Annotated in this window: 226 protein-coding genes and 8 tRNA genes; 82 read left to right on the forward strand and 152 right to left on the reverse strand. The window is 72.6% G+C overall.

All coding sequences use genetic code 11. The features are described from left to right. The first annotated feature begins 1 nt into the window (after nt 1). Complete coding sequence (locus ABD223_RS11935; protein ID WP_344036152.1) at nt 2–568, forward strand: TetR/AcrR family transcriptional regulator; 567 nt, start codon at nt 2–4, stop codon at nt 566–568. A gap of 91 nt (nt 569–659) precedes the next feature. Here the strand turns inward: ABD223_RS11935 and ABD223_RS11940 are convergent, their stop codons facing one another. The 15 genes from ABD223_RS11940 to rplJ form a co-directional block, all read right to left on the reverse strand. Then, a complete protein-coding gene (locus ABD223_RS11940) occupies nt 660–4,556 on the reverse strand; it encodes a DNA-directed RNA polymerase subunit beta' (protein WP_344036153.1) in 3,897 nt (1,298 codons plus the stop codon). A 114-nt stretch (nt 4,557–4,670) separates the two neighbouring features. Continuing rightward, complete coding sequence (gene rpoB / locus ABD223_RS11945) at nt 4,671–8,153, reverse strand: DNA-directed RNA polymerase subunit beta (RefSeq protein WP_344036154.1); 3,483 nt, start codon at nt 8,151–8,153, stop codon at nt 4,671–4,673. A gap of 561 nt (nt 8,154–8,714) precedes the next feature. Further along, the gene (locus ABD223_RS11950) at nt 8,715–9,851 is read right to left on the reverse strand and encodes a hypothetical protein (RefSeq protein WP_344036156.1); all 1,137 of its coding nucleotides are present in this window, start codon (nt 9,849–9,851) and stop codon (nt 8,715–8,717) included. 10 nt (nt 9,852–9,861) lie between these two features. Continuing rightward, nucleotides 9,862–10,374 (reverse strand): nuclear transport factor 2 family protein, encoded by a 513-nt coding sequence (locus ABD223_RS11955; protein WP_344036157.1) that lies wholly within the window; start codon nt 10,372–10,374, stop codon nt 9,862–9,864. An 11-nt stretch (nt 10,375–10,385) separates the two neighbouring features. Next, complete coding sequence (locus ABD223_RS11960; RefSeq protein ID WP_344036158.1) at nt 10,386–11,615, reverse strand: MCE family protein; 1,230 nt, start codon at nt 11,613–11,615, stop codon at nt 10,386–10,388. Beyond that, complete coding sequence (locus ABD223_RS11965) at nt 11,612–12,790, reverse strand: MCE family protein (RefSeq protein WP_344036159.1); 1,179 nt, start codon at nt 12,788–12,790, stop codon at nt 11,612–11,614. The genes ABD223_RS11960 and ABD223_RS11965 overlap by 4 nt, the downstream gene beginning before the upstream one ends. Before the next feature lie 41 nt (nt 12,791–12,831). Continuing rightward, nucleotides 12,832–14,001, reverse strand: coding sequence for an MCE family protein (locus ABD223_RS11970; protein ID WP_344036160.1), 1,170 nt, complete (start codon nt 13,999–14,001; stop codon nt 12,832–12,834). After that, a complete protein-coding gene (locus ABD223_RS11975; protein WP_344036161.1) occupies nt 14,002–15,030 on the reverse strand; it encodes an MCE family protein in 1,029 nt (342 codons plus the stop codon). It lies immediately after the preceding gene. Beyond that, entirely contained in the window at nt 15,027–16,055 is a 1,029-nt protein-coding gene (locus ABD223_RS11980; protein WP_344036162.1) for an MCE family protein, read from the reverse strand. Before ABD223_RS11980 ends, ABD223_RS11975 begins: the two co-directional genes overlap by 4 nt. Beyond that, complete coding sequence (locus ABD223_RS11985; RefSeq protein WP_344036163.1) at nt 16,052–17,377, reverse strand: MCE family protein; 1,326 nt, start codon at nt 17,375–17,377, stop codon at nt 16,052–16,054. Before ABD223_RS11985 ends, ABD223_RS11980 begins: the two co-directional genes overlap by 4 nt. 31 nt (nt 17,378–17,408) lie before the next feature. Further along, entirely contained in the window at nt 17,409–18,248 is an 840-nt protein-coding gene (locus tag ABD223_RS11990; RefSeq protein WP_344036165.1) for an MlaE family ABC transporter permease, read from the reverse strand. Between the two features lies 1 nt (nt 18,249). Next, entirely contained in the window at nt 18,250–18,981 is a 732-nt protein-coding gene (locus ABD223_RS11995) for an MlaE family ABC transporter permease (protein WP_344036389.1), read from the reverse strand. A 50-nt stretch (nt 18,982–19,031) separates the two neighbouring features. Continuing rightward, the gene (locus tag ABD223_RS12000) at nt 19,032–20,123 is read right to left on the reverse strand and encodes an ABC transporter ATP-binding protein (RefSeq protein WP_344036166.1); all 1,092 of its coding nucleotides are present in this window, start codon (nt 20,121–20,123) and stop codon (nt 19,032–19,034) included. Nucleotides 20,124–20,415: 292 nt separating this feature from the next. Next, nucleotides 20,416–20,802, reverse strand: coding sequence for a 50S ribosomal protein L7/L12 (gene rplL / locus ABD223_RS12005; protein ID WP_344036167.1), 387 nt, complete (start codon nt 20,800–20,802; stop codon nt 20,416–20,418). Between the two features lie 63 nt (nt 20,803–20,865). Further along, nucleotides 20,866–21,423 (reverse strand): 50S ribosomal protein L10, encoded by a 558-nt coding sequence (rplJ, locus tag ABD223_RS12010; protein WP_344036168.1) that lies wholly within the window; start codon nt 21,421–21,423, stop codon nt 20,866–20,868. A 248-nt stretch (nt 21,424–21,671) separates the two neighbouring features. On the opposite strand from rplJ, the gene ABD223_RS12015 reads away from it, so the two are divergent. Beyond that, nucleotides 21,672–22,448, forward strand: coding sequence for a hypothetical protein (locus ABD223_RS12015; RefSeq protein ID WP_344036170.1), 777 nt, complete (start codon nt 21,672–21,674; stop codon nt 22,446–22,448). An 84-nt stretch (nt 22,449–22,532) separates the two neighbouring features. Here the strand turns inward: ABD223_RS12015 and rplA are convergent, their stop codons facing one another. The 5 genes from rplA to ABD223_RS12040 form a co-directional block, all read right to left on the reverse strand. Beyond that, nucleotides 22,533–23,249, reverse strand: a complete 717-nt coding sequence (gene rplA, locus ABD223_RS12020) for a 50S ribosomal protein L1 (RefSeq protein WP_344036172.1) — start codon at nt 23,247–23,249, stop codon at nt 22,533–22,535. Nucleotides 23,250–23,324: 75 nt separating this feature from the next. Beyond that, nucleotides 23,325–23,759: a 50S ribosomal protein L11 gene (rplK, locus tag ABD223_RS12025; protein ID WP_123745247.1), complete on the reverse strand. Its 435-nt coding sequence runs from the start codon at nt 23,757–23,759 to the stop codon at nt 23,325–23,327. Between the two features lie 103 nt (nt 23,760–23,862). After that, nucleotides 23,863–24,702 carry a transcription termination/antitermination protein NusG gene (gene nusG / locus ABD223_RS12030; RefSeq protein ID WP_380647830.1) on the reverse strand — a complete coding sequence of 280 codons (840 nt, stop codon included), beginning with the start codon at nt 24,700–24,702 and terminating at the stop codon, nt 23,863–23,865. A 67-nt stretch (nt 24,703–24,769) separates the two neighbouring features. After that, nucleotides 24,770–25,174: a preprotein translocase subunit SecE gene (secE, locus tag ABD223_RS12035; protein WP_344036173.1), complete on the reverse strand. Its 405-nt coding sequence runs from the start codon at nt 25,172–25,174 to the stop codon at nt 24,770–24,772. Nucleotides 25,175–25,205: 31 nt separating this feature from the next. After that, a tRNA-Trp gene (locus tag ABD223_RS12040) sits at nt 25,206–25,278 on the reverse strand. 187 nt (nt 25,279–25,465) lie between these two features. Between ABD223_RS12040 and ABD223_RS12045 the strand changes: the two genes are divergently transcribed. The 3 genes from ABD223_RS12045 (at nt 25,466) to ABD223_RS12055 (ending at nt 27,985) form a co-directional block, all read left to right on the forward strand. Then, the gene (locus ABD223_RS12045) at nt 25,466–26,707 is read left to right on the forward strand and encodes a pyridoxal phosphate-dependent aminotransferase (protein WP_344036174.1); all 1,242 of its coding nucleotides are present in this window, start codon (nt 25,466–25,468) and stop codon (nt 26,705–26,707) included. Nucleotides 26,708–26,863: 156 nt separating this feature from the next. After that, nucleotides 26,864–27,499 carry an MmpS family transport accessory protein gene (locus tag ABD223_RS12050; protein ID WP_344036176.1) on the forward strand — a complete coding sequence of 212 codons (636 nt, stop codon included), beginning with the start codon at nt 26,864–26,866 and terminating at the stop codon, nt 27,497–27,499. A 96-nt stretch (nt 27,500–27,595) separates the two neighbouring features. Further along, nucleotides 27,596–27,985: an MmpS family transport accessory protein gene (locus ABD223_RS12055; protein WP_344036177.1), complete on the forward strand. Its 390-nt coding sequence runs from the start codon at nt 27,596–27,598 to the stop codon at nt 27,983–27,985. A gap of 5 nt (nt 27,986–27,990) precedes the next feature. On the opposite strand, the gene ABD223_RS12060 is transcribed toward ABD223_RS12055, so the two are convergent. From ABD223_RS12060 to ABD223_RS12090, 7 genes are all read right to left on the reverse strand, one after another. Beyond that, complete coding sequence (locus tag ABD223_RS12060) at nt 27,991–28,407, reverse strand: MaoC family dehydratase (protein ID WP_344036391.1); 417 nt, start codon at nt 28,405–28,407, stop codon at nt 27,991–27,993. Next, on the reverse strand, nt 28,407–28,856 hold the full coding sequence (locus ABD223_RS12065) for an FAS1-like dehydratase domain-containing protein (protein ID WP_344036178.1): 450 nt from the start codon (nt 28,854–28,856) through the stop codon (nt 28,407–28,409). Before ABD223_RS12065 ends, ABD223_RS12060 begins: the two co-directional genes overlap by 1 nt. Nucleotides 28,857–28,929: 73 nt before the next feature. Next, nucleotides 28,930–29,094, reverse strand: a complete 165-nt coding sequence (rpmG, locus tag ABD223_RS12070) for a 50S ribosomal protein L33 (RefSeq protein WP_015105301.1) — start codon at nt 29,092–29,094, stop codon at nt 28,930–28,932. Nucleotides 29,095–29,309: 215 nt separating this feature from the next. Next, a tRNA-Met gene (locus tag ABD223_RS12075) sits at nt 29,310–29,382 on the reverse strand. Nucleotides 29,383–29,429: 47 nt separating this feature from the next. Continuing rightward, nucleotides 29,430–29,505 (reverse strand) — tRNA-Thr (locus ABD223_RS12080). A 66-nt stretch (nt 29,506–29,571) separates the two neighbouring features. Continuing rightward, on the reverse strand, nt 29,572–32,175 hold the full coding sequence (locus tag ABD223_RS12085) for a putative bifunctional diguanylate cyclase/phosphodiesterase (protein ID WP_344036179.1): 2,604 nt from the start codon (nt 32,173–32,175) through the stop codon (nt 29,572–29,574). A gap of 410 nt (nt 32,176–32,585) precedes the next feature. Beyond that, nucleotides 32,586–33,074 (reverse strand): hypothetical protein, encoded by a 489-nt coding sequence (locus ABD223_RS12090; RefSeq protein WP_344036180.1) that lies wholly within the window; start codon nt 33,072–33,074, stop codon nt 32,586–32,588. A 230-nt stretch (nt 33,075–33,304) separates the two neighbouring features. Here ABD223_RS12090 and ABD223_RS12095 point away from each other — a divergent pair, with 230 nt between their 5' ends. Then, nucleotides 33,305–33,574 carry a hypothetical protein gene (locus tag ABD223_RS12095; protein WP_344036181.1) on the forward strand — a complete coding sequence of 90 codons (270 nt, stop codon included), beginning with the start codon at nt 33,305–33,307 and terminating at the stop codon, nt 33,572–33,574. 442 nt (nt 33,575–34,016) lie between these two features. On the opposite strand, the gene ABD223_RS12100 is transcribed toward ABD223_RS12095, so the two are convergent. Beyond that, nucleotides 34,017–34,097: transfer RNA gene (locus ABD223_RS12100), tRNA-Tyr, on the reverse strand. A gap of 123 nt (nt 34,098–34,220) precedes the next feature. On the opposite strand from ABD223_RS12100, the gene ABD223_RS12105 reads away from it, so the two are divergent. Both ABD223_RS12105 and rfbA read left to right on the forward strand, forming a co-directional pair. After that, on the forward strand, nt 34,221–34,712 hold the full coding sequence (locus ABD223_RS12105) for a YajQ family cyclic di-GMP-binding protein (RefSeq protein ID WP_344036182.1): 492 nt from the start codon (nt 34,221–34,223) through the stop codon (nt 34,710–34,712). A 147-nt stretch (nt 34,713–34,859) separates the two neighbouring features. After that, entirely contained in the window at nt 34,860–35,732 is an 873-nt protein-coding gene (gene rfbA, locus ABD223_RS12110; RefSeq protein WP_344036183.1) for a glucose-1-phosphate thymidylyltransferase RfbA, read from the forward strand. An 18-nt stretch (nt 35,733–35,750) separates the two neighbouring features. Here the strand turns inward: rfbA and htpX are convergent, their stop codons facing one another. The 4 genes from htpX to ABD223_RS12130 are packed head-to-tail and all read right to left on the reverse strand — an operon-like array spanning nt 35,751 to nt 38,111. After that, nucleotides 35,751–36,611: a zinc metalloprotease HtpX gene (htpX, locus tag ABD223_RS12115; protein ID WP_344036184.1), complete on the reverse strand. Its 861-nt coding sequence runs from the start codon at nt 36,609–36,611 to the stop codon at nt 35,751–35,753. A 21-nt stretch (nt 36,612–36,632) separates the two neighbouring features. Then, nucleotides 36,633–37,130: a 4Fe-4S binding protein gene (locus ABD223_RS12120; RefSeq protein WP_344036185.1), complete on the reverse strand. Its 498-nt coding sequence runs from the start codon at nt 37,128–37,130 to the stop codon at nt 36,633–36,635. Next, nucleotides 37,123–37,695, reverse strand: coding sequence for an NADH-quinone oxidoreductase subunit C (locus ABD223_RS12125; RefSeq protein WP_344036186.1), 573 nt, complete (start codon nt 37,693–37,695; stop codon nt 37,123–37,125). Before ABD223_RS12125 ends, ABD223_RS12120 begins: the two co-directional genes overlap by 8 nt. Next, on the reverse strand, nt 37,692–38,111 hold the full coding sequence (locus ABD223_RS12130; protein WP_344036187.1) for an NADH-quinone oxidoreductase subunit B: 420 nt from the start codon (nt 38,109–38,111) through the stop codon (nt 37,692–37,694). The genes ABD223_RS12125 and ABD223_RS12130 overlap by 4 nt, the downstream gene beginning before the upstream one ends. Nucleotides 38,112–38,352: 241 nt before the next feature. Between ABD223_RS12130 and ABD223_RS12135 the strand changes: the two genes are divergently transcribed. Beyond that, entirely contained in the window at nt 38,353–39,390 is a 1,038-nt protein-coding gene (locus tag ABD223_RS12135; protein ID WP_344036188.1) for a LysR family transcriptional regulator, read from the forward strand. Here the strand turns inward: ABD223_RS12135 and ABD223_RS12140 are convergent. Further along, nucleotides 39,387–39,536, reverse strand: coding sequence for a hypothetical protein (locus tag ABD223_RS12140; RefSeq protein ID WP_344036189.1), 150 nt, complete (start codon nt 39,534–39,536; stop codon nt 39,387–39,389). The two genes, ABD223_RS12135 and ABD223_RS12140, sit on opposite strands and share 4 nt — an antisense overlap. Before the next feature lie 206 nt (nt 39,537–39,742). Next, entirely contained in the window at nt 39,743–40,480 is a 738-nt protein-coding gene (locus ABD223_RS12145) for a DUF6597 domain-containing transcriptional factor (protein WP_344036190.1), read from the reverse strand. A gap of 62 nt (nt 40,481–40,542) precedes the next feature. Between ABD223_RS12145 and ABD223_RS12150 the strand changes: the two genes are divergently transcribed. After that, entirely contained in the window at nt 40,543–41,112 is a 570-nt protein-coding gene (locus ABD223_RS12150; RefSeq protein WP_344036191.1) for a TIGR03086 family metal-binding protein, read from the forward strand. A gap of 193 nt (nt 41,113–41,305) precedes the next feature. On the opposite strand, the gene ddaH is transcribed toward ABD223_RS12150, so the two are convergent. Continuing rightward, complete coding sequence (gene ddaH, locus ABD223_RS12155) at nt 41,306–42,184, reverse strand: dimethylargininase (RefSeq protein ID WP_344036192.1); 879 nt, start codon at nt 42,182–42,184, stop codon at nt 41,306–41,308. A gap of 75 nt (nt 42,185–42,259) precedes the next feature. On the opposite strand from ddaH, the gene ABD223_RS12160 reads away from it, so the two are divergent. The 4 genes from ABD223_RS12160 to ABD223_RS12175 all read left to right on the forward strand — a co-directional run bounded on the left by ABD223_RS12160 (nt 42,260) and on the right by ABD223_RS12175 (nt 46,645). Then, on the forward strand, nt 42,260–42,700 hold the full coding sequence (locus ABD223_RS12160; protein ID WP_344036193.1) for an Lrp/AsnC family transcriptional regulator: 441 nt from the start codon (nt 42,260–42,262) through the stop codon (nt 42,698–42,700). Between the two features lie 9 nt (nt 42,701–42,709). Then, the gene (locus ABD223_RS12165) at nt 42,710–43,471 is read left to right on the forward strand and encodes an enoyl-CoA hydratase (RefSeq protein ID WP_344036194.1); all 762 of its coding nucleotides are present in this window, start codon (nt 42,710–42,712) and stop codon (nt 43,469–43,471) included. 232 nt (nt 43,472–43,703) lie between these two features. Beyond that, nucleotides 43,704–45,593 (forward strand): 2-oxoacid:acceptor oxidoreductase subunit alpha, encoded by a 1,890-nt coding sequence (locus tag ABD223_RS12170; protein ID WP_344036195.1) that lies wholly within the window; start codon nt 43,704–43,706, stop codon nt 45,591–45,593. Further along, nucleotides 45,590–46,645, forward strand: a complete 1,056-nt coding sequence (locus ABD223_RS12175) for a 2-oxoacid:ferredoxin oxidoreductase subunit beta (RefSeq protein ID WP_344036196.1) — start codon at nt 45,590–45,592, stop codon at nt 46,643–46,645. Before ABD223_RS12170 ends, ABD223_RS12175 begins: the two co-directional genes overlap by 4 nt. A gap of 168 nt (nt 46,646–46,813) precedes the next feature. On the opposite strand, the gene ABD223_RS12180 is transcribed toward ABD223_RS12175, so the two are convergent. Then, complete coding sequence (locus tag ABD223_RS12180; protein ID WP_344036197.1) at nt 46,814–48,016, reverse strand: MFS transporter; 1,203 nt, start codon at nt 48,014–48,016, stop codon at nt 46,814–46,816. Between the two features lie 224 nt (nt 48,017–48,240). Further along, nucleotides 48,241–50,346: a sunset domain-containing protein gene (locus ABD223_RS12185; RefSeq protein ID WP_344036198.1), complete on the reverse strand. Its 2,106-nt coding sequence runs from the start codon at nt 50,344–50,346 to the stop codon at nt 48,241–48,243. 196 nt (nt 50,347–50,542) lie between these two features. Between ABD223_RS12185 and rarD the strand changes: the two genes are divergently transcribed. Continuing rightward, entirely contained in the window at nt 50,543–51,466 is a 924-nt protein-coding gene (rarD, locus tag ABD223_RS12190) for an EamA family transporter RarD (RefSeq protein ID WP_344036199.1), read from the forward strand. Between the two features lie 187 nt (nt 51,467–51,653). Here rarD and ABD223_RS12195 read toward each other — a convergent pair whose 3' ends face one another. From ABD223_RS12195 to ABD223_RS12285, 19 genes are all read right to left on the reverse strand, one after another. Beyond that, nucleotides 51,654–52,655 (reverse strand): polyprenyl synthetase family protein, encoded by a 1,002-nt coding sequence (locus tag ABD223_RS12195; protein WP_380647840.1) that lies wholly within the window; start codon nt 52,653–52,655, stop codon nt 51,654–51,656. A 21-nt stretch (nt 52,656–52,676) separates the two neighbouring features. Further along, nucleotides 52,677–54,281 (reverse strand): NADH-quinone oxidoreductase subunit NuoN, encoded by a 1,605-nt coding sequence (gene nuoN / locus ABD223_RS12200; protein WP_380647843.1) that lies wholly within the window; start codon nt 54,279–54,281, stop codon nt 52,677–52,679. 1 nt (nt 54,282) lies between these two features. Next, nucleotides 54,283–55,845: an NADH-quinone oxidoreductase subunit M gene (locus ABD223_RS12205; protein ID WP_344036201.1), complete on the reverse strand. Its 1,563-nt coding sequence runs from the start codon at nt 55,843–55,845 to the stop codon at nt 54,283–54,285. Continuing rightward, nucleotides 55,842–57,776 (reverse strand): NADH-quinone oxidoreductase subunit L, encoded by a 1,935-nt coding sequence (gene nuoL / locus ABD223_RS12210; protein WP_380647845.1) that lies wholly within the window; start codon nt 57,774–57,776, stop codon nt 55,842–55,844. Before nuoL ends, ABD223_RS12205 begins: the two co-directional genes overlap by 4 nt. Nucleotides 57,777–57,786: 10 nt before the next feature. After that, nucleotides 57,787–58,086 carry an NADH-quinone oxidoreductase subunit NuoK gene (gene nuoK, locus ABD223_RS12215; protein WP_344036203.1) on the reverse strand — a complete coding sequence of 100 codons (300 nt, stop codon included), beginning with the start codon at nt 58,084–58,086 and terminating at the stop codon, nt 57,787–57,789. Then, complete coding sequence (locus ABD223_RS12220; protein ID WP_344036204.1) at nt 58,083–58,928, reverse strand: NADH-quinone oxidoreductase subunit J; 846 nt, start codon at nt 58,926–58,928, stop codon at nt 58,083–58,085. The genes nuoK and ABD223_RS12220 overlap by 4 nt, the downstream gene beginning before the upstream one ends. Continuing rightward, entirely contained in the window at nt 58,925–59,491 is a 567-nt protein-coding gene (gene nuoI / locus ABD223_RS12225; RefSeq protein WP_344036205.1) for an NADH-quinone oxidoreductase subunit NuoI, read from the reverse strand. The genes ABD223_RS12220 and nuoI overlap by 4 nt, the downstream gene beginning before the upstream one ends. Then, complete coding sequence (nuoH, locus tag ABD223_RS12230; RefSeq protein WP_344036206.1) at nt 59,478–60,818, reverse strand: NADH-quinone oxidoreductase subunit NuoH; 1,341 nt, start codon at nt 60,816–60,818, stop codon at nt 59,478–59,480. The genes nuoI and nuoH overlap by 14 nt, the downstream gene beginning before the upstream one ends. Beyond that, nucleotides 60,815–63,307, reverse strand: a complete 2,493-nt coding sequence (locus ABD223_RS12235) for an NADH-quinone oxidoreductase subunit G (protein ID WP_344036207.1) — start codon at nt 63,305–63,307, stop codon at nt 60,815–60,817. The genes nuoH and ABD223_RS12235 overlap by 4 nt, the downstream gene beginning before the upstream one ends. After that, complete coding sequence (nuoF, locus tag ABD223_RS12240) at nt 63,304–64,623, reverse strand: NADH-quinone oxidoreductase subunit NuoF (protein ID WP_344036208.1); 1,320 nt, start codon at nt 64,621–64,623, stop codon at nt 63,304–63,306. Before nuoF ends, ABD223_RS12235 begins: the two co-directional genes overlap by 4 nt. A gap of 14 nt (nt 64,624–64,637) precedes the next feature. Next, nucleotides 64,638–65,435: an NADH-quinone oxidoreductase subunit NuoE gene (gene nuoE / locus ABD223_RS12245; protein WP_344036209.1), complete on the reverse strand. Its 798-nt coding sequence runs from the start codon at nt 65,433–65,435 to the stop codon at nt 64,638–64,640. After that, nucleotides 65,432–66,835 carry an NADH-quinone oxidoreductase subunit D gene (locus ABD223_RS12250; protein ID WP_344036210.1) on the reverse strand — a complete coding sequence of 468 codons (1,404 nt, stop codon included), beginning with the start codon at nt 66,833–66,835 and terminating at the stop codon, nt 65,432–65,434. Before ABD223_RS12250 ends, nuoE begins: the two co-directional genes overlap by 4 nt. Continuing rightward, a complete protein-coding gene (locus ABD223_RS12255) occupies nt 66,832–67,530 on the reverse strand; it encodes an NADH-quinone oxidoreductase subunit C (RefSeq protein WP_344036396.1) in 699 nt (232 codons plus the stop codon). The genes ABD223_RS12250 and ABD223_RS12255 overlap by 4 nt, the downstream gene beginning before the upstream one ends. 132 nt (nt 67,531–67,662) lie before the next feature. Further along, on the reverse strand, nt 67,663–68,211 hold the full coding sequence (locus ABD223_RS12260) for a NuoB/complex I 20 kDa subunit family protein (RefSeq protein ID WP_344036211.1): 549 nt from the start codon (nt 68,209–68,211) through the stop codon (nt 67,663–67,665). Between the two features lie 11 nt (nt 68,212–68,222). Continuing rightward, a complete protein-coding gene (locus ABD223_RS12265; protein ID WP_344036212.1) occupies nt 68,223–68,588 on the reverse strand; it encodes an NADH-quinone oxidoreductase subunit A in 366 nt (121 codons plus the stop codon). A 345-nt stretch (nt 68,589–68,933) separates the two neighbouring features. Continuing rightward, a complete protein-coding gene (locus tag ABD223_RS12270; RefSeq protein ID WP_344036213.1) occupies nt 68,934–70,211 on the reverse strand; it encodes a geranylgeranyl reductase family protein in 1,278 nt (425 codons plus the stop codon). Between the two features lie 67 nt (nt 70,212–70,278). Next, nucleotides 70,279–70,971 carry a demethylmenaquinone methyltransferase gene (locus ABD223_RS12275; protein WP_344036214.1) on the reverse strand — a complete coding sequence of 231 codons (693 nt, stop codon included), beginning with the start codon at nt 70,969–70,971 and terminating at the stop codon, nt 70,279–70,281. Nucleotides 70,972–71,224: 253 nt separating this feature from the next. Continuing rightward, nucleotides 71,225–72,337: a glycosyltransferase gene (locus ABD223_RS12280; protein WP_344036215.1), complete on the reverse strand. Its 1,113-nt coding sequence runs from the start codon at nt 72,335–72,337 to the stop codon at nt 71,225–71,227. Next, nucleotides 72,334–73,437, reverse strand: a complete 1,104-nt coding sequence (locus tag ABD223_RS12285) for a glycosyltransferase family 4 protein (RefSeq protein WP_344036216.1) — start codon at nt 73,435–73,437, stop codon at nt 72,334–72,336. Before ABD223_RS12285 ends, ABD223_RS12280 begins: the two co-directional genes overlap by 4 nt. Before the next feature lie 144 nt (nt 73,438–73,581). On the opposite strand from ABD223_RS12285, the gene ABD223_RS12290 reads away from it, so the two are divergent. After that, nucleotides 73,582–74,406, forward strand: coding sequence for an inositol monophosphatase family protein (locus tag ABD223_RS12290; RefSeq protein WP_344036217.1), 825 nt, complete (start codon nt 73,582–73,584; stop codon nt 74,404–74,406). Between the two features lie 61 nt (nt 74,407–74,467). Here ABD223_RS12290 and ABD223_RS12295 read toward each other — a convergent pair whose 3' ends face one another. From ABD223_RS12295 to ABD223_RS12325, 7 genes are read right to left on the reverse strand one after another with little or no spacing between them, the layout of a single operon-like run. Further along, complete coding sequence (locus tag ABD223_RS12295; RefSeq protein WP_344036218.1) at nt 74,468–75,088, reverse strand: hypothetical protein; 621 nt, start codon at nt 75,086–75,088, stop codon at nt 74,468–74,470. Nucleotides 75,089–75,105: 17 nt separating this feature from the next. Further along, nucleotides 75,106–76,134 (reverse strand): 1,2-phenylacetyl-CoA epoxidase subunit PaaE, encoded by a 1,029-nt coding sequence (gene paaE, locus ABD223_RS12300; protein ID WP_344036219.1) that lies wholly within the window; start codon nt 76,132–76,134, stop codon nt 75,106–75,108. Continuing rightward, entirely contained in the window at nt 76,134–76,625 is a 492-nt protein-coding gene (paaD, locus tag ABD223_RS12305; RefSeq protein ID WP_344036220.1) for a 1,2-phenylacetyl-CoA epoxidase subunit PaaD, read from the reverse strand. The genes paaE and paaD overlap by 1 nt, the downstream gene beginning before the upstream one ends. Next, nucleotides 76,622–77,506, reverse strand: a complete 885-nt coding sequence (gene paaC, locus ABD223_RS12310; RefSeq protein ID WP_344036221.1) for a 1,2-phenylacetyl-CoA epoxidase subunit PaaC — start codon at nt 77,504–77,506, stop codon at nt 76,622–76,624. Before paaC ends, paaD begins: the two co-directional genes overlap by 4 nt. Beyond that, nucleotides 77,503–77,787, reverse strand: coding sequence for a 1,2-phenylacetyl-CoA epoxidase subunit PaaB (gene paaB, locus ABD223_RS12315; RefSeq protein WP_344036222.1), 285 nt, complete (start codon nt 77,785–77,787; stop codon nt 77,503–77,505). Before paaB ends, paaC begins: the two co-directional genes overlap by 4 nt. After that, entirely contained in the window at nt 77,784–78,746 is a 963-nt protein-coding gene (gene paaA, locus ABD223_RS12320) for a 1,2-phenylacetyl-CoA epoxidase subunit PaaA (RefSeq protein ID WP_344036223.1), read from the reverse strand. The genes paaB and paaA overlap by 4 nt, the downstream gene beginning before the upstream one ends. 54 nt (nt 78,747–78,800) lie before the next feature. Continuing rightward, nucleotides 78,801–79,235 (reverse strand): DUF3592 domain-containing protein, encoded by a 435-nt coding sequence (locus ABD223_RS12325; RefSeq protein WP_344036224.1) that lies wholly within the window; start codon nt 79,233–79,235, stop codon nt 78,801–78,803. A 63-nt stretch (nt 79,236–79,298) separates the two neighbouring features. Between ABD223_RS12325 and ABD223_RS12330 the strand changes: the two genes are divergently transcribed. The 3 genes from ABD223_RS12330 to ABD223_RS12340 are packed head-to-tail and all read left to right on the forward strand — an operon-like array spanning nt 79,299 to nt 82,228. Then, on the forward strand, nt 79,299–80,528 hold the full coding sequence (locus tag ABD223_RS12330) for an isochorismate synthase (RefSeq protein WP_344036225.1): 1,230 nt from the start codon (nt 79,299–79,301) through the stop codon (nt 80,526–80,528). A 4-nt stretch (nt 80,529–80,532) separates the two neighbouring features. Beyond that, nucleotides 80,533–81,141: an RNA polymerase sigma factor gene (locus tag ABD223_RS12335; protein ID WP_344036227.1), complete on the forward strand. Its 609-nt coding sequence runs from the start codon at nt 80,533–80,535 to the stop codon at nt 81,139–81,141. After that, nucleotides 81,134–82,228 (forward strand): CU044_5270 family protein, encoded by a 1,095-nt coding sequence (locus ABD223_RS12340; RefSeq protein WP_344036228.1) that lies wholly within the window; start codon nt 81,134–81,136, stop codon nt 82,226–82,228. The genes ABD223_RS12335 and ABD223_RS12340 overlap by 8 nt, the downstream gene beginning before the upstream one ends. A 42-nt stretch (nt 82,229–82,270) precedes the next feature. Here ABD223_RS12340 and ABD223_RS12345 read toward each other — a convergent pair whose 3' ends face one another. Both ABD223_RS12345 and menD read right to left on the reverse strand, forming a co-directional pair. Beyond that, nucleotides 82,271–83,761 carry a M1 family metallopeptidase gene (locus ABD223_RS12345; RefSeq protein WP_344036229.1) on the reverse strand — a complete coding sequence of 497 codons (1,491 nt, stop codon included), beginning with the start codon at nt 83,759–83,761 and terminating at the stop codon, nt 82,271–82,273. Nucleotides 83,762–83,819: 58 nt separating this feature from the next. Continuing rightward, the gene (menD, locus tag ABD223_RS12350) at nt 83,820–85,445 is read right to left on the reverse strand and encodes a 2-succinyl-5-enolpyruvyl-6-hydroxy-3-cyclohexene-1-carboxylic-acid synthase (RefSeq protein ID WP_344036230.1); all 1,626 of its coding nucleotides are present in this window, start codon (nt 85,443–85,445) and stop codon (nt 83,820–83,822) included. Nucleotides 85,446–85,823: 378 nt separating this feature from the next. On the opposite strand from menD, the gene ABD223_RS12355 reads away from it, so the two are divergent. Then, entirely contained in the window at nt 85,824–86,735 is a 912-nt protein-coding gene (locus ABD223_RS12355; RefSeq protein WP_344036231.1) for a 1,4-dihydroxy-2-naphthoyl-CoA synthase, read from the forward strand. Here ABD223_RS12355 and ABD223_RS12360 read toward each other — a convergent pair. Continuing rightward, complete coding sequence (locus ABD223_RS12360; RefSeq protein ID WP_344036233.1) at nt 86,729–86,896, reverse strand: hypothetical protein; 168 nt, start codon at nt 86,894–86,896, stop codon at nt 86,729–86,731. The genes ABD223_RS12355 and ABD223_RS12360 overlap by 7 nt on opposite strands. 343 nt (nt 86,897–87,239) lie before the next feature. Between ABD223_RS12360 and menE the strand changes: the two genes are divergently transcribed. The 3 genes from menE to ABD223_RS12375 all read left to right on the forward strand — a co-directional run bounded on the left by menE (nt 87,240) and on the right by ABD223_RS12375 (nt 90,445). Continuing rightward, nucleotides 87,240–88,199 carry an o-succinylbenzoate--CoA ligase gene (gene menE, locus ABD223_RS12365; protein ID WP_380647858.1) on the forward strand — a complete coding sequence of 320 codons (960 nt, stop codon included), beginning with the start codon at nt 87,240–87,242 and terminating at the stop codon, nt 88,197–88,199. A gap of 128 nt (nt 88,200–88,327) precedes the next feature. Beyond that, the gene (locus ABD223_RS12370) at nt 88,328–89,527 is read left to right on the forward strand and encodes a hypothetical protein (protein WP_344036235.1); all 1,200 of its coding nucleotides are present in this window, start codon (nt 88,328–88,330) and stop codon (nt 89,525–89,527) included. A gap of 45 nt (nt 89,528–89,572) precedes the next feature. After that, nucleotides 89,573–90,445 (forward strand): 1,4-dihydroxy-2-naphthoate polyprenyltransferase, encoded by an 873-nt coding sequence (locus tag ABD223_RS12375; RefSeq protein WP_344036236.1) that lies wholly within the window; start codon nt 89,573–89,575, stop codon nt 90,443–90,445. A gap of 183 nt (nt 90,446–90,628) precedes the next feature. Here the strand turns inward: ABD223_RS12375 and ABD223_RS12380 are convergent, their stop codons facing one another. Together ABD223_RS12380 and cds1 are read right to left on the reverse strand one after the other, a co-directional pair. Continuing rightward, complete coding sequence (locus tag ABD223_RS12380; RefSeq protein ID WP_344036238.1) at nt 90,629–91,027, reverse strand: hypothetical protein; 399 nt, start codon at nt 91,025–91,027, stop codon at nt 90,629–90,631. Nucleotides 91,028–91,094: 67 nt separating this feature from the next. Then, nucleotides 91,095–92,144 carry an L-cysteine desulfhydrase Cds1 gene (gene cds1 / locus ABD223_RS12385; RefSeq protein WP_344036239.1) on the reverse strand — a complete coding sequence of 350 codons (1,050 nt, stop codon included), beginning with the start codon at nt 92,142–92,144 and terminating at the stop codon, nt 91,095–91,097. 69 nt (nt 92,145–92,213) lie between these two features. On the opposite strand from cds1, the gene ABD223_RS12390 reads away from it, so the two are divergent. The 3 genes from ABD223_RS12390 (at nt 92,214) to ABD223_RS12400 (ending at nt 93,886) form a co-directional block, all read left to right on the forward strand. Continuing rightward, nucleotides 92,214–93,206 carry an ADP-ribosylglycohydrolase family protein gene (locus tag ABD223_RS12390; RefSeq protein WP_344036240.1) on the forward strand — a complete coding sequence of 331 codons (993 nt, stop codon included), beginning with the start codon at nt 92,214–92,216 and terminating at the stop codon, nt 93,204–93,206. A 75-nt stretch (nt 93,207–93,281) separates the two neighbouring features. Continuing rightward, entirely contained in the window at nt 93,282–93,590 is a 309-nt protein-coding gene (locus ABD223_RS12395) for a PadR family transcriptional regulator (protein WP_344036241.1), read from the forward strand. Beyond that, nucleotides 93,587–93,886 (forward strand): hypothetical protein, encoded by a 300-nt coding sequence (locus ABD223_RS12400; RefSeq protein WP_344036242.1) that lies wholly within the window; start codon nt 93,587–93,589, stop codon nt 93,884–93,886. The genes ABD223_RS12395 and ABD223_RS12400 overlap by 4 nt, the downstream gene beginning before the upstream one ends. Nucleotides 93,887–93,949: 63 nt before the next feature. Here the strand turns inward: ABD223_RS12400 and ABD223_RS12405 are convergent, their stop codons facing one another. Then, nucleotides 93,950–94,210, reverse strand: coding sequence for a DUF4229 domain-containing protein (locus ABD223_RS12405; RefSeq protein ID WP_344036243.1), 261 nt, complete (start codon nt 94,208–94,210; stop codon nt 93,950–93,952). A 30-nt stretch (nt 94,211–94,240) separates the two neighbouring features. Continuing rightward, the gene (locus ABD223_RS12410) at nt 94,241–94,702 is read right to left on the reverse strand and encodes an Lrp/AsnC family transcriptional regulator (RefSeq protein WP_344036244.1); all 462 of its coding nucleotides are present in this window, start codon (nt 94,700–94,702) and stop codon (nt 94,241–94,243) included. A 150-nt stretch (nt 94,703–94,852) separates the two neighbouring features. Here ABD223_RS12410 and ABD223_RS12415 point away from each other — a divergent pair, with 150 nt between their 5' ends. Both ABD223_RS12415 and ABD223_RS12420 read left to right on the forward strand, forming a co-directional pair. Continuing rightward, nucleotides 94,853–95,071, forward strand: a complete 219-nt coding sequence (locus ABD223_RS12415) for a BldC family transcriptional regulator (protein ID WP_344036245.1) — start codon at nt 94,853–94,855, stop codon at nt 95,069–95,071. A 52-nt stretch (nt 95,072–95,123) separates the two neighbouring features. Further along, entirely contained in the window at nt 95,124–95,303 is a 180-nt protein-coding gene (locus tag ABD223_RS12420) for a hypothetical protein (RefSeq protein ID WP_344036246.1), read from the forward strand. Nucleotides 95,304–95,340: 37 nt separating this feature from the next. Here ABD223_RS12420 and ABD223_RS12425 read toward each other — a convergent pair whose 3' ends face one another. The 4 genes from ABD223_RS12425 to ABD223_RS12440 all read right to left on the reverse strand — a co-directional run bounded on the left by ABD223_RS12425 (nt 95,341) and on the right by ABD223_RS12440 (nt 100,184). Then, nucleotides 95,341–96,792 (reverse strand): MinD/ParA family ATP-binding protein, encoded by a 1,452-nt coding sequence (locus ABD223_RS12425; RefSeq protein WP_344036247.1) that lies wholly within the window; start codon nt 96,790–96,792, stop codon nt 95,341–95,343. A gap of 133 nt (nt 96,793–96,925) precedes the next feature. After that, nucleotides 96,926–97,864: a c-type cytochrome biogenesis protein CcsB gene (ccsB, locus tag ABD223_RS12430; RefSeq protein WP_344036249.1), complete on the reverse strand. Its 939-nt coding sequence runs from the start codon at nt 97,862–97,864 to the stop codon at nt 96,926–96,928. Further along, nucleotides 97,864–99,354 carry a cytochrome c biogenesis protein ResB gene (gene resB / locus ABD223_RS12435; RefSeq protein ID WP_344036397.1) on the reverse strand — a complete coding sequence of 497 codons (1,491 nt, stop codon included), beginning with the start codon at nt 99,352–99,354 and terminating at the stop codon, nt 97,864–97,866. Before resB ends, ccsB begins: the two co-directional genes overlap by 1 nt. Before the next feature lie 53 nt (nt 99,355–99,407). After that, entirely contained in the window at nt 99,408–100,184 is a 777-nt protein-coding gene (locus ABD223_RS12440) for a cytochrome c biogenesis CcdA family protein (RefSeq protein ID WP_344036250.1), read from the reverse strand. Nucleotides 100,185–100,350: 166 nt separating this feature from the next. Between ABD223_RS12440 and ABD223_RS12445 the strand changes: the two genes are divergently transcribed. Then, on the forward strand, nt 100,351–101,322 hold the full coding sequence (locus ABD223_RS12445; protein ID WP_344036251.1) for a M64 family metallopeptidase: 972 nt from the start codon (nt 100,351–100,353) through the stop codon (nt 101,320–101,322). Between the two features lie 56 nt (nt 101,323–101,378). Here the strand turns inward: ABD223_RS12445 and ABD223_RS12450 are convergent, their stop codons facing one another. The 18 genes from ABD223_RS12450 to ABD223_RS12535 form a co-directional block, all read right to left on the reverse strand. Continuing rightward, complete coding sequence (locus tag ABD223_RS12450) at nt 101,379–101,957, reverse strand: TlpA disulfide reductase family protein (RefSeq protein WP_344036253.1); 579 nt, start codon at nt 101,955–101,957, stop codon at nt 101,379–101,381. Next, nucleotides 101,954–102,610, reverse strand: coding sequence for a histidine phosphatase family protein (locus ABD223_RS12455; protein WP_344036254.1), 657 nt, complete (start codon nt 102,608–102,610; stop codon nt 101,954–101,956). Before ABD223_RS12455 ends, ABD223_RS12450 begins: the two co-directional genes overlap by 4 nt. Then, nucleotides 102,607–103,908, reverse strand: a complete 1,302-nt coding sequence (gene hemL, locus ABD223_RS12460) for a glutamate-1-semialdehyde 2,1-aminomutase (RefSeq protein WP_344036255.1) — start codon at nt 103,906–103,908, stop codon at nt 102,607–102,609. The genes ABD223_RS12455 and hemL overlap by 4 nt, the downstream gene beginning before the upstream one ends. A 72-nt stretch (nt 103,909–103,980) precedes the next feature. Beyond that, nucleotides 103,981–104,406 carry a hypothetical protein gene (locus ABD223_RS12465; RefSeq protein ID WP_344036256.1) on the reverse strand — a complete coding sequence of 142 codons (426 nt, stop codon included), beginning with the start codon at nt 104,404–104,406 and terminating at the stop codon, nt 103,981–103,983. A gap of 13 nt (nt 104,407–104,419) precedes the next feature. Beyond that, entirely contained in the window at nt 104,420–104,860 is a 441-nt protein-coding gene (locus ABD223_RS12470) for a DUF3093 family protein (protein WP_344036257.1), read from the reverse strand. Between the two features lie 14 nt (nt 104,861–104,874). Then, nucleotides 104,875–105,423, reverse strand: a complete 549-nt coding sequence (locus ABD223_RS12475; RefSeq protein ID WP_344036258.1) for a hypothetical protein — start codon at nt 105,421–105,423, stop codon at nt 104,875–104,877. Between the two features lie 38 nt (nt 105,424–105,461). After that, entirely contained in the window at nt 105,462–105,914 is a 453-nt protein-coding gene (locus ABD223_RS12480; protein WP_344036259.1) for a hypothetical protein, read from the reverse strand. 35 nt (nt 105,915–105,949) lie between these two features. Further along, the gene (locus ABD223_RS12485) at nt 105,950–106,624 is read right to left on the reverse strand and encodes a hypothetical protein (protein WP_344036260.1); all 675 of its coding nucleotides are present in this window, start codon (nt 106,622–106,624) and stop codon (nt 105,950–105,952) included. Nucleotides 106,625–106,634: 10 nt separating this feature from the next. Further along, a complete protein-coding gene (locus ABD223_RS12490; RefSeq protein WP_344036261.1) occupies nt 106,635–107,180 on the reverse strand; it encodes a hypothetical protein in 546 nt (181 codons plus the stop codon). Between the two features lie 52 nt (nt 107,181–107,232). Continuing rightward, nucleotides 107,233–108,210, reverse strand: coding sequence for a porphobilinogen synthase (gene hemB / locus ABD223_RS12495; RefSeq protein WP_344036262.1), 978 nt, complete (start codon nt 108,208–108,210; stop codon nt 107,233–107,235). A gap of 365 nt (nt 108,211–108,575) precedes the next feature. Continuing rightward, entirely contained in the window at nt 108,576–110,108 is a 1,533-nt protein-coding gene (locus tag ABD223_RS12500) for a bifunctional uroporphyrinogen-III C-methyltransferase/uroporphyrinogen-III synthase (protein WP_344036263.1), read from the reverse strand. A 16-nt stretch (nt 110,109–110,124) separates the two neighbouring features. Continuing rightward, entirely contained in the window at nt 110,125–111,066 is a 942-nt protein-coding gene (gene hemC / locus ABD223_RS12505; RefSeq protein ID WP_344036264.1) for a hydroxymethylbilane synthase, read from the reverse strand. Beyond that, nucleotides 111,063–112,385, reverse strand: a complete 1,323-nt coding sequence (locus ABD223_RS12510) for a glutamyl-tRNA reductase (protein ID WP_344036265.1) — start codon at nt 112,383–112,385, stop codon at nt 111,063–111,065. Before ABD223_RS12510 ends, hemC begins: the two co-directional genes overlap by 4 nt. 34 nt (nt 112,386–112,419) lie before the next feature. Further along, nucleotides 112,420–113,187, reverse strand: a complete 768-nt coding sequence (locus tag ABD223_RS12515; RefSeq protein ID WP_344036266.1) for a redox-sensing transcriptional repressor Rex — start codon at nt 113,185–113,187, stop codon at nt 112,420–112,422. A gap of 200 nt (nt 113,188–113,387) precedes the next feature. Further along, entirely contained in the window at nt 113,388–114,035 is a 648-nt protein-coding gene (locus tag ABD223_RS12520; protein ID WP_344036267.1) for a fasciclin domain-containing protein, read from the reverse strand. A gap of 79 nt (nt 114,036–114,114) precedes the next feature. Then, nucleotides 114,115–115,596: a molybdopterin-dependent oxidoreductase gene (locus tag ABD223_RS12525; protein ID WP_344036268.1), complete on the reverse strand. Its 1,482-nt coding sequence runs from the start codon at nt 115,594–115,596 to the stop codon at nt 114,115–114,117. Nucleotides 115,597–115,653: 57 nt separating this feature from the next. Next, nucleotides 115,654–115,890: a glutaredoxin family protein gene (locus ABD223_RS12530; protein ID WP_344036269.1), complete on the reverse strand. Its 237-nt coding sequence runs from the start codon at nt 115,888–115,890 to the stop codon at nt 115,654–115,656. Nucleotides 115,891–115,894: 4 nt separating this feature from the next. Beyond that, nucleotides 115,895–117,358 (reverse strand): AMP-binding protein, encoded by a 1,464-nt coding sequence (locus ABD223_RS12535; RefSeq protein ID WP_344036271.1) that lies wholly within the window; start codon nt 117,356–117,358, stop codon nt 115,895–115,897. A 226-nt stretch (nt 117,359–117,584) separates the two neighbouring features. Between ABD223_RS12535 and ABD223_RS12540 the strand changes: the two genes are divergently transcribed. The 3 genes from ABD223_RS12540 (at nt 117,585) to ABD223_RS12550 (ending at nt 120,247) form a co-directional block, all read left to right on the forward strand. Further along, nucleotides 117,585–118,184 (forward strand): sigma-70 family RNA polymerase sigma factor, encoded by a 600-nt coding sequence (locus ABD223_RS12540; RefSeq protein WP_344036272.1) that lies wholly within the window; start codon nt 117,585–117,587, stop codon nt 118,182–118,184. Between the two features lie 92 nt (nt 118,185–118,276). Beyond that, nucleotides 118,277–119,329: a DUF5667 domain-containing protein gene (locus ABD223_RS12545; protein ID WP_344036273.1), complete on the forward strand. Its 1,053-nt coding sequence runs from the start codon at nt 118,277–118,279 to the stop codon at nt 119,327–119,329. Nucleotides 119,330–119,383: 54 nt separating this feature from the next. Continuing rightward, nucleotides 119,384–120,247: an HAD family hydrolase gene (locus ABD223_RS12550; RefSeq protein WP_380647873.1), complete on the forward strand. Its 864-nt coding sequence runs from the start codon at nt 119,384–119,386 to the stop codon at nt 120,245–120,247. Nucleotides 120,248–120,647: 400 nt separating this feature from the next. Here the strand turns inward: ABD223_RS12550 and ABD223_RS12555 are convergent, their stop codons facing one another. The 20 genes from ABD223_RS12555 to ABD223_RS12650 form a co-directional block, all read right to left on the reverse strand. Continuing rightward, nucleotides 120,648–121,661, reverse strand: a complete 1,014-nt coding sequence (locus tag ABD223_RS12555; RefSeq protein WP_380647931.1) for a lysophospholipid acyltransferase family protein — start codon at nt 121,659–121,661, stop codon at nt 120,648–120,650. Nucleotides 121,662–121,697: 36 nt separating this feature from the next. Beyond that, nucleotides 121,698–122,735 carry an NAD-dependent epimerase/dehydratase family protein gene (locus ABD223_RS12560; protein WP_344036276.1) on the reverse strand — a complete coding sequence of 346 codons (1,038 nt, stop codon included), beginning with the start codon at nt 122,733–122,735 and terminating at the stop codon, nt 121,698–121,700. Nucleotides 122,736–122,969: 234 nt separating this feature from the next. Beyond that, nucleotides 122,970–123,071, reverse strand: a complete 102-nt coding sequence (locus ABD223_RS12565) for a 30S ribosomal protein bS22 (RefSeq protein WP_015105422.1) — start codon at nt 123,069–123,071, stop codon at nt 122,970–122,972. Nucleotides 123,072–123,330: 259 nt separating this feature from the next. Then, on the reverse strand, nt 123,331–123,534 hold the full coding sequence (locus tag ABD223_RS12570) for a helix-turn-helix domain-containing protein (RefSeq protein ID WP_033428478.1): 204 nt from the start codon (nt 123,532–123,534) through the stop codon (nt 123,331–123,333). Nucleotides 123,535–123,654: 120 nt separating this feature from the next. Beyond that, entirely contained in the window at nt 123,655–124,467 is an 813-nt protein-coding gene (gene proC, locus ABD223_RS12575; RefSeq protein WP_344036277.1) for a pyrroline-5-carboxylate reductase, read from the reverse strand. A gap of 144 nt (nt 124,468–124,611) precedes the next feature. Next, on the reverse strand, nt 124,612–125,433 hold the full coding sequence (locus ABD223_RS12580; protein WP_344036278.1) for a thioesterase family protein: 822 nt from the start codon (nt 125,431–125,433) through the stop codon (nt 124,612–124,614). 8 nt (nt 125,434–125,441) lie between these two features. Further along, nucleotides 125,442–126,365 carry a proline dehydrogenase family protein gene (locus ABD223_RS12585; protein ID WP_344036279.1) on the reverse strand — a complete coding sequence of 308 codons (924 nt, stop codon included), beginning with the start codon at nt 126,363–126,365 and terminating at the stop codon, nt 125,442–125,444. Between the two features lie 196 nt (nt 126,366–126,561). Continuing rightward, the gene (locus ABD223_RS12590; RefSeq protein WP_344036281.1) at nt 126,562–127,353 is read right to left on the reverse strand and encodes a sugar phosphate isomerase/epimerase family protein; all 792 of its coding nucleotides are present in this window, start codon (nt 127,351–127,353) and stop codon (nt 126,562–126,564) included. Nucleotides 127,354–127,368: 15 nt separating this feature from the next. Continuing rightward, nucleotides 127,369–128,730, reverse strand: a complete 1,362-nt coding sequence (locus tag ABD223_RS12595) for a hypothetical protein (protein ID WP_344036282.1) — start codon at nt 128,728–128,730, stop codon at nt 127,369–127,371. Then, nucleotides 128,730–129,740, reverse strand: a complete 1,011-nt coding sequence (locus tag ABD223_RS12600) for a Ppx/GppA family phosphatase (RefSeq protein ID WP_344036283.1) — start codon at nt 129,738–129,740, stop codon at nt 128,730–128,732. Before ABD223_RS12600 ends, ABD223_RS12595 begins: the two co-directional genes overlap by 1 nt. Nucleotides 129,741–129,767: 27 nt before the next feature. After that, entirely contained in the window at nt 129,768–130,448 is a 681-nt protein-coding gene (locus ABD223_RS12605) for a response regulator (RefSeq protein ID WP_344036284.1), read from the reverse strand. Beyond that, on the reverse strand, nt 130,445–131,671 hold the full coding sequence (locus ABD223_RS12610; protein ID WP_344036285.1) for a sensor histidine kinase: 1,227 nt from the start codon (nt 131,669–131,671) through the stop codon (nt 130,445–130,447). Before ABD223_RS12610 ends, ABD223_RS12605 begins: the two co-directional genes overlap by 4 nt. 107 nt (nt 131,672–131,778) lie before the next feature. After that, nucleotides 131,779–131,937 carry a hypothetical protein gene (locus tag ABD223_RS12615; protein ID WP_344036286.1) on the reverse strand — a complete coding sequence of 53 codons (159 nt, stop codon included), beginning with the start codon at nt 131,935–131,937 and terminating at the stop codon, nt 131,779–131,781. 174 nt (nt 131,938–132,111) lie between these two features. Continuing rightward, complete coding sequence (locus ABD223_RS12620) at nt 132,112–132,858, reverse strand: phosphoglyceromutase (RefSeq protein ID WP_344036288.1); 747 nt, start codon at nt 132,856–132,858, stop codon at nt 132,112–132,114. A 116-nt stretch (nt 132,859–132,974) separates the two neighbouring features. Next, nucleotides 132,975–133,316: a hypothetical protein gene (locus tag ABD223_RS12625; protein ID WP_344036289.1), complete on the reverse strand. Its 342-nt coding sequence runs from the start codon at nt 133,314–133,316 to the stop codon at nt 132,975–132,977. A gap of 387 nt (nt 133,317–133,703) precedes the next feature. Continuing rightward, entirely contained in the window at nt 133,704–135,269 is a 1,566-nt protein-coding gene (locus ABD223_RS12630) for an AMP-binding protein (RefSeq protein ID WP_344036290.1), read from the reverse strand. A 411-nt stretch (nt 135,270–135,680) separates the two neighbouring features. After that, the gene (locus ABD223_RS12635) at nt 135,681–136,562 is read right to left on the reverse strand and encodes a DUF4349 domain-containing protein (RefSeq protein WP_344036291.1); all 882 of its coding nucleotides are present in this window, start codon (nt 136,560–136,562) and stop codon (nt 135,681–135,683) included. A 63-nt stretch (nt 136,563–136,625) separates the two neighbouring features. Then, nucleotides 136,626–137,111 (reverse strand): type III secretion system chaperone family protein, encoded by a 486-nt coding sequence (locus ABD223_RS12640; protein ID WP_344036398.1) that lies wholly within the window; start codon nt 137,109–137,111, stop codon nt 136,626–136,628. Between the two features lie 50 nt (nt 137,112–137,161). After that, the gene (gene mshA / locus ABD223_RS12645; RefSeq protein WP_417750555.1) at nt 137,162–138,424 is read right to left on the reverse strand and encodes a D-inositol-3-phosphate glycosyltransferase; all 1,263 of its coding nucleotides are present in this window, start codon (nt 138,422–138,424) and stop codon (nt 137,162–137,164) included. Between the two features lie 487 nt (nt 138,425–138,911). Then, on the reverse strand, nt 138,912–140,057 hold the full coding sequence (locus tag ABD223_RS12650; protein WP_344036293.1) for a L,D-transpeptidase: 1,146 nt from the start codon (nt 140,055–140,057) through the stop codon (nt 138,912–138,914). A gap of 124 nt (nt 140,058–140,181) precedes the next feature. Here ABD223_RS12650 and ABD223_RS12655 point away from each other — a divergent pair, with 124 nt between their 5' ends. Next, nucleotides 140,182–140,913, forward strand: coding sequence for an SDR family NAD(P)-dependent oxidoreductase (locus ABD223_RS12655; protein WP_344036294.1), 732 nt, complete (start codon nt 140,182–140,184; stop codon nt 140,911–140,913). Here the strand turns inward: ABD223_RS12655 and ABD223_RS12660 are convergent. Further along, nucleotides 140,867–141,862, reverse strand: coding sequence for a chymotrypsin family serine protease (locus ABD223_RS12660; RefSeq protein ID WP_344036295.1), 996 nt, complete (start codon nt 141,860–141,862; stop codon nt 140,867–140,869). The genes ABD223_RS12655 and ABD223_RS12660 overlap by 47 nt on opposite strands. A 121-nt stretch (nt 141,863–141,983) precedes the next feature. Beyond that, the gene (locus ABD223_RS12665; protein WP_344036296.1) at nt 141,984–143,093 is read right to left on the reverse strand and encodes a UDP-N-acetylmuramate dehydrogenase; all 1,110 of its coding nucleotides are present in this window, start codon (nt 143,091–143,093) and stop codon (nt 141,984–141,986) included. On the opposite strand from ABD223_RS12665, the gene ABD223_RS12670 reads away from it, so the two are divergent. From ABD223_RS12670 to ABD223_RS12690, 5 genes are all read left to right on the forward strand, one after another. Next, the gene (locus ABD223_RS12670; RefSeq protein WP_344036297.1) at nt 143,092–143,586 is read left to right on the forward strand and encodes a DUF2505 domain-containing protein; all 495 of its coding nucleotides are present in this window, start codon (nt 143,092–143,094) and stop codon (nt 143,584–143,586) included. The genes ABD223_RS12665 and ABD223_RS12670 overlap by 2 nt on opposite strands. Before the next feature lie 2 nt (nt 143,587–143,588). Continuing rightward, nucleotides 143,589–144,392, forward strand: a complete 804-nt coding sequence (locus ABD223_RS12675; RefSeq protein ID WP_344036298.1) for a class I SAM-dependent methyltransferase — start codon at nt 143,589–143,591, stop codon at nt 144,390–144,392. Nucleotides 144,393–144,402: 10 nt separating this feature from the next. Then, a complete protein-coding gene (locus tag ABD223_RS12680) occupies nt 144,403–145,137 on the forward strand; it encodes a maleylpyruvate isomerase family mycothiol-dependent enzyme (RefSeq protein ID WP_344036299.1) in 735 nt (244 codons plus the stop codon). 12 nt (nt 145,138–145,149) lie between these two features. After that, nucleotides 145,150–146,028, forward strand: coding sequence for a formyltetrahydrofolate deformylase (purU, locus tag ABD223_RS12685; RefSeq protein WP_344036300.1), 879 nt, complete (start codon nt 145,150–145,152; stop codon nt 146,026–146,028). A gap of 143 nt (nt 146,029–146,171) precedes the next feature. Next, a complete protein-coding gene (locus tag ABD223_RS12690) occupies nt 146,172–147,239 on the forward strand; it encodes an LOG family protein (protein WP_344036301.1) in 1,068 nt (355 codons plus the stop codon). Here the strand turns inward: ABD223_RS12690 and ABD223_RS12695 are convergent. Next, the gene (locus tag ABD223_RS12695) at nt 147,217–148,581 is read right to left on the reverse strand and encodes an amidase (RefSeq protein WP_344036302.1); all 1,365 of its coding nucleotides are present in this window, start codon (nt 148,579–148,581) and stop codon (nt 147,217–147,219) included. The genes ABD223_RS12690 and ABD223_RS12695 overlap by 23 nt on opposite strands. Nucleotides 148,582–148,627: 46 nt before the next feature. Between ABD223_RS12695 and ABD223_RS12700 the strand changes: the two genes are divergently transcribed. Further along, a complete protein-coding gene (locus ABD223_RS12700; RefSeq protein WP_344036303.1) occupies nt 148,628–149,155 on the forward strand; it encodes a TetR/AcrR family transcriptional regulator in 528 nt (175 codons plus the stop codon). Here the strand turns inward: ABD223_RS12700 and ABD223_RS12705 are convergent. Then, entirely contained in the window at nt 149,117–149,665 is a 549-nt protein-coding gene (locus ABD223_RS12705) for a YbaK/EbsC family protein (RefSeq protein WP_344036304.1), read from the reverse strand. The two genes, ABD223_RS12700 and ABD223_RS12705, sit on opposite strands and share 39 nt — an antisense overlap. Nucleotides 149,666–149,735: 70 nt before the next feature. On the opposite strand from ABD223_RS12705, the gene ABD223_RS12710 reads away from it, so the two are divergent. Then, a complete protein-coding gene (locus tag ABD223_RS12710; protein WP_344036305.1) occupies nt 149,736–150,494 on the forward strand; it encodes a MerR family transcriptional regulator in 759 nt (252 codons plus the stop codon). Between the two features lie 57 nt (nt 150,495–150,551). Here ABD223_RS12710 and ABD223_RS12715 read toward each other — a convergent pair whose 3' ends face one another. From ABD223_RS12715 to ABD223_RS12735, 5 genes are all read right to left on the reverse strand, one after another. Further along, a complete protein-coding gene (locus ABD223_RS12715; RefSeq protein ID WP_344036306.1) occupies nt 150,552–151,106 on the reverse strand; it encodes a type 1 glutamine amidotransferase domain-containing protein in 555 nt (184 codons plus the stop codon). A 9-nt stretch (nt 151,107–151,115) separates the two neighbouring features. Continuing rightward, a complete protein-coding gene (locus ABD223_RS12720; RefSeq protein ID WP_344036307.1) occupies nt 151,116–151,778 on the reverse strand; it encodes an alpha/beta fold hydrolase in 663 nt (220 codons plus the stop codon). Beyond that, complete coding sequence (locus ABD223_RS12725) at nt 151,772–152,062, reverse strand: DUF2516 family protein (protein ID WP_380647933.1); 291 nt, start codon at nt 152,060–152,062, stop codon at nt 151,772–151,774. Before ABD223_RS12725 ends, ABD223_RS12720 begins: the two co-directional genes overlap by 7 nt. Before the next feature lie 184 nt (nt 152,063–152,246). Next, the gene (locus tag ABD223_RS12730) at nt 152,247–152,897 is read right to left on the reverse strand and encodes a hypothetical protein (RefSeq protein ID WP_344036309.1); all 651 of its coding nucleotides are present in this window, start codon (nt 152,895–152,897) and stop codon (nt 152,247–152,249) included. 5 nt (nt 152,898–152,902) lie between these two features. Further along, on the reverse strand, nt 152,903–153,325 hold the full coding sequence (locus ABD223_RS12735; protein ID WP_344036310.1) for a helix-turn-helix domain-containing protein: 423 nt from the start codon (nt 153,323–153,325) through the stop codon (nt 152,903–152,905). A 109-nt stretch (nt 153,326–153,434) separates the two neighbouring features. Here ABD223_RS12735 and ABD223_RS12740 point away from each other — a divergent pair, with 109 nt between their 5' ends. After that, the gene (locus ABD223_RS12740; RefSeq protein WP_344036311.1) at nt 153,435–154,556 is read left to right on the forward strand and encodes a methyltransferase domain-containing protein; all 1,122 of its coding nucleotides are present in this window, start codon (nt 153,435–153,437) and stop codon (nt 154,554–154,556) included. Between the two features lie 103 nt (nt 154,557–154,659). Here ABD223_RS12740 and ABD223_RS12745 read toward each other — a convergent pair whose 3' ends face one another. After that, a complete protein-coding gene (locus ABD223_RS12745) occupies nt 154,660–155,343 on the reverse strand; it encodes a TFIIB-type zinc ribbon-containing protein (RefSeq protein ID WP_344036312.1) in 684 nt (227 codons plus the stop codon). A gap of 84 nt (nt 155,344–155,427) precedes the next feature. Here ABD223_RS12745 and ABD223_RS12750 point away from each other — a divergent pair, with 84 nt between their 5' ends. Continuing rightward, nucleotides 155,428–157,350: an NACHT domain-containing protein gene (locus ABD223_RS12750; RefSeq protein ID WP_344036313.1), complete on the forward strand. Its 1,923-nt coding sequence runs from the start codon at nt 155,428–155,430 to the stop codon at nt 157,348–157,350. Here the strand turns inward: ABD223_RS12750 and ABD223_RS12755 are convergent. Next, complete coding sequence (locus ABD223_RS12755) at nt 157,339–158,511, reverse strand: pyridoxal phosphate-dependent aminotransferase (protein ID WP_344036314.1); 1,173 nt, start codon at nt 158,509–158,511, stop codon at nt 157,339–157,341. The genes ABD223_RS12750 and ABD223_RS12755 overlap by 12 nt on opposite strands. A gap of 29 nt (nt 158,512–158,540) precedes the next feature. Between ABD223_RS12755 and ABD223_RS12760 the strand changes: the two genes are divergently transcribed. Further along, nucleotides 158,541–159,797: a DUF445 domain-containing protein gene (locus ABD223_RS12760; protein ID WP_380647885.1), complete on the forward strand. Its 1,257-nt coding sequence runs from the start codon at nt 158,541–158,543 to the stop codon at nt 159,795–159,797. Nucleotides 159,798–159,898: 101 nt separating this feature from the next. Here ABD223_RS12760 and ABD223_RS12765 read toward each other — a convergent pair whose 3' ends face one another. Then, nucleotides 159,899–160,435 carry a CGNR zinc finger domain-containing protein gene (locus ABD223_RS12765; protein WP_344036316.1) on the reverse strand — a complete coding sequence of 179 codons (537 nt, stop codon included), beginning with the start codon at nt 160,433–160,435 and terminating at the stop codon, nt 159,899–159,901. A 152-nt stretch (nt 160,436–160,587) separates the two neighbouring features. On the opposite strand from ABD223_RS12765, the gene ABD223_RS12770 reads away from it, so the two are divergent. From ABD223_RS12770 to ABD223_RS12805, 8 genes are all read left to right on the forward strand, one after another. Continuing rightward, nucleotides 160,588–161,112 carry a PadR family transcriptional regulator gene (locus ABD223_RS12770; RefSeq protein WP_344036317.1) on the forward strand — a complete coding sequence of 175 codons (525 nt, stop codon included), beginning with the start codon at nt 160,588–160,590 and terminating at the stop codon, nt 161,110–161,112. Continuing rightward, entirely contained in the window at nt 161,109–161,786 is a 678-nt protein-coding gene (locus tag ABD223_RS12775; RefSeq protein WP_344036318.1) for an ABC transporter ATP-binding protein, read from the forward strand. The genes ABD223_RS12770 and ABD223_RS12775 overlap by 4 nt, the downstream gene beginning before the upstream one ends. Next, on the forward strand, nt 161,783–164,086 hold the full coding sequence (locus ABD223_RS12780) for an FtsX-like permease family protein (RefSeq protein ID WP_344036320.1): 2,304 nt from the start codon (nt 161,783–161,785) through the stop codon (nt 164,084–164,086). Before ABD223_RS12775 ends, ABD223_RS12780 begins: the two co-directional genes overlap by 4 nt. 155 nt (nt 164,087–164,241) lie before the next feature. Beyond that, nucleotides 164,242–166,434, forward strand: coding sequence for an FtsX-like permease family protein (locus ABD223_RS12785; protein ID WP_344036321.1), 2,193 nt, complete (start codon nt 164,242–164,244; stop codon nt 166,432–166,434). Between the two features lie 87 nt (nt 166,435–166,521). After that, complete coding sequence (locus ABD223_RS12790; protein WP_344036322.1) at nt 166,522–167,067, forward strand: RNA polymerase sigma factor; 546 nt, start codon at nt 166,522–166,524, stop codon at nt 167,065–167,067. Next, nucleotides 167,064–167,639 (forward strand): hypothetical protein, encoded by a 576-nt coding sequence (locus ABD223_RS12795; RefSeq protein WP_344036323.1) that lies wholly within the window; start codon nt 167,064–167,066, stop codon nt 167,637–167,639. The genes ABD223_RS12790 and ABD223_RS12795 overlap by 4 nt, the downstream gene beginning before the upstream one ends. Beyond that, complete coding sequence (locus ABD223_RS12800; RefSeq protein WP_344036324.1) at nt 167,636–169,279, forward strand: CHAT domain-containing protein; 1,644 nt, start codon at nt 167,636–167,638, stop codon at nt 169,277–169,279. The genes ABD223_RS12795 and ABD223_RS12800 overlap by 4 nt, the downstream gene beginning before the upstream one ends. Nucleotides 169,280–169,686: 407 nt before the next feature. Continuing rightward, a complete protein-coding gene (locus tag ABD223_RS12805; protein ID WP_344036325.1) occupies nt 169,687–170,748 on the forward strand; it encodes a hypothetical protein in 1,062 nt (353 codons plus the stop codon). 740 nt (nt 170,749–171,488) lie between these two features. Here ABD223_RS12805 and yczR read toward each other — a convergent pair. Continuing rightward, entirely contained in the window at nt 171,489–172,940 is a 1,452-nt protein-coding gene (gene yczR, locus ABD223_RS12810) for a MocR-like transcription factor YczR (protein ID WP_344036326.1), read from the reverse strand. Between the two features lie 61 nt (nt 172,941–173,001). On the opposite strand from yczR, the gene yczE reads away from it, so the two are divergent. Next, a complete protein-coding gene (gene yczE / locus ABD223_RS12815; RefSeq protein WP_344036327.1) occupies nt 173,002–173,631 on the forward strand; it encodes a membrane protein YczE in 630 nt (209 codons plus the stop codon). Here the strand turns inward: yczE and ABD223_RS12820 are convergent. Together ABD223_RS12820 and ABD223_RS12825 are read right to left on the reverse strand one after the other, a co-directional pair. Beyond that, nucleotides 173,600–174,133, reverse strand: coding sequence for a Clp protease N-terminal domain-containing protein (locus ABD223_RS12820; RefSeq protein ID WP_344036328.1), 534 nt, complete (start codon nt 174,131–174,133; stop codon nt 173,600–173,602). The two genes, yczE and ABD223_RS12820, sit on opposite strands and share 32 nt — an antisense overlap. Beyond that, entirely contained in the window at nt 174,130–174,342 is a 213-nt protein-coding gene (locus tag ABD223_RS12825) for a hypothetical protein (RefSeq protein ID WP_033428438.1), read from the reverse strand. Before ABD223_RS12825 ends, ABD223_RS12820 begins: the two co-directional genes overlap by 4 nt. Before the next feature lie 67 nt (nt 174,343–174,409). On the opposite strand from ABD223_RS12825, the gene ABD223_RS12830 reads away from it, so the two are divergent. Further along, the gene (locus tag ABD223_RS12830; RefSeq protein ID WP_344036329.1) at nt 174,410–175,162 is read left to right on the forward strand and encodes a protein phosphatase 2C domain-containing protein; all 753 of its coding nucleotides are present in this window, start codon (nt 174,410–174,412) and stop codon (nt 175,160–175,162) included. Nucleotides 175,163–175,204: 42 nt separating this feature from the next. Here ABD223_RS12830 and ABD223_RS12835 read toward each other — a convergent pair. The 4 genes from ABD223_RS12835 to ABD223_RS12850 all read right to left on the reverse strand — a co-directional run bounded on the left by ABD223_RS12835 (nt 175,205) and on the right by ABD223_RS12850 (nt 175,971). Further along, nucleotides 175,205–175,281 (reverse strand) — tRNA-Phe (locus ABD223_RS12835). A 34-nt stretch (nt 175,282–175,315) separates the two neighbouring features. Beyond that, nucleotides 175,316–175,389 (reverse strand) — tRNA-Asp (locus ABD223_RS12840). A 36-nt stretch (nt 175,390–175,425) separates the two neighbouring features. Next, a tRNA-Glu gene (locus ABD223_RS12845) sits at nt 175,426–175,498 on the reverse strand. 227 nt (nt 175,499–175,725) lie between these two features. Next, complete coding sequence (locus ABD223_RS12850) at nt 175,726–175,971, reverse strand: hypothetical protein (RefSeq protein WP_344036330.1); 246 nt, start codon at nt 175,969–175,971, stop codon at nt 175,726–175,728. Nucleotides 175,972–176,134: 163 nt separating this feature from the next. Between ABD223_RS12850 and ABD223_RS12855 the strand changes: the two genes are divergently transcribed. From ABD223_RS12855 to ABD223_RS12870, 3 genes are all read left to right on the forward strand, one after another. After that, the gene (locus tag ABD223_RS12855; protein ID WP_344036331.1) at nt 176,135–176,584 is read left to right on the forward strand and encodes a hypothetical protein; all 450 of its coding nucleotides are present in this window, start codon (nt 176,135–176,137) and stop codon (nt 176,582–176,584) included. 39 nt (nt 176,585–176,623) lie between these two features. Then, nucleotides 176,624–176,830, forward strand: a complete 207-nt coding sequence (locus ABD223_RS12860; RefSeq protein ID WP_344036332.1) for a heavy-metal-associated domain-containing protein — start codon at nt 176,624–176,626, stop codon at nt 176,828–176,830. 708 nt (nt 176,831–177,538) lie between these two features. Next, nucleotides 177,539–177,775, forward strand: coding sequence for a hypothetical protein (locus ABD223_RS12870; RefSeq protein WP_344036405.1), 237 nt, complete (start codon nt 177,539–177,541; stop codon nt 177,773–177,775). Nucleotides 177,776–177,893: 118 nt separating this feature from the next. On the opposite strand, the gene ABD223_RS12875 is transcribed toward ABD223_RS12870, so the two are convergent. From ABD223_RS12875 to ABD223_RS12885, 3 genes are all read right to left on the reverse strand, one after another. Next, a complete protein-coding gene (locus tag ABD223_RS12875) occupies nt 177,894–178,097 on the reverse strand; it encodes a cold-shock protein (RefSeq protein WP_344036333.1) in 204 nt (67 codons plus the stop codon). 214 nt (nt 178,098–178,311) lie between these two features. Continuing rightward, on the reverse strand, nt 178,312–179,139 hold the full coding sequence (locus tag ABD223_RS12880; RefSeq protein ID WP_344036334.1) for a glutamate ABC transporter substrate-binding protein: 828 nt from the start codon (nt 179,137–179,139) through the stop codon (nt 178,312–178,314). A gap of 220 nt (nt 179,140–179,359) precedes the next feature. Continuing rightward, complete coding sequence (locus tag ABD223_RS12885) at nt 179,360–179,548, reverse strand: hypothetical protein (protein ID WP_344036335.1); 189 nt, start codon at nt 179,546–179,548, stop codon at nt 179,360–179,362. Nucleotides 179,549–179,581: 33 nt separating this feature from the next. On the opposite strand from ABD223_RS12885, the gene ABD223_RS12890 reads away from it, so the two are divergent. After that, entirely contained in the window at nt 179,582–180,079 is a 498-nt protein-coding gene (locus ABD223_RS12890; protein WP_344036336.1) for a hypothetical protein, read from the forward strand. A gap of 139 nt (nt 180,080–180,218) precedes the next feature. On the opposite strand, the gene ABD223_RS12895 is transcribed toward ABD223_RS12890, so the two are convergent. The 3 genes from ABD223_RS12895 to ABD223_RS12905 all read right to left on the reverse strand — a co-directional run bounded on the left by ABD223_RS12895 (nt 180,219) and on the right by ABD223_RS12905 (nt 183,382). Then, the gene (locus tag ABD223_RS12895) at nt 180,219–182,363 is read right to left on the reverse strand and encodes a DNA repair ATPase (protein WP_344036337.1); all 2,145 of its coding nucleotides are present in this window, start codon (nt 182,361–182,363) and stop codon (nt 180,219–180,221) included. After that, nucleotides 182,363–182,740, reverse strand: coding sequence for a hypothetical protein (locus ABD223_RS12900; RefSeq protein WP_344036338.1), 378 nt, complete (start codon nt 182,738–182,740; stop codon nt 182,363–182,365). The genes ABD223_RS12895 and ABD223_RS12900 overlap by 1 nt, the downstream gene beginning before the upstream one ends. A 96-nt stretch (nt 182,741–182,836) precedes the next feature. Next, nucleotides 182,837–183,382 carry a TetR/AcrR family transcriptional regulator gene (locus ABD223_RS12905; protein ID WP_344036339.1) on the reverse strand — a complete coding sequence of 182 codons (546 nt, stop codon included), beginning with the start codon at nt 183,380–183,382 and terminating at the stop codon, nt 182,837–182,839. Between the two features lie 57 nt (nt 183,383–183,439). On the opposite strand from ABD223_RS12905, the gene ABD223_RS12910 reads away from it, so the two are divergent. Then, nucleotides 183,440–184,465, forward strand: coding sequence for an FAD-dependent monooxygenase (locus tag ABD223_RS12910; protein WP_344036341.1), 1,026 nt, complete (start codon nt 183,440–183,442; stop codon nt 184,463–184,465). Here ABD223_RS12910 and ABD223_RS12915 read toward each other — a convergent pair. Then, nucleotides 184,462–185,355 (reverse strand): exodeoxyribonuclease III, encoded by an 894-nt coding sequence (locus tag ABD223_RS12915; RefSeq protein WP_344036342.1) that lies wholly within the window; start codon nt 185,353–185,355, stop codon nt 184,462–184,464. The two genes, ABD223_RS12910 and ABD223_RS12915, sit on opposite strands and share 4 nt — an antisense overlap. A 208-nt stretch (nt 185,356–185,563) precedes the next feature. Between ABD223_RS12915 and ABD223_RS12920 the strand changes: the two genes are divergently transcribed. Beyond that, complete coding sequence (locus ABD223_RS12920; RefSeq protein WP_344036343.1) at nt 185,564–185,899, forward strand: tyrosine-type recombinase/integrase; 336 nt, start codon at nt 185,564–185,566, stop codon at nt 185,897–185,899. Nucleotides 185,900–185,939: 40 nt separating this feature from the next. Here the strand turns inward: ABD223_RS12920 and ABD223_RS12925 are convergent. Continuing rightward, a tRNA-Lys gene (locus ABD223_RS12925) sits at nt 185,940–186,015 on the reverse strand. A gap of 647 nt (nt 186,016–186,662) precedes the next feature. On the opposite strand from ABD223_RS12925, the gene ABD223_RS12930 reads away from it, so the two are divergent. The 7 genes from ABD223_RS12930 (at nt 186,663) to phoU (ending at nt 195,765) form a co-directional block, all read left to right on the forward strand. Further along, nucleotides 186,663–187,133 carry a superoxide dismutase gene (locus tag ABD223_RS12930; protein WP_344036344.1) on the forward strand — a complete coding sequence of 157 codons (471 nt, stop codon included), beginning with the start codon at nt 186,663–186,665 and terminating at the stop codon, nt 187,131–187,133. 46 nt (nt 187,134–187,179) lie between these two features. Next, nucleotides 187,180–187,665, forward strand: a complete 486-nt coding sequence (locus ABD223_RS12935) for a GNAT family N-acetyltransferase (RefSeq protein ID WP_344036345.1) — start codon at nt 187,180–187,182, stop codon at nt 187,663–187,665. A gap of 449 nt (nt 187,666–188,114) precedes the next feature. Further along, the gene (gene dusB, locus ABD223_RS12940; protein WP_344036346.1) at nt 188,115–189,263 is read left to right on the forward strand and encodes a tRNA dihydrouridine synthase DusB; all 1,149 of its coding nucleotides are present in this window, start codon (nt 188,115–188,117) and stop codon (nt 189,261–189,263) included. Further along, entirely contained in the window at nt 189,256–189,714 is a 459-nt protein-coding gene (locus ABD223_RS12945; protein ID WP_344036348.1) for a hypothetical protein, read from the forward strand. The genes dusB and ABD223_RS12945 overlap by 8 nt, the downstream gene beginning before the upstream one ends. A gap of 179 nt (nt 189,715–189,893) precedes the next feature. Next, the gene (locus ABD223_RS12950; protein WP_344036349.1) at nt 189,894–190,757 is read left to right on the forward strand and encodes a GGDEF domain-containing protein; all 864 of its coding nucleotides are present in this window, start codon (nt 189,894–189,896) and stop codon (nt 190,755–190,757) included. A gap of 210 nt (nt 190,758–190,967) precedes the next feature. Further along, on the forward strand, nt 190,968–195,017 hold the full coding sequence (locus tag ABD223_RS12955) for an LCP family protein (RefSeq protein WP_344036350.1): 4,050 nt from the start codon (nt 190,968–190,970) through the stop codon (nt 195,015–195,017). Between the two features lie 79 nt (nt 195,018–195,096). Next, entirely contained in the window at nt 195,097–195,765 is a 669-nt protein-coding gene (gene phoU, locus ABD223_RS12960; RefSeq protein ID WP_344036351.1) for a phosphate signaling complex protein PhoU, read from the forward strand. A gap of 29 nt (nt 195,766–195,794) precedes the next feature. Here the strand turns inward: phoU and ABD223_RS12965 are convergent, their stop codons facing one another. From ABD223_RS12965 to ABD223_RS13010, 10 genes are all read right to left on the reverse strand, one after another. Further along, nucleotides 195,795–196,592, reverse strand: a complete 798-nt coding sequence (locus ABD223_RS12965; protein ID WP_344036352.1) for an ESX secretion-associated protein EspG — start codon at nt 196,590–196,592, stop codon at nt 195,795–195,797. Further along, nucleotides 196,589–198,169, reverse strand: a complete 1,581-nt coding sequence (locus ABD223_RS12970) for a hypothetical protein (protein ID WP_344036353.1) — start codon at nt 198,167–198,169, stop codon at nt 196,589–196,591. The genes ABD223_RS12965 and ABD223_RS12970 overlap by 4 nt, the downstream gene beginning before the upstream one ends. Before the next feature lie 15 nt (nt 198,170–198,184). Then, on the reverse strand, nt 198,185–198,718 hold the full coding sequence (locus ABD223_RS12975) for a DUF3558 family protein (RefSeq protein WP_344036354.1): 534 nt from the start codon (nt 198,716–198,718) through the stop codon (nt 198,185–198,187). Between the two features lie 21 nt (nt 198,719–198,739). Beyond that, on the reverse strand, nt 198,740–199,141 hold the full coding sequence (locus ABD223_RS12980) for a hypothetical protein (RefSeq protein WP_344036355.1): 402 nt from the start codon (nt 199,139–199,141) through the stop codon (nt 198,740–198,742). Nucleotides 199,142–199,372: 231 nt separating this feature from the next. After that, nucleotides 199,373–200,149 (reverse strand): phosphate ABC transporter ATP-binding protein PstB, encoded by a 777-nt coding sequence (gene pstB / locus ABD223_RS12985; protein ID WP_344036356.1) that lies wholly within the window; start codon nt 200,147–200,149, stop codon nt 199,373–199,375. A 10-nt stretch (nt 200,150–200,159) separates the two neighbouring features. After that, nucleotides 200,160–201,077: a phosphate ABC transporter permease PstA gene (gene pstA / locus ABD223_RS12990; RefSeq protein ID WP_344036357.1), complete on the reverse strand. Its 918-nt coding sequence runs from the start codon at nt 201,075–201,077 to the stop codon at nt 200,160–200,162. Further along, entirely contained in the window at nt 201,074–202,129 is a 1,056-nt protein-coding gene (gene pstC / locus ABD223_RS12995; RefSeq protein ID WP_344036358.1) for a phosphate ABC transporter permease subunit PstC, read from the reverse strand. The genes pstA and pstC overlap by 4 nt, the downstream gene beginning before the upstream one ends. 34 nt (nt 202,130–202,163) lie before the next feature. Beyond that, nucleotides 202,164–203,285 carry a phosphate ABC transporter substrate-binding protein PstS gene (gene pstS / locus ABD223_RS13000; RefSeq protein WP_344036359.1) on the reverse strand — a complete coding sequence of 374 codons (1,122 nt, stop codon included), beginning with the start codon at nt 203,283–203,285 and terminating at the stop codon, nt 202,164–202,166. Nucleotides 203,286–203,478: 193 nt separating this feature from the next. Beyond that, nucleotides 203,479–204,357, reverse strand: coding sequence for a mycothiol synthase (gene mshD, locus ABD223_RS13005; RefSeq protein ID WP_344036360.1), 879 nt, complete (start codon nt 204,355–204,357; stop codon nt 203,479–203,481). Nucleotides 204,358–204,449: 92 nt separating this feature from the next. Further along, nucleotides 204,450–205,202, reverse strand: a complete 753-nt coding sequence (locus ABD223_RS13010; RefSeq protein WP_344036361.1) for a winged helix-turn-helix domain-containing protein — start codon at nt 205,200–205,202, stop codon at nt 204,450–204,452. 228 nt (nt 205,203–205,430) lie between these two features. On the opposite strand from ABD223_RS13010, the gene ABD223_RS13015 reads away from it, so the two are divergent. The 10 genes from ABD223_RS13015 to ABD223_RS13055 all read left to right on the forward strand — a co-directional run bounded on the left by ABD223_RS13015 (nt 205,431) and on the right by ABD223_RS13055 (nt 211,920). Continuing rightward, nucleotides 205,431–206,117 carry an alpha/beta hydrolase family protein gene (locus ABD223_RS13015; protein ID WP_344036362.1) on the forward strand — a complete coding sequence of 229 codons (687 nt, stop codon included), beginning with the start codon at nt 205,431–205,433 and terminating at the stop codon, nt 206,115–206,117. Continuing rightward, nucleotides 206,114–206,950 (forward strand): LmeA family phospholipid-binding protein, encoded by an 837-nt coding sequence (locus tag ABD223_RS13020; protein WP_344036363.1) that lies wholly within the window; start codon nt 206,114–206,116, stop codon nt 206,948–206,950. The genes ABD223_RS13015 and ABD223_RS13020 overlap by 4 nt, the downstream gene beginning before the upstream one ends. Then, the gene (locus ABD223_RS13025; RefSeq protein ID WP_344036364.1) at nt 206,950–207,477 is read left to right on the forward strand and encodes a TlpA family protein disulfide reductase; all 528 of its coding nucleotides are present in this window, start codon (nt 206,950–206,952) and stop codon (nt 207,475–207,477) included. The genes ABD223_RS13020 and ABD223_RS13025 overlap by 1 nt, the downstream gene beginning before the upstream one ends. A 66-nt stretch (nt 207,478–207,543) precedes the next feature. Then, nucleotides 207,544–207,621, forward strand: a complete 78-nt coding sequence (locus ABD223_RS43510; protein WP_360103130.1) for a putative leader peptide — start codon at nt 207,544–207,546, stop codon at nt 207,619–207,621. A 104-nt stretch (nt 207,622–207,725) separates the two neighbouring features. Continuing rightward, a complete protein-coding gene (locus ABD223_RS13030) occupies nt 207,726–208,178 on the forward strand; it encodes a DUF4395 domain-containing protein (protein WP_344036365.1) in 453 nt (150 codons plus the stop codon). 24 nt (nt 208,179–208,202) lie between these two features. Continuing rightward, on the forward strand, nt 208,203–209,048 hold the full coding sequence (locus ABD223_RS13035) for a sulfurtransferase (RefSeq protein WP_344036366.1): 846 nt from the start codon (nt 208,203–208,205) through the stop codon (nt 209,046–209,048). A gap of 2 nt (nt 209,049–209,050) precedes the next feature. Next, nucleotides 209,051–209,353 carry a DUF1416 domain-containing protein gene (locus ABD223_RS13040; RefSeq protein WP_344036367.1) on the forward strand — a complete coding sequence of 101 codons (303 nt, stop codon included), beginning with the start codon at nt 209,051–209,053 and terminating at the stop codon, nt 209,351–209,353. A gap of 173 nt (nt 209,354–209,526) precedes the next feature. Further along, nucleotides 209,527–210,162 carry a heme-binding beta-barrel domain-containing protein gene (locus tag ABD223_RS13045; protein WP_344036368.1) on the forward strand — a complete coding sequence of 212 codons (636 nt, stop codon included), beginning with the start codon at nt 209,527–209,529 and terminating at the stop codon, nt 210,160–210,162. Nucleotides 210,163–210,370: 208 nt separating this feature from the next. Then, a complete protein-coding gene (gene pxpB, locus ABD223_RS13050; RefSeq protein WP_344036369.1) occupies nt 210,371–210,976 on the forward strand; it encodes a 5-oxoprolinase subunit PxpB in 606 nt (201 codons plus the stop codon). Between the two features lie 101 nt (nt 210,977–211,077). Continuing rightward, nucleotides 211,078–211,920 carry a 5-oxoprolinase subunit C family protein gene (locus ABD223_RS13055; protein WP_380647907.1) on the forward strand — a complete coding sequence of 281 codons (843 nt, stop codon included), beginning with the start codon at nt 211,078–211,080 and terminating at the stop codon, nt 211,918–211,920. A gap of 226 nt (nt 211,921–212,146) precedes the next feature. Here the strand turns inward: ABD223_RS13055 and ABD223_RS13060 are convergent, their stop codons facing one another. Further along, a complete protein-coding gene (locus tag ABD223_RS13060) occupies nt 212,147–212,989 on the reverse strand; it encodes an aminodeoxychorismate lyase (RefSeq protein ID WP_344036371.1) in 843 nt (280 codons plus the stop codon). Nucleotides 212,990–213,076: 87 nt separating this feature from the next. Here ABD223_RS13060 and ABD223_RS13065 point away from each other — a divergent pair, with 87 nt between their 5' ends. From ABD223_RS13065 to ABD223_RS13085, 5 genes are all read left to right on the forward strand, one after another. Beyond that, nucleotides 213,077–213,544: a Fur family transcriptional regulator gene (locus tag ABD223_RS13065; protein WP_344036401.1), complete on the forward strand. Its 468-nt coding sequence runs from the start codon at nt 213,077–213,079 to the stop codon at nt 213,542–213,544. A 26-nt stretch (nt 213,545–213,570) separates the two neighbouring features. Next, nucleotides 213,571–214,665 (forward strand): CAF17-like 4Fe-4S cluster assembly/insertion protein YgfZ, encoded by a 1,095-nt coding sequence (gene ygfZ / locus ABD223_RS13070; RefSeq protein WP_380647935.1) that lies wholly within the window; start codon nt 213,571–213,573, stop codon nt 214,663–214,665. Between the two features lie 244 nt (nt 214,666–214,909). After that, entirely contained in the window at nt 214,910–215,758 is an 849-nt protein-coding gene (locus tag ABD223_RS13075; protein WP_344036372.1) for a beta-keto acid cleavage family enzyme, read from the forward strand. Between the two features lie 60 nt (nt 215,759–215,818). Then, nucleotides 215,819–216,400, forward strand: a complete 582-nt coding sequence (locus ABD223_RS13080; protein WP_344036373.1) for an RsiG family protein — start codon at nt 215,819–215,821, stop codon at nt 216,398–216,400. Nucleotides 216,401–216,446: 46 nt separating this feature from the next. Further along, nucleotides 216,447–217,628: an MFS transporter gene (locus ABD223_RS13085; protein ID WP_344036403.1), complete on the forward strand. Its 1,182-nt coding sequence runs from the start codon at nt 216,447–216,449 to the stop codon at nt 217,626–217,628. Here the strand turns inward: ABD223_RS13085 and ABD223_RS13090 are convergent. Further along, nucleotides 217,581–218,462 carry a DUF8083 family protein gene (locus tag ABD223_RS13090; protein WP_344036374.1) on the reverse strand — a complete coding sequence of 294 codons (882 nt, stop codon included), beginning with the start codon at nt 218,460–218,462 and terminating at the stop codon, nt 217,581–217,583. The two genes, ABD223_RS13085 and ABD223_RS13090, sit on opposite strands and share 48 nt — an antisense overlap. A 162-nt stretch (nt 218,463–218,624) precedes the next feature. Here ABD223_RS13090 and ABD223_RS13095 point away from each other — a divergent pair, with 162 nt between their 5' ends. Beyond that, entirely contained in the window at nt 218,625–218,807 is a 183-nt protein-coding gene (locus tag ABD223_RS13095; protein ID WP_344036375.1) for a DUF3073 domain-containing protein, read from the forward strand. Nucleotides 218,808–218,886: 79 nt separating this feature from the next. Here the strand turns inward: ABD223_RS13095 and ABD223_RS13100 are convergent, their stop codons facing one another. Then, on the reverse strand, nt 218,887–219,951 hold the full coding sequence (locus ABD223_RS13100) for an NADH:flavin oxidoreductase/NADH oxidase (RefSeq protein ID WP_344036376.1): 1,065 nt from the start codon (nt 219,949–219,951) through the stop codon (nt 218,887–218,889). Between the last annotated feature and the right edge of the window lie 480 nt (nt 219,952–220,431).

Raw genomic sequence — 220,431 nt, forward strand, 5'->3', positions numbered from 1 at the left:
CATGCCCGACCGCCAACGCGCCGACGCCCGGCGCAACTACGCGCGCATCCTCGCCGTGGCCGAGCAGGAGGTCGCGGCCCACGGCGCGAACGCCTCCCTGGAGCAGATCGCCCGCACCGCCGGGGTCGGCTCGGCGACCGTGCGCCGGCACTTCCCCACCCGCCGCGCGCTGCTGGAGGCGGTCTCGGCGGAGCGGATCGAGGCGCTGGGCGCCCGTGCCCGCGAACTGGCCGGCGGGGAGGACAGCCGGGCGGCGCTCCTGGGGTGGCTGGGCGAGCTCGTCGCCTACTGCGTCACCGCCCGGGGCCTGGCGGCCGCCCTGTCCTACGACGGCGCGGAACCCGACCCGGTGCACGAGAACAGCTGCTCGGCGGCGATGGAGGAGGCCGCCGGCCCCCTGCTGCACCGCGCCGCGCGCGACGGCGCGGTGGCGGCGGACGTCACCGTCTCGGACCTGGTCACCCTGGCCGTCGGCATCGTCCTGGCGACCGAGCACCACCCCGACCCGGCCGCCCGCGCGGACCGGCTGTTCCGGCTGGCCGTGGCGGGGCTGAGCCCGAGGGACTGAGGCCGGCGGGGTTGAAGTTCGGCGGGCCGGGGAATGGCGAAGGCCCCCGGAGCGGGAGGCTCCGGGGGCCTTTCACCTGCTGATCAGAACTTCAGCGGTAGTCGCGGCCGAAGTCGTAGTCGTCCAGCGGCACCGCGGCGCCGGTGCCCGTGCCGAAGACGTCCGGCGTGTAGTAGCCGTCGTCGTAGCTCGGGATCGCGTACGCCGCCGCACGCGCCTCCTCGGTCGGCTGCACCTGGATGTTCCGGTACCGGTTGATGCCGGTGCCGGCCGGGATCAGCTTGCCGATGATCACGTTCTCCTTCAGGCCGATCAGCTTGTCCGACCGGCCGTTGATGGCGGCGTCGGTCAGGACTCGCGTGGTCTCCTGGAAGGAGGCCGCGGACAGCCACGAGTCGGTCGCGAGCGACGCCTTCGTGATGCCCATCAGCACCGGACGGCCGGCCGCGGGCTCGCCGCCCTCGGCCACCACGGCCCGGTTGCCCGACTCGAACTCCGCGCGCTCGACCAGCGAGCCCGGCAGGAACTCGGTCGCACCCGAGTCGATGATCGTCACCCGGCGCAGCATCTGCCGGACGATGACCTCGATGTGCTTGTCGTGGATCGCCACGCCCTGGGCCCGGTAGACCTTCTGGACCTCCTGCACCAGGTGCAGCTGGGCCTCGCGCGGACCCATCACGCGCAGCACCTCGTGCGGGTCGGGCGTGCCCTCCAGCAGCTGCTGGCCGACCGCCACGTGGTCGCCGTCCTGGAGCGGGCCGGTGGCCGTGTTCGCGAGCCGCTGCCGCTTGGACAGCTTCTCGAAGATGATCTCCTCCGACCCGTCGTCCGGGATGAGGGTGATCTTCCAGAACCGGTCGCCGTCCTCGATCCGCACGCGGCCGTCGACGTCCGCGATCGGCGCCTTGCCCTTCGGCACGCGAGCCTCGAACAGCTCCTGCACGCGGGGCAGACCCGTCGTGATGTCGTCGCCGGCCACACCACCCTGGTGGAAGGTGCGCATGGTCAGCTGCGTGCCGGGCTCACCGATCGACTGGGCGGCGACGATGCCGACGGCCTCGCCGACGTCGACCAGCTGGCCGGTCGCCATCGAGCGGCCGTAGCAGGACGCGCACACGCCGACCGCGGACTCGCAGGTCAGCACCGAGCGGACCTTGACCCTGGTCACGCCCGCCTCGACGAGCGTCGCCAGCGCCGGGTCGCCCAGGTCGGCGCCGCGGTTGAGGACGAGGTTGCCGTCCTTGTCCGTGATGTCCTCGGCGATGGTCCGGGCGTAGACCGAGGTCTGCGCGAACTCGGCCAGCACGACCTTGTCGCCCTGCCGCTCGCCCACGGTCATGTTCACGCCGCGCGTGGTGCCGCAGTCGACCTCGCGGATGATGACGTCCTGCGAGACGTCCACCAGACGACGGGTCAGGTAACCCGAGTCGGCGGTCCGCAGCGCGGTGTCGGCCAGGCCCTTGCGGGCGCCGTGCGTGGCGATGAAGTACTCCAGCACCGACAGGCCCTCGCGGAACGAGCTCTTGATCGGCCGCGGGATGTACTCGCCCTTCGGGTTGGTCACCAGACCGCGCATGCCGGCCAGCGACCGCACCTGGGTCATGTTGCCCGCCGCCCCGGACGCCACGATCATGCGGATCGAGTTGTCCTCGGGGAAGTTGGCCTCCATGACCTCGGCGACCTCTTCGGTGGCCTTGGTCCACACCTTGACCAGCTCGTTGTTGCGCTCCGTGTGGGAGAGCTGACCGCGCTGGTAGCGCTTCTCGACCGCGTCCGCGAGCTTCTCGTACTCGTCGAGGATGCCCTGCTTGGCCTCCGGCACGAGCACGTCGGAGATCGCGACGGTCACGCCCGACCGGGTGGCCCAGTAGAAGCCGGCGTCCTTCAGCTTGTCCAGCGTCCGGGCGACGGTGACCATCGGGTACCGCTCGGCGAGGTCGTTGATGACCATGGCCTGCCGCTTCTTCGGCATGACCTCGTTCAGGAACGGGTAGTCCTGCGGCAGCACCTCGTTGAACAGCACCCGGCCCAGGGTGGTCTCGGCCAGCCACGGCTGACCGGGCTCCCAGCCCTCCGGCTCCTGGCCCTTCGGCGGGTTCTTGTCCGTGATGCGGATCTTGCACATGGACTGGAGGCCCAGGGCCTTGCGGTCGAACGCCATCTGCGCCTCGGCGGGCGACGAGAACGCGTGGCCCTCGCCGAGGTCGTCCTCCTTGTGCCGGGTCAGGTGGTACAGACCCGTCACCATGTCCAGTCGCGGCATGGCCAGCGGCTTGCCGGACGCGGGCGAGAGGATGTTGTTCGACGACAGCATCAGCACGCGCGCCTCGGCCTGCGCCTCGGCGGACAGCGGCAGGTGGACCGCCATCTGGTCACCGTCGAAGTCCGCGTTGAACGCCTCGCAGACCAGCGGGTGCAGCTGGATGGCCTTGCCCTCGACCAGCTGCGGCTCGAAGGCCTGGATGCCGAGGCGGTGCAGCGTGGGCGCGCGGTTGAGCAGCACCGGGTGCTCGGTGATGACCTCTTCGAGCACGTCCCACACGGCCGGGCGGGCGCGCTCGACCATGCGCTTGGCGGACTTGATGTTCTGCGCGTGGTTGAGGTCCACCAGCCGCTTCATCACGAACGGCTTGAACAGCTCCAGCGCCATCTGCTTGGGCAGGCCGCACTGGTGCAGCTTCAGCTGCGGGCCGACCACGATGACCGAACGGCCGGAGTAGTCGACGCGCTTGCCGAGCAGGTTCTGGCGGAACCGGCCCTGCTTGCCCTTGAGCAGGTCGGACAGCGACTTCAGCGGCCGGTTGCCCGGACCCGTCACCGGCCGGCCCCGGCGGCCGTTGTCGAACAGCGCGTCGACGGCCTCCTGGAGCATCCGCTTCTCGTTGTTGACGATGATCTCGGGCGCGCCGAGGTCGATCAGCCTCTTGAGGCGGTTGTTGCGGTTGATGACGCGGCGGTACAGGTCGTTCAGGTCGGAGGTCGCGAAGCGGCCACCGTCGAGCTGCACCATCGGGCGCAGGTCCGGCGGGATGACCGGCACGCAGTCCAGCACCATGCCCTGCGGGTTGTTGCGGGTCGCCTGGAAGGCGGCCACGACCTTCAGCCGCTTGAGGGCGCGCAGCTTCTTCTGGCCCTTGCCGCTGCGGATGGTCTCGCGCAGCACGTCGGCCTCGGCGTCCACGTCGTAGTCACCCAGGAGCTTCTGGATGGCCTCGGCGCCCATGGCGCCGGTGAAGTAGTCGCCGTAGCGGTCGTACAGCTCGCGGTAGAGCAGCTCGTCCGCGATGAGCTGGGCCTTGTCCAGCTTGGTGAAGGTGGACCAGATCTCGTCGAGGCGGTCCAGCTCGCGCTGGGCGCGGTCGCGGAGCTGCCGCATCTCGCGCTCGCCGCCCTCCTTGACCTTGCGGCGGACGTCGGACTTGGCGCCCTCCGCCTCCAGCTCGGCCAGGTCGGCTTCCAGCTTCTGCGCGCGCGCCTCGACGTCGGCGTCGCGCTTGTTCTCCACGCGCTTGCGCTCGACCTGCATCTCGTTCTCGAGGGTCGGCAGGTCGTTGTGGCGCAGCTCGGCGTTCACGCCCACGATGACGTAGGCGGCGAAGTAGATGATCTTCTCAAGGTCCTTGGGGGCCAGGTCGAGCAGGTAGCCCAACCGGCTCGGGACGCCCTTGAAGTACCAGATGTGCGTGACCGGCGCGGCCAGTTCGATGTGGCCCATGCGCTCGCGGCGCACCTTGGCGCGGGTCACCTCGACGCCGCAGCGCTCGCAGATGATGCCCTTGAAGCGCACCCGCTTGTACTTGCCGCAGTAGCACTCCCAGTCCCGGGTGGGACCGAAGATCTTCTCGCAGAACAAGCCGTCCTTCTCCGGCTTGAGCGTGCGGTAGTTGATGGTCTCGGGCTTCTTGACCTCGCCGTAGGACCACTGGCGGATGTCGTCCGCGGTCGCGAGACCGATGCGGAGCTCATCGAAGAAGTTGACGTCGAGCACGTCTACTCTCTTCCCCTTTTTGGTTCGGTGCTGCTTGGGGTGCTGGTGGCTGGGCCGCCGAGGGCGCCGTCCCCCGCGTGGCGGGGTGGGCGCGCCCTCGGCGGCCGGCGAGGACTAGTTGACGACGTCGTCCACGGACGGCGACTCGGTCCTCGACAGGTTGATGCCGAGGTTCGCGGCCGCGCGCTCCAGGTCTTCGTCGTCGCCGTCGCGCATCTCGATCGCGGCGCCGTCCGAGGACAGCACCTCGACGTTGAGGCACAGCGACTGCAGCTCCTTGAGCAGCACCTTGAAGGACTCCGGGATACCCGGCTCCGGGATGTTCTCGCCCTTGACGATGGCCTCGTAGACCTTCACGCGGCCCAGCACGTCGTCGGACTTGATGGTCAGCAGCTCCTGGAGCGTGTACGCCGCCCCGTAGGCCTGCATCGCCCAGCACTCCATCTCACCGAAGCGCTGGCCGCCGAACTGGGCCTTACCGCCCAGCGGCTGCTGCGTGATCATCGAGTACGGGCCGGTCGAACGGGCGTGGATCTTGTCGTCGACCAGGTGCAGCAGCTTCAGGATGTACATGTAGCCGACCGACACCGGGAAGGGGTACGGCTCGCCGCTGCGCCCGTCGAGCAGCACGGCCTTGCCGTTCTCCTTGACCATCCGCTCGCCGTCGCGGTTCGGGACCGTCGAGCCCAGCAGGCCCGTGATCTCCTCCTCGCGGGCGCCGTCGAAGACCGGCGTGGCGGTCTTCGTGCCCGGCTCGACGTCGTACAGGTCCGCCGGCAGGTTCTTCGCCCAGTCCGGGTCGCCGTTGATGCTCCAGCCCTGCTTGGCGATCCACCCGAGGTGGGTCTCCAGCACCTGGCCGATGTTCATGCGGCGCGGCACGCCGTGCGTGTTCAGCACGATGTCGACCGGCGTCCCGTCCTCCAGGAACGGCATGTCCTCGACGGGGAGGATCTTGCCGATGACGCCCTTGTTGCCGTGGCGGCCGGCGAGCTTGTCGCCGTCCTGGATCTTGCGCTTCTGGGCGACGTAGACGCGGACCAGCTCGTTCACGCCGGGGGGCAGCTCGTCGTCGTCCTCGCGGCTGAACACGCGGATGCCGATGACCTTGCCGTACTCGCCGTGCGGCACCTTCAGCGACGTGTCGCGCACCTCGCGCGCCTTCTCGCCGAAGATCGCGCGGAGCAGGCGCTCCTCCGGGGTCAGCTCGGTCTCGCCCTTGGGCGTGACCTTGCCGACCAGGATGTCGCCGGGCTGGACCTCGGCGCCGATGCGGATGATGCCGCGCTCGTCGAGGTCGGCCAGGACCTCCTCGGAGACGTTCGGGATGTCCCGGGTGATCTCCTCGGCGCCCAGCTTGGTGTCCCGCGCGTCGATCTCGTGCTCCTCGATGTGGATCGAGGTCAGGACGTCGTCCTGCACGAGGCGCTGCGACAGGATGATCGCGTCCTCGTAGTTGTGGCCCTCCCACGGCATGATCGCGACGAGCAGGTTCTTGCCCAGCGCCATCTCGCCGTTCTCGGTGCACGGGCCGTCCGCCAGCACCTGGCCGTGCTGCACCCGGTCGCCCTCGTTCACGATGGGCTTCTGGTTGATGCAGGTGCCCTGGTTCGAGCGGCGGAACTTGTGCAGGCCGTAGGTCTGCCGCGAGCCGTCGTCGGCCATGACCGTGACGTAGTCGGCGGAGATCTCCTCGACCACACCGGTCTTCTTGGCCACCACGACGTCACCGGCGTCGATCGCGGCGCGCAGCTCCATGCCGGTGCCGACCAGCGGCGACTCGCTGCGCAGCAGCGGCACGGACTGGCGCTGCATGTTCGCGCCCATGAGGGCGCGGTTGGCGTCGTCGTGCTCCAGGAACGGGATCATGGCGGTCGCGGCCGACACCATCTGGCGCGGCGAGACGTCCATGTAGTCCACGTCGGCGGGGTCGATCATCTCGACCTCGCCGCCCTTCTTGCGGACCAGGACGCGGTCCTCCAGGAAGTTGCCCTCGTCGTCGATGCTGGCGTTCGCCTGCGCCTTGACGTACCGGTCCTCCTCGTCGGCCGTCAGGTAGTCGACCTGGTCGGTGACCCGACCGTCGACGACCTTGCGGTACGGCGTCTCGATGAAGCCGAACGGGTTGACCCGCCCGTAGGAGGACAGCGAGCCGATCAGGCCGATGTTCGGGCCTTCCGGCGTCTCGATCGGGCACATGCGGCCGTAGTGCGACGGGTGGACGTCGCGGACCTCCATGCCGGCCCGCTCACGGGACAGGCCACCGGGGCCCAGCGCCGACAGGCGGCGCTTGTGGGTCAGGCCCGCCAGCGGGTTCGTCTGGTCCATGAACTGCGACAGCTGGGAGGTGCCGAAGAACTCCTTGATCGCCGCCACCACCGGGCGGATGTTGATCAGGGTCTGCGGCGTGATGGCCTCGACGTCCTGGGTCGTCATGCGCTCGCGCACGACGCGCTCCATGCGGGACAGGCCGACCCGGATCTGGTTCTGGATCAGCTCGCCGACGGTGCGCAGGCGGCGGTTGCCGAAGTGGTCGATGTCGTCGACCTCGACCGGCACCTCGGTCTCGCCCGGCTGCATGTTCGTCTCGCCCGCGTGCAGGCGGACCAGGTACTCGATCGTCGTGACGATGTCGTCCTCGGTCAGCACGCCCTTGGAGATCGGGAGGTCCAGGCCCAGCTTCTTGTTGACCTTGTACCGGCCGACCTTGGCGAGGTCGTAGCGCTTGTCCTTGAAGAACAGGTTCTCCAACAGGGCCTGCGCGGACTCCTTCGTCGGCGGCTCGCCGGGGCGCAGCTTGCGGTAGATGTCGAGCAGCGCCTCGTCGGTACCCGCGGTGTGGTCCTTCTCCAGCGTGGTGAGCAGCGTCTCGGAGAACGAGAAGCGCTCGCGGATCTGCTCGGTGCTCCAGCCGAGGGCCTTCAGCAGCACGGTCACCGGCTGGCGGCGCTTGCGGTCGATGCGGACGCCGACGGTGTCGCGCTTGTCGACGTCGAACTCCAACCAGGCACCCCGGGACGGGATGATCTTGACGCTGAAGACGTCCTTGTCGGTCGTCTTGTCGATCGCCGTGTCGAAGTAGACACCCGGCGAGCGGACGAGCTGGGACACCACCACGCGCTCGGTGCCGTTGATGATGAACGTGCCCTTGTCCGTCATCATCGGGAAGTCACCCATGAACACCGTCTGGCTCTTGATCTCGCCGGTGGTGTGGTTGGTGAACTCCGCCGTGACGAACAGCGGGGCCGCGTACGTCATGTCCTTGTCCTTGCACTCCTCGACGGAGGCCTTGACCTCGTCGAAGCGCGGGTCGGAGAAGGAGAGCGACATCGAGCCGGAGAAGTCTTCGATCGGGGAGATCTCGTTCAGGACCTCCTCGAGGCCGCCCGTGGGGGCCTCGTCACCTTCGTCGACGCGGCGCTGGAACCACGCCTCGTCGCCGGTGAGCCATTCGAACGACTGGATCTGCAGGTCGAGCAGGTTGGGCGTCTGAAGCGGTTCGTGGATCTTCGCGAAAGAGACTCGCTTCGGCGCTCCGGGGATCCCCGACGTGGAGTTGGTCGCAGCAGTGGCCTTGGTCGCGCGAGAGATCGCCAAGATGCGTCCTTCCAGGGACAGGTAGCTGGCTAGTCAGCGGAACTAGCACGGCTGTCAAGGGTGCGGCGATGCCCGGCAATCCAGCTCTCGGCGAAGGGCAAACGGAAAGAGGGCAGCGCAAAGGGGCAGTCTAGCCGCGCGCACGCCAACTGTCGAGAGGCACGTGGAAGGACCTTTCTCGTGCTCACCGACAGAGTGACCCCGCTGACGCTCGCAGTCAAGATGCCACGCGGCGATCACCCCAGTGGCGCAAGCGGTGATAACGCGGCGTTATCGTCTTGACCTGCAAAAATACATGGACGTGAACCAGGGTGAACCTTTGGCGGGCAGTGCGGGGCCCTGACGAGGCAGTGGCGATTCCGTTCGGTCACTGAGCTAAAACTGTGACCGACATCACTATTGCAGTGGCCGGCAGGACGGTTGCGGGGTCCTGAGTGGACGACACGCGGTGCCCGAGCGGAGGACACGCCGTGCCCGAGTGGAGGACACGCGCGATCTCCGGGGTTCGGGCGGGGGGCGGCGGGGTAAGGAGGGTGCGGCGAGGGGCGCGGGAGGGGGAGGTCAGCACTTGGCGGTCTCGGCGGCCTGGTCGCCGCTCTGGCCGAACATCTCCATGTTGTCGACCTTCCACCGGCCGTCGAGCCGCTGGGCGCCGACCCGCATCATCGCGATGCCGCCGCCGCTCTGGTTGTCGGTGGTGCGGGTGGTGACCTGGTCCAGGAAGAGCAGGACCGTGGCGCGGTCGCCGTCGAGCGAGGTCACGCCGCTGGAGACGGCCTTCACCGTGACCACGAGCTTCTGCTCGGGCGCCAGCGTGCGGACCGGGCCGAAGATGGCGTTGTACTGGCACTGGGCCTTGCCGACCAGCAGCTCGTTGGCGGCTTCCTCGGTGCCGGCGACGTCGGCGAAGTTGTAGGAGAACGCCTTCTCGACGGCCTCGCGGGCCTGGCCGGCGACCTCCGTGGTGCCGGCGCTGTCGACCAGGGCCTGGTTGTAGCGCACCTCGCCCGCACGGTGCTGGAACCACGCCCCCAGCCCGACCAGCAGCGCGGCCACCACGAGCAGGGCCACGGGCAGGAACGGGTTCCGAAGGGCGGGGAGGGCGGGGAGGGCCGAGGGGCTCGGGTCCCCGGAGGCGGAGGGCGACGGGGTGGCGGGGGCCGACCGGGTGGACCGGGTGGCGGGGGGCGACGCGGTGCCGGCCGCCTCGTCCTCGTCGAGCACGCTCGGGGCGATCGACTCGCCGGCGCGCTTGTGCCGCCCCCGGGGGCGCGGGCCCGGAGCGGGGGTGGCAGTGGTCCCGGTGGTCCCGGTGGTGGCGTCGCGTGCGGTGAGGTCCTCGGCGGTGTCGCCACCGGCGGTCTCATCACCGGTCAGGTCGTCACGGGGCTCGATCAGGCCCAGCGCCTCGGACGACCGGGCAGGGGCGCCCTCCCCCGCCGGGTCGTCGACCACCTGGTCCTCGGCGGACCGGGGGTCGGCGGACCGGGGGTCGGAGGCCTGGGCGTCGGCGGGCTGACCCTCGGCGGGCTGGGCGTCGGCGACCCTGGGATCGGCGGCCTGGGCGTCGGCGGCCTGGGCGTCGGTCGGCTGGGTGTTGGCGGGTGTGGCGCCGGGGCGTTTGCGCAGGCCGGCGACCTTCGGGCGGGCGGTGGGCGGGGTCGGGACCGGGCGGCGGCGGGACGGGGGCACTGTCATCTCCTCGCGTTCACGCGCCGCCGGCCCCGACGGGCCCCAGCGCGCTGAGCTTCCAACCGGCGTCGGTGCGGGTGAGGTCGGTCTGGTAGCGGTTGACCTTCTTGACCGCCTGCCCGCCCTCCGGCGTCACGGTGGTCTCCACCACCGCGATCAGGTGCGCCTCGCCCGCCCGCGAGTCCAGCTCGGTCACGGCCGCGTCGAGCACCCGGCTCGTGGTCACCGTCCTGGCGTCCGCGATCTGCTGCTTCCGCCCCTCCCGGCCGTTCTCGATCTCCGACCTCAGCTCGCCGGTCGACGACTCCAGCCACCGGTCGAGGTCCTCGTCGACCTCCCGGTAGTCCAGCGTGGTGAAGTTGACGACGCCGACCTGCCCAACGCGCAGCACCTCGTCCCGCTCCCGGGAGAACGCCACCGACTCGTCGGACGACGCGCTCCACCACGACACCCCGGCCCACACCGCGTACCCGGCGGCCAGCACCGCCAGCACCGCCGCGACCGGCAGGAACCAACGCCGAAGTCCCATTCCGTCCCTCCTCAGCCCGGCAGACCGAGCAGCTGCCCCAGGCTGGTCAGCAGCGGCGCGGCGGTCGCCCGCTCCGCCACCGGCTCCCGGCCGGGCTGCGTGGTCCGGTCACCGGTCGGTGTGGTCGGGGTGCCACCGTAAGGCGCGTTCTGGGCGCCCCGCACGCCGGTGGCGCTCCCCGGTGCCAGCGCGCAGTAGGCCTGCGTGTTCAGCGGGGCCGCGCTGGTGTCGGTGCCCTGCCTGATCGCGGTGCCCTCGTAGCCGACGGTGCACGGCGGCGGGTCGAACACGTTCAGCGCGAGGCCGAAGTGCGCGCCCGTGCCGTCGCCCTTGGCGACCGAGAAGCCGCCGCCGACCGCGATCGGGTAGGTCACCGCGATCTGCTCCAGGCCGTCGAGCCTGGTCACCAGGATGTTGCCGGTGGTCAGCAGGTTGGCGAGCACCACGCCGAGGTTCGGCCCCGTCTCGCGCAGCAGCGCCGACACCTGCTCGGCGGCGCCGGGCGACACCGCGATCAGCCGCCTCAGGTCGCCGTCGGAGTTCTTCAGCTGCTCGGCCAGCGCCCGCAGGTCCGCCGAGAACGACCTGATCGCGCTGCCCTGCTGGGCCTGGGTGTTCAGCACGACCAGCCCGTCGTCGATCAGCGCCTTGGTCTGCGGCAGGTGCTCGGTGGCGGCCTGCGTGAACGCCCGCGTGTTGTCCAGCAGCACCTGGAGGTCGGGCCCGGTCCCGGCGAACGCCCGGTCCAGCTCGTCCACCACGGTCCGCAGCGAGTCGGTCGGCACGGAGTTCGCGAACGCGTCGAGGTTGCCGAGCAGGGCGTCCACGGGCGGCGGGGTGCTGGTCGCCGACCTGGGGATGACCGAACCGGCGGCCAGGTGCGGCCCGTCCTCGCCGCGCGGTCGCAGGTCGACGTACTGCTCGCCCACCGCGGACCGGTTGGCGACCACGGCCTCCAGGTCGGCCGGGATGGGCGGCGCGCCCGGGTCGATGTCCAGGTCGACGTCGAGCCCGTCGGAGGTCAGCCGCATCTGCGCGACCCGGCCGACGCCGACGCCCCGGTAGGTGACCTCGGCGTTGGTGAACACGCCGCCGGAGTCCTCCAGCTGCATGGTCACCACGTACCCGGTGGCGCCGAACACCCGGCCGAGGCCCGCGTAGCGGGCGCCGACGTAGCTGATGCCGACCAGCGCGATCACCACGAACGCGCCGATCTGGAGCTTGGTCCTGCGCGGGATCACCGGCCGACACCCCCCAGCAGGCCGCCGAGCAGGTCGCCGAGCCCCGACTGGCCCGGCGTCACCCCCGGCAGCGGCAGGTTCGGCAGCGGCAGCGGCACCGACGGCGCGGTGCCGGTGATGCCCGGCAGCACCGGCACGTCCGGCAGCACCGACTGCCGCGACCGGCCCAGGTTGTCGACGATGTTGCCCAGGTCCAGGTCGATGTCGGCGTACAGGTTGGTGTAGTCGCCCCGGACGCCCGCGATCGAGGAGTCCGGGAACGGGTAGGTCAGCAGCAGCTCGAACCCGTTGGGCAGGTTCGCGCCCGCCTCCGCCAGCTTCTGGAGGGTCGGCGTCAACGCCCTCAGGTCGGCGACGATGTCGTCCTTCGACCTGGTCACCGTGTCCACGGCCACGTCGGACAGCGCGTCCAGCGACTGGAGCAGCGTCACCAGCTGGGTGCGCTGCTCGCTGAGCACCTTCAAACCCGGCTCCAGCTCGTCGAGCACGCCCTCGATCCGGCCGCGCTGCTCGTTCAGCGCGCCGCCGAGCCGGTTGAGCCCGTCGAGCGCGCGGGTGATCTCGCCCTTGTGCGCGTCCAGGTCGCCGACCAGGGTGTCGAGCCTGCTCAGCAGCGACTTGATCTGCGGCTCGTTGCCCTCCAGGGCGGCGTTCAGCTCGCGGGAGATGTCCTGGAGCTGGGCGATGCCACCGCCGTTGAGCAGCATGGACAGCGCGCCGAAGACCTCTTCGACCTCGGGGTTGCGGTTGGTCCGCTCGACCGGGATGACGGCGCCGTCGGTCAGCTCGCCCTGCTCGGCGCCCCCGGTGCCGCTCCCCCCGGGTGAGCCGTCCAGCTCCACGTACTTCTCGCCGAGCAGCGCGGACTGGCGCAGCCGGGCGACCGCGTTGCCCGGCAGCCGCACGTCGCCGTTGACCAGCACGGTCACCTCGGCGGTCCAGCCGTCGGCGGCCAGGTCGATGCGGTCGACCCGGCCGACCGGCACGTCGTTGACCTTCACGCCCGCCTGCGGCACGAGGTCCAGCACGTCCTGGAACCGGACCTTCACCGAGTACGGCCGGTCGCCGAGGTCCGCGCCGCCGGGCAGCGGCACGTTGTAGATGCCGTCGAAGCCGCCCGAGCCGCAGCCGGTGAGCAGCAGCGCGCCCGTCACGAGAACGGCCAGTCTTCCCATCGCACCGGACCTCACCGCGCCGGATTTCACCGCGCCGGATTTCACTGGGGCACCCCCGCGAGCGGCAGGGGCAGCGGCACCTTGCCCCGGGCCAGGTCGGAGAGCACCTCGGCCGGCGGTTTGAGCGCCACCTGGCCGGACAGGATCGGCTCCAGCTGTCGGCAGGCCTGCGCCAGCGCCCCGGGCACGCGGCCCGGCTCGATGCCCTGGACCAGCTTGCAGACCAGCACGATCGGCGGCTGGTTCAGCTCGTTGATGTTGGCCCGGGTGTCGAGCGTGCCGGACGCCGCGTTGTAGGTGTTCTGGAGGTTGCCCAGGGCCAGCGGCGCCACGTCCAGCGTCTCGGCCAGCGCGGCCCGCTGGTTCACCAGCACCTGCGTGATGCCCGCCAGCTTGTCGACGTTCGACTTGAGCACCGCCCGGTTGTCCTGGATGAAGCCCTGCACCTGCCCGAGCGCGCCGGCCAGCTCGGTGAGCGCGGCGCCCAGGTCCTCCCGCTCGTCGGCGAGGAACCCGGCGACCTCGGCCAGCTGCCGGTTGACGTCGCGCACCTGGCTGTCGTTGGCGGCCAGCATCCCGGTGAACTTCTGGAGCTGGTCCACGGTGGCGAAGAGGTCGTCCCGGGAGCCGGACAGCGTGCGGGCGGCGTCGCCGAGCTGCTCCACCGTGTCGCCGAGCGCCTGGCCGTTGCCGTCGAGGGTGGCCGCGGCGCCGTCCAGCAGGTCGGACAGCGCGCCGTCCCGGTTCGCGCCGTTCGGGCCGAGCGCCGTGGTCAGCTCGTTCAGGCTCTCGTAGAGCTGGTCCAGCTCGACCGGGGTGGCGGTGCGCTCGCGCGGGATGGTCACCCCGTCCTCCAGGGTCGGCCCGCCGGTGTAGGCGGGCGCGAGCTGCACGTACCGGTCGCTGACCACGCTGGGCGCGACCACGACCGCCTGCGCGTCCGCGGGCACCTCCACCGACCTGTCGAGCGACATGGTGACGCGCACCGCCGTGCCCTGCGGCTCCACCTCGTCGATCGAGCCGATCCGCACGCCGAGCACCCGCACGTCCGAGCCGGGGTACACGCCGACGGCCGCGCCGAAGATCGCGGTCACCCTCCGGGTGTCGCCGCCGGCGAACGCCCACCACAGCGCCGCGGCCGCCACGATCACGAGCACGCACGCCATGGCCAGCGCGCGGGTCAGGCCGCGGCCCGCCTTCGTCGTCGCCATCTAGTTCCCACCCCCTGGTGCGGGTGAGCGCTGCGCACCGGGCGGGAGGCAGCCCTCCTCGTTGAAGCCGATCACGCCGAGGTTCACCGACGGCGGCAGCAGGCCGCAGATGTAGACGTCGAACCAGCGGCCGTTGCCGAGGGTGTTGGCGAACACCCGGTAGAACGGCGCGAGCAGGTTCAGGCTGCGCTCCAGCGCGTCCTGGTTGCGCTGGAGCACGGTGGTCACCCGGTCCAACTGCTCCAGCGCGGGCCGCAGCTGCGCCTGGTTGTCCGAGACCAGCCCGCTCAGCTCCCGGGACAGCTCGCGGGTGCCGCGCAGCAGCGCGGTGATCGCGTCGCGCCGCTTGCGCAGCTCCTCCAGCAGCAGGTTGCCGTCCGCGAGCAGCCGCTCGAACTGCTCGTTGCGGTCGGACAGGGTCTTGGTGACCTGGTTGGTGTTGGCCAGCAGCCGCGCCAGCTGCTCGTCGCGGGAGGAGATCGTCCTGGACAGGGCCGACAGGCCGTCCAGCGCGCCGCGGACGCTGTCCGCCGAGCCCTGGAGGGTCTCCGACAGCACCCGGAAGCTGTCCGCGAGCTGCCCGGTGTCGATCTGGCCGACCGTGGTCGCCAGCCCGTTGAACGCCTCCTGCACGTCGTACGGCGACAGGGTGCGCTCGCGCGGGATGGGCGTGCGCGGGTCCAGCGGCCGCTCGCCCTGCGGGTCCAGGGCCAGGAACTTCTGGCCGAGCAGCGTCTTGATGCGGATGGTCGCGGTGCTGCGGTCGCCGATCCAGGCGTCCTCGACCTTGAACGACACGCGCACCTTGTCGCCGTCCAGCTCGACCTCGGTGACCTTGCCGACCTTCACGCCCGCCACGCGCACCTCGTTCGACTCGACCAGGCCCGCGGCCTCGGTGAACTCGGCCGAGTAGGTGGTGCCGCCGCCGATGATCGGCAGGTCGTCGGTGTTGAGCGCGGCCAGCACCAGCAGCGCGATGACGGTCAGGGAGACGGCGCCGACCGTGATGGGGTTCCGGTTGGGCTTCACGGGCGGCACCTCGGCTGCGTGACCGGCAGGGCGGTGATGGGGATCGGGTCGTTGATGATCGGCGGCACGGCCACCTGCCCGGTGCCCTCGCACAGGAAGAAGTTGAACCAGGACCCGTAGGACGCGGTCCGGGCCAGCGACTCCAGCTTGGTCGGCAGGTTCTTGACGACGCCCTCCACGACCGCCTCGTGGTCCCCGAGCGTCCGCGACACGAGGCCGAGGTGGGCGATGTCGTCCTTCAGCGGCTGCCTGGACTCCTCCAGCAGGCCCGCGGTGGTGCCGGTGAGGTCGCCGAGCGCGCTGATCGCCTCGCCGATGGGCTGCCGGTCGGCCGCGAGGCCCGAGGTCAGCTCCTGGAGCGTGGCGACCAGCTCGGACACCTGGTCGGTCCGCCCGTTCACGGTGTCCAGCACGGCGTTGAGGTTGTCGACCACCTCGCCGATGACCTGGTCGCGGCTCGCCAGCGCGGTGGTCAGCGAGGCGGTGTGGCGCAGCAGGCTGTCGATCGTGCCGCCCTCGCCCTGGAGGACCTTGACGATCTCCTCGGACAGCTGGTTGACGTCCTCGGGGTTCAGCGCCTGGAACAGCGGCTTGAAGCCGTTGAACAGCACGGTCAGGTCCAGCGCGGGCCGGGTGCGCTCCAGCGGGATCACGTCGTCGGGCCGCAGCGGCGACGGGTCGCCCGCGCCGGCCTCCAGCGCGACGTACCGCTGGCCGACGAGGTTGCGGTACTTGATGGCGGCGGTCACCGAGGCGGGCAGGGTGCGGTCGCCCTCCAGGGAGAACTCCACCTCGGCCACCCGCCGGTCCACCACCCGGACCTCCTCCACCTGGCCGACCCGCACGCCCGCGATCCGGACGTCGTCGCCCTCGTTGAGCGCGGTCGCGTCGGTGAACCGGGCGGTGTAGGCGGTGGCGCCGGCGAAGTTGACGTTGGCGATGGTCACCGCGAGCAGGGCCGTCGCCAGGACGGTGACCGCGGCGAAGATCCCGAGCTTGATCAGGGGTGCGGCCAGGGACCTCACGCGGTCACCTCCGCGCCCCGGTACAGCGGGCCGAGCAGCAGCGCGGTGAAGCTCGGCATCTGGTCGCGCTCCAGCCCGAACTGCGGCGCGAGCAGGCCGGCCAGGAAGTCCTGCTCGGCGGGCGAGTTGGCGAGCGTCGGCAGGCCGGCGGCCGACGACGGCGAGGTGACGCCGCCGAGGCCGGTCGCGGGCGGCAGCACGCCGTCGTTGACGGACCGGCCGGCCGGCGGGTGCGCGGAGCCGTCCCGGACCGCGCCCTCCGGCGGGTACTGCGGGAACGGGTCGGGCCGCGGCACGAGGTCGTAGCAGCGCGGACCGCGCTTGTCGGCGTACTCGGGCTCGTCCACGCCCGGCTCGTACTTGCCGCGGTTGGCGGTGATCTCCAGGGTGATGTGCAGGCCGGGCTCGTCCGTGCCCTTGCCGAACACCTCGTCCATGATCGGCTTGAACTCGGAGAGCCCCTTGAGCAGGCACGGGTACTCGGGCGCGTACTCGGCCAACAGCTCCAGCGTCGGCCGCGACACGTCGGCGAGCTGGATCAGGTTGTTCTTGTTGACCGCGAGGAAGCTCGTCAGGTCGGTGGACGTGGTGGTCAGCGAGCCGTAGACGGTGAGCAGGGCGTCGCGCTGCTCGACGAGGGTGCGACTGGTGACGGTGGCGTCGTCGAGGGCCCGCACCAGGTCGGGCGCGGCGTCGGCGTAGACCTCCGACACGTCCGCCAGGCGGCTGATGCCCTCCTTGAGCGCGGGCAGCTGCGGGTTCAGCTCGCCCAGGTAGGCGTCGAGCTGGACCAGCGTCTCCCCCAGCGGCTTCCCCCGGTTCTCCAGGGCCTGCGACACCGCGGTGAGCGTGGTGGCCAGCTTCTCCGGCTGCACGGCCTGGAGCACCGGCATCAGGTCGTCGAGCACGCGCTCCAGCTCGACGGCGCTGCTGGACCGGTCCTGCTCGATCACGTCGCCCTCGCCCAGCGGCGCCTGCCGGCTCTCCGGCAGCACCAGGCTCACGTACCGCTCGCCGAACAGCGTCTTGGGCAGCAGGCGGGCGGAGACGTTGGCCGGGATGTGGCGCACCTGGTCGGGGTCGAGCGCCAGCTCCAGCTCCGCGCCGTCGCCCGAGGTGCGGATGGCGTCGACCTTGCCGACGACCATGCCGCGGACCTTCACGTCCGAGTCGACCAGGAGCTGGTTGCCGATCCGGTCGGCCTTGAGCGTCACCCGCACGACCTCGGTGAACGCGTCGTTGTAGAGGGCGATCGTGAACGCGAGGAACAAGGCGATCACGGTGAGGAACACGACGCCCAGGGAACGGCGGCGCAGCTTCATGCCGCCTCCGCTGGGAAAAGCACGTCGGCGGTCATCCAGCGATCCTTACCGTAGTAGTCGTGCCCCAGATCGCCAGGCTGAGGAAGAAGTCCAGCAGGCTCGTCGTGACGATCGCGGTGCGCACCGCCCGGCCGACCGCGATGCCGACGCCCGCCGGGCCGCCGCTGGCGCGGTAGCCGTAGTAGCAGTGGGTCAGGATGATCACGACGGCGAAGACGAGCACCTTGCCGAAGGACCAGAGCACGTCCACCGGGGGTAGGAACAGGTTGAAGTAGTGGTCGTAGGTGCCCGCCGACTGGCCGTAGAACTCCACGGTGATGAACCTCGCCGCGAGGTACGAGGTCAGCAGGCCGATCACGTACAGCGGGATGATCGCGACGAAACCCGCGATGATCCGGGTGGTGACCAGGTACGGCAGGCTGGGGATGCCCATGACCTCCAGCGCGTCGATCTCCTCGGAGATCCGCATCGCGCCGAGCTGGGCGGTGAAGCCGGAGCCCACGGTCGCGGACAGCGCGAGGCCCGCCACCAGCGGCGCGATCTCGCGGGTGTTGAAGTAGGCGGACACGAAGCCCGCGAACGCCGACGTGCCGATCTGGTTGAGCGCGGTGAAGCCCTGGAGGCCGACGACCGTGCCGGTGAACACCGACAGGCCGACCATCACGCCGATCGTGCCGCCGATGACCGCCAGCGCGCCCGAGCCGAAGCTCACCTCGGCGAGCAGGCGCAGCGTCTCGCGCAGGTACCGGGTCAGCGTGCGCGGCGTCCAGGCCAGCGCGCGCAGGTAGAACCACAGCTGGTCGCCGAGGGTGTCGAGCAGCGAGAGCGGTGCGCCGGCCGCCTTGCGGAACCGGTCGTTGAGCGTGGCCACCTCAGCTCCCCTTCGCCGGGACGACCTGGAGGTAGATCGTGGTCAGCACGAAGTTCACGAAGAACAGCAGCAGGAACGTGATGACCACGGCCTGGTTGACCGCGTCGCCGACGCCCTTGGGGCCGCCCGCCGGGTTGAGGCCGCGGTAGGCGGCCACGATGCCCGCGATGAAGCCGAAGATGAGCGCCTTGATCTCGGAGATCCACAGGTCCGGCAGCTGGGCCAGGGCGCTGAAGCTCGCCAGGTACGCGCCGGGCGTGCCGTCCTGGAGCACGACGTTGAAGAAGTAGCCGCCCATCACGCCGACCACGCTGACCATGCCGTTGAGCAGCACGCTGACCAGCATCGCGGCCAGCACCCGCGGCACGACCAGGCGGTGGATGGGCGAGACGCCCAGCACCTCCATGGCGTCGATCTCCTCGCGGATCTTGCGCGAGCCGAGGTCCGCGCAGATCGCCGAACCGCCCGCGCCCGCGATGAGCAGCGCGGTCACGATCGGGCTGGCCTGCTGGATGATCGCCAGCACGCTCGCCGCGCCGGTGAACGACTGGGCGCCGAGCTGGCGGGTCAGCGAGCCGAGCTGGAGGGCGATGACCGCGCCGAACGGGATGGACACGAGGGCCGTCGGCAGCACGGTCACGCTCACCACGAACCAGCACTGCTGGATGAACTCGCGCAGCTGGAACGGGCGGCGGAAGGTGTTGCGGACCACGTCGATGCCCAGCGCGAACATCCGGCCCGTCTCGCGCAGCGCGCCGGCGCCGGGGAACGTGGCCTGCGCGCTCACAGCACGCCCCCCTGCCGGGGCCACGGGCTGGGCGTCAGCGGCGCCGTGGACGTCAGCGGCGCGGTGGGCGCCGCGCTGCCCGCCATCACGCCGTAGTGGCGGCGCTCGTCGGGGGTGAGGCTCTCGATGATGCCCTGCTGCGCGTCGGCCGGCAGCGCGTGCAGGATGCTCATCACCCGGTCCTTGCGGCGGCGCACGGCGCCGCGCGGCGGCAGGCCGGGCGTCGGTTCGAGCTGGGGCACCACGCCGCGCACGTCCTCGTCGGGCGAGCCGTCCGAGTGGCCGGCCTGCTGGTGCGCCAGCTCGGCGGCCATGGTGGCCTGGTCCTTCTCCTCCGACATGCCGATCGGCCCGAGGCGGCGGCCGTTGAGGAACTGCTCGACGACCGGCTCGTCGCTGGTCAGCAGCACCTCGCGGGGACCGAACATGACCAGTTCGCGGCGGAACAGCATGCCCAGGTTGTCCGGGACCGTGCGGGCCAGCGTGATGTTGTGCGTGACGATCAGGATGGTCGCGTCGATCTGCGCGTTCAGGTCGATCAGCAGCTGGCTCAGGTAGGCCGTGCGGACCGGGTCGAGGCCGGAGTCCGGCTCGTCGCACAGGATGATCTCGGGGTCGAGCACGAGGGCGCGGGCCAGGCCGGCGCGCTTGCGCATGCCGCCGGAGATCTCGCCGGGGAGCTTCTTCTCCGCGCCGACGAGGCCGACCATCTCCATCTTCTCCAGCACGATCCGCCGGACCTCGGCCTCGGTCTTGCGGGTGTGCTCGCGCAGCGGGAACGCGACGTTGTCGAAGAGGTTCATCGAGCCGAACAGCGCGCCGTCCTGGAACAGGACGCCGAACAGCTTCCGGATGTCGTAGAGCTTGTGCTCGGAGCAGCGCACCAGGTCGGTGCCGTTGATGACGATCTTGCCGCGCTCGGGCTTGAGCAGACCGACCAGCGACTTCAGGAACACCGACTTGCCGGTCCCCGAGGGGCCCAGCATGACGCTGACCTCACCCGGCGGGAGGGTGAGCGTGACGTCCCGCCAGATGGTCTGCTTGCCGAAGGACTTGGTCAGGCCCTCGACGACCACCTCGACGCCCATCGCACCTCCCGCTCCGACGGCACCAGCGGCGACGCCGGACAGGCCGGCGTCATACCGGTGCAACGAGGTCGCCGCGTCGTGGTTACTCGCCAGTTGGGTTAACGGAGTCTCAACTGGGTAACGACGTGACGTCCACCACCGGCACGACCCTACCCACGAGTAGGCAGATTTTTCCACCCCCTCCGGCATCCGCGCCCGACCCCGGAACAGCGCGAGGGCGGGCACCCATGTCGGGTGCCCGCCCTCGTCGGCGGTTGGAGGACCTGCCCGTGGCAGGTCCTCCAACCTCACATCACTTGAGCGAGATCTTGGCGCCGGCGGCCTCGAGCTTCTCCTTGGCGGCGTCGGCGACGTCCTTCGCCACGTTCTCCAGCAGCGGCTTCGGAGCGGACTCGACCAGCTCCTTGGCCTCCTTCAGGCCCAGGCCCGAGACGACCTCGCGGACGACCTTGATGACCTGGATCTTCTTGTCGCCGGCGCCCTCGAGGACGACGGTGAACTCGTCCTTCTCCTCCTCGGCCGGGGCAGCGGGGCCCGCGGGGCCGGCGGCGGCAACGGCGACCGGAGCGGCGGCGGTGACCTCGAAGGTGGTCTCGAACTCCTTCACGAAGGCCGAGAGCTCCAGGAGGGTCATGTCCTTGAACGCGTCGAGCAGCTCTTCGGTGCTGAGCTTCGCCATGGTGGCGGTCCTTTCTCTTTCAACGCCCGAACTGCGGCCGGGACGCGGAGTGTCTGGGGTTGATCAGCTTTCGGCCGGAGCGTCGGCCGCGTCGGAGGCAGGAGCCTCGGCGGCCTTCTTCTCCTGGAGGGCAGCAGCCAGGCGAGCCACCTGGGAAGCCGGGGCGTTGAACAGACCCGCGGCCTTGGCCAGGTTGCCCTTCATCGCGCCCGCCAGCTTGGCGAGCAGCACCTCACGGCTCTCGAGGTCCGCGATAGCGGCGACCTCGTCGACCGAGAGGGGACGGCCATCCATGTAGCCGCCCTTGATGACCAGGGCCTTGTTGTCCTTCGCGAAGTCACGCAGCGCCTTGGCCGCATCGACCGGCTCGCCCTCGACGAACGCGATGGCGGTCGGACCGACGAGCAGGGCCTCAAGGCCCTCGATGCCCGCGTCCTCAGCGGCACGCTTGACCAGCGTGTTCTTCGCAACGGTGTACGTGGTGCCCGCGCCGAGAGCGCGACGCAGCGTGGTGAGCTGCGCCATGGAGAGGCCACGGTACTCGGTGACGACGGCGGCCGAGCTACCGCGGAACTTGTCCGACAGCTCGGCGACGGCCGAAACCTTGCTGGGCTTCGCCATGATCGCCTCCTCTCTGGGCTGGGTGGACCGCCGGCCGGGAGAAGGACCCGCAAACGCAAAACGCCCACGCGCAGCAGCACGGGGGCGTGACAGGCCGGAACGGCCTGGAACTTCCTCGTCCTCCTGCGCGGGCGCCCGCCGAGCGGGACCTTCGATCCGGTTGACCCGGATGACCAGCGGTCTTCGGTGAACCGCCACCCAGCGTACGGGACGTGTCCCCGGCGTTCCAAATCGGCATGATGTGACCCGTGACCGAAGAGCCCCCGAGGAACCCGCCGCCGGACGTCGACCCGGAACAGCTCCGGCAGTTCCAGGAGTTCCAGCGGTTCCAGGAGTTCCAGCGCTTCCAGCAGGCCCAGGGCACGCCCGCCCTGCCGCCCGCCCTGCCGCCGGGCAGCCCCGCGCCGCCGATGGCCCAGCAGCCGTTCGCCGCACCGCCGTTCGCCCCGCCGCCGTTCGCCCCGCCGCAGCCGCCACCGCCGCGGCCGAAGAAGCCGCTGTGGCAGGTGCTGCTGGGCAGCAAGCTGTTCCGGCGCCTGGTGTACCTGGTGGTCGCCCTGCTGGTCGCCAACCACTTCTACGAGCAGTACTTCGGCGGCGACGACCCCGGCGACATCGCCGTGGACAGCGGCGGCGTGGAGAACAACGTCCTGGCGCCGCAGACCCCGTACGGCATCAGCGGCACGGTCGCCCTGTTCTACAAGCACGTCGGCACCGGCGACGCGGGCGAGGCGTGCCGCCTGTTCAAGGACGACGGGCCGCGGCGGGCGTTCGCCGAGGCGTTCGGGGCGAGCGAGTGCGCGGGCGCGGTGGCGGCGCTGAAGCCGCGGGTGACCAACGTGACGAACTACCGCCAGCTCGGCTTCCCCGCCACCATGCGGAGCACGCCGCCGGGCGGCGAGGTCGAGGTCAGTTCATGTGAGCTGACCGTGCGCGACGGCCCGCGGCTCGGCCGGTTCACGCTCACCGCGCAGCCGAGCAAGAGCTGGGTGATCACCGGCTACGAGGCCGAGACCTGCCCCTGAGGGCCGCCCTCCGGCACGTGCCCGACAAGAGCGAAGCGCCCCCTCGGCCGAAGCCGAGGGGGCGCCGTCGCGAACAGCTCTCGATCAGACCGAGGCCTCGTCGCCGAGCAGGTTCCGGGTCCGGTTCGGGTCGACCGGGATGCCGGGGCCCATCGTCGTCGAGACGGTGACCTTCTTCAGGTACCGGCCCTTCGCCGCGGACGGCTTGGCGCGCAGGATCTCGTCCAGCGCGGCGGCGTAGTTCTCGACCAGCTTCTCCGGGTCGAACGACACCTTGCCGATGACGAGGTGCAGGTTGGCCTGCTTGTCGACGCGGAAGTTGATCTTGCCGCCCTTGATGTCCGTCACGGCCTTGGTGACGTCGGGCGTCACCGTGCCGGTCTTCGGGTTCGGCATCAGGCCGCGCGGGCCCAGGATGCGGGCGATGCGGCCGACCTTCGCCATCTGGTCGGGGGTCGCGATCGCGGCGTCGAAGTCGAGCCAACCACCCTGGATGCGCTCGATCAGGTCCTCGGAGCCGACCGCGTCCGCGCCGGCGGCCTCGGCCTCGGCGGCCTTGTCGCCGGTCGCGAAGACGATCACGCGGGCGGTCTTGCCCGTACCGTGCGGCAGGTTCACGGTGCCGCGGACCATCTGGTCGGCCTTGCGGGGGTCGACGCCGAGCCGGATGGCGACCTCGACGGTCGCGTCCAGCTTGACCTTGGAGGTCTCCTTGGCGAGCTTGGCGGCCTCCAGCGGCGAGTACAGCCGCTCCCGGTCCACCAGCTCGGCGGCGTTCTTGTACGCCTTGCTGCGCTTCATGCTGCTGTCCTTAAAGTGGATCAGTTGTGGTGCCGAGCCAGCGCGTGGCTCTCCCACGAACTACGGAGTGGAAGATCAGCCCTCGACCGTGATGCCCATGGAGCGGGCGGTGCCGGCGATGATCTTCGCGGCCTGGTCGACGTCGTTGGCGTTCAGGTCGACCATCTTGGTCTGCGCGATCTCTCGCACCTGGTCCATCGTCACCTTGGCGACCTTGAGGCGGTGCGGCTCGCCCGAGCCCTTCTCCACGCCGGCGGCCTTGAGGATCAGCTTCGCGGCCGGCGGGGTCTTGAGCTTGAAGTCGAACGAGCGGTCCTCGTACACGGAGATCTCGACCGGCACGACAGTGCCCCGCTGCGACTCGGTCGCGGCGTTGTACTGCTTGCAGAACTCCATGATGTTGACGCCGTGCTGGCCCAGCGCGGGGCCGACGGGCGGCGCCGGGTTCGCGGCACCGGCCTTGATCTGCAGCTTGATGATCGCTGCGAGCTTCTTCTTCTTGGGAGGCATCTCGGTTCCTTCATTGCGGTGTCCACGCGCGGCCCTGCCAGCCGCGACGTGGCTGCCGACGTCCCCGCGCCGGGCGCGGGAGTCGGAGATCTTGTTGTTCCGGCTAGATCTTGGAGACCTGGCTGAACGACAGCTCGACCGGGGTCTCGCGGCCGAAGATCGACACCAGGACCTTCAGCTTCTGGCCGTCCGCGTTGACCTCGCTGATCGTCGCGGGGAGCGTGGCGAACGGGCCGTCCATGACGGTGACCGACTCGCCGACCTCGAAGTCCACCTCGACGGTCGACTTCGCGGGCGTCGCGGCGGTCTTCTTGCCGGCGGCGGGCTTCTGCTCGACCTGCGGCAGCAGGAACTTCAGCACCTCGTCGATGGTCAGCGGCGACGGCTTCGAGGTCGCGCCGACGAAACCCGTCACGCCCGGCGTGTTGCGCACCGCGCTCCACGAGGCGTCGTTGAGCTCCATCCGGACCAGGATGTAGCCGGGCAGCACCTTGCGCTGCACCTGCTTGCGCTGGCCGTTCTTGATCTCGGTGACTTCCTCGGTCGGCACCTCGACCTGGAAGATGTAGTCCTCCATGTCGAGCGTCTGGATGCGCGTTTCGAGGTTGGTCTTGACCTTGTTCTCGTAGCCCGCGTACGAGTGCACGACGTACCACTCGCCGGGCGCGTGGCGCAGGGCCTCGCGCATCTCGGCCGCCGGGTCGGCGGGCTCGTCGTGGATGTCGCCGACCGGGGCGGCCGGCTCCTCGCCGACGGGCTCCTCACCGACGGGCTCGTCGTCGGTGGTCGCCTCGTCGGCGGCCACCTCGTCGACGATCGCCTCGTCGGCAGCGGACTCCTCGGTCTCCTCCGACGCCTCGCCCGGCTCGACGCCACCGTCGAGGTCCTTCTCGTCGGTCAGGTCGTTGTGCTCCTGGGCGTCAACGCCGTTCTCGGAGGTCACTGTGGGTCCCGCTTCCTCTCATGCATCACATGTCCGTCGCCCACCGGGGGGCGGCGCGGTGCTCGGCTCAGCCGAACACCCGGAACATGCCCCAGGCGAAGGCCGAATCAAGGCCGAAGACCAACGCCACCATGAAGGCCACGAAGACCAGCACGACCCCGGTGTAGGTGACCATCTGCTTGCGGGTCGGCCAGATGACCTTCCGCAGCTCGCTGACCACCTCGCGGATGTACCGGACGAGCCTGGCGAAGATGTTGGGCCGCTTCTCCTGGTCCGTCCGAGAGCGCGTGGGGCGCCCCTTCTTGTCCTCGACGTCGGAGTCGGCCTCGGCCGACTTCTTCGCCGGGACAGCGGCGTCCTTGCGGCCCGCCGGGCGGGCGGAGCCACGGCGCTCGCGCCGCGCTGCGGCGGTAACCGGCCGGGACGCGCTCTCGCGCTCGTCCGGCTGGTCCTGCTCGCGGCCCTCGCTCATGCCGTCCTCCGCTCACCATCGCGCTTCGACGCAGGGGCGACAGGACTTGAACCTGCAACCTGCGGTTTTGGAGACCGCTGCTCTGCCAGTTGAGCTACGCCCCTTTGGAGTCCCACCTCGTGGAACCCCCTGGCTGGAGACGTCCCGCACCGCCCTCACGTGGCTCGTGAGGCAGCGTTCGGTCGCTCCGAGAACGGAAGCATACGGCACCGGGCGGCGCAGTTGCCAACTGGCCCGGTCAGAGGGGGTGCCGAGGCCCGCTCGGTTGTGCCGTCTGCCACGATTGGCGCCATGGGCACGCCTGAGACGACCACCGAGAACCACTCCGCCGAACACCCGCGCGTCTCCCAGCGCGTCGGCGGCATCGCCGAGTCCGCCACGCTGGCGGTCGACGCCAAGGCGAAGGCGCTCAAGGCGGCCGGTCGACCGGTGATCGGCTTCGGCGCGGGCGAGCCCGACTTCCCGACCCCCGACGCGATCGTCGCCGCCGCCCAGGCCGCGTGCGCCGACCCGCGCAACCACCGCTACACCCCCGCCGCCGGCCTGCCCGAGCTTCGGGAAGCCGTGGCCGCGAAGACCAAGCGCGACTCCGGCTACGAGGTCGCGGCCTCCCAGGTGCTGATCACCAACGGCGGCAAGCAGGCCGTCTACCAGGCGTTCGCAACGATCCTGGACCCGGGCGACGAGGTGCTGCTGCCCGCGCCGTACTGGACCACCTACCCCGAGGCGATCACGCTGGCGGGCGGTGTTCCGGTGCAGGTGACGGCGGACGAGTCGACCGACTACCTGGTCACCGTCGAGCAGCTGGAGGCGGCGCGCACGCCGCGCACCAAGGTGCTGCTGCTGTGCTCCCCGTCGAACCCGACCGGCTCGGTCTACAGCCGCGAGCAGATCACCGCGATCGGCGAGTGGGCCCTGGAGCACGGCCTGTGGGTGATCACCGACGAGATCTACGAGCACCTGGTCTACGACGGCGCGGAGTCGGTGTCGCTGCCCGTGGCCGTGCCCGCGATGGCTGACCGGACGATCGTGCTCAACGGCGTGGCGAAGACGTACGCGATGACCGGCTGGCGCGTGGGCTGGCTGATCGGCCCGCAGGACGTGGTGAAGGCGGCCGCGAACCTCCAGTCCCACCTGTCCTCCAACGTGGCGAACGTCTCGCAGCGCGCGGCCCTGGAGGCGGTCTCCGGCTCGTTGGACGCGGCGCACGAGATGCGCACGGCGTTCGACCGGCGGCGGCGCGCGATCGTCGACCTGCTGTCGGCGATCCCCGGCGTGGAGTGCCCGACCCCGAGGGGCGCGTTCTACGTCTACCCGTCGGTGAAGGCGCTGATCGGCAAGCGGCTGCGCGGCGTGGAGATCACCGACACGGTGCAGCTGGCGGCGCTGGTCCTGGAGCACGCCGAGGTGGCCGTGGTGCCCGGCGAGGCGTTCGGCACGCCCGGCTACCTGCGCCTGTCCTACGCGCTGGGCGACGACGACCTGAAGACCGGCGTCACCCGCATGGCCGAGCTGCTGGCCGAAGTGCAGTAGAAAAAGCGACTGTCCGTCATGAAAAGCGCCCTTTCGGGGGCGCTTTTCGCCTGTTTGGACACGTTCCGGTGACGATGGGTAACCAGAACGCGGATCGCCCCGATGGTCCGGGCAGCACGCTCGCCGTTCGCGAGCGGTCCCCTCCGAGGAGATCCGATGACCTACCCGCAGCCGCCGCAGACCCAGCACCAGCCGCCCCCACCCCCGGTCCCGCCGCAGAACGGCCTGGGCACCGCGGGCTTCGTGCTCGGCCTCGTCGGCCTGCTGTTCAGCTTCCTGCCCGTCATCGGCGTCGTCGCGTGGCCCCTGGTGATCCTCGGCCTCGTGCTGGGGCTCGTCGGCTGGGCGCGGGCCGACCGCGGCCGGGCCACCAACAAGGGCCTGGCGATCGCCGGCGTGGCCCTGTCCGCCGTCGGGCTCGTGGTCTGCGTCCTGTGGGCCGCGGTGTTCACCAAGGCCGCCTCGGACGTCTCGACCGCCCTCGACGACCTGGACGCGCAGGCGAACAAGGAGGCCGTGCTCGTCTACGAGATCACCGGCGACGTGCCCTCCGCGAGCATCACCTACTCCACCCACGGCGACGGCGGCAGCGCCATGAACCAGGAGGAGGCGACCACCCTGCCCTGGACCAAGGAGCTCACCGTCAAGGGCCTGTTCAGCGGCGGCACGCTGAGCGCCTCCACGGGAGCCGAGGGCGGCACGGTCACCTGCCGGATCACGGTCGACGGCGTGGAGAAGAAGACGGCCACCGCGAGTGGGCCCTTCTCCATGGCGAGCTGCTCGAACTTCTAACGCTGTGTAACCCCTTCGAGTGAAGGCTGTAACTGTCGGTTGAATCACACCGATGGTCTATTCAGCCCCACCGGTCTTCACCCGAGGAGCCCAGACATGACGGAGCCTGACCCGCCCGAGCACCGGGCCGCCAGGTGGTTCGTGATCGCCGGCTGCGCGGTGCTCGTGGCGGGCGCGGCCGTGTTCGCGCTCCGGGCGGCGACACCCGCCCCGCCGGTCCAGGTCGTCTACGACGTCACCGGGACCGCGGAGCGGGCCACCGTCACCTACTCGGCGGAGGACGGCGGGACGCGCCGGGAGGAGCTGGCCTCGTTCCCCTGGCACCGGGAGCTGACCCTGCCCGCCGAGGCCGAGCGCCGCGTGCTGACCGTCACCATCGGCCCCGCCGGCGGCGACGTGGCGTGCCAGGTGGCGGTGGACGGCGTGGAGCGGCGCTCGGCCACCGCCACGGGCGCGCGCACCAGCGCCCTGTGCGACGGCTTCTGAGGCGCCTAGGGCAGCCGCACGCGGGCGAACGCGCCGCCGAGCACGGACTTGCCCTCGTAAGAGGCCGTCACGGCGATCTTGAACGTCCCGTCTTCGAGGACCTTGGCCACCTTCGCGGTCACCTCCACCAGCGAGCCCTCGTCGTCGTCGGGCACCGGGACGGGCCGCCCGAAGCGCACGCCGCACTCCACGACGGCCCCGGGGTCGCCCGCCCAGTCGGTGACGATCCGGCCGGCGAGGCCCATGGTCAGCATCCCGTGGGCGATGACGCCGGGCAGGCCGACCTCGCGGGCGAACCGCTCGTTCCAGTGGATCGGGTTGAAGTCGCCCGACGCGCCCGCGTAGCGGACCAGGTCGGCGCGGGTCACGCGCACCGACAGCGGCGGCAGCTCGTCCCCGACCGAGACCTCGGATGCCCTCATCACGCGTCCTCCCCCCGGACCACCAGCGTCGACTTCGCGGTGGTCACCGGCTCGCCGTCCTCGTCGGTGATCTCGGCGCGCAGCGCCAGCATGTCGTTGCCCATGCGGGAGGTGATGTTGTCGACGTGCAGCACGACCGACAGGCGGTCCCCCGCGGTGATCGGGCGGTGGTGGACGAACGACTGGTCGCCGTGCACCACCCGGCCGTAGTCGAGCCCCAGCGCCGGGTCGTCGACGAGCACGTCGTTGCCCTTGAGCGACAGCACGACCGCGAACGTCGGCGGCGCGATCACGTCCCGGTGGCCGAGCGCCCGCGCGGCCTCCGGGTCGCGGTGGGCGGGGTTGTCGTCCCCGATCGCCTCGGCGAACTCGCGGATCTTCTCGCGCCCGACCTCGTACGGGGGCGACGGCGGGTAGGAACGTCCGATGAAGGACTGGTCGAGAGGCACCCGCTGAGGCTATACGCGACGAGGCCCGCCCCCGGTGAAGGGGACGGGCCTCGTCGGAGGACCTGCTACCGGCTCAGCGGGTTTCCTTGTGAGCGCGGTGGGTCTTGCAGTTCGGGCAGAACTTCTTGATCTCCAGGCGGTCCGGGTCGTTGCGCCGGTTCTTCCTGGTGATGTAGTTCCGGTGCTTGCACTCCTCGCACGCGAGGGTGATCTTCGGGCGTACGTCGGTTGCAGCCACGGCCTTGCCTTTCTAGAGCTCACGGACCCCGTGACCCCAGTGCGGGCTTACCGCCTGGCGGGGATCCCGACACAACCGCCGGGAGGTTCCCCCGACGTGACCGCCGGGGGGTCCAAGGGGGCACGCCCCCTTGGGCGGGGCCCGGGGGCCGCGCCCCCGGTGTGATGCGGAGCGAGGGGGCCCGCGCTTTCCGCGGGCACACTCCTCCACTCGCGTAGCGGTGGCCGGACTTGAACCGGCGACACAGCGATTATGAGCCGCTTGCTCTACCGACTGAGCTACACCGCTTCACATGACTACGAGCCGCAGTGCTCGCGCACTACGGCCGCGCCATATGGAGCCCCTTTACGGAATCGAACCGTAGACCTTCTCCTTACCATGGAGACGCTCTGCCGACTGAGCTAAAGGGGCTTGCTCTCTTGCAGCGAGTAGAACTCTACAACAAGCCCGCCGCAGGAGTGAAATCGGGGGGCCCGATCAATGCAGCAGAGTGAGCACCGTCTCATCGCGAGCACCCCTGACCTGCACCGTCCGCGCCCGGAGCCAGGCTTCGAAGCGGTCTTCGGACAGGGGGCGTGAGATGAGGTAGCCCTGGGCGACGTCGCAGCCCATGCCGATGAGCTGGTCGCGCGCGGCGTCGTCCTCGACGCCTTCGGCGACGACGGTGAGTTGCAGCGAGTGGCCGAGTTCGACGATGGAGCGGACCACGGCCATGTCGCCGAGGTCGGTGCCCATGCCGAGCACGAAGCTCTTGTCGATCTTGACCTCGTCGACGGGCAGTTGCCGGAGGTAGGCCAGGGAGGAGTAGCCGGTGCCGAAGTCGTCCACGGCCAGCACGACGCCCATGGTGTGCAGGCGGCGCAGCACGGGCAGGGCGCGTTCGGGGTCGGCCATCACGCCGGATTCGGTCAGTTCGAAGGTCAGCAGTTCCGGGGTGACCTCGTGGCGGGCCAGGGCGGCGGCGACCCGGTCGGGGAACTCCGAGTCGGCCAGGGTGCGCACGGAGAGGTTGACCGCGATGGACATGCGCAGGCCGCGGTCGAGCCAGCGGCGCACGCGGTGCAGGGCCTTGTCCATGACGAAGTCGGTGAGCACGTCGACCAGGCCGGTGGCCTCCACGGCGGGCACGAACTCGTCGGGGTCGACCCGGCCGAACTCGGGGTGCTTCCAGCGCACCAGGGCCTCCGCGCCGACGACCTGCCTGCTGGGCAGGGCCACCTTGGGCTGGTAGTGCACCGAGACCTGGCCGCTCTCCAGCGCCGAGCGGAACTGGGTGACCAGCTGGAACCGGCGCAGGAAGATCTGGCCCATGCTCGGCGCGTACTGCCGCAACGGCTCGTTCTCGCTGGTCGCGCGCACCGCCACGTCCGCGCGCTGGAGCAGCGCGTCCGGGTCGTACTCCTCGATCTCGGCGTCGGCGGTGGTGGCCCAGCCGACGACCGCGCCCGCCTCCACCGTGAGCCGGTCCACCGGGTAGGGCATGGACAGCGCGGTCCGCAGCCGCTCGGCGATCTCCTGCACGCACCCCGCCTGCCGGTCCAGCAGCAGCACGGCGAACGCGCCGCCCTCCAACCGCGCCAGCGGCACCTCCGGCCCCAGCTCGTCGCGCAACCTGCGACCGGCCGCCACCACCATCCGGTTGGCCCACGCCTGCCCCAGCGCGTCGGACACCGTCGACAGCACGTCCAGGTCGATCCGCAGCACCACCGCCGTCTCCGCCTGGCGCATCGGCTCGGTCGCCGACTCCCGGAAACCCGGCCGGTTGAGCAGACCCGTCAACGGGTCGTGGTAGGCGTCGTGGCGCAACCGCGCCAGCAACCGCCGGTTGTCGACCGCGGTGGACAGGTGGCTGGCCAGCGTGCGCAGCAGCTGGATGTCGGACTTGCCGAAGCCGCGCCACCGGCTGAGCCGGTCGTGCACCTCGACCGCGCCGAGCAGCTGGGTGGCCCCGCGCAGCGGCACGACCAGCGCCTCCTGCGCGTCGCGGCGGGCCAGGGAGTCGGCGACCTCCTCGCCCGCGTCGACCACGCGGAAGTACCGGACCTGCGCGCCGGGCAGCTGGAGCATCGCGTCCTCGCGCAGCACGCGCGGGTCGTCGCGGCGCATCCCCGGCGGCAGCGGCTCGCCCGCCACGAACGTGCGCATCGGCGCCTGGGGGTCGGTGCGCAGCCGCAGCACCACGCGGTTGGCGTTGAGCTGCTCGCGGATGCGCTCGGCGATCGGCTGCCACTCGTCGTCCTCGGCGCGGCCGTCCCCGTCGTCGGGCGCGGTGCCGCGCGGTCCGGTGGCGTGGCGGCCGGAGCGGGCGACCCGCAGCGAGACCTCGCTGAGCGCCTCCAGGTCGCGCTGCTCGCGCAGCAGGCCCGAGTAGGCGAGGTAGATGGCGGTGATGCCGGCGAAGACGAGGCCGATCAGCAGGCCGCCCCACGGCGCGCGGGTCGCGATCTCGTAGCCGACCAGGCCGGCGGAGGTGTTCAGCAGCGCCACCACGAGGGTCTGGAGCACCAGGCGCAGCGACGGGCCGACCCTCATGCCCTTGCCCATGGTCCGCAGCGCGGTCAGGCCCAGGACGCTGGCCAGCAGCGGCACCGCGATGGTGCCGACGAACGCGCCCGCCCAGACCGGGCCGTCCCGGCCCAGGAGCTGCTCGACCCACTCGGCGACCGCGAAGGCCACCGAGATCTCCATGAACATCAGGCCCGCGTTGTAGACGGCGCGGTCCAGCACCCGGCGACCCAGCAGCGTGCCGACGCCCGCCACCACGTGCGCGGCCAGCACGACCTCGAACGGCGCCACCAGCAGGCCGAGCACCAGCGGTATCTCGGTGAAGGAGATGGTCCAGGCCACGCCGCTGCGGACGTCGACGTTGATGGCCAGCTGCTCGGCCAGCAGGAACCCGACCACCAGCAGCGGACCGGTCCAGTACAGCTTGCTGTCGGCCTGGTCGTCGGGCAGCCAGGCGCCGACGACGAACGCGGACAGCGCGCCCGCCACGAGGAGCAGGACCGCGAACACGGTGAAAGCGCGGTTCGCCGACCGGGTCGGTGCGTCCGGCGCCATGACCGACGCGTGGTCGGACATCCAGCCTCCTCGTCGGCCGTCGTCTCGGTGGGCCGGGTCGCGGCCTGCGGGCTCCTGGCGTGACTGAGGGGTCCCGAACACCGACCAGGACCCCTCCAAGGGTGTCAATGTACCCCGGTCGGACGACGAAATGGCAGGTCGAGTAGCCGATTGCCACGACAAGTAACAGAACGACCCCGGCGTTGGGCTCCTCCTGGAGCAGCGTCGCCGCCCGTCCGGCGAGCTCGGGAGATCATCCGAGGACCCGGTCACCCCTGCTCGGCGGGGGTGCCGGCCCGGAACCGGTTACGGGACCCCGCAGCGGGGTCGGGTCCGGGGTCGGACCTCCTGCCGCCCGACTGGCCGCCCGCGACCGCCCTCGCTCGTTCGGCGAGCTGCCCGAGAGCGCGGTGGAGGCGACCGGGGACGCGCTAGACCCAGGCCAGCTCGCGGCCGGGCGCCCGCTCCTCGCGGCGCAGGCCGTGCCGGACGCCGTCCAGCAGCCGCCGCGCCTCGGCGGCCGCGGAGTGCTGCGCCGCGCCGCTGCCGACCGCGTCGCGCAGCGCGAGCCAGACCGCGGCCTCGTCCTCGCGGACCGCGGCGAACAGGTGGCGCTGCTCCGGGTAGGGGTGCAGGGCGATCTTGTCGAGCTGGTCGCGCAGCGCGCCCAGGGCGGCCTTGCCCACCCCGCCGGTGGCGACGAGCCGGTCGTACTTGGCGGCCAGGTCGACCGAGTCCAGCTCGGACGACGACAGCGGCCCGAAGTTGAGCACCGCGTTCAGCCCGTACTCCAGGTCGTCCGCGGCGTCGAGCAGCCCGCGCGCGTCCGCCAGTTCGCCGGGCCGCCTGGCGCGCCGGACGACGAGGCCGACCGCGACGCCGACCACGAGGGCCGCGAGGCCGATGAGGATTTCGGTCATGCCCACCAGTCTCGGGGCCCGCGACGGGACCACCGGCCCCGGGCACGACGGTGGGTCGATCGCAGCGCCGACCGGTCGGCCGCAGTTCGGCTGGGCTGAACAGCTCAACCGATCAGCGCACGGTGTGTCACGCGAAGAGGTGATCTCGCCTGGTCCACCCGAGTGAAGTCGAAGTCGAGGGGTACTCGCGGCGCGAGTCGGGGCTCCTATGAGGTGAGGGGAAGCCGGGGATGGGAATCGCGGGCGAGGGGGTCGCCATGATCGTGGTCGAGGAGTTGTCCGGGAGGGCCAAGGCCGTGCTGCGCGCGGTGGCCGCGGGCAGGGCGCAGGTGACGGGGGGCTGCGAACCCGACCTGTACATCGACGGGTTGCCGTGCTGCGACCAGATGGTGTCGCACGACCTGGTGCACGCGGGGCTGCTGAGGGGGCTTCGCGCGGTGGGCCTGGACGAGCGCACGGAGGCCGTGCTGACGGACGCGGGGCGCGCGGCGATCACCTGACCCTCGAACAGGCGTTCGAAATAGGTTATGCTGCACTACGAGGCCGGCACGCAAGCGAGAGGAAGCGCTTGCGCGCCGGCCTCACCCGTGCCCGACCCGGGATGACCAGCCCGACCACGGACGAACGACGCCCCGGCGAAACCCCCGACCCGCACGACAGCCCCACCCGAGACGGGCGCCGAAGCGCGATCACCGCAGAACCGGGAAGCGCCCCCGGGCACGGGAGTCCGGGAGGCGCCTCCCCCTGCCGCCCCCGCGAACGCGACCTCGGGAACGGGAGTCCGGAAAGCAGCGTCCTCAACCGACCCCGCGAACGCGACCACCCGCGAACGGGGGTCCGGGGGCAGAGCCCTCCGAGCGGGGCCCGGGGGTCGCACCCCCGGAAGACAAAAAGCGAGGACCCCTGCTCGCGCATTCCGCGTGCAGGGGTCCCCGACGAACGTGGCGGGTAGAGGATTCGAACCTCTGTAGCTTTCGCGACGGATTTACAGTCCGCTCCCATTGGCCGCTCGGGCAACCCGCCCCGCCCCCGGTCTCCCGGGTGCGGTGGAGACAATACATAAGCCTGTCGGACCCCGCGCAACCGGGTATCCCCGGTAGGCTCCCGAGCGGTTCGAAGACCCACCGACGCGGAGGTACCGGGCACGTGGCAGACCCGTCGTTCGACGTGGTGAGCAAGGTCGACCGCCAGGAGGTCGACAACGCGCTCAACCAGGCAGCCAAGGAGCTGAGCACGCGGTTCGACTTCCGGGGGACCGGCACGTCGGTCGCCTGGGCGGGCGAGGAGGCGATCACCTTCGAGTCCGAGACCGAGGAGCGCTGCCGGGCCGCGATCGACGTCTTCCGGGAGAAGCTGGTCAAGCGCGGCATCTCGATGAAGGCGTTCGAGGTCGACGACCCGGCCGTGTCCGGCAAGGTGTTCAAGGTCACCGGGAACCTGGTCCAGGGCATCGCGAGCGAGAAGGCGAAGCAGATCGCGAAGAAGGTCCGCGACGAGGGCCCGAAGGGCGTTCAGGCGCAGATCCAGGGCGACCAGCTGCGCGTGACCGGCAAGAAGAAGGACCACCTCCAGGAGGTGATCTCGCTGTTGAAGAACTCCGACTTCGGCATCGCGCTCCAGTTCACCAACTACCGGTGACGTGACCGGTGCGCGTTACCCGCCCCACGAACGGGTAACGCGCGGTGCCCGCGGTCCGACATCGTGGGTGGTCCGCCGGGGGCGTCGCGCAGGGCGCGCCGTTCCCGGGAGTCGGCCGACGGGGGAACTACCGCGGGGAGAGGTCAGATGAAGGGCATCATCCTGGCGGGGGGCAGCGGGACGCGCCTGCACCCGATCACGCAGGCGGTCTCCAAGCAGCTGCTCCCGGTCTACGACAAGCCGATGGTGTACTACCCGCTGTCGGTGCTGATGCTGGCCGGCATCAGGGAGGTCCTGCTGATCTCCACGCCGACCGACCTGCCGCTGTTCCGGCGCCTGCTCGGCGACGGCTCGCAGTTCGGCCTGAGCGTCTCCTACGCGGAGCAGGCCCAGCCGAACGGGCTGGCCGAGGCGTTCGTGATCGGCGCGGACTTCATCGGGGACGACAGCGTGTCGCTGGTGCTGGGCGACAACATCTTCTACGGCCAGGGCTTTTCGCGGCTGCTCCAGCACCACGCGGCCACGCTGGACGGCTGCGTGCTGTTCGGCTACCCGGTGAAGGACCCCGAGCGCTACGGCGTCGGCGAGGTCGACGCGGCGGGCCGGCTGGTCAGCATCGAGGAGAAGCCGGCCGCGCCGAAGTCGAACAAGGCGATCACCGGCCTGTACTTCTACGACAACCAGGTCGTGGAGATCTCCAGGGCGCTCAAGCCGTCGCCGCGCGGTGAGCTGGAGATCACCGACGTGAACCTGACCTACCTGCGCCGGGGCCGCGCGCAGCTGGTCGACCTGGGCCGCGGTTTCGCGTGGCTGGACACCGGCACGCACGACTCGCTGCTGGAGGCGGGCCAGTTCGTGCAGGTGCTGGAGCACCGGCAGGGCGTGCGCATCGCGTGCCCCGAGGAGATCGCGCTGCGCATGGGCTTCATCAGCGCGGACGAGTGCTACGCGCTGGGCGCGAAGCTGGCGAAGTCGGGTTACGGCCAGTACGTGATGAACGTCGCGCGCGAGGTCCGCTGACCACGTGAGGTCCGCCGGCTAGTAGCGCCGGGCCAGCTCCTGGAGCCGCCGGACCCGGTCCGGGATCGGCGGGTGGGTGGAGAACAGCCTGGCCAGCTGCTCACCCGGCCGGAACGGGCTGGCGATCATCAGGTGCGACTGCGCGACCACGGCGGGTTCCGGCGCGAGCGGCGCGGCGCGCGTGCCGTGCTCCAGCTTGAGCAGCGCCGAGGCGAGCGCCAGGGGGTCGCCGGTCAGCTCCGCGCCCGACTCGTCGGCCTGGTACTCGCGGGACCGGCTGACGGCCATCTGCACGATGCCCGCCGCGACCGGGCCGAGCACGGCGATCAGCAGCACGGCCAGCGGGTTGGGCCGGTCCTCGTCGCCGCCGCCGAACACGCTCGCGAACACCGCCAGGTTCGCCAGCGTGCTCACCGCGCTCGCCAGCGCGCCCGCCACGCACGAGATCAGGATGTCGCGGTTGTAGACGTGGGACAGCTCGTGCCCCAGCACGGCGCGCAGCTCGCGCTCGTCGAGCAGCTCCAGGATGCCGGTCGTGCAGCAGACGGCGGCGTTGCGCGGGTTGCGGCCGGTCGCGAACGCGTTCGGCGCGGCCGTGGGGCTGAGGTAGAGCCTCGGCATGGGCTGCCGGGCGGCCTGCGCCAGCTCGCGCACGATGCGGTACATCGCGGGCTGCTCGACCTCGGACACGGGGCGCGCCCGCATGGCGCGCAGCGCGAGCTTGTCGGAGTTGAAGTACGCGTAGGCGTTCACGCCCAGCGCCACCAGCAGGCCGATCACCAGGGCGGTCCGACCGAACAGCGCGCTGATCGCGATGATCAACGCGCTCATGGCGCCGAGCAGCAACGCGGTCTTCAACCCGTTGTAGTGCTTGTGCACGTTGCTTCGCCTCCGGCTGTTCTACGTCCTCCCCCTCAACGCGCCCGGCCGGCCGGGGGTTCCGGCGCCGGGTCGCGCCGGGCGCGCGGTGGTGCTCTCCGGGGCGGGCTCCGCGCCCGGGTCGAGCGGCGGCGGTGGCGGGACGTGCGCGACCCACGTGGCCAGCACGTCGCGCTCCTGGACGAGTTCCGCCACGGCGCCCTCACCCGTCGGCGTGCCCGTGCCGGGGTAGGAGAAGTCGGGCGCCCAGTGCAGGGCGTCGAACGGGCACGCCTCCACGCAGATCCCGCAGTACAGGCACGAGCCGTAGTCGATGGCGAACCGGTCGAGCACGTTGCGCGCGCGGGGGCGGGCCGAGCCGGGCGCCTGCTCGGTCTCGGTGTGCGAGTCGATGTGGATGCACCAGTCGGGGCACTCGCGGGCGCAGATCATGCACACCGTGCAGTTGGCCTCCAGCAGCGCGATCACGCCGCGGGTGCGCGGGGGCAGGGCCGCCCGCTCCGGGGAGTCGTCAGTCACCGGTGTCCTCCTCGTATCGCGGTCCCCACGACGGGTCGGGCACGCCGGGCGGCGCGGTGCGGCGGCGGCTGGGCGCGGACGTGCCGTCCTCGCCGGGTTCGAGCCGGCCCGGCCACGGCCGCACCACGCGGGAGGCCAGCACGAAGTCCTTGCGCAGCGGGTGGCCGCTGAAGCTGTCGGGCAGCAGCAGGTGGGCGGCCTCGCGGTCGAGGGCGAGGCCGAACATCTCGGCGGCCTCCCGCTCGTGCCACGCCGCGCCCGCCCACAGCCCCGCCACGCTCGGCAGCGCGTCGTCGGGCCCCAGCTCGGTGCGCAGCAGCACGCCGTCCTTGGTGCCGGGGTGCAGCGCGTGCAGCAGCACGGCGTGCCGCCGGCCGGCCGCGCCCGGCCGGCCGGCGTCCTCGACGCCGAGCCAGTCGAACTGGGTGCAGCCCAGCTCGTCGCGCACGTGGCGGGCCGCCGCGGCCCACGAGTCGAGCGGCACGTGCGCCGCGCTCTGCCCGAACGCCGACTCCACCCGCGCGCCCGGCACGCGCGCGGCCAGGTCTCCCGACGCGGCGCTCACGAGATCAGCCGGTGGAGCGCGGCGAGGCCGTCCAGCAGCGCCTCGGGGCGCGGCGGGCAGCCGGGGACGGCGACGTGGACGGGCAGCACCTGGTCGATGCCCTTGGTGACGCTGTAGGAGTCCCAGTACGGGCCGCCGGTGTTGCTGCACGCGCCGACGGACAGGACGTACCGGGGTTCCGGCATCTCCTGGTAGGTCGCGATCACCGCGGGCAGCATGGCGTCGGTGACCGTGCCGGACACGACGAGCACGTGGGCCTCGCCGGCCGCGTGCGCCGGGTCGACCCCCAGGGCGGCGAGCTGTTCCGGGCGGTGGCCCTCCAGGGCGGCCATGACCTCGACGCCGCAGCAGGCCAGGCCGAGGTCGAGCACGGTGACCCGGTACGTCGTGCCCCAGTCCAAGGTGGAAACCGTCACGACGGATGAGGTTAATACGTGGGGGCCCGCCGGGCTTCCGCCCGGCGGGCCCCCAACCCCCCAATACCCCCCAAGATTGCCCCCACGCGAACAAGCGCCTGGTTGCGGGAGAAGTCTCTTACGGGCATCGCTTACTGTCCAGGGAAAACATCAAGATCTTCCGATAATTTCACCGTGAACTGTGGCCAAGTTCAGTACAACTGATCGGTAGAACAGCTCGCCCCGACCCGAGAGGCCCTGCATGTCGACCTCGACCCAGCTGCTCCTGCCGGCGGGCAACCGGCTCAGCAGACTGCTGCACGCTTCGCCGGTGCTGCTGGACACCACGTTGGACCAGCTCAGGACGTTGATCGCGGTGTACGAGACGCGGTCGGCGCTGCGCGCGGCGCGGGTGCTCGGGCGGGAGCAGTCCAGCGTGCAGAAGCAGGTCGACACGCTGAACCGCAACTTCAAGCAGCTGTGCGGCGAGCCGCTGGTCGTCAAGCAGGGTCGTGGAAAAGATGTGCTGATCACACCAACGGGTGAGGCGTTGGTGGAATTGGCGCGCCGGACGCTGAGCGAGTGGCTGGATTCGATTCACGAGTGCCGGCGCAAGCTCGGCACCACGGTGACCGTGGGTACCACTCGGTTCATGCTCGACTCGCTGGCCAAGGCGTGGCACCACGTGGCGGAGGACTTCCGCCGGCGCGACGTGGAGCTGAAGGTCGTGCACATCCGCACGAAGGACATCTGGACGAGCCTGGGTTCCAAGGAGGTCGACATCGTCTGCGGGAGCGTGGTGACGCCCGCGGGGCGGTCGACCGGGTTCGACGAGTTCGACGTGATCGAGTGGCGCCGGGGCGGGCTGGCGCTGCTCACCAACCTGCCGCCGCACCGGCTCGGCGACCGCGTCGGCACGGGCGAGCTGCCCGGCCTGCCGCTGGTGGTGCCGGGCGACGGGCTGATCGCCGAGTTCCTGCGCGGCTGGTTCGGACCGGACTACCGGAACGAACTGGACATAGCGGCGGAGATCGACGAGATCCAGTACGGCATGTCCCTGTTGCGCTCGGGGTTGGTCGAGGGCTGCATGATCGTCACCTCGGGCCTCGGCGTGGTCGCCGCGAACGGCGAGCTGCGCGAGGGCTCCGGACTGAGGGTGGTCGAGCTGAAGAACGACCGGAAACCGCAGCTGGAGCGCCTGGTCGGGGTCTTCGCCCGCAAGGAGGAGCGGGCGAAGTTCCCGGCCGACCACCCGTTGAACCTGCTGTGGGCGGCGTTCCAGCGCGAGGTGCCCGACTAGCGCTCCGGGCGGCGTCGCTGGGCCTGGCGCACCAGCCACTCCAGCCCGGTGAGCTGCCGCGGCGCGGCGGGCTTCGGTGGCTCCTCGGTGCCGCGCGGCTCCTGCCGCGTTCGGTGCGACGGGCGCTGGGCGTCGATGTCGTTCATGGTGCGCTCCCTACGTCGGTCGACGGCGAGTGCCGTCGATCGGAGCACCGACAGGGGTCCGCTCGCTAGACCGCTCAGCCTTACGAGTGACAGGCCGCGGCTTTGCGGTCGGGATGGCGCGCACGTGGGATCGGGTGTTCCGGCCACCCGGCGTCACCCGTTCGAGAAGCGGGCTCGACCAGGCCGGACACCGCGGACGACGAGCGCTACTCGTAACGCGCGGCGTACTTCGTCGGAGTCTCGCCGAACATCGCGGTGAAGTCGCGGACGAAGTGGGGCTGGTCGGCGTACCCCAGGTCGGCCGCCAGCGCCGCCCAGTCGATGCGCCCGCCCGCCGCCATCCGCTCGGTCACCTCGCGCAGCCGGTAGCGGCGGATCACCCACTTGGGGCTGACGCCGACGTGCTCGGCGAACAGCCGTTGCAGGTTGCGGACGGTGGTGCCCAGCTCACGGGCCAGCACGTCGACCCGCGTGACGCCCGGCTGGGTGATGATCAGCTCGACGACCTCCACCGCCTGCCGCGACCTCGCGCCCGGCTCCGGCAGGTTCGCCCGCAGCGCCTCCTCGACCGACTCGACCTCCGCCCGCTCCGGCAGGCCCGCGAACACCTCGGCGGCGGGCAGGGCGCGGTCGGTGATCGACTGGACCGGTGCGCCCAGGAACGGCCGGAACGCGCCGGGGTGGAAGGCGACGCCGAAGACCCGACCGGTCCCGTCCAGCTCGTGGAAGACGTGACCGCTGGACACCCCGTGCACCTCGGCGCCACTTTCGTGGAACGACAGCTGCACGTTCGGGTAAGGCACGATCAGCTGCCGGTAAGGGCGGTCGTAGGTCCACTCGACCACCCAGTACCGCGCCACGAACGCCGCCAGGTCGGCCGACGGCGCCAGGAACTCGTGCCGCTGGTGGCGGCGCCAGGCCAGCTCGCGCTCGTCCCGCGTCACGCCGGGAGCGTATGTCGCCTTTGTTCAAGACACGCCCCGCACCCCGTTCCTACGGTGGCGGCATGTCGCGTGAGCAGTTGATCCCCCGAGCCGTGAAGACCGCCGTCGAGGTCGTCGGCGGCATCGAGCCCGACCGGTTGGGCGCGCCGACGCCGTGCAGCGAGTACGACGTCCGCGCGCTGGTGCACCACCTGCTGTTCTGGGGGCCGTCCCTGGAAGGCGCGGCGCGCAAGGAGAGCGTCCCGCCGCCCGCCGCCGCCGAGCCGGACGTGGACCTGGTCACCGGGGCGTGGGCGGCGGACCTGACCGCGCAGCTCCGGCGCACGGCCGACGCGTGGAGCGCGCCCGGGGCGTGGACGGGCACGACGCGCATGGGCGGGCCGGCCGAGATGCCGGCCGAGCTGGTGGGCGGCATGGTGCTCGGCGAGGTCGTCGTGCACACGTGGGACCTGGCCCAGGCCACTGGTCAGGCCGCGACCTGGGACGACGACGTGCTCGACCAGGTGCACCAGGACCTCGTGCCGACCGCGCAGATGGGCCGTGACATGGGCGTCTACGGGCCCGAGGTGCCGGTCCCGGCGGACGCGCCGCTGATCCACCGCATCCTCGGCCTCACCGGTCGGCGCCCCTGACCGCAGCCGCCGATGCCCCCGGCGACGGTCCTGCCGAGGGCATCGGTCGTTCCACACCTGTTCCACGACCACCGGCGGCGGGACCTGGCAGTTCCTCATCTGCCCCGCACGTGCTGCCCGGTGGTATCCGCGCTGGTCAGCGAGGTTCCACCAGGCTGACCAGCGCGAAGCTCAAGCCTCAAGACCGGGCAGCTCAGTCCCGCAGCTCCATCGTGCAGCACTTGGGCCCGCCACCCGACTTGCGGAGTTCCGAGATGTCCACGAACACCGGCTCGAACCCGCGCTCCGCCACCTCGTCCGCCAGGCGCACGGCCTCCACCGGCAGCACCACGTGCCGCCCGTCGGAGACCGCGTTCAGCCCCAGGCACGCCGCGTCCTCCCCGGTCGCGATCACGGCGTCCGGGAAGAGGCGGCGCAGGACGCGGCGGCTGCCCGGCGAGAACGCGTCGGGGTAGTACGCGACCAGGTCGTCCGCCAGCACGAACAGGGCCACGTCGAGGTGGTAGTACCTCGGGTCGGTCAGCTGGAGGGAGACCACGGGCACGCCCAGCACCTCCTGCGCCTCCGCGTGCGCCAGGGGGTCGGTGCGGAAACCGGTGCCCGCCAGCAGGTACCTGCCGGTCCAGGTGAAGTCGCCCTCGGCCTCGTTCGTGCGCTCCGGCATCACCACGTCGCGGTAGCCGTTGGCCAGGAACCAGCGCCGGAAGTGGTCGGCCTCGGCCGCCCGCTGCGGCGCGCGGAAGCGCGAGCCCAGGACCCGGCCGTCGATCACGGTGCCGGAGTTGGCCGCGAAGACCATGTCCGGCAGGCCGGGCTGGGGGGCGATGGTCTCCACCCGGTGCCCCAGCCGCTCGTAGGTCTCCTTCAGGGCCGTCCACTGCTCGACCGCCAGCGCCGTGCTGATGGGACGCGTGGGGTCCATCCACGGGTTGATGGAGTACTCCACCGTGAAGTGCTCCGGCGAGCACATGAGGTACCGACGGGTGGTCGGCACGCGCACCGGGGCGGCCGGGGTCGCCACCTCCAGCACGATCGGCTCTTCGCCGGGGCCCAGAAGAGAAACCGAGGTCATGGATCGAAATGTAGATGGCCCTCCGACCATCGAACAACGCCGCGATATTGCGTGATCTGGTGCAGAATGTTGCGTGTGGACTCGATTGACCAGCGAATCATTTCGTGCCTGATGGCCAATGCCCGCTCCAGCTACGCCGAGGTGGGCAAGGAGGTGGGGCTGTCCGCTCCCGCGGTGAAGCGGCGGGTCGACAAACTGCTGGACACGGGCGTGCTGCGCGGCTTCGCCGCGGTCGTCGACCCGGAGCAGCTGGGCTGGGGCACCGAGGCCTTCGTGGAGGTGCACTGCCGCGGCAACGTCGCGCCGCACGACATCCAGCAGCACCTGGAGCCGATGGCCGAGGTCCGGGCCGCCTACACGGTCTCCGGTTCGGCGGACGCCATCGTGCACCTGCGCGCCGCGAACATCCACCACCTGGAGACGGCCCTGGAGCGGCTGCGCGCCGTGGAGATCATCGACCGGACCGTGTCCACCGTGGTGCTGTCCCGCCTGCTGGACCGCCCACCGGCACCCTAGAGTCGCCGCATGGCCGAGGTGCTGCTGGAACGCTCCGACCGCGTGGCGGTCATCACAGTGCACGACCCCCGGCGCCGCAACGCGCTCACGCTCGACCTGTCCGACCGGCTCGCGGACGCGGTGCGGTCGTGCGAGTCGGACCCGGACGTGCACGCCGTCGTGGTGACCGGCGCTCCCCCGGCGTTCTGCGCGGGCGCGGACCTGACCGCGTTGGGCGAGTCCCGCGAGGAGGGCCTGCGGCGCATCTACGCGGGCTTCCTGGCGGTGGCGAACTGCTCCCTGCCGACCGTGGCGGCCGTGGGCGGCGCGGCGGTGGGCGCGGGCCTCAACCTGGCGCTCGCGTGCGACGTGCGCGTCGTGGGCCCGGAGGCCCGGTTCGACGCCCGGTTCCTCCAGCTGGGCATCCACCCCGGCGGCGGGATGACGTGGATGCTCCAGCGGCTCGTCGGACCCCAGACCGCGACCGCGATGACGCTGTTCGGGCAGGTCCTGGGCGCGGACGCGGCGGTGGGCCGCGGGCTGGCCTGGCAGCGGGTCGACGGCGGGCACGACGAGCTGGTCGCCGCGGCCGCGGAGCTGGCCCGCCCGGCCGCCGGGGCGCCGCGCGACCTCGTCCGGACCATCAAAGCCTCGATGCGCGCGACCGCCGCCCTCACCGACCACGCCGAGGCCGTGGACGTCGAGCTGGCGCCGCAGGCGGCCTCGATCGGGACGCCGGAGTTCCAGGCCCGGCTCGCCGCCGCGAAGGCCCGGATCAGCGGCCGGGACTGACCCCGGACACCGCGATCCGGTCGCGGCGACCACGAGCGTTACCTACTGACGAGTAGGTACAGTTACCCCTAGGTGACCCCTAAGTGCCCGAACAAGGGCACCAGGTGGAACGGATCGTCCCGCACAGTGGTACGTCACGAACCGGGCCGCCGGGCGACACGACTACCCTCGAACCAGTGGGGGACGGGGCACTGGTTCCCGAAGCGGGTGTGAGAAAGGGATCGGCGGAGTAATGACTACCGACGTTGGCAACGGCGCCCCGGGGGACTCCCCGGGAGGAACGGTCCGCAAGCTGGACCGCGTGGTGATCCGGTTCGCCGGCGACTCCGGTGACGGCATGCAGCTCACGGGCGACCGCTTCACCTCCGAGGCCGCGGCGTTCGGCAACGACCTCGCGACCCTGCCCAACTTCCCCGCCGAGATCCGCGCGCCACAGGGCACGCTCCCCGGCGTCTCCAGCTTCCAGCTGCACTTCGCCGACTACGACATCCTCACCCCCGGCGACCGCCCCGACGTGCTCGTGGCGATGAACCCGGCGGCGCTCAAGGCCAACATCGGCGACCTGCCCAAGGGCGGCACGCTGATCGTCAACACCGACGAGTTCACCAAGCGCAACCTGGTCAAGGTCGGCTACGGCGCCGACCCCCTGGAGGACGACTCCCTGGAGGCCTACCAGGTCCACAAGGTCGCCATGGCCACGCTGACCATCGGCGCGCTGGAGAACACCGGCCTGGGCAAGAAGGACGCGGAGCGGGCGAAGAACATGTTCGCCCTGGGCCTGCTCTCCTGGATGTACCACCGGCCCACCGAGGGCACCGAGCGGTTCCTGCGCGAGAAGTTCGCCAAGAAGCCCGACATCGCCGAGGCCAACGTGCTGGCGTTCCGGGCGGGCTGGAACTACGGCGAGACCACCGAGGCCTTCGCGGTCACCTACCAGGTCGCGCCCGCCAGGCTCAACCCCGGCACCTACCGCCAGATCACCGGCAACACCGCGCTCGCCTACGGCATCGTCGCGGCCGGTCAGCGCTCCGAGCTGCCCGTGGTGCTGGGCACCTACCCGATCACGCCGGCGTCGGACATCCTCCACGAGCTGTCCAAGCACAAGAACTTCGGCATCACCACGCTCCAGGCCGAGGACGAGATCGCGGGCATCGGCGCGGCCCTGGGCGCCTCCTACGGCGGCGCGCTCGGCGTGACCTCCACCTCCGGCCCCGGCATCGCGCTGAAGTCCGAGACCATCGGCCTCGCGGTGATGACCGAGCTGCCGCTGGTCGTCATCGACGTGCAGCGCGGCGGCCCGTCCACCGGCCTGCCGACCAAGACCGAGCAGGCCGACCTGCTCCAGGCGATGTTCGGCCGCAACGGCGAGTCGCCGGTGCCGGTGGTCGCGCCCCAGTCGCCCGCGGACTGCTTCGACGCCGCCCTGGAGGCCGCGCGCATCGCGCTGGTCTACCGCACCCCCGTGCTGCTGCTCTCCGACGGCGCGATCGCCAACGGCTCCGAGCCGTGGCTGATCCCGGACGTCGACTCCCTGCCCGACCTGCGGGTGGAGTTCGCGACGGAGCCCAACGGCCCGGACGGCGCGTTCTGGCCGTACCTGCGCGACCCGGAGACGCTGGCCCGCGCCTGGGCCGTGCCCGGCACCCCGGGCCTCCAGCACCGCATCGGCGGCCTGGAGAAGGCCGAGGGCACCGGCAACATCTCGTACGACCCGGCCAACCACGACCACATGGTGCGGCTGCGCCAGCGCAAGGTCGACGGCATCGAGGTGCCCGACGTCGTGGTGGACGACCCGTCCGGTGAGGCGCGCGTCCTGGTCGTCGGCTGGGGCTCGTCCTACGGCCCGATCGGCGCCGCCGCGCGCCGCGTGCGCAAGCTCGGGCTGCCCGTGGCGCACGCCCACCTGCGGCACCTCAACCCGTTCCCGCGCAACCTGGACGAGGTGCTCAAGCGCTACGACCGGGTGATCGTGCCGGAGATGAACCTGGGCCAGCTGGCGCTGCTGCTGCGCGCCAGGTACCTGGTCGACGCCATCAGCTACACCAAGGTGCAGGGCCTGCCGTTCAAGGCGGAGGAGTTGCAGGACGTGCTCGCCGACGTGATCAAGGGAGTGGGCGAATGACCACAACGGATCTGGGCCTGCCGGGCCCGGGGGGCCTCGCTGGTGTGCCCACCTCCGACGAACCGCAGAAGGCCAAGGACTACAAGTCGGACCAGGAGGTCCGCTGGTGCCCCGGCTGCGGTGACTACGTGGTGCTCAACGCCGTGCAGTCGTTCCTGCCCTCGCTGGGCCTCAAGCGCGAGAACATCGTGTTCATCTCCGGGATCGGCTGCTCGTCGCGGTTCCCGTACTACATGAACACCTACGGCATGCACTCGATCCACGGGCGCGCGCCGGCCATCGCGACCGGCCTGGCCGTGGCTCGGCCCGACCTGTCGGTGTGGGTGGTGACCGGTGACGGCGACGCGCTGTCCATCGGCGGCAACCACCTGATCCACACGCTGCGCCGCAACGTGAACCTCAAGATCCTGCTGTTCAACAACCGGATCTACGGCCTCACCAAGGGCCAGTACTCGCCCACCTCCGAGGAGGGCAAGGTCACCAAGTCCACGCCGTTCGGGTCGCTGGACCACCCGTTCAACCCGGTGTCGCTGGCGCTGGGCGCGGAGGCCACGTTCGTCGGCCGGGCGGTCGACTCGGACCGCGCGGGCCTGACCGAGGTGCTGCGGCAGGCGGCCGAGCACCGGGGTTCGGCGCTGGTGGAGATCTACCAGAACTGCCCGATCTTCAACGACGGCGCGTTCGACGTGCTCAAGGACGCCGACGAGGCGTCCCGGCGGATCATCAACGTGGTGGACGGGCAGCCGATCACCTTCGGCGGCGGCGACTACGCGGTGGTCCGGGACGGCTTCGGCCTGGCCGTGGCCAAGACCGCCGAGGTGGCCGAGTCGGACGTCGTGGTGCACGACGCGTCGGACCTGAACCTGGCGTTCGCCCTGTCCCGGCTGTCGACGCAGGACCTCCAGCACACCGTGACGGGCGTGTTCCGGAACGTGGGGCGCACCACGTACGACGACGCGGCGCGCGCGCAGGTCGCCGAGGCCGAGGCGGCGAAGCCCGCGGACCTCGCGGCGCTGCTGCACGGCAAGGACACCTGGACCGTGGTCGGGTAGACCCGGGCTCCGGACGAACGGAGGGCCCCTGTTCCGCCTCCCGGAACAGGGGCCCTCTCGCGTTCCCTCCCCAGGGAAGCACGGCGGGCAACCCCATCGGGGCACCCCTGTTTCCCATACTGCCGGCTGACACCGGTCGTCGCCCGGGAGTTTCAGGAACGCGACAGGTCACGCGGGTTCGGCCGGGAGCCGCCGGACCGACCGCACCGCCAGCGCGAGCGGCACGCTGACCACGGCGGCCACCGCACCCGCCACGAGCACCGCGCCCGCGCCCACGCGCTCGGCGACCGGCCCGGCCAGGGCCATGCCCAGGGGCGCGGCGGCCAGCCCGACGACGGTGGAGAACCCCGTCGCCCTGGCCACCAGGTCGACGGGCACGTGGGTCTGCCGAGCGGTGTCGACGAGCACGGTGTGCAGCGCGGCCTGGACGCCCGCCGGCACCGCCGCCACGGCCAGGACCGGCACGGGGGCGCCCAGCGCGAGCAGGACGAGCAGCGGCGCCAGGGCGACGGGGACGGTGACGGCGAGCCGCAGCGGTCGCCGGGGCCGCAGGCGCAGGGCGGCGGCGCTGCCGAGGAGCGCCCCGACCGCGTAGCCGTTGCCGATGAGCGCCCAGGCCAGCGGGCCGCCGAGGCGCCGGTCGGCGATGATCGGGCCGAGGACGAGGAACGGCGAGATGCACGCGCCGTTGAGGATCGCGACCTGGACGGTGGTCGCCTGGAGCCAGGGCCGGGCGCGGAAGTCGCGCCACCCGTGCCGCACGGCGTCGAGCACCGCCGGACCCGGGGGCACCGGCCGGTCCGGGACCACCAGCGCGGCGAGCGCGCAGGCGCTGAGCAGGAACGTGACCGCGTCCAGGGCGAACACCACCCCGGAACCGACCGCGGCCACGAGTGCCGCGGACACCACGGGCGCGACCAGCACCGCGCCGTTCTGGGTGGCGTTGAGCAGGGCGTTGGCCTGGCGGCGGTGGGACCCCGGCACGACGTCGGCGAGCATGCCCGCGGCGGCGGGGGCGAAGAAGGCGGTGGCACCGCCCGCGACCGCCTGGAGCACGGCGAGGTGCCACAGGGCGCCGGCGCCGGTGAGCAGCAGGGCGGCGGTCAGGGCCTGGGTGCCGCACCGGACGAGGTCGGCGGTGACCATGACCGCCCGGCGGGACAACAGGTCGCCCACGACGCCGCCGACGAGCGTGAACACGACCACCGGCAGGCGGCCGGCCAGCAGGACGAGGCCGACTTCGGTGGGTGAGGCGCCGAGGCGGAGAGCGCCGAACAGCAGGGCGATCGAGACCAGGCCGTCGCCGAGGTGGGAAGACGTGCGGGCGGTGAAGTACCAGCGGAACGCCGGGTCGCGGAGGAGGACGAGCACGAGCCGACCTTGCCGGCGGGCACCGACAAGGAGCCGGGGTCGCTGCCCGCCGGGCGGGCGGCGCGGGTGGCGGCTGGACGGCGGCGGCAGGCAAGCGCCCAGCCGCAGGGGCCAGCCGGCAGAGGCCAATCACAGCGCCCGGCCACAGCGGCGGGCGGTCAGCCGGCAGTGCGCGGGCGAGCCGGCAGTGTGCTCTGGCGGGCCGGGTCGGGTCTCCCCTACGGCTACGGCGCCTGGTGGAAGCCCGCCTTCTCCGCATCCGAGGTGGTGCGGAACCACACGTCGGCACGGGTTTCGCGGAAGTTCGCGGACTCGCTGGTGAAGTAGCGGCGACCGGTGAGGGTGGCCTTCACCTGGAACTCGGGCGCGGGCGCCAGGCCGTCCGACTTCGGGAGCACCGAGCCCGGCCCGAACGGGGAGCGCGGGTTGAAGCCCTCCTCCTGCCCCCGGTACCGGGTGCTGCCGCTCGCGGGTCGACCGCCCGTGCTCGGGCTGAAGCCCACCGGGCGCGGGCGGACCGGGCGGGCGGCGGCCGGGGTGGTCGACTTCGGCGCGGACGTGGGCGCGGGCGGTGGTGGCGGCGAGGTGCGCCGGTCGCCCGAACGGCGGGCGGAGCGCTGCGGCAGGCCGGCACCCGTGGTGCCGCCGGCGGCCGGGACGGACGTCTCGGCTCCCTGGTCGTCGCCGTTGGCCGCCAGCAGCTCGGGTGCCAGCTTGGGCACGAACGGCTGGTCGTCGCTCACCGGCGGCGTGGGACGGGACGCTTCCGGCTCCGGTTCGGGCTCCGACTCGCCCTCCAGCGTCACCAGCGGCTCGAACAGGCTGCGCGGACGGGCCGGCTCCTCCTTCGACGCCGGGGTCGGCTTGGCGGCAGGAGGAGCGGGGGTCGGCTTCGGGGCGGGTTCCGGGGTCGTCTGCTCCACGAAAGTGGGCACGAACGGCTCGGGCTCGGTGGGGGTGGGCTCCACGAACGCCGGCTCGAACGGCTCCGGCTCACCAGGACGGAACTCGGTCGGGCGGATCTCGGTCGGGTAGTCGTCGCCAGGGCGGTCGTCGACCTCCCGGTCTTCCCCGTCACGGACATCGCCCGACCGGATGTCACCCGACCAGGTGCCGGTGTGCCTAGGTTCGGTGTGCCTAGGTTCGGTGTGCCTGGGCTCTGCGTGCCGCGGCTCGGCATGCCTCGGCTCCGCGTGCCGGGGCTCACCGGGCGCAGCTCCGTGGCGCGGCGCGGTAGGCGGCACCTCCGGCTCGGCCGCCGGCTCGGGCGCACGGTGCTCGCGCGGCTCGAAGTCCGGCACAACGTCAGGCACGACGGGCATGGGCTGCGCAGCGGACACCGGCCTGAGGATCTCGGTCGCCGGCCCGCGCCGCTCCGCCTCGACGTCCACGGGCGCGAAGTGCCCGGTCAGGTCGTGCTCGGGCCAGGCCTGGGGCTCCTCACGATCAGCATCCCGACCCGCATCCCGGCCCCTCTCCCGATCCACCTCGGCGATGGCCTCGGCCAGCGCGGTCGCCGGGATGAGGGCCGTCTCCTCGGAACCTCGGCGCTCGGGCTCGTCCTCCTCCTCGCGCCCTCCCGACAGCAGCTCGTCCTGGTCGTAGACCTCCCGGATGGCCGTCTCCTCGCGCCACACCTCGCGCGGCTGGAAGGCCTGCACCTCGGGCGGCGCGATCGGCTCGTCCCGGCGCGGCTCGACCTCGGCCACCGGCACGGCGGGCAGCAGGTGCGTCTCCTCGGCCGGCAGCTCCGGCACCTCACGACCACCGTGCAGGTCCCGAGGCACGTCCCGACCAGTCGCACCCCGACCGGTCGCATCACGGGACCCGGCCCGGGACCCGACCCGAGCGGCCTCCGCGCCCATCGGCTCCCGCACGTCACCGCCCTGCGGGGACATCCGGTCGAACAGGCTGCGCGGCGGGTCCTCCTCCAGCTGCGGGAAGTCGTGCCCCTCCTCGAAGTCCGACAGCGGCCGGTGCTCGTCGTCCAGCTCCTCCAGCAGCTCCTCGCGCTTCAGGTCGGCCGCGTCGTAGCGCGGCGACTCCGGCACGTCGTCGACCAGCGAGCGGGACGCCTCGACGTGCCAGTCGTCGGACGACCGGTCACGCGCCGGGGCCGGGGTGACGGCGGTGGCGGTGGCGGTGGCGGTGGCGGTGGTGACCATGCCGCTGCCGGTGGTGGAGGTCGGGCGCGGCCCGATCAGCAGCCGGTCCTCCATCTCCTCCAGTTGCCGCTTCGCCGGGCGGACCATGATCAGCCAGGTCAGCGCGACGCCTGCCGCGAACGCCAGCAGGCTCCACAGCCACACCTGCCCGAAGAGCGAACTCACGGGAGACCCTCCCACCGCTGCTTGTCACACCCCGACACGCTCCGCTTCCGGGTATTCACCCGGTCGTGGAAGCGGTGTCAAACTACCCTGACCCCCTCGTTCGGCGCGTGGGGCCGCCCGGACGCGGGACCGCTCTCCGATGGTAGGCCATTCGGAGTAGTCAACCAGCCGGAACGACCGGCGTACAGTGGCCCTCGTGCCGCCGTTGACCACGTCTTCCGCTGCTCCGAACGGCACGGGTTCCGCGAACCGGGGCATCGCCTTCGGCGCCGCCGCCTACTTCCTCTGGGGCATCGTGCCCGCGTACTGGCCGCTGCTCCAGCCGGCCGGCTCGGCGGAGATCCTGGCTCACCGGATCGCGTGGTCCCTGGTGGTGATGGCGCTGCTCACCGCGGTCCTCGGCCGCTGGGCGGGCATCCGCGGCCTGTCGAAGCGCGGCTGGCTCATGGTGACCGCCGCGTCGGTGCTGATCGCGGTCAACTGGGGCGTCTACATCCACGCGGTCAACACCGGGCACGTGGTCGAGGCCGCCCTCGGCTACTTCATCAACCCCCTGGTGAGCGTCCTGCTCGGGGTGGTGGTGCTGCGGGAGCGCCTGCGCGTCGCCCAGTGCGCCGCCCTGGTCGTCGCGGTCGCCGCCGTCGTGGTGCTGGCCGTCGACTACGGCAGGCTGCCGTGGATCTCGCTGGTGCTGGCCTGCTCGTTCGGCTTCTACGGCCTGCTGAAGAAGACCGTGCCGCTGGACGCGACGGCCAGCCTGACCGCGGAGAGCCTGGTGCTGGCCCCGGTCGCGATCGGATACCTGCTCTGGCTCGGCCCGGCCGGCACCTTCCAGGGCCACGGCTGGGGGCACGCGCTGTGGCTGGCGTCCGCGGGCCTGGTCACCGCGGTCCCGCTGCTGCTGTTCGGCGCCGGGGCGCGGCTGGTGCCGCTGGCCACCATGGGGATGCTCCAGTACCTCGCCCCGATCCTCCAGTTCGCCTGGGGCGTGTTCGTGGTGCACGAGCCGATGCCCGGGTCCCGCTGGTTCGGCTTCGCCCTGGTGTGGGCAGCGCTGGCGATCTTCACCTTCGACGCCCTGCGCACCCGCCGCAAACTCCCGGTGACCAACCTGACCTAGACCCGACCACCCGGCGCCACCCCGGTCATGAACCCAACCACCACGCGAGGCCGCGTCGGCCTGTCGGCGCGCCTTCCGGCGAAATCACGCCCTTCGATTTCGCCGGAAGACGGGCCGATGGGCCGACTTCAGGCGGCCGAGCCGCCGCTGCGGAGCAGCGGCAATTCAACGCAGAGCAGCGGCCAAACTATCTAGTACGAGTCACCACGTAGTCGCTGACCGACTCCAGCGCGTCCCGCGCGGCCCCCGTCGGCAGCACCTCCAGGTTGGCGCGCGCCCGCTCCGCGTAGTCGTCCAGGGTCTTGCGCGCCCGCGCCAACCCCGAGGACGCCCGCAGCAGCTCCAGCGCCTCGAAGACCTCGGCGTCGTCGGTGATCGGGGCCGCCAGCAGCCGCGCCAGCCGCGAGTCCGGCTCGTCCTCCAGCGCGTACAGCATGGGCAGGGTCTTCACGCCCTCGCGCAGGTCCGTGCCGGGCGTCTTGCCGGACTCCTCGGTCGGCGAGGCGATGTCGATGACGTCGTCGGAGATCTGGAACGCCGCCCCGATCACCTCGCCGTACGCGCGCAGCGCCTCCACCTGCTCCGGCGTCGCCTCGGAGAACATCGCGCCGAACCGGGCGGCGGTCGCGATCAGCGAACCGGTCTTCTCCGCGATCGTGGTCAGGTAGTGCGCGACCGGGTCCTCGCCGGCGCGCGGGCCGACGGTCTCGCGCATCTGGCCGGTGACCAGCTCGGAGAACGTCTCCGCGATGATCCGCGCGGCGCCGGTGCCCAGGTCCGCCACCAGCGCGGAGGCGTGCGCGAACAGGTAGTCGCCGGTGAGGATGGCGATGCTGTTGTCCCACTTCGCGTTGGCCGACGCCGCGCCGCGGCGCATGGTGGCCTCGTCCATCACGTCGTCGTGGTACAGCGTGGCGAGGTGCGTCAGCTCGACGACGGCCGCCGCCTTGATCACGTTCTCGCGGTCCCAGGTCTCGCCGAACTGGGCGGACAGGATGGTGAACAGCGGGCGGATGCGCTTGCCGCCCGCCTCGACCAGGTGCAGCGACGTCTCCATCACCGGGTGGAACTCGCTCTGCACGACCTTGTGCAGCAGCTCCTCCACCTCGTTGAGGCCGCCCTGCACCACCTCCGCGAGCACGGGGTCCGCAAACCGGAACCCCGTCCCCGCCCGCTCGCTACTGGTCACGCCTACAGAGCCTACGTACCACTAGAAGATGAACGCGCCGGTACCCGCCCATTCGAGCACCTTGGGCGGCCAAACACCGAGCACGAGCGTGAACAGCACGCCCATCGTGATCGCCATGGTGGTGAACGCGCCGGGCACGCTCACCGCCGGGCCGTCCGCCGCGGGCTCGCTGAAGTACATCAGCACGATGACCCGCAGGTAGAAGAACGCCGCCACGGCGCTGGCCACCAGCGCGACCACCACCAGCGGCGTCATGTCGGCCTCGACGGCCGCCGCGAACACCGCGAACTTGCCGATGAAACCGCTGGTCAGCGGCAGGCCGGCGAGCGCGAGCAGCAGGAACGTGAACACACCGGCCACCACCGGCGACCGCTTGGCCAGGCCCGCCCACTGCGACAGGTGGGTGGCCTCGCCGTCGGCGTTGCGCACCAGGCTGACGACGCCGAACGCGGCGATCGTGGTGAAGCCGTAGGCCATGAGGTAGAACATCGTGCCCGACAGGCCCTGCTCGTTCAGCGAGATCGCGCCGACCAGCAGGAAGCCCGCGTGCGCCACCGACGAGTAGGCGATCATGCGCTTCACGTCGGTCTGGGTGAGGCCGAGCACCGCGCCGATCACCATGGACACGATGGCCACGCCCCACAGCACGCCCTGCCACTCCCAGCTGGAGCGCTCGAACGCGCCGTAGAGCACGCGCAGGATGCCGCCGAACGCGGCGACCTTCGTGCACGCCGCCATGAACGCCGTCACCGGCGTCGGCGCGCCCTGGTAGACGTCCGGGGTCCAGGCGTGGAACGGGCCGACGGAGGCCTTGAACAGCAGGCCGACCACCAGCAGGCCGAAGCCCGCGTACAGCAGCGTGTCGGACCGGTCGGTGCCCGAGGTGGCGGTGGCGATGTCGGCCAGCTTCACCGAGCCCGCGTAGCCGTAGAGCAGGGCCACGCCGTAGAGGAAGAACGCCGACGCGAACGCGCCCAGCAGGAAGTACTTCACCGCGGCCTCCTGCGACAGCAGGCGACGGCGGCGCGCCAGGCCGCACATCAGGTACAGCGGCAGCGACAGCACTTCGAGCGCGATGAACATGGTGAGCAGGTCGTTCGCCGCGACGAAGACCATCATGCCGCCGAGCGCGAACAGCGTGAGCGGGAACACCTCGGTCTGCATGCCGAACCGGGTGGCCTGCTCGCGCGTCATCAGGGCCTGGGCGCCGCCCCCGGCCTGGTCCCGGTAGGTGCCGCCGCTGGGCGTGGCCTCCGGCATGAACGCGCCGCCGGGCTCGACGGACCTGTCGGCGATCAGCAGCACCGAGCCCAGGCCGAGCAGCAGCAGCGTGGCCCACAGGAAGATCGTCGGCTGGTCCACCGAGATCGCGCCCGCCAGGGTCGTCTTGCCCTGGTCGGGAGTGCCCTCGTCGGACGCGTAGGCGACGAGCAGCGCGCCCGCGGCGGCCAGGGTGGCCAGCACGAGCACGACCTGCGCGGCCCAGCGCTGCGCCTTCGGCAGGAACGCCTCGACGAGCACGCCGGCGCAGGCCGCGCCCAGCACGATCAGCAGCGGCGCGACGGCGAAGTAGTCGATCTCCGGTGCTTGCAGCCGCTCCACGTTCTGCGAGAGGAACGTCGTCACGTCACTTGCCTTCCTGCGCGACCGGGTCGGCCACACCGACCTCGCTGAGCGTCGCCCCGACCGACGGGGTGATCACGTCCAACACCGGCTTCGGGTAGAAGCCCAGCACCAAGATCAGCGCCACGAGCGGTGCGAGCACGGCCAGCTCGCGCTTGTTCAGGTCCGGCACCGGGGCGCGCTCGGGGTCGACCGCCGCGCCGGGGCCGCCGGCCAGGTCGACCAGCGCGGTGCCGCGCACCGGGCCCTGGAAGACCCGCTGGTAGAGCCACAGCACGTACAGCGCGGCGAGCACCATGCCGAGCGCGGCGATGACGGTGAACACCGGTTCGTTCGGGTAGGAGCCGATGAGCACCAGGAACTCGCTCACGAACGAGTTGGTGCCCGGCAGCGCCAGCGACGACAGGCCGGCCACGAAGAACAGCCCGCCCAGCACCGGGGTCAGCTTCGCCATGCCGCCGTAGTCCTCGATCAGGCGCGAGCCGCCGCGGGCCATCACCATGCCGACGACCAGGAACAACATGCCGGTCGAGATGCCGTGGTTGACCATGTAGAGCACCGCGCCCGCGCCGGCCTGCGAGCTGAACGCGAAGATGCCCAGCGCGATGAAGCCGAAGTGCGCGATCGAGGTGTAGGCGACGAACCGCTTCATGTCCGACTGGCCGACCGCCAGCAGCGAGCCGTAGACGATGCCCACCACGGCCAGCACCAGCACCAGCGGCGCGAGCTCCTGGCTGGCCGCCGGGAACAGCGGCAGGCAGTAGCGCAGGAAGCCGAACGTGCCGATCTTGTCCAGGATGCCGACCAGCAGCACGCCCGCGCCCACCGGCGCCTCGGCGCCCGCGTCGGGCAGCCACGTGTGCAGCGGCACCAGCGGCGCCTTGATCGCGAAGGCGATGAAGAAGCCGAGGAACAGCCAGATCTGCGTGGACAGCGGCGCGTCCCGCGTCACGGTGACCAGGGTCGCCCAGTCGAAGGTGCCCTGGCCGATCTCCTCCCGGCTAACCACGTACAGGCCGATCACCGAGGCCAGCATGATGAGGCCGCCGAGCAGCGAGTACAGGAAGAACTTCATGGCCGCGTACTGCCGGTTCGGCCCGCCGAAGCGGCCGATCAGGAAGTACATCGGGACCAGCACGGCCTCGAAGAACACGTAGAACAGGAACACGTCGGTGGCGGCGAACACGCCGACCATGCCGGTCTGCATGGCGAGCAGCAGGGCGAAGAACCCGCCCGCGCTGCGGCCCTCCGGCAGCTTCTCCGCCCACGAGCCGCCGATGACGACCGGCACCAGGAACGCGACCAGCGCGATCATCACCAGCGCGATGCCGTCCACGCCGAACGACAGGTGCACGCCGAAGGTCGGGATCCACTCCGCCGAGCTGGTCAGCTGGAGGCGGTCGCCGCCCGGGTCGTAGGCGGTCCACGCGAGCACCGCGAGGGCCAGCTCCACCAGCGAGAACGCCAGCGCGACCAGTTTGGCGAGGCGGTCGTTGCCCCGCAGGAACGCCACCACCAGGCTGCCCACCAGGGGCAGCAGGAGCAGCGCGATCAGCACCCAGCTCACGAGAACCTCACCATCAGCAGCGCGCCCAGGACGAAGACCGCACCCAGGAGCATGGAGAGCGCGTACGAGCGGACGAACCCGGTCTGGAGCCTGCGCAGCCGGCCCGAGCTACCGCCCAGCAGCGCCGCCGACCCGTTGACCAGGCCGTCGACGCCCTTGTTGTCCACGAACACCAGCGCGCGGGTGAGCCAGGTGCCCGGCCGCGCGAACAGCGCCTCGTTGAGCGCGTTGCCGTACAGGTCGTTGCGGGCGGCGCGGACCGGGAACGACACCCGCGCCGGGCGCTCGACCGGCTGGTCGCCGCGCAGGAACAGCAGGAAGCCGAGGCCCGCGCCGAGCGCCGACAGGGCCAGCACCAGGATGTTGACCGTGCCGTGGCCCAGCACGCCGTGGCCCTCCTGGAGCTCGCCCAGCGACGGGGTGAGCCAGCCGGCCAGGTTGTGGTTCGACTCGAAGAACCAGCCCGCGCCGACCGAGCCGAAGGCCAGCACGATCATGGGGATCGTCATGGTCAGCGGCGACTCGTGCGGGTGGTACTCGCGGCCGTCCTCCGAGCGCAGCCCGGTGTACCGCGGCTTGCCCAGGAACACCAGGGCGAACAGGCGGGTCATGTAGAACGCGGTGAGGCCCGCGCCCAGCGCCGCGACGCCGCCGAACACCCAGCCGCGCCACCCCTCCATGCTGAACGCCGCCGCGATGATGGCGTCCTTGGAGAAGTAGCCGGACAGGAACGGGAAGCCGATCAGGGCCAGGTAGCCGAGCGTCCAGGTGACGAAGGTGATCGGCATCTTCTTGGCCAGGCCGCCCATCCGCCGGATGTTGCCCTCGTCGTTCATGCCGTGCATGACCGAACCGGCGCCGAGGAACAGGCCCGCCTTGAAGAAGCCGTGCGTGAGCAGGTGCATGATGCCCAGCGCGTAGCCGATCGGGCCGAGGCCGACGGCCAGGATCATGTAGCCGATCTGGCTGACCGTGGAGTAGGCCAGGACCTTCTTGAAGTCGTCGTAGGCGCAGCCGATGACGCACCCGATCAGCAGCGTCACGCCGCCGATGATCATGACGACGAGGCGGCCGTCCTCGCTCAGGTTGTAGATCGGGTTCGCGCGGGCGATGAGGTAGACGCCCGCGGTGACCATGGTGGCCGCGTGGATCAGGGCGGACACCGGGGTCGGGCCGGCCATCGCGTCGGGCAACCACGCCTGGAGCGGGAACTGGCCGGACTTGCCGCACGCGCCGAGCAGCAGCAGGAGCGTGACGGCCAGGACCTCGGCCGACGACAGCTCGCCGACCCGGGCGAACACCTCGGTGTACTGGGTGGTGCCCAGCTCCTTGAACAGGATGAAGATGGCGATCGCCAGGCCCAGGTCGCCGACCCGGTTCATCAGGAACGCCTTCTTCGCGGCCGACGCCGCTTCCGGCTTGTGCTGGTACCAGCCGATGAGCAGGTAGGAGGCGAGGCCGACGCCCTCCCAGCCGAAGTACAGGGTCACGAAGCCGTTGCCCAGCACCAGCAGGAGCATCGCCGCGACGAACAGGTTCAGGTAGGCGAAGAACTTCCGCCGCCCGGCCTCGTGCGACATGTAGCCGATCGAGTAGACGTGGATCAGCGACCCGACACCGGTGATCAGCAGCACGAAGGTCAGCGACAGCGGGTCGAGGCGCAGCCCGAACTCGACGTCCAGCGCGTTCACCGGCACCCAGTCGAACAGGTGCAGCTCGGTGGTGCGGCCGTCGGGGCCCTGGCCGAGCACGTCGAAGAACAGCGCGAGGCCGTACCCGAAGGCGGCGATCACGGTGGCGCAGCCCAGCAGGTGGCCCCACTTGTCGGTGCGCCTGCCACCGACCAGCAGCACGAACGCGCCGAACGCGGGCAGGGCGAGCAACAACCAGGCGAGACTGCCGATCCCGCTGGCGGCAACAGGTTCCGTCACCGTGGACCTCTCAGTACTTCAACAGGTTGGAATCGTCGACCGAGGCCGAGCGACGCGTCTTGAAGATCGCCATGATGATCGCCAGGCCGATCACGACCTCCGCCGCGGCCACGACCATCACGAAGAACGCCATCACCTGGCCGTCCAGCCCGCCGTTGATGCGGGCGAACGTGACCAGGCTGAGGTTGACCGCGTTGAGCATCAGCTCGACGCACATGAACACCACGATGGCGTTGCGCCGCACCAGCACGCCGACCGCGCCGAGGCTGAACAGCAGCGCCGACAGCAGCAGGTAGTACGTAGGGGTCACGACGACTCTCCCTTGAGCGCGCGTGCGTCGGCCTGGTGCCCGGTGCCGGACACCTCCGCGACGTCGTCGTCGAGGCGTTCCTTGCCGGTCGTCTCGATCAGCTCGGACAGCGACTCGGCGGCGACCGAGCCGTCCGGCAGCAGGGCGGGCGTGGCCACCGAGTTGGCGGTGGCGAACACGCCGGGGCCGGGCAGCGAGCCGGGTCGCGGACCGCGGAAGCGCTCCTCGACCAGCTCGCGCTGGGTCTTCTTGGCGTCCTTGCCGGTGCGCGAGGAGAAGGCCAGCACCATCGCGCCGATCGCCGCGGTGATCAGCAGCGCGGAGGTCAGCTCGAACGGGAACAGGTAGTCGGTGAAGATCTCCGCGCCGATGTTGGCGACGTTGCCGCCGTTCTGGGTGTTCGCGTCGACCAGGCCGACCGACTGCACGGAGGTCAGCGCGCGGGCCAGGGAGCCGACGACCAGGCCGGCGAAGCCGACGCCCAGCACGGCCGCGGCCAGCCGCTGCCCGCGCAGCACCTCGACCACCGAGTCGGAGCTGTCCCGGCCGACCATCATCAGCACGAACAGGAACAGCATCATGATCGCGCCGGTGTAGACGATGATCTGCACGAAGCCGAGGAACGGCGCCTGCTGGACCATGTAGAGCACGCCGAGGCTGAGCATGGTGAGCACCAGCCACAGCGCGGAGTGCACGGCGTTCCGCGCGAAGAGCATCCCCAGCGCGCCGGCCAGGGCGAGCGGGCCGAGGACCCAGAACGCGACCGCCTCGCCGGTGGTGACCACGTCGACCGCGGTCTCGACCACCTCGGGCTGCTGGAGGAGCAGGGACGAGAGGCTCACTTCAACGCCTCCTCGGGTCCCGTCTCGACCGTCGCGCCCTCGGGCACGCCCGCCTCGCGGGCCAGCGCCGGGCCGTTCACGTAGTAGTCCTTCTCGTCCTCGCCCAGCCGCATCGGGTGCGGCGGCTGCTCCATGCCGGGCAGCAGGGGCGCGAGCAGGTCTTCCTTGGTGAAGATCAGCTTCTGGCGGTTGTCGTCGGCCAGCTCGTACTCGTTGGTCATGGTGAGCGAGCGGGTCGGGCACGCCTCGATGCACAGGCCGCAGCCGATGCACCGCAGGTAGTTGATCTGGTAGTCCGCGCCGTAGCGCTCACCGGGCGAGTAGCGCTCGTCCTCGGTGTTGTCGCCGCCCTCGACGAAGATCGCGTCCGCCGGGCAGGCCCACGCGCACAGCTCGCAGCCCACGCACTTCTCCAGCCCGTCCGGGTGCCGGTTGAGCTGGTGGCGGCCGTGGAACCGCGGCGCGGTGACCTTCTTGACCTCGGGGTACTCCTCGGTGACGACCTTCTTGAACATCGTGCCGAAGGTGACGCCGAAGCCCTTGACGGGATCAAACATCCCCATCGCTGGCCTCCTTGGATGCGGTAACCGCTGCCGGTTCCTGGGTGCGGGCGCCGGTGTCGCCGCCGGCGGTGGTGGGCAGCTCCGCGACCGGGACCTGCCGGCGCGGCGGTGCCTTGGGGACTGCGAGGTCGAGCGGGGGCACGGGGTAGCCGCCGCCGGTGACCGGCACGGCGTTCGGGTCGTGCTCCTCGCGCTTGTCGGGCAGCAGGAACGCGATCAGCAGCACGATCGCGAGGAACGCCCCGATCACGATCAGCGCGGTGCTGGTGTCCAGGCCGCCGCGGGCCTCCCACTCCTGGCGCAGGAAGCGGGCGAAGGCCACCGCGACGAACCAGATCAGCGCGACCGGGACCAGGAACTTCCAGCCCAGCCGCATGAACTGGTCATAGCGCAGGCGGGGGAGCGTGCCGCGCAGCCAGATGAACAGGAACAGGAAGGCCAGCGTCTTGAGCACGAACCAGAGCAGGCCGAACCAGCCGCTGTTGAGCAGGTGGTCGTCGCCGACGAACGGGAACCGCCAGCCGCCGAGGAACAGCGTGGTGGCCAGCGCCGAGACGGTCACCATGTTGACGTACTCGGCGAGGAAGAACAGCGCGAACTTGAGCGAGCTGTACTCGGTGTGGAAGCCGCCGACCAGCTCCGACTCGGCCTCGGGGAGGTCGAACGGCGCCCGGTTGGTCTCGCCGACCATGGAGACGACGTAGATGAGGAAGCTGACCGGCAGCAGGTAGAAGTACCAGCCGCCGGACTGGGCGTCGACGATGTCCGAGGTGGACAGCGAGTGCGAGTGCATGACCACGGCGACGATCGACAGGCCCATCGCGATCTCGTAGGAGATCACCTGCGCGGCCGAGCGCAGCGCGCCCAGCAGCGGGTAGGGCGAGCCGGAGGCCCAGCCGGACAGCACGATGCCGTAGACGCCGAGCGAGGAGCAGGCCAGCACGACCAGCACGCCGACCGGCAGGTCGACCAGCTGGAGGGCGGTGCGCTCGCCGAAGATCGAGACCTCGCCGCCGATCGGGATGACCGAGAAGGCCACGAACGCCGGGACGCAGGAGATCACCGGGGCCAGGAAGAACACCCACTTGTCCGCCAGGACCGGGCGGATGTCCTCCTTGAACGCCAGCTTCAGGCCGTCGGCCAGCGACTGGAGCCAGCCGCCGGGGCCGACCCGGTTCGGGCCGGGGCGCTGCTGCATCCGGGCGACGACCTTGCGCTCCCAGTTGATCATGAACAGGGTCATCACGACGAGGAACGCGAAGATCCCCACGACCTTGATGACGATCAACCAGAGCGGGTCGTCGGCGATCAGTTCTGCGGTGGTCATGCCTCGCCTCCGAGCGTGGTGTTCCTCCCGGTGACCGCGGGGGCGACCGCGACCACGGAGCCGTGGCCCGCGGCCAGGTTGCGCCGCACGGTGACCGCGCCCGAGTTGCCGGGCAGCCACACGACGCCGTCGGGCAGGTCCGCGGCCTCGACCGGCAGCACCACCTCGCCCCGGTCGGTGGACACGGTGATCTCGCCGCCCAGCTCGACGCCCAGGTGCACGGCGGTGGCCGGGGACAGCTTGGCCACGACCGGGCGCGCGGTGCCCGCCAGGTTCGGCTCGTCGTCCTGGAGCGAGCCGTTGTCGAGCAGCCGCCGCCAGGTCGCCAGGACCGCCTGGCCGTCCCGGGGCTGGGTCAGCAGCGGGGCGGGCGCGGTCGGGGCGGAGGCGCTCGCGGGCGCCGCGCCGAGCCGCGCGAAGTCGGCCGCGGCCGACGCCGGGGTCTGGGTGAACAGGTCGGCGTCCATCTCCACGGCCAGCGTGTCGAGCACGCGGCCGTCGGACAGCGCGCCGGTGCCCTCCAGCGTCGTCCGGAAGGCCCGCCGCCTGCCCTCCCAGTTGAGGTAGCTGCCCGACTTCTCGACGGCGGGCGCGATCGGGAGCACCACGTCGGCGTGCGCGGTGACCGCGCTGTGCCGCAGCTCCAGGCTGACCACGAAACCGGCGGTCTCCAGCGCGCGCTGGGCCAGCGCGGGGTCCGGCAGGTCGAACGGGTCGACGCCGCCGACCACCAGCGCGTCCAGGTCGCCGCCCGCGGCGGCGGTCAGGATGCCCGTGGTGTCGCGGCCGGCCACGGCGGGCAGCGAACCCGCCTCCAGGCCCCAGGCCGCCTCGACCTCCGCGCGCGCCGCCGGGTCGCCGACCGGGTGGCCGCCCGGCAGCAGCGTGGGCAGCAGGCCCGCTTCCAGGGCGCCGCGCTCGCCCGCGCGCCGCGGCACCCAGGCGACCCGGGCGCCGGTCCGCTCGGCCAGCGCCGCGACCGCGGAGAACAGGCCGGGCACCTCGGCGGCGCGCTCGCCGACCAGGATCACCGCGCCCGGCTTCGACAGGTCCTCGACCACGTCCGCCGCGTGCTCGGGCAGGGCGTTGATCGCGTTCGGCTCCTGGCCGGGCACGCAGGCCAGCAGCACGCCGTTGGTCTTCTCCACCGCCGGGGTGGTGAACTGGCCGAGGTGGAAGACCCTGATCCGGTTCTTGCGGGCCGCCTTGCGCAGCCGCAGGAACACGATCGGGGACTCCTCCTCCGGCTCGAACGCCACCAGCAGCGCGGCCGGGGCGGACTCGATCGCCGCGTAGGTGACGCCGCCGCTGTCCGGGGTGCGGCCGAGGACCGCGCCGGTCAGGAACTCCAGCTCCTCGCGCGAGTGCGGCCGGGCGCGGAAGTCCACGTCGTTGGTGCGCAGCGCGACCCGGGCGAACTTCGCGTAGGCGTAGGCGTCCTCGACGGTCAGCCGGCCGCCGGCGAGCACGCCCGCGCCCTTGCCGTCGCGGGCCCTGGCCAGGCCCTCGGCCGCGACCTGGAGCGCCTCGGTCCACGACGACTCGCGCAGCTCGCCGGTCCCCGCGTCCCGCACCAGCGGTCGGCGGATCCGGTCGGCGGCCGTGGCGTAGCGGAACGCGAAGCGGCCCTTGTCGCAGGTCCACTCCTCGTTGACCTCGGCGTCGTCGGCCGCCAGCCGGCGCTGCACGGCGCCGCGCCGCCAGTCCGAGCGGGTGGCGCAGCCCGACGAGCAGTGCTCGCACACGCCGGGGGTGGACACCAGGTCGAACGGGCGGGCCCGGAACCGGTAGGCGGCGCTGGTCAGCGCGCCCACCGGGCAGATCTGGATGGTGTTGCCGGAGAAGTAGCTCTGGAACGGCTTCTGCTCGGCCACGCCGACCTGCTGCTGCGCGCCGCGCTCCAGCAGCTCGATGAACGGGTCGCCCGCGATCTGCGCGGAGAACCGCGTGCACCGCTGGCACAGCACGCACCGCTCCCGGTCCAGCAGCACCTGCGTGGAGATCGGGATCGGCTTGGGGAAGGTCCGCTTGTGCTCGTGGAACCGGGAGTCCGCGCGGCCGTGCGCGAGGGCCTGGTTCTGGAGCGGGCACTCGCCGCCCTTGTCGCAGATCGGGCAGTCCAGCGGGTGGTTGATGAGCAGCAGCTCCATCACGCCCTGCTGCGCCTTGTCCGCCACCGGCGAGGTCAGCTGGGTCTTGACCACCATGCCGTCGGCCACCGTCATGGTGCAGGAGGCCTGCGGCTTCGGCATGGGCCGGCCGCCCATCTCCACCTCGACCAGGCACTGCCGGCAGGCGCCCGCGGGCTCCAGCAGCGGGTGGTCGCAGAACCGCGGGATGACGGTGCCCAGCCGCTCGGCGGTGCGGATCAGCAGCTCGCCCTTCGGCGCGACGACCTCCTCGCCGTCGATGACGAGCTTGACGTGGCCCTCGGGGACCACCAGGGCGCCCGATTCCTTCGGGGTGCTCCTGTCAGGGGCGATCGTCATGCCTGTGCACCTGCCAACACCTTGGAGTTCTGGTCGCACAGCGCCAGGAACTCGTCCCTGAAGTACTTGATGCCGCTGGTGATGGGGCTGACCGCGCCGTCGCCGAGCGCGCAGAACGAGCGGCCCAGGATGTTGTCGCAGACGTCCAGCAGCGTGTCGATGTCACTGGCCGTGCCCTCGCCGCGCACCATCCGCTGGAGGATCTGGACCAGCCAGTAGGTGCCCTCGCGGCACGGCGTGCACTTGCCGCACGACTCGTGCTTGTAGAACTCGGTCCACTTCATGACGGCCCAGGGCACCGACACCGTCTCGTTGAAGACCTGGAGGGCGGTGGTGCCGAGCATCGAGCCCGCCTCGGCCGCGCCCTCGAAGTCCAGCGGCACGTCGAGGTGCTCGGCGGTGAACAGCGGGGTGGACGAGCCGCCCGGCGTCCAGAACTTCAGCGGGATGCCGTCCTTCATGCCGCCCGCCAGCTCCAGCAGCTCGCGCAGCGTGACGCCCATCGGGGCCTCGTACTGGCCCGGGTTGGTCACGTGGCCGGACAGCGAGAAGATCTTCGGGCCCGGCGACCGCTCACGGCCCATGGTGCGGAACCAGTCCGCGCCGCCGTTGACGATGTAGGGCACGCTGGCGATCGTCTCGACGTTGTTCACCACGGTCGGCGACGCGTACAGGCCGGCGGTCGCGGGGAACGGCGGCTTGAGCCGCGGCTGCCCGCGGCGGCCCTCCAGCGAGTCCAGCAGCGCCGTCTCCTCGCCGCAGATGTAGGCGCCCGCGCCCGCGTGCACCACGAGGTCGAGGTCGAAGCCCGTGCCGAGGACGTCCTTGCCCAGGTAGCCCGCCTCGTACGCCTCGCGCACCGCCGCGTTCAGCCGGCGGATCACGTGCAGCACCTCGCCGCGCACGTAGATCGCGGCGAAGTTCGCCCGGATCGCGTACGAGGTGATGATGATGCCCTCGATCAGCGAATGCGGGTCCGCCATCATCAGCGGGATGTCCTTGCAGGTGCCCGGCTCGCCCTCGTCGGCGTTGATGACGAGGTAGTGCGGCTTGCCGTCGTTCTGCGGGATGAAGCCCCACTTCATGCCGGTGGGGAAGCCCGCGCCGCCGCGACCGCGCAGCCCGGAGTCCTTGCACTGCTGGATCAGCTGGTCCGGGTGGGCCGTGAGCGCCTTGCGCAGCGCCGTGTAGCCCTCCAGCTGCTCGTAGGTCTTCAGCGTCCAGGAGCGCGGCGACAGCCAGCGCTTCGTCAGGACGGGAGTCAGGGGTGCCGACGTGCTCTTCCCCGCGGAGGCACCATTGGATACCGCGACCATGTCCGGCTGCCCTCCTACTTCTTCTCCGGCAGCGGCGGGAACTCCGCGTGCTCCGGCATCGCCGGTGCGGTCCACCCGCGCTCGGCGGCGATCTTGGCCCCGCGCACCGTCTCCGGGGCGGCGGACGGGCCGTCCAGGTCCGCGTCCCGGCCCTCGAAGAACCCGGCCAGCTGGAGCTCGGCCTGGCGGAAGTCGGTCAGCGGCGCGCCGCGCGTGGGGTGCGGCTTGTCCCCCGCCTGGAGCGACTTCACCACCTCCAGCGCCTTCTCCGGCGTCTGGTTGTCGAAGTACTCGTAGTTGACCTGGAGCACCGGGCCGAGGTCGCACGCCGCCAGGCACTCGGCGTGCTCCAGCGTGATCGAGCCCGGCGCGCCCGGCTCGCCCGAGGTCTCCTCGTGGCCCAGCGGCCGGCCGTCGCTGCCCAGGTGCTCGCGCAGCTCCGCGTAGATGGCGTCACCGCCGAGCGCCGCGCACAGCGTGTTGGTGCAGACGCTCACCAGGTGCTCGCCGCACGGGCGGCGCTTGTACATGGTGTAGAACGTCGCGACCGCGCTGACCTCGGCGTTGGTCAGGTCGAGCTGGTCGGCGCAGAAGGTGATGCCCGCCTGGCTGACGTGGCCCTCGACCGACTGCACCAGGTGCAGCATCGGCAGCAGCGCCGAGCGCGCCACCGGGTAGCGGGCGACGAGCGCCCGCGCCTTGTCCACGACGTGGTCGAACGCGCTGGTGTCGACCTGGTTCTCGTCGACCAGGCGCTGCGTCGCCACCGGGTCCAGCGGGGAGGCCGCGTAGACCTCTTCGGAAGTGCTCATCGGTCACAACCACCCATCACCGGGTCGATAGAGGCCACCGACGCGATGACGTCGGCGACCATGCCGCCCTCGCACATCGCGGGCATCGACTGGAGGTTCACGAAGCTGGGTTCGCGCACGTGCACGCGCATCGGCCGGGTGCCGCCGTCGGAGACGAGGTGGTAGCCCAGCTCGCCGCGCGGCGACTCGATCGGCACGTAGACCTGGCCCGGCGGCACCGCGAAGCCCTCGGTCACCAGCTTGAAGTGGTGGATCAGGGACTCCATGGACTGGCCCATGATCTTGCGGACGTGCTCCAGGGAGTTGCCCATGCCGTCCGCGCCGATGGTCAGCTGGGCGGGCCAGGCGACCTTGGCGTCCTCGACCATGACCGGGCCGGCGGGCAGGTTGTCCACGGCCTGGCGGATGATCCGCAGCGACTGGTGCATCTCCTCGACGCGCAGCCGGTAGCGGGCGAAGGAGTCGGCCGCGGTCGACGTGGGCACGTCGAACTCGTAGTTCTCGTAGCCCGAGTAGGGGTCGACCTTGCGCAGGTCCCACGGCAGGCCGGCGGAGCGCAGGATCGGGCCGGTGATGCCCAGCGCGAGGCACGCGTCCACGGGCAGGTAGCCGACGCCCGCCAGGCGGTTGCGCCAGATCGGCTGGCCGGTGAGCAGCTTGTCGTAGTCGGGCAGGCGGGAGTCCATCACCTCGATGAACTCCTTGATGCGCGGCACCGCGCCCTCGGGGAAGTCCTGCGCGAGCCCGCCGGGCCGGATGAACGCGTGGTTCATCCGCAGGCCGGTGAGGAACTCCAGCAGGTGCAGGACCTCCTCGCGCTCCCGGAAGCCCGCGGTCATGCCGGTCAGCGCGCCCAGCTCCATGCCGCCGGTGGCCAGCGCCACCAGGTGCGAGGAGATCCGGTTCAGCTCCATGAGGACCACGCGGGCGACCTGGGCGCGCTGCGGCGCGGTGATGCCGAGCAGCTTCTCCACGGCCAGGCAGTACGCGGCCTCGTTGTGCAGCGGCGCCAGGTAGTCCATGCGCGTCACGAACGTGACGCCCTGGGTCCAGTTCCGGTACTCGCAGTTCTTCTCGATGCCGGTGTGCAGGTAGCCGATGACGCTGCGGGCCTGGGTGACGGTCTCGCCCTCCAGCTCCAGCACCAGGCGCAGCACGCCGTGCGTGGACGGGTGCTGCGGACCCAGGTTCATGACGACGCGCTCGTCGCCCGCGGCCTCGGCCAGCACCTCGTCCCAGTCGCCGCCGGTCACCGTGTAGACGGTGCCCTCGGTGGTCTCCCGGGCGCCCGCGTAGGCGTCGGGGTTCGACGTGGTGCGGTTGGCCTCGTACGAGTCGCTGTCACGGCCCTCGGCGCTGGTGTCGGTGCCGGTCGTGACGTCGGAAAGCCGTTCAGTCATGAGTAGGACCGCCTCTGGTCTGGCGGGGGGATCTCCGCGCCCTTGTACTCCACCGGGATGCCGCCGAGCGGGTAGTCCTTGCGCTGCGGGTGGCCGTCCCAGTCGTCCGGCATGAGGATCCGGGTCAACCCCGGGTGGCCGTCGTAGACGATGCCGAACATGTCCCAGGCCTCGCGCTCCTGCCAGTCGGCGGTCGGGTAGACCGACACGACGCTGGGGATGTGCGCGTCGTCCACGTCGACCGCGACCTCCAGCCGGATGCGGCGGCGGTAGGTCATCGACGTGAGGTGGTAGACCGAGTGCAGCCGCTGCGGCGCGTCCACGCCGTAGTCCACACCGGACACCGAGCTGCACAGCTCGAAGCGCAGCGCCGGGTCGTCGCGCAGGACGCGCGCCACCTCGACCAGGTTCTCCCGGCGCAGGTAGAAGGTGATCTCGCCGCGGTCGACGGTGATCTGCTGGACGGTGTCGGCGGGCAGCCCGCGCTCCCGGAGCGCGGCCAGCAGCTCGTCGGCGACCTCGTCGAACCAGCCGCCGTAGGGCCGCTCGGACGGCGCGGCGACGTGGGCGGGCAGCCGCAGGCCGCCGAAGCCGGAGGTGTCGCCGGAACCGGAGATGCCGAACATGCCCTGGCGGGCGCGGCCGGCCACGACGCCGCCGCGACCCAGGTGCTCCTCGTGCTCGGCCTCGCTCATGCTCGCGGAGCTGAGCGCCTCGGAGTCGGACTCCTGGGGGTCGGCGTTGCTCGGGGTGCCCGCGCCGGGGGTCTTCTCGACCTCGGCCGCGGTGTTGGCGTCCGCCGGCTTGTTCTCGTCAGCCATTGCCGCTCACTTCTTCGCAAAGCGCTGGGAGGACGGGATCAGGTCGGTGCTGTGGCCCTGCTCGGCCAGCAGCGCGGCCCTGGCCGGCCCCAGCGGCTCGTCCATGATCTTCGCGTGGATCTTGAGGATCGCGTCGATCAGCATCTCCGGCCGCGGCGGGCAGCCCGGCAGGTACATGTCGACCGGCACGACGTGGTCCACGCCCTGCACGACCGCGTAGTTGTTGAACATGCCGCCGGAGGAGGCGCACACGCCCATGGCCAGCACCCAGCGGGGCTCCGGCATCTGGTCGTAGATCTGGCGCAGCACCGGGGCCATCTTGTTGGTGACCCGGCCGGCCACGATCATCAGGTCGGCCTGGCGGGGCGAGGCGCGGAAGACCTCCATGCCGAAGCGCGCGAGGTCGTAACGCGGACCGCCGGTGGTCATCATCTCGATGGCGCAGCAGGCCAGGCCGAACGTGGCGGGCCACAGCGAGGACTTGCGGGTCCAGTTGACCAGCTTCTCGACGCTGGCCAGCAGGATGCCGTTCGGGAGCTTCTCTTCGAGACCCATGGTCTTCCCCCTCAGTTCCAGTCGAGGCCGCCGCGACGCCAGACGTAGGCGTACGCGAAGCCGACCGTGGCGACGAACAGCACGATCTCCACCAGGCCGAACAGGCCGAGCCGGTCCGCGGAGACCGCGAACGGGTAGAGGAAGACCATTTCGATGTCGAACAGGATGAACAGCATCGCCGTGAGGTAGTAGGCGACCGGCATGCGGCCGCCGCCGACCACGGGTTGCGGCGACGGTTCGATGCCGCACTCGTACGCGTCGAGCTTCGCGCGGTTGTAGCGGCGGGGTCCGATGTACGGGGCGGCCGTCACCGAGAACAGCGCGAAGGCCGCGGCGAGGGCGAACATCAATACGAGGGGGAGGTAAGGGTCCAGCACTCTCCGTCGTCCTTTCCTCGCTGTCGCGGTGGTGGTGCACCGCCGACCGTTGCGCACCCTAAGGGGTGTTCTTGCACCCTCCGGGAGTTAGGCATGCCTAACAATCCGCAGGTCGCTTGTGAAACACTTCACAAGGCATCACAGCCGGTTGTGAACTGATTCACAAGACCTGAGGGCCAGTGTAGAACGTCACACAGAGGCGTGACACACACCCCCTGAACCGCTCTGACCTGGCCTTACGAGGCGCACGTCAACAGTGGGGAGGGTCAGGCGTGAACGGGGGCACACCGAATACGAAACAGCGCCGTCCCGAAGGACGGCGCTGAGCCGTTCAGGTGAGGCGCACTAGGCCGTTGGAGCGAGCTTCGTGGCGGCCGTGATGAGACGGTCGAAGGAGTCGCCGTCCTTGGGGTCGTACAGGCCCGCGAGCAGCTTGAGCACCAGTTTCATCAGCGTCTTGCGCGGCAGGCCGTACTTGGTGGCGGTCCGCATGACGGTGGGGTTGCCGATCAACCTGCTGAAGACGTTGCCGAGCCGGTAGTAGCTGCCCAGGGCCTGCTCGATGCGCACGGGGTAGCCGTGGAGTGCGCGTTCGCGGCTCGTGCCGGTGCGGGCCAGGGCCTGCACCACGCTCTCGGCGGCGATCCGGGCCGACTCCATGGCGTAACCGATGCCCTCCCCGTTGAACGGGTTCACCATGCCACCGGCGTCACCCACAAGGAGCAACCCGTCTCGGTAGTGGGGCTTCCTGTTGAGACCCATCGGCAGGGCCGCGCCGCCGATGCGGCTGGTGGCGTTCTCCTCGCGGAAGCCCCACTCCTCCGGGGTCCCGTCGAGCCAGCTCTTCAGCAACGCCCGGTAGTCGGTCGTGCCGTACGCCTTGGAGGTGCTGAGGATGCCCAGACCGACGTTCACCGTGCCGTCGCCCATGCCGAAGATCCAGCCGTAGCCGGGCAGCAGCACGTCGTTCTGGCGGTCCCACAGCTCCAGGTGCGACTCCAGGTAGTCGTCCTTGGTGCGGGGGCTGGCGTAGTAGCGGCGGACCGCCACGCCCATCGGCTTGGCGTCGTCCTTCTGGATGCCCACCGACAGCGCGAGGCGGGCCGACACGCCGTCGCAGCCCAGCACCAGCTGCGCCCGGAACTCGACCGGCTCCTTGCCGGGCCCCTGCTTGGCGCTGACGCCGACCACGCGGCCGTTCTCGACGACCGCGCCGGTGACGTTGGTCTGCTCGTGCAGCCGCGCGCCCGCCTGGACCGCGGTCCTGGCCAGCATCTCGTCGAAGTCCTGGCGGGGCCGGACCACGCCGTAGGGCGGGAACGTGGCCAGCTCGGGCCAGTCCAGTTCGAGCCGGACACCGCCGCCGACCACGCGCAGGCCGCGGTTGTGCAGCCAGCCCGCCTCCTCGCGGGTGTCGATCCCCAGGTCGATCAGCTGCTTCACGCCGCGCGGGGTCAGGCCGTCGCCGCAGACCTTCTCGCGGGGGAAGGAGCTCTTCTCCAGCAGCAGCACGTCCAGGCCGGCCCGTGCCAAGTAGGCAGCCGCGGTCGAGCCCGCCGGGCCCGCGCCGACCACGATCACGTCGGCGTCCTCGCCTGCCCTGCGGCGGCTGGGAGTCGTCATCCCCGCTCCTTGTGCCTGTGTTCACAAAGTCGGGGCCGAGTCTACTTGCGAGTTCCTGAGGGCTTCTTCACGAGACGGGCTTGGTGCCCTTGTGCAGCGCCACCACGCCGCCGGTGAGGTTCATCCAGGCCACGTCCTCCCACCCGGCGCGGGCCACGACCTGGGCCAATGAGCGCTGGTCGGGCCAGGTGCGCATGGACTCGGCCAGGTACTGGTAGGCGTCGGGGTTGGAGGAGACGAAGCGCGCGACGAGCGGCAGGACCTTGAGCAGGTACCGCATGTAGACGAACCGGAACGGCCGGAACGTCGGCGTGGACACCTCGCAGACCACCAGCCGGCCGCCGGGTCGCACCACCCGGCACATCTCGCGCAGCGCGGCCTCGGTGTCGTTGAAGTTGCGCAGCCCGAAGGACACCGTGACCGCGTCGAACGAGCCGTCGGCGAACGGCAGGCGCAGCGCGTCGGCGGCCACCTTCGGCACCGGCCGGTGCGCGCCGCCCAGCAGCATCCCCAGCGAGAAGTCGGCCGCCACGCACCAGGCGCCGGACGCCGCGTACTCGACGGTGGACACCGCCGTCCCGGCCGCGAGGTCGAGCACCTTCTCGCCCGACCGGGCGTCCAGCACGCGCCTGCTCCACTCCCGCCAGCGCCGGTCGAACCCGAGCGTCATGACCGAGTTCGTCCGGTCGTAGCCCTCGGCCACGCCGTCGAACATCTCGGCGACCTCGCGAGGGTCCTTGTCCAAACCTGCGCGCGACATGGCAAAAGCCTAGGCGACCCCCACCCCACCAGCACCCGCGCCCACCCGACCCCCGCGTGTCCTCCACTCGGACACCGCGTGTCCTCCACTCGAACATCGCGAGTCGAACACTCAGGACCCCCGAGTTCCACGTTCGCGTGGGGTGGGGAGGCGCGGGGCGGGTCGGGCGAGGGGAGGCGCGGGCAAGGCGGGAAGGCACGGGCGGGGCAAGGCCGGGAGGCGCGCGGCGGGTCGTGGGCAGGCGCGCGGCAGCTCAGGTGGGCAGGCGCAGGGCGGTCAGCATGCCGTCCACGGCGGCTCGCCACGGGTACTGCTCGGCACGGGCGCGGGCGGCCGACCGGCGGGTCGGCTCGGGGTGGTCGAGGAGGCTGCTCACCGCGCCCGCGAACGCCGGGGCGTGGTCCGCCACGGCCGCGCCGCAGCCTGGCCGCACGATCTCGCGCAGCGCGCTCGACGCCGAGACGACGACCGGGGTCCCCGAGGCCAGGGACTCCAGCGCGGCCAGGCCGAAGGTCTCGTGCGGGCCGGGCGCCAGGCAGACGTCGGCCGCGGCGAGGAGGTCGGCCACGGCGTCGCGCCGGTCGACGAAGCCCAGGAACGTGACGGGCAGGCCCGCGGCACGGCGTTCCAGGGCCTCGCGGCGCGGCCCGTCACCGGCGACGACCAGCCGCACGCGGTGGCCCGCGGCGTGCAGTTCGGCGGCGGTGTCGACGCTGCGCTCCACGTGCTTCTCCGGCGACAGCCGGCCGCAGTGCACGAGCAGCGCGTCGGCGCCGCGCGCCAGGTCCGCCCGCACCGAGCGGTCGCGGCGGGCCGGGGTGAACGTGCCCAGGTCCACGCCCAGCGGCACGCGGACCACGTTGCGCGCGCCGATCCGGTCGAACTCCTCCCGCGCGAACCCCGTCGTGCACACCACCGTGTCGTACGAGGCGGCCATCCGCGCGTTCGCCCGGTCCGCGCCCCACCGCGCCAGCGGACCCGGCAGCAGGAACTGCTCCAGCAGCCGGTCCAGCCGCTCGTGCGAGATCACCGCGCTCGGCACGCCGCGCGCCGCCGCCCACCGGCCCATGCCGCGCAGCGTCACCCGGTCCGACACCTCCAGCCGGTCGGGCCGCAGGCGGTCCAGCAGCGCGCGCACCCGCCACGGGTCGACGGCGCGGTAGCCGCCGGCGCCGGGGATGCGCGGCGCGGGCAGCGTGACGCGGCGGACGCCCGGCGCGAGCCGCTCGTCGGCGTGCGCGCCACCCGGCACGACCAGCACGACCTCGTGGCCGCGCCCCGCGTAACCGGCGCCGAGGTGGTGCAGGGCGGTGCGCAGGCCGCCGGAGCGCGGGCCGTAGAAGTTGGCCAGCTGCGCGATCCTCATGCCGCGCGCCGCTCCGGCACGCCCAGCACGGCCGCGTAGTGGTCCAGCAGCTCGTCGCACACCGCCGCCCACGTCCGCCCGCGCACCCACCGCCGGGCCGCCTGCCCGTACCGGCGGCGGCGGAGCGGGTCCCGCAGCTCCTCCACCGCGCGCCGCAGGTCGTCGTCGGTGTCGACCAGGTAGCCGGTGTCGGGCCGCACCAGGTCGCGCGGCCCGCCCGCGTTCGGCGCGACCACCGGCACGCCGCTGGCCAGCGCCTCCTGCACGGCCTGGCAGAACGTCTCGTGCGGTCCCGTGTGCACGAACACGTCCAGGCTCGCGTAGGCGGCCGCCAGGTCCGCGCCGCGGCGGAACCCGAGGAACGCCGCCCCGGGCAGGTCCCGGCGCAGCCGCTCCTCCTCCGGCCCGTCTCCGACGACCACCAGCCGCACGCCGGGCAGGCCCCGCAGCGCCGCGAGCCGGTCGACCCGCTTCTCCGGCGACAGCCTGCCGACGTAGCCGACCAGCAGCTCACCGCCCGGGGCCAGCTCGGCGCGCAGCGCGTCGTCCCGGCGGGCCGGGTGGAACAGCTCGACGTCCACCCCGCGCCCCCAGCGGTGCACGCGCGGCACGCCGTGCCCCTCCAGCGCCTCCACCGCCCAGCTGGACGGCGCCAGCGTGCGGTCGGCCTGGGCGTGCAGCCGGCGCGTCCACCGCCACGCGGCGCGCGCGGTCAGGCCGAGCCCGTAGTGGGCGGCGAACCCGGCGACGTCGGTCTGGTAGACCGCGACCACCGGCACGCCCAGCCTGCGCGCCGCCGACAGGCCGCGCGCGCCCATGACGAACGGGCTGGCCAGGTGCACGACGTCCGGCCGGAAGTCGTGGAGCGCGGTCAGCACCCGGCGCGTGGGCACGCCGACCGGCAGCGAGCTCAACCGCGGCAGGTCCACCGCCGGGACGCGGACGACCGGCGTGCCGCCGTGGTGGTCGGCGCCCGCGCCGGGAGCCACCACCAGGGCCCGGTGGCCACGCGAGGTCAGGTGCTCCAGGACCCGCAGGACGGAGTTGGTGACCCCGTTGACCTGGGGCAGGAAACTTTCCGTGATGATCGCCACGCGCACGGCGCTCACCCTGCGGTGCGAAGGACACGACGGCGTGACACCTCCGCGAACGGCCGTCGAACTCCTCGCGTCGCGCTTGACGTTGGCCCTCACTTCACCTGCTGTACGCGTCGCGGTCACTCCGTGCGGTCACACTAGGTCGGCATGACCGTCTTGTCGTCGCGTCCCGCTCAGCCAGTCGATCCCGGCCTGGTGTCGATCGCGCTGGAGATAGCGGGCCGCCTCGCCAACGACGCGTCGGACGTCATCATGGCGACGGCGGGCCGGGGCGCCAGGCCCGAGGACGACGCCTCGCCGTTCGACTGGGTGACCGACACCGACCGGACCCTGGAGCGGCACACCAGGCGCGTGCTGACCGCCGAGTTCCCGCACATCCCGGTGTTCTGCGAGGACTCCGACGAGGACGTGGCGAGCGACGTCGAGTACCGCTGGGTGGTGGACCCGGTGGACGGCACGGCCAACTACGTGGCGGGCGTGCCGTGGTGCGCCTACAGCCTGGCGCTGGTGGACCGGTGGGGGCCGGTCGTCGGCGTCGTGGCGGACCCGTACCGGGCGCAGATCTACGCGGCGGCGCGCGGGCGGGGGATGCGGGCCAACGGGACGCCGGTGAAGCTGGGCGACCAGGCGGTGAGCTCGATCGTGTGCACGGAGATGACGCGGACGGGACCGTGGCCGGGGATGGGCGAGTTCATCTCGCGGGCGGCGGTGGCCGGCACGGGGGTCCGGGTGCTGGGGTCGAAGGCGCTGGCGGTGGCGCAGGTGGCGCTGGGCCACGCGGCGGCGGCGGTGCTGCACAGCTACCACGAGTGGGACGTGGCGGGCGCGGTGGCGCTGGCGGTCGAGTCGGGCGCGGTGGTGCTGGACCGGAGGGGCGAGGACGCGTCGCTGCCGGTGGACGGGCTGCTGGTGGCCATGCCCGAGGTGGCCGAAGAGGTGCTGGGGTGGTGGCAGTCGTCGATGAGCCGTTAGGCCGTTTGGCGTGCCACATGACGGGATGGTCTCAAAGGACCAACCCGTCGCGTCATTCGGCCTAATCGTTGCCCAGGTGCGGCAACTGCTGCTCCAGCACCTCCAGGTGCACCCGCGCCCGCTCCAGCGACGGCTGGTTGAACATCTGGAGCGCCACCCGCCCCACCTCGTCCTCGAACGCCGTGAAGTCGCGCACCGCCGCCGACATCCGGTGCGCCACGGGGTGCTGCTGGTCGGCGCCCAGCGCCCGCCCCAGCTCGGCGATCCGCCGCACGTCCCCCAGCTCGCCGCCGAACTGCGCGGCGATCCGCTCCAGCCAGTCCCGCGCCGGTGACGGCGGCACCGTCGCCACCGCGGCCGCGACCCGCCGCACCGACAGCTCGCACCGCGACACCATCGCCGCCCAGCGGTCGTTCGGCGGAGGCGGCGGAGGCGGCAGGTGCGCCGGGAACGGTGGCGGCGGCACGGGCCGCGGGCGGCGGCGGGCCGCGCCGACCAGCACGCCGATCAGGGTGCCCGGCAGCGCGCCCAGCGGCGCGCCGACGATCATCGACCCGATGAACGTGCCCATCACCTCGCCGGTGGACACGCCGTCGGCGTCCGACATCGTGATGCCCGCGGTGAGCAGCACCACCATCAGCGCCCAACCGATGAGCAATCCCCAGAGCGCCGAACGTCCCATGGTCCCAATGTGCCAGATCAGGCGTCGAAATCGACCGTGATCTCCGAGGTCACCGCCACCGCCTGGCACGTCAGCACGAAGCCCGCCGCCACCTCGTGCGGCTCCAGCGCGTAGTTCCGCCGCATCTCCGCCGCGCCGGACACCACCCGCGCCCGGCACGTGCCGCACACCCCGCCCTTGCACGCGAACGGCAGGTCGGAGCGCACGCGCTGCGCCGCGTCCAGGATCGGCGTGCCGGCGGGCAGCGGCACGGCGGTCTCCCGGCCGTCCAGCACCACGGTCGCCGTCGCCACCGCGTCCGGCGAGGACGTCGGGCGGCGAGGCTCGGGCGGCGGTTCGTCGACGTAGAACAGCTCGTGGTGCACCGCCTCCGGCGCCACGCCCAGCGACGTCAGCACCTCGCGCGCGTCCCGCACCACCCCGTGCGGCCCGCACAGCCACCACTGGTCCACGTCCGCCCACGGCACCACCGACGACAGCAGCGCCCGCAGCTTCGCCGCGTCCAGCCGCCCGGAGAACAGCTCCACGTCCCGCGGCTCCCGCGACAGCACGTGCACCAGCTGGAACCGCGTCGGGTGGCGGTCCTTCAGGTCCGCCAGCTCCTCGGCGAACATCACCGTGTCCGCGCGCCGGTTGCCGTAGAGCAGGGTCACCCTCGCCCCGGCGGCCAGCTCGGTGGCGGCGATGGACAGCGCGGGCGTGATGCCCGAACCGGCGACCACCAGCCCGTGGTGCGCGCCGCCCGCCGGCGTGAAGTTCCCGGTCGGCGGGGACACCTCCAGCACGTCGCCGGGCCGGGCCCGGTCCACCAGCAGCGACGAGAACAGCCCCCGGTCGACCCGGCGCACGCCGATGCGCAGCGGCGCGCCGACCGGCGCGCAGATCGAGTACGACCGCCGCTCGTCGCCGTCGCGGAGGGTCACGTGCTGCCCGGCCTTGAACGCGAAGTCGCCGGCCAGCTCGTCGGGCACCTCGAAGGTCACCGCGACCGCGTCCGCGCACAGCCGCTCGACCGACGCCACGGCCAGCTCGTGGAACTGCGGCATCAGATCTCCTTGACGTGTTCGAACGGCTCGTCGCAGTCGGCGCACCGCCGCAGCGCCTTGCACGCCGTGGAACCGAAGCGCGACAGCTCGGCGGTCCGCGCGGACCCGCAACGCGGGCACGACACCCGCCGGGGCGGCGGCACCAGGTTCAGCGGCACCGGCCCGGCGACGCGCGGCCCCAGGCGGGACGGCGGCGCGATGCCGGCCTCGCGCAGCTTCCGCAGGCCGTCCTCGCTGATCCAGTCGGTGGTCCACGCCGGTGACAGCGACGTGCGCACCTCCACCTCGGCGAACCCCGCCTCCAGCAGGGAGCGCCGCAGGTCGGCGCCCATCTCGTCCAGGGCGGGGCACCCCGAGTAGGTGGGGGTGATCGTCACCGACACCCGCCCGCCGGACTCGGTCACGTCCCGCAGCACGCCCAGGTCGGCCAGCGTGAGCACCGGCAGCTCCGGGTCGCGCACCCGGGCCGCCACCTCGTACGCGGCGCTCACCACCGGGCGCCCGGCAGCGACCGGTGCAGGTGCTGCATCTCGGCCAGCAGGTAGCCCATCACCTCGGTGTGCACGCCGTCGCGCCCGGCCCGCCCGCCGACCCGCGCCGCGGGCGGCACGTCGACGGGCCGCTCCAGCCGCGCCGCCGCCAGCACCGCGTCCAGCACGCCGTCCACCTCGGACCGCAGCTCGGCCGGGTCGACGGCCACCCCCGCCAGCCGCAGCTCGACGGGGTGCGCGGTGAACAGCTCCTCCAGGTGCGGCCACACCCGCGCCAGCCCGGCGGCCATCCGCCGGTGCGACTCCTCGGTGCCGTCGCCGAGCCGCACGACCCACTGCGCCGCGTGGTCCCGGTGGTAGGCCAGCTCCTTCACGCCCTTCTCGGCGACCGCCGCCAGCACCGGGTCCGCGCCGCCGCGCAACCGCGAGTACTGCGCGAGCTTCCACGACGAGAACACCAGCAGCCGCGCCACCGTGGTGGCGAAGTCGCCGCCCGCGAACGGCCCGCACTCGATCTCGGCCAGGTGCACGTTGCGGAACTCGCGCTCCTCGCGCAGGAAAGCCAGCGCGTCCTCGTCCCGGCCCGCGCCCTCGGCCTCGCCGGCCCTGGTGAGCAGCATCCGGGCCTGGCCGAGCAGGTCGAGCGCGATGTTGGCCAGCGCCACGTCCTCCTCCAGCTCGGGCGCGCGCGAGGTCCACTCGGCCAGCCGCTGCGCCAGCACCAGCGCGTCGTCGCCCAGCATCAGGCAGTACGCGGACAGGTCGGCGCGGTCGACGCCCTCCGGCAGCTCCCGGTCGACGCCGGTCAGCGGCTCGGAGAAGCCCGTCCCGAACGCCCAGTGCGCGTCCTCCTGGTCCACCAACCCGTCGTAGGCGCTCACAGGTGCGGCACGTCCTCTGGGATCGGGTAGAACGTCGGGTGCCGGTACACCTTGTCGCCGTTGGGCTCGAAGAACGGGTCCTTCTCGTCCGGCGAGGACGCGGTGATCGCCGCCGCGGGCACCACCCAGATCGACACGCCCTCGTTGCGGCGCGTGTAGACGTCGCGCGCGTTGCGCAGGGCCATCTCGGCGTCCGGCGCGTGCAGCGACCCGACGTGCACGTGGTTCAGCCCGCGCTTGCCTCGGAGGAACACCTCCCACAACGGCCACGACGAGCTCATGCCGCACCTTCCGAGACAACGCCCACGGCACCTTCTCCCCCGGCGGCGGCGCGCTTGGCCGAGAACGCCTCGGCCGCCGCGCGCACCCACTCGCCGTCCTCGTGCGCCGCGCGCCGGTGCGCGACGCGCTGCGCGTTCGACGGCCCGTTGCCGCCGACGACGCGCCAGAACTCGTCCCAGTCGGGCTGGCCGAAGTCGTGGTGGCCGCGCCCGGGGTTCCACCGCAGCTCCGGGTCGGGCAGCGTGACGCCCAGCTTCGCGGCCTGCGGCACGGTCATGTCCACGAACTTCTGCCGGAGCTCGTCGTTGGTGTTGCGCTTGATCCGCCACTTCATGGACTGCTCGGTGTTCGAGCTCTCCGCGTCGGGCGGGCCGAACATCATCAGCGACGGCCACCACCAGCGGTCGACGGACTCCTGGACCATGGCCCGCTGCGCGTCGGTACCGCTCATCATCGTCATCAGCAGCTCGTAGCCCTGCCGCTGGTGGAAGGACTCCTCCTTGCAGATGCGGATCATGGCCCGCGCGTACGGCCCGTAGGAGGTGCGGCACAGCGGGACCTGGTTGCAGATCGCCGCGCCGTCGACGAGCCAGCCGATCACGCCGACGTCGGCGAACGACAGCGTCGGGTAGTTGAAGATCGAGGAGTACTTCTGCCTGCCCGAGATCAGCTTCTCGGTCAGGTCGCCGCGGTCGGCGCCCAGCGTCTCGGTCGCGGCGTACAGGTACAGGCCGTGCCCGGCCTCGTCCTGGACCTTGGCCAGCAGGATCGCCTTGCGGCGCAGCGACGGCGCGCGGCTGATCCAGTTGCCCTCCGGCTGCATGCCGATGATCTCGGAGTGCGCGTGCTGCGCGATCTGCCTGATCAGCGTCTTGCGGTAGGCCTCGGGCATCCAGTCACGCGGCTCGACGCGCTGTTCGGCCGCCACGGTGCGCTCGAACCGGTCCTCCAGGTCCATGCACCGATGTTACACCTGGAGGCCGATTCCGAGGAAGACTGTAACAAGCCGCGGTCACCGCCTCCGGCGCGACCACCAGACCAGCGGCAACAGCACCGCCCACACGGCGAGCAGGAACGTGCCGATCGGCAGCAGCGCGAGCACGGCGGTGCGCCCGGCGACGCGCGCCACCTCGGGGTTGCCGGTGTCGTACTCGATGCGCACCAGCTGACCCGGCTCCAGGCCCTCCGGGTACAGCACGCCCTGCTCCGGGCTGTGCACGGCGCCGTCGTCCGAGGCGAAGCGGACCACGGTGCGCTGGAACGACACCGACACCACCTCGGCCGTCGCCTTGCCCAGCCGCTGCTCGATCAGGTAGTCGTCGCGCAGGCACGACGTGAGCAGCACCAGGGCGATCAGCGTCACCAGCGCGCCGACCACCGGCAACGCCCGGCCAACCAGGAGCCGGGCCGCCGGGCGGACCCGCGTCCGCAGTGCGTTGTCCACCACAGGCACGGAGTCTAGGGCGGCCTCGGCGACCCATCTCAGCCGTCGGTCCATACCCTCGGGAGCGTGACCACAGCTCCTGCCTCGCGGATCGGACGGCGGCTGCGCGTGCGCACCGCGGCCGCCACGGACGTCGACCTGCTGGGCAGGCTGCCCTCGCCCACCGGCGCGCTGAGCTGGGTGCGCGGCGGGTCCGGCCTGGTCGGCTGGGGCGAGGCCGCGCGGTTCGAGGTGTCGGGACCGGACCGGTTCGCCGCCGCCGACCGGTGGTGGCGCGGGTTCACCGCGGACCTCGACGTGGACGACGAGCTGGGCGTGCCGGGCAGCGGGCCGGTGGCGTTCGCGAGCATGGCGTTCGACGACCGGCCCGGCCACTCGGTGCTGGTGGTTCCGGAGGTCGTGGTGGGCAGGCGCGACGGGCGCGCCTGGGTGACCACCGTCGGCGACCCGGAGCCCCGCGAGACCACCCCCGTGCGCGGGCCTTCCGAGGTGCGCTACGCCGACGGCGAGCTGTCCGTCACGGCCTACCGCGAGGCGGTGCGGGCGGCGGTCGAGCGGATGCGCGCGGGCGAGCTGGACAAGGTCGTGCTGGCGCACGACCTGCTGGCCGTGGCGGACGCGGAGATCGATCACCGGTTCGTGCTGCGCGGCCTGGCCCGCCGGTACCCGCAGTGCTGGGCCTACGCCGTGGACGGCCTGGTCGGCGCCACCCCCGAGCTGCTGCTGCGCCGCACCGGCCGCGTGGTCGACTCGCGCGTGCTGGCCGGCACGACGTGGCCGCGCGACGGCGCGTCCGACGACGAGCTGGCCGACGGGCTGCTGTCGTCGCGCAAGGACCGCGAGGAGCACGGGTACGCGGTGACGTCGCTGGTGGAGGCCCTGCGACCGTTCTGCTCGACCCTGTCGGTCGACGGCCCGTCGGTGCTGCGGCTGCCGAACGTGTCGCACCTGTCCAGCGACGTGGTCGGCGAGCTGGCCGGCACGCCGTCGCTGCTCGCGCTCGGCGCGGCCCTGCACCCCACGGCCGCGGTCGGCGGCACCCCCCGGGCCGCCGCGACCAGGGTCATCCGCGAGCTGGAGGGCTCCGACCGCGGCCGCTACGCGGGCCCCGTCGGCTGGATCGACGCCAACGGCGACGGCGAGCTGGGCATCGCGCTGCGCTGCGCGCGGATCAGCGGCCGCACGGCCCGCCTGCACGCCGGGTGCGGCCTGGTCGCCGGCTCGGACCCGGACACCGAGGTCCGCGAGGCGCACGCCAAGATGCTGCCCGTCCGCGAGGCCCTCGAAGGCCGCTAGCCGCGTGAGCGAGGTCACGGGGACGCCGCGGTGCGCTGCGGCCAACCGGTACGTGACCACAGCACTGGACGAACCGCCGGACCTCCGCGGCCCCGACGTCACCTCCGCGTTCGCGGAGCTGTTCGACGCCCACGCCCGGCAGCTGCGCGGCTACCTGGCCGGCCGCGTCGGCGAGTCGGCGGCCGACGACCTGGTCGCCGAGACGTTCCTGGTGGCGTTGAAGCGGCGGCACAGCTACGACCCGGGGCTCGCGCCCGTGAAGGGCTGGCTGTACGGGATCGCCACCAACCTGGTGCGCGAGCACGTGCGGCGCGAGACGAGGGGACGCCGCGCGGCGCTCCGCGTGGTCGGCCGACCCGAGCCCGAACCCGACCACGGGCACCTGGTCGCCTCCCGCGTCGACGCCCAGCGGCAGGCCGCCGTGCTGGCCCGCGCGCTCGCCGACCTGCGCGACGAGGACCGCGACGCGCTCCTGCTCACCTCGTGGGCCGGGCTGACACCCGCCGAGGTCGCCGCCGCGCTCGGGGAGAACGACAGCACCGTCCGCTCCCGGCTGCACCGGGTCCGCGCCAAGCTCCAAGCCCTGCTCACCGAGGAGACCCACGATGCGTGAACTCGACGACGCGCTCGACCAGCTCCACCGCGAGGCGCGCACCTCGGACGCGTCCCTGGACGCCGTGCGCGCCCGCGTCCTCGCGGCGGCCACCGCCGAGACCGCGCCGCCCAAGCGCTCCCGCCGCTGGTACGCACCCGTCGCGGTGGCCGCGGCCGCCGCCCTCGTCGCCGGCGTGCTGGCGGTCGACAACCGGTCGCAGGAGCAGCGGATCGCGGCGCCCGACGCCACCAGCGCCACGTCCGCGCCCGAGGTGGAGCTGCTGTCCGCGCCGGAGTACCTGAACCTCGCCGCCGACGCGATCACCGCCACCGACCAGCCGCTCGCACCCGGTCAGTACCGGTACATCGCCACGCACCAGTGGAACTCCGTCGGCATGGTGTTCGCCACCCCCGCGGACCAGCCCGACGCGCCCGCGTCCGGCTACACCTGGCTGCGGGAGTCGCGCCACGAGAAGTGGATCCCGCACGACACGAACCTGGAGTGGATGGAGCGCCGCACCCCGCTGGAGGGCCTGGAGTGGCTCGGCGGCAGCATGCCGCGGTCGGAGGCGGCCGAGCCCGAGGTCACCGACGTCGACACGGGCGAGCGGCGCGGCGCGTGCGGCGACTTCTTCCCGAACTCGCTGCCGAAGAAGGTGTGCGGCGACCCGTCGGACTGGGACAACCCCGAGTTCTACGCCGCCCTGCCGCGCGACCCGCAGGCCATCGTGCGGTACCTGCGCGACGCCACCTCGCACCGGGGTTCCGCGCCGACCACGGCGTTCCACTGGGGCGCGGAGGTCCTGCGCACCGGGCTCATGCCCGCCGACCTGCGCGCCCAGTGGTACCGGGCGCTGGCGCTGCTCGACGGGGTCACCGCGTTCGAGCAGGGCGTCAACCTGGACGGCCGCAGCGGCGTGGCCATCGGCATCGACGGCCCGCACCAGCGGCGCGAGCTGATCATCGACCCGGCCACCGGCGACTTCATCGGCGAGCGCACCACCGCGGGCGCCCAGCCTCACGACCCCTGGGTCGCGCCCGGCACGGTGACCGGCTTCAGCTCGATCACCACGCGGGTCGTGGACGGGATCGGCCTGACCGGCTGAACCGGGTGGGGCCGTCCCGCGGCGCGCGGGACGGCCCCGCTCTCAGTGCTGGTGCCCGGCGAGGATCTCGTGCGTCTCCTGCATCTTCTTGAAGGACTCGGGCTCCACGGAGGCAGCCCGCGCCCCGACCTCCGCGCCCGGCAGCGCGGCCGGCTTGGCCGGCGTGAACAGCCAGGTCCGGAACAGCTCGTCGAGCTGCTCGCCGGAGACCTTCTCCGCCAGCGCGAGGAAGTCCTCGATCGCCGCGTGGCCGGCGCGGTGCTCGGCGAGCCACTCCTTCAGCAGCGCGAAGAACGCCTCGTCGCCGATCTCCAGGCGCAGCGCGTGCACGGCCAGCGCGCCCCGGTCGTACACGGCGCCGTGGAACTGGTTCGACGCGCCCGGGTCACCCGGCAGCACCTGCCAGAACGGGCTGTCCGCCGGGTACAGGTCGTAGACGTACCGGGCGTTCTCCTGGGCCGTGCCCTCGCCCACGTGCTCCGACCACAGGTACTCCGCGTAGGTCGCGAAGCCCTCGTTCAGCCAGATGTCCCGCCAGCGCTCCACCGACACCGAGTCGCCGAACCACTGGTGCGCGACCTCGTGCGCCACCACGTACGTGTTCGCGCCGCGGCGGAAGAACGCGGTGTCGTAGGTGGAGCGGGTCTGGTTCTCCAGCGCGAAGCCGATGCCCGGCGTGGCCACGCCGCCGTTGGCCTCGAACGGGTAAGGCCCGAAGCTGCCCTCCAGGAACTCCGTCACCTCGGTGGTGCGCTCCAGCGACGCCACGGCCGCGGCGCGGTCCGCGCCAAGCCGCTCCGAGTAGGCGGTGATCACCGGGCGGCCCGCCGAGTCGGTGTCCTGCCGGACCTCGAACTGGCCGATCGCGAGGAACGCCAGGTAGGTGGCCTGCGGGGTGGTGCTGCGGTAGCGCCACCGGGTCCAGCCGCCGATCTGCTGCGCGGTGCCGCCGAACAGGCCGTTGGACAGCACCTCCACCCCGCTCGGCACGGCCACCGACACGTCGAACGTGGCCTTGTCGGTCGGGTGGTTGTTGCCCGGGAACCACCATGGCGCGATGTCCGGCTGGTCGATGGCCAGCGCGCCGTCCGGGGTGCGCTTCCACGCCGTGTAGCCGTCCTGGGTCCGGGAGGAGGGCACGTCGGAGTAGGTCACCACGATGGTGAGGTCGGCGCCCGCGCGCAGCGTGCCCGGCGGGTCCACGGTCAGCTCGCCGCCCTGCTGCGCGAAGTCCGCGACGCGGTTGTTGACCCGCACCGACTTCACCTGGAGCAGGAAGTCGAGGTTGAAGGCGGTCAGGTCCTGGGTGGTCCGGGCCAGGACCGTGGTGGTGCCGGACAGGGTGTCGGTGGCCGGCTGGTAGGTCAGCCGGATGTCGTAGTGGGAGACGTCGTAGCCGCCGTTGCCCGCGCCCGGGTAGTACGGGTCGCCGATGCCGGGCGAACCGGGCTGGACGGCGGTCGCGGTGCCGGCGAGCAGCAACAAGGCCGCCGAGGTGGCGGTGCCGAGGGACAGCTTCGCTCTCAGGGACATGCGGCGAAGCTAGTCGCGGTCAACCCGGCTCATGTACCCCCGTACGTCGGTGTTCCGGCTACTGGAAGGCCGTTGACACCGCCGCCCTGAGGCGCGCGTGGAGGTCGCGCAGCCCGCTCCGCTCCACCCTGATCTCCACCACCTTCAGGCCCTTCGGGCGGTCCAGCGCCCGGCGCAGCTCCTCGGGCGTGCGGGCGGTGGTGTGCGGGACGCGGTGGGCTTGGCAGAGCGCTTCGAGGTCGACGCCGTGGGGCGTGCCGAAGACCCGCTCGAAGCTCTCGCCGTGCTCCGGCGCGCCCTGCTCCAGCAGCGCGAAGATGCCGCCGCCGTCGTCGTTGACGACCACGACGGTGAGGTCCGGGCGGGTCTCCAGGGGGCCGATCAGGAGGCCGTTGCTGTCGTGCAGGAACGTCAGGTCGCCGATCAGGGCGTAGGTGGGGCCCTCGGCGAGCGCGATGCCGGCGGCCGTGGACACGCTGCCGTCGATGCCCGCCACGCCCCGGTTGGCGTGGGTGCGGACGTCCCGGCGCGGCGCGGCCACCAGGTCCACGTCGCGGACCGGGTTGGAGGAGCCCAGGAACAGGCTCGCGCCCGGCGCGACGGCGGCGACCAGGTCGCGGGCCACGTGCAGGCCGGTCGGCCAGGGCTGCTCGGCCAGCAGGTCGTCCACCACGTCGGCAACCGCCTTGTCGGCGTGCTGCCAGCCGGTGAGCCAGTCGGGGTCCACCTCGTGCTCGCCGCTCAGGGCCAGGTCGGTCGAGGTGTGCGTGGCGGCGAACCTGGGGTCGGGCCACTCCGGGTCGTCGGACAGGACGTGCACGACCGGGGTCGCGGCGACGAGCTTGAGCACGCCCCGGGAGAGGGTGGCGCGGCCGACCACGACCACGGCGTCCGGGCGCAGGTGGTCGGGCAGCCCGCCCGCGTTGAGCAGCAGGGAGCCGTGGCGCAGGCCGTGGCCGGTCGGCTCGGCGACGATCGGCCAACCGGCGCGTTCGGCCAGGGCGGACAGGTCGTGGTCGGTGTCGCCGACCACCACCAGGGTGCGCGGGCCCAGGTGGTCGGTGGAGTGCAGCGAGGTCGTGGTGCGCGCTGCGGCGCGGGTCCACGGCACGTCGAACGGGCGGCCGTCGAGGGACTCTGGCCAGGAGTCGTCGCCGTCGGGGACCAGGGGCTCCCGGAACGGCACGTTGACGTGCACCGGGCCGCCCGCGCGGGCGGTGGCGACGGCGCGGCAGACCAGGGAGCGCCACAGGCCGTTCTGGCCGTCTCTTCGCTCGGCCACCGGCAGCTGGAGGGTGTCCAGGCCGAAGGCCCGCTGCTGGTCGACCGTCTGGCTGGCGCCCGTGCGGTACAGCTCGACCGGGCGGTCGGCGGTGAGGGCGATCAGCGGGACGCCCGCGTACCTGGCCTCCAGCACGGCGGGGTGGAGGTTGGCGACGGCGGTGCCGGAGGTGCAGGTCACGGCGGCCGGGTGGCCGCTGCCCCTGGCCAGGCCGAGGGCGAGGAAGCCGGCCGTGCGCTCGTCGACGCGGACGTGGAGCGTGAGCCTGCCCCGCACCGCCGCCTCGTGCAGGGCGAACGAGAGGGGGGCGTTGCGCGATCCGGGGCTCAGCACGACGTGACGGACGTCGTTGCGGATCAGCTCGTCGACGAGCACCCTGGCCTGCGCGGTGGACGGGTTCACCTGGCCATTGTCACCCAGTACACGAACGGGCGACTCACCTTGCTGAATCGAACGCCTGTTCGAACAATGGGATCATGACCGCTCACCAGGACTTCAACCACCGACACCCCCACTACCGAGTGACCGCGTTCTCAGTTCCACTCCCCGTTCCCGACTTCGTTCCCGGCTTCCCGCGCGCCCTTGTTCCCGGCTTCGTCACCGACTTCGCGCGCGCCTTGGTTCCCGACTTCCTGCGCGCCTTCGTCCGGCCTCCCACTTCCCGGCGCACCCCGGCCCGGTCGGCTCCGATTTCTCAGCGCGCCCCAGCCCGGTCTCCCACTCTCCGGTCTCCGACTCCCCGGCGCGTCCCGACCGGCCTGCGGGCATATTGTCGCCCGCGTGGCAGATCAGGACGTTTCCGAGCTGTTCGACCCGACCCGCTGGAAGCGCGTGGAGGGCTTCGACTTCACCGACATCACCTACCACCGCGCGGTGGACCAAGGCACGGTGCGCATCGCGTTCAACCGGCCGGAGGTGCGCAACGCGTTCCGCCCCCACACGGTCGACGAGCTGTACCGCGCGCTGGACCACGCGCGGATGAGCCCGGACGTCGGCTGCGTGCTGCTGACCGGCAACGGACCGTCCCCCCGTGACGGCGGGTGGGCGTTCTGCTCGGGCGGCGACCAGCGCATCCGAGGCCGCAGCGGCTACCAGTACGCCTCGGGTGAGACGTCGGACACCGTCGACCCGGCCAGGGCGGGCAGGCTCCACATCCTGGAGTGCCAGCGCCTGATCCGCTTCATGCCGAAGGTGGTGATCGCGGTGGTCCCGGGCTGGGCCGCAGGTGGCGGGCACAGCCTGCACGTGGTGTGCGACCTCACCCTGGCCAGCGCCGAGCACGCCCGCTTCAAGCAGACGGACGCGGACGTCGGCAGCTTCGACGGCGGTTACGGCTCGGCCTACCTGGCGCGACAGGTGGGGCAGAAGTTCGCCCGGGAGATCTTCTTCCTGGGCCGCGCCTACACCGCCGAGGACATGCACGGGATGGGCGCGGTCAACGCCGTGGTGCCGCACGCGGAGCTGGAGTCGACCGCCCTGGAGTGGGCGAAGGAGATCAACGGCAAGTCACCCACGGCCCAGCGAATGCTGAAGTACGCCTTCAACCTCATCGACGACGGCCTGGTCGGCCAGCAGATCTTCGCCGGCGAGACCACCCGCCTGGCCTACATGACCGACGAGGCGGTCGAGGGCCGCGACGCGTTCCTGGAAAAGCGCGACCCGGACTGGTCCGCCTTCCCCTACTACTACTGACCACCGCCACCGACCACGATGATCACCATCGAGGCCCTGAGGGCAGCCCTGGCCGGCGACCTCCCGGGCAACGCCACCTCGGGCAGCGCCACCCCGAGCAGCGCCACTCCAGGCAACGCCACCACCTTCACCACCCCGACCAGCACCGACTCAGCCACCACCGGCTCTCCCACCACCGAATCAGCCACCGATGCCGCAACTGAAGGCCACCCCGAAGCCAAGGGAGGTACCCAAGCGCCCCCACCCCTCCTCACCGCCCAGCCGACCGCTGCCGCGCCTCCAGCCGTCGCGCCCCAAGCAGCCTGGTCCTCAGCCGCCGGGCCCCAGGCCTCCGGCCCCCAAGCTGCCGGGCCCCAAGCAGCCAGCTCCCAAGCCGCCGCGTCCAAAGCCACTCCCCCTCCGCCTCCACCCTCCTCTCCCGCCCTTCCCCCGCCTCTCCCTCTCCCTCTCCTCCGGGACCGGGAGACCGAGGCGCCTCCTCTCCAGGGCTGGGAGACCGAGGCGGTGTTGGCGGTGGGCACGTCCGGCTCCACCGGCGAGCCCAAGACCGTCCTGCTGTCCGCCTCGGCGCTGGTGGCCTCGGCCGAGCTGACGCACGCCCGGCTCGGCGGGCCCGGCACGTGGCTGCTGGCCTTGCCGACCACCCACATCGCCGGCATCCAGGTGCTGGTCCGCTCGATCGTGGCCGGGACCGAGCCGGGTGTCATGGACCTCGCCGGTGGCTTCCGGGCTTCCGGGTTCGCCGCCGCCGCGCGGTCCGTGCTGGCTCGACCCGGGCGGCACTACACCGCGCTCGTCCCGACCCAGCTGTCGCGGCTGGTCGCCACCGACGGGCCGGGGCTCGCTGCGGCGCGCGCGTTCGACGGGGTGCTCATCGGTGGCGCGGCAACGCCTCCGTCGCTGCTCAAGCGGGCGCGTGACCTCGGGGTCCGGGTCGTCACCACCTACGGCATGAGCGAGACGTCCGGTGGCTGCGTGTACGACGGGCTGCCGCTCGACGGCGTCCACGTCCGGCTCGTCGGCGGGCGCATCGAGATCCGGGGTCCCGTACTGGCTCTCGGCTACCAGGGCGGCGAGCGGTTCGGCGAGTGGTTCCGGACCGGTGACCTCGGGCGCGTCCGCGCCGACGGCACGCTGGAGGTGCTGGGGCGGGCCGACGACGTGATCATCAGCGGTGGCGAGAACATCGCGCCGACGCTGGTCGAGAGGGTCCTGGTCGCCCAACGCGGTGTGCACGAGGCGTGCGCGGTCGGTCTGCCCGACCCCGAGTGGGGTCAGGTGGTGGCTGCCGCTGTCGTGCCCGAGGATCCCGAGCACCTGCCGGATCCCGAGGCGCTGCGGGCCGCGGTCGGCGACTCGATCGGGCGGTTCGCCATTCCGAAACGGGTGATTTTCGTGTCCGAGCTTCCGTTGCGGGGACCCGGAAAAGTGGATCGGAGAGCTGTCGCGGGCTCGTTTGGGTGAGTTTTTCTCCAAGAAACACGGTTGTTGGTTGACAGGTAACTCGTATCGCGATTGGCTCAGCGGTGCCGTGCACACGTGGCCCTGCCGCGGTTCCCACCGCACCGCGTGTCCGGACGAGGAGTGCTGCGATGACCAGGCGCTACCTGTTACCGCTCACTGTCGCCGCCGCCCTGGCCACGGCCCTGGCGGCACCCGCCGCGGCCGCGGGTGACACCCAGTGGCGAGCCGATCTGACCACGATCAACGACGACGACACCGGGGTCGCCGCGCACCAGGGCGCCGTGCGGCTCGACCGCGCCGCGCCCGCGCCCGCGAGCGCGCGGCGGGCTTCCGCGCGCACCGGTTTCCTGCTGCTCGACCCCAGGGAGCTGGGCACGCCGGCCAACGCGGTCGCCGCGACCGTCCAGAGCACCGTCCCGGCCGGCGCGGAGGTGGCCGTGGACGTGCGCGGCGCGCTCGGCGGCGACCAGTGGACCGAGTGGGTCGAGGCCCGTCCCGACGCGCCCGCCGTCCTGCCGCGGACCGTGAGGACCGTGCAGGTCAGGATCGCGCTGACGACCGAGGGCGACTCCCCCGAGGTGCGGCGGCTCGACCTGCGCGCGTTCAACCGACCGGCCCACCAGGGCGTCGGCGCGGAGGCCGCGGGCCTGTCCTACCGGGTCTACGCCACGCGCGAGGGCCTGGTCGGCGGCACCACGGCGAACGGTCACGTGATCGTGGCCCGCGACCACTTCGTCGCCCTGCCCTCGCGGCGCGGCCTGTCGCCCAAGGGCACCGGCACCTACAGCGTGCGGGTGTGCGCGGCGAACGGCCGCTGCGAGTGGGCGCCGGTCTGGGACGTCGGCCCGTGGAACACCAAGGACGACTACTGGAACCCGGCGGCCACCCGCGAGTCGTGGAAGGACCTGCCCCAGGGCAAGCCGCAGGCGCAGGCCGCCTACGAGAACGGCTACAACGGCGGCAAGGACCAGTTCGGCCGCACCGTCGCCAACCCGGCGGGCATCGACCTGGCCGACGGCACGTTCTGGGACGGGCTGAAGCTGACCGACAACGCATGGGTGACCGTCACCTACCAGTGGACCGGCTCCGGCCCGGCCGGGTTCGTGCGCACCTCCAGCACCCCGCTGAACGTGCGCAGCGCCGCGAGCAGCACGGCCGCCCAGGTCGGCCTGGCCGCCAACTACGCGCAGGTGCGGGTCGAGTGCCAGGTCACCGGCCAGTCGGTGACGGGCACGCAGGGCACGTCGAACATCTGGTACCGGATCGCCGCGGGCAAGTTCATCGCCAAGGCGTACGTGACGGGCGTCTCCGGCGCCACGAACTGCTGACACCCGGAAGCGGGTCCCCGTTCACCATGTCGGAGGATGTTCGGCATGGCCACAGTCGCCCAGTGGGTTTCGGGGACCCGCCCCCGCACGCTGCCGAACTCGATCGCGCCGGTCCTCGTCGGCGCGGGCGCCGCGCACCACGTGGACGGCTTCAACCTCACGTGGTCCCTGCTGGCGCTGGTCGTGTCCGTCGCCCTCCAGGTCGGCGTGAACTACGCCAACGACTACTCGGACGGCATCCGCGGCACCGACGCCAACCGCGTCGGCCCGTTCCGCCTGGTCGGCTCGGGCGCGGCGAACCCGAAGGCGGTGCGGCTGGCGGCGTTCGCGGCACTCGGCGTCGCCGCGGTCGCCGGCCTGCTGCTGGTCGTGCTGACCGGCCGGTACTGGATGGTCGCGTTCGGCGCGGTGTGCCTCGCGGGGGCGTGGTTCTACACGGGCGGGCGCAAGCCGTACGGGTACGCGGGCCTGGGCGAACTGGCCGTGTTCCTGTTCTTCGGCCCGGCGGCCGTGCTGGGCACGCTGTACGTGCAGACCGGCGAGATCACCGGCATCGGCATCGGCGGCGCCGTGGCGATGGGCGCGTTCTCCACCGGGGTGATGATCGCCAACAGCCTGCGCGACATCCCGACCGACGTGCAGGCGGGCAAGCGCACCCTGGCCACCACCCTGGGCGACAAGGACTCGCGCCGCCTCTACCTGGCCCTGGTCGCCATCCCGTTCGTGATCACCCTGGCCGTCTGCCTGCGCGAGCCGCTGTCCCTGCTCGGCTTCCTCGCCCTGCCGCCGGTGGTCCTCGGCGCGCGGCGCATCGCGAGGGGCGACAAGGGCCGCGACCTGATCCCGGTCCTGCGCGACACCGGCCTGGCGATGCTGGTCTGGGGCATCGCGGTGCCCGCCGCCCTGGTCCTGGGCTGAGCAGTCCCGCGCCGAGCAGTCCTGGGCCGAGCAGTCCTGGGCCGAGCAGTTGTCCACAGCCCCCTGCCCGACCACCCGATCATGTCGGTCCCAGCCGGCAAGATAAAGACAGGGGACCCCTGGCGGGGACCTCTGCGCAGCATGACCGAGGACCTCCGCCCGGTCTGCCGGGCGGCCACGCGCCTACCAGGCGTCCTCGGTGAAGGTCATCGGCTCGTCGTCGTCCCGGGGCTGGGGTTCCGGCTGGGCCGGGCGCGGCTCCTCACCTCGGCACAGCGCCGCCAACGCGGCCCGGTCGGCCTCCAGGGCCGCCCGCACCCCCCGGTCACCCGCCGCCTCGCCCATCAGCACCTGGCGCCAGCTCAGGTGGCCGCCCGCGATCCGCCGTTGGAGGGCCTGGAGCTCCGGCGACGCCTCGTTGGACTTCGCGTACCGCATGACCCGCCGCACGTCCTCGGCTGACGGCTCGCGCCGGGGGTGGCGCAGCTCGGCCGCCTCGCGCATCGCCCGGTCCGCGTCGGCGATCGACCTGGCCAGCACGTCTTCGGCCGTGAGCACCTCTGCGGTCCGCCACGAGCCCACCACGAACCCCTTTCCGTCACCGCTGCGACGCACGACGACGGCCGCGCGTTCCACCGCTGCCCGAAAATCAACCGCACCAGGTGCCCGTGGCCCGGAACCGGACCAGCGACTCCAGGTGCGGCGCGAGGTCCATGCCCTGCTCGGCCACCCACCCGTCGTCGTAGTAGGTGTGCGCGTAGCGCTCGCCGCCGTCGCACAGCAGGGTGACCACGCTGCCGCGCTGCCGCGAGGCCCGCATCTCCGCGATCAGCTGGAACGCACCCCACAGGTTCGTCCCGGTCGACCCGCCGACCCGCCTGCCGAGCACCTCCTCGACGTGCCGGATGGTGGCCACCGACGCCGCGTCGGGCACCTTGATCATGCGGTCGATGACGTGGCCGATGAACGACGGCTCGACGCGCGGGCGACCGATGCCCTCGATCAGGGACCCCCGCGACCCGACCAGGGAGGCGTTCCCGTCGCGCCACGCGTCGAAGAACACCGAGTGCTCCGGGTCCACCACGGCCAGCCTGGTCCGCAGCCGCCGGTAGTGGACGTAGCGGCCGATGGTGGCGCTCGTGCCGCCGGTGCCCGCGCCGACCACGACCCACTCCGGTTCGGGCGCGGACTCCATCGCCATCTGCCCGAACACCGACTCCGCGATGTTGTTGTTGCCCCGCCAGTCGGTGGCCCGCTCGGCGTGGGTGAACTGGTCCATGAAGTGCCCGCCGAGGTCCGCCGCCAGCCGCCGCGACTCGTCGTAGATCGCGCCGGGCTCGTCGACGAAGTGGCACCGCCCGCCCTGGCGCTCGATCAGCGCCACCTTCTCCGGGCTGGTCGACCTGGGCATCACCGCGATGAACGGCAGGCCGAGCAGCCTGGCGAAGTACGCCTCGGACACCGCCGTCGAACCCGACGACGCCTCGATCACCGGGGTGCCGCCGACGATCCAGCCGTTGCAGATGGCGTACAGGAACAGCGACCTGGCCAGGCGGTGCTTGAGCGAGCCCGTGGGGTGGGTGGACTCGTCCTTCAGGTACAGGTCGATCCCCCACTCCAGCGGCAGGGGGAAGTGCAGCAGGTGCGTGTCGGCGCTGCGGTTGGCGTCCGCCTCGATGATGCGGACCGCCTCGCACACCCAGTCCCGGGTCCGGGAACTACATCGGTCTACCGAAGAAATCACGCCGGCACGATAGCTTCTCCCACCGTGACCTCACCCCTGAGCAGCTCGTTCCGCGGCAGCCTCCTCGCCGGCGCCGTCGGCGACGCGCTCGGCGGCTCGATCGAGTTCGACCGGATCGACCGCATCCGGGGCCGCTTCGGCCCGTCGGGCCTCACCGACTACGCGCCCGCTTACGGCAGGCTGGGCGCGATCACGGACGACACCCAGATGACCCTGTTCACGCTGGAGGGCCTGCTCCTGGCCCGCAGGCGGGGCAGCGACCCGGTGCACGAGGTGCGCGTGGCCTACGGGCGCTGGCTGCACACCCAGGGCGGGCCGGAGGCGCCGCGCGACGGGTGGCTGCTGGACGTGCCCGAGCTGCACGAGCAGCGCGCGCCCGGCAACACGTGCCTCACCGCGCTGCGCTCGGGCGTGCCGGGCACGGTGGACAACCCGATCAACGACTCCAAGGGCTGCGGCGCGGTGATGCGCGCGGCGCCCGTGGCGCTGTGGTCCGACGACGTGCGGGAGGTGTTCGAGCTGGCCGCCGCCACGGGCGCGCTCACCCACGGCCACCCCAGCGGCTACCTGTCGGCGGGCGTGCTGGCGGTGCTCGTGCAGCAGGTGCTGGCCGGCGCCGGGCTGCTCGACGCGGTCGAGCGGGCCCGCGCCGAGCTGGTCCGCTGGACCGGGCACGAAGAGCAGCTCAGCCTGCTCGACCTGGCCGTGGAGCTGGGCGCGCGCGGCGTGCGCCCGACGCCCGAGGTGATCGAGACCGCGCTGGGCGGCGGCTGGGTCGGCGAGGAGGCCCTGGCGATCGCGGTGCTCACCGCGCTGGCCGCCCGGGACCTGCCGGACGGCCTGCTGCTCGCGGTCAACCACTCGGGTGACAGCGACTCGACCGGCGCGCTGTGCGGCAACCTGCTGGGCGCGCGGGACGGCGGTGGCGCGATCCCGTCGCACTGGCTGTCGGGCCTGGAGCTGGCCGACGTGGTGGACCGGCTGGCGGGTGAGGCGGCCGAGGTGTTCGGGCGCTGAACGAGGCAGGAGACGCCTGCCAGGGGTGCCCCAACCCGGTGGACACCCTTAATCTACATAGGTAGCCTGACTGTCGTGGAACCACTCGGACGCATCGGACGGGCCACCGTCGACGTGCTGGCCGTGCTGCTGGAGAGCGACCGGCCGCGCTGGGGCCTGGAGCTGATCAAGCTGACCGGCCGCCCGTCCGGCAGCGTCTACCCGCTGCTCGACCGCCTCGAACGCGCGGGCTGGGTCACCTCCGAGTGGGACGACGACAGCGACCGGCGCGGTCCGCGCCGCCGCACGTACGCGCTCACGCCCGAGGGGGCCCGCGAAGCCGTCCGGGTCTGCGCCCGGAAGGCCGGCCTCGCCCCCTCCACCCGACCGGAGGTAGCCCGATGACCCGTCTCGCCCTGGCACTGGCGCGGGTGGCCGCCGTCCTGCTCCCGCACGACCAGCGGGACCGCTACCTGGAGCAGTGGCGGGCCGACGTGGCGGGCGCGCGGGAGGCGGGCCTGCACCCGCTGGGCATCGCGCTCGGCGCGGCCCGCGTCGCGCACCGGGAGCGCGGTCCGGTGGTGCTGCCCGTGGGCCCGCTGGCGCTGGCCCTGAGGCTGCGCGAGAGCACGAACCTCGGCGCGGTGCTGGCGGTGATGCTGCTGGCGAACCTCGGCGGGATGATCCTGCTGGTGGCGTGAGGCCCGGTGGCGTGAGGCCCGGTGGCGTGAGGCCCGGTGGCGTGAGGCCCGGTGGCGTGAGGCCTAGGCGGCGCTGTCGCCGCGCAGCTGGGCGCGCAACCGCTCGCGCTCGGCGCGGCGGACGGCCTGCTTGGCGTCGAGCCCCTGCGCGACCCGGTTGCGCAGCCCGCCGAACACGAACAGCGACAGGGGCAGCGCCACGACCACGCCCACGGCGAGCGCGACCAGCAACGGCACGTCGAGGAGCACGAGCAGCGCGGTGATCGCGGCGACCATGCCCAGGCGCGCGCAGATGTACAGCGTCACATCACGACCCAGGTGCACGGTTACCCAGGCTACGCCGCCCCGCGCGGCTCAGGCGTCGGGGCCGGTCGTGGCGGTGTTGGGGCGGCCCTCGAACCGGGTGGACAGCACCACCGTGGTGCGGGTGCGCGCGACGCCGGGTATGCGGCGCAGCCTGCCCAGCGACCGCTCCAGCTCGTCGACCGTGGCCACCCGGACCTTGACGATGAACGACTCGTCGCCCGCCACCCGGTAGCACGACTCGACCTCGACCAGCTCGCCCAGCGCGACGGCCAGCTCGTCGTCGTCGGCGGTGTCGGTCGGGTGGACGCCGATCAGCGCGGTCACCCCCAGGCCGACGGCGCTCGGGTCGACCACGGCGTGGTAGCCGGTGATGACGCCGGTGGCTTCGAGCTTGCCGACCCGCTCGTGCACGGCGGAGGCCGAGAGGCCGACCTTCCGACCCAGGTCGGCGTAGGTGGCCCGACCGTTCACCCGGAGGGCGGCGATGATCTGGCGATCAAGAGCGTCCACCGGGTACAGGGTAGGGCCACGGGGGTCGATGTCCGAACCGCGCGCTTTGCCCCTTACTACCTCTTTACCATCACCCAAGCGTTCGAGTACCCGAAGGGTGTGATGCCACGATGCGTCCGGTACGTCTGTTCACCACCGGGGAGGATCACCGTGACCGTGACGCAGGGACACCAGGGGGAACGGCTGCTCACGCCGGGCGAGGTCGCGAACCTGTTCCGGGTCGACCCCAAGACGGTGACGCGGTGGGCCACCGCGGGCCGCATCGGTTCCATCCGCACGCCGGGCGGGCACCGCAGGTTCCGCGAGTCGGAGGTCCACCAGCTGCTGTCCCAGCTGACCACCGAGGCGACCGAGCCGGTCAGGCACTGACCGCGCGCACCTCCGCCACGAGGGTAATCTCGTGGCAAAGGAGGTGGCGACCATGCTGTACCTGCTCGCGGTGATCGGTGCGCTGACGATCGCCGTGCTGCTGTGGCGTGCGTTCGGACCGGACCGGGTCGATACCGCCCCCAGTCGCCGGTTCGTGGCTCCGGACGACAACCCCGACTTCCTGCGCGAGCTCGGTGAGCAGCGCAAGAAGCCGCAGGACGAAGAAGAGTGACGCCGGGGGCCTCGCCACCGAGGCCCCCTCGTCGTGACTAGTTGCTGGGGAAGTCGTCCGCCACGGTGGCCGCCAGTTCCAGCAGGGCCAACCGGGTCGCCGGAGCGAGCTTGTCGAGCTCGATCTCGGCGCCCTCCTCCAGGTGCGAGTCGAACGGGATGCGCACCACCGCGCGGCACCGCTGCGCGAAGTGCGCGGCCAGCTTGTCCAGGTCGACCTTGCCCGAGCCCGGCCGCACCGAGTTGATCACCACGACGGACTTCGCGACCAGGTCGCGGTAGCCGTGCGCGTCCAGCCAGTCCAGCGTCGCCGCCGAGGTCTGCGCGCCGTCCACCGAGCCGGACGACACGAGCACCAGCGAGTCGGCCTGGTCGAGCACGCCCTTCATGGCCGAGTGCATCAGACCGGTGCCGCAGTCGGTGAGCACGATGTTGTAGAACAGCTCCAGCAGGGAGACCGTGCGCAGGTAGTCCTGGTCGCTGAACGCCTCCGACACCGCCGGGTCCTGGTCGGACGCCAGCACCTCCAGCCGGCTTGGCGACTGCGAGGTGTACGCGCGCACATCGCTGTACTTGGTGACCCGCGAGGCGTCGCGCAGCAGGTGCCGCACGGTCGCCGTGGTCTCCCGGGGCACCTTCAGCGCCAGTGTGCCGCGGTCGGGGTTGGCGTCCACCGCGATCACCCGGTCACCGCGCAGCGACGAGAACGTGGAGCCCAGCGTGGTCGTCGTGGTGGTCTTGCCGACACCGCCCTTGAGGCTCAGCATCGCGATCTTGTAGCACCCGCGCAGCGGCTGGTTGATCCGCGCGATCAGCTCGCGCCGCCGCAGGTCGGCCGGGCTCTCGCCCAGGTTGACCAGGCCGCCGGTCACCGCGTGCAGGGTCTTGCGCCAGCCGGACTGCGGCGGGCGCTTCGCGCGCTTGATCAGCTCCTGCGACGACATCGAGTTGGCGTTGGCCTGCTGCGGCTGCTGCTGCGGCTGGACGCTCTGCGGGAAGTTGTTGGGGAACCCGCCCTGGTACTGCGCGCCCTGGTACTGGCCCTGGCCCACCGGGTACGGGCCGGACGGGCCGCCCGCGACCTGGTAGGGGCCGGACTGCGCGCCGGGCACCTGGTACGGACCCGACTGCGCGCCGGGCACCTGGTACGCGCCGGACTGCGCGCCCGGGACCTGGTAGGACCCCGACGGGCCGCCCGCGACCTGGTAGGACCCCGATTGCGCGCCGGGCACCTGGTACGCGCCCGACTGCGCGCCGGGCACCTGGTGCGGACCGGACGGCGCGCCCTGCGCCGGGAAGCCCCCGGAGGGCGGACCGGTCACCGGGCCGGAGGCCGACGGGTCCAGGTACACCGTCTGCGGCTCCACGTACTGGGCGCCCGCGCCCTGCTCGACCCGGTGACCGCCCGACTGGTTCGGGTTGGGCTGCTGCCCCTCCTCGCCGGGCGGCTGCTGCCACGACGGCTCGGGATTCTCGTAGCGACCGGTCACCGCTGGGGTCCTCCCTGAGCTGAGCGGGTCGAGACCTCCCCGACCCCTGCGTCCGACGGTAGCCGGGGACCGGTGGTTCCACGACATCGGGTGGGGGCTGGGCGGAGGTCCTTCCAGCAGGTGGTCTACGCGATCAGCCGACGCCCGCGTACGAGTGCAACCCAGTCGTTACGAGGTTGATGAAGAACAGGTTGAACACGGTCAGCGCGAAGCCCAGCGAGTTGATCCACGCCGCCGGCCTGCCGCGCCAGCCGGCCGTGGCCCGCGCGTGCAGGTACGCCGCGTAGACGACCCACGACACGAACGCCACGGTCTCCTTGGGGTCCCAGCCCCAGAACCGGCCCCACGCCGCCTCGGCCCAGATCGCGCCGCAGATGATGCCGATGGTGAACAGCGGGAACGCGAACACCGTGCTGCGGTAGGCGAGCCGGTCGAGCAGGTCGGCGTCGGGCAGCTTCACGAACCGCGCGCGGCCGGAGGACTTCAGCAGGTACAGCGCGCTGGCCACGCCGGGCACCAGCAGCATGCCGCTGGACACCGAGATCACCGACACGTGCACCACGAGCCAGTACGACTGGAGCGGCGGCGGCACGGGCGAGGCCTCGGCGTAGAGGACGGTGCCGCCGAGGAACATCAGGACGACCACGGGCACGAGCACGAACCCGCCGAGCCTGCGCACCGGGAACATGCGCGCCAGCACCAGCCACGTCACCACGCCCGCGAGCGTGAGCAGCGACATGTACTCGTACATGTTGCTCCACGGCACGCGCCCGGTGGCGAAGCCGCGCAGCACCAGCGAGCCGACCTGGAGCACCACGCCCAGCACGTTCAGCGCCAGCCCCATGCGGCCCAGGCGCTCGGCGCGGGACCGCTCCGGCCTGGTCACGCGGCCCGGCGCCCACGTGCCGTCGGCCCGCGTGCCGCCCGCGGCCACCAGCGAGGCGGCCTTGGCCCCGGCGGGCCGGGCGAACGCGGCCTCGCACAGGTACAGCGCGGCGGCGAAGAAGTAGACCAGCACGGCCGCGCCGTAGGTCCAGTCGCTGTAGGTCGACAGGGTCTGGTTGACCGGCATCAGCTGCCCTCCTTGAGTGCGAGCAGGTCGCGGGACAGGCCGCCGAACTCCTCGCCGTACCCGGCCTGGTCGGTCCGCGCGAGGCCGCCGACCTCAATCAAAGTACGCCCGTCCCCCAGCGGCGTCGCCCGCACCCAGACCCGGCGGCGCTTGATGCCCAGCGACACGCCCAGACCGATGATGACCAGCACGGAGAACACCAGGACCCAGTTCTGCGCCGGGTCGTGCGAGACCTGGAGGGACACCCAGTCGCGCACGCCCTCGAAGCGGACGGTCGTGCCGTCGTCGAGGGTGAGCTGCTCGCCCGCCTTGAGGTTCTGCCGGGCGACGCGCTTGAGCTTGCCGTCCTCGACCATCTTCTGGTCGATGGAGAAGATGGACTGGCCGCGGCCGGAGTCGGTGCCCAGGTCGCCGCGGTAGACGTCGATGGCGACCGCCGGGTCGTCGGCCGCGGGGAACGCCGAGTTCAGCAGCTCGCCCTGGAACACGGCGGTGGGCGCGAGCAGCCCGGTGATGGCGAGCTGGCTCCGGCGGCGCTCCTCGGCGTCCGGCACGTCCGGCGGGTCGAACTTGGTCGCGCCCTCCGAGGCCAGCGTGACCGTGTCGACCGGCCGCCACTGGATCGCGCCGGTGCGGGTCTGGCCGTTGGGGAAGGTGACCGTGAACACCGGCGTGTAGCCGTGGCCGAGCAGGTAGACGCGGTCGCCCGCGGTGCGCAGCGGGCTGTTGACCCGCAGCGGGTACGGCCGCCACGTGCCGCTGTCGAGGTCCGCGCCGGACTGGTACCCGATGTCCGCGAGGAAGCTCTCGGCCTGGCCGCTGTGCAGGTAGGAGGCCGAGAAGTCGTCCACCTTCACGCAGAACGGGGTGAGGTCCGAGCCGTCGACGCGCAGGCCGGGCCGGAACGTGTCGTAGTTGTAGACGCCGGAGTTGCAGAACTGGCCGCCGTTCGCCTGCACGATGACCTGGCCCTCGTAGCCGAACATCTTGCCCAGCGCGAACGCGACCAGCAGGCCGAGCAGCGAGAAGTGGAAGACCAGGTTGCCGGTCTCGCGCAGGTAGCCGCGCTCGGCGCTGACCGTGCGCGCGCCGTCCTCCTCGCGGGTGACGCGGCGCCAGCCCTTGAGGCGGCGCTCGGCGTTCGCGACGACCTGCTCGGGGGTGCCGTCGACCTCGGCGCTCGCGTGGTGCGGCATCCGGGCCAGGTTGCGCGGCGTGAGCACGGGCCTGGCCCGCATCTGCTTGAAGTACTCCCAGGTGCGCGGCAGCAGGCAGCCGACCAGGGAGACGAACAGCAGCACGTAGATCGCGGAGAACCAGTAGCTGGCGTAGACGTCGTAGAACTGGAGGTCGTCGAGGAACCGGCCCCACCAGCCGTTCTCGGCGACGTACTCGTCGACCTTCCGGGAGTTGAGCGAGCGCTGCGGCAGCAGGGCGCCCGGCATCGCGCCGAGGGCGAGCAGGAACAGCAGGGTCAGCGCGGTGCGCATGGCCGTGAGGCCGCGCCACGTGTTGCGCAGGAAGGCGAAGGCGGTGGGCAGCACTAGAGCGGCAGTTCCAGGTCGTTGACCACGGTGTCGCGCAGCCAGCCGACGAACTCGCCCCACAGGCCGGTGACCAGGGCGGCGCCGACCGCGATCAGCAGCACGCCGCCGAACACCTGCACCTGGCGCACGTGGCCGCGCAGCCAGCCGGTCACCCGCACCGCCCAGCGCGCGCCGAGCGCGATCAGCACGAACGGCAGGCCGAGGCCGAGGCAGTAGGCCACCACCAGCACCGCGCCGCGGGCCGTCGCCGAGCCGACCTCGGTGCTGCGGGCCAGCGCGAGCACGCCCGCGAGGGTCGGGCCGAGGCACGGGGTCCAGCCCAGCGCGAAGACGCCGCCCAGCAGCGGCGCGCCGATCAGGCCGGCGCTGGGCGCGCGGCGCAGGCGGACGTCCTTCTGGAGGGCCGGGACCAGGCCGATGAACACCAGGCCCATGGCGATGGTGATGACGCCGCCGATGCGCTGGAGGAGGTCGGTCTCGAACCAGAACAGGTCGGTCAGGCCGAGCACCACGAACGAGGTCAGGGCGAACACGACGGTGAAACCGAGGACGAACAGCAGCGCCGCGCCCGCCACCCGCCAGCGGCCGCTCTTGCGGGCCTCGTCGCCGGCGACGGCGGGAGCTTCCGCGCCGACCAGTCCCGCCAGGTAGGCGAGGTAGCCGGGCACGAGCGGGACCACGCACGGCGAGGCGAAGGAGATGGCCCCGGCCAGCACCGCCACCCCGGTCGCGAGCAGGATCGGACCCGAAGTGGCCAGATCTGTCGGGTTCACACGTCCAGGGTAAGTAGGGCCTTGACAGGGCCGCGCACCGGACTCCCCTAGGAGCGACCCGGCTCACAGGGCCGCGGGCCGATTCCGCCCTGTTCCCCACGTGAGCGGTGCTCAAACCCAACCATCAACCCTTGTGGGTTAATAACTGGCTGCATAGCGTTGCACCATGCGCGCACACCGGCTGACCCTGCCGCTGCTGGCCGTCGCCTTCGCCGTCATCGCCGCCCCCCTGCCCGGCGGCGCCGCGGAGCCCGGACCGGAGCTGGAGTGGGTGGAGGTCTTCTCCCCCGACGGCACCATCACGCAAACCGCCGTGCCCCGGGCCTTCGAGGTCGCGGCGGCGCCCGACGAGGTGGACGCCGACGTGGTCGCCGTCCAGCAGACCGGCGCACCGGACCAGCGGTTCGACCTGGTGTTCGTGGGCGACGGCTACACGGCGGCGGAGATCGGGATCTTCCACTCGCACGTGGTGAGCAAGTGGGCGGAGCTGTCCGCGGTGGAGCCGTTCGCCTCCTACAAGCAGTACTTCAACGTCTGGCAGGTCAACGTCGTCTCGCCCCAGTCCGGCGTGGACCACGACCCGACCCTCGGCGTCGCCCGCGACACCGCGCTCGACATGGGCTTCTGGTGCCAGGGCCGCGACACCCAGACCGAGCGCCTGCTGTGCGTGAACCAGACCAAGGCCGGCCAGTTCGCGGCGCTCGCGCCGGGGTCGGACCAGGTCATCGCGCTCGGCAACACCGCCAAGTACGGCGGCGCGGGCGGCGGCGTCGCCACCGCCGCGGGCGCGAACGACCAGGCCGGGCAGATCGCCGTGCACGAGCTGGGGCACTCGATCGGCGGGCTGGCCGACGAGTACGACTACCCCTATGACCGGCACACGGGCGGCGAGCCGACCGAGGTCAACGTGACCGCGGACCCGACCGGCTCGAAGTGGGCCGGGTACCTGGGCCGGTCCTCACCGGACGGCGGGGTGGTCGGGGCGTTCGAGGGCGCCAGGTACTACAGGTTCGGCCTGTACCGGCCGACGGAGAACTCGATCATGCGCACGCTGGGGCGCGAGTTCAACCTCATCGGGCGGGACGCGATGGTCGAGGCGTTCCGCGCCAGGGTGCCGGAGCTGCAAGTCGGGCGGTGAGGCCCGACCGGGTGGTGAGGCCCGGGCGGCGGGGGCCTGGGAGGACTCCGCCGCGCTCAGGCCTCCGCCACCAGCTGGTCCACGATCGGCGTCAGGTCGCTCGCGATCACGCCGCCCAGGAACGCCGCCGCCACCCGGTGCCGCTTGTCCAGCACGAACGTCGCCGGCACCGTGTTCGGGTGCAGCCCGCGGAAGGCGAGCATCGCGCGACCGGACTCGTCGTAGATCGACGGGTAGGTCAGGCCGCGGTTGCGCATGAAGTCGCGCGGCAGCTCGGTGGAGGTCTCCTTGACGTCCACGCCCAGCACCCGCACGCCCAGCGGGCCCTTCTCGTCCTGCACCTTCTGGAGCTCGGGCGCCTCCGTGCGGCACGGCGGGCACCACGCGCCCCAGATGTTGATCACCACGACCTCGCCGGCGAAGTCCGACAGCGAGATCGTCCGGCCGTCCTCCATCAGGCTCGGGCCGGTGAGCGCGCGCAGCTCCTTGCGCTCGTCGCCCTCGTAGCGGAGCTTGGTCTCGCCGTTCGGCGCGACCAGCTGGAACTCGCCGCCCGCGACGACCGCGTCGTCACCCGACGAGCACGCGGTCGTGGCGAGCAGGAGCGCGGCCAGGGGCGCGGCGAGCTTCCTCATGCGCCCGTCACCCGCGGGTTCGTCGCGCCGACCGGCTCGGTGTAGACCAGCCGCACCAGCCGCTCGCCCTCGAACACCAGGCTCGTCAGGGACGCCAGCGAGCACTCGCGCCGCCGCGGGTCGTGCCACATCCGCTTGCCCTCCATGAACCGCCGCAGCGTCCAGATCGGCAGCTGGTGCGACACGCACACGGCCTCGTGGCCCTCCGCCACCGCCCGCGCCCGCTGCACCGCGCCCAGCATCCGGTGCGCGATCTCCAGGTAGGGCTCGCCCCACGACGGCCGGAACGGGTTGACCAGCTTCGGCCAGTGCTGCGGCGAGCGCAGCGCCCCGTCGCCGACCGACACCCTCAAGCCCTCGAACTGGTTGTCCGCCTCGATCAGCCGCTCGTCGACGGCCAGCTCCAGCCGGTGCGAGTCGGCGATGGGCGCGGCCGTCTGCCGGGCCCGGTCCAGGGGCGACGCGACCACGTGCGCGATGTCGTGGTCCGCCAGGTGCTCGGCCACGGTCAGCGCCTGCCGCCGGCCGCGCTCGGACAGGCTGAAGCCCGGGATGCGGCCGTAGAGGATGCCGGTCGGGTTGTGCACCTCGCCGTGCCGCAGCAGGTGGACGACGGTCCGGTTCCCGCCACCGGTGGGCGCGCGGTCCCTCACTTCGCCGTCCCTTCCGTCGCCCGGGCCGCCGCGCGGGCGGCGTGCGGCAGCGCGTCGGCGATCACCTCGAAGTCCCGCTCGGTCATGGCGGCGTTGACGAACCACGCCTCGAACGCGCTCGGCGGCGGGTAGACGCCGCGCTCCAGCAGGGCGTGGAAGAACGGCGGGAAGCGCCACGTCTCGGCCGCCTGCGCGCCCGCGTAGTCGGTGACCTCGTGCTCGGTGAAGAACACGCTGACCAGGTTGCCCGCGAACTGCACCCGGTGCGCCACGCCCGCCTCGGTCAGCGCGGCGGCGAACAGCGCGCCCAGGCGCGAGGCGTTGGCGTCGAGCGCGCGGTAGACGTCGTCGGTCGCGGCGCGCAGCGTGGCCAGGCCGGCGGCCACCGCGACCGGGTTCCCGGACAGCGTGCCCGCCTGGTAGACCGGGCCGGACGGCGCGAGCCTGGCCATCACGTCCGCGCGACCGCCGAACGCGGCCGCGGGCAGGCCGCCGGACATGACCTTGCCGAAGGTGTAGAGGTCGCCCTCGACGCCCTCCAGGCCGTACCAGCCGGCGCGGGACACGCGGAAGCCGGTCATGACCTCGTCCATGATCAGCAGCGCGCCCTCGGCGCGGCAGAGGTCGCGCAGCCCGGCGTTGTCCTGCGGGGCGACCGCGCCCATGTTGCCCGCGGCGGCCTCGGTGATGACGCAGGCGATCTCGCCCGGGTTGTCCGCGAAGGCCCGGCGGACGACGTCCAGGTCGTTGTAGGGCAGCACGATCGTGTCGGCCGCCTGCGCGCCGGTCACGCCCGGCGAGGTGGGCAGGCCGAGGGTGGCGACGCCGGAGCCCGCCTGGGCGAGCAGCGCGTCCACGTGGCCGTGGTAGCAGCCCGCGAACTTGACGATCTTCTGCCGGCCGGTGAAGCCCCGGGCGAGGCGGATCGCGCTCATCGTGGCCTCGGTGCCGGAGTTGACCAGGCGGACCTGGCGCACCGGCGCGACGCGGTCGACGATCTCCGCGGCCAGCTCGATCTCGCCCTCGGTGGGCGTGCCGAAGGACAGGCCGCTGGTGGCCGCCGCGCGGACGGCCTCCACCACCTCGGGGTGGGCGTGGCCGAGGATCATCGGGCCCCAGGACGAGACGAGGTCGACGTACCGGTTGCCGTCGACGTCCCACAGGTGCGGCCCCTCGCCGCGGACCATGAACCGCGGGGTGCCGCCGACCGAGTGGAACGCCCGGACCGGGGAGTTCACGCCGCCGGGGATGACCGCCGTCGCGCGCTCGAACAGTTCCTGGGATCGCGTCGCTGTCACGGGGTCCAGTCTCACACGTCGCGGTTTGTGACCTGCTGCACGTCGGGTGTTGTGGCCTGACCGGGTGGTGGGCTAGCGGTCGGCCCGCGGTCCGCCGGTCGGCGCGCCGTCGGACTGGGGCTCGGGGCCCTGGCCCTGGCCTTGGCCTTGGCCGAAGGAGTCCCGGTCGGCGAAGTCCTCGTCGGAGGAGTCCTCGGGTTGGCGGGTGCGGACGGCGAGCACCACCTGGCGGATCGCGTCGAGCAGCAGCACGCCGGCCACCGTGGCCAGGGCGACCGCGGCCCCGATCCAGTTGCCGCGGTAGCGGGTGGCGCCCAGCGGCTCCCGGTCGGGGATCGAGTAGCTGTGGTGCTCCACACCGCGTTGCCAGCACCACGCGGCCACCAGGACCAGCAGCACGCCGAGCACCACCTCGCCGACGGCGATGAGCGCTCGTTTGGGCTGGTGCAGCTTCGGTGGCTCGGGCACGGTCTGGCTCTCCACGGTGGCCGCTGTCACGCCGGTCAGCTTCTCACGTCCCGCTCGCCGCCAGCAGCCTGGCCAGGGCGGCGCGCAGGGCGTCCGCGTCCCGCGCCCAGGCCGTGACGACCGCGCCGTCGACCAGCCGCACCGGCACCGGCCCCGTGCCGCGCGGCAGGGTCCAGCCGCCGCCCAGGACCCGGGCTCCCGCGCGCGGTTCCACGCCCTCCACCTCGGCGACGTCCCGCACCGGCAGCTCCTCCCGCCCCTGGTGCAGCGCGACGGGCGTGAGGCGCACCTCGTAGACGCGCCGCCTGCCCTGCACCCACACCAGGGTCGGCAGGACCAGCGCCAGCGCCACGACCAGCCACAGGAGCGGGCGGACCGCGCCGGTCAGCGCCTCCACGGCGAAGCCGAGCAGGGCGAACGCCGGTCCCCACAGCAGGGGCCACCAGGACGCGCCGGGCTCGGCGTACAGGGTCGGTTGCTCCACGTCCTCGGCCCGGCTCAGCCGAGGTTGCCCGCGAAGTGGTGCCGGACGCCCGGCAGGAAGCTGAACACCGCCGCGACCGCGGGCAGCACCAGGCGCAGCGCGATCACCACCCAGGTGACCGGTCCGGCGTCGTCGCGGGCCGCCACGAGCGCGGCGGCCAGGGCCAGCACGCCGAGCACCAGGGCGCCGCCGCACAGGACCAGCCGGGCCTGGTAGCTGCCCCGCAGGAGGGCGATGGCGCCCCAGAGGCCGCCCAGGGCCGCGCACGTGGTGGCGAACAGGGTCATGACCGGGCCGAAACCGGCGAGGGAGCCGGGGCCCGCGAGCGCCTGGGCGATCGTGCCCAGCGGCCACGACAGGGCGGCGAGCAGCCAGAACGCGAACGCGACGACGACCGCGCCGGGGCGGACGACGGCGACCGCGGACTGGTCCACCTCCCGCATCCGCCCCGGGAAGCCGAGCGGGTGGAGCGGCTGCTGCCGGTGCGGCGGGTAGGGCTGCTGGTGCGGGTGGTCCACCGGTCGCACGGGCGTGCCGTAGGGGTCGAACGGCGGCTCGGTCACGTCGTCACCGTCCTCGGTCCTCGGTCGGGGGTCACCCGCTAGTGCTGTCTCACCCACTGTGCCGTACCGCGCAGCCAGGTGAGGGCCAAACCGGCGGCGATGAGCAGGAGCGCGACCAGGTTCGCCGCGTTCGCGCCCGCGCCGGGCAGGACGATCCACAGCACGTGCAGCACGGCCACCGCGGTGAGCACGCCCCGCGCCCACCGCTTGCCCACGTTCAGCAGCCACCCGAACAGCCCGTAGCCGATCGCGAGGAACGCGGTGACCAGCGCGAGCTGCACCAGGATCTCGTTCACGCGCCCCGGCGGGTCGCCCGCCCGCGCGGCGGCCTCCAGCAGGTCGCCCCGCCGGATCCACAGCACGGCGTGCTCGAACAGCACGAACGCGGCCAGCGCCAGCCACACGCCGACCGCGCCGCGCACGACGGGAGGCGGTTGTTCACGCGCCGACTTCCCGCGCGCCGACTTCCCGCCCGCCGGTCCCCCGCGCATCGGTCCCCCGCGCACGGGTCCCCCGTCGCCGACCGTCACCTGAGCCGCTTGGCCGCCTCGAAGTACTCCTTCGAGGCAGGCGTGTAGAGCAGGAACACGGCGGCCACGAGCGGCAGCACGACCAGCAGGCTGAGCAGGGTGAAGCCGAACATGCTCAGCAGGAGCGCGACGATGCCCGTCACGTTCAGCCAGGTCCGCGCCCAGGGCCGGCCGGCTCGGGCCTTGACCGCGAAGAACACCAGCAGGCCCGCCACGACCACCGCGGCCACGGTGAAGAAGACCTGGAACGCGACGAGGCCGGTGCGCAGCTGCTCGTCGGTCAGGCCCTGGTCGCCGCCTGCGCTCTGCTTGGCGATGTCGACCAGGGCCTGGGGGTTGGCCAGCATGATGGCCAGGGCGGCGATCGACAGGATCGTCATCAGGGCGGCGGTGGCGAGCCACAGCCAGAACGAGATCCGGACCTGCTTCGGCGCGGCCCCGGGGCCGCGCTTGGCCGGCTCGTTCGCCCCGGACGGGTAGGCCTCGTAGCCGGCGGCCTGGTACCCCGCGGGCTGGTTGCCCGAGGGCTGGTACCCGGCCGGCTGGTACCCGGAGGGCTGGTGCCCCGAGGACTGGTACCCGGCTGGCTGGTCGGTCTGCGGCGGGGGAGGCGCCGGGGTGGCGTACGGCTCCTGCTGCGGCCGGTTCTCCGGGTCCTGTGGCGTGGTCACGGGTGGAACGCTAAGGGTGGTCAGGTGCCCTGTCCACCGTGACGGGCCGGGACCGGAAGTACCCCGCGGCGGCCGGGTGGAAGGCCAGCACCACGGCCACCACGTCGATCGCCATGGTGATCACGTTGAACACCAGGTCCAGCGGGCTCACGACCAGCCCGTACGCGGTCGCGAAACCGGTGCCGACGGTGATCAACCGCACCACGCCGAAGAGGATCCCGGCGCCCGCCAGCACGGTCAGCGCGACGCGCGCCCAGTTCCGGCCGGCGGCCATGCGGTTCGCCAGCCGCGAGCAGATCAGCACCAGGCCGACCGCCAGCAGGAGGCTGAAGAAGGTCCCGCCGGTCGCGGCGGCGTCCAGCTCGTCCTGGCCCAGGGTCGGCTGCCGCAGGCGCAGCTCGTCGATCAGCATCCCCCGGTCGGAGACCTGCACCAGGAACCTGACCATGCCGACGACGGCGCTGAGGATGAACAGCCACCGGGCCAGGTCCACCGGCTTGGGCGGGGTCGGGCGGGGTGCGGCGGTCTTGGACCGCCCTGGTGCCGGCTGTCTCATCACCGTCGTCCTGCCTCCGGTCGTGCGGCCGGTCGTGCCGTTGTGCTCGCCGTCACCGGTCGCCGAGCCAGCCCGCGGCTTCCACGGCCCAGTAGGTCAGCACGACGGCCGCACCGGCGCGGCGGATCGAGGTCAGCGTCTCCAGCACGGTGCGCTCCCGGTCGATCCACCCGTTGCGGGCGGCGGCCTCGACCATCGCGTACTCGCCGGAGATCTGGTAGGCGGCGACCGGGACCGTGGAGAGCCCGGCGACGTCCTTGATCACGTCCAGGTACGGCAGCGCGGGCTTGACCATGACCATGTCCGCGCCCTCGGCCAGGTCGAGGGTCGCCTCGCGGAGCGCCTCGCGGGCGTTCGCCGGGTCCTGCTGGTAGGTCTTGCGGTCGCCCGAGAGCTGCGACTCCACCGCGTCCCGGAACGGGCCGTAGAGCGCGGAGGCGTACTTGGCGCTGTAGGCGAGGATGCCGGTGTCGGTGAAGCCGGCCTCGTCCAGGGCGGTGCGGATGAAGCCGATCTGGCCGTCCATCATGCCGCTGGGTCCGACCACGTGGGCGCCCGCGCGGGCCTGGGCCACGGCCATCTCGCCGTAGACCTCCAGGGTGGCGTCGTTGTCCACCGCGCCGTCGGGCGTGAGCACGCCGCAGTGGCCGTGGTCGGTGAACTCGTCCAGGCAGCAGTCGGACATCAGGACCGTGCTGTCGCCGAGCTCCGAGCGCAGGTCGGCGAGGGCGGCGTTGAGGATGCCGTCGGGGTCGGTCGCGCCGGAGCCCACGGCGTCGCGCTCGGCGGGGACGCCGAACAGCATGATGCCGCCGACACCGGACTGGACCGCCACCACGGCCGCCTTGCGGAGGGACTCCCGGGTGTGCTGGAAGACGCCCGGCATGCTCTTGATCTCGGCCGGCTGCCGGGCGCCCTCCTTGACGAACATGGGGAGGACCAGCTGGCGCGGCTCGACGGTGGTCTCGCTGACGAGGCGGCGCATGGCCGGGGTGGTGCGCAGGCGGCGCGGGCGGTGGGCTGGGAACACGACGGGCACTCCCTGGTCGGTCTATCCGGTGTTGTCGAGCCGGTGTTCTCAGGCCCTCGGGTCAAGCCCGGCTCGATTTGACATGGGGCCCTTACGAGTGCCGGAGGCAGGCCGCAGCCGGCAGGCACGGCGGGGAAGAGCGTCCCGCCGAGCCTGCCGGCTCCGACCAGCCTATGGCACTCGAACCCATGTCAAACCGGGCCTCGTCGGCCCCCTCCGGTCCCGTTCTACCCGCGTGTCGTCCAGTCGGACATCGCGTGTCCTCCGGTCCGGCATCGCGAGTCCTCCGGTCGGACATCGCGAGTCGTACGTTCAGGACACGCGTGTCGTACGTTCGGGACCCCTGAGTTCTGCATTCGGGTCGGTCAGGAGCGGCGGAGGCGCTTGGTCTTGCGCGGGGGTGGGAGGGCGCCTTCCGCTCGCAGGCGGGCCGCGTGCTGGGCCAGGGCGTCTACCAGGGCCGGGACGTTGGCGTCTTCCGGTTGGACGTCCACCCTGAGGCCGAACTCGCGGGCCGTTTCGGCGGTCTGGGGGCCGATGCAGGCCACCAGGGTTCGCGCGTGCGGCTTGCCGGCGATGCCGACCAGGTTCCGGACGGTCGAGGACGAGGTGAAGCAGACCGCGTCGAAGCCGCCCGACTTGATCATCTCGCGGGTGTCGGCGGGCGGCGGGGCGGCCCGGACGGTGCGGTAGGCCGTGACGTCGTCGATCTCCCAGCCGCGTTCGCGCAGGCCCGCCGCCAGGGTTTCGGTGGCGATGTCGGCGCGCGGGAGCAGGACGCGGTCGACCGGGTCGAGGATGTCGTCGTACGGCGGGAAGTCGGCCAGGAGGCCTTCCGACGACTGCTCGCCGGACGGGACCAGCTCGGGGATGATGCCGAAGCTGCGGACCTTGGCCGCCGTCGACTCGCCGACGCAGGCGATCTTCACGCCGGAGAACGCGCGGGCGTCCAGGCCGAACTCGCGGAACTTCTCCCAGACCGCGCGGACGGCGTTGGTCGAGGTGAAGACGACCCACTGGTAGCGGCCGTCGACCAGGCCCTTGACCGAGCGCTCCATCTGGGCCGGGCTGCGCGGCGGCTCGACGGAGATGGTCGGGACCTCGACGGGGATGGCGCCGTGGGAGTGGAGGCGGTCGCTCATCGCGCCGGCCTGCTCCTTGGTGCGCGGGACGAGGACGCGCCAGCCGTAGAGGGCGCGCGACTCCCACCAGGACAGCCTGGCCCGGTTGGCGACGGCCGCGCCGACCGTGACGACCAGGGGGCCGCCCAGGTCGCCGGCGTCCTGCGCCAGGCCGGCCAGGGTCGTGTCCACCGTGCGCTGGCTGAACCCGGTGCCGTCGACGGTCACCGAGACCGGGGTCTGGGGCGCCAGGCCGTGCTCCACCAGGGACGACGCCGCCTCGGCGAGGTGTCCGCCGGTGGCGTGCAGGACCAGGGTGCCGGGCGCGGAGGCGAGGCCGGCCCAGTCGGTGACGCCCCGGACGTCGGCCTCGGTGTGGACGGCGCCGAGGGCGACGCCCGCGTAGGCGGGCACCGCGGTGCCCGCGGGGACGCCGGGGACGACGTCGAACGCGATGGTCGTCTTGGAGACCGCCTGGGCCTCCTTGACGACGGAGTCCAGGGTGAGCGGGTCGCCCGCCACCAGGCGGACCACGGCGGCGCCGTTCTTGGCCTCGGTGACCAGGTCCTTCGCCACGTCGACCGGGTCGCCCACGGCCGGGCGGACCTCGACGCCGTCCGGTACCAGCGCCACCACCTCGGCCGGTACGTCCGGGTCCGTCACCACCAGCTCGGCCTTGGCGAGCAGGTCACGGGCCCGGACCGTGAGCAACCCGGTGTCGCCGGGGCCGGAGCCCACGAAGGCGACTCGGCCGGGGGTCTTGCGTGCGCGGGTCATCTGAGGGCACTCCCCATCAACTACGCCTCGCCGGCGACGCAGCGGCGTGGCCGGAGAGGTCGAGCAACTCGGCGGCCAGCGCGCGGCCGAGTTCCTCTGCTGCGGTCAAGTCACCGGTGGCGGACGCACGGAGGAGGTCACCGTCCTCCGTCGCCATGACCCCGCGCAGGGACAGGCGGAGCACCACGGTCCCCTCGTCGCTGAGGTCTTCCACCACATCGGCCAGTGCGCCGACCGGCGCGCTGCAACCCGCTTCGAGCGCGGCCAGGAGGGCGCGCTCGGAGGCCACAGCGGCCCTGCTGGCCGAGTCGTCCAGAGTGGACTGGAGCAGGTGCTCGGTGTCGACGTCGTCGACCCGGCACTCCACCGCCAGGGCGCCCTGCGCGGGCGCGGGGAGCATTTGGATCGGCTCCAGGGTCTCCGTGATCTCTGCGGTGCGGCCCAGGCGCGCGAGGCCCGCGCGGGCGAGCACGACGGCGTCCAGCTCACCGTCGGTCACCTTGCGGATGCGGGTGTCGACGTTGCCGCGCAGCCCGACCACCTCCAGGCCGAGGCCGAGCGCTTCGAGCTGGGCCGCACGCCGGGGCGAGCCCGTGCCGACCCGCGCGCCCGTCGGCAGTTCGCCGAGGGTGAGGCCGTCGCGGGCGACGAGGGCGTCGCGCGGGTCCTCGCGGGGCGGCACGGCGGCCAGCGACAGGCGCGGGTCGCGGGCCGTCGGCAGGTCCTTGTACGAGTGCACGGCCACGTCGATCTCGCCGTTCGCGAGGGCGTCGCGGAGGGCTGAGGTGAAGACGCCGATGCCGATCTCGGCGATGGGCGCGTGCGACCGGTCGCCGGGCGTGGAGATGGTGACGATCTCCACCTCCGCGCCCGCCGCGCGCAGCTGATCGGCCACGTGACCGGTTTGCGCGAGCGCGAGGGCGCTGCCGCGGGTGCCGATCCTGAGGGTGCGGTTCACCGCTTTTCACCTTCGGTTTGGGTCTTGTGGGGGGTGCTGACGGCGGACGGCGCCTGCGGGTCGAGCCCGAACAGCTCGCGCAGCGCCTCGGCGTAACCGGCTCCCCCGGGCGCCGCGGCCAGCTCCTTCACCCGGACTGTCGGGGTGTGCAGGAGCTTGTCCACGACCCGGCGCACGGTCTTGGCCAGCTCGTCGCGCACCGCGCCGTCGAGCTCGGGCAGCCGCTGGTCGAGGCGCAGCAGCTCGGTGTCGACGACTTCGGCGGCGCGCTTCCGCAGTGCCGTCACGGTGGGCGTGACCCCGGCCGAGCGCTGCCCGGCCAGGTAGGCGCGGACCTCCTCGGCCACGATCTCCGCCGCGCGCTGGGTGTCCTGGCCAGTGGGGGCGTCGGACAGCCTGCGCTGGAGGGTCTCCAGGTCGACCACGCGCACGTTGTCCAGCAGCGCGGCGGCGGGGTCGACGTCCTTGGGCAGGCCGAGGTCGCACACGACCAGCGGCCGGTCCGGCGCCCGGTCGCCGATGTGCTCGGCGCCGACGACCGTGTCGACGGAGCCGGTGCAGGCGAACAGCACGTCGGCGGTCGCGATCTCGTCGGCCAGGGCCCGGAGGTCGGTGTGGCGGGCCCGGACGCCGTCCGCGGCGAGGGCGCCGGCCAGCCGCTCGCCGTTGGCGGCGGTGCGGTTGGCGATCACGACCTCGCCGATGCCGGCGCGGCGCAGGTGGGCGGCCGCCAGGCCACCCATGGAGCCCGCGCCGACGATGACCGCCTTGCGTCCGTCGAGCCCGTCGAGGGCGCGGCCGGCGTCGGTGAGCGCCTCGGAGACGACGGACGCGCCGGCGTGGTCGATGCCGGTGTCGGTGTGGATGCGCTTGCCGACCCGCAGGGCCTGCTGGACCAGCTCGTGCAGGGTGCGGCCGACCACGCCGGCCGCGTCGGCGGCGTTGTAGGAGGTCCGGAGCTGCCCGAGGATCTGGGCCTCGCCCACGACCATCGAGTCCAGGCCGCCGGCCACGGAGAACAGGTGCTCGACCGCGGCGGCCGAGTAGTGCACGTACAGGTGCTCGAACAGCTCGGCCGGCTCGGCGCCCGCCTGGCGGGCCAGCACCTCGACGACCTCGTTCATGCCGCCGTGGAAGGTCTCGACGACCGCGTAGACCTCGACCCGGTTGCACGTCGAGAGCAGGACCGCCTCGGACACGCTGGGCGCGGTCAGCAGTTGGTCGAGGACCTTGCCCCGGTCGGCGTCGGCCACCGCGACGCGCTCCAGGACGGGCACGGGGGTGGTCCGGTGGGACAGACCGACGACGAGCACGCTCATGCCGCCTCCACCGTTCGGCCGGCTACCCGCACGATCACGGGCGAATCACCACCCCGTCCACTCCGACTCCGTTGACCACGTCCCCGGCGGCCTCGTCGGCCCGTCGCGCGACGTGGAACGACAGGATCTGCATCTCGACCGCCAGGTCGACCTTGCGCACCTCGACGTAGTCCGGGACCTGGAGCACGACGGGTGCGAAGTTCAGGATGCACTGGACTCCGGCGGATACCAAACGGTCGCAGACGGCCTGAGCAGCCTGAGGGGGTGTCGCGATGACCCCTATCGACACCTCCCGCGCCGAGCAGACGGAGGTGATGTCGTCGATGTGGTCGACCGGGATGCCGCCTACCGGCACACCCGTCAGGTCGGGGTCGATGTCGAACAGCGCGGCGACCGGGAAGCCCCGGCTGGGGAAGCCGCCGTAGTTGGCCAGCGCGTGACCAAGATTACCGATCCCGACGACCGCGACGGAGTGCTTGCGGGTCAGCCCGAGGATGCGCTCGATGTGGCTCACGAGCACCTCGACGTCGTACCCGACGCCCCTGGTGCCGTACGAGCCGACGTAGGACAGGTCCTTGCGGAGCTTCGCCGAGTTGACGCCCGCCGCGCCGGCCAGCTCCTCGCTGGAGATGGTCGTCACGCCCTGCTCGGCCATCCCGGACAGCACCCGGAGGTACACCGCGAGGCGCGCCACGGCCGCCTCGGGGATCGCCCGTGCCCGCTCCCGGACGTCCGCGGGAGTGTCGGCGGTGGTTTTCGGAGTGGTCACGACCCCGTCACCCTCGCCCCGCCGATCCGCCACGCTGGTACTCCTCGACATCAGCCGCACCGACCCACCGGGCACCTTCACCAGCGGGGTGATGCGACCACCGTACCGCTTGTGAACGCTTGCACAAAGTTGGCGGACCAGCGCCGGGGAGCGCCGCGCGCGCAGGTGGGCCGCGTCCCCCCGTGTCGCGAGGGGATGCGGCCCACCAATGGGTGAACTTACGAAGTCGCAGGTCAGGCGGCCGGCGGGGTGAGCACCTTGCCGATCACGAACACCGTGGCGTTGGCCGTCGGGACGTTGCCGCACAGCACCGGGGCGCCGTTGACGGTCATGGCGTCGCCGGAGCCCGCGATGGTCAGCTCCTGGCCGGTGAGGGACTTCACCGTGCCCGCCGCCTCCAGGCCCTCGGCGTCGTAGCGCTGCCCGACGACGTGGTACTGGAGGATCTTGCCCAGGGTGGCCGGGTCGTTGGCCAGCTCCTGGAACTTCGCGTCGCCCAGCTCGGCGAACGCCGGGTCGGCGGGCGCGAACACGGTGATCGCCTCCTGCGAGTTCAGCGTGTCGCCCAGGTTGGCCGCGGTGACGGCCGCCACCAGCTTGGTCAGCAGCGGGTTGTTGGACGCCGCGGTGGCCACCGGGTCGTCGACCATGCCCTGGAGCGAGCCCTCGTCCGAGGGGTCGGACGGCACGCTCGCGCAGCCGGGGCCGAACACGTCGGTCGTGCCGGTCACGCCGTCGCCACCGGGCATGGCCATCGCGGAGCTGGACGTCGTGGTGGTGGTCGTCGTGGCAGCCGGAGCCGCGGCCTCGTCGCCACCGCCACCGCACGCCGTGAGCGAGAGGGAGGCGGCAGCGACGAGGGCGAGAACGGGTTTCCGCACAGCGGATCACTCCTCAGTTTCACCAGATTTTGTAGTCACTGAGGCATTCGGTCCTCGGCCCGTTCCGGTTCGGGGCAAATCACCCGACCGTGAAGAAGATCGAGTGCCAGCCGGTCGCGCCGTCCGGCACGGGCGCGAGCCGCGCCTGCGGCTGGGTGGAGCCGGACCGGTCCGTGGCGCGCGACTCGACGGTGTGACCGCCGGGCGCGAGGTCCAGCTCGACCCGCCACATGCGCCACGTCGAGCCGTTGACCTCGGCGGCCAGTTGAGCGGTCCGCCACGGCCCGCCGTCGACGCGCACCTCGACCTTCGCCACGCCGGTCGGCTGCGCCCACGCCACACCCGCCACCACGACCCTCCCGGACACCGTGGCCAGCCCCTCGGGGCTGTCGATGCGGGACATGACCTTGATCGGCGCGCGCTCCGCCCACCCGCGCTCCAGCCAGTACGCGCGCTTGGCCGCGAACGTGGTCAGCTCCAGGTCGACCACCCACTTGGTGGCCGACACGTAGCCGTACAGGCCGGGCACGACCAGCCGCGCCGGGAAGCCGTGCTCCAGCGGCAGCGGCTCGCCGTTCATGCCCAGCGCGATCAGCGCGCCCCGGTCGGCCTCCATGACCACGTCCACCGGCGTGCCCGCGGTCCAGCCGTCGGCGCTGGTGGAGAACAGCTGGTCGGCGCCCTCCCGCACGCCCGCCTCCAGCAGCACGTCCCGCAGCGGCACGCCCACGAAGCGCGCGGTCGAGACGTAAGGCCCGCCGACCTCGTTGGACACGCAGGTCATCGTGATGGTGCGTTCGACCAGGTCACGACGGCTCAGGTCGGCGTAGCGCAGGGTCAGCTCGCGGTCCACCAGGCCGTGCACGCGCAGCGCCCAGTCCTCGGCGCGCACCCGCGGCACGCTCAGCGCCACGTCGACCCGGTAGAAGTCGCTGTTGGGCGTGATGAACGACGGCGTGCCCTCGGCGGCGAAGTCGACGCCCTCCGGCAGCGCGGGGGCGGGCCGCGCGGGCGTGAGGTCGCCCACCGCCCGCCGCGACCCCTCCACGTCCACCCGGTTGCCCAGCAGCTGCCCGCCCAGCCCGGCCACCACCGCCGCGCCGGAGGCCACCAGGAACGCCCGGCGCCCCTCGGCCGGGGCCTCCGAGGACGCGTGGAGCCACCGGAACACGGCGACCCCGGCGACCAGGCTCGCGACCGGCGCGAGGACGCCCAGCCGGCCCACGTCCGGCCGGTGCAGCACGGCGGCCACGCCGAGCAGCCCCAGGACGACCGCCAGCACCGTCCCCGGCGTCGCCGAGCGGCGGGAGAGCAGGCCCGCGACCGCGGCGGCGACCGCCAGCACCACGGCCATCCCGACCAGCAGCACGAGCTTGTCGTAGGTGCCGAAGGTCCGGATCGCGAAGTCCTTCAGCCAGGACGGCGTGAAGTCGATCGCGGTGTTGCCGACGGCGAGGAACGGCGAGGCGGGCGGCCCGACCAGGGCCGCGACGAGGTGCCCGGCCGCGAGGGCGGCGGCCACGCCGAGCAGTCCGGTCAGGGCGGCGGTCCAGCGGGTCATACGGAAGATTCGACACCCGCGGCGCTCCGGTTCGCACGAACCGTAAGCCCTCGGTAATCAGGCGAGCGCCGCCCGCAGCCGGTCCTCCTCGACCTCCCAGTACCCGTGCTCCCGCCCGTCGACCAGGAACACCGGCACCCGGTCGCCGTACTCGGCGCGCAGCTCGCGGTCGGCGTCGACGTCCTGCTCGTCCCAGGGCACGCCGAGCTCCCCGCAGATCCGCTCGATCTCGGCCTTGGCGCGCTCGCAGGCGTGGCAGTCGACCCGGCTGACCAACGTGACGTGGTGGCTCACCCCGTCAGGCTAGAGGCAGCCTCAGCCGCGCCCGCGCCAGCTTCCCGGTCGGCGAGTGCGGCAGCGCGTCGGCGAACTCCACCGCGGTCGGCACCTTGAACTTGGCCAGCCGCTCCGCGCAGTGCTCCTTCACCGCCTCCTCGGTCAGCCCGCCGCCCTCGACCGGCACCACCACGACCTTGACCGACTCGCCGGTCCGCTCGTCCGGCACGCCGACCGCCGCCGACTCGACCACCCCGGCCAGCTGGTTGACCACCTGCTCGACCTCGTGCGGGTAGACGTTGAACCCGTTGACGATGATCAGGTCGCCCGCCCGGTCCACCAGGTGCAGGTCGCCGTCGGCGTCCAGGTAGCCCACGTCGCCGGTGCGGAACCAGCCCTCCGCGTCCGGGCCGTGCGCGCCGTCCGGCCAGTACCCGCCGAACAGGTTCGCGCCCCGCGCCGACACCAGCCCGGTGCCCGGCTCGTCGTCCTCGTCGAGCGGCCGGCCGTCGGAGTCGACCAGCCGCACCTCGACGCCCGGCAGCGCCCGCCCGACCGACCCGGCCTTCGGCTCGCCGGCCAGCGTCGTGGTCAGCACGGGACCGGTCTCGGTCAGCCCGTACCCCTCGTACACCGGCAGGCCGACGACCCGCCGCAGCCCGTCCAGCACGCCGGGCGCCAGCGGCGCGGCGCCGGAGGTGAACAGCCGCACGGTCGCCAGGTCCTCCCGCAGCCGCTCGACCGGCTGGGCCAGGATCGCCCGGTACATCGGCGGCACGCCGACCAGCGTGGTCACCCGGTGCTCGCGGATCGCGGTCAGCGCCTGGTCCGGGTCGAACCGCTCCAGCAGCACGGCCGTCGCGCCGGCGCCCGCGACCTGCAACAACCCCGGTCCGAGCCCGTAGACGTGGAAGAGGGGCAGCGCCAGCAGCACCCGGTCGCCCGCGGTGACCGGGGCGGGCCGCAGGGAGGCGCACTGCTCGACGTTGGCCAGCAGCGCCCGGTGCGACAGCATCGCGCCGCGCGGCGCGCCGGACGTGCCCGACGTGTAGCCGAGCACGGCCAGGTCCTCGCCGGACCCGACCGCGGCGAACTCCTCGCCCGGTTCGAACCCCGGCGCGGGCAGCGCCTCGACGTCGACCTCGCCGGCGTCGCCGACCAGCAGCCGCGCCCCGCTGTCCTCGACCAGCCGCCCCAGCTCGCGCGCCGGCTGCCCCGGCCCGGCGGGCACCAGGACGCCGCCCGCGCGCAGCGCGCCGAACACGGCCACGCAGAACGCCGGACCGGTCGGCAGCCGCACGACCACCCGGTCGCCGGGTTCGACGCCCGCCCGGACCAGGCGACGCGCCTCGCCGTCCACGGCGGCGTCGAGCTCGGCCCACGTCCAGCTGTCGGAAGTGGTGACATCCACCAGTGCGACGTGCTTGGGTCCTCGGTGCGCGGAGGCGCGAACCAGGTCGGCGACGTTGCGTGCGGATGCGGTCAACTCGACCTCCTGGGGGACCACGGTGTGAACTGCGCGCAGTCTGTCACGCGCGGCCGGCGTCACGAAGTGACTCCGTCCGCATCGCAGGCTGAAGACCGGTTGCCGCTACCTACTACGGAGTAACAACACGTATGCTGCCTGGACGGCGACTCTGTGGAGGTGCCGCGAGCCGATGACCGCGAGGGCACGCGAGAACCCCGTCCGAAACATCCGCGCGCTCCGAACGATGTGGAGCACGGGAGGGCGGTCAAGCACGATCGTGAGCGTGGAGAGCGAAGCGGCGGACGAGCCGTGGGACCTGGTTCGTGCCGCACAGGACGGCGACACGGACGCGTTCGGCGCGCTCTACGACCGGTACGTCGACGTCGTGTACCGGTACGTGCTGTTCCGCGTGGGCGATCGGACCCTGGCCGAGGACGTGACCAGCGAGACGTTCCTGCGGGCGCTGCGCAGCATCCGCTCGATCAGCTACCAGGGCCGCGACGTCGGCGCGTGGTTCGTCACGATCGCCCGCAACATCGTCTTCGACCACGTGAAGTCCAGCCGCTACCGGCTGGAGGTCACCACCGCCGAGCTGACCGACAACCGCGAGGTCACGCACGGTCCGGAAGACGCGGTCCTGACCGGCGCGACCAACGCGGAACTGCTGCGCTGCGTAGGCCAACTGGGTGACGATCAGCGGGAGTGCATCACCCTGCGTTTCATCCAGGGCTTGTCCGTGGCGGAGACGGCCGCGAGGATGGGCCGCAACGAGGGCGCGATCAAGGCCCTGCAACACCGGGCGGTGCGCAGGCTGGCCCAACTGCTGCCGAACTGGTTGCGGTGACCGCCCGCGCGTAACCCCGGTGGCGCCTGGTTCGTTGTTCGGGTCAGGTTCGCTCGGAACGGTGCGGGATGGTGGGCAGAGGGATCACGCCGTTGTGGCGTCACAGGCAGCGCGAGCAGTTCGCCCGCGCCGTCGACGCGCATCCCGAACCGGGCGACGAGGCGTTCGCCGACGAGCTCGCGGTCGTGGCGCTGCTGCGTGAAGCCGCAGTCACTTCGGGCCCGGACGAGGCCGCCAGGGCCCGGATGCGCGAACGGGTCCTCGGCCCGGCCACACCCCCGACCAAGCTCGACTCCCGCCGCCCCCGATCAGGCGCCCGCGGGCGATTAGCGGTCGCGTTGGCCGCCGCGCTGTGCCTGGTGTTCTCGCTGGCCGGCATGAGCCTCCTGCTCAGCCGCGACGCGCTGCCGGGCGACGCGCTGTACGGCGTGAAGCGCACCGCCGAGTCGGCCTCGCTGGGCCTGACCTTCGGCGAGGACTCCAAGGGCCACAAGCTCCTGGAGTTCGCCTCCGCGCGCCTGACCGAGCTGGAGACCCTCGCCGACCGGTACTCGGGCGACGGCCCCCTGGGCGGCTACCTGACGGCGCTGGCCGACTTCGACACCGACGCCGCGGCCGGTGCCCGCGTGCTGACCGCGTTCGGGTCGACCTCGGACCACCGCACCCTGGAGGACCTGCGCGACTGGGCGGGCTCTCAGGCGACGCGCCTGACCCGGCTGAGCCCCGACCTGCCGCAGGACGCCGTCACCCGCTCGGCGTCGTCCCTCGACCTCCTGGCGCACATCGCCGAACGCGCCACCGCGCTCCAGTCGCGAACCACCTGCGCGACCACCACGTCCGGCGACACCGACGACCTGGGCCCCCTGCCCGCCGAGGACGAGTGCAATCCCCTGCGACCGACCACCGCCCCCGCCGACACCACCGCCACCACCGCGCAACCCCCCTCGACCTCCACCCAGCCACCGACCAACGCCCCCCTCACCACCACCGGCGACAACCCGGGCACCCCCGCCCCGACCACCACCGCCGACGCCCCGACGTCCCGGCAGCCGACCACCGCACCGACCACCACCCCGGGCGGCCCGGTCCTGCCGTTGCCCACGCTGCCCCTGCCGTCGCTGCCGCTGCCCGGCCTCGGCGGCTGATCGCTACCCTGTCCCCATCGGACCCCGGGAGGCGCTGACGTGGTGGAAAGGCGTGTGGAAGGCACGGCCGAGCGGGAGAGGCTCGCCGCGCTGGCAGGCGAAGCCTCGGCCGAGGCCGCGCTGGCGACCGTCGACCCCAGCACCACCGACCTCACCGCCGCGGCCTTCTTCGACGTCGACAACACCATGATGATGGGCGCGTCGATCTTCCACTTCGCCCGAGGCCTGGCAGCCCGCAAGTTCTTCAAGAACTCCGACCTCCTCGGCTTCGCCTGGCAACAGATCAAGTTCCGCGTCGGCGGCCGCGAAGACCCCCAGAGCGTCGCCGCGTCCCGCGAACAGGCCCTCTCGTTCGTCGCGGGCCGCTCAGTGGCCGAAATCGTCTCCCTGGGCGAAGAGATCTACGACGAACTCATGGCCGACAAGATCTGGACCGGCACCCAAGCCCTGGCCCAAATGCACCTGGACGCCGGCCAACGCGTCTGGCTGGTCACCGCCACCCCGGTGGAACTGGCCCAGATAATCGCCCGCCGCCTGGGCCTGACCGGAGCCCTGGGCACAGTCTCGGAAAGCTCGGACGGCATCTACACGGGCCGCCTGGTAGGCGACCTCCTGCACGGCCGGGCAAAAGCCCACGCGGTCCGCGCCCTGGCCGCCAAAGAAGGCCTGGACCTGCGCCGCTGCACCGCCTACTCGGACTCGGTCAACGACGTCCCGATGCTGTCCGTAGTAGGCACGGCAGTAGCCGTGAACCCGGACTCGGGCCTGCGCGAAACAGCGCGCAAACGAGCCTGGGAAATCCGCGACTTCCGCACGGGCCGCAAAGCGGCGAAGATCGGCGTCCCCTCAGTCCTGGGAGCCGGCGCAGTGGCGGGCGCGGTAGCAGCCACAGTCGCCTACCGCCGCCGCGACCGCTGACCGACCCGAACGTAGAACTCAGGGGTCCTGAACGTTCGACTCGCGCGTCCCGAACGTACGACACGCGATGTCCGACCGGACGACACGCGATGTCCGACCGGACGACACGCGATGTCTGAGTGGACGACACGCCGACGGGAAGGGACCGGCTACGCGAGGTGGGCGGCTTGGCAAAGTTGGAGCCGCTCGTGGTTTCCCGTATGGCCTGGGCGCAGCCCTACCGCGCTTGTCAAGGGGTCCGCACGCCCTTCGCGGACCCCTTGACAAGGGTGGTCGCCTCCGGCAGGCCATACGGGAAACCACGAGCCCCACGCACTTCCCCCGGAGGCCTGCCCAGCGGCGAGCGACCGCCCGTGAACCCCGCGAACCTATGAAAAGCCCGTGAACCGAAAACCCGAACTCAACCCAGGAACACGTTCCGCCGTTGCGTGAGCAGCCGGTACAGGGTCTGCTGGATCGTCTCCCGCACCTGGTCCGTCAGGTTGAACACCAGCATCGGGTCGTCCGCCGCGTGCTCCCCGTACTCGTCCGTCCGAATCGGCTCACCGAACTCGATGTACCACTTCGACGGCAGCGGAACCGCCCCCAGCGGCCCCAGCAACGGGAAGAACGGCGTCACCGGGAAGTAGGGGAACCCGAACAACCTGGCCAACGCCTTGATGTCACCGATCTTCGGGTAGATCTCCTCCGCGCCCACGATCGAGCAGGGGATGATCGGCACCCCGGTGTTCAGCGCCGCCGAGACGAACCCGCCGCGCCCGAAGCGCTGGAGCTTGTACCGGTCCTTGAACGGCTTCCCGATCCCCTTGAACCCCTCGGGCCACACCCCGACCAGCTCACCGGAGCGCAGCAACCGCTCCGCGTCGGGGTTGCACGCCAGCGTCTGCCCGGACTTCCGCGCCAACGCGCCCAGCACCGGCGTCTTGAACACCAGGTCCGCCCCGAGCATCCTCAGGTGCCTGCGCGCGGGGTGGTCGTTCCGCACCGCGAACGCCGTCATCAGGGCGTCCAGGGGCAACGTCCCGGAGTGGTTGGCCACGATCAACGCCCCACCCCGGGCGGGCACGTTGTGCATGCCGATCGTCTCCACCCGGAACCACTTCTCGTACAGCGGCCGCAGCGGCGGCATGAGCACGTGGTCCGTGAGGTCGGGGTCGAACCCGAACTCGTCCACCTCGTACTCGCCCTGGAGGCGCCTGCGCGCGAACCTCAGCAGCTCCGCCAGGTGGCGCTCCCACTCGGCCGCGCCTTCGGCCGCACCCCCACCACCGCCCCCAGCCTCAGCCTCAGCCGCAGCCGCAGCCTCAGCCCCAGACGCGGACGCGGACGCGCGCTCAGCCTCCCGAGCCCCACCCCGTCGTCGGGGCACCTCCCGGTCCGCACCGTGCAACGGGATCACCCGCGCCTCTGCCACGTCCACCTCCTCACCCTCGCCCAAGCCGCGAACCCGCTAACGCCACCGGGCAGCCGCGCCGAGCACCTTCCGCTCCACCGCCGCCACCACCTCCGGATCGACCAACGGCCGCAACGCCCGCCCGCTCACGTAATCGTCGAACGCCTGCTGCGTGGTCCACCGGGGCGTGAACCCGAACTCGGTCTTCAACAACGTCGTGTCCACCACGCGCCCCCAGTTGAGGAACCTCATCTGGTCCGGCGAGAAGTCCACCAACCGGGCGCCCCGGAGGAACCGCCCCATGGTCGGCACCGCCGCGCTGGGCACCCTCAGGTTCACCCTCCCGGCCCGGCGGATGGCCTGCGACAGCAGCAGCACGCCGTCGCCACCCACGTTGTACACCCCGGGCAGCTCGTTCAGCGTCGCCCGCTCCAGCACCGCCAGCGCGTCCTCGGAGTGCAGCAGCTGCACGCGCGCGTCGTACCCCAGCACCGTCGGCACGACCGGCAGGGCGAAGTACCTGGTCAGCACCGTGTCGATGCGGGGCCCGATGAAGTTCGTGAACCGCAGCGCCGTCACGCCGACGTCCGGCCGGCGCCGCGAGAAGCTCCGGACGTAGCCCTCGACCTCCACCGCGTCCTTGGCGTACCCGCTGGACGGCAGGTCCTTGGGCCCCATGTCCTCGGTGAACACCGCCGGGTCGCGCGAGCTGGACCCGTACACCGCGCTGGTGGACTTCACCACCAGCTTGCGCACGTGCGGCGACTTCTGGCACGCGGCCAGCAGCTGCATCGTGCCGATGACGTTCATCTCCTTCAACGCGCTGCGGCCGGTCGGCCCGGCCGGGTTCGCGTTCACCGAGGCGTGCACGACCGTGTCGACCTGCGCGGTGGCGATGACCTTCGCGATGAGGGGGTTGCGGATGTCGGCCCGCACGAACTCGGCGCGCCCCATGCGGCGCAGCACGTCACGCGGCGGCGGCTCGGTGTCCACGCCGAGCACGCGTTCGATGTCCGGGTTGGCCGCGAAGCGCGCGGCGAGGTGGCCGCCGAGGAAGCGGCTGCAACCGGTGACGAGAACGACCTTGGGCGCCATGCGACTCCATGTCCGGTGCTGCGACTCGACGATGCTAACCGGGTTCGCGCCGACGCGAAGGACGGCGGCGCCAGGTCCAGGAGCAGGTCACCGGGACTCCACCACCCGGATGGCGCAACCGCGGGGCTTCACCTCCCCGCCACAGCGGACCCCGCCACAGCGGACCCCGCCAACAGCAAACACCGCCGGCCCCGGCACGAGACCGGGGACCGGCGGTGTGAGAACCCGCAGGGGTTACTTGCCGCGCTTGCGACGCTGCACCCGCGTCTTGCGCAGCAGCTTGCGGTGCTTCTTCTTCGACATGCGCTTGCGGCGCTTCTTGATGACCGAGCCCATGCGGGTTCCTTAACTACTAGACGTCGGTTGCTCTCCACGCGCCGGTGGAGACACCCGTCAAGAGGGCGCGCCGACACCAGGCACGAACGGCCTACCACTTTACCCGGCGGCCGGCGCGGGCTCTCAGGCACCCGCCCCGAGGGCCGCGCCAACACCCGCCACCGCCTCCTCGACCGACCGCCGGCCAACCGCCAACCGGTCATCAGCCAACCCTCCGGCCATCGACCAACCGGCCGTCAACCGACCCGCCGACCAGCCGTCAGCCGGCGTCGAAGTAGGCGTTCCGCAGGTACTCGTCCACCGCCTTCTCCGGGACCCTGAACGACTTGCCCACGCGCACCGCCGTGAGCTCTCCGGAGTGCACCAACCGGTACACCGTCATCTTCGACACGCGCATCACGAGCGCGACCTCGGCGACCGTCAGGAACTTGACTTGGCCGAGCGACTTCTCCTCCGCAGGCATGGATCACCGCGTCCTTCGACACGCGTCGTGCCGTCGGCTTCCCCACCGACGGTTCGACACGCACGTGCTCCTCTGAGAGTAACGGGACACGTGGGACTGGTGCGACGGCCAATGGCGGAATCAGTCCTCTTCGTGGGCCTGCCCCAGCTCGACCGAGCGGTCGCGGGCGGCCTCCAGCGCGGCCAGCATGGCGGCCCGCACCCCGTGCTTCTCCAGCTCGCGGATGGCCATGATGGTGGTGCCCGCCGGGGACGTGACGGCCTCGCGGAGGATCACCGGGTGCTGGTCGCCCTCGTTCAGCATGGTGGCCGCGCCGACCGCCGACTGGATGATGAGCCGCCCGGCGAGGTCGCGCGGGATGCCGAGCAGTATGCCCGCGTCGATCATGGCCTCGACCAGGTAGAAGAAGTACGCGGGCCCGGACCCGGACAACGCCGTCACGGCGTCCTGCTGGCCCTCGGGCACCCGCGCGACCTGGCCGACCGTGCCCAGCAGCTCCTCGACCAGCGCGAGGTGCCGGTCCGTCGCGTACCGACCGGCGGAGATGGCGCTCATCGCCTGCCCGACGACCATCGGCGTGTTCGGCATGACCCGGACCACCGGCGTGCTGTCGGGCAGCCGGCGCTCGAACAGCGAGGTCGGCAGGCCCGCGCACAGCGACACGACCAGCGTGCCGGGCTTGAGCACGGGGTTCAGCTCGTCGAGCAGCGGCTCGATGTCCTGGGGCTTGACCGCGACCACGAGCACGTCGGCCCGCTGGGCGGCGCCCGCCACGTCCGTGCCCTCCACGCCGTACCGCGCGGTCAGGGCGGCGGCCCGCTCCGGGTGCTTCTCGGTGAACAGCAGCTCATCGGCCTCGCGGCCACCCTGCAACAGCCCGGACAGCAGGGCTTCACCGATCTTGCCAGCCCCCAGCACGGCGATGGTCGTCATGCCCTTAGCCTGCCACGCCGCACCAACCGGGAATCCCACACCCGGCCCAGCCCTCGGAACCACCCTCCCAGCCCCCGGGAGCCACCGACCGGGTCCAGAACCCACCCGGCCCCGGAGCCCCACCCAGCCCCGGAGCCCACGGGCTCAGCCCCCGAACGCGCCCCCCTGCGCAGCCGGCGTCAGGGCCAGCTGCCGCGCCTGGCACACGAGCCGCCCCGCCGAGTCGACGACCACCGCGTCCTCGTCGAACCACTGCCCGTGCACCGCGCTGCACGACACGCGCACCCGCAGCCACCCGGGCGCGGGCTCGGCCCGCAGCAGCGCCGTCAGCTGCACCGTGGGCGACCACCCGAACCGACCGAGGTTGAACGTCACCGGCATCGAGATGTCCCCGGCGACCAGCGCGAAGTACGGGTCCGGCCGCCCGTCGAGCGGGCGCGCCCACAGCCTCAGCACCAGCGGGCCGCCGACCTTCCCCGCCAGGAACCCGGCCCCCTCGGGGTCCAACCGCACGTCGCACGCCGACCCGAGCTTGTAGACCCCGCCGGGGCCCATCGACGACAGGTCCACGGCGTTCGGGGGCGGCGCGGCGGGCATGTCGGGCAGGTCGGCGTGGGCCGGCGGCTCCGTCGGCATCCGCCCGACCGTCACCACCGCCTCCACGCAGCTGAGCCCGCGCTGCTCCAGCACGGCCGCCACCACGGTCGCCGTGCGCCCCGCCTTGCGCACCTCCGTCCTGATCAGCACCGGGCCGACCTCCGGCGCGCGCAGGAACTGGGCGCTCACCGCCAGCGGCGCGGGCTGGTCGGGCATCACCGCCCGCGCGCCGTCCACGGCCGCCCGCGCCAGCAGCGCCAGCAGGAACCCGCCGTGCGGCTTGGGCCCGACCGTCCACCCGGCGGGCAGCGACGCGGTGTACGTGCCGTCGCCCAGGGGGCGGACCGCACTGGCTACCGAGAAGGACACGGGGCTCCTCACGACCGGCCGAGCAGCGAGCGCAGGAAGGACGCGGCGTCCGCCGGGCGTTCGGCCAGGCGGCGCACCAGGTGGCCGTACCACTGGTCGCCGTACGGCACGTGGACGCGCACCACGTGCCCCTCGGCGACGAGGTGCCGTTGCGCGACCGGGCGGACGCCGTACGGCAGCTGGCACTCGAAGCTGTCGACGGGCCGCCCGTACCAGCGGGCGCGTTCGGCGACGATCTCCAGCAGCCTCGGGTCGCGGGTGGCGAACACCGGGTGGCCGGGGGCCTCCAGCAGGGTGTTGGCGCAGCGGACGTAGTTGAGGTCCACCTCGTGCGGGTCGGTGAGGGCCACCGACCCGGGTTCACCGCCCGCGGGGTCGCCGCACAGCCGGACGCGGGTGCCGGCCAGCTCGCGGCAGTCGTCGGCGGTGCGCCGCAGGTGCGCCCGGAGGGCCACGCCCGTCGACGGCCAGGCGCGGCGCAGCTCGGCCAGCACGCGCAGGGTGGGCTCGACCGCGTCGTGGCGCTCGACGTCGAGGGTGACCGTGGTGCCGGCCTGCTCGGCGGCGGCGCAGACGCGGGAGGCGTTGGTCAGCGCCAGCGCCTCGTCCAGCGCCTGCCCGACGGCGGACAGCCTCACGTCGACCTCGACGTCCGCGGCCAGGCCGGCGGCGTGCAGCTCGTCGAGGAGCCGCAGGTGGGCCAGCACGGTCCGCTCGGCGGCCGACCTGGTGACCGCGTCCTCGCCGAGGTGGTCCAGGGTGACCCGCAGGTCGTCGCCCACCAGGCGGCCGGCCACGTCGAGCGCGTCCGCGGCGGTCTCGCCGGCCACGAACCGGCGCACCACGTCGCGGCTGACGGGCGCGGTGGCGACGACCCTGCGCACCGCCTCGTTGCCCGCGGCGGCCAGGATCAGGGTCCGCAACGGATTCACGATCAAGACCCTAACCCGAGCACGGCCGCGCGGACCCGGCCCACCGCTCTTGAACGCACGACACGCCGGACCCGATCGTGTGACACGCGCGAGGTTTGCCGACCTGGGCGTTGAACTCGGGGGTCCTGGACGTACGACACGGTGGTCCTGGACGTTCGACACGGGGGTCCTGGACGCACGACTCGCGCGGGGAGGGTCAGGTGGGGAGGTGGCGGCGGGCGAAGGCCAGGGATTCGGCCAGGAGGGCGGTGCGGTCGGGGGCCGTGCGGGCGCGGCGGGTGTTGACCTCCAGGACGACCTGGCCGGTGAAGCCGGTGCGGGTCAGGTGGGCCAGCAGCTCGGCGCACGGCTGGGTGCCCCGGCCCGGCACCAGGTGCTCGTCCTTGGGCAGGCCGGAGCCGTCGGCCAGGTGGACGTGGGTGAGGTTGTCGCCCATCCGCTTGGCCAGCTCCATGGCGTCCACGTGCGCGGCGGAGGCGTGCGACAGGTCCAGGGTGTAGTTCCGGTGCCCCACGTCGGTCGGGTCGATCGACGGCCGGAACGCGGTGATCTGCACCGAGCGGCCGCGCCCGAGGGGCCGGCGGACCGGGAACATGTTCTCCACCGCGATCGCCACGCCGCTGTCGTCCTCCAGGGACGCCACCAGCTCGGGGAACGCCTCGGCGTAGCGCCGCTGCCACGCGAACGGCGGGTGCAGCACGACCGTGCGGGCGCCCAGCTCGCCGGCCGCCACGACGCTGCGCCGCAACCGCTCGGCCGGGTCGGGCGACCACACCCGCTGGCTGATCAGCAGGCACGGCGCGTGCACGGCCAGCACCGGCACGCCGGTCCGGTTCGACAGCCGGCGCAGCGCGCCCACGTCCTGGCTGATCGGGTCGGCCCACACCATGACCTCGACCCCGTCGTACCCCAGCTCGGCGGCGGCCTCGAACGCGGCCCCGGCGGGTTGCGGCCACACGGCCGCCGTGGACAGGCCGACCGGGATCACGTCCTCACCACCGGATCAGGACTTCACCAGCAGCATCGCCGCCGGTGAGACCGTCACGATCAGGCCGACGAGCACGGCCAGCACGGTGGTCTGGAGGTCGTCGGCCCGGCGGATCTTGCGGACCAGCATCACCAGGCCGACGGTCACCACCAGCGCCACGACCAGGGCCGCGGGCGCCAGGGTCCGCCACAGGAAGTTGAAGCCGAGCCACAGCGCCGCGCCGCCGACCACACCGACGGCCAGCTGGCCGAGCATGACCAGCCACTCCTTGCCCGCCGACCGGTCGCCCCCGGGCTCGTCGTCCACCTCGTCCACGTCCGAGAGCCCGGCGGGCTCGTCGTCGTCGAAGCGGCGGCCGCGGGACGGCGGCGCGTAGTCGTCGTCCTCGTCCTCCTCGTCGAGGTCGACGTAGGGGTGGAACTGGGTGCTCTCCGGCTCGGGTCGCGCGCCGCGGTCACCGCGTTCGAGCCGGTTGGCGACGCCGGGGCCGCCCTCCGGCCCGTCGTCGCCGAACCAGTCCTCGGCGGACTGGTCGGGCAGCGGCTCGGGCAGCCTCGGCGGCGCGGGCGGCACGATCAGCACCGACTCGGTGGGCAGCGACTCCAGCGGCACGTTGGGCCTGAGCTCGTCCGGGACCCGCGGCAGCACCTCGGTGACCGGTTCGCGCACGGGCGGCGGCACGGGCGGCGACACCGGGCGGACCAGGCTGGTCCGCGCGGCCTCCGGCACCACGGGCGGCGTGAGCCTGGTCGCCTCGGCCCCGACGGGCGGGGTCAACCGGGTCGCGTCGGGGCCGACCGGCGGGGTGAGCCTGGTCGCCTCGGCGCCCACCTGGGGGTTGAGCCTGGAGAGGTCCGGCGCGGACGGGGCGGGCGGCACGGGCGGCGCGGGCGCGCCGGACCGGACCGGCTCGGCGCCGAAGTCGTCCACGATCGGCGGTACGACGCGCGTCTCCTCGGCCGGGTCGACGTCCGGGGCGCGCCTGCGCCCGCCGAGCTCCGGCGCCACCGGCGACCGCGTGGCTGGCGGCGCGGCCCGGGAGGGCGGCTCACCGCGGGGCGGCGCGCCGGCCACCGGCGGTGCGGCGGGCGGCGGCTGGACCGGCGGCTGGTAGGCCGTCCGCTCGGCCTCGACGTCCCGCGGCGGGGGCGGCGGGGTCTGCGGCGGCTGCGCGGGGGGCTCGTCCCGCACCGGCAGCAACCGCCCGCTGTCGGAGTTGACCCGCTCGATGATCGCCTGTGGAGCGGTGTCCGAGGCGTCCTCGGCCCGTCGGCGTCGCCGCCGCGGCGCCACCTCGCCGCCGGCGCCGCCGCCGTACTGGGCGAGCAACTCCGCGACGGTGCGCTGGGTCCGCTCCGACTCGCTCTCTCGACTCATCAACTCCACCGTGCCCCGTGGCGGCCAGTCCGTCCAGTGTCACCGGTCCGGCGGGTGCGACCCGCCTCGGCGTCCTGGTCCAGTCCATTAGTGTGGTCCAGCCGGCGCAGGATGACACCTTCCCGCAGGGCCCAGGGGCAAATCTCCAGTTCGCTCAGTGACAGGGCTCGCATGGTGGCCTCCGCCACCATCGCGCCCGCCACCAACTGGTGCGCCCTGCCGGCGCTCACCCCTTCGAGATCGGCCAGGTCGGCGGCCGGCATCCGCGAGATGAACGCGATCAGCTGCCGCAGACCGGCGTCGGTCAGCACCCGCCGCGCGCGCGGCCCGGCAGATGATGGCGCGGCACCGGTCAACCGCGCCAGCGTCCGGAAGGTCTTTGAGGTCGCAACCACTCGATCGGGTTCACCCGCTCGGCGGAGCTTCTTGGCCACCGGCGCGAGCTGGTCGGTCAGCCACTCGGCGGTCTCGCGCACCTCGTCCCGCGTCGGCGGGTCGTGCGCGAACCGCGTGCGCGTCAGCCGGCCCGCGCCCAGGGGCACCGAGAACGCCTCCTCGGGCGCCTCGTCCACGCCGATGGCCAGCTCCAGCGACCCGCCGCCGATGTCCAGGCACAGCAGCCGGCCCGCCGACCACCCGTACCAGCGGCGCACCGCGAGGAACGTGTACCGGGCCTCGTCCTCGCCGGACAGCACCTGGAGGTCCACGCCGGTCTCGCCGCGCACCCGCTCCAGCACCTCGGCCGAGTTGCCCGCCTCGCGCACCGCGGACGTGGCGAACGCCATCAGGTCCTCGCAGTCCAGCCGCTCCGCCGCCGCCTTGGCCGCGGCGACGGAGCGCACCAGCTGGTCCGCGCCCCGGCGCGAGAGCATGCCGGAGCCGTCCAGCTGCTCCGCGAGGCGCAGCACGGACTTCTCCGAACTCATCGGCGTCGGGTGGGCACCCCGATGAGCGTCCACCACCAACAGGTGGACCGTGTTGGAACCGACGTCAAGCACCCCGAGGCGCACGCGGTGCACCGTACCTGGTCGGGGTGATCAGGACTCGAACTTGTATCCCAGTCCGCGCACGGTCACCAGGTGCCGGGGCGCCGACGGGTCCGGCTCGATCTTCGACCGCAGCCGCTTGACGTGCACGTCCAGGGTTTTGGTGTCGCCGACGTAGTCCGCGCCCCACACCCGGTCGATCAGTTGGCCGCGGGTCAGGACCCGGCCCACGTTGCGCAGCAGGTACTCCAACAGGTCGAATTCCTTGAGCGGCAGGCTCACCTCGGCGCCGTCGACGGTCACCACGTGCCGCTCGACGTCCATCCGCACCGGACCCGCCTCCAGGACCTGCGGCAACAGCTCCTCGGACTCGCCGCCGCGGCGCAGCACCGCGCGGATGCGGGCGATCAGCTCCCGCGCCGAGTACGGCTTGGTGACGTAGTCGTCGGCGCCCAGCTCCAGGCCGACGACCTTGTCGATCTCGCTGTCCCGGGCGGTGACCATGATCACCGGCACGGCGGAGCGGGCGCGCAGCTGCTTGCACACGTCGGTGCCGCTCATGCCCGGCAGCATCAGGTCGAGCAGCACGATGTCCGCGCCGTTGCGGTCGAACTCCTCCAGCGCCTCCTGGCCGGTGGCCGCGAGCGCCGCGGTGAAGCCCTCCTTGCGCAGCAGGAAGGCGAGCGGATCGGCGAAGGAATCCTCGTCCTCCACGATGAGCACCCTGGTCACAGCTCTCCTCCGTGGTTGCCTGCCGCGCCGGTCGGCACGGTGGTCAGCTCCTGCCCGACCGGGTCGGTCCCGGTCAGCGCCGCCCTGGGCAGGTCGGCGGTCGGCTCGTCCTCGTCGGGGTGGGCCGGGAGGCGCAGGGTGAACGTGGAGCCGGTGCCGGGCAGGCTCCACAGCTTCACCTCGCCGCCGTGGTTGTTGGCGACGTGCTTGACGATCGCCAGGCCGAGGCCCGTGCCGCCGGTGGCCCGCGAACGGGCCTTGTCGACCCGGTAGAAGCGCTCGAACACCCTGGTCTGCTGGTCCTCGGCGATGCCGATGCCGCGGTCGGTGACGGCGATCTCGACGTACCCGTCGACGAGCTTGCGGCTGACCGAGACGGGGCTGCCGGGCGTCGAGTACGCGACCGCGTTGTCCAGCAGGTTCGTCAGCGCGGTGACCAGCAGCGTCCGGTCGCCCTCGACGATCAGGCCGCTGGGCTCGTCGGTGGTGACGGCGATGTCGGCGCCCTCGGCGACGAGCTTGGTGCGGCTCATCGCCTCGCTGATCACCACGTCGACCTCGACGGGGCTCAGCTCGGGCAGCTTCTCCGCGCCCTGGAGCCGCGACAGCGCGATCAGCTCGGTCACCAGCGTGCCCAGCCTGGTGGCCTCCTGCATGATCTTGGCGCTGAACCGGCGCACCTGCTCCTGGTCGTCCGAGGCGTCCAGCACCGCCTCCGCCAGCAGCGCCAGCGCGCCCACCGGGGTCTTCAGCTCGTGGCTGACGTTGGCCACGAAGTCGCGCCGGGTCGCCTCCAGCCGCACGGCGTCGGACTCGTCGGACGCCTCGACCACGACGAAGCCCTCGACCAGCACCTTCACCGACGCGTGCACGGCGGTGGGCTGCCGCCCCTTGATGACCTCCAGCGACGACAGGTCCACCGAGACCACGTCACCGCCCTGGCGGGCCAGCTCGGCGGCCCGGCGGGCCCGCTCGTCCACCCGGCTGCCGCGCACCACCCCCAGCTCCTCGGCCCTGGCGTTGTGCAGCACCACGTCGCCGAAGCCGTTGAGGACCACGATGCCGTCGTGGGAGGAGCGGACCACCATGGCCATCAGGTCGGCGACGGTGAGGCCCTTGGGGCGGTTGTCGCGGGTGCGCGCGGTGACGCGGCCGACGATGAACGCCACACCGCCGATCAGCAGAGCGCCGATCGACAGGACGAAGTAACCCGTTGCGGTCACAATCGCATGGTAAGCAGCTCAGGGCGGGTATGGCCTAGTGCGCGAACGTGGTTCGTGACTCCCATGACACGTCCGAGACCGATGTTCTCTCGGCAGACGACCGCAGTTCACCCAATCGTGTCCAATTGAGTCGGGTCGTGTTCGGACAGGTGCAGGTTCGCCGACGCCAGGTCCTCCTCCAGGTGACGCGCCGAGGACGTGCCGGGGGTGAGGAGCGCCCGGGCGTTCTCGGGGGCGGCGGGCCGGCCGAGGGCGTTGGGGCCCACGTGGCGGGGCTGCGTGCGGTCGTTCGCGCTCGGTGCGCTCGGTGCGCTCGGTGAGCCGGCCGCGCTGGACCGGGGTTGGACGGGCGCGGCGGCGGCCCGCGCGCCGGGGGTGTCCCCGTGCGCGGGCCGCCGCCGCGTGGTGGAGCTGACGACCGCGCTTCGGCGGCCCCTGGTTCAGCGGCCCTGGTTGGCCACGGCCTTGATCGCGTCGGCCGCCGCGTCCGGGTCCAGGTAGGTGCCGCCCGCGGTGATCGGCTTGAGGTCCTCGTCCAGGTCGTAGCGCAGCGGGATGCCGGTGGGCACGTTCAGGCCCGCGATGGCCTCGTCGGAGACGCCGTCGAGGTGCTTGATCAGGGCGCGCAGCGAGTTGCCGTGCGCGGCGACCAGGACGGTCCGGCCGGCCCGCAGGTCGGGCACGATGGCGGACTCCCAGTAGGGGATCATCCGCTTGACCACGTCCAGCAGGCACTCGGTGAGCGGCAGGTCGGCGCCGAGGTCCGCGTAGCGCGGGTCGCTGTCCTGGCTGAACTCGGCGCCGGTCTCGATGGGCGGCGGCGGGGTGTCGTAGGAGCGGCGCCAGAGCATGAACTGCTCCTCGCCGAACTCCTCCAGGGTCTGCTTCTTGTTCTTGCCCTGGAGCGCGCCGTAGTGGCGCTCGTTGAGGCGCCAGTCCCGGCGCACCGGGATCCAGTGCCGGTCGGCCGCGTCGAGGGCGATGTTCGCGGTGGAGATCGCGCGCCGCAGCAGCGACGTGTGCAAGACCTCCGGCAGCACCCCCGCCTCGCGCATCAGCACGCCGCCGCGCTTCGCCTCGTTGACGCCCTTCTCCGACAGGGGGACGTCCACCCAGCCGGTGAACAGGTTCTCCGCGTTCCAGACGCTCTCGCCGTGGCGGAGCAGCACCAGGGTTCCGACAGCCATGGGCGTCAGCCTGCCAGATGGGGTGTGCCTGCTCACGCGGGTGGTCGCTGTGATCTTTATCGGTGCAGCGGGCCGGTCGCTCCAGCCGGTCCGCCGCACCGGTTCGAGCGCGGGGGTCAGCCGCCGAGCGCGCCGGTCAGACCACCCAGGCCACCACCCAGGCCACCGGTCAGACCGCCGCCCAGGGCGCCGCCCTGGCCATCGCCGGCGGTGGTGCCGCTGGTGCTGCCCAGGCTGCCCAGCGGGCCGCTCATGCCGGTGCCCAGCATCGAGAGGAGCCCGCTCACCACCGGCAGCTCCGGGATGGCCTTGGCGACGTCCGCCGGCGAGCCGGCCTGGGTGCCGGTCTGGGAGCCGAGGTCTCCGAGGTTGCCGGGGGCGGCGAAGGCCGCCGGGGCTGCGAACAGGACCGCTGCCGTCGCGCCGGCCACGACGACCAGCCTTCCAAGGGTGCGCATGCGTGGATCTCCGTAATGAATCATCGGGGGATGTGCGAAGTGCACCCGGACATGCTGGTCCGGACCCGGTGCCCGGACCACCCCGGAACCAGGACATAGACACGATCGTGGGAACGACCCGCCACCGTCGGGTTACCAACACCGGGTGGGGTGGTGGGACGAGTGGGACGACCGGCCCGGTCCAGCGGCGGCGGCAGCGCCAGCAGCGGCAGGCGGGGCGGCGGGCAACAGCAGGCGGGGCAGCGCGGCGGCGCGGCAGGGCGGCGCGGCGCGGTGGTGGCGCGGGGCGGTGGTGGCGCGGGGCGGTGGTGGCGCGGGGCGGTGGTGGCGCGGGGCGGTGGTGGCGCGGTCGGGCGCGACCGGTGTTCCCGGTCGCGCCCCGCCGGGTCAGGACGCGGTTTCGCGGGCCCGGAGGTCCTTGCGCAGGATCTTGCCCGCCGCCGACTTCGGGATCGCCTCGATGAACTCCACCACCCGCACCTTCTTGTGCGGCGCGACGTGCGCGGCCACGAATTCCATCACGCCCGTGCCGTCCAGCGACGAACCCGCCTGGCGCACCACGAACGCCTTCGGCACCTCCTCGCCGTCCGCGTCGCGCACGCCCACGACCGCCGCGTCCGCGATCTCCGGGTGCGTCAGCAGCACGGCCTCCAGCTCGGCCGGCGGCACCTGGTAGCCCTTGTACTTGATCAGCTCCTTGACCCGGTCGACGATGGTGACCAGGCCGGCCTCGTCGATCACCGCCACGTCGCCGGTGTGCAGCCAGCCGTCCGCGTCCAGGGTCGCCGCGGTGGCCTCGGGGTTGTTCAGGTAGCCCTTCATCACGTTCGGGCCGCGGCACCACAGCTCGCCGCGCTCGCCGGGCCCGACGTCCTCGCCCGTGGCCGGGTCGACCAGGCGGCACTCCATGTTCGGGATGATCACGCCGACCGTGCCGACGGAGATGTCGTCGCGGCCGCCCGGGATGGCGTGGCTGACCGGGCTCATCTCGGTCATGCCGTAGCCCTGGGAGACGCGGCAGCCCAGCCGCTCGGCGACGGTGGCCGCCAGCTCGACGTCCAGCGGCGCGGCGCCGGAGAAGATCGTCTCGATGCCCGAGAGGTCGTACTGGTCGACCAGCGGGTGCTTGGCCAGCGCCACCGCGACCGGCGGGGCGATGTAGACGAGGTTGGTGCGGTGCTCCTGGATCACCCGCAGGAACTCCGGCAGGTCGAACCTCGGCATGGTGACCACGGTCGCGCCCACGTGCAGGCCGTTGTTCATCAGCACCTGCATGCCGTAGATGTGGAAGAACGGCAGCACGGCGAGGATCTTGGTGGTGTCGCCGACCTCCAGGATCGGGCCGCACTGGACGATGTTGGCCACCAGGTTCCGGTGGGTCAGCATCACGCCCTTGGCCCGCCCGGTGGTCCCCGACGAGTACGGCAGCACGGCCACGTCCTCGGCCGGGTCGATCTCCACCGACGGCACGGGGTGGTCGTTGGCCAGCAGCTCGCCCAGGCTCGGGTAGCCCTCCGCGCCGTCGAGCAGGACGACGTCGGTCACGTCGGCCTTCTCCGCGCCCGGCGCGGCGTTGGGCAGCAGCACCGACACCGTGAACAGCATCTTCGCGCCCGCGTCGGCCAGCTGGTGCGCGACCTCGTCGGCGGTGTAGAGGGCGTTGATCGTGGTCGCCGTGGCGCCGGCGCGCAGGACGCCGTGGAAGACCACGGCGTAGTACGGGGTGTTCGGGCTGAGGATGCCGACCACGTCGCCCTTGCCGATGCCCCGCGCGGCCAGCGCCGCGGCCAGCCGGTCGACCGCGCCGGCGAGCTGGGAGTAGGTCAGGGACGCGCCCGAGCCGCCGTCGACCAGGGCCACCCGGTCGGTCCGGTCGCCGAGGTCGGCGAACAGCAACTCGTGCAGCGAGACGTCCGGGACCTCGACATCGGGGTACGGACTGCGGAAGACCATGCGGCTGCCTCATTCTCCCGAGGGGGCGGTGATCCCGCCATCGTGTGGTACACACCACTCCCGGTCAAGGCGCGCCAGGGACGAAACCGGTGGTCTCACCGACACGAGCCAGCGTTACTTAATTCGGCTAAGAACACTCGGACGGAGTAGCGCCGGCCCTTGTGGTGATCACCGCGGATCTGCCAAGTTGGCAGGGCCTCGCGGGTCGGCTCCCACGCACTCCGACGACTCGCCTGGCGCCAACCGCGGTTCGCTTTCCCCCCGTCGAACCGCGGGCCCGCTGGGAACACCGGGCTCCCCCCCGCCCGGGATCCACCGCAGCGGGGACCAACGCGGGGCGGCTTGAGCTCGCGACTCCCCCTCTCTCCCAAGCCGCCCCGCGCTCCCGCGGGGCAACTCTGCGTAGACCTCTTACTTCGGAAGAGTTACCTCCGTCAGTGAACCCTTGCGCCGCCGCCACCACAGGTACGCCGCGACTCCCGGGACACCGAGCACCAGCGCGAACGGCAGGACCGCGCCGATCACGACCAGCAGCACGTTGAGGCCGGACACGAGGGCCCGCCAGCCGTCGGCGAACGCGCCCAGGAAGTCGTCGTCGTCCGGCGCGGGGGCCGTCGGCTCGACCGGCCGCTCGCCGATGGTCACGGTCAGCGTCGCCATCGCGACCTGCCCCTTGAGGGTGTCGTTCCTGCGTTGCAGCGACTCCAGCTCCGACAGGCGCTTGGTCAGCTCGGCCTCGATGTCGGTGATCTCGGAGGTGGAGCCGGCGCGCTCCAGCAGCGCGCGGACGCGCTCCACGCTCGCCCGCTGGTTGGCCAGGCGCGCTTCGACGTCCACGACCTGCTCGGTCACGTCCTCGGTGCGCACCTCGCGGCGGACGACCTCGGCGCCGTCCAGCTCCGCGATCGACTTCAGGGCGCCGTCCAGCCGCTCGCCCGGCACGCGGAGGGTGACCGAGGCCCGGCCCGGTGTCGCGTTCTCCTGCGCCGAGTAGCCGCCCTGGACGGTGACCAGGTCCTTGAGCCTGGTCAGCGTGCCGGTGACGTCGGCGGCGACGAGTTCCACCGTCGCGCTGCGGACCAGGTGCCGGGTCGCCTGCTCGGCGGTCGGCTGGTCGGCGGCTTGCCGGTCGGCGGCCGACTGGTCCTCCGGCGAGCCCTTCTCGAAGCCGCCCGGCGTCTGCGCCTGGGCCGGTGCGGCCACGTCGGGCGCGCCGGACGACGAGTCGCTCGACGCGCTGCACCCGGCCAGCGCCACCAGGGCCACCAGCACCAGCGCGATCTGTCTGCCCATCTGTTCCTCCCCTTCGTCGGAGGAGGGACGGGGAACGGGGTCAGACCAGTTGCGCCGGGACGATCACGATTCGGACACCAGGTGCTTGAACGCCTGGAGGTTCGCCAGCGACTCGCCGCGCGAGACGCGCCAGTCCCACTCGCGCCGGATCGCGCCCGCGAACCCGATCTCCAGCAGGGTGTTGAAGTCGCCGTCGGCGGCCTCCACGACCTGCCCCAGCACCCGGTCCAGCTCGTCCGGCGTCACGGCGTGCGGCGCGATCCGGCCCACCAGGTAGATGTCGCCGATCGTGTCGATCGTGTAGTGCACGCCGTAGAGCTTCGCGTTGCGCCGCAGCAGGAACCGGTAGACCTCCTCGTGCGCCTCGTCGGGCCTGCGGCAGACGAACGCCTCCACGACCAGCGCGTGCCTGCCCACCACCAGCCAGCAGTTGGTCTGGAGCTTCTTGGCGCCGGGCAGGGTCACGAAGTACTTGCCCGGTTCCTTGTGCTCGTAGCTCAGCTCGCGGTCGTCGAGGGTGGTCCGGATCACCTCGTCGGTGGTTCGGATCACCTCGCCGGTGGTCGGGTTCTTCGAGTTGTGGGTGGTCGAGTCGGTGTTCAAGCGAAGACCTCTTCTCTGAAGACCTCGCCCGCCTGCGCGTACGCCGCCAGGAGCGAGTCCGTGGTCCGGTCCCAGGAGAACCGGTGGGCGTGGCCGACCGCGTTGGCCGCCAGTTCCTCGCGCCGCCGCAACGCCGCCTCCGCGAGCGCCCGCGCCCACGCGCCCGGCTCGTGGCCGTCGACCAGCACGCCGGACACCCCGTCGCGCACCGCCACCGGCAGCCCGCCGACCGCCGCCGCCACGACCGGCGTGCCGCACGCCTGCGCCTCCAGCGCCACCAGGCCGAACGACTCGTTGTGGCTGGGCACGGCCACGACGTCGGCGGCCCGGTAGACCCGGGCCAGCGCCTCGCCGCCCTGGGGCGGGAGGAACCGCACCACGTCGGAGATGCCCAGCTCGGCGGCCAGCCGCACGAGTTCGTCGGGGGTCTTCAGGCCCGAACCGGACGGACCGCCGACCACGAGGACCACCAGGCGGGCCCGCAGGGCCGGGTCCCGGGCGACCATCTCCGCCGCCGCCCTGAGCAGGACGTCCGGCGCTTTCAGCGGCTGGATGCGGCCCACGAACGCCAGCACGACCGCGTCGTGCGGCAGGTCCAGGGCTTCGCGGGCCCGGGTCGGGTCGTCGGGCGTGAACCGCTCCAGGTCGACGCCGGGCGGGACCACCAGGACCTTGTCCGGGTCCGCGGCATAGAGGTCGACCAGCTCGCCGGCTTCGACGTCGGTGTTCGCCACCAGGCTGTCCGACTCGGCGACGACCTGCTCCTCGCCGATCACCCGCATCCGGGGTTCGGGGGTGTCGTCGGCGGCCAGCGCCAGGTTCTTCACCTTGGCCAGCGTGTGCGCGGTGTGCACGAGGGGCACGCCCCAGCGCTCGCGGGCCAGCCAGCCGACCTGGCCGGACAGCCAGTAGTGCGAGTGCACGACGTCGTAGTAGCCGGGCTCGTGCCGCGCCTCGGCCCGCAGGACGCCCGCGGTGAACGCGCACAGCTGGCCGGGCAGCTCCTCCTTGCCCAGGCCCTCGAACGGGCCGGCCACGACGTGCCGCACCTTCACGCCGGGCGCCAGTTCGGCGACCGGCGGCAGCTCGGAGGAGGTGGCGCGGGTGAAGATCTCCACCTCGACGCCGAGCCGCGCCATCCGGGTGGCCGTCTGCACGATGTAGACGTTCATGCCGCCCGCGTCGCCCGTGCCGGGTTGCTCCAGGGGGGAGGTGTGCACCGACAGCACCGCCACCCGCTTCACCGGGAGTCGTCTCACCGGGAGTCGTCTCACCGACCGACCTCCATCGCGAAGTCCACCAGGTTGCCGGCGGGTGGGGCGCCCGGCTCTGTGGCCGTGCTGTGCACCACCAGTGTCGGGTGGTCCGCCCTCTTGGGCACGGTGGAGCTGCCAACGTCACGTTGGAGCGGGTGCCGGGTGTTCTCCGCGGTGAGGAGAGATGTCTGCACGACTCAGGTCAACGCTCGGGTCGTCGCATCGCTTCCCCGGGGGCGGGGTTCACGGGAGGAAAATGAGGTTCACGGGCTTGAAGGGCTTGAAGGGCTTGAAAGCGGCGCTCGCCGCTGGGCAGGCCGCCGGGGGGAAGGGCGTGGGCTCGTGGTTTCCCCGTATGGCCTGCCTGAGGCAACCACACTCGTCAAGGGGTCCGCGAAGGGCGTGCGGACCCCTTGACAAGCGCGGTTGGGCTGCGCCCAGGCCATACGGGGAAACCACGAGCTGGGTGTCGTGTGCGCCGGCGCGTGAGTCAGAGCGCGGACATCTCCTGCCACTGGGACCAGGGGAGCTGCCAGTCGTACCAGTCGTACTGGGCCGGGAGGGTGGTGATCGAGTTGGTCACCTCTACCGGGTCGCCCACCAGGGCGCTGTCGTAGTAGGCCTTGGCGTCGGCTTCCAGGAGGTTGGCGCAGCCGTGGGAGGTGTTGTTCTTGCCGATGTTGGCGGCGTTGTCGTTGTTCTCGTGGATGAACTCGCCGTGGTTGGAGAAGCGGACCGCCCACTTCTTGAGGACGTTGGTGTAGCCGTACCTGGGGTTGTCGAAGCTGAACTCGGTGAACTTCTCCATGACGACGAACGTGCCGTTCGGGGTGGTCAGCTCGGCGTCGTTGTCCCGTCCGAAGGACGCCGGGTAGGAGGCGACGGTCTGGCCGTCGCGCTGGACGACCAGTTGGTGCGTCGGGTTGTCGATCTTCACCACCTGGTTGCGGCCGATGGTGAAGTCGCTGGTCACGTCCGCCCGGCCGTACGCGCCGTTGCCGTAGGGGACGCCGTAGAGCTTGGCCTCGACGTGGACCTGGGTGTTCGCCGGCCAGTACTTCTCCGGGCGGTAGTGCACCTCGCGCGAGGTGAGCCAGGCCCAGCTGCCCTGGACGTTCGCGGTGTTGGTGACGGTCAGGGCCTTCTCCACGGTGGCCCGGTCGGTCACGTCGGCCTCGAACTTGACCATGATGGGGATCGCCACGCCGACGGTCTGGTCGTCGCCCGGGAACAGGGTGGCCCGCACCTGGGAGGCCGGGTTCAGGGTGGTGAAGGCGCCGGTGAGGTCGACGGGTTTGCCGTCGGTGCCGGTGGCGCGGCCGGTGTAGGTGTACTTCTTGCCGAAGCCCAGGGGTTCGGTGGTCGACCACGACTTCTTGTCGTCGGCGAGCTTGCCCTCGACCGCCTCGCCCTCCGCGTTGGTCAGCGCGACCTGGTCGATCGTGCCCTCGGCCACGGTGACCTGGACCGGCGCGCTCACCGGCGCGTCGGTCGCGCCGTCGGCGGGCGCGGTGGTGAACTTGGCGACCGGCGGGTTGTCGCCGCCGACCGGCTTGGCGGTGCCCTGTTCCACGGTGGCGCCGCAGCCGGCCAGCAGCGTGAGCGCGGCCAGCAGGGCAACAAATCTCCTGTGCACAACGACCTCCTGGTCGGAAGACGTCCGACGCGGCTCCCGGTGCGGGTGACATGCCTCACACGGGCGCGTTCCCCGTGCGTGTGACTTACCCGGTGGGTGCGCGGCCCGCACCTAAGATCGCTGCGTGAACCGTCCTATCGCAGTCGTGACCGGAGCCAGCGCGGGCATCGGTGAGGCCACCGCCCGGCGGCTCGCCGCCGAGGGCTTCCACGTGGTGCTGGGCGCCCGGCGGCTCGACCTCCTCCAGGGTATCGCGGCCGAGATCGGTGGCACGGCCCTCGAACTGGACGTGACGTCGCTCTCGTCGGTCGAGGCCTTCCTCTCCGCCGTCCCCGCTGCGCGGGTCCTGGTCAACAACGCCGGGGGCGCGCGGGGGCTGGCCACGGTGTCCGAGGCGGACGAGGACCACTGGCGGTGGATGTGGGAGACCAACGTCCTCGGCACGCTCCGGATCACCAAGGGGCTGCTGCCGAAGCTCATCGACTCCGGTGACGGCCACATCGTCACCGTCACCTCGATCGCCGCGTTCGAGGCCTACGACAACGGCTCCGGCTACACCTCGGCCAAGCACGCCCAGTCGGCGCTGCACCGCACCCTGCGCGGCGAGCTGCTGGGTCAGCCGGTCCGCCTGACCGAGGTCCTGCCGGGCATGGTGGAGACCGACTTCTCCGTCAACCGCTTCGACGGCGACACCGAGCGCGCCTCGGCCGTCTACCAGGGCCTCGCGCCGCTCACGGCCGACGACGTGGCGGACGTGATCGCGTTCGCGGTCACCCGGCCGTCGCACGTGAACCTGGACCAGATCGTGCTCAAGCCCCGCGCGCAGGCGTCGGCGAGCCGCGCGCACCGCACGTGAGCAGGTCCACGTCGAGCTGGTCGAGCACCGGCTGGACGGGGTTGGCGAACCCCCGGCTGCCGCTGCCGCCCAGGTAGAGCCCGACGACCCGGTTGGCGTCGTCCAGGAGGACGGCGCCCGAGTCGCCGTGGTCGGCGAAGCGCGGGGTCTCGATGCGGATCTGGTCGTGCAGCGTGCGCACGCCCAGGCCGACGCCGAAGTCGAGGGTGATCGCGGCGTCCGTGGACGCCACCACGCCCTCGGTGACGCCGGTGGTGCGCCCGCGCTTGCGCACCCGCTGGCCGACCCGCGCGCCGGCGTGCCCGCGCACCGGGCCCAGCTCCGCCACCTCGGCCCGGTGGCGCGGGGTGGTGAGCAGGATCGCGGCGGCGTCCACCCGGGACGACAGCGCGGCCCGCGCCAGCGCGCCGACCCGGTCGTGCACGGGGTGGCCGCCGTCCACGCGGGACGGGTGCACCATCGGGTCGCCGACCGCCCACGCGTCGTCCACGCAGGCCACGTGGAACGCGGTCAGGCCCATCACCACGAGCCTGCGGCGGGGCGTGACCAGCGCGCCGAGCGTGCCCGCGACCACGTAGTCGTCCGGTTCGGGCACGTCGGGCGGCACGAACCGGATCGCCCGGCCGGGCCCGATCCCGATGCCGCCGACGAGCAGGTCGTGCCGCTCGGCGCCGCCGACGCCCTCCGGCGAGGCGATGGTGTGGTGCGGCGAGAAGGAGTCCTCCACCACGTCGGTGGGCACGCCCAGCACGTCGGTCGGGATGGTGAACTGGGCGGCGGGTCCCTTGCGGCGCACGAACACCACGATCGCCAACTCGCCGGTCCGGCGCCCGCGCGCGGTCTTCTCGCCGAGGTCGACGCCCACCACGCCGGGCCGACCCAGGAAATCGTCCTCCACCAGCCTCTTTATCGGCCTGACGGCCGCGCGCTCGTCGTCTTGGTGAGCCATGACGGCCTCCCGCGGGTACCCCTAACACCATGAAACGCGCGCAGTGAGCATTCGTCACACGGAGTCACCCGTTCGGCCGGTCGGCTTCTCCGGCAACGGTTCGGCGCAGGTCAGGGCGAGGTCAGCCCAACTCGCAACCCACGAGCACCGGCTCGGGCCGCAGCTCCACCCCGAACGCCGCCCGCACCCCGTCGCGCACCTCGCGCGCCAGGTCGAGCAGGTCCTCCGTGGACGCGCCGCCGCGGTTGGTCAGCGCCAGGGTGTGCTTGCCCGACAGGGACACCCGGCCGCCGGCGCCGCGGTGCCCGCGGGTGAACCCGGCGCGCTCGATCAGCCACGCCGCCGACAGCTTCGCGTGCCCCTCGCCCGCCGGGTAGGTGGGCACGTCGACGTGCCGGCCCAGCCGCTCGGCGATGCGGATCAGCACGCCGGCCAAGGTGGACTCGTCCAGCAGCGGGTTGGTGAAGAACGAGCCCGCGCTCCACGTGTCGTGGTCGGCCGGGTCCAGCACCATGCCCTTGCCGCGCCGCAGGTCCAGCACCGCCTTGCGGGCCGCGTCGGCGGGCACCCGCTCGCCCTGCGCCACGCCGAGCACGCGCGCCAGCTCGGCGTACCGGATCGGCGCGGACTGGCCGCCCGCGGTCAGCGCGAACCGCGCCCGCAGCACGACCGCCTGGTCGGTGCCCTTCAGCACGCTGGTCCGGTAGGCCAGGCCCAGGCCCTCGGCGGGCACCTGGTGCACCCGGCCGGTGCGCCGGTCCAGCAGGTCGACCGAGGTCAGCACCTGCGAAACCTCGACGCCGTACGCGCCGACGTTCTGCACCGGGGTCGCGCCGACCAGGCCGGGGATGCCGGACAGGCACTCCAGCCCGCCCAGTCCCTGCGCCACGGCCTCCGCCACCACCGAGTCCCAGTCCTCGCCCGCCTCGACGGTGAGCTGCACCAGGCCGTCGCCGAGCGGGTCGAGCCGGCGGCCCGCCGTGCCGACCTGCACCGCGGTGCCGGCGAAACCGGCGTCCGCGACGACCAGGTTGGACCCGCCGCCGAGCAGCAGCACCGGCTCACCGGACGCGTCCAGGTCGCGGACGGTCTCGACGAGCTCGGCGGCCGTGGTGGCGCGCGTGAACCGCGCGGCCGGGCCACCGAGCCGCAACGTGGTGCACTCGGCGAGCCACGTCCGGGCACTGGACGGCGGGGTGGTCACGGGCGTCAACGGTAGCCTCCGCGACATGGCACGCCGCATCGAGCACCGAACCACGTCCTCCCGGCCCGCGCGGGACGTGTACGCCGCGCTGGTCGACGAGGGCCACCTGCGCGACCGCCTGGCCGTCCTGGGCGGCAAGGACGCCGAGCTGGTGACGTTCACCACGACCGGCCAGACCACGACCTACCAGCTCAGGCAGGGCGTGGACGCGGCGGACCTGCCGTCGGTCGCGCGCGGCGTGCTCGGCGGCGACCTGGTCATCACGCGCACCGAGACCTGGACCGAGGCCGGCCTGACCGGGACCATCGAGGGCCTGCTGAACGGCGTGCCCGGCCGCATCGAGGGCGTCATCACGCTCTCCGACACGGCGGGCGGCAGCGAGCTGCACCTCGTCGGCCAGGTGAAGGTCGGCATCCCGCTGGTGGGCGGCAAGGTCGAGGGGATCGTCGTCGAGCAGGTCGCCAGGCTGCTGGACAAGGAGACCGGGTTCACCTCGGACTGGTTGGCGCGCCGCTCCTGACGATGGCCCGCACCCCACGCCTCGCCGCGGGCCGGGCCCGCGCCCTCGGCCTGCCCACGAGGGGCACGACCAACCCGAACCGCCTCCGCCGGGTCGACCGGTGGCTGGCGCACGCCCACCGCGACCTGCTGGCCGACGGCGAACCGCTGGTGGTCGACCTCGGCTACGGGTCGTCCCCGGTCACCACGGTCGAGCTGGCGACCCGCCTGCGCGCGCTCAACCCGGGCGTGCGCGTGCTCGGGCTGGAGCTGGACGCCGACCGCGTGGCCGCGGGCAAGGCGGCCGCCGACCCGCCCCGGCTGGACTTCCGGCGCGGCGGGTTCGAGCTGGCGGGGGCCCGGCCGGTGCTGCTGCGCGCGTTCAACGTGCTGCGGCAGTACGCGGAGGAGCAGGCCGCCGAGGCGTGGGGCACCATGCTGTCGCGGCTCGCGCCGGGCGGCGTGCTGGTGGAGGGCACGTGCGACGAGATCGGCCGCCGGTGCTGCTGGGTGTCGCTGACCGCCGAAGGCCCGCGGACCCTCACGCTCTCGTGCCTGCCCGCCGACCTGGAGTCGCCGGGCGACCTCGCCGAGCGCCTGCCCAAGGCGCTGATCCACCACAACGTCCCCGGTGAGCGGGTGCACGCCCTGCTGGCCGAGCTGGACGCGTGCTGGGCGACCGCCGCGCCCTACGCCCCGTACGGGCCGCGCGCCCGGTGGGTGGAGTCGGTGCGGCTGCTGGCCGCGCGCGGCTGGCCGGTGCTGGACGACCGCGGGCGGTGGCGGCTCGGGGAGATGACGGTGCCCTGGGACGTGGTGAGTCCCTAGGCTGTGACGGGTGGAACACGCGGAGTTCGTGACCGAGCTGAAGTCCCAGATCGCCGCCCTGCGCGCCGCCGCGGTGGCCGCCGGCCCCGACGCGCCCGTGCCGACGTGTCCCGAGTGGACGGTCAAGGACCTGGTGGCCCACCTGGCCCGCGTCCACTCGTGGGCGCTCTGCGCCCTCGACACGCCGCCCGACGGGCCCACGCCGCGGGCGCAGCCGCACCCGGAGGCGTGGGACGAGCTGCTGCCGTGGTGGGACGCCAGGGCGGACGAGCTGGTCGGCGCGCTGGAGGGCACCCTGTCCAACACGCCCGCGTGGACGTTCTCGGCCGACCGCACCTACGCGTTCTGGGCCCGCAGGCAGGCGCACGAGGTCGCCGTCCACCGGCTGGACGCCGAGCACGCCCGGCACGGCGGCGAGGTGCCGTCGCTGCTGTTCGACGTGCGGTTCGCGGCCGACGGCGTGGACGAGTACCTGACCACGATGCTGCCGCGCCAGGCCGGCCGCACGCCGGTCGAGCGCGAGGGCAGGCTGGTGCTGCACGCCGCCGACGCGGGCCGCGCCTGGGAGGTCCGGCTCGTCCCGGGGCGGGCGCCGGAGGTCGGCCCGGTCCAGGACGCGGGCACCGACGCGGACGCCACCGTCGCGGGCACCGCGGACGCGCTGTACCGGGCCGTGTGGGGCCGGCCGAGCGGCGCGGTCGTGTCCGGGGACAGGTCGTTGCCCGCCGCGCTGCCCCGACCGTAGATACTTGCCGTCGTGCCTCTGCCTGAGCGACGTTACGTGATCACCTTCGGCTGCTCCGACCGGACCGGGATCGTGGCCGGGATCTCCTCGTTCCTGGCCGAGCACGGCGGCTGGATCGTGGAGGCGGCCTACCACACCGACCAGGACACGAACTGGTTCTTCACGCGGCAGGAGGTGCGCGCGGACTCGCTGCGGTTCGACGTGGACGAGCTGCGGTCGCGGTTCGCCGTGGTGGCGCGCGAGCTGGGCGCGCACCCCGGTTCGTGGCGGGTCACCGACACCGGCGAGCGGCGGCGCGTGGTGATCCTGGTGTCCAAGGAGGGCCACTGCCTGTACGACCTGCTGGGCCGGGTGGCGTCGCGGGAGCTGGACGTGGACGTGTCGGCGGTGATCGGCAACCACGCCGACCTGGCCGGGATCACCAGGGCGCACGGCATCCCGTTCCACCACGTGCCGTTCCCGGCGAACGACCCGGAGGGCAAGCGGGCGTCGTTCGCCCAGCTGCGGCAGCTGGTGGACGCGCACGACCCGCACGCGGTCGTGCTGGCGCGGTTCATGCAGGTCCTGCCCACCGAGCTGTGCGCCGACTGGTCCGGGCGGGCGCTGAACATCCACCACAGCTTCCTGCCGTCCTTCATCGGCGCCCGCCCCTACCACCAGGCGCACGGCCGCGGCGTCAAGCTGGTCGGCGCGACCTGCCACTACGTCACCGCCGAACTGGACCAGGGCCCGATCGTCGAGCAGGACGTGATCCGCGTGGACCACACCGACTCGATCCCCGACATGGTCCGCAAGGGCCGCGACATCGAGAAGGTCGTCCTGGCCCGCGGCCTCCGCTGGCACCTGGAGGACCGGGTCCTGGTCCACGGCAACCGCACCGTCATCTTCTGACCCGCGTGTCCTCCACTCGGACATCGCGTGTCCTCCACTCGGACATCGCGAGTCGAACGCTCAGGACCACCGTGTCGAACGTTCAGGACCCCCGAATTCCACATTCGGGTCACGCGCGGAGAGCCGGGACGTAGGCTGCGCCGGTGCGCACGGAGTTCACCGACCTCGACCAGGTCCGCGCGGCCGACGACCTGAGGGACGCCGTCGTCGTCGGGCTCGACCTGGGCGCCGAGGAGCTGCGCGTGCCGGTGGACGGCGCGCTGTTCCTCGGCTGCACGCTCTCCCCCGCCGCCCAGCGCCGGGCGGCGGCGGCCGGGGCGCTCGTGTTCCCCGCGATCCCGGACCTGCCCTACGACGTGTACCGGTCGCGCCTCTACACGCCCGCCGAGCTGTTCGCCGGGTTCGACCCGGCCGACCCCGGCTCCTACGCCGGCACCCCCGACGCCGTCATCTACCGGCACACCCGCGCGCAGGGCCACAACCCGGACCCGCTGCACGCCCTCGCCGAGCGCCTGCACGACCACGCCATCACCTCGGCCCTCGGCGACGCCCTGACCGGCGCGCCGGTCGCCGTCATGGGCGGGCACGCGCTGGGCCGCGGCACCCCCGGTTACCGGCGCGCGGTCCGGCTGGGCGCGGCCCTCGGCGAGGCCGGGTTCACCGTGCTGACCGGCGGCGGGCCGGGCGTGATGGAGGCCGTGCCGCTGGGCGTGCGCGCCGGCGTGGACGAGGCGGTGCTCAGGGACCTGGCCAGGGCGCCGGGGTTCGGCGACGACGCCGAGTCGATCGGCCGCTGGATCGCCGCCTGCCCCACCGACCTGCCGACGTGGGAGCGCCCGCGCACCATCGGCCTCCCGACCTGGTTCTACGGCCACGAGCCGCCGAACCCGGCCTGCGAGCTGCACGCCAAGTACTTCGCCAACTCGGTCCGCGAGGACGGCCTGCTCACCATCGCCACCGGCGGCATCATCTACACGCCGGGCAGCGCGGGCACCGTGCAGGAGGTCTTCCAGGACTACTGCCAGAACCACTACGGCTCGGTCGGCCCGGCCGCGCCGATGGTGTTCCTGGGCAGGGACTTCTGGGTCGACGAGGTGCCGGCCGCGCCGCTGGTCCAGCGGCTGGCCCGGGGCCGGGAGGCCGAGCGCTGGATCCTGGTCACCGACGACGTGGCCGAGGCCGTGGAGTTCATGCGGGAGTACGCGGGGTGAGCACCCGCTCGACCACCTCCGCCGCGTCCAGGCACGTGTCCTCGCGGTAGGCGCGGCCGATCACCTGCACGCCGACCGGCACGCCGCCCGCCAACCCGGTCGGCACGGCCACCGCGGGCAGCCCCGCGAAGCTGGTCGCGGTGCACAGCCGCAGGGCCCGGCCCACCAGGTCGTGCCCCTCGGGGGTGCGCTCGGCGCCCGGCGCGAACGGCGGCTCGGTGAACACCGGCGCGAGCACCAGCGGGTGCCCGTCCAGGAACTCGGCCCACGCCCGCCGCACGCCCAGGTGCACGCCGGTGAGCCGCAGGTACTCGGGCAGGTCGACGGGCGCGGTCTTGGCCATGGACAGCTCGACGTACCGGTGGCCCTCCGCGCCGAGGAGGGTCCGCACGACCGGCCAGCTGGGCGCGAACTCGGTCATCAGCAGGTGCCCGTAGGCGTGCAGGGCGTCGTCCAGCCGCGGCACGTCGGTCTCGACGAGCTCGTACCCGGCGTCGGCCAGCGCGCCGGCCGCGTCCTCGACGGCCCGCCGCACGTCGGGGTGCACGCCCCGCCCGCCGGGGTCGGCCACCACCGCGACCCGCCGCGGCACGGGCTCGCCGGTCGGCGGCGCCGGCACGGCGCGCGGGTCGCGCGGGTCCGCGCCCGCCAGCGCGTGGAACGCCAGTCGCAGGTCGCCCGCCGTGCGGGCGAGCGGGCCGTCCACCGCGAACAGCTGCGCGCCCAGCGGCGGGTCGTCGGGGCCGAGCCGGTGGTCGGCGGCGAACCGGCCGGTGCTCGGCTTGAGCCCGGCGACGCCGCAGAACGACGCGGGCAGGCGCACCGAGCCGCCGGAGTCGTTGCCCAGGCCGAGGGCCGCCATGCCGGTGGCCACCGCGACGGCGTCGCCGCCGCTGCTGCCGCCGGGCGTGGCGGTCGGGTCCCAGGGGTTGGCGGTGTCGCCGAACAGCTCGCTGCGGGTGTGCACGCCGGCGAGGGTGAGCGTGGGCATGTTGGCGTGCCCGACGGGGATCGCGCCGGCGGCCCTCAGCCGCGCGACGGGCGGCGCGTCGGCGGTCGCGGTGAAGTGCTCGAACCGCGCCGCGCCGTGCGTGGTCGGCACGCCGCCGAGCGCGATGTTCTCCTTGACCGTGAACGGCACGCCCGCCAGCGGACCCTTCACGGGGTTCCGGTCCACCTCGGCGGCGTCGGCGAGCGCGCGGTCGGCGGTGAGCCGGGTGATGGCGTTGACCACCGGGTTGACCTCGGCGATCCGGTCGAGGTGGGCGCGCACCAGCTCCACCGCCGTGATCCGGCCGTCCCGCACCGCCGCGGCCTGCGCCGCCGCCGTCAGCTCCCACACCTGGCACCCCCAGTTTCGATACGCTTGTATCGGATACTATCCCCGGGTGCCCAGGGAGGTCGACCGGGATTCCCGGCGAGGCAGGATCACCGACGCGGTCTTCCTGCTGGCCGACGAGCGCGGCCTGGAGGGCGTGACGCTGCGGGACGTCGCGGCGCGCGCGGGCGTGTCGCTGGGTGCGGTGCAGCGGTGCTTCGGCACCAAGGACGAGATGCTGAAGTTCGCGCTCGACGAGGTCGGCAGGCGCGTCCTGGCCCGCGCGGGCGGCACGGCGGACGAGGCGGCGCGCGCCCTCGCCCTGCCCGAGCGCGCCGAGGCGAGGGTGTGGCTGGCGTTCGTCGCGCAGGCCGCGGTGAGCCCGAACCTCGCACCCGCGCTGCGCGCGAGCTACGCCGACCTGGAGGGCATGTTCGAGCGCCTGCTCGGCGACCGCGTGCGGGCCCGCGCGCTGGTCGCGCTGGCCGACGGCCTCACCGCGCACGTGCTCATCGGGCACCTCACGCCCGAGCAGGCGCGCGAGGTGCTCGACCGGTGCCTAGCGGGCCAGGCCCTCGACCACCTCGGCGCCGGGTAGCTTCGCCAGCACCGCGCCGGGCACCAGCAGCTTGCTGCCGCGCACCCCGCTGCCGATCACCAGCTCCGGCGCGGCCGCGACCTCCGGCGACAGCAGCACCGGCCAGTCCGCGGGCAGCCCGACGGGCGTGATGCCGCCGTACTCCATGCCGGACAGCGACACCGCGTCGTCCATCGGCGCGAACGACGCCTTGCGCGCGTCCAACCGCCGCCGCACGACCCCGTTGACGTCCGCCCGCGTGGTGGCGAGCACCACGCACGCCGCGTACCGCACGGTGTCACCGCGCTTGCCCGCGACGACCACGCAGTTCGCCGACGCCTCCAGCGGCGAGCCGTAGTGCGCGCAGAACTCCGCGGTGTCCGCCAGCGACGGGTCGATCTCGGCGACCGCGAGCCGCGAGCCGTCGGCCAGCGACCGCAGCGCCGCGGCGACCGGGTCGGCGACCAGGTCCAGCCGGTCGAGCACGGGCACGGGCGTCAGGCTCCCTGCGATGGTCCACACACCGCACATCCTGCCAAACCCGGCTTGACCTTGACGTTACGTCAACATCTAACGTCGTCCTGGCAGGAGGGAGGCGGTCATGGCCTGGTCGATCGCACAGGTCGCGCGGATGTCGAAGGTGACCTCGCGGACGTTGCGGCACTACGACGCGATCGGCCTGCTGGAGCCGGCGCGGGTCGGTGACAACGGCTACCGCTACTACGAGCGCGAACAGCTGCTCAGGCTCCAGCAGATCCTGCTGCTGCGCGACCTCGGTCTCGGCCTCGACACCGTGGCCGAGGTCCTGGACGGGCGGCACGGCGCGCTCGACGTGCTGCGCAACCACGCGCGGTGGCTGTCGACCGAGCAGGAGCGGCTGGCGAGGCTGGCCGAGACCGTCGCCAAGACCATCGAGGAACTGGAAGGGGGTTACCGCATGAAGATGGAGGAGCTGTTCGAGGGCTTCGACGCCGACCGCCAGGCCCGCTACGAGGCGGAACTGGTGGAGCGCTACGGCGAGGGCGCCCAGGAGCACATCGACGAGGGCAAGCGCCGGATGCGGGACTGGACGAAGGCCGACGCCGAGGGGTTCACGGCGGAGTGGAAGTCGATCGGGGAGGCCTTCGCCGCCCTGTTCGACGCCGGGGTCGCGCCCGACGCCCCGGAGGCGCTGGAGGTGACGGACCGGCACCACACCTGGCTGTGCCGGAGCTGGACGCCGAACCGCGAGTCGTACGCGGGGCTCGGTCAGCTGTACGTCGACGCGCCGGACTTCAAGGTGCAGTTCGACGCGCACGCCGAGGGGTTCGCCGAGTACGTCCGCGACGCCATGGCGGCCTACGCCCAGGAGCGGCTGTAGGAACGGTCACGGGGAGGTGCACCTCCCCGTGACCGGGCCGCACCCCGCGGTGGGGCGTCACACGTCGCGCAGCCCGAACGCCTTCAGCGCCTCCCGGTTGAACGCGGGCAGGTCGTCGGGGTTGCGGCTGGTGACCAGCGTCCACCCGTGCGCGCCGCAGACCCGCACCTCCTCGTCCGCCCAGTCGCCGCCCGCGTTGCGGATGTCGGTGGCCAGGCTCGGGAACGAGGTCAGCGCCTTGCCGCGCACCACGTCCGCCTCCACCAGCAGCCACGGCCCGTGGCAGATCGAGGCGATCGGCTTGCCCGCGGCCACGTGCTGCTTGACGAAGCGCACCGCGTCGCGGTCCATGCGGAGGAAATCCGCGTTGGCGACGCCACCCGGGATGACGATGCCGTCGTAGTCGTTGGGGTCGGCGTGCGCGTAAGGCACGTCCACGTCGAACTCGTCGGCGGGCGTCAGGTGGTTGAACCCGCGCACCTTCCCGAGCTTCGGCGCGAGCAGCCTGGGCACCGCGCCCGCCTTCTCCACGTGCTGCCAGGGCTCGGTCAGCTCGACCTGCTCGATGCCCTCCGTGTCGACCAGGAACGCGATCTTCTTCTGTTCGGCCATGCGCTTCGGCTACCCGTGCAGGAAGTCGACCAACCACCCGCGCACGTCACCCCGGTGGGTCAACCACGAGGGCACCAGCTCCAGCCTGCCGTTCGGGAACGCGGCGGCCACCTGCTCGGCCACGTCCTCCGGGTGCAGCGGGTCCCGCGTCGCGCCGACCACCAGCACCGGGGCGGTGACCAGCGCCAACGCCGCCCGGTCCGGCACCGCGACCTGGCCGGGCAGCGCGTCCAGGGCGTCGTCGAGGCGGGCGTACGCGGCCCGCCGACGCGCCTGGTAGTCCGGTGGCCCGCCGACGGCGGCGATGGCCTCCTCGCGCGGCAGCGCCGGCCGGGGCTCGTCCAGCACGGCGGGCAGCAGCAGGACCACGCGCTCGAACGCGTCGGGTTCCCCGGCCAGCAGCGACAGCAGGGCGCCGGCCGTGAGGGACACGCCGATCGCGCGGGTCGCGCCGGTGTCGCGGGCCGCTCCCCGCAGGTCGGCGGCTATGCGCCGGTAGTCCCAGTAGCCCTCGGGCGCGTCCGGGGCGTCCCCGTGCGAGGGGAGGGTGACCACGACCTTCGTGCCCGGCAGACCGGACGTGGGCAGGCGCGCCTCACCGGGCGTCGCGCCGAGGCCGTGGCCGACGAGGGTGACGGGTGCACCGGAGCCGAAGCCCCGGTGCGTCACCACCGGGGTCCGCGCTGCACCTCGATCAGCCGCGGGCGCACGTCCACGACGTAGATGGTGACCGCGACGAGCCCGGCGAGCCAGAACATGGCGCCCGCCGAGAACGGGCTGAACAGCAGCAGCGCGAACGCGCCGCCGCCGGTGATGCCGAGCCACGCGGGCTTGGTCATGCGATCCGCGGCCTGGTAGGCGTCGGCGCGCTGCGAGAGTGCGTGCGCGAACGCGAACACACCCATGCCCAGCGCGGCGTAGTAAGCCACGAACATGACCCAGAGGTCCAGGTACAACGGGCTGAGTTCCGGGATCGGGAAGAACACAGCACCAGACTACGTGCGTCGCGCGTGCGCGGTACAGCCGAAACGGGGCGTCCCGGTGGGACGCCCCGTCACTTCGCGCCACCGGCGGTCCTGCTCGACCGCGGTCCTGCTCGGCCGCGGTTCCGCTCGGCGGTGGTCCTGCTCGACCGCGGTCCTACTCGGCGGCGCCGGTCGACTTGCGCGCCGCGGTGCTGCCGCGGCCCGTGCCGGTCGTCTTGCGCGTGGTGGTGCGGTCCGCCGCCTTGCGGGCGGTGGCGCGCACCTCGTGGGCGACCTCGCCACCCGCCTCCACGACCGCCTCGGCCAGCTTCTCGGTGGCCTCCTCGACGTCGCTCGCGGCCTTCTCGCCGGCCGCGCGGGTGCGGCGGGTGACCTTGCCGAGCACGTCGTCGGCCAGGTCGCGGGCTTCCGAGGCGGCGGTGCCGGTGCGCTTCTGCGCGGTCTCCACGGCCTCCTCGACCTGGTTGAGGGCCTTCTGGAGCTGCGGCTGGACCTTCAGCTTCTCCAGCGCCTCCTCACCGTGGTGGGCGAGGAACTGGTACAGGTTCAGCGCCGACTGCGTGTAGGCGTCGACGACCTTGCGCAGCTCGACCGGGTCGAACTTGTCCTTCAACCCGGTGAAGTCGGTCGACTCGGCCGCCTGCTTCGCCGTCTCGGCGCGCTCGCGGGCCTTGCCCAGCGCCTCGACGACGGCCTTGGCGGCCAGGTCGCCCGCGCCCAGGGCGGCGAGCAGCGGGGTCCGGGCGGCGGCGACGGCCTGCTCGCCCGCCTTGCGCAGCTCCTCGGTGGTGGGCAGGTTCGGCATGGCGATCACTCCTCGGACTGGTTCGTGGCGGCGGGCTGGTTCGGGGCGGCGGGCGCCCGGTGGTCGGCCGCCGCGTTCTCCCGCCGGAAGGACTCGTAGACGTCGAGCAGCACCTGCTTCTGCCGCTCGGTCAGCTCTGGGGCCGTGACGATGGCGTCGGCGAGCGCACCGCCCTCGCGCTGCTCCAGGATCCCGGCCTCGACGTACAGCGCCTCGGCCGAGATCCGCAGGCCCTTCGCGATCTGCTGGAGGATCTCCGCGCTCGGCTTGCGCAGGCCCCGCTCGATCTGGCTCAGGTACGGGTTGGAGACGCCCGCGAGCTTGGCCAGCTGCCGCAACGAGATCTTCGCGGTGTTGCGCTGCTGGCGGATGTACTCGCCGATGTCGCGGCCGAGGTCGGCCACCGCCTTGTCGATGGGCTTGTCCACCTGCGGCACCTCCTCGATCCGCTGTCGACGGTACGCGCGAGTGCTAGCAGCTGCAAGCGGACTGCTAGCAACTCGGACGTGGGCTCGCCCACAGCGCTACGGTGGGGGCGTGGACCTTGCGGCGAAGCTGCGCGACGAGCTGGTCGACTCGCTCACGGCCTCCGGCGTGCTGCGCGACCCGCGCTGGGTCGCGGCGTTTCGCGAGGTCCCGAGGCACGTGTTCCTGCCGGGGTTCTTCGTGCAGCGACCGGACGGCGCGTGGTCGGCGCTGACCGCCGACCACCCGGACCACCTCGCGCTGGTCTACCGCAACCAGGTGTGCGTGACCCAGTTGAACGGTGACGACCGCGCCTGGGAGCAAGCACTCGCCGGGCGTCCCGCGCTCGGGACGCCCACGAGTTCGTCGAGCATGCCCGCGATCATGGCGATCATGCTGGAGGCGCTGGACGTCGCGCCCGGCTCGCGGGTGCTGGAGATCGGGGCGGGCACCGGCTACAACGCCGCGCTGCTCAGCCACGCGCTGGGCGCGGGGAACGTCACCACGATCGACGTGGACCCGGCCGTGCTGGCGCGGGCCTCCGCCCACCTGGCCGCCGCCGGCCACCACCCCGCGTGCGTCCTGGGCGACGGCGAGCTGGGCCACCCGCCCGGCGCGCCCTACGACCGGGTCCTGGGCACCTGCGCGGTCTCCCGCATCCCGGCGGCGTGGCTGACCCAGACGTCACCCGGTGGCGTGATCGTGACCACGTTCAACCGGGCGATCGGCGCGGGCCTGGTCCGCCTGACCGTGCGCGACGGCGTGGCCACCGGCCCGGTCATGGCCGAGGACGGGCGCTTCATGCCGCTGCGCGCGCACCACGCCGCGTGGGCCGAGGACGCCCTCGCCGACGCCCTGACCGCCGAGCCGACCACCGCGCGCGGCACCCTCCTGACCCCGGAGCTGGTGCTCGACCCGGCACGCGGCTTCGAGTTCTTCGCGGGCCTGGCGCTGCCCGGCGTCGTCGCGGCCGGCGACCCGCCGCGCCTGGCCCACCCGGACGGGTCCTGGGTCCGCCACCGGGGCACGTCGGTCGCCCAGGGCGGACCCCGCCGCCTCTGGGACGACGCCGAGGCCGCCTACGCGCGGTGGCGCGCCCTGGGCAAACCCCGCCGCCACCACTTCACCTTCACCGCCACCCCCACGACCCAGCACTTCACCCTCGCCCGAACCACCCACACCTGGCCCCTCTGACCGCGTGTCCTCCACTCGGACACCGCGTGTCCTCCACTCCGGCACCGCGAGTCCTCCACTCCGGCACCGCGAGTCCTCCACTCAGGCACCGCGAGTCACGCGCTCAGTCGAACAGCTCCTCCAGGAAGCTGCGCCGACGGCGCCGGCCGTAATACGGGTCGTAGTAGCCGGGGTGGGCGGGCGGCGGGGGGACCGTCCCCGGTGGCGGCTGGTAGGCGGGCGGCGGACCCGACGGGGTGCCGGGAGGCGGCTGGTAGGGCGGGGGTGGCTGGTAGGCGGGCGGCGGACCGGCGGGCTGGGCGACAGCGGGTGGGGTGACAGCAGGCAGTTGCGCGGGCGGCGGCTCGGCGGCGGAGTGGTCGGCGGGTGGCTGGTCGGGGGCCGGCTGGTCGGCGGGCGGTGGCTCGGCGGACTGGTCGGCAGCAGGCAGCTCGGCAACAGGCCGGTCGGCGGCAGGCAGCTCGGCGGCGTCCGACGCGGCGGGCAGCGCCCGGGTCTCCTGGTCACCGCCCTGCCCGTGGTTCGGCTCGGCGACCGGCGCCGTGACCGGCACACCCACAGGCGCTCCCACAGGCGCTCCCACCGGCACCCCCACGGGAACACCCACCGGCAGCACCGGCCCGCCGTCCGGCAGGTAGGGCGGCGCGTAGTGGGCCCGCTCGGCGGCGATGATCTGTTCCAGCTCACCGCCGTCGAGGAAGACGCCGTGGCAGTTCTCGCACTGCTCGACGTGCACGGACCCCCGGGTGATGGTCCGCATCAGGTCCTGGCATTTCGGGCAGATCACAGATCCGAGGGTACGCACGCCACGCGAGTGATCGCCCCTGCACCTTGAGTGACCTCCGAGCGAGCGGTGGGCCATGATTTCGTGGTGTCCAGATTCCACCAGCGGGCCGTCCTGGCCGGGTGCGTGCTGGCCGCCGTCCTCGCGGTGGCCGGCCTGTTCGTCACCGACTACGGCATCGACCCCGACGCGTGGCTGATCGGCCTGGCCGTCGGCTTCGTGGCGCTGCTCGCCGCGGTCGACCCGTGGCTGCACCGCAGGCGCGCCGCAGGCCTCGCCACCGACGACAACCTCGACGCCGCCGCGAACGCCCTCACCCAGGCGCTCCACACCCAGTGGAACGAGGAGTGCGGGGCCCGCGGCCTGACCGACCACCTGCTGGACCTGCACTGGAGCGCGCTGGTGGGCGATCCCGGCCACAGCGACGGCGTCCTCGGCGCGTTCCGGCGCGCCGGCGGGCGCATGGTGTTCCTCGGCGACGCGGGCGCGGGCAAGAGCACCACCGCGATGCTGCTCACCACCGGCCTGCTCGACCGGCGCCCCGGTGAACCGGTGCCGTTCCTGCTGCCCCTGTCCACGTGGGACCCGGGCGTGGAGGACGTGCGCACCTGGATGACCCGCCGCCTCTACGAGGACCACCCGGCGTTGCGCAACACCGAGCTGTACGGCAGCTACGCGGCCGAGCTGCTGGTGGAGCAGCGGCGCGTGCTCCCCGTGCTCGACGGGCTCGACCAGGTGCCCGCCGAGCACCGGGGGCACGCGCTCGACCGCATCAACCGGGCGTTCCCGAGGAACCACCCGTTGGTGTTGACCTGCCGCACGGACGAGTTCGCCGGGGCGCGGGTGGCGGGCGCCCACGTGGTGGAGCTCCAGCCGCTGGACCACGAGGAGATCGCGGGCTACCTGCGGGCGACCTCGGACCCGGTGACGGCGGCCCGCTGGGAGCCGATCTTCCTGCACCTGCGCGACGAGCCGGACGACCGCCTGGCGGAGGCGCTGTGCACGCCGCTCGCGGTGTCGCTGGCGAGCGTGGTGTACGCCTCCGGCGAGCCGAGCGAGCTGCTCGACCGCGCCCGGTTCCCCGATCGCCGCGCGATCGAGGAGCACCTGGTGGACTCGCTGGTCACGGGCTCGTTCGGCGACCGCGGGGTGGCGCACCAGGCCCGGTTGAGCCAGGTGTGGCCGCGGGACCGGGCGCGGCGCTGGCTGGCGTTCCTGGCGGGCCAGATGCGCGACCGCGGTGTGCGCGAGCTGGCCTGGTGGGACCTGCGGCGCTCGGTCAACGGCACGTGGCTGGCGCTGCTCGGCGCGCTGGCGCTGGGCCTCGTCGGCGGGTTCGGCGTGGCGTGGCTGATGGCCTACGCGAGCACGCCGGAGTTCGCGCCGCTCACCGGCCTGGGCGCGGGCGTGGCCATCGCGGTGGCCGCGCTGCACGCGTCCGGGCACCGCGCGCCGAAGCCGCGCCTGGACGTGTGGCGCAGCCTGGTGGTGGTCAGCGGGGTGCTCGGCGCGGTGGCCGGCCTGGTGTTCGGCGCCCTGTACGGGCTGTCGGCGGGCCTGGTCGTCGGCCTCGGCATCGCGGTGGTGGTGGCGCTGCGGTTCGCGCTGGGCAGCAGCGCCGAGTTGACCCACCCGTCGAGCCCGCGGTGGACGATGACGCGGGACCGGGTCGCGGTGTGGACCGGGTCGCTGGTGCCGGCCGTGGTGTTCGGCGCGGCGGCCGGGCTGGTGTTCGGCCCGAACCAGGCCGGGATGGTGGGCCTCGGCCTGGCGTGCGGCGTGATGCTCGGCTTCACGCTGTCCGTGCTGCACCTGCGCTGGTGGTGGTTCACCGTGGCGCGGGTGTGGCTCGCGCTGCGCGGCAAGCTGCCGTGGGAGCTGACCGTGTTCCTGGAGGACGCGCGCAAGCTCGGCGTGCTGCGGCAGGCGGGCGCCGCGTACCAGTTCCGGCACGCGCTGGTGCAGGACCGGCTGGCGGGCGCCCGCGCGGAGGTGAGGTCAGGCGCCTAGCTTCCGCAGCCGGTCGATCGCCTCGTCCAGCACCTCGTCGCGCTTGCAGAACGCGAAGCGCACCAGGTGCCGCCACTGGTCGGGGTGGTCGGTGAACACCTGCACGGGCACGCCCGCGACGCCGATCCGCCCCGGCAGCTCGCGGCACAGCTGCTCGCCGTCGGTGAAGCCGAGCGGGCGGACGTCCGCGGTGATGAAGTAGGTGCCCTGGCTGGGCCGCACCGCGAACCCCGCCTCGGTGAGGCCGGCGGCCAGCCGCGACCGCTTGTCCTGCAACGACGCCCGCAGCCGCTCGACCCAGTCCAGCTCGTGGCGCAGCGCGTGCGCCACGGCGGGCTGGAACGGCGCGCCGCCGACGAAGGTCAGGAACTGCTTGGCCGCGCGCACCGCGCCGACCAGCTCGGGCCGGGCGCACACCCAGCCGATCTTCCAGCCGGTGCAGTTGAAGGACTTGCCGGCACCGGAGATGGTCACGGTGCGCTCGGCCATGCCGGGCAGCGTGGCCAGCGGCACGTGCTCCAGGTCGTCGAACACCAGGTGCTCGTACACCTCGTCGGTGATGGCCACCACGTCGTGCTCGACGCACAGGCGCGCGATGGCGGCCAGCTCGTCGCGGTTGAGCACGGTGCCGGTGGGGTTGTGCGGCGAGTTGACCAGCACGGCCCTGGTCCGCGGCCCGAACGCCGCCGCCAGCGCGGCCACGTCCAGGCCGAGGCGGCCGGTGCCGGGCTCCTCGACCAGGCCGACGGTGCGCCGCGTCGCGCCCGCCAGCGCCACGGACGCCGCGTACGAGTCGTAGTAGGGCTCGATCAGCACGACCTCGTCGCCGGGCTCGACCAGCGCCAGCAGCGAGGCGGCGATGGCCTCGGTGGCGCCCACCGTGACCAGGATGTCGGTGTCCGGGTCGTGGTGCGTGCCGTAGCGGGCCCGGTGCTCGGAGATCGCCCGCCGCAGCTCGGGCGTGCCCGGCCCCGGCGGGTACTGGTTGAGGCCGCCGTCGATGGCCTCCTTGGCGACCCGGAGCATCCCGGCCGGCCCGTCGGTGTCGGGGAAGCCCTGGCCGAGGTTCACCGCGCCGGTGCGGGTGGCCAACGCGGTCATCTCCGCGAAGATCGTCGAGGTGAACGGCCGCAACCTGGGGACTAGCGCTGGTACCCGCACGACTCCGAATCTTCACGGACAATGGCGGTGTGGAGCAACTTACCGCCGCTGACCAGCTCAAGCTCCGAGGGCTGCGCCGGATGAAGCTCGTGGCCACGGGCTTCTTCCTCGCCGCGACCGCCGTCTTCCTCGTCGCGCTGCTGTTCGAGGACGACGGCCCGACGTGGGTGGGGTACGTGCGCGCCGCCGCCGAGGCGGGCATGGTGGGCGCGCTGGCCGACTGGTTCGCCGTGACGGCGCTGTTCCGCAGGCCGCTGGGGCTGCCGATCCCGCACACGGCGATCATCCCGACCCGCAAGGACACCTTCGGCGACGCGCTGGGCTCGTTCGTCGGGCAGAACTTCCTGTCCGAGGCGGTGGTGCGGGACAAGCTGCGGCGCGTCCACGTGTCGCGGCGGCTGGGCGAGTGGCTGGTCAAGCCGGAGAACGCCGAGCGGGTGACGTCGGAGGTGGCCAACGTGGTGCGCGGCGCGGTGACCGTGCTGCGGGACGAGGACGTGCAGGCGATCGTCGAGCAGGCGGTGGTGCGGCGGCTGGTCGACCGGCCGTGGGGCCCGCCGCTGGGCGAGCTGCTCGGGCAGGTGCTGTCCGACGGGGCGCACCACAAGCTGGTCGACCTGATGTGCGACCGGGCCTACGACTGGGTGCGGGACAACTACGAGAAGGTCATGGGCGTGGTGTCCGACCGCGCGCCGTCGTGGTCGCCGAAGTTCGTGGACTCCATGCTCGGCGACAAGGTCTACACGGAGCTGCTGAACTTCGCGTGGGCGGTGAAGACCGACGTCAACCACCCGATGCGGCTCGCGGTGGACCAGTTCCTGATCGAGTTCGCCGACGACCTGCGCACCGACCCGGCCACCATGCAGCGGGCGGAGCAGGTCAAGAACCAGGTCGTCGAGCACCCGGACGTGCAGCGGCTCATCGGGTCGGCGTGGGGCACGGCGAAGAAGATGCTGCTGGACGCGGCCGAGGACCCGTCGTCGGAGCTGCGGCGGCGCGTGCGCGAGGGCCTGCTGTCGTTCGGCGGCAGGCTGGTCTCGGACGAGGCGATGCGCGCGAAGGTCGACGGGTGGCTGGAGGGCGCGGCGGCGTACGTGGTGACCCACTACCGCGACGAGATCACCACGCTGATCACCGACACCGTGGAGCGCTGGGACGCCGAGGAGACGTCGCGCAAGATCGAGCTCCAGGTGGGGCGCGACCTCCAGTTCATCCGCATCAACGGCACGGTCGTGGGCGCCCTGGCCGGCCTGGTCATCTACACCGTCGGCCAGTTGGTCACCTGAGGCCGCGCGCGTCCGGGGCGCATGACGTCGCGCGTGTCATGCGCCCGGACCCCGCGTGCCGCGCGCCCGGGACCGGTTCGTCGCGCTCCGGGTTCGGGCGTTCAGGTCACGCTCAGGGCGCGGCGCTCGCGCCAGTTGCGCGCCTTCTCCCGGTTCCCGCACGTCTGCATCGAGCACCAGGTGCGCGAGCGGTTGCGCGAGCGGTCGAAGAACGCCCACCGGCAGTCGTCCGCCTGGCAGATCTTGAACCGCTCCCAGGAGCCCAGCACCGCCAGCCGCGCCGCCGCGCCGAGCACCGCGCCGAGGGCGTCGGTGCCGGACATGGTCGGCACGCCGTGGCTGAGGTCGACGCGGACCAGGCCCGCGGCGGGGGTGGGGTCGGGTCCGTCGTGCCGTTCACCCAGCGAGGCCCGCAGCGAGTCGCGGGCGGCTCGGACCTCCCCCGGGTCACCCGGCCTGCCCAGGCCGCGTTCGGTGACCCACGCGCGCCAGGCGGCGGCGCTGTCCAGGACGTCCGTGCCGAGTTCGAGATCTCGGGTGTTCAGGAAAGCGAGCAGCAGCTCCACATCGTGTTCCGCATCGCCGGCTCGACCCTGCGGGAAAGCCGCGTGGTCCCAGCCGGCCGCCAGACCAGTCACCCCTCCACTGTAGGCGTCGGAGGGTCACGATGTGGCCAAGTAACCGTCAAGTGGTTTTGAGAGGTTAGTCCGTCTGCCCTTTCGGGTGACACCCGCCGTTGCGCCGATCGAGCTATGAACCCTGTGTATACCTTGTGTGTATAGTCGCTCGCATGTCGATCGGACACACCCTGCTGGGGCTGCTGGAGAAGGGCCCCCGGCACGGGTACGACCTGAAGAGGGCCTACGACGAGCGCTTCGGCCAAGACCGGCCGCTGCACTACGGGCAGGTGTACACGACGCTGTCGCGCCTGCTCCGCAACGGGCTGGTCGAGGAGGCCGGCGTCGAGGCGGGCGACGGCCCGGAGCGCAAGCGGTACGCGATCACCGACGCGGGCGTGACGGACGTGGAGCGGTGGCTGGCGACGCCGGAGAGACCGGAGCCGTACCTCCAGAACACCCTCTACGCCAAGGTCGTGCTGGCCCTGCTGTCCGGTCGCAGCGCGGACGACGTGCTCGACGTCCAGCGCTCCGCGCACCTGAGGACGATGCGCGAGCTGACCAAGCGGAAGGCCGACGGCGACCTGGCCGACCAGCTGATCTGCGACCACGCCCTGTTCCACCTCGAAGCCGACCTGCGCTGGCTGGAGCTCACCGCCGCGCGCCTCGGCAAGCTGAAGACGGCGGTGACCCGATGAACCCCCTGCTCGAAGCGGTCGACCTGCGCAAGTCGTTCGGCCCGACCCCGGCGCTCGACGGCGCGGGCCTGCGCGTGCACGCCGGCGAGGTCGTCGCGGTGATGGGCCCGTCGGGCTCGGGCAAGTCGACCCTGCTGCACTGCCTGGCGGGCATCCTCCAGCCCGATTCGGGGACGGTGCGCTACCGCGACGTGGAGCTGAGCGCGCTGGGTGACGGCCCGCGCAGCGAGCTGCGGCGCACCGACTTCGGGTTCGTGTTCCAGTTCGGCCAGCTGGTGCCGGAGCTGAGCTGCCTGGAGAACGTCGCGCTGCCGCTGCGCCTCGGCTCGGTGAAGCGGCGCGAGGCCGAGTCGCGCGCCCGGGAGTGGCTGGAGCGGCTGGAGGTCGCGGACGTGGCGGACAAGCGCCCCGGCGAGACCTCCGGCGGCCAGGGCCAGCGCGTGGCGGTGGCGCGGGCGCTGGTGACGGGTCCGCGGGTGGTGTTCGCCGACGAGCCGACGGGCGCGCTCGACTCGCTCAACGGCGAGCGGGTGATGCAGCTGCTGGTCACCGCCGCCAAGGAGAGCAACGCGGCCGTGGTGCTGGTGACGCACGAGGCGCGGGTGGCGGCCTACTCCGACCGCGAGGTCGTGGTGCGCGACGGCAAGTCCCGCGAGATGGAGCCGGCCAGGTGACGCGGTGGTTCTCCGACCTGGCGCTCGGCGTCCGGCTCGCCCTCGGCGGCGGGCGCGCGTCGTGGGTCAGGCTCGCGCTGACCGGCGCGGGCATCGGCATCGGCGTCGCCGTGCTGCTGGGGGCCTCGTCGTTGACGACGGTGCTGTCCGAGCGCGGCGCCCGCACGGCCGCGGTCGCGGCGGTCACCGCCGAGTCGCCGCCGAGCGGTCGGGACGTGCTGTACGAGGAGTTCTGGAACACCGACTACCGCGGCGAGTCGATCACCGGGCGCTTCGCGCGGGCCACGGGTCCGGGCGCGCCGGTGCGGCCGGGCACGTCGAGGGTGCCCGGTGACGGCGAGATCTTCCTGTCGCCCGCCCTGGCGGAGCTGCTGGCGTCGCCGAGGGGCGAGCTGCTGCGCGAGCGGTTCCCCCAGGAGGTGGTCGGCACGATCGACCGCGCCGGCCTGAACGCGCCGCACGACCTCGTGTTCTACGCGGGCGACGCGACGCTCTCCGCCGAGAGCGGCAACACGGTCGTCGCGTTCGGCGGCGAGCTCCAGGACCGCGGCCTGGACCCGGTCCTGTCGCTGCTGATCGCGGTCGGCGTGGTCGCGCTGCTGTTCCCGGTGCTGGTGTTCGTGGGCATCAGCACGCGGCTCGCGGGCTCGCAGCGGGACCGCAGGCTGGCGGCGCTGCGGCTGGTCGGCGCGGGCGCGCAGCGCGTGCGGCGGATCGCGGCCGGCGAGTCGCTGCTCGGCGCGTTCGCCGGGTTGGCCGTCGGCACGGCGCTGTTCCTGTTCGCCCGCCGGTTCGTGGAGGACGTCCGGCTGCTGGGCATCAGCGTGTTCGTCGAGGACCTGACGCCGTCGCCGCCGCTGGCCGTGCTGATCGCCGTGCTGGTGCCGGTGCTGGCCGTGGTGACCTCGATCGTCGCCATGCGCCGCACGGTGGTCGAGCCGCTGGGCGTGGTGCGCGACGCGAAGCCGGTGCGGCGGGTCCTGTGGTGGCGGGTGGTGCCGCTCCTCATCGGCGTGGCCGCGCTGTCCACCCAGTTCGGCGCGGTGAGCGGCGAGGGCGACGGGGCGTCGGTGGAGGTCCTGGTCGGCGGCATCACGATGCTGCTGCTGTCCATCCCCCTGCTGCTGCCGTGGGTGGTCGAGCGGTCGGTCGGCCGCCTGCGCGGCGGCGCGCCGTCGTGGCAGCTGGCCGTCCGCAGGCTCCAGCTGGAGAGCGGCACGGCCGCCCGCGTGGTCGGCGGCGTGGCCGTGGTGCTGGCCGGCGGCATCGCCCTCCAGTCGGTGATGGCGAGCGCGGAGACCAGCGTCGTCGACCGCCCGCTGCCCGAGGTCGACCGGAGCCGGGTCGACATCAGCATGCGCCACACCTCGCCGGAGCTGATCGCGCAGACCGTGGCGCTGCTGGAGCGGTCGGTGGGCGTGGAGCGGGTCCACCCGCTGCGGGGGCTGTCGTTCCTCCGCGCCGAGGACGAGTACGGCTCGGTGGCGATCGGCACGTGCGACGTGCTGCGCGCCCACGCCCGGCTGCCGTCCTGCCAGGACGGCGACGCGTTCGTCGTGGCCTCCGAGCGGATGCCGGAGGTGGGCTTCGACACGCCGCTGGCGCCGGGCCAGCAGGTCACCATCGCGCTCGACTCGGAGCCCGCCGCGTCCGGTCCCCGGTGGACGATCCCGGAGTTCACCCGGGTCGCGCCCACGTCGGAGGAGCAGGGCCGGTACGGCCTGATGGTGACGCCGTCGCTGGCGGCGGACCTGCCCCTGGAGCACGCGCGCACCAGCGTGATGGTGCTGGTCGACCCGGCGCGGCCGGACATCGCCGAGCACGTCCGCAACGCCGTCGCCCCGATGACCTGGCGGGCCTACACCACGTACTTCGGCGAAACCCAGGCGCCGCAGCGGGTGCAGGAGTTCCGGAGCATCCGGCAGGCCCTGCTGGCGGGCTCGATGATCACCCTGCTCCTGGCCGGCGCGAGCCTGCTGGTGCTGGCGCTGGAGCAGGTGCGGGAACGCAGGCGGCCCCTGGCGGTGCTGGCCGCGAGCGGCGTGCCGAAGGGCGCCCTGGCGCGGTCGCTGCTGTGGCAGAACGCCGTGCCGCTCATGCTCGCCCTGGGCGTGGGGATCGCGGTGGGCGGCGCCATGGCGCTCCTGCTGCTGAAGGTCGTCACGCAGCCGCTCGTGCTGGACTGGGCGGGCATCGGGGTGCTCAGCGGCACGGCGGCGCTGATGGTCGTGGTCGTGACGCTGCTGTCCCTGCCGTCGCTGCACCGGGCGACCGGCGCCCTGGGCCTGCGCTCGGAGTGAGCCACCGGACCGGCGCCGTCGTCCCTGAGGATTTCTCGCGACGACGGCGCCTTCGGAGGCCACGCGACACCACCCCGCGGCGTCTTAGAGGACGTGATCCCTTTCCTCGACGACATCGCGGGAACCGGCGGCCGGAGCACGCGGGGTGCGCTCCGATGAGGTGGGTCGCCGACCTGGTGCTGGGCGGCCGGCTGGCCGTCGGGGGCAGCCGGACGTCGTGGGCCAGGTTGGCGCTCACCGCCACCGGCGTCGGCCTGGGCGTGACCGTGCTGCTCCTGGCCGCCTCGATCGGGCCCGCCCGCGAGGCCAAGTCCGAACGGGTGCAGGCCGCCGCGGTCACCTCGGTCGAGGGCCGGGCGGCCGCGTTGGCGGTCCGCCGGGTCGAGGTGCCGTGGCAGGGCCGCGTGATCAGCGGGGTCGAGCTGGCCGCCACCGCGCCCGACGCGCCCGCCCCGCCCGGGATCGGCCGCATCCCGGGTCCGGGCGAGCTGGTCGTCTCGCCGGAGCTGTTCGAGCTGATGCGCACCGACGACGCGGTCCGCGCCCGCTTCCCGGAGAGCGTGATCGGCGTGATCGCCGACGTGGGCCTGCCCAGGCCGAAGTCGCTGCTCTTCTACGCCGGCCTGCCGCAGGCCCACGTCGACGCCGCCGACACCGCCACCGGGTTCGGCGGCGACGTGCCGCGCACGACGCTGCTGCCCGCCTACCGCCTGCTGGTGCTCGCCGCGATCAGCGCCCTGCTGGTGCCCCTCGGCATCTTCGTCGTGGTCGCCACCCGCCTCGGCGCCACCGGCCGCGCGCAGCGCCTGGCCGCGATCCGCCTGGTCGGCGCGTCCCACCGGCAGCTGCGGTGGATCGCCGGCGGCGAGACGCTGACCGGGGCGGTGCTGGGGTTGTTCGTCGGCGTGGCGCTGTTCTTCGCCGCCCGGCCGCTGGCCCGGTTCATCGAGGTCGAGGGCGTCGGCTTCTTCCCCACCGACCTGCTGCCCGACCCGCTGCTCGGCGCGTTGATCGCGCTGGGCGTGCCGGTCGTCGCGGTCGTGTCGGCCCTGCTCGCCCTGCGCGCCGAGGAACTGGGGCCGCTCGGCCTCGTCCACGCGGTCGAGCCGCCCGCCCGGCGGGCGTGGTGGCGGTTCGCGCTGGTCGGCGCCGGGGCCGCGGTGCTCGTGGTGCTCTCGGCGGTCGGCGACTTCTGGGCGGTGATGACGGACTCGCGGCTGGCCGTGGGCATGGGCCTGGGCATCGCGCTGGTCCTCGCGGGCACCGGCGCGGTGCTGCCGTGGCTGGTCGGGAAGGTCGCCCACCGCCTGCAACCGGACGGCGTCGCGCCCATGCTCGCCCTGCGCGCGCTGCGGTTCGACGCCGGGACGACCCGCGTGCTGTCCGGTGTCGTGGTGGTGCTGACCGGTTCGCTGACGCTCCAGGTGCTGCTCGGCGTGGCCGCGCAGGTCACCGCCGCCCCGCCCGTGGACGACCCCGACCGCTGGGTGCTCGACCTGTCCGAGCACACGCCGGTCCGCTCGCTGGAGGAGTCGATCGCCCTGGTCGGCGGGGTGGAGCGGGTCGACGAGGTCCGCCGGTACCGGCCGCGCGAGATGCCGGGCACCTCCCTGGTCAGCTCCGACTGCGCCGAGCTCGTCGAACGCCTCGGGGTCGACGACTGCGCGCCCGGTTCGGCCTACCTGGTCGGCGGCAGGGGTCCCGTGCCGGGCTCCGCGCTGACCGTCGCGGGCAGGCGGTGGGAGGTCCCGCAGCACCGGCGGGTCGAGGTCGACGACGTGCGGTGGGGCCTGTACGTCGCGGGCGCCGCCGACCCCGTGCTGGCGGCGATCCCGCCGAGCGAACTGGTCGTGCACGGCGCGCCGGACCAGTCGTTCGGCGACCGCCTGCTGGCCGCCACCGGGCGGGTGGACCGGGCCGTCACGCTGCGCACGCCGTTCGAGGCCGGCCAGGTCGAGCTGTTCACGTCGCTGCGCGGCGGCGTGATCGGCGGTTCGGCGCTGCTCGTCCTGCTGGCCGTGGTGGGGCTCGCGGCGGCGGCCGTCGACCACGTCCTGGAACGCGCCCGGCCGACGGCCGTGCTGGCGGCGAACGGCGTGCCGCACCGGGTGCTCGCGGTGTCCGCGCTGTGGCAGTCCGCCGTGCCGACGGCGCTCGGCGCGGGCCTGGCCGTGCCCGTCGGCGTCGGCACGGCGTGGCTGGTGGTGCCGACCTCGTCGTTCCGCGTGGAGTGGACCGAGGTCGCCACCCCGATCGCCTCGGCGGCGGTCGTCGTGCTCGTGATGTCGGTGTGCGCGCTGCCCGCGCTGCGCTCGGCGATCCGCCCGGCCGCCCTGCGAACCGAGTAGCGACGCACCGGAACGATCTCCGGTTCCGACGACCACACCATCGAGCGGTAGGAGTATCCCCAGGTCAGACCCGCTGCCTTCACTAGCGTGCAAGATCGAACCAATACCGAGCTGCTGACCCTCGCCCACGCCGGCGACCAGACCGCCTGGCGGGAGATCGTCCGCCGGCACGTGCGCCTGGTCTGGGCGGTGCCCCGCTCGCACCGCCTGGGCCCGGACGACGCGGCCGACGTCTGCCAGACCACGTGGCTCGCGCTGGCCGAGAACCTGACCCGCATCCGGCACCCGGAGCGGCTGGGCGCGTGGCTCGTGACCACGGCCCGGCACGAGTCGCTGACCGTCCTGCGCCTGCGCGGCCGCGAAGCGCCCGCCGAGCTGTGGCCACCACCCGACCGCGCGCCGACACCGGAGGACGCCGCGCTCGCCGACGAGGCCGACGAGCGGCTCTGGCGGGCGTACGCGACGCTCAGCGACCGGTGCCGGGAGATCCTGCGGCTGGCCGCGTTCGCGCCGGAGCTGTCGTTCACGCAGGTCGCGGAAGCGGTCGGGCTGCCGGTCAACAGCCTCGGCCCCACCCGCGCCCGGTGCCTGGCCGCGTTGCGCCGGCGCATCGGCGTCGAGGTGGCCCGGTGACCGCCGACCGCCTGCTGCTCGACGCCCTGGCCCACCTGGTCGACCACCTCGACCCCGCTCCCGGAGACCTGCCCGCGAGGGCCGCCGGAGCGCTCGCCGAACGCGTCGAGGCGACCCCGCTGCGCCTGCTCACCGACTCGGCCCTCGTGACGCCACCCGGCACGCGCGGCCGGTGCGCCACCCGAACGCTGCGCTTCGTCGGCCTGGACCTGCAACTCGACCACTCCACCGACGGCCTGCACGCCACCGGCCTCACCACCCCCGCGCACACCGCTCCCGCCCGCCCCGGCCACCTCGCCGCCGCCGCGCCTCCCTGCCCGGCCGTCGAGGCCATCGGCCCACCTCCACCGGATCACCCCGCCTCCCCACCATCTCCACCCATCACCTCTCCCCGCACCTCCGGCCTGCTCGTCACCAACGCGCTGGCCGTGGTGCGGTGGCCGGGCGGCGAGGTGCGGGCGGCGATCGACCGGGCGGGCTGGTTCCACCTGGACGGCGTGCCGTCCGGGCCGGTCAAGTTCCTGCTGCTCGGGCCGGCGGCGCGCCACGCCACCCCGTGGTTCGTCGCATGACGCCCGAGCGCGCGCACGCCCTGCTCAACCGGGCGGAGGCGCTGCTCAGCACAGGCCTGGTGCGGGAGGCGAACGCCGTGCTCCGGGCCGCCGTGACCGCGCGCCTGCCGGAAGCACTGCTGCTCGCGGCGCGCTGCGCGTTGCGCGACGACGACGTCATCGCGGCACGTGCCCTGGCTGCGGAAGCGGAGGCGTCGTCCCGCGCCGAAGACCGACCGTTCCTGGTGCCGGTGGCACGGGCGCTGGCCCTGCGCGCCGGCGCACCGGGTTCGGCGGGCTGCGGCGCACCGGGTTCGGCGAGCGCCGTCGCGGCGGCGTGCGACGAGCAGGGCCACCACGACGACGCGGCCGAACTGCGGCTGGCCCTCGCGCCCGAAGAAGCAGCCGCGCGCAGGCACCGGGGCACCGCGCGGTCCAGGGCCGTCGGCTGGCTCGCCCGCGCCCGCCTGGCCACCTCGCGCCGCGACGCGGTCGCCGCGTGCCGCGCCGGCCTCGCCCTCACCGACACCCCCGCCCCCGCCCACACCCTCACCGACACCCGCGGAGACCTGGTGGACATCGCCCTCGACCACGCCCTGACCAGCCGGGACGCCCGAGCGGCGCTGCACTGGGGTGAACGCCGCCGCGCCGCGCCGCCCGCGCCGACGCCCGAGGTCGGCGAGGTGCGCGCCGAACTGCGGCTGGCGCGCGTGCGGGGCGAGCACGACCGGATCGCGTACCTGGAGCGGGAGGTGCGCAGGTTGTCGTTCGCGGCGGGCGCCACCCGCGACCCGGCCGTGCCGCTGCCGGACGTCGTGGGCGCGCTGGGTGACCGGGCCCTGCTGATGTTCATCAGCCACCGCGGTCGGCTGGTCGCGGTGTCCGTGGCGGGCGGTCGGGTGAGGTTGCACGACTGCGGCGACGCCCGGACCGCGGCTCGACACGTTCGAGCGATTTCTCTCGCCACCGCATCACCCGCAGTGGCTGGTCCTCCGGGGACCGGATCCGCCGCGCCGCACGCGGTGGCCGCGCTGGACGGGCTGCTGCGGCCGGCCGGTGAGCGGGAGCTGGTGATCGTGCCGAGCCCGGAGCTGGCGCGGGTGCCGTGGGCGGCGCTGCCGTCCGCTCGTGGGCGGGCGGTGTCCGTGGCGCCGTCGGCGAGCTGTTGGTCCAGGGCCGCTTCGCGACCGTTGGCGCTGGACAAGAGGTTGTGGGTGGCGGGACCCGATCTCCGGCACGCGTGGCGCGAGGTCGAGGCTTTGCAGCAATTGCACGGCGGGTGGTTCCGCTCCGCCGTGGACGACGTGCTGACGGCAATGGCGCACGTGGATGTCGCGCACATCGCCGCGCACGGGGTCCGCCAAGACGAGCTGTTTTCCTATTTGCAACTTGACGATGGACCTTTGCACGGACACGACCTGGACGACCTCACCAAAGTTCCCCCGATAGTGGTGCTGTCCGCGTGCGAGTCCGGTTTGGCCCGGATCCTCCTCCGACGCGGCGCGCGCGTGGTCGTGGAAAGCGTGCGCCCCGTGCCGGACGACCGGGTGGTCGACTTGATGATCGATCTGCACGCCGGCCTGAAACACCCAGCGCAAGCGCTTGCGGACGCCCAGGCGCGCCACGGGGACCTGGGTTTCGTCTGCGTGGGGGCGGGGTGACCGACCGGATGCGAGCAACCGTCGAGTACGCCGGGCGCCCCGGCAAATATTCACCTGAACAGCTTAATCATTTCGTTGGTACCACAAGCCTCTCCGCGCACTCGGCCGATCATCGAACCAGCCGACGTCGATCGACTTCAGGCAGCAAAAAGCGCACAGCTCCGTCCACAGAGGACCAGAAAGCGAACCGACCCGCCGAGCCCGAGAAACACTCACCCGATGTGGTGGACGCGACGGACGGTGTTCACTCAGGGGCGCGACAACACGGACAGCCGCACGGCACCGCCCTTCCGAGTGGGTTCCGCCGGAGAAAGTTCGAAAATGCGGTGACCAGTGATAGACATAGCGGAACGTAGACCTCGAACGGTCCGTCCCGTTCGCCGTAACCGGAACGGTGGTGATCTCCAGTGGCAGTCCCCGACGCGGTGCGCCGCAGCGGATCGCTGCTGCTGCGGACCCTGGCCGTAGGCGGGTTGGCGACGGCGGCCTGGCTGGTGAGCGCCGGCGCGGCGTCGGCGGAGGACCACCCGGCCGACGCGGCGGACCTCTCGTTCCCGACCTCCCCCCACGCGGCCTCCCCGTCCTACGCGGACGCAACCACCGGCCCGGACCTCCTGCCCATCGCGGGCGCCTCGCCCGCGTCGGACCTCCTGTCCTCACCGGACCTCTTGCCTCCCTCGGACCTCTCGTCTCCCTCGGGCCTCTTGCTCCCCCCGAACCTCTTGCCCTCCTCGGACCTCTTGTCCTCGACGGGCGCGGTGTTCGACGGGCAGCAGGCGCAGGCCGCCGGACTGCTCTCCGCAGCGGTGCCCGCACGCGAGTCGGCGGTGATCTTCGAGATCCCCCAGCTCGCGTTCGGCCCGCGACCGGTCGCGGAGACCGCGGCGGTGAACCAGGCCCTCGCGAACGAGGTGTTCTTCGCGGACGAGGCCTTCACCGGCGAGGACCTGCCGTACCCCGAGGACCTGTCGTACCCGGACGGCTACAGCCACTCCGGCCACAGCCACTCCGGCCACAGCCACTCGGGCTCGGCGACGAACGCGATGCCCGCGCCGATGTACGAGGCGAAGGTGGCCGCGAGAGCAGCAGCCGCGGCCACCCCCGCCCCACCGGCCCCGGCACCACCCCCCACCCCTGCCCCCGCCCCGGAGTCGGACCAGGCCGTCGAGGCGATCACCTCCTTGATCCCGACCGCCCCGGACACCCGGACCACCGGGAACCCCGAGGTGACCTGGGAAGCGCCGGAGCAGAACGTCCCCGCCCCGGCCCCGAAGCAGGCCCCCGCGCCCAGCGCGCCGACGGCCTCCTCCACCAGCGCGGACAACGGCGGCGGCCACCGCGGCGGCCCCGTCGCCTCCCTCACCGGCCAGTCCGACGTGGAGCGAACGACCACCTGGTCGGTGGAACGCCGCGATGACGGGCGGTCACCCGGCAGCGTGCCAGGCCTGCCCAGCACATCACCCGACTGAGTTCCACGGGACCCGTGTGCCCCGAGCACACCCAGCCGCAGTCATCCGGCACTGAACGCAGCCGTTCCCGGCGCACCCGCGCCCGAACACACCCAGGCTTCCCGTTCCTGCCGACCGCGCCCCGGCAGGAACGGGCATGGATCCCGTCGCAGCGCTGCCCCCGCAGCGATGGGATCGCACGGAAGCCTGCGGTGGGGGATGCCACTCCCTGGAGCGTCCCCCACCGCAGGTCCACGAAGACCACCGTCGGGTTCCGGCCCATCGAGGGGCTGCGCCGGAACCCGGCGGAGGCGTTGGATCACACGATGGAGTGATCATCGCCAAAAGATGTACGAAAACACCCCCCTCGCGCATCGGTTGAACATGAGGAACCCGCGAGCGACCACCACCCCACAAACCCCACGCCCCCACCACCCACCAGCCCCACCTACCAGCCAGCCCCAGTAGCCGGCCACCGAACCAGCTGGCCGGCCGAACAGGAGGTAGGCGGATAAGGGAACAGGCGGGTGGAAGACGGAGGGGCTGGGAATGTGCCGGACGGGGAGGTGCCACCGGGCACCGGGTAGACGGGCAGCGGGCAAGTGCGCCACCCGGCACGGGGCAGGCGGGCGCCAGGCAGGCCTCCCCAGAGGTCCGAGCACCCAGGGGTCAGAGCACCAGAGCGCCAAAGGTGCAGAGGACACCGGGGGCAAGAGCGCCAGAGGACACCGGGGGCAAGAGCCAGGGACCGGCCCGTCCGGTCAGGCGACCGGAATTGTGACGTCCTCCTCGATCACCAACCCCGTGCCGTTGACCGACGCCGCCACCAGGCCGAGCCGGCGAACGGCGTCGCGCAGGACGTCCGGCGGCTGGACGTAGGGCAGTCGCAACCAGCGCTCGAAGCCGCCGTGGGCGCCGAAACGGGCGCCGGGGGCCAGGCGCAGGCCGTGGTTCTGGGCCACCACCGCGATGCGGGTGCTGATCGGCGCGTCGAGTTCGCACCACACGCTCAGGCCGCCCCTCGGGCGGGTGAAGCGCCAGGTCGGGCAGTGCTCGCGCAGGCCGGCCATGAGGACGTCGCGCTGGGAGGCCAGCTGGGCGCGGCGTTCGCGCAGCGCCGGGTCCGGGTTCGCGAGGAGGTCGGCCAGGACCAGCTGGTCGACCACCGCGGAACCCAGGTCCAAGGCCGTCCGGGTGGAGACCAGTCGGTGGACCACCTCGGCGGACGCGCGGATCCAGCCGATGCGCAGGCCGCCCCAGTGGGACTTGCTCGCCGAGCCCAGGGTGATGACCAGGTCGTCGGCGAGGGCGGCCATCGGGGGTGGGCCGTCCAGGGGGTCGCCGTCCAGGTCGAGTTCCACGACGGTCTCGTCGACGACCAGCGGGGTCCTGGCGCGGCGGGCGATGGTGGCCAGTTCGACGCGGCCGGCGGCGTCCAGGCGGTGCGCGGTGGGGTTGTGGAAGTCCACCACCACGTACGCCATCCGCGGCGCGGCTTGGCGCAGGGCGGCGGCCATGCCGGGGAGGTCCCAGCCGGTGTCGGTCATGGCGACCGGGACGGGGATGGCCGAGACGGCCTTGATCGCGTCGAGGGCGTTGGGGTAGCTCGGCTGCTCGACCAACACGCGGTCGCCGGGGCCGGTCAGCAGGCGGAGGGTCATGGCCAGGGCGTGCTGCGCCCCGCTGGTGATCACGATCTGGTCGGGTGACGTGGGCACGCCCCGCGTCTCGTAGCGGGCGGCGATGCGCGCGCGCAGGTCCGGGTGCCCGTGCTCGTAGTAGCCGTGGTCGGCCAGTTGTTCGGGCAGGCGGCGGCGGACGTTGTCGAAGGCGGTCAGCACGCCGGGCAGCGCGGGTGGCGCGGCGCGGGCGAAGTCGATCATGCTGTGCCCGACGAGGGGCGTGTCGGGGGTGATGCCCATCGTGCCCGTCGGCAGGCTGATCCACGTCCCGGCGCCGCGGCGGCTGGCGACCAGGCCTTCCGAGCGGAGCTGGTCGAGGGCCGCGGTGATCATGGTGCGGCTGACCGGGAGGGCTTCGGCGAGTTCGCGCTCGGCGGGCAGCCGGGTGCCGGCGGGCAGCCTGCCGTCGAGCACGAGCAGGCGGACGGCGGCGGCCAGGTCGGCGGAGCCCTGGCGCGCTCCTCGTCGACGCCACTCGCCCAGCAAGCGGGCCAATCGAACCCCGGAGATGCGGCCACCTGGCACGGTCATGAGGCCAATTATCGAGCATTGGCCCTGGATTACAAGGCCAATGTCAGCCGAGGATGGCCACATGCTTGCCGCGCTCAACCCCGTGCCCGTCACCGTCTCGCCGCTCCGCCGCGTTCCCCAGCTCATCGTCGGGCTCTGGCTCTACGGCGCGAGCATGGCCCTCCAGCTCCGCGCGACCCTCGGCCTGGAGCCGTGGGGCGTGCTGCACGAGGGCCTGACGGAGCTGACCGGCCTGTCCTTCGGCACGATCACCAGCCTGGTGGGCGCGCTCGTCCTGCTGTGCTGGATCCCGTTGAGGCAGCGCCCGGGTGTCGGCACGGTGGCCAACGTCCTCGTCATCGGCGTCGCGGTGGACGTGACCCTCGCCGTGCTGCCGGGTCCGGCGGCCCTGCTGCCGCGCGTCCTCTTCCTCGTGACGGGGGTGGCCCTGAACGCCCTGGCCGCGGCCACCTACATCGGGGCCCGGCTGGGCCCCGGTCCGCGCGACGGCCTGACCACCGGCTTCTGCGCGCGGACCGGGACCTCGTTGCGCCTGGTGCGCACGGTCGTCGAGGTGACCGTGCTGGGGGTGGGCTGGCTGCTCGGCGGCACGATCGGCGTCGGCACCGTCCTCTACGCCGTGGCGATCGGTCCGCTGACCCAGGCGGCCCTCCCCCTGGTCACCTGGGTGGGTTCGCGACCCGCTTCCTGAGCTCGGTGTAGCTCACGCCGCGCGCCCCGAAGACCTCGGCCACCAGCCCGCGCTGGGCCAGCAGCGCCAGCAGCACGTGCTCCTGCCGGAGCGTGTTGTGGCCGAGGTCGCGGGCTTCGAACAGGCTGCGCTCCAGCGTCTTCTTGGCGTCGGCGGTGAACGGCAGGTGGTTGCCGAAGAACCGCCGCTTGCGCTTGGGCGCCGCGGAGAGCGCGCCCTCGCCGTGCGCGCGTTCGACCGATGCCACGATCTGGTCGACGTCGATGCCCAGGCCGCGGAGGGCTTCGGCGTCGGCGTCGCTGAGGCCGCCCTTGCGGCGGGCCGCGGCGAACGCGTCGACCACCTCGTCGCGCGACAGGTCGAACTCCGCCAGCACGGGCGCGTCGAGCAGCGCCAGCGCCAGGTGTTCCGGCCCGATCCCGGGCGCGTCCAGGCGTTCGGCCTCCACGACGGCGTCGTGCACCGCCTGTCGGGCCTCCCTGGTGAACCGTTCGCCGATCATCGTCCTCCCCCGTGCTTCTTGTGGACGGCCTGCCGGGTGACCCCGAGTTCGGCCGCGATCTCCTGCCAGGACCAGCCGCGGGCGCGGGCGTTGCGGACCTGGACCGCTTCGAGCGTTTCGAGCAGCCGACGCAGCGCGCTGACCGCGCGCAGCCCGACCCTCGGGTCTTGGTCGCCTGCCGCCGAGGCGAGTTCGGTTGCCTCTGTCATGCCGTCAACCTTGGTTGACAAGCACCCAATTTGTCAACCCGAGTTGACGGGCTAGGCTCGGTCACCGATGCCGGAGATCACCACCGCCGAACGCGCCGGGGTCGGGCTGGACGGCCTGCCGCGCCCGACCGAGGACCGAATCGTCGTCCTCCCCGACGCCGTGGCGCTGCTCGACGGCGCCACCTCCCCGACGCCGCGCGAACGCGACGGCGGCTGGCACTCCCGACACCTCGCCGCGGAGCTGGCCGCCGAACTGGCCGCGCGACCGGTCGACCTGGCGGACGCCCTCGCGCGGGCGATCGAACGCCTCGCGCGCGTGCACGGCCTGACGCCGGGCGACTCGCCGTCCAGCACGGTCGCGATCCTGCGGTGGACCGACACCTCCGTGGACGCGCTGGTGCTGGCGGACAGCCCGGTCGTGGTGTTCACCGACCGCGGGTTCGACGTGCTCGCCGACACCCGGCTGCGCGACCTGCGCGGGGAGGTCGACCGGATCACCGACTGGCGCAACCGCGAGCACGGCTGGTGGGTCGCCGAGGCCGACCCGGCGGCCGCGCACCGGGCGGTGCGGTGGAGCTGGCCGCGGCACGGGGTGCGCGCCGCCCTCGCGGCGACCGACGGCGTCTCGTGCGGGGTGGACGACTACGGCTTGTTCGACTGGCCGGACGTGTTGCGGATCACGCGGGAAAAAGGCGCGGAAGCCGTCCTGGACGCCATTCACGCGGCCGAGGTGGGTGATCCGGATCGCACTGCCTGGCGGCGTTCGAAAGTGCACGACGACCAAGCGCTCGCGGTCGTCGGATTCGAGGGCGACGAATGAAGAAAGCCCCTCGCGGATCCGCGAGGGGCTTTCTTCGGCGACTGGTGGCCAGGGGCGGGGTCGAACCGCCGACCTACCGCTTTTCAGGCGGTCGCTCGTACCAACTGAGCTACCTGGCCAGGTAGCGGCCCGGCCAATAGCCGAACTGCTCTGCGACCCAGACGGGACTCGAACCCGCGACCTTCGCCGTGACAGGGCGACGCGCTAACCAACTGCGCCACTGGGCCTTGCTGCAACTCTTTTACCGGTCTTACTGTACTACGTGCCCCCAACGGGATTCGAACCCGCGCTACCGCCTTGAAAGGGCGGGGTCCTAGGCCGCTAGACGATGGGGACCAGTTCCTCCAGCAGCCCTTGGGCCACCTTCTTCCTAGGCCCTCCACGCTGTCCGGTGGAAGCATCGTAAGCATAGGGCACGATGGCCCGCACTTCCAAAACGGGGGTGGCACTTCTGCGTTGACCTGCGTGAATTCACCTGCGGGGCACCCCGGAAACCCCGTCCGCCGGGTCGCCCCGGCCGCCGTCCGCGCGATCGCGGGCGCCGACCGGGCCGACCGGACGTCCTAGCGCTGAACGGGCGGCGGACCCCCGTCCTCACCCGGTGACAGCCCGAGCATGTCGAGCAGCAACCGGCAGTCCTCGGCACTGGTGGCACCCCGCGCGACCGACAGCCGCGCCCGGTGCACCTGGTCGTCCGAGACCCGCGACGGTTCACCGGTCCGCTGGGCGGGCACCCCACCGCCGCCCGGCCTGGACATCGTGTCGTCCTGGTTCCACAGGAACTGACGAACTTCTAGGGACCCGCTCATGACGCCTCCCCGACTTGAGGTTGGCGCGAGGCTAAGCGAGCCCCCCGAACCGCCGCAGCCCCCCGCAGAGTGATTCCAGTGCGACGCAGCGTCACTTTCCGTGTAGGCCACTTGGTGTCAAGCGCCACGTGATCTGCTTGACGCGAACGAGGAGGGTGAATCCATGACCGAACCGGTACCGGAGCGGGCGTTGGCGGATGCAGCAGCGGGAACGCCGCCGGCCGCAGGTGGGCTCGCGGCGGAACAGCGGGCCGCCGAACAGCCGAGCGCGCCCCCCGAGCCCGAACCCGCCGGACCGCCGCCGGGCACGACCGGCGCCCAGCAGGCCGCGCCCGTCGAACAGCCCCCTGCGGGCGCCCCGGACCAGGCCGCTCCTGCCGACCCGGCGGGCACCGACCCCGCGGGCGGAGCGGGGGAGCAGGCCGCCGGCAACCCCCAGGACCTGTTCGGCACCCTCTCCCTGGCCTCCATCGAGGCGGACATCGACCGCCTGATGACGGAGAAGATGAGCGAGCTGGACGGCATGCTCGCGGGCCTGGAGGAGCTGGTGCAGCGCCTTGAGGGGGAGATCACGCAGCTGGAGCCCCCGAGCGACGACACGACTACCCCCTAGGGGTATCCTCGCGGTACAACCCGAGAGGAATGAGGGCCCATGTCCGTCACCAACACCTACACCGTCACCGGCATGACCTGCGGCCACTGCGTCAGCTCGGTGACCGAGGAGCTGACCGGGGTCGAGGGCGTCACCGGCGTGGACGTGCAGCTCGACAGCGGGGCGGTCACCGTGACCAGCACGCGCGAGCTGTCCCGCGACGAGGTGGGGACCGCCGTCGCCGAGGCCGGGTACCAGCTGGCGTGACCACCGCGGGGACCGGGCGCCGCGCCCGGCCCGACGTCACGGGCACGGCGTGCGCCTCGTGCGCGAACCGGGCCGGGCGCGAGCCGGACGGGACCACCGCCCCGGTCGGCCGAGCGGGTGCGCGTCGCGCACCCGGCCGGCGCGGAGGTGCGGGACCCGGTCTCCGCGGTGCGGGCCGCCGGGCGCGGGACGGGCGCCCCGGCGCCGGCGCGCGGCGACCCGGGGGTGGCGGGGAACGCCATCCGGCCGGCCCGCCGGACCCCGCGGACCGTGAAGGGAAATCTTTTCCTGGCGTTCGCCTACAACGTGGCGGATTTGCCACTCGCGGCGCCCGGATTGCCCAACCCAGTGCTCGCGGGCGCGGCGATGGCCTTCTCCGAGCTGTTCGCGATTGCCAACAGCCCGCGCCCGCGCGGGTCCCGGTCGTCGGTCAGCCGAAATTTCGGCTCAACCCACTCCCCAGGTGCACGTGCGCGTGCAACAATCCGTTTTGCTGACACACCCCCGGTCAGCACCTGTGGAGATCCCCTCCGGCCCCCGCGTTCCTCCCCCTGGCGCGGGGGCCTCTCCATGCACACATCTGTGACCCACGCCACAGTTCGCGCCCCTCCGCAATCCAACCGTTATCGTGGCGCCGTGCCTCTTGGATCGCTTGGACGCTCGAAGTCGGGCCGTCATCGCCCGCCGCAGCGCGAACAGGATGAGCTCGTGCCGGACGAGGAGCTCCAGACCTACCTCGCGGCGCTGGCCCCCGAAACCGCCGACCCGGAGACCACCGCCGGGACCAGCTTCGGCAACGCGCAGGTCTACCAGCTCCGCCTCCAGCTGATGGCGAACGAGCAGCTGAAGGAGATGGCCGCCGAGCGGCAGACCTCTCCCCAGGCGCTGGCCACCGAGTGGGTCATGCAGCGGCTGGAGTGGGAAGCCCGCCAGCGCGGCTACTAGGACCTCCTGGGGAACCCCTCGGGGAACCCTCCAGGACCCCCGCGGGACAACGCCCGCGCCACGACGAACCCGGGCCCCCGACCGTCACCGGTCGGGGGCCCGTGCCACGCTGGGAAGATCAGACCTTGCGCACGTTCTGGGCTTGCGGGCCCTTGGTGCCCTGGCCGATCTCGAACTCGACCCGCTGGTTCTCGTCCAGGGTCCGGAAGCCCGCGCCCTGGATCTCCGAGTAGTGGACGAAGACGTCGGGCCCGCCGTTCTCCTGGGCGATGAAGCCGAAGCCCTTCTCGGCGTTGAACCACTTGACCGTGCCCAGTGCCATGTACCTGCCTCCATCGCAGGGATGCTTGGGACTGCACCGTGCAGCCCCGGCCGTCCCGGGCGCTTCCCCCGCTACCCGTAGCGGGGGGCGGCACGCCCGCGTGTCGTTCCGCGAGCGTGAGACACGAACACAGAAACCACGGCCTGCACCACCGAGCGTATCGGTAGGCGACGCCTCAGCACTACCACCAGGATGGCAGAGGTCAACCGAAGGGTTACTTCTCGGTCACCTGGGGTGGTTCCGGCAGCTCCAGTTCCGACTGGCCGATGTTGCGCTCCAGGGCGGCGCGCCACTCGCCGGAGCCGATCATCTCCTCGATGGCCGCGTTGACCGCCGCCCGGCCCTCCAGGTCGCCCTTGGCCAGGCCGACGCCGTACCGCTCGGTGGTGAACGTGTCGCCCACGACCTTGAGCAGCTCGGGGTTCTCGGCCACGTAGCCCGCGAGGATCACCTCGTCGGTGGTGACCGCGTCCACGTTGCCCGCGAGCAGCGCGACGACGCAGTCGGAGTACTGGCCGTACTCGACCAGCTCCACGCCCTGCGCGAACTCGTCCTTCACCTTCTGCGCGGACGTCGAACCGGTCACCGAGCACAGCTTCTTGCCGTTGAGCGTCTCCGGGCCGGTGATCTCGGTGTCGGTGAAGCGGACCAGCACGCCCTGGCCGGTCTGGAAGTACGGACCCGCGAAGGCCACCTGCTCCTTGCGCTTGTCGGTGATCGAGTAGGTGGCCACGACGAAGTCCACCTGCTCCTCGGCGATCAGTCGCTCCCGGTCGGCCGAGCGGGCCTCCCGCCAGGTGATGCCGGACTCCTCCACGCCGAGCCGGCCCGCGACGTACTTGGCGACGTCGACGTCGAAGCCGACGTACTTGCCGTCCAGGCGGCGCTGGGCCAGGCCGGGCTGGTCGAACCGGATGCCCACGGTGAGGGCGCCGTCCTCGGCCTTGCCCGCCAGGGTGTCTTCGCTCGGGCCGCCGCAGGCGGCGCCGAAGGCCAAGGCCGCCACCAGCGCGGTCGCGGGCAGCAGTCGTCGGAACAGCATCAGCTGCGTACCTCTCGGGTGCTCGGGGGACGCTCGCGCGGCGCGGATCGGCGCACCGGCACGCCGCCCATGCTAAGCAGACCGATTGAGACGGCTTATGCGACGAAGGTCGCAGTGGTCCGAACCACCACGTCTTTCGACGTCGGAGCCATGTGTGATCCGTATGACGGCAGCAGCGCGCGGCTCGGCGCGGCGGCGCGGCCGAGGCGGACGGCCGCGTTCACGTGGCCCTCGGGCGCGCTCCACCGGACCGGGCGGGCGCCGGCAGGGCGGTGGCGCGGGTCGCGCGCAGCAACGCGGTCGCGACCGGCTCGGGGTGCGGGCGGCGGTCGCGGGTCCACGTCCGGGTCATCATCACCCGCCCGAACGGGCTGCGGCGTAACGACTTCGGGCGCGCGGGCGATTCCACGTGACACCGTGGAGCGTGGGGTCGGGTGTTGGGATGAGCAGTGGCAGACGGACCGCCTTCGCCGGCGCCGCGCTCGTGCTCGCGACCGGCGCGGTGGCGGTCATGGTGTGGTCGCTCGAACCGCGGCCGGTGGACGTGCGGCGGGTCGACCTCAGCCCGGCCCGGCCCGAGGTGCTCAGCGCCACCTACACCACGACCGTGGCGGCGCAGCGCTCCTCCACCGCGGTCGAGGTGATCGCGCCGCCCGCGCAACGCCCCCTGCCGCCCGTGCAGGTGGTCACCACCACCTCCACCCGAGCGCCGTCACCACCTCCACCACCCCCTTCGCCACCACCACGCCCGCCGGCCCCGCCGCGCGACCGGCCCCCCGACTGCGGCCGCCCGTTCTCCCCGGACAGGGCCTGCGCCCCCGACCCGTTCCCGGACCCGCACCACCTCCGGCGCTACTGCGACTGGCTGCGCGACCGAGGTCTCCTCGGCACCGCGACCGCCGGCCACCACCACGCCCGCTTCTGCACCCCCCGCCGTTGACCTTCGCGAACGCGCGAGTCGTACTTCCAGGACCGGTGTGTCGTACGTCCAGGACCCCCGAGTTCCACGTTGTGGTCGTCGATCAACGCCGACAGCTCGGCGTCATCCATCACCGGCACCATCCTCTCCACCAGCTTGTTCATGTCGCGGTAGGAGCCCTGGAGCAGGAACGGCGGCTCCGCGCGCGAGTCGTCGGACCGCGCCGCCGACGCGCTCCAGCGGCCCGGTGCCGACCGGCTGCGCGGCGGCGTAGGCGTCGGACAGGTACGGCGTCTGCCGGGCCCACGCGGGCGTGGTGCACGTCGGCGTCCGCCGGCGACTGCAACGGCTCGTCCACCGGCTCGGTGTAGACGCCCTCGCCGGTCTCGGTGTTGTCCTCCACCTTGATGGTGAGGTCGCCGCCGACGGTCTCGACGAACACCTCGCCGCCGATCGAGATGTGCGGGTGGCGGCCCTGGACGTGGTCCTCGCGCGTGGTCGGCGTCCACTCGAAGTCGTGCGACGGCGGGAACACGTGGTCGCGCTCGCCCCGGTTGTCCAGGTACTCGACCGAGCCGTCCAGGCCGACGTGCCAGCGCAGCACCCTGGTGTCCCCGGTGCGGGCGCCGGTCTGGAACACCGCCAGCAGCTTGTCGCCGACGCGGCGCAGCTGGAGCAGCCGCGTGTCCCGGTAGCACCGGCACAGCTCGGCGAAGTCGCGCCGGAACCGCGGGTCGTCGAGCAGGCCGGGCAGCTCGTCGGGGCTCGCGTCGGCGAAGCGGAACCCGTCGCCGTCGCGCGTGAAGCGGTGCAGCGAGAACACGTCGTCGACCGCGGTCTCCGGCTTCAGGCCGAGGAACGCGTTGTAGCCGAACAGCATGAGCCCGGCCACCCGCGTCCCCCGCCCGTCGGCGACGGAGACGGAGACGCAGTCGCGCGGCACGCAGTTGTGCTCGGTGCGGATGCGCTCGGTGCCCAGCAGCGCCGGCTCGGCGCTGCCGAACACCTCCAGCCGGCGGGCGTTGAGCGCCTCGGCCCGGCGGGCGAGCCCGGCGGCCTGCTCGGCCAGCCGGGCCTCCTTCTCGGTCTCCAGGCGCAGCCGGTACTCCTCGTGCCCGTGGGTGACCTCGTCCAGCGCGGCCATGGCGTTCGCCTTGTCCGCCAGGCCCTCCGCCTCGCCCTTGAGCTTCTCGCGGGCCTTGAACTTCGCGGCCTCCTCGGCGGCCTCGGCCGCCTTGATGTCCTTGACCAGGTTCTCCTGCGCCTCGGCCTCGGCCCGGATGACCAGCGACTGCCGCTCCCGCTCGGCCTCCTCGACCGCGCGCAGCCGCTTGATGTCCTCCTCCTGCGCGGCCACGGTCCTCTCGACCGCGATCCGCTCGCGCACCACCTCGGCGATGGCCCGCTTCTCGTGCTCGACCTCCTTGTCGGCCGCGATCCGGGTCGGCCCGGTCTCCCGCTCCCGGCCGATGACCTCCAGCTGGCGGTCCTTCTCGATGCGCTCGGTCTCGATGGCGATGACGCACTCGCGGTTCTTCTCCGCCACCGCGATCTCGCGGGCCTTGTTCTCGTGCTGGATGCCCAGCTGCTCCTCGGTGAGGAGGTGGGCGGCACCGGCCTTGAGCCGCTCCTCGGCCTGCACCTTGGCGATCTCGGCCTCCTCGCGGGCGCGCACGGTCTCGACCTCGCGCTTCTGCTTGATCTCCGCGTCGGCCTGGCGGCGCTCCAGCTCCAGGATCGCCTCGCGCGCCTCGACGTTCTGGCGCGTGATCTCCTTCTCCTCGCCGCGCTGGTACTCGTTGGTGCGCACGTGCTCGATCGCGGTCAGCTCGGTGATCTTGCGGATGCCCTGCGCGTCCAGGATGTTCGACGGGTTGAGCTGGCCCATCGGGGTCTGCTCCAGGTAGTCGATCGCCGCGTCCTCCAGGCTGTAGCCGTTGAGGTCGGTGCCGATGACCTGGGCGACCTTGATGACGTCCTCGACGGTCTTGTTGACCCGCACGAAGAACGTGATGCGGATGTCGGCGCGGATGTTGTCCCGGCAGATCAGGCCCTCCTGGCCGGCGCGCTTGATCTCGGTGGTCTTCACCGAGATGTCCATGACCTCGGCGCGGTGCAGCACCGGCAGGACCACGGCGCCGGTGAACGTCACGTCCACCTTGCGCACCTTGGAGATGATGAGCGCCTTGCCCTGCTCGACCTTGCGGAACAGGCGGCTGACCAGGAACAGCAAGGCCACGAACACGACCAGGACGACCAGGACGACCACTGCGAGAATGCCGAACCCGCTGCTGATGACGTCCATCAGTGCTCCCCCTGCGGGTGTGTCGGTGTGCGCCCGTCCCACAGGGGCGCGGCGGTTCGGTCGGGAACAGCCGCTTGACCAGCGGTATCAGCAGGCGCGCCCCCACCGAGCCCACGACCAGCGCACCGCCCAGCACCGCGAACCCCCGGTCCGGTGGCCGGTTCCAGCAGCACGGCGCCCACGAGGCACGCGAACCAGGAGAAGGCGATCAGCAGCGACAGGCCGACCGTCGCGGGGACGCCCCCGATGTCCAGCTCGACCCAGTCCGCCTCGGCCGCGCCGAACGCGATCAGCGACCAGTAGACGACGACCACCACGAGCAGCACGCTGAGAACGGCGGTCGGGAACGCGAACGCGATCGTGAAGAACTCCCCCATGCACCCCCCTTGCGGCGACTTATCGACGTCACAGCCGTGGCGAAGGAGAAATCACGAAACGCGTTCGCATCATCCCGCTCGGCCGGGTCGGGGCGGTCAGCCGGCGAGGATTCCCCGGAGCACCGCGCGGATCGCCCGTTCGGGGTCGAACCCGGGGCGGGGGTTGGCCAGCTGGTTCGACAGCAGGCCGTCGACCGCGGCGAGCAGCACGGCCAGGTCCGCGGGCGGGTCCGGGCAGCCCAGGGCCGCGACCAGGGGCAGCGCCCAGGACGCGATCTCGCGCTGCGCCCGGTCGACGTGCCCGCGCAGTTCCGGGCGCTGGGCGACCTCGACGAACAGCGCGTGGCGGGCCAGGGTGGTCGTCCGCTCGGCGACCAGCTCGGTGACGAGCCCGCCCACGGCCCGCGCGAAGGACTCCGGCGTGCCCACGTCGCGGGCCAGCGCGCCCCAGACCTCGGTCTCCCGCTCCAGCAGCCGGTCCAGCACGGCGGCCACCAGGGCGTCGCGGGTGCGGAAGTGGTTGGACGTCGACCCCTGCGGCAGGCCCGCCTCGGCGTCGACGGCCCGGTGGGTCAGCTGCCGCGTCCCGCCCGTGCCGAGCACCCTGATCGCGGCGTCGAGCACCTGTCGCTGCCTGGTCATCACCCCGGAGACTACACCCGTAGTCATGGTCACTACACCTGTAGTACGGTGGCCGGCATGAGGAGCGCGGCGGTGATCGGCGGCGGTGTCGGCGGCTTGGCGGCGGCCATCGGGTTGCGGCGGGCCGGGTGGCACGTCGTGGTGCGCGAACGGGCGGCGGCCCTGCCTGAGGCGGGCACCGGGCTGGGCATCTGGCCCGCCGCGCTCGACGCGCTCGACCGGCTCGGCGTGGGCGACGCCGCGCGCCGGGCCGGCCGGCGGCAACCCGACGGGCTGGTGCGCAAACCCGACGGCACGATCATCGGCAGGTTGGCGGCCGGCGACGTGCGCCTGATCACCAGGCCCGCCCTGCTGCGCGTGCTGGCCGACGCCCTGCCACCCGGCGCGATCCGCTTCGGCACGACCGCCGACCCGGGCTCCTGCGACGGGCACGACCTGGTGGTCGGCGCGGACGGTATCCACAGCCGGGTGCGCGACGCCCTGTTCGACGCCCGCGTCGTGAGCTGCGGCGCGGTCGGCTGGCGCGGCACCGTGGACGTGCCGGTCGAGGTCGGCGGCGAGACGTGGGGCCGCGGCGTGAAGTTCGGCCTCACCCCGCAGGCGGACGGCCGCACCAACTGGTACGCCATGACGCCCCCGTCCGGCGACCTGACGGCGTTCGAGGGCTGGCACGACCCGATCCCGCGGGTGCTCGCCGAAGCGCGCGACGTGCTGCGGCACGACCTGCTGCGCCTGGCGCCCCTGCCGTCCTACGTCAGCGGCCGGGTTGCGCTCCTCGGCGACGCGGCGCACGCCATGACGCCCGACCTGGGCCAGGGCGCGTGCCAGGCGATCATCGACGGCCTCGTGCTGGCCGAGTGCCTGACCGGCAGGTCCGTCGACGAGGGCCTGCGCGAGTACGACCGCAGGCGACGACGCGCCACGCAGCGCCTGGCGACCCTCTCGTCACGGCTCAACGACCTGGCCCGGATGCGCAGGCTCACCGGCGTGCGAGACCTCGGGCTGCGCCTCGCGCTGGCCCTCGCGCCGAAGCCCGAGCGGCCTTGGAGCGAGGACCTGGAGCCGGACGAGCTCGCGGGTTAGCGGGGCGCCTTGACCGACTTCCCGGCGCGCGGAGCGGAAGGCGGCGGCACGACCGGCCCGACGTCGCCGTCCGGGGCCTCGTCGAGGTCGACGAGCACGGGCGCGTGGTCGCTGGGCCCCGCGGTCTTCGGCTCGGCCGCCTTCGACCCCGCGCTCTTGCGCGCCTGCCGGTCCACCCACGCGGCCTTCGCCCGCGCCGCCACCGACCCCGACGCCAGGACCAGGTCGATCCGCATGCCCAGGTCGCGCTGGAACATGGCGGCCCGGTAGTCCCAGTAGGTGAAGATCCGCTCGGTGGGCCACCGGTCCCGCACCACGTCCCGCAGCCCGAGGGCGTGGAACGCGGCCAGCGCCTCCCGCTCAGGGCCGGTGACGTGCGTGTGCCCCTCGAACGCCCCCGGCTCGTACACGTCGGCGTCGGCAGGGGCGATGTTCACGTCACCGCACACCATGACGTCCTCGGGCCCGTCCGCCACCACGTCCCGGAGCGCCTTCAACCACGCCAACTTGTAGCGGTAGTGCTCGGAGTCGACCTCGCGCCCGTTGGGGACGTAAACGGAGTGCACCCGCACCCCGCCACAAGTGGCCGCCACCGCCCGAGCCTCCTGGTCGGGAAACCCGGGCCCGTCCACGAGACCGTTCACCACGTCGTCCAACCCGACCCGGGAGAGGATCGCCACCCCGTTCCACTGGGCCTGCCCGTGCACCGCGGCCTCGTACCCCCTGGCGGCCAACTCGTCACCCAGCAACTCGCCGAAGACGACGTCGGTCACCTTGAGCTCCTGGAGGCACACCACATCAGGCCGCCGCTCGTCGAGCCAGGGCAACAACCGAGCCACCCGCTGCTTGACCGAGTTCACGTTCCAGGTAGCCACACGCACCCGGTCCACGTTAGCGGCGAGCGACCACTCGTGCCTGACCGGTGGCTCGTGGCGAGGTTGTCGGTGGCTCCGCAGGACGGGGTCCAGGTCGTCCCCGAGCCAGGGGTCGGCCTGGCGTGTGTCGAGCGGGGGCCCGACCGGTTCCCACCGGTCCGGACTGGTAGATCCGGTCGATCATCGTCGCTCGCCGACTATTGGGCCGGGTCCACCCCTTGACGTGTGCGGTTCCCCTCTGGGAGGGCGAATCTTCCCCAGCTCAACGGGCACGATCCGCGAGGCCACCAACGTCCGCAACCGGGCCTGGAAGCCGTTCATCGCCCGCGCGGGCTACGAGTGGGTGACCTTCCGGACGTTCCGCCGAACAGTCGCCACGCTGCTGGACGAGGCGGGCCTGACCGCCCGCCAGATCGCCGACATCCTCGGCCACTCCCGACCATCGATGACCCAGGACGTCTACATGGGCAGGCGGTCACCGGGCCGTGCCGGGGCGGACGCGCTCACGGCCGTGATCAGCGAAGTTCCGCGCAATTCCGGGGGTAAGTCGGGGGCTTGATCTTCGCAAGTCGAAGCCCCAGGCCTGTGACCTGGGGCTTTGGTGGGCCGCCAGGGGCTCGAACCCTGAACCCGCGGATTAAAAGTCCGCTGCTCTGCCAGTTGAGCTAGCGGCCCGCGGTCAAGGCTAGTGGACGGTGGGGGGTTCGTTCGACGGTGGTTGGGGAGTGGCGCGTGCCACACCAGGGGTCAAGGGGGCGGTAAGTAGGGCGACGTCCGCGCTGAGTGGTGACGGTTCCGCGTCGCGCTGCCCGGGATTGAGGCTGCGCAGGTCTGCTCGTGGGCAGGTGGTCGTCGACTCGCCTCGGGAAGTGGACCGGTTGGGAGACCGGCTCGTCTTGTTCGCGTCACGCCGGACGGCGCCGCGGACACCCACCCGGCGCTCGCCATCAGGTGACCGGGCAGGGGTTTGGCGTGGACGAGGCCGGAGCGCCGCCTCCGGTCACGTCCTTGGCCTTCGCCGGCCTGCACCGCCACATCGGCGCGCAGGTTCGCCAAGGCGTCGCGTTCGAGCGGGCCGTGCGCCCGATTCCCCCTCGCGGTTGAGGAGCTGGGACTCGGTGGCGGCTTCGGGGTCCCGTACATGTCCGAACGAACTCGAATTTGACCTCGCCTGGTGCTGGTGGGTGTCCGGGGCGGCGGCGGGTCCGGGCTGGTGCGCGCGGAGATCGGGGACGGCCTGCTTCACCGGGACGTCGGTTGAAAGTCCACCGGAACGTGTGATCATGCTGGAACGTCGCCGCACCGCGGGCTAAGCAGTTCTCATGCACCTCGCCCTGGCACTCGCCCTCGCCGGCTCGCTGCTGCCCGTCTCCGGCGACCTGACCAGCTACGACCCGCGCGTGCCGGACGGCGCCCACGCCACCGTGCTGTCCACGCAGATTGCCGGCGGGACCTACGTGCTGCTGCGCGCGAGCGGGCTCCTGCCCGATCGCGACTACGGCGCGCACGCCCACGTGAACCCCTGCGGACCCTCGCCCGCCGACGCCGGGCCGCATTACCAGCACGTGCAAGGCGGGGCGACCGATCCGGCGTTCGCCAACCCGCGCAACGAGATCTGGCTCGACTTCACCACCGACGCGTGGGGCCGGGGCGTTGCGCACGCGCGCCTGGACTGGCAGTTCGGCGAGCGGCGGCCGGGCTCCGTGGTGCTGCACGAGGAGCACACGCACACCGAACCGGGACAGGCCGGCACCGCCGGCGCGCGGCTGGGCTGCCTGACCGTGCCGTTCTGACCTGCGCCGATCAAGAATTGTCATACCCCGCCGGCATGGTGTCCCCATGACCGCGAACATCCGCACCGAGCCGTGGTCCGAGGGGGACCTCGGGTTGCTGCGGCGGCTCAACGCACCGGAGATGACCACGCACCTCGGCGGCCCGGAGACCGAGGCGCGGCTGGTCGACCGGCACCGGCGCTACCTCGCGCTCGGTGACGGCCGGATGTTCCGCGTGGAGGTCGACGGGGCGCCGGCGGGCAGCGTCGGGTACTGGGCGCGGTCGTGGCAGGGGGAACCGGTGTGGGAGGTCGGGTGGAGCGTCCTGCCGGAGTTCCAGGGGCGCGGGGTGGCTCGGGCGGCGGCGCTGGCCGTGGTGGGGTTCGCGCGGGCGGAGGGGACGCGCCGGTGGGCACGGGCGTTCCCGTCGGTGGACCACACGGCGTCCAACGCGGTGTGCCGTCGGGCCGGGTTCACCTTCCTGGGCGAGGTGGACTTCGAGTACCCGCCCGGTCGGCCGATGCGGTGCGGCGACTGGGGGGTGGAGCTGTGATCGGACGATGAGCGGGCGAGGTCCCGCAGGGCTCAGCGCACGGGTTTCAACGCCGCAGCACTCAACGCCGCAGGGCTCAACGCCGCAGGGCTCAACGTCGGAGGTGAGGCACGCCGCAGGTGAGGCACGTAGCGGGTGAGGCGTTCGCCTGGCTGTTCGCGGGCTTTCGCCCTGGCGAAGCGGGGACGGTCGGCCCCGTTCCCGGTGCGAGGGTCGGCCTGTGGCGCGCATCGAGGTCGTGATCGGGGACGTCACCGCATCGCGGGTGGAGGCGGTGGTGACCGCCGCCAACGAGTCGCTGCTGGGTAGCGCCTCTCCGACGGGCTCGGTCGTCGAGGTCACGCGTGGGCACTGCCGGGTGTCGTGCGTCACCGCCGGGGACGTGGTCATGGGCGGGGATTCTTCGTGTGGTGCCCGCCACTGGCCGCGCTGGGCGACAATGGACGGCGATGTCCACCGCGCCCCACGCCACCAAGCCCCTGGAGATCGGCCAGTACCTGGTCGATCCCGCCGTCGTGCTCGCGCCGATGGCGGGGATCACCAACGTCGCGTTCCGGCGGCTCTGCCGCGAGTTCGGCAGCCCCACCTCGCTCTACGTGTGCGAGATGATCACGGCGCGGGCCATTGTCGAGCGCGACTCCAAGACCATGCAGATGATCACCTTCGACGAGGGTGAGCGGCCGCGGTCGATGCAGCTCTACGGGGTTGACCCGCGGTCGATGAGCGAGGCCGCGAAGATCGTCGTCGACGAGGACCGCGCCGACCACATCGACATGAACTTCGGCTGCCCGGTCCCCAAGGTCACCCGCAAGGGCGGCGGGGCGGCGCTCCCCTACAAGCGGCAGCTGTTCCGGCAGATCGTGCGCGCCGCGGTGCGGGCCGCCGAGCCCGCCGGGGTGCCGGTGACGGTCAAGTTCCGCATCGGCATCGACGAGGACCACCTCACGTACCTGGACGCCGGGCGCATCGCCGAGGACGAGGGCGCGCGCGCCGTCGCCCTGCACGCCCGCACCGCGGCCCAGCGCTACTCCGGCCAGGCCGACTGGTCCGCCATCGCGCGGCTCAAGGAGGCCGTCACGGGCATCCCGGTGCTCGGCAACGGCGACATCTTCAGCGCCCGCGACGCCCTGCGCATGGTCGCCGAGACGGGCTGCGACGGCGTGGTCGTCGGGCGCGGCTGCCTCGGCAGGCCGTGGCTGTTCGGCGAACTCCAGGCGGCGTTCCGGGGCGAGCCGATCCCGCCGGGGCCCCGGCTGGGCGAGGTCGGCGCGATCCTGCGCAGGCACGGCCGGCTGCTCGCGGACTTCCTCGGCGAGGACAAGGGCGTCCGCGACCTGCGCAAGCACATGGCCTGGTACCTGAAGGGCTTCCCGGTCGGCGCGGAGCTGCGGCGCTCGCTCGCCATGGTCTCCACCCTCACCGAGCTGGACGACCTGGTCGGCAGGCTCGACCCGGACCTGGAGTTCCCGGACAGCGCCGACGAGCCGCGCGGCCGCCAGGGCTCGCCGGCCAGGGTCGTGCTGCCCGAGGGCTGGTTGGACGACCCCGAGGACGCCACGGTGCCCGTCGGCGCCGACGAGCTGCACTCGGGTGGCTGACGTGGTCGTGCGCGGCGTGCTGGCCGCGGTGTGCGCCCTGGCGCTGACCGCCTGCGGGTCGCAGGTCGCCGGCACGCCGCGCCCCCTCCAGGTCACCGACGTGGAGCGCGACCTGGTCACGGGCTACTTCAACGACCTCAACGACGCGGGCTCGCAGGGCGGGTCCGAGCAGCGCGACCTGCTGCGGGACACCCAGCACCCGGACTTCGTGGACGAGGGGTGCGAGCTGCCGGCGGGCACCCTCAGGGTGCAACCGACCATGTCCACGCTGCGCCTGGACCCGACGTGGACGCCGCCCGGCGAGGACGAGCACCCGCGCGGCGTCGTGCTGGTGGTGGCGGTGACGTTGACCGTGTTGCAGGACGGCGCCGAGGTCGGCAGCCAGATCGGCTCCCAGCACGTCGTGCTGCTCAACGGCAAGGTTTACGGCTTCGCGCCCTGCGTCAACTGAGCGCACGCGCGCTCGTTGAACACGCTGAGCGAGCAAGATGACACCTGTATCACGCGAAGTCACCACTTCGGAGCAGTGCACGGTCAACCAGTAGAGGGAAATCCCTCTATGACGCGTCCCGCCGGCTCAAGCGCCGCGTCGTATCAGACGACACCTTGGCAAGTAGGGAGGTGAGCACGATGACCGCACTGCGACCCGAGGTCGCCGAGTTCGACCGCGACGGGCGACACGAGCAGGACGACGCGGTGGTCGAGAACGACGGACCTGGCCTGGTCCAGCTGCACGAGTCCATCGCGACGCTGCTCGCCTCCCGCGGCCAGTGGCGGCAGGCGTATCAGCACCTGCGCTCGGCGTTCGACCTGGTCTGCGCCGACCAGGACGACCAGCCGCAGGTCCCCGAGCAGCTGCGCCGCGAGGTCGACCGGCTCCGCCGGGAGCACGCCGAGGCGCGCGAGCAGAGCCTGCGCGACAGCCTCACCGACAGCTACAACCGCCGCTACCTCGACGAGCGCCTGGTGGACATCGTCGCCACGCGCGGTTCGATGGCGGCCGGGCTGGCCATCGCACTGATCGACCTCGACTGGTTCAAGCAGGTCAATGACACCTTCGGGCACCTGTTGGGCGACCGCGTGCTGCAACGCGTGGTCGGACTGCTCCAGGAGGACCTGCCGGAGGGCGGTTTCTGCGCCCGCTACGGCGGCGAGGAGTTCGTCCTCGTGCTGCCCGACACGCCGGCGTCGGCCGCGGTGGAGATCACCGAGTCGGCGCGGATGCGTGTCGAGCGTCACGCCTGGGCTTCGCTGGCCCCCGGTTTGCGGGTGACGGTCAGCATCGGGTTGGCTTACGAACCGCCCGCCGGGGACTCGTCGACGCGTCCGCCGGTCGCCCCCGAGCAGCAGCTGCTGCGCGCCGACAGCCTGCTGTACACGGCCAAGCAGTCAGGACGCAACGCGGTCGCCTACCGGGAGAACGGCCGGGTCCGGTTGGCCGGTGCCGCTTCTGGGCGACGCGGGGTCGCCGAACCCCGGGTCGCCGGTTACTGACACCAGACAGCCACTCACCCTTTCAGGCGTAGTCTGCTGCGCGTAACCGAGTACTGACGACCCCTGTATCACCGGGAGTGGTCGTCAGGACTGGCGGTCATCCGTAGTATCGCCAAGGCAAGTGACACGCCGTTGGTGCAACCACTGTGTCCTTGCTGTCGTCAACTCGTGATGACGACCCACTAGTGACCGACGCTGAAGGGAGACCGGGTGCCCGACGAGCCCCGCCGTGGCGGCACCGGACCCGGAGGTGACCAGGCCCCGCAGGACGACCAACCGACCGGCCGTCGACGCAGGTCGTTGGACGACGGCGGGCTGAGCGTGTCCGACCTGCTGGAGCAGCACAGCCGGACGGACCTGCCGCGCCCCGTGCCACCCCCCGCCGGCCGACGCGCCGCGCCCGAGCCCGAGCCCGACGAGCCCCGCGGACCGCTGGACGGCCGGTCCGCGGAGAGCACCGGGCGGCGGGCCGCGCCGGAGGCGCCGGGCGGGCCGGACTACTTCGCCCCCGAGGACGCCGGGACCCGCCCCAGGCCCGCGACCGGCGCGCCGCCGGCGGACCGCAGGCGCGCCACCGCGCCGCCTCCCACGAACGAGTTCTTCTCGCCCACGGGCGAGGGCGCCGGCGCCCGGACGCCCCGACCGCACCCCGAGGACACCGGTCGCCGCCGCCGCGCCGAGGAGCGCCCCGGCGACTTCCCCGAGGCACCGCGACCGGCCAACGGCTACGCGGGCGGCCCGGAACCCCGTCGCGACGCGGGGCCCGGCGACATCGACGGCGAGGCGAGCAGGCGGTTCCCGGCTCCCGGGCGCACCGCGGAGAGCACCGGCCGGCGCGCCCGGCCGGAGCCACCCGGACCCGACGCCGCGGGCAGGCGGTTCGCCGACGAACCGGCGCCCGGCAGGCGCGCGGCCGACGAACCGGCGGGTCCCGGCAGGCGGTTCGCCGAGGACCTCCCCGGCGCCGGACCCGGCAAGCGCTTCCCGGACGGTGCGGCGGACAGCTCGCAGGGCAGGCGGTTCGCCGACGAGCCCGTGGCGGGTGGTCCCGGCAGGCGGGCCGCTGACGGCGGTCCCGGCCCCGGCAGGCGGGGGGAAGCCGGTCCGGATCGCAGAACGGAAGCCGGTTTCGACCGGCGCGCGGCGGACGCCGACCTCCGCGCGCCGGACGCCGGTGCGGGCAGGAGGGCGGCGGACGAGATCGCCGCTCCCGGCAGGCGGATGGCCGACGAGCCGCCGAACCTCGGCAGGCGGGTAGCCGACGAGCCTCCGGCCCCTGGTAGGCGCGTGGCCGACGAGCCGCCGGGTTCCAGCAGACGTGCGGCCGACGAACCGGCGGGTCCGGGCAGGCGGATGGCCGATGAGCCACCGGGTTCGGGCAGGCGCGCGGCCGACGAGCCGGCGGGGCCCGGCAGGCGGATGGCCGATGAGCCGCCGAGGCCCGGCAGGCGCGTAGCGGATGAGCAGGCAGGTCCCGGCAGGCGGGTTGCGGACGCACCGCGCCGCCCCGTGGACGGCGGTCCGCGACAACCGGTCGACCCGCGCCCGCGGCCCGACCAACTCGACGGCGCTCCGGGGCCCCACCCCGCCGAGGGGACCGGTCGGCGGCTCGCCGACGGACCGCGTCCCGGTGAGCAGCACACCGGCAGGCGCCCGCGACCGCCCGTCCCCGGCGAGGTCGGTGGACCGCGCCGCGCGGCGGAAGGACCCGAGGGCACGGGTCGGCGGCCCCACCCGGGCGCACCTCGCCCCGACGTCCCCCCGCACCCCGGTGAGGTCGTGCCTCCCGGCGCGATCGGTCGTCGGCTCACCGACGGGCCCCGCCCGGAGGACCTCGGCGGGCCGCGGCCCGGTCCCGAGGGCACCGGTCGCCGCCCGCGCCCCGAGGCGCCGGGACGTCCCGGCGAGGACGCGAACGGCCACCGGCTCCCCGATGGCAGCGGTCCGCGCCCGCGTCCCGAGAACCTGGAAGGTCCGCGCCGCCTGGCCGACGGACCCGCACCTAACGACCCGCGCCGCCTCGCCGAGGGTCCGGCACCCGACGGCACCGGCCGTCGACCGCGTCCCGACGTACCCGGCAGGCCCGGTGAGGACGTGCCCGCCGGCCGCCGCCTCCCCGACGGCAGCGGTCCGCGCCCGCGTCCCGAAGACCTGAACGGCCCGCGTCGCCCGATCGACGGTCCCGGACCGGAGGGCACCGGTCGTCGTCCCGTGGACGGCGGCGGCCCGCGTCGCCCGGCGGACGGCCCCGCACCGGAAGGCACCGGTCGACGCCCCGCCGGCGGCCCGCCCGAAGTGCCCCACAACCGCCCCGAGGACGCCCCGGGCCCCCGTCGCCTGGCGGAGGGCAGCGGTCCGCGCCCCGTCGGCGACGTGCCCGGACGCCGGTTCGCCGAGGACCCCGCCGAAGCGCTCGACCAGGGCCCCAAGGCCGCGCCCCCCGACCGCCTCGGCAACAGCGGCAACGGCAACCCCGGTCCCGCTCCGCGCGAGCAGATCGACCCGATGAGCCTCACCACCGAGATGGAGGCCATCAGCGACGACGTCAAGAAGCGCCGCGAGGTCGACCACACGCTGGCCCGCTTCTCCGCCGTCCACGACGAACTCGCCGAGCAGGAGCGGCAGCGCAAGGAGCGCCGCCAGAAGCTCATGCCGTGGAAGGCCGAACACGACGAGGACGCCACCGAGTACGCCTCGCCGGTCGCCGACCCGGACGACGATGACGACCGGCCGCGCCGCCGCGCGCGCACGGCCAAGCACAGCAAGATCGTCAAGACGATCAAGGGCGTCGCGCTGACCGCCGCCGTGCTGGTGTTCGTGTCCACCGGCGTCGGGTGGGGCGCGATGCTCTACATCGACAGCAAGTTCGTCGAGGTCGACGCGCTCGGCTCGAACTCGGCCGCCGTGCACGAGGCCGAGAAGCAGCTCGGCGACGAGAACTTCCTCATCGTCGGCTCGGACACCCGCGCGGGCGCCCGGCCGGAGGACGGCGTCGGCACCGCGACGACGGAGAAGGGCGCGCGGTCCGACGTGCTCATGCTCGCCCACGTCCCGGCCGACCGGAAGCGCATGGTCGTCGTGTCCGTGCCGCGCGACCTCCGGATCGAGCGGCCCGAGTGCGAGGGCTGGGACCCCGTCACCGGCCAGTACACCGGTGAAGAGCTGGCCCGGGAGAGCGACGTGATGGCGAACGAGCCGTACGCGGTGGGCGGGCCGCGGTGCGTGGCGAAGTTCATGACCGAGCTGACCGGCCTGGAGATCAACCACTTCATCAGCATCGACTTCAACGGCTTCAAGGGCATGGTCGACGCGGTCGGCGCGGTGACGGTGTGCGTGCCGAAGCCGATGGTCGACGACGAGCTGGGCACCATCTTCGACAAGGCGGGCAAGTACGACATCGGCGGCGGCAAGGCCCTCGACTACGTGCGCGCCCGCAAGGTGGCCGGCGAGCAGTTCGGCGACTACGACCGCGTCACGCGCCAGCAGCAGTTCCTGTCGGCGTTGCTGCGCAAGGCCTTGTCGTCGGAGATCCTGCTGAACCCCGGCAAGCTCAACAGCTTCCTCAACGCGTTCGCCTCGGCCACCGTCGGCGACAACATCGGCGTGAACGACATGCTCACGCTCGCCCAGTCGCTGCGCAGCCTGGACGCGGGACGGGTCAGCTTCGTCACCGTCCCGCACGTCACCGATGAGGGCCCGACGCTGTCGAACGACGACAACGTCGAGGTGCTCAAGGTGGAGGAGACCAAGTCGCTGTTCCAGGCGATCATCGACGGCACGCCGCTGCCCAAGGAGAAGACCGACACCGACCCGCCCGCGGACCAGGCGAAGCAGCAGACCTCGGCGTCGGCGCCCGCCGGACCGCGCGAGGGCAAGGTGGTCGACCCGCGGGGCGTGAAGATCCAGGTGCGCAACGGCGACGAGTCCGCGGACGGCGCGGCGGGCCAGGCGACCCGCGAGCTGGAGGCGCTGGGCTACCAGGTGGTGATCAACGGCAACGGCCAGACCACCGACAAGACGATCATCAAGTACAACGTGGGCGGCGAGGACGCCGCGGCGACGCTGCTGGCGTCGGTGCCCGGTGCGACGCTGGTGGTCGACCCGTCGATGGGCGGCGCGGTGGAGCTGCTGATCGGTCCCGGCTGGGACGGCGTCGTCCAGGCGCCGCAGGGTGGCGCCACGTCCGGCGAGCCCGGCAAGGTCACACCGCCCAAGGACTTGGCCGTGGTCAACGCCGCCGCCGACCCGTGCGCGGGGTAGTCGACTGGACGTCGCGGGTTCACCACCGGTTCACCGGGGTGGGTCGCTACCGCGATGACCCGCACGTAGGCTGATGACCATGCGCGAGGCTTACCACGACCAGCTCGGACAACTCGCCGGCCAGCTCGCGGACATGTGCGCGATGGCGGGCGAAGCGATGGAGCACGCCACCCGGGCGCTGCTCGGGGCGGACCTCGCCCTCGCCGAGCAGGTGATCGGCGACGACACCAAGATCGACGACTTGCGCTCGGGCATCGAGGAGCAGGCCTACGCCCTGCTGGCGCTCCAGGCGCCGGTCGCGACGGACCTGCGCATCGTGCTCGCGGTGATCCACGCCGCGGAGAGCGTCGAGCGGATGGGCGACCTCGCGCTGCACGTGGCCAAGGCCGCGCGCCGCAGGCACCCGAACCACGTGCTCGCCGAGACGGTGGAGCCGTACTTCGCCGAGATGGGCCGCATCGCGGTGGAGCTGGCGCGGGAGGCGACCGACATCATCCGCACGCAGGACGTGGCGCGGGCGCGGTCGCTGGAGGACGCCGACGACGCGATGGACGACCTGCACCGCCACCTGTTCACGGTGATCATGGACAAGGAGTGGGCGCACGGCGTGCCCTCGGCGGTGGACACCACCCTGCTCGGCCGGTTCTACGAGCGGTTCGCCGACCACGCGGTGTCGGTGGCCAAGCGGACGGTCTTCGTGGTCACCGGCCGGATGCCCGGCTACGGCGGCAGCACCGACGAGGCCTAGTCGCCCGGTCGGGGGTTGACCCCGTCAGGCTAGGTGAGCAGGCCGTTCAGCTCCTGGACGAGCTGGGCGGCGATGCGCGCGTTGTCGGCGGGGGCGTGGGTGAGCCACTTCTGGCCGTCCTGCCCCTGCCGCGTCTGCGACATGTAGCGACCCTGGTCGTTGTCGAACCACGCGACCTGCGGCGCGCGCTGCTCCCGGCCGTGCCTGCCGCGCACCGTGACGCCGAACTGGCCGGCGCGCAGCCGGGGTCGTTCGAACACCGCTTCCAGGGCGCGGACCTGCGTGCCCGCGGTGGAGCGCGGCGCCATGGCGCGGGTGAAGGTGGCGTTGCCGAAGTCCTCGTCGCGGGTCGGCCGCGGTGGCGGGGCGGCCGACGGCATCGGCACGGTGACCGACTGGCCGGGACCCGGGCGGCTGTTCGGGACGAGGTCCACGAACGTGCGCACGAGGGCGGCCGAGCGGATCAGGCCGATCTTGATCTGGCGGTCGTCCATCACCGCGACGGCGGCGCGCTCACCGGTCGCGCCGCCTCGGGCCAGCAGCTGGCGGTCGACGTTGCGGGCGTCCAGCGAGGCGACCGCGTTGAGGCAGAAGTCGAACCGCACGATCAGGTTGAGCCCCTCCTCGACCTCGGGCGCGACCCGGCCGCGGCGGAGCAGGCCGCGTGACTCCAGGTCGCGGTGGACGGCGGTGCGGATGCCGTCGCGCTCGTCCGTGGTGCGCCCGAGGTAGGGGAAGTCGAACGGGTAGGGGCGGCTGCCGAGCTTCAGGTCCTCCCACAGCATGTCGGCCGCCGCGTGGGACAGGGTGAACGAGAACACGCTCACCCGCCGATGACCGGCGGGGCGACCATGGTGCCGTCACCGAAGACGTCCTCGGTCTCCACGAGGTACGAGGCGGCCTTGTGCTCCTTGTCCTCCTCGCCCTGACCGGCGCCGGCGCCCGCGCCCATGCCACCCATGGCTCCCGCGCCCGCCGCGCCACCGCGACCCGCCGCGCCGCCACCGGGACCGAAGCCACCGGCGCCCGCGCCCGCGCCACCGACACCGGCCCGCCCGGCCTCGCCGAGCGCGCCCGCGCTGCCGCCGGGACCGAATCCGCCGGGACCGCCCAGGCCGCCACCGCGACCGGACGCCGCCAGGCCGCCGGGACCACCGAGGCCGCCGCCACCACCACCGAGGCCGCCGCCGCGCCCGCCGAGGCCGCCACCGCCGGGACCGCCACCCGGACCGCCGCCGGGTCGACCACCGGGCGGGGTGAGGCCGGGCGGGGTGAGGCCGGGCGGGCGGTAGCCGGGGGGTCGGGTGCCGGGAGGCCGGTTGCCGGGTCCGCCGCCGGGCGGGTACGTCCCGGGCGGGTAGACCCCCGGCGGGTTGATGCCACCGCCGCCACCACCGGGCGGGGTGATGCCGCCACCACCGCCGCCGCCACCGCCCCCACCGGGCGGGGTGTAGCCGGGGCCGGTCCAGCCGGACTGGTTGGTGTTGCCGCCACCGGGCAGGTCACCCGTGCCGGTCCCGGTCCCGGTGCCCGTGCCGGTCCCGGTGCCGCTGGGCACGGTGGGCCGGCCGTTGATCTCGCCGGTGCCGGTGTTCTCGTTCTCGCCGGTGCCGCCCGTGCCCGACATGGCCGGGGGCGGCGAGAAGGCGGGCATGGCCGCGCCGGACTCCTGGAAGCTGACGGCCATGGTCGTCATGACCTCGGCCGCCCGCTCGTGGGCCTGCTGCTTCTCCTCGAACTTCTGCTCGATCTGGTCGATCGTCCCGGCCCACTTGAAGGGGTTGGGCTCGGAGAGCAGCATCCGGTAGGCGTCGGCGGTGCTGAAGTCGACCGGCTCGGGCATGGTGTTCTTCGCCGTCTCGGCGGCCTGGCTCTGGTCGAACAGCTTGGTGCCGGTGAGCTGCGCGCCCTGCGCGGCGTCGCCCGCCCAGGTGGCGACCCCGGAGAAGTAGCCGCGCGCCGACTCGGCGGCCTGGCCCTGCCAGGCGTCCTTGCTGCTCTCGGTGGCCCGCGAAAGCCCTTCTTGCAGGGTGGCCAGGGCGTTGCCGACGTCGGTCCAGGCACGGCCCTGCTCGTTCGCGGTCCCCGGGTCCATGTTGTCGTTGACCATGGCCTTGAGGGCCGGGTGGTCGTGACCCATGTAGTGCTGGCACGAGGAGGACATCGGCGGCCGGTACTGCTCGACCACCTGGGCCAGGCGTGCCTGGTCAGCTGCCATCTGCTGGTCGAGGGCCGCCTGGTCGCGGACGTTCTCGACCGCGGCGACGACCGTCGGGATGAAGCCCCCCTGCTCCCGGGCCTCGTCCATGTTCTGCCGCTGCTGGCGGTCGAGCTGTTCCTGCCGGTCGCCGGAGTAGTCGACCTCGCTCGCGTCGCTGTTGTGGTTGTGGTTCGGCGGCGTCACGACGTCCTCCTCCGCTTACTTCGGCAGTTGGGGTTCGAGGGCTTCGGCCAACGTGGTCGCGGCGTCGCAAGCCTGGTCCAGCGAGGCGTTCGCGGAAGCCACGATGTCGAAGCGGTCGGAGCCGACCCCGATGGCGACCGCGCACGCGGTGTCCGAGGCGGCCCGGCGGACGAGCTTGGCCTCGCGCCCGTTCACCGAGGTGTCGCTGACCTCGGCATTGGGCCCCTTGCCCGCTTCGTCCAGCGGGAGGTCGAGGAAGACCTTGGCGATGACGCCCACCTCGGACGAGTACCGGGCGAAGCACTCCTGGCTCCCGTCCTCCTCGATCCCGGTGAGGTTGAGTTGGCCGCTCAACGCTTCCATCTCGGCGCACGGGTCGAAGTCGGCGAGGGGAGAACCACCCGCGGCCGACGTCGTGGTGGGTGACGAGCCCTTCGACGTCGTCGCCGCGTCGGTAGTCGTCCCGGAAGTCGGGTTGCCGGGCTCGTTGGTCGAACACCCCACCAGGGCGAGCGCTGCCAACGAGAGCACCAGAACCGGTCGGGTCACCCTGGTCAACTCACCCTCACCTCAGTAGCGGCCGTACTTGCCGGCTTGGTCGTCATCGACGTTGCTGTAGTTCTTGACAGCTTCCTGCATCGCCGCTTTCGCGTCTTCGAGAGCCGCCTTGAGCTGGTTGAGCGCCGGGATTATGCCGGTCGTGCCGGCACCGCCCTGGGCGCTCTCCATGTTGTAGGAGCTCATCGACTGCGAATCGGGGCTGGTGCCGAGCCTGGTGGGCTCGTTCAGGACGTAGATGTTGGCGTCAACCTTCACCAGGTCCTGCTGGGCCGCCTCGATGGCCTTGATGTAAGCCTCGGCGCCTTCCTGGCTGATCGCGAAGGAGCCGGACTGGGCTGCCTGCTTCAGGCTGGCCATGTTGGCCGTCATCGCCTGCATGGACTGTGCGCTCCACGCACCTTCCGGCGCCACGGTTACCCCCTGCGAGTCTGCCGATCTCATCGGTCAAGGTACCCCCGAAAGGGCTACCTTGTCCTGACTTTGACGACCGGCGCGCACGGCTGGTTCCGGTGTCACCCGAACGCGCGAAAAGCGCTCTCACCTGCGGCGCGAGGGGGCGGGGAGCGGTGGACGACGGGGACGCCCCAGACGAGAGGGGCCCTCCCGCCCACAGGCGGAAGGGCCCCTCCGAACAACGCAGGATCAGCCGAAACGGCCGGAGATGTAGTCCTCCGTCGCCTTCTGGGTCGGGTTGGAGAAGATCTTCTCCGTGTCGTCCACCTCGATCAGCCGCCCCGGCTGACCGACGCCCAGCAGGTTGAAGAAGGCCGTCTGGTCGGAGACCCGGGCCGCCTGCTGCATGTTGTGCGTGACGATCACGATCGTGTAGTCCTTCTTCAACTCCGTGATCAGGTCCTCGATCGCCAGCGTCGAGATCGGGTCCAGCGCGGAGCACGGCTCGTCCATCAGCAGCACGTCCGGCTGCACCGCGATCGCCCGCGCGATGCACAACCGCTGCTGCTGACCACCCGACAGCCCGCCGCCGGGGCGGTCGAGGCGGTCCTTGACCTCGTTCCACAGGTTGGCGCCGCGCAGCGAGCGCTCGGCCACCTCGTCGAGCTTCTTCTTGTTCTTCACCCCGGCGAGCTTCAGCCCGGCCACCACGTTGTCCCGGATGGACATGGTGGGGAACGGGTTGGGCCGCTGGAACACCATGCCGATGGTCCGGCGCACCTGCACCGGGTCGACGGACGAGGCGTAGATGTCCTCCCCGTCGAGGAGCACCTTGCCCTCGACCCGGGCTCCGGGCGCCACCTCGTGCATGCGGTTCAGCGACCGCAGCACGGTGGACTTGCCGCAGCCGGACGGGCCGATGAACGCCGTCACGTTGCGCGGCGGCACCGCCAGGGAGACCCCGTCCACGGCGTGGAACTTGCCGTAGAAGAGGTTGAGGTCCTTCACGTCGATGCGCTTGGCCATGACCGCCCGCTCACTTCGTCTTCGGAGCCAGCCACCGCGAGATCACGGTGGCCAGCAGGTTGAACAGCGTGATGATGATGACCAGGGTGATCGCCGCACCCCAGATCCGGTCGAAGCCCGCCTGCGTGGGGTTGTTCCGCTCCGAGGTCATCAGCAGCGGCAGCGAGGCCATCGGGCCGTCGAACAGGTTGTAGTTGATGTACGGCGCGTACGCGGCCAGCACGAGCACCGGCGCGGTCTCGCCCATCACCCGCGCCAGGGCCAGCATGATGCCGGTGACGATGCCGGACAGCGCGGTCGGGATGACGATCTTCACGATCGTCTTCCACTTCGGGATGCCCAGCGCGTAGGACGCCTCGCGCAGCTCGTCCGGGACGATCTTGAGCATCTCCTCGGTGGTCCGCACGATCACCGGCACCATGAGCAGCACCAGCGCCAGGGACACCGCGAACCCGCTGCGGCCGAAGCCGAAGTAGGTGATCCACAGCGTGTAGATGAACAGCGCGGCCACGATGGACGGCACGCCCGTGAGGATGTCGACCATGAACGTGGTGGCGCGGGACAGCTTGGACCGGCCGCCGTACTCCACCAGGTAGACGCCGACGAACAGGCCGAGCGGCACGGACAGCAGGCCGCAGACCAGTCCCTGCACCAGGGTGCCGTAGATGGCGTGGTAGACGCCGCCGCCCTGCTGCCGGGACAGCAGCCCCGACAGCGACTTCTGCCACCAGTCCGGGTCGAGGACCACCGGCAGGCCGCGCTGGATCACCACGTACAGCACCCAGATCAGCGGCACGATGGCGACCAGGAAGGCCGCCCACACCAGCGCGGTGGCGGTGCCGTTCTTCAACCGGCGGGCGCCGCTGACGCTCTGGAACGTCGGCGGCGTCGCCAGGCGGTTCAGGTCCGCCGTGTCGGTCGCTGTCATTCGTACTCCTTGTGACCGGCGACGATGGACCGGGCGACGGCGTTGACGCCGAAGGTCAGCACGAACAGCACCAGACCGGCGGCGATGTACGCGCCCGCGGTGCGCGGGTCGTTGAACTCGGGTGCGGCGAGCGCGATCTTGGACGCGAAGGTGGCGCCGCCGTCGAACAGGCTCCACGCGAACGCCGCGCCGGTGCCGCTCAGGATGATCATCAGGGCGATCGTCTCGCCGAGCGCGCGGCCGAGGCCGAGCATGGACGCGCTGACGTAGCCGGCCTTGCCGAACGGCAGCACGGTGGTCCGCACGACCTCCCACTTGGTCGCGCCGAGCGCGATGGCGCCCTCCACGTGGGTCACGGGGGTGCGGTCGAACACCTCGCGGCTGACCGCGGTGATGATCGGCAGGATCATCACGGCCAGCACGATGCCCGCCGTGAAGATGGTGCCGCCCAGCTCGATGCTGACGTTGCCCTCGTCGAACAGGAAGAACCAGCCGAGGGTGGAGGTCAGCCACTCGCCGATCGGGGTGAGCACCGGGCCGAGCACGAGCAGGCCCCACAGGCCGAAGATGATCGACGGCACGGCGGCCAGCAGGTCGATCACGTACGCGAACGGCCGGGCGAGCCGGCGCGGCGCGTACTGGGTCAGGAACAGCGCGATGCCCAGGGCGATCGGCATGGCGATGACCAGGGCGAACGCCGAGGACACCACGGTCACCAGGAACAGGTCCAGGATGCCGAAGCGCATGTCGCCGACGTCACCGGTCGACCACTCGCGGCTGGTCAGGAAGTTGACGTGGTTGAGCCCGAGGGACGGGATGGCCTGGAGCAGCAGGAAGATGCCGATCGCCGCGATCAGGACCACGATGAAGATGCCGGACCCCGTGGCGAGGCCCTTGAAGATCCGGTCGCCCGGCCGGACGTGGGACCTGTTGTCGGCTTCCGCTGTCGGGGGAATCGGAGCCTCCGAGTCGGGTCGGGCGGCCGGAACGCCCCCACGGGCACCGGTCGTGCCGGTGCCCGCGGGGCGCTTGGCCACTGTGCGTTCGTTCATCGCGATGGCGCTGGTGGGGAGTCTGCCGGCCTGATCAGGCGATGGCCTCGATGGCGGTCAGCAGCTTCTCCTGGAAGGCCTTCGGCAGCGGAGCGTAGCCCGCGTCCGCCAGACCGGCCTGACCGTCGGTCGCCGCGACCGTGAGGAACGCCTTGACGGCCTTCGCGGTGTCGGCGTCGTAGCCCTTCGAGCAGACGATCTCGTAGGTGGCCAGCAGCAGCGGGTAGGCGCCCTCGGTGCTGGCGCCGTAGATCGAGCCCAGGTCCAGGACCAGGTCGTTGCCGGTGCCCTTGATGGTGGCGCCGTCGATGGCCTTGCCGACCGACTGCTCGTTCAGCTCGACCGCGCCGGAGCCGTTGTCGATCTTGGCGATGGACAGCTTGTTGTCCTGCGCGAACGACAGCTCGACGTAGGTGATGGCGCCGTCGACCGCACCGGCGGCCTGCGCGACACCGGCGGACTTCTCCTTGCCCTCGCCGACACCGCCCTTGAACTGCTTGCCGGCGCCCTGGGTCCAGGCGCCCCCGGACGCGGCCTCCAGGTACTGCTGGAAGTTGTCCGTGGTGCCGGACTCGTCCGAGCGGTAGATGACCGTGATGTTCTTGTCGGGCAGCGACGCGCCGGAGTTCAGCGCGGAGATGGCCGGGTCGTTCCACTTCTTGACGGTGCCGTTGAAGATCTTGGCGGCGACCTCGCCGTTCAGGGTCAGGTCGGCGACGCCCTCCAGCTTGTAGCCGAGCGCGACCGGCCCGAAGACCATCGGCAGGTTCCACGCCGGGTTGCCCTCGCAGCGCTCGGCGGCGGAGGCCACCTCGCCCTTGCTCTCCGACAGCGGCGAGTCGGAGCCGCCGAAGTCGACCTGGCCGGCGATGAACTGCTTGACGCCCGCGCCGGAGCCGGAGGCGTTGTAGGCGAGGTCGGAGCCGGAGCACCGCTGCTGGTAAGCCTGGACGAACGTGTCGATCGCGTTCTTCTGCGCCGAGGAGCCTTCTGCGCTCAGCTTCGACTTGCCGCCGCACTCGACGGGCGAGGACGACTCGCCGGTCGTCTGCGCCGCGCCGGTGTTGCCGGCGTTGTTGTCGCTGCCACACGCGGTGAGCAGAAGCGCACCGGCCGCGATCAGGCCGATAACGGCGCCGTGTCGCTTGGTCTTCACCTGGGTCCTCCAGCTACGAGGGCGGATTCCGCGGCGCTTGTCCCGCCGCTCGACACGGACGGTAGGCAGCGAGGGTGGACGCGGTCCCAGGAGAAAGTGAACGGGAGGTGAACACCACACGGGAGGTCGCGAGTCACACCGCCTTTTGGGTGATCCGTGACCTGCGCGTTTGCAGGACGTGATGGGTTTGTCACTACCCGGCGTATTGGGTGTCGGAGTCCCATCGGGCGAAGCCCAACCTGGTGTACACGGCCAGTGCCGAAGCGTTGTCGGACTCGACGTAGAGCATCACCTCGGTGAGCCCCGCGGCGCGCAGGTGCGCCAGGCCCGCGAGGGTGAGCGCCTTGCCCAGGCCGCCACCCTGCGCGCCCGGGTCGACGCCCACCACGTACACCTCGCCCAGCTCCGCCGAGTGCGCCTTGGTCCAGTGGAAGCCGAGGAGCCGGTCGTCGGCGTCGACGGCCAGCAGGAACCCGGCCGGGTCGAACCAGGGCTCGCCCTGCTTGGCCCGGAGGTCCTCGACGCCCATCGCGCCCTGCTCGGGGTGCCAGGAGAAGGCCAGGTGGTTGACGCGGACCACCGCCTCCTCGTCACGGCCGGGTTCGAACGCGCGCAGCCGCACGCCGGGCGGCAGCACCGGTCCGGGCAGGTCGGCGTCGAGCCGGCGGCCCATGCGCAGCAGCTCGCGGACCTTGCGCGCGCCGAGCTTCGCGGCCAGGGCCTCCTGGGCGGGCAGGCCGCCGTGCGCCCAGACGCGCACCGACGGCGCCCGCTCCGCGACGGCCGCGAGCAACGCCGAGCCGACACCCCGACGGCGGTGGTCGGGGTGGACGGCCAACTCCGCGACCTGGTTGCCGTCGGCGTCGCCGAGCAGGTCCAGGTGCAGGTAACCGGCGAGGACGCCGTCACGGCGGGCCGGCAGGTGCGCGCTCCCCACCGCGCCGGGCCGCAGCCGCAGGACCACGGCCTCACCGACCGGCGCCACCCCGTCAACGCCCTGGACGACACCGAGCAGGCCGGTGACCTCACCGACCTGCTCGGGGGAAAGCTCTTCGGACCAGCTCAGCTCCACGCCAAGAACCTATATGGACGACGACCACCAGGCTCGCGAACCCACCGGGCGCCGGAACACCGGGCGCACCGGACCACCAGGCGAGCCGCCGACTACCAGGCGGCCGAGTTCGCCGCGACGGGGTCGTGGCCGTCGAACACCACTTCAGGCTCTGCCCGGCGGGCGCTGCCCGGGCGCGGGGGGCGGACGAACTTGTAGCCCACGTTGCGCACGGTGCCGATCAGGGACTCGTGCTCGGGGCCGAGCTTGGCGCGCAGCCGCCGGACGTGGACGTCCACGGTGCGGGTGCCGCCGAAGAAGTCGTAGCCCCAGACCTCCTGGAGCAGCTGCGCGCGGGTGAACACCCGGCCGGCGTGCTGCGCCAGGTACTTCAGCAGCTCGAACTCCTTGTAGGTGAGGTCGAGCGGGCGTCCGCGCAGGCGGGCGGTGTAGGTGGCCTCGTCGATGACCAGCTCGCCGAGCTGGATCGAGCCGTCGCCGCCGGTCTGCGCCGCGCCGCGGCGCGAGCGCACCAGGCGCAGCCGGGCGTCCACCTCGGCCGGGCCGGAGGTGGGCAGCAGGATCTCGTCGACGCTCCAGTCGGAGTTGACCGCGACCAGGCCGCCCTCGGTGACGACCGCCACCACGGGCACGTCCACGCCGCTGGAGTCGAGCAGCCTGCACAGGCTGCGCGCGGCGACCAGGTCGGTCCTGGCGTCGACCAGGACGATGTCGTGCGGACCCGCCTCCAGCAGAGCCGAGACCTCGGGCCGCAGCGGGCGCACCTCGTGCGGGAGGAGCGACAGCGCGGGGAGGACCGCCTCTGGGTCGGAGTCGGTGGTCAGCAGCAGCACATCGATGCTCATCGCGGCGCCCTCTCGTTCGGCCGGTGCGTGGTCACCGGACCAGGCGAGCGAAGTACGGTGACCGGGCCCCGTTGCCTGCGGATGACGGAGACGATACCGGTGCACGCCACAAAAGGCCCAGGTCAGCAGGTCAGAGTCACAGTTGTTTCCACAAGCGTCACGCCTGTTACATCCGTGTCACACGATGCCGTCGTCCTTCACGGTGTGCACGTGAGGTCTTCACGACCCGTGACGGAACTGGCCTTCGTGGTCGGTCACGGCTTCACCAACCACGTACGAAAGCCCTTCGTCTCCCGGGTGCTGCGCCGGTTCGCGGCGCACGGCGGGGTCGTCGCGCTGGACTTCCGGGGCCACGGCCGCTCGGGCGGTTCCTCCACCGTCGGCCGGGACGAGGTGCACGACCTGGCGGCGGGCGTTTCACTGGCCCGGGACCTCGGGTACCGACGCGTGGTGACCGTCGGGTTCTCCATGGGGGCCTCCATCGCGCTGCGCCACGCGGCCCTGCACGAGGACCGGCCGGACGCCGTGGCCGCGGTCAGCGCGCCCTCCCGCTGGTGGGTCCGCGACACGCCCGCGATGCGCCGGGTGCACTGGCTGCTGGAGCAGCCGCACGGCAGGCTCGCCGCCCGCGCGCTGGGCGTGCGCCTGGGTCCGCCGTGGAGCGCGACCCCGGAGAGCCCGCTGGAGGTCGCGCACCGCATCGCGCCGACACCGCTGCTGATCGTGCACGGAGAGCAGGACCACTACTTCGGCCCGGCCCACGCCGTCGCCCTGCACCGCGCCGCGGGCGGGGACGCGGAGCTGTGGCTGGAGCCCGGCGTCCGGCACGCGGAATCGGCCATGACGCCGGTTCTGGTAGACCGGATCGCGACCTGGCTGGCCCGACACTCCCTGGGGAGCACCGACCGACGATGACCGCCAACGAGTCCAAGCGCCGTTCCACCCGCGGGCGCAAGCTGATCATCACCGCCCTGGTGGCGGGCGCCGTGCTGGTCGCCGCCGACTACGGGCTGGCCGCGGCGGGCGAGTACCAGGTGGCCCAGCGCATGCGGGACAAGTTCGGCCTGAGCGAGGACCCGGCGGTCCGCATCAACGGCTTCCCGTTCCTCGCGCAGGCGCTGGCGGGCGACTACCGGGACATCGAGATCAGCGCGGCGGGCGTGCCGGTGGGCGACGACCTGCGCAACCTGGAGATCCGGGCGAACCTGCGCCACGTGCGCATCGGCCTGTCCGAGCTGCTGGCGGGCGACACCGCCAACGCCCGGATCGACCAGGTCCGGGGCAGCGTCAAGATCAAGTCCAGCGACCTGAACCTGCTGGTCAACAAGGTCACGCCGTTCAACGACATGACCATCGAGCCGGACAACCGCGCCGAGCGGGAGGCGAGGCAGGACGACGAGCCCGCGCCCGAGCAGGCCGTCGCGCCGAAGCCCGACCCGACCGTGGCGGCGGTGAAGCTGTCGGGCAGCACCACGGTCGCCGGCCGCAAGATCCGGCTCGCCGCCTACGGCACGGTGTCGCTGATCGACGGCCGGATCGCCATCGCGGTCAACGACGTCGAGCTGGACGACGCCTCGCTCCAGGGCCTGGACGCGGTGCTCGGCACGGTCCGCCAGGCGCTGGGCGTGGTCATCGACCCGGGCGGGCTGCCGTTCACCGCGACGCCGACGGCGGTGAAGGTGGAGAGCGGCGCGTTCATCGTGGAGGGCACGGTCAACGACATCCCGCTGGACCAGGGCGCCGGCTGATGACCGGCGTGTGGGCGCTGCTCGCCTCGATCGCCGCGGTGGTCGTGATCGGCGTGCTGCTCCGGGCGCGCGACGGCCGCATCCGGCACGCGCCGCCGCGCGCCGGGTCCGCGCCCACCGGGCCTGCGCGCACCGGGTCGGTGGACCCGGGACCGGGCGGCGGGCTGCCGGATGACGGGTCTGCGGGTGACGGGCCTGCGGGCGACGGGCTGCCCGGTCCGGTGCGCGACCTGCTCGACCCGCGCGCCCCGGTGACGCTGGTGCAGCTGTCCACCTCGTTCTGCACCACCTGCAAGCGGACCCGGGCGCTGCTGGCCGACCTCGCCGACCGCACCGAGGGCCTCCGGCACGTCGAGCTGGACGTCACCGACCTGCCCGAGGTCGCCCGCGACCTCGGCGTGCTGCGCGCGCCGACGACCCTGGCGCTGGACCGCGAGGGGACCGAGCTGCTGCGCGTCGGCGGCGTCCCCGAACCGGGCGAGCTCGCGGCGGCGTTGCGCCCACACCTGCCGCCCCCGATCGGGTGAACCTGGCATTTCCCACTTGATGGGCAGCACTCCCGACAGCAGGGACGAGCGGCTACCCTCGCACCCATGACCACGCTGCTGACCAAGCGACTCGCGGTGGACCTGTGCCGCGTGCGCAGCAGCCTGTGTCGCGCGGCGAGCTGACCGGGCGGTTCCCGGCGCCGGCACGACCTTGACTCGCGTGCCCGCCTGCCTTACCACCGCCTGAAGACGGACCACCCGTCTTTGTCCACCGTCAGGAGGTCGCCGTGTCGAAAAACGCCCCCGTTGACCCTCGCGGACCGCGGTTCAGCGCCTGGATCACCTCCACGATCCTCGCGACCGTGCTGCTCACCGGGTCGTGGCGGCTGCTCGCGGCGCAGACCGTGCTGTTCGCCATGTGCGCGTTCATCTCGCTCAAGCTCAACCCGTGGGGCCACGTCTACCGGTTCGCCGTCCAGCCGAGGCTCGCGCCGGTCACCGAGCGCGAGGAGGCCGCCCCGCTGCGGTTCGCGCAGGGCGTCGGCTTCGTCTTCGCCCTGGTCGGCACGATCGGCTACGCCTCCGGCCTGACCGCGCTGGGAGTCGTCGCGACCTCCGCCGCCCTGGTCGCCGCGCTGCTCAACGCCGCGCTCGGCCTGTGCCTCGGCTGCGAGGTGTTCCTGCTCCTGCGCCGCCGCGCACCGTTCCTCGCCCGTCCCCAGTCGACACCGTCGCAGTAAGAACGAAGAAATTGGAGCAGCTCGATGAGCCGTGAAGACGTCCTGGTCTCGGCCGCGTGGGCCGAGGAGAACCTCAACACGCCCGGTGTGGTGTTCGCGGAGGTCGACGAGGACACGACCGCCTACGACGGGGGCCACCTGCCCGGCGCGGTGAAGATCGACTGGAAGAACGAGCTCCAGGACCCGGTCCGCCGCGACTTCGTCGACCGGGCGGGCTTCGAGAAGCTGCTGTCGGCCAAGGGCATCTCCAACGACGACACCGTCATCCTCTACGGCGGCAACAACAACTGGTTCGCCGCGTACGCGTACTGGTACTTCAAGCTGTACGGCCACCAGGCGGTCAAGCTGCTCGACGGCGGCCGCAAGAAGTGGGAGCTGGACGGCCGCCCGCTGGACAAGGAGCAGGTCAGCCGCGAGGCCACCGCCTACCAGGCGCAGGAGCAGGACCTGTCGCTCCGCGCGTTCCGCGACGAGGTCGTGGACGCCATCGGCGCCAAGAACCTGGTCGACGTGCGCTCGCCCGACGAGTTCTCCGGCAAGCTGCTCGCGCCCGCCCACCTGCCCCAGGAGGCGGCGCAGCGCGGCGGCCACATCCCGAGCGCGATCAACGTGCCGTGGAGCAAGGCGGCCAACGAGGACGGCACGTTCAAGTCGAACGAGGAGCTGGCCGAGATCTACGGCGAGGCCGGGTTCGACGGCTCGCGCAAGACGATCGCCTACTGCCGCATCGGCGAGCGCTCGTCGCACACGTGGTTCGCGCTGCACGAGCTGCTGGGCCACGAGGACGTGAAGAACTACGACGGTTCCTGGACCGAGTACGGCTCGCTGGTCGGCGTGCCGGTCGAGCTCGGCGACGGCAAGGGGGCGTGACGATGAGCCTGGACGGTTGCGGGGCGCCCCAGCAGGGCGTCGACCTCGCCGTGGGTGACGACCAGGTCGTGCTCACCGGCAAGGTGAAGTCGGAGGGCGCGCCGGTCGGCGGCGCGTTCGTGCGGCTGCTGGACGCCACCGGCGAGTTCACCGCCGAGGTCGTGTCCTCCGCGGAGGGCGACTTCCGGTTCTACGCCGCGCCCGGCCGGTGGACGGTCCGCGCGCTGCACCGGACCGGCAACGGGCAGGCGTCGGTGACCGCCGACGGGCCGGGTGTGCACCCGGTCGAGGTCGCGGTGGCCTGAGCCCGGTTCTCCCCCGACCCCGGTGGCGTTCGCCACCGGGGTCGGCGGCTTCCCGGGGCGTGGGCCTAAACTGGCCTGGTGGAACACTTCTTCACCGGGCTGCTGGTACTCGTGTCCCTGCTGGTCGTGTGGTTCGCCGGGTACGTGGTCTACCGGCTGTTCTCCGACCAGCGGTGAGCGCCGAAACGCCCGTTCCGGGCAGTGGTGACGCCGCCGTGCAGGCCGCCGCGGCACGCGCCGAGGTGACGCGCGCCCGCAACCTGCCGCAGTTCGACGACCTGCCCGTGCCGGCGGACACCGCGAACCTGCGCGAGGGCCCCTCGCTGCACGACGCGTGCCTGTCGCTGCTGCCGCTGGTCGGCGTGTGGCGCGGCGAGGGCGAGGTCGTGTACCCGACGATCGAGGGCCCGTACCGGTTCGGGCAGCAGGTCACCTTCGCGCACGACGGCCGGCCGTTCCTCTACTACGAGGCCCGGTCCTGGCTGCTGGACGCCGACGGGAACGTCGTGCGGCAGGCCGCCCGCGAGGCCGGCTTCTGGCGACCGCAGGCCGACGACACGATCGAGGTGCTGCTCACGCACAACACCGGGGTCGTGGAGCTGTACTACGGCAAGCCTCGCAACCAGACGTCGTGGGAGTTCGGCACCGACGCGGTGGTGCGCACCGCGACCGCCAAGGACGTCGTCGGGGCGCAGCGCCTGTACGGCATCGTCAACAACGGCGACCTCGCTTACGTGGAGGAGCGGGCCATGGCCGGTCAGCCGCTCCAGCCGCACACCTCGGCGCACCTCAAGCGCATCGTCGGTTGACGGGTTGGGTTGACCGCGAGGTGTTGATCCGGCGGGGTTGACCGGAGCGGGGTCGCCCGCGATCGGTTGACCGGGCCGGGTTGACCCGGCGGGGTTGACCGCGAGGTGTCGACCGCGCCTGCCGCCCCACCCGGCGCCGTCCTGACTTCCGGGGTGCCCGGACCCGCGGATTGTTCAACAATCCTCCAAGAGCACGTAGACTGGCCCCATGCGGTTGCGGCAGTGCGGCACCAACGCGGTGCTCGTCGAGGTGGACTCCCTCGACGAGGTGGAGGCGGTGCGCGCCGCCCTGGCGTCGGCCCGGCTGCCGGACGTGGTCGAGCTGGTGCCCGCCGCGCGCACGGTCCTGGTCTCCACCCGCCCCGGCGGCCTGCCCGCCGTGCGCGAGGTCCTCGCCTCCGCCGACCTCGCCCACCGGGCGGCGACCGCCACCGAGGAGGTCGTCATCCCGGTCACCTACGACGGCCCGGACCTGGAGCTGGTCGCCGGCGCCGCGGGCCTGACCCCGGCCGAGGTGGTCGAGCTGCACACCGGCGCCGAGTACCAGGTCGCGTTCTGCGGCTTCGCGCCCGGCTTCGCCTACCTGACCGGTCTGCCCGAGCCGCTGCGCCAGCCCCGCCTGGACTCGCCCCGGACCAGGGTCCCCACGGGCTCGGTGGGCGTGGCGGGCGAGTTCACCGCCGCCTACCCGCGGGCCACGCCGGGCGGCTGGCGCCTGATCGGCCGCACCGACGCGCCCCTGTTCGACCCGCGCCGCCCCACGCCCGCCCTGCTGGCCCCCGGCCACCGCGTCCGCTTCGAGGCCACCCCGTGACGCCCGCCGAACCGCGTGTCCTCCACTCGGACATCGCGAGTCGTACGCCCGGAGGTCACGAGTCGTACGCCCGGGACCCCCGAGTTCCGCGTTCGCTGACGGTGTTGGGCGCCGGACCGCAGACCCTGGTCCAGGACCTGGGCAGGCCGGGTCACGCGCACCTCGGCGTGCCGCCCTCCGGGGCCCTCGACGCGCCGTCGCTCAAGCTCGCCAACCGCCTGGTCGGCAACCCCGAGGACGCCGCCGGCCTGGAGGTCCTGCTGGGCGGCCTGGTCGTGCGCGCCAACGCCTCGTGCACGGTCGCGGTGACCGGCCCGCACACGCCGGCGCGCGTCAACGGCGTGCTGCGCGACTCCCCCTTCCACCTGGCCGCGGGCGACACCCTGGCGCTCGGCGCGCCGAGCGGCGGGCTGCGCGCCTACGTCGCCGTGTCCGGCGGCGTCGCGGTGCCCGAGGAGCTGGGCAGCCGGGCCTCCGACGTGCTGTCGGGGCTCGGCCCCGCACCACTCGCGGAGGGCGACGAGGTGCCGCTCGGCGAGCCCGCGGGCGTGCCGGTCGGGGTGGACGTCCTGGTGCCGACCCCGGCGCCGGACGAGCTGGTCGTCCCGGTCCTGCTCGGGCCGCGCGACGACTGGTTCGCCGACGCGGGCGGGCAGCTGCTCGGGGGCCGCTGGACGGTGTCCGACCGCAGCAACCGGGTCGGGATCAGGCTCACCGGCACCTCGCTGGAGCGCGCGCCGGAGCGGGTGGGGCGCGAGCTGGCCAGCGAGGGGCTGGTCACCGGCGCGGTGCAGGTGCCGCCCGACGGGCTGCCCGTGGTGTTCCTCGCCGACCACCCGACGACCGGCGGCTACCCGGTGGTGGGCGTGGTCGCCGAACGCGCCCTGCCGCTGCTCGGGCAGGCCCGGCCCGGGACCCTGCTGAGGTTCGCGCCGCAGGGCTGAATGGGAGGAATTGGTCTAGCCCCATTGTCAACCCGGTCGGCTCCCCCTGCGTTCGACGACCCCCGGGCGATCGGGAGGGAGACCGCCTGGTTGAGGCAGCGCGGGCTGCTCGGGGCGATGATCCGGGAGATGTCCGGCGACACGGCCGGGGGTGTGCTGATCAACGCCGTGGACGTGGGCTTGAGGTGAGGCTGAGGCGGGCGGCCCCTGCCGGGGCCGCTTTCCCTCAGTACTCCGACTCGTAGAGCGCGGCCAGCTCGGCGTGGAGGTCGGCCGAATCCGGCAGGGCCTTGCCGTCCAGCGTGTGCACGCGGGTGATCTTGCGGACGCTGGACACCAGGAGGACGCCGTCCGCCGAGTACAGGTCCGCCACGTCGATCGGGGCGACCTCGGTGGTCCAGCCCTCGCGCGCGGCGGCCCGGAACAGCGCGGCCTGCGTGGTGCCGGGCAGGATGCCCAGCTCCGACGGCGGCGTGGTCAGGCGCCGACCCCGCGCCAGGATCAGCGTGGAGGTCGGGCCCTCCAGGACCGAGCCGGAGGACGTGGTGAACACCACCTCGGCGGCGCCCCGGCGCTCGGCCTCGCGCAGCGCGGCCATGTTCACCGCGTAGGACAGCGACTTGGCGCCGAGCAGCAGCCACGGGGCGCGGTCCGCCAGGCCCGGTTCGACGCCCCGGTCGAGGGTGACCGCGGCGATGCCCTCCGCGCGCTGGGCCATGACCTTGGGCGAGATGCCCATGCCGAGCGCGAACCCGGTGGGCGTGCCGTCGCCGCCCTCCACGCCGCGCGTGTAGACGAGCTTGAGCGCCATCTCCGAGTCGCCCGCCCAGGTGTCGAGCACCAGGCCGACGACGCGCTCGAACGCCGCGCGGTCCGGCTCGGGCAGGTCCAGCATCGCCGCCGAACGGGCCAGGCGGTCGAGGTGCGGACCCAGTTCGCGGGGTTCGCCGTCGACGACGAGGATCGTCTCGAAGACGCCGTCGCCGCGCACGAGGCCCAGGTCGTCGACCCGGATCAGCGGGGCGTCGGGGTCGGCCAGGGTTCCGTCGAGGAGTGCGAGCACGCGCATGTGGTGAGACTACTCACGTCTACCATCGGTGAGGTGGACACCGTCGCCGGACCGAAGGCCCTGCGCAAGACGCTGCACGCCCGGGGGATGCGGATGACGCCACAGCGCCAGCTCGTGCTGGACGCGGTGCGCGAACTCGGCCACGCCACCCCGGAGCAGATCTGCAAGCACGTCCAGCGCACCGCGCCGACGGTCAACATCACCACCGTCTACCGGACGCTCGACCTGCTGGACCGGCTCGGCATGGTCCGGCACACCCACCTCGGGCACGGCGCGCCGAACTACTCGGTGGACCCGCACGAGCACGTGCACCTGGTGTGCCACCGCTGCGGGCGCGTCGAGGAGGTGCCGTGCGAGCTCCTCTCACCTCTCGGGGGAACACTGGCGGGCCGGTACGGGTTCGAACTGGACGCGAGCCACCTCGCGCTGTCCGGCACGTGCCGCGACTGCCTCGGCAAGGGCGCCGACGAGGGCCAGGGTGTCGATGAGGGCAAGAGCGCCGTTGAAGGCAAGAACGCCGACGAGGGCGAGAGCGCCGATGAGGAGTCCGAGTGAACCCACCGCTGGAGAACCCGATCCTGGTGAACTCGCCGTTGCTGGCCGAGGGCGGCGCGGTCGCGCCGTTCGACGGCAACCCCGACCAGGGCGTGCCGTGGCACTTCGGCGACCCGTTCTCCGAGCAGCGGTCGGCCTCGCGGTCGGTGGCGGTGTTCGACCGCTCGCACCGGGCCGTGGTGGCGGTCGCCGGGGACGACCGGTTGACGTGGTTGCACTCGCTGACCAGCCAGCACTTCACCTCGTTGGGCGAGGGAGCCGGCACCGAGGCGCTGATCCTGGACGTGCAGGGGCGGGTCGAGCACCACGCGGTGGTGGCCAACGTGGGCGGGGTCGTCTACCTGGACACCGAGGCCGAGCGGGTCGGTGAGCTGCTCTCCTACCTGACCAGGATGGTGTTCTGGTCGAAGGTGGAGCCCCGGGACGCCTCCGGTGAGCTGGCCGTGCTGACGGTGGTGGGGCCCGAGGCGCCGGCGCTGTTCGAGCGGTTGGGCGTGCCGTTGCCGCAGGGGCCGCACGGGGTGGTCGCGCTTGAGGGGGGCGGCTTCGCGCGGCGGATGCCGTGGCCCGGTCATGACGCGGTGGACCTGGTGGTGCCGCGCGCCTCGCTGGTGCGGTGGTGGCGGCGGTTGACCGACGCGGGCGCGCGGGCCGCCGGCAGCTGGGCGTTCGAGGCGCTGCGCGTGGAGTCCCTGCAGGCCCGGTTGGGCGTGGACACGGACGAGAAGACCATCCCCCACGAGGCGAACTGGGTCGGCCGGGCCGTGCACCTCGACAAGGGGTGCTACCGGGGGCAGGAGACGGTGTCGAAGGTCCACAACGTGGGCCGGCCGCCTCGGCGGATGCTGCTGCTGCACCTGGACGGGTCGCGCGAGGTGCAGCCGGAGACCGGTGACCCGGTGCTCGTCGGTGAGCGCGTGGTCGGCCGGGTGGGCAGCGTGGCGCTGCACCACGAGTTGGGGCCGGTGGTGCTGGCGTTGGTGAAGCGGTCGGTTCCGCCGGAGACCGAATTGCTGGTCGGGGCCGAGGATCGGCGGGTCCAGGCCGCGGTGGACCCCGATTCCGTGCCGCCGGACACGCCCGGGTTGGGCCGTGAGGCTGCGCGCAATTTGGGGCGTTGAGGATTTAAAAGAAAGAGAGAAAAGCTTAAGAGCGGTCGCTCGCCGCTGGGCAGGCCGCCGGGGAAGGGCCTGCTGGGTGCCGTGTGCGCCGGCGCGCCGGTTGTCCCGGTGTGATTTTTGGGCGCGGCGCCGTCCTTGAGGTATTGCGTTGTCGGGGACCGGGAACGCTCCCCGTTTGCGTTGCCACCCTTCCGCGTTGTCTTCGGGACGGGGTTCCGGCTGACTTCTGTGCCAGGATCACGGCATGTCCCGACCCGGATCCCACGGCACGCTGCTCACCGTCGCCCCCACCGGGGCCGAGCACTCGAAGGCCGACGTCCCGCAGCTCCCGGTCACGTTGGAGGAGCTGGTCACCACCGCCGAGGCCTGTGAGCAGGTCGGGGCCGCCATGGTCCACGTCCACGTCCGCGGTGCGGACGCGCGGCCGACGCTCGACCTCGGGTTGCTCAAGGAGACCGTCGCGGCCCTGCGCGAGCGGACGGGGTTGGTGGTGCAGTTGTCCACCGGGGGCGCGGTGACCGATGCCGAGGCCGATCGGTTGCGGGTGCTGGACGCGTTGCCCGATTCGGCGTCCTGCACGATGGGCACGGTGAACTTCGGTGACGACGTGTTCATGAACCGGTGGGAGTTTGTCGTCGCGCTGCACCGGGGTATGCAGGAGCGGGGCATCGTCCCGGAGTACGAGATCTTCGACATCGGCCAGCTGGCGTCGCTGCGGCGGTTGCTGGACCGGCACGGGCTGCCGGCGGGTGGGAAGGTGCACGTCGACCTGGTGATGGGGGTGCCCGGCGGGATGCCGGGTGACGCCGAGACGGTGACGGCGGCCTTGCGGTTGCTGCCGGAGGGCGCGTCGTTCTCCGCGACCGGGATCGGGCGGACCTCGTTGCCGGTGATGCTGACCTCGCTGGCGGCCGGGGGGCACCTGCGGGTCGGGATGGAGGACACCCTGTCGTACGCGAAGGGCCAGCCGGTCCGGGACAACGCGCAGCTGGTCGCGAGGGCGGCCGGGTTGGCTCGGATCGCGCAGCGGCCGCCGTTGTCACCCGCAGATGCACGTGCACTCCTGGGCGTGCGCAGTCCGGTACAGGTTTGAGACAACTTTGGAAGCAGGTTTGTGTTGGCGGGTGGGCAGGAACTACCTCAGGATGAGTACGTGATCGAGGTGCGTCCTGGCGGGCGCCGCCGTATCGACCGGGTGCTCGCCCCCGACTACGCCGAGGGGGCCGAGCGGCTCCCGCTCGCCGACGTGCGCGCCCTGCGCGACGAGGCGGCGCAGGAGGAGACGGACCTGTCGTACCTGCGGCGGCTGCTGCACGCGCGGATCGACATCGTGCGGGCCGAGCAGGAGCGGCGGGTGTCGGGCGGTTCGGCGGTGGTGGACCAGTTGGCGACCATCCTGTCGTCGAACGCGGTCGGGCCGGCCACCGGGCTGGGTCGCTACCAGACGCAGGAGCCGTCGCGGGCGGAGGCGCACCGGCGGCACGTGGAGGCGCTGGTCTCGGACGTGGACCTGTCGGACGTGAGCGCGTTGTCCGACGACAAGCTGGAACTGGCGCTGCGGGTCTTCGTGAACGAGGAGGCGTCGGTGTCGGGGCGGCGGCGCGAGGTGCAGGCCGTGGTCGACCTGCTCAACGCCGAGATCGCGGGCCGCTACCAGAGCGGCAGCGCGTCGGTGGACGAGCTGCTGGCGGCCGAGCGCGGGTGGCCGACCAACCCCGGGCGTTCCAAGGAGTAGGAACGCTCTCCCGCTCTGTGGGAGTTCTGGCTAACGTCGCCGCTTGATGGCTACGAGCGCGCGTTATCGCTGGGTGGTGTTGGCCGTCGGCGCGGTGGCGCAGGGCGCCAACGCGGCGGTGTTCCTCGGGCTGCCCGCGATCACGCCGCAGCTGCGCGACCACTTCGACCTGTCGTTGCCGCAGGTCGGGTTGCTGCTCGGGGCGGTGAACCTGGGCACGATGCTCACCCTGGTCCTGTGGGGCGCGGCCGCCGACCGGCGGGGTGAGCGGCTGGTCATGGCGATCGGCGGTTTCGGCGCGGCGCTGTGCCTGGCGCCGGCGGCGTTCGACGGGGCCGTGGTGGCCGGGTTGGCGCTGGTCGGCGTGGGTCTGTTCGGCGCGAGCGTGAACGCGGCGAGCGGGCGGGCGGTGCTCACCTGGTTCCCGCCGGACCGGCGCGGGCTGGCCATGGGCATCCGGCAGACCGCGACGCCGCTGGGCGCGGCGCTGGCCGCCGTGGTGCTGCCGGTGGTGGCGGTGCGCGCCGGGGTGCCCGCGGCGTTCCTCGCGCTGTCCGGGTTCACCGCGTTCGTCGCGGTCGCCGTCGCCGTGTGGGTGCGGGAGCCGCCGTGGGCGGTACGGGCCCGGCGCGGCCACGGGGTGGTGCTGTCCGACCGCGGGCTGATCCGGCTGAGCGCCGCGAGCGGGCTGCTGGTCGTGCCCCAGTTCACCGCCGCCGCGCTGATGGTGGAGCTGCTGCACGACCACCGGGGCCTCGCGGTGGGCGTGGCCGCCGGGCTGTTCGCGGTCGCGCAGGTCGCGGGCGGCCTCGGCAGGCTGGTGGTCGGGGTCTGGTCGGACCGGGTGCGCGACCGGGTGCGCCCGCTGAAGTCGCTGAGCGTGCTGATCGCGGTCGGGTTCGCGCTGTGCGCGGCGCTGGACCGGGCGCCCGTGTGGCTGCTGGTCGCCGCGCTCGTGCCGACCGCGGCGCTGGCGCTGTGCTGGAACGGCCTGGCCATCACCGCGGCGGGCGAGCTGGCCCCGCCCGGCCGCACGGGCACGGCCCTGGGCATGCAGAACACCGCGAACTACCTCAGCGCGACCGTCACGCCGCCGCTGGCGGGCTGGGCGGCCGTGACCCTCGGGTGGCCCGCCGCCCTGCTGGCGGCCGCGGTGGCGGCCGTGGCCGCGCGGCTGCTGCTAACCGTGCCGCTCGCGGCGCGCGAGCTCGCCCCAGAACTCCCGTAGCCGCTCGTAGCGGAGCGCGACCTCCTCGGCGTCGCCCTCCTCCAGGGCGTCGACGATGGCGTTGACGTCCGTGGCCGAGGTGTCCTCCAGCAGGTCCTTGTCGTCGACCAGCTGCACCAGGCCGCCGTAGTCCAGCTCGACCGCCGAGCCCGGCGCGAAGTGGTCCAGCCAGCGCCCGGTGTCCGCGAGCACCTTGGCCGGGCCCTCGTCGCCCAGGGAGCGGGACACCACGCGGTGCGCCCGCGCGGTCCTGGCCCGCGCGTCGGCCATCGACACCCGCCACGACACCTGCCGCTCCGGGTCGTTCCTCGGCGCGAGCACGATGCGCCGCGCGTCCGGGGCGACCAGCGTGAACCACGGCAGCGGCACCGTCCAGGTGGTCGAGATGACGTGGACCGCGCCGCCGGTCAGCTCCGCCATCACCGCCGACGCCCGCGCCCGGACGGCGTCCGGCTCGACGGCCACCGCCTCGTCCCGCAGGGGACCGGTGGTCGAGGCGAGGAAGCCGACCAGCGCGGCGGCGGACCTGGCGCGCAGGTCCAGCGGGCAGACCAGTGGTCCGGGTCCGACGTCGCCGGGGACCTCGGCGGGGCTGATGGTCATCACGTCGAACGGCGCGTCGGGGGCGACGCGCCCGTCGGGGCGTTCACCCGGCAGGAGGCGGCGCGGCCGGGCCAACTGTGATCGCAACCACAGCTCCCGTTCGCGCGCGGCGACGTCCGCACGGCTCAGCACCCCGCTCTCCAGGGCTTTCCGCACCTGGTCGGCCAACGGTGCGTCAAGAGCCGACAGCGGTTCGTACACCCTGAGGTAGGCGACGAACGGTCGAGGCACCCGCGCATCCTCCCACGTTGAGATTCGACGGCACGTCTCACGCCTACCGCGTCGCGAGGAACCCCTTCGGCACGGTACGGTAGTTACCAGGAACTAGTTGTCGAGACGAGTGGGGCCGCCGTTCCCCCGGCCGCCCCCGTCCCTGTGCGAGGGGGTCGAGCCATGGGGCGCGGCCGAGCGAAGGCCAAGCAGACGAAGGTGGCGAGGGAGCTGAAGTACAGCTCTCACAACACCGACTTCGAGGCCTTGCAACGCGAGCTGTCCAGCGAGGGCGGCGGTGTTCGTCGTACCGACGAACGCTTCGACGAACCGTCGGACGACGATTACGACGACTACCGTCGCTGACACGTCCAAACACCCGCTGCTCGGAGGTTGGGCTGCCGGTCTTCACACCGGCAGCCCGACCTTTGGGCTCGGGTCCTGACTAGAACGCCCTGGCGTACTGCTTCGGCGGGTTGACCTGCGCCCCCAGTTGCTGTGCCGCGTGCAGCGGCCAGTACGGGTCGCGCAGCAGCTCGCGCCCCAGCAGGACCAGGTCGGCCGAGCCGTCGGCGAGGACCTGCTCGGCCTGCCGGGCGTCGGTGATCATGCCGACCGCCCCGGTGGGCACGTCGGCCTTCCGCCGCACGACCTCGGCGAACCGCACCTGGTAGCCGGGACCCACCGGGATGTCCGCCGCGGGCACGTTGCCGCCGGTGGACACGTCGACGAGGTCGACGCCCAGCTCCGCGAGGTCGCGGGCGAGCACGACGCTGTCCTCGGCGCTCCAGCCGCCCTCGACCCAGTCGGTGGCGGAGATGCGCGCGAACACCGGCACGTCGGCGCCCACCGCCTCCCGGACCGCGGCGGTGACCTCGCGCGCGAGCCTGGTGCGGTTCTCCAGGCTGCCGCCGTAGGCGTCGGTGCGGTGGTTGCTGAGCGGCGAGAGGAACTCGTGCAGGAGGTAGCCGTGGGCGGCGTGCACCTCGACGACCTGGAAGCCGGCTTCGACCGCGCGGCGCGCCGCGGCGGCGAAGTCGGCGACGACCCGCGCGATGCCCTCCCGGTCCAGCTCGGTCGGCGTCCGGTAGCTGTCGTGGAAGGCCACCGCGCTCGGCGCGACGGGCGTCCAGCCGCCGTCGGCGTCGGCGACACCGCCGCGTTCGGCGGCGAACGGCGCGTAGGTGGACGCCTTGCGCCCGGCGTGGGCGAGCTGCACGCCCGCCACCGAGCCCTGCGCGCGGACGAACTCCGCGATCGGGCGCCATGAGGCGATGTGCGCGTCGTCCCAGAGGCCGGTGTCCTCGGGCGAGATCCGGCCCACCGCCTGCACGGCGGTGGCCTCGGTGAGCACCAGCCCGGCCCCACCGGCGGCGCGCGAGCCGAGGTGCACGAGGTGCCACTCGTCGGGGTGGCCGTCCCGCGCCGAGTACTGGCACATGGGGCTGACCGCGATCCGGTTGGGGAGGGTGACCGACCGGGTGGTCAGGGGGCTGAACAGCTGGCTCACGTGCGTCTCCTGCGGTTCCGGGGTCCGGGGTGCCAGACGGGCCGTTCGGCGCGTCAACAGGTCCAAGGTCCCGGATCGGACTCCTGTTCCCGGTGTGGTGCGCGTCCCAGGTCCCGGGAGCTGCGGAATTCCATTCGATTCGGTATTGCCCGTGCATTCGCACGTGATCTTCAAGAGGGGGTGGCCCGGCAAAACGCCGAACAGAAGGGGCCAGTTACGCCCATTCGGGTGTACTGTCCGCAGCACGTTCGGGGAGACCATCACTTGCCGCCCGACGCAGGTCGGCCATTGGAAGTTCCCGCCGGTCACGACAGTAACAGGATCCACATGCTGCCCATGCCGACCACGACGATGACACAGGATCCAGTGTGGCCCAGCAACAGCCTGCTGGGTCGCCTCCGAGAGAACACCCGACAAGAGCTGCTCAACATCGGCACGGTCGTGCGGTACACGGCCGACCGCGAGGTGATAGAGCAGGAC

Source organism: Saccharothrix xinjiangensis, from assembly GCF_039527585.1.
GTDB classification, from domain to species: Bacteria; Actinomycetota; Actinomycetes; order Mycobacteriales; family Pseudonocardiaceae; genus Actinosynnema; species Actinosynnema xinjiangensis.

Excerpts from the sequence above, each read along its gene's own strand:
- ABD223_RS11935 (WP_344036152.1), top strand. The coding sequence starts at position 2 with ATGCCCGACCGCCAACGCGCCGACGCCCGGCGCAACTACGCGCGCATC.
- ABD223_RS11950 (WP_344036156.1), bottom strand. The coding sequence starts at position 9,851 with ATGACAGTGCCCCCGTCCCGCCGCCGCCCGGTCCCGACCCCGCCCACC.
- ABD223_RS11955 (WP_344036157.1), bottom strand. The coding sequence starts at position 10,374 with ATGGGACTTCGGCGTTGGTTCCTGCCGGTCGCGGCGGTGCTGGCGGTG.
- ABD223_RS11965 (WP_344036159.1), bottom strand. The coding sequence starts at position 12,790 with ATGGGAAGACTGGCCGTTCTCGTGACGGGCGCGCTGCTGCTCACCGGC.
- ABD223_RS11970 (WP_344036160.1), bottom strand. The coding sequence starts at position 14,001 with ATGGCGACGACGAAGGCGGGCCGCGGCCTGACCCGCGCGCTGGCCATG.
- ABD223_RS11985 (WP_344036163.1), bottom strand. The coding sequence starts at position 17,377 with ATGAAGCTGCGCCGCCGTTCCCTGGGCGTCGTGTTCCTCACCGTGATC.
- ABD223_RS11995 (WP_344036389.1), bottom strand. The coding sequence starts at position 18,981 with ATGTTCGCGCTGGGCATCGACGTGGTCCGCAACACCTTCCGCCGCCCG.
- ABD223_RS12000 (WP_344036166.1), bottom strand. The coding sequence starts at position 20,123 with ATGGGCGTCGAGGTGGTCGTCGAGGGCCTGACCAAGTCCTTCGGCAAG.
- rplL (WP_344036167.1), bottom strand. The coding sequence starts at position 20,802 with ATGGCGAAGCTCAGCACCGAAGAGCTGCTCGACGCGTTCAAGGACATG.
- rplJ (WP_344036168.1), bottom strand. The coding sequence starts at position 21,423 with ATGGCGAAGCCCAGCAAGGTTTCGGCCGTCGCCGAGCTGTCGGACAAG.
- rplA (WP_344036172.1), bottom strand. The coding sequence starts at position 23,249 with ATGAAGCGCAGCAAGGCGTACAAGAACGCCGCCGAGCTGGTGGACCGG.
- rplK (WP_123745247.1), bottom strand. The coding sequence starts at position 23,759 with ATGCCTCCCAAGAAGAAGAAGCTCGCAGCGATCATCAAGCTGCAGATC.
- secE (WP_344036173.1), bottom strand. The coding sequence starts at position 25,174 with ATGAGCGAGGGCCGCGAGCAGGACCAGCCGGACGAGCGCGAGAGCGCG.
- ABD223_RS12045 (WP_344036174.1), top strand. The coding sequence starts at position 25,466 with ATGGGCACGCCTGAGACGACCACCGAGAACCACTCCGCCGAACACCCG.
- ABD223_RS12050 (WP_344036176.1), top strand. The coding sequence starts at position 26,864 with ATGACCTACCCGCAGCCGCCGCAGACCCAGCACCAGCCGCCCCCACCC.
- ABD223_RS12055 (WP_344036177.1), top strand. The coding sequence starts at position 27,596 with ATGACGGAGCCTGACCCGCCCGAGCACCGGGCCGCCAGGTGGTTCGTG.
- ABD223_RS12060 (WP_344036391.1), bottom strand. The coding sequence starts at position 28,407 with ATGAGGGCATCCGAGGTCTCGGTCGGGGACGAGCTGCCGCCGCTGTCG.
- ABD223_RS12085 (WP_344036179.1), bottom strand. The coding sequence starts at position 32,175 with ATGTCCGACCACGCGTCGGTCATGGCGCCGGACGCACCGACCCGGTCG.
- ABD223_RS12090 (WP_344036180.1), bottom strand. The coding sequence starts at position 33,074 with ATGACCGAAATCCTCATCGGCCTCGCGGCCCTCGTGGTCGGCGTCGCG.
- ABD223_RS12095 (WP_344036181.1), top strand. The coding sequence starts at position 33,305 with ATGGGAATCGCGGGCGAGGGGGTCGCCATGATCGTGGTCGAGGAGTTG.
- rfbA (WP_344036183.1), top strand. The coding sequence starts at position 34,860 with ATGAAGGGCATCATCCTGGCGGGGGGCAGCGGGACGCGCCTGCACCCG.
- ABD223_RS12135 (WP_344036188.1), top strand. The coding sequence starts at position 38,353 with ATGTCGACCTCGACCCAGCTGCTCCTGCCGGCGGGCAACCGGCTCAGC.
- ABD223_RS12140 (WP_344036189.1), bottom strand. The coding sequence starts at position 39,536 with ATGAACGACATCGACGCCCAGCGCCCGTCGCACCGAACGCGGCAGGAG.
- ABD223_RS12150 (WP_344036191.1), top strand. The coding sequence starts at position 40,543 with ATGTCGCGTGAGCAGTTGATCCCCCGAGCCGTGAAGACCGCCGTCGAG.
- ddaH (WP_344036192.1), bottom strand. The coding sequence starts at position 42,184 with ATGACCTCGGTTTCTCTTCTGGGCCCCGGCGAAGAGCCGATCGTGCTG.
- ABD223_RS12165 (WP_344036194.1), top strand. The coding sequence starts at position 42,710 with ATGGCCGAGGTGCTGCTGGAACGCTCCGACCGCGTGGCGGTCATCACA.
- ABD223_RS12170 (WP_344036195.1), top strand. The coding sequence starts at position 43,704 with ATGACTACCGACGTTGGCAACGGCGCCCCGGGGGACTCCCCGGGAGGA.
- ABD223_RS12175 (WP_344036196.1), top strand. The coding sequence starts at position 45,590 with ATGACCACAACGGATCTGGGCCTGCCGGGCCCGGGGGGCCTCGCTGGT.
- nuoI (WP_344036205.1), bottom strand. The coding sequence starts at position 59,491 with ATGGGGATGTTTGATCCCGTCAAGGGCTTCGGCGTCACCTTCGGCACG.
- nuoH (WP_344036206.1), bottom strand. The coding sequence starts at position 60,818 with ATGACCACCGCAGAACTGATCGCCGACGACCCGCTCTGGTTGATCGTC.
- ABD223_RS12235 (WP_344036207.1), bottom strand. The coding sequence starts at position 63,307 with ATGACGATCGCCCCTGACAGGAGCACCCCGAAGGAATCGGGCGCCCTG.
- nuoF (WP_344036208.1), bottom strand. The coding sequence starts at position 64,623 with ATGGTCGCGGTATCCAATGGTGCCTCCGCGGGGAAGAGCACGTCGGCA.
- nuoE (WP_344036209.1), bottom strand. The coding sequence starts at position 65,435 with ATGAGCACTTCCGAAGAGGTCTACGCGGCCTCCCCGCTGGACCCGGTG.
- ABD223_RS12250 (WP_344036210.1), bottom strand. The coding sequence starts at position 66,835 with ATGACTGAACGGCTTTCCGACGTCACGACCGGCACCGACACCAGCGCC.
- ABD223_RS12255 (WP_344036396.1), bottom strand. The coding sequence starts at position 67,530 with ATGAGCGAGGCCGAGCACGAGGAGCACCTGGGTCGCGGCGGCGTCGTG.
- ABD223_RS12260 (WP_344036211.1), bottom strand. The coding sequence starts at position 68,211 with ATGGGTCTCGAAGAGAAGCTCCCGAACGGCATCCTGCTGGCCAGCGTC.
- ABD223_RS12270 (WP_344036213.1), bottom strand. The coding sequence starts at position 70,211 with ATGACGACTCCCAGCCGCCGCAGGGCAGGCGAGGACGCCGACGTGATC.
- ABD223_RS12275 (WP_344036214.1), bottom strand. The coding sequence starts at position 70,971 with ATGTCGCGCGCAGGTTTGGACAAGGACCCTCGCGAGGTCGCCGAGATG.
- ABD223_RS12280 (WP_344036215.1), bottom strand. The coding sequence starts at position 72,337 with ATGAGGATCGCGCAGCTGGCCAACTTCTACGGCCCGCGCTCCGGCGGC.
- ABD223_RS12290 (WP_344036217.1), top strand. The coding sequence starts at position 73,582 with ATGACCGTCTTGTCGTCGCGTCCCGCTCAGCCAGTCGATCCCGGCCTG.
- ABD223_RS12295 (WP_344036218.1), bottom strand. The coding sequence starts at position 75,088 with ATGGGACGTTCGGCGCTCTGGGGATTGCTCATCGGTTGGGCGCTGATG.
- paaE (WP_344036219.1), bottom strand. The coding sequence starts at position 76,134 with ATGCCGCAGTTCCACGAGCTGGCCGTGGCGTCGGTCGAGCGGCTGTGC.
- paaB (WP_344036222.1), bottom strand. The coding sequence starts at position 77,787 with ATGAGCTCGTCGTGGCCGTTGTGGGAGGTGTTCCTCCGAGGCAAGCGC.
- paaA (WP_344036223.1), bottom strand. The coding sequence starts at position 78,746 with ATGGACCTGGAGGACCGGTTCGAGCGCACCGTGGCGGCCGAACAGCGC.
- ABD223_RS12340 (WP_344036228.1), top strand. The coding sequence starts at position 81,134 with ATGCGTGAACTCGACGACGCGCTCGACCAGCTCCACCGCGAGGCGCGC.
- ABD223_RS12345 (WP_344036229.1), bottom strand. The coding sequence starts at position 83,761 with ATGTCCCTGAGAGCGAAGCTGTCCCTCGGCACCGCCACCTCGGCGGCC.
- ABD223_RS12370 (WP_344036235.1), top strand. The coding sequence starts at position 88,328 with ATGACCAGGCGCTACCTGTTACCGCTCACTGTCGCCGCCGCCCTGGCC.
- ABD223_RS12375 (WP_344036236.1), top strand. The coding sequence starts at position 89,573 with ATGGCCACAGTCGCCCAGTGGGTTTCGGGGACCCGCCCCCGCACGCTG.
- ABD223_RS12400 (WP_344036242.1), top strand. The coding sequence starts at position 93,587 with ATGACCCGTCTCGCCCTGGCACTGGCGCGGGTGGCCGCCGTCCTGCTC.
- ABD223_RS12420 (WP_344036246.1), top strand. The coding sequence starts at position 95,124 with ATGCTGTACCTGCTCGCGGTGATCGGTGCGCTGACGATCGCCGTGCTG.
- ccsB (WP_344036249.1), bottom strand. The coding sequence starts at position 97,864 with ATGCCGGTCAACCAGACCCTGTCGACCTACAGCGACTGGACCTACGGC.
- resB (WP_344036397.1), bottom strand. The coding sequence starts at position 99,354 with ATGCGCACCGCGCTGACCCTGCTGTTCCTGCTCGCCCTCGGCGCGATG.
- ABD223_RS12445 (WP_344036251.1), top strand. The coding sequence starts at position 100,351 with ATGCGCGCACACCGGCTGACCCTGCCGCTGCTGGCCGTCGCCTTCGCC.
- ABD223_RS12450 (WP_344036253.1), bottom strand. The coding sequence starts at position 101,957 with ATGAGGAAGCTCGCCGCGCCCCTGGCCGCGCTCCTGCTCGCCACGACC.
- ABD223_RS12480 (WP_344036259.1), bottom strand. The coding sequence starts at position 105,914 with ATGCGCGGGGGACCGGCGGGCGGGAAGTCGGCGCGCGGGAAGTCGGCG.
- ABD223_RS12490 (WP_344036261.1), bottom strand. The coding sequence starts at position 107,180 with ATGAGACAGCCGGCACCAGGGCGGTCCAAGACCGCCGCACCCCGCCCG.
- ABD223_RS12500 (WP_344036263.1), bottom strand. The coding sequence starts at position 110,108 with ATGACCCGCGCACGCAAGACCCCCGGCCGAGTCGCCTTCGTGGGCTCC.
- ABD223_RS12510 (WP_344036265.1), bottom strand. The coding sequence starts at position 112,385 with ATGAGCGTGCTCGTCGTCGGTCTGTCCCACCGGACCACCCCCGTGCCC.
- ABD223_RS12525 (WP_344036268.1), bottom strand. The coding sequence starts at position 115,596 with ATGACCCGCTGGACCGCCGCCCTGACCGGACTGCTCGGCGTGGCCGCC.
- ABD223_RS12540 (WP_344036272.1), top strand. The coding sequence starts at position 117,585 with ATGTGGAGCACGGGAGGGCGGTCAAGCACGATCGTGAGCGTGGAGAGC.
- ABD223_RS12560 (WP_344036276.1), bottom strand. The coding sequence starts at position 122,735 with ATGGCGCCCAAGGTCGTTCTCGTCACCGGTTGCAGCCGCTTCCTCGGC.
- ABD223_RS12565 (WP_015105422.1), bottom strand. The coding sequence starts at position 123,071 with ATGGGCTCGGTCATCAAGAAGCGCCGCAAGCGCATGTCGAAGAAGAAG.
- ABD223_RS12570 (WP_033428478.1), bottom strand. The coding sequence starts at position 123,534 with ATGCCTGCGGAGGAGAAGTCGCTCGGCCAAGTCAAGTTCCTGACGGTC.
- proC (WP_344036277.1), bottom strand. The coding sequence starts at position 124,467 with ATGACGACCATCGCCGTGCTGGGGGCTGGCAAGATCGGTGAAGCCCTG.
- ABD223_RS12595 (WP_344036282.1), bottom strand. The coding sequence starts at position 128,730 with ATGAGTCGAGAGAGCGAGTCGGAGCGGACCCAGCGCACCGTCGCGGAG.
- ABD223_RS12620 (WP_344036288.1), bottom strand. The coding sequence starts at position 132,858 with ATGGCTGTCGGAACCCTGGTGCTGCTCCGCCACGGCGAGAGCGTCTGG.
- ABD223_RS12625 (WP_344036289.1), bottom strand. The coding sequence starts at position 133,316 with ATGCGCACCCTTGGAAGGCTGGTCGTCGTGGCCGGCGCGACGGCAGCG.
- ABD223_RS12630 (WP_344036290.1), bottom strand. The coding sequence starts at position 135,269 with ATGGTCTTCCGCAGTCCGTACCCCGATGTCGAGGTCCCGGACGTCTCG.
- ABD223_RS12635 (WP_344036291.1), bottom strand. The coding sequence starts at position 136,562 with ATGGGCAGACAGATCGCGCTGGTGCTGGTGGCCCTGGTGGCGCTGGCC.
- ABD223_RS12660 (WP_344036295.1), bottom strand. The coding sequence starts at position 141,862 with ATGGCTCACCAAGACGACGAGCGCGCGGCCGTCAGGCCGATAAAGAGG.
- ABD223_RS12670 (WP_344036297.1), top strand. The coding sequence starts at position 143,092 with ATGGCACGCCGCATCGAGCACCGAACCACGTCCTCCCGGCCCGCGCGG.
- ABD223_RS12665 (WP_344036296.1), bottom strand. The coding sequence starts at position 143,093 with ATGTCGCGGAGGCTACCGTTGACGCCCGTGACCACCCCGCCGTCCAGT.
- ABD223_RS12675 (WP_344036298.1), top strand. The coding sequence starts at position 143,589 with ATGGCCCGCACCCCACGCCTCGCCGCGGGCCGGGCCCGCGCCCTCGGC.
- ABD223_RS12705 (WP_344036304.1), bottom strand. The coding sequence starts at position 149,665 with ATGTGCGGTGTGTGGACCATCGCAGGGAGCCTGACGCCCGTGCCCGTG.
- ABD223_RS12710 (WP_344036305.1), top strand. The coding sequence starts at position 149,736 with ATGGCCTGGTCGATCGCACAGGTCGCGCGGATGTCGAAGGTGACCTCG.
- ABD223_RS12715 (WP_344036306.1), bottom strand. The coding sequence starts at position 151,106 with ATGGCCGAACAGAAGAAGATCGCGTTCCTGGTCGACACGGAGGGCATC.
- ABD223_RS12730 (WP_344036309.1), bottom strand. The coding sequence starts at position 152,897 with ATGCCGAACCTGCCCACCACCGAGGAGCTGCGCAAGGCGGGCGAGCAG.
- ABD223_RS12770 (WP_344036317.1), top strand. The coding sequence starts at position 160,588 with ATGTCGATCGGACACACCCTGCTGGGGCTGCTGGAGAAGGGCCCCCGG.
- ABD223_RS12775 (WP_344036318.1), top strand. The coding sequence starts at position 161,109 with ATGAACCCCCTGCTCGAAGCGGTCGACCTGCGCAAGTCGTTCGGCCCG.
- ABD223_RS12785 (WP_344036321.1), top strand. The coding sequence starts at position 164,242 with ATGAGGTGGGTCGCCGACCTGGTGCTGGGCGGCCGGCTGGCCGTCGGG.
- ABD223_RS12800 (WP_344036324.1), top strand. The coding sequence starts at position 167,636 with ATGACGCCCGAGCGCGCGCACGCCCTGCTCAACCGGGCGGAGGCGCTG.
- yczR (WP_344036326.1), bottom strand. The coding sequence starts at position 172,940 with ATGACCGTGCCAGGTGGCCGCATCTCCGGGGTTCGATTGGCCCGCTTG.
- yczE (WP_344036327.1), top strand. The coding sequence starts at position 173,002 with ATGCTTGCCGCGCTCAACCCCGTGCCCGTCACCGTCTCGCCGCTCCGC.
- ABD223_RS12820 (WP_344036328.1), bottom strand. The coding sequence starts at position 174,133 with ATGATCGGCGAACGGTTCACCAGGGAGGCCCGACAGGCGGTGCACGAC.
- ABD223_RS12825 (WP_033428438.1), bottom strand. The coding sequence starts at position 174,342 with ATGACAGAGGCAACCGAACTCGCCTCGGCGGCAGGCGACCAAGACCCG.
- ABD223_RS12830 (WP_344036329.1), top strand. The coding sequence starts at position 174,410 with ATGCCGGAGATCACCACCGCCGAACGCGCCGGGGTCGGGCTGGACGGC.
- ABD223_RS12850 (WP_344036330.1), bottom strand. The coding sequence starts at position 175,971 with ATGAGCGGGTCCCTAGAAGTTCGTCAGTTCCTGTGGAACCAGGACGAC.
- ABD223_RS12855 (WP_344036331.1), top strand. The coding sequence starts at position 176,135 with ATGACCGAACCGGTACCGGAGCGGGCGTTGGCGGATGCAGCAGCGGGA.
- ABD223_RS12860 (WP_344036332.1), top strand. The coding sequence starts at position 176,624 with ATGTCCGTCACCAACACCTACACCGTCACCGGCATGACCTGCGGCCAC.
- ABD223_RS12875 (WP_344036333.1), bottom strand. The coding sequence starts at position 178,097 with ATGGCACTGGGCACGGTCAAGTGGTTCAACGCCGAGAAGGGCTTCGGC.
- ABD223_RS12880 (WP_344036334.1), bottom strand. The coding sequence starts at position 179,139 with ATGCTGTTCCGACGACTGCTGCCCGCGACCGCGCTGGTGGCGGCCTTG.
- ABD223_RS12890 (WP_344036336.1), top strand. The coding sequence starts at position 179,582 with ATGAGCAGTGGCAGACGGACCGCCTTCGCCGGCGCCGCGCTCGTGCTC.
- ABD223_RS12895 (WP_344036337.1), bottom strand. The coding sequence starts at position 182,363 with ATGGACGTCATCAGCAGCGGGTTCGGCATTCTCGCAGTGGTCGTCCTG.
- ABD223_RS12900 (WP_344036338.1), bottom strand. The coding sequence starts at position 182,740 with ATGGGGGAGTTCTTCACGATCGCGTTCGCGTTCCCGACCGCCGTTCTC.
- ABD223_RS12905 (WP_344036339.1), bottom strand. The coding sequence starts at position 183,382 with ATGACCAGGCAGCGACAGGTGCTCGACGCCGCGATCAGGGTGCTCGGC.
- ABD223_RS12910 (WP_344036341.1), top strand. The coding sequence starts at position 183,440 with ATGAGGAGCGCGGCGGTGATCGGCGGCGGTGTCGGCGGCTTGGCGGCG.
- ABD223_RS12930 (WP_344036344.1), top strand. The coding sequence starts at position 186,663 with ATGCACCTCGCCCTGGCACTCGCCCTCGCCGGCTCGCTGCTGCCCGTC.
- ABD223_RS12935 (WP_344036345.1), top strand. The coding sequence starts at position 187,180 with ATGACCGCGAACATCCGCACCGAGCCGTGGTCCGAGGGGGACCTCGGG.
- dusB (WP_344036346.1), top strand. The coding sequence starts at position 188,115 with ATGTCCACCGCGCCCCACGCCACCAAGCCCCTGGAGATCGGCCAGTAC.
- ABD223_RS12950 (WP_344036349.1), top strand. The coding sequence starts at position 189,894 with ATGACCGCACTGCGACCCGAGGTCGCCGAGTTCGACCGCGACGGGCGA.
- phoU (WP_344036351.1), top strand. The coding sequence starts at position 195,097 with ATGCGCGAGGCTTACCACGACCAGCTCGGACAACTCGCCGGCCAGCTC.
- pstB (WP_344036356.1), bottom strand. The coding sequence starts at position 200,149 with ATGGCCAAGCGCATCGACGTGAAGGACCTCAACCTCTTCTACGGCAAG.
- pstA (WP_344036357.1), bottom strand. The coding sequence starts at position 201,077 with ATGACAGCGACCGACACGGCGGACCTGAACCGCCTGGCGACGCCGCCG.
- pstC (WP_344036358.1), bottom strand. The coding sequence starts at position 202,129 with ATGAACGAACGCACAGTGGCCAAGCGCCCCGCGGGCACCGGCACGACC.
- ABD223_RS13010 (WP_344036361.1), bottom strand. The coding sequence starts at position 205,202 with ATGAGCATCGATGTGCTGCTGCTGACCACCGACTCCGACCCAGAGGCG.
- ABD223_RS13020 (WP_344036363.1), top strand. The coding sequence starts at position 206,114 with ATGACCGCCAACGAGTCCAAGCGCCGTTCCACCCGCGGGCGCAAGCTG.
- ABD223_RS13025 (WP_344036364.1), top strand. The coding sequence starts at position 206,950 with ATGACCGGCGTGTGGGCGCTGCTCGCCTCGATCGCCGCGGTGGTCGTG.
- ABD223_RS43510 (WP_360103130.1), top strand. The coding sequence starts at position 207,544 with ATGACCACGCTGCTGACCAAGCGACTCGCGGTGGACCTGTGCCGCGTG.
- ABD223_RS13035 (WP_344036366.1), top strand. The coding sequence starts at position 208,203 with ATGAGCCGTGAAGACGTCCTGGTCTCGGCCGCGTGGGCCGAGGAGAAC.
- ABD223_RS13040 (WP_344036367.1), top strand. The coding sequence starts at position 209,051 with ATGAGCCTGGACGGTTGCGGGGCGCCCCAGCAGGGCGTCGACCTCGCC.
- pxpB (WP_344036369.1), top strand. The coding sequence starts at position 210,371 with ATGCGGTTGCGGCAGTGCGGCACCAACGCGGTGCTCGTCGAGGTGGAC.
- ABD223_RS13060 (WP_344036371.1), bottom strand. The coding sequence starts at position 212,989 with ATGCGCGTGCTCGCACTCCTCGACGGAACCCTGGCCGACCCCGACGCC.
- ABD223_RS13065 (WP_344036401.1), top strand. The coding sequence starts at position 213,077 with ATGCGGATGACGCCACAGCGCCAGCTCGTGCTGGACGCGGTGCGCGAA.
- ABD223_RS13075 (WP_344036372.1), top strand. The coding sequence starts at position 214,910 with ATGTCCCGACCCGGATCCCACGGCACGCTGCTCACCGTCGCCCCCACC.
- ABD223_RS13085 (WP_344036403.1), top strand. The coding sequence starts at position 216,447 with ATGGCTACGAGCGCGCGTTATCGCTGGGTGGTGTTGGCCGTCGGCGCG.
- ABD223_RS13095 (WP_344036375.1), top strand. The coding sequence starts at position 218,625 with ATGGGGCGCGGCCGAGCGAAGGCCAAGCAGACGAAGGTGGCGAGGGAG.